Here is a 226,621-nt window from a genome sequence, read left to right as displayed (position 1 = left end):
CTCCATGTCCTCAGCAGTAGCCGGCAGCTCATCCCAACCCTCATCCGCCGGGGTGTGCGTGCTCTGCCATCGCGGTGCAGCGGGCTCCGGCGCGTCAAACAGGCTCTGCATGCGCACCTCATAGAGCATCACCTGCACCGCCATGGCCAGATTCAGGGAGCTGAATCCCGGATTCGAAGGCACCTGCACATGGTAATGGCAGCGCCGCAGCTCCTCATTCGAAAGCCCGTTGTCCTCCCGACCGAACACCAGGGCCACGGGCCCCTGCCGGCGCTGCTCCAACACCCTGGCACCGCAGTCGCGCGGGTTGAGGATCGGCCAGGTAAGGCTGCGCGAACGCGCACTGGCGCCAATCACCTCCACACAGTCTGCGACCGCTTCCCCAAGATCCGAAACCACTTGGGCATTCGCAAGCACATCATCCGCCCCGGAGGCCCGGGCACTGGCCTTTTCATCCGGGAAGGAAACCGGCGATACCAGGGCCAGCTCGGACACCCCCATGTTCTTCATGGCCCGGGCCACCGCACCGATATTGCCCGGATGGGACGGTTCAACCAGCACGACCCGGAGGCCTTCAAGGGAAGGGTAGTCCGACATTCCATTTTCCACCCGCCGGGCGGGCACCTGTTGCCAATGATGGGCGCATACTAGCATGCACAATGGATCGGCGGCAGGCGGCTCGCGGGTTTCCCTGACGCCGGAACCCGCCCAACAATCGTCTTGCCCGGCGTTTTCTGGTATAGTTCGCCGCCCATCCGAATCGGACCCCATTGGTAACCTGATGCAGCCAGCAATCAAGATGGCCTTGCGCGCGGCAAGGCAGAACAGCGATTTCCTCAAGGACCAGCAGGCCCGCCTGGAGGCCGACAGCAAGGCGCCTGACGCGTTGGTGCGTACCGTGCATGCCATTGAGCACCGCATCCATGAACGCACCGAGGAGCAGCTGCGCCGTTCCTACAAGGACCACTGGATTGCCCCCGCAGGCGATGTGGAGGCAGGTGACTGGGCCCAGAGCTGGCACGTTTTCCCGATCCTGGGGGAGCGCAACTTCGCCCGCGGCCTGCCGGAATTCGCAACAGCCCTGCTCCAGAAGATCAACGACCGGCCGGAAAACCTCGTGGTCCTGTGCCCTCTCACGGGCGAGGAATACGCCTTCAGCCGCGGCTACGGCGCCGTGCTCAACAGCCAGCGCATCCGGGCCCGCTCCACCCAGCAGCTCGCCCAGACCCTGATCAGCTGCAACCTGTTCAATCGGCGCAGCAGCGGCGAGGACAGTGGCCTCTGGCTGGACGTGGCGGGATCACTGGTGCGCGAAGGGGCGGATCTGCAGTACAACGGCTGCAGCGTCCTGGATATGGCAAGGGTTGCGGGTGGTTATCTGGACGCGGCCGTTCTGGCCACCGACCTGCGCCACGAGCAGGTAATGGCGAGCCTCATCAGCCAGGAGGCCGGAGCCGTGGGCGGTGATCTCCGGGGCAACCCGCTTGGGCGCAAAGCCGGCGAGCTGGTGATTGCCAACAACCTGCTGTTCCGCGAAATCCTGCAACAGGCCCAGCCTTACCGGCAACGTATGACAGGCGCCTGAAAGGCGCCCGCAATCACTCCATGCGCTTGAGCCAGTCCGGCGGCTCTTCCTCTTCCGGCTGGCTGCCCTCCGCACCTTCCTTCTTCGGCACGTAGAGATCATCCCGGTTCACGTTCAAGGCCACCAGCATGTTCGCCGCCACATAGATCGACGAATAGGTACCCACCAGAACGCCGATAAACAGCGCCAGCGCGAAGTTCCGGATCATTTCGCCGCCGAAGACCAGCAGAGACAGCAACACAACCAGTGTCGTCGCGGATGTGACAATGGTCCGCAGAAGCACCTGATTGAGAGAGGTATTGATGATCTCTTCAGGGCCTCCCTTGAGGATGCGACGGAAGTTCTCCCGGATGCGGTCGGAAACGATGATGGTGTCGTTGAGCGAGTAGCCGATCACAGCCAGAAGGGCCGCCAGCACCGTCAGGTCGAAGGTGAGCCGGAAGACCGAGAAGACCCCGAGCACAATCAGCACGTCGTGAACAAGCGGCACCACGGAAGCGAAGCCGAACTTGAGCTGAAAGCGCATGGCGATATAGATAAGCACCACGAAAAATGCCAGAAGCAGCGCGATACCACCCTGCTCCCGCAACTCCTCGCCCACCTGACCGCCAACGTACTCGGAGCGCTCCAGGGTCAGTTCGGCGTTCTCGCTGAGCGCGGATACCACCTGATCGCCCACGGAGTCGTCGAATTCGGCCGGAAGCCGGACAAGAACCGCAGTGTCCGAACCAAAGTTCTGCACCATGGCGTTTTCATAGCCCGCGGATTCCAGCTGGTTGCGCACCTCCGGCAGAGCCGGCGCTTCGGCGTACTCAAGCTCAACCAGGCTGCCCCCGGTGAAGTCCAGACCCAGCGCCAGCCCGTTGGTACCGAGGCTGACGGCAGCGCCCAGAACGAGAATGATCGAGAGCGCGGCGGCGATCCGCCGGAAGCCCATGAAGTCGATCGTGCGTTTGCTGTTTTCACTCATTCGATCACCCTCAGATTGACAGTGCCTTGAGGTCACTGCGCCCGCCAATGCTGACATTGACGATGGCGCGGCTGACCATGAGGGCCGTGAACATGGATGTCAGGATGCCGATCAGAAGGGTGACGGCAAAACCTTTCACCGGCCCGGTCCCAACGGCGAACAGAATGCCGGCGACCAGGAAGGTGGTGACGTTGGCATCAAAGATGGACACAAAAGCCCGGCTGAAGCCTGCATTGATGGCGGACTGAACCGGAAGCCCTTCCCGCAGCTCCTCCTTGATGCGCTCGAAGATCAGCACATTGGCGTCCACCGCCATGCCCACCGTCAGCACAATGCCCGCAATACCCGGTAGCGTGAGGGTTGCCCCGAGCACGGACATGGCGCCAACCAGCAGCGTCAGGTTCACCATCAGCGCCACATTCGCGAGCAGGCCAAAGGCCTTGTAGATGACCAGCATTGTCAGCGCGACCAGGATGAAGCCGAGGATCACCGAATTGATGCCCGAGTCGATGTTCTGCTGCCCCAGACTTGGGCCGATGGTGCGCTCTTCCACGAAATAGATGGGCGCCGCCAGTGCACCCGCGCGCAGCAGCAGCGCCAGCTCGGAAGCTTCCGCCACATTCTCCAGGCCGGTTACCCGGAAGTTGCTGCCCAGGGTGCTGCGGATAGTGGCCAGACTGATGATGCTGCGCTCAGTCTCGCGCACCCTTTCGGTCACGGTTTCACCGTCCACCTGGCGTTCAACTTCCTCGCTGCTGTGCTCAATGAAGAGCACACCCAGCTGGCGCCCCACCGCATCCCGGGTTACGTCCTGCATCATACTGCCACCAGGCCCGTCCAGGGTGATGTTGACCTGGGGCTGACCGTTCTCGTCGAACGACTGGTTGGCGTCGGCCACATTGTCACCGGTAATGATGACGTCGCGCTCAAGCTCCGCCGTACGGTCCGGGTTGTTGCGGAACGGGAAGGTTTCCGTGCGCGCCGAGGAGGCGTCCGAACGTGCCTCGAGCCGGAATTCCAGGTTCGCGGTAGACCCCAGGACCCGCTTGGCTTCGGCCGTATCCTGTACGCCGGGAAGCTGCACCACAATCCGGTCACTGCCCTGCTGCTGGATCAGCGGCTCGGCCACGCCCAGCTCGTTCACCCGGTTACGCAGTGTCGTCAGGTTCTGGTTCAGGGCGTAGTCCCGGATCTCGGATGCCGACTGTTGGTTGAGCGTCAGCTCCAGGATGTAATCCTCGCCATCAGAACGGGTATTACTCCGGAACTGATCATACTCGGAGTTCACCAGAGAGGCGGCGTCATCCCGTGCGGATTCGCTCGGGAAGACAAACTCCAGCTGACCCTCTTCGGCATCACCACCGCGGTAGCGGATGCGCTCCTCGCGGAGCTGGCGCTTGATCTCGCTGGCATAGACATCCAGCCGGCGATCCACCGCCGCTTCCATGTCCACCTGCATCAGGAAGTGGACACCACCGCGCAGATCCAGCCCCAGGTTCATGGGCGTGGCGCCAATGGACCGCAGCCAGTCCGGGGTGGTTGCCGCCAGGCTCAGTGCGGCGACGTATTCGGAACCGAGCGCCTCCTGGAGTTCGGAGCGGGCACGCAGCTGAGCATCACTGGCGTCAAAACGCAGCATGGCTGTGCCGTCACCCAGCGACGGATCCCGGTACTCAATATCCGCTTCGTCCAGGGCCTCCCGAGCCTCGTCCAGCAGCGCCTCGTCAACGCTGACGGAGGCGCTGGAGCCACTGATCTGGACAGCGTAATCGTCCGGAAACAGGTTTGGGAGCGCGTAAATGATACCGAGAAGAACCACTGCCGAAACCAGCAGGTTCTTCCAGAGAGGATACTTATTAAGCATCGGTGATCCTTGTGCGGAACCGGAAGATCAGATGTCCTTGAGCGTTCCCTTGGGCAGGGCCTGGGTCACAGCCTGGCGCTGGACCTTCACCTCAACACCGTCGGCAATCTCCACCACCATGTAGTCGTCGGTCAGGCGCGAGATCCGGCCTGCAAGACCACCACCGGTCACCACTTCATCGCCCTTGTCGAGACCTTCAACCAGAGCCTTGTGCTCCTTGGCACGCTTGGACTGGGGGCGCCAGATCAGGAAATAGAAGATCAGGATGAAACCGCCGAAAAGGACGACCTGGGAAATCATACCCGGCCCACCCTGGGGCGCGGCAACGGCGACGGCTGGCATAAGGGCCAGCAGAAGAACCATAAGCGAACGAACGCTGAACATCATCGGGCTACTCCGCGTAACTGATAGAACCTGTCAATGAAGGTCGCCAATGTACCTGCTTGGATAGCCTCACGCAATCCAGCCATAAGCGCCTGGTAGTAATGGAGGTTGTGGATGGAGGCGAGCTGGGCGCCCAGCATCTCCCCACAGCGATCCAGGTGATGCAGATAGCCGCGCGAGAAATGGCAACAGGTATAGCAGTCGCACATGGGGTCCACCGGCCCGGTATCGTACCTGTGACGGGCGTTGCGGATGCGCACAACGCCCTCATGGGTGAACAGGTGCCCGTTGCGCGCGTTGCGGGTGGGCATCACGCAGTCGAACATGTCCACGCCGCGACTGACCGCCTCGACGATGTCCTCCGGGCGCCCCACCCCCATCAGATAACGCGGCGCATCCGCCGGCATCGCCGGTTCCAGTGCCTCCAGGATCCGGTGCATCTCCTCGCGCGGCTCCCCGACGGACAGCCCCCCAATGGCGTAACCCTCGAAGCCGATGGACTTCAGCCCCTCCAGGGATTCCTTCCGCAGATCCTCATACATGCCGCCCTGAACGATCCCAAAGAGCGCGGAACGGCTGTCCCCGTGGGCTTCACGGCTGCGTTCGGCCCACCGCAGGGACAGGTTCATCGAACGTCTCGCCTCTTCCTCGGTGGCCGGGTATGGCGTGCATTCGTCGAAGATCATGACAATATCCGAGCCCAGCGCCCGTTGCACTGCCATGGATTTCTCCGGGGTCAGCTCCACCGGCGAGCCGTTGACCGGCGACTTGAAGGTGACCCCCGCCTCGGTGGTCTTGGTCATCTCGGAGAGGCTGAAAACCTGGAAGCCGCCGGAGTCCGTGAGCATCGGGCGTTCCCAGCCGGCAAAATCGTGCAGGTCACCATGCGCCTCGATCACCTCGGTGCCCGGGCGCAGCATCAGGTGGAAGGTATTGCCCAGTATGATCTCGGCGCCGGTGGCTTCCAGATCACGCGGCAGCATGCCCTTGACGGTGCCGTAGGTGCCAACGGGCATGAAGGCGGGGGTTTCGACGGTGCCGCGCGGAAAGGTCAGCCTGCCACGCCGCGCGACTCCATCACTGGCCAGGTGCTCGAAATCCATGAAGGAGTTACCAGTCATTCGGAAGCCTCCCGCGTAACCGCCTCGGGATGGGGAAACACCAGCATGGCATCGCCATAGCTGAAGAAGCGGTAACGCTCGTCAATCGCCGCCTGGTAGGCGTCCAGCACGTGTTCACGCCCGGCAAAGGCGCTGACCAGCATGATGAGCGTGGACTCCGGAAGGTGGAAGTTGGTGACCATGGCGTCGACGCTGCGGAAGTGGTACCCCGGGTAGATGAAGATCCGGGTCTCGCCGGAAAACGGGGCAAGAGGCCCCTCCTGTGAGGCCGACTCCAGGGCCCGGACCGCCGTGGTGCCCACGGCAACCACCCGGCCACCCCGTTCCCGGGTGCGATTCACCGCATCCACAGCCTCCTGATCCACGGACAGCCACTCCTGGTGCATGTGATGCTCGCGGATGTCCTCGCTGCGCACCGGCTGGAAAGTCCCTGCGCCGACATGAAGCGTCACGAAGGTACGTTCAATCCCCCTTGCCGCCAGCTCATCCATAATGGCGTCGGTGAAATGCAGCCCCGCTGTCGGAGCCGCCACAGCCCCGGGCTTCTCGCCAAAGACCGTCTGGTAGCGCTCCTCGTCCGTCATTTCATCGGGCCGGTCAATGTAGGGCGGCAGCGGCATGTGTCCAACCGCCTCCAGCACCGTCATCACCTCCGAATCCGCAAAGCGCACCCGGAAAAGCCCCTCTGGCGTGTGCGCCTCAACCAGAACCCGGTAGCCCCCATCCAGGATGAGCTCACCGCCTGCCCCCGGGGTCCGTGAGACCTTCAGGTGCACCAGAGCGCGATGCGCCTCCAGAATCCGCTCAACGAGCATCTCCACTTTGCCGCCCGAGGCTTTCTGCCCATAGACCCTGGCGGGAATCACACGGGTGTCGTTGAACACCAGCAGATCCCCAGGTTCCAGAAGATCCGGCAGTTCCCGGAAGCCGTGATGGGAAACCGCCCCACTCGCACCATTAAGCCGCAAAAGACGGCTTGCCTCACGCTCGGCAAGCGGATAGCGGGCAATGAGTTCATCGGGCAGGTCGAAATGGAAATCGGAGCGTTTCATCGGATGGGCGGCCCAGCAGGTGGTGTCTGGGCGCGAATGGTACCGGAGCCGCCGGCGGCGGGGAAGCACCCCATTAAGTGTCAAAATATTTTACAGGTTACAACTGCGTCAGGAACGCCCAATCGGCCAACCTGTTGTCAGGTAAGACGTTTTCTGTATGGCACTACTTTTGCTTAATGCTTGCAGGAAGAACCTCAACCGATCAGGAAATCAACCAATGAAACGTTTCGACTTCGCCAGGCTTGGTCTTGCCACCACGCTTCTTCTCTTCGCCAGCCACACCCTGGCATTTCCGCTGGATCTTGAATCCGTATCCGGCCAATGGGGTGACCCGATTGGCGGGCAGAACATCAACGGGGTCGGCACCAACGAAATCCGTTGGGGAAATACCTCTCAGGGTGAGCCCCAGAGCGGTTACCGTTTTGATGGCGCCCCAGGCTTGCCCAGCACCATTAACAGCGGTGACGCCTTCACCCTCGGCACTATGACCCACTTCAATTACCCGATTGAATCAGAGACTGCTATTGACCGGGTTTCCCTGGATGTCATGGCGGATTTTTCTCAGGGCGGCGACAACCAGACCACCGGGCCTTACCAATTCAGCTTTACCCACGATGAAACACCCAACAATGGCCTGGAAACGGATATTGAATGTTTCTGGTTCATCTGCTGGGCCAGCAAGTCCTGGAACGGGGATGTGGATGATGTTGTCTATCTGGACGAGACCATTAGCAGCTCGGAATTCCAGCTCGACGGAAAGATCTACTCCATGAGCCTGCTGGGTTTTGAGAACCACCACGAATCCTTCCAGACCCCGGAAGACAGGACCACTTCTATCGACCTGCTCGCCAGCCTGAACGTCCGGCATGTCGAAGTGCCCGAACCTGGAACCCTGGCGCTTCTGGGGCTCGGACTGGCTGGCCTGGGTATTACCAGGCGGCGTCAGCGCTGATCCGCGGCAACCAGGCTCGTCGGAGATCTGTCAGGACATGCTCGAGGTGGCGGGACCCCAGCTTCGGTACCGTCGCCAGCTCACTCAGGAGCAGGGTCCGGCGGCCGGCCTGGCGCAACGTTTCATGGGTTCCCAACACCCTTCCCCGTGACAGGGTTGAAGCCTGCGCCCCGAGAGGGGGTCATTCAGTTCACGGAGCTGGTGCCCGTATCAGTTTCGGCAAAACCCGCGTCTGGCGAGGGATCCGCGACAGCCTCAGCTCCCGGACCCGGAGCCTCAGTTCCGCAAGCGCGGCCTGTTCTGGAACCGTGAGCGCGGAATCCGGGGTCGTGGGCCGCCCTGCCAGCCACGCATGCAGGCGAGCCACTTCCTCAACGGTATCAGCGCGCCTGCAGCCTGCGGTTCATCACTGCCTTCCCTGCGAGCTGTAGCTCAGCGGCTTTTTTCCTTACTGCCATTGCCCGCGAGGAACAACAGCAGTGACTGAATCAACCGCTCTATGACTCCATTGTCCATGCTGGCTTGCCTCCTGTTTCGGAAGTGTACCGGCTGTAGCACGACACTGCTTATGAGCATCCAGAGCAGAGCAGCGGATCCCGCTTAGCATGACGCAGATGCTAGGATACTTAGCCCGCTCTAAAGGACCTCAACGGAGACCGACTCTTGAACCGACTCCGCCGCTTCCGCCTCTTTATCGTGTCCGCCACCGCCATCATCGCGCTGCTGGCCTTTGCCACCCTGCAGCAGGAGCTTGCCCGGAGCGTGTTCTCTGGGCTTCAGGACTGGTTCTCCCATAACACCGGCTGGCTGCTGATCCTGATCATGAATGCCGCGCTGCTTTTCGCGGTCTATCTGGTTTTCAGCCCCCTGGCGCACATCCGCCTGGGCGGCAGGGACGCCAGACCGGAGTTTAGCCGGCTGGACTGGTTCGGCATGCTGTTCGCCGCCGGCATGGGCATCGGGCTGCTGTTCTACAGTGTCTCGGAGCCGCTCCAGCACTACGCCACCTTCAATCCACACGTGGACACCAATGCGGACACGGCCCAGCTGGCCATGGAAACCACCTTCCTCCACTGGGGGCTTCACCCCTGGGCCATCTATGCCCTCGTAGGCCTGACGCTGGGCTACTTCCACTTCAACGCCAACCACCCCCTGAGCTTCGACGCACCGCTCAAGGAGCTGGTCAGCCGCAAGCGGGCACGGCGCATCGGGGGATTCGCCAACTTTGCCGCGGTCATAGGTACGGTGTTCGGCGTCTGCACCTCCCTGGGGCTCGGCACCAGCCAGGCGGCAGCCGGTATTGCCAAGCTCACCGGCTATGAGTCCGGCCTCTGGCTGCAGATGCTGCTCATCGCCATTGTGTGCGCCGTAGCGCTCGTCTCGGTACTCACCGGCCTGAGCAGCGGCGTGCGCCGCCTGAGCAAAATCAACCTGCTGCTGGCCGGGGGCCTGATGCTGTTTGTGCTGGTTGCCGGCGAGACCGTGTTCGTACTCAAAGCACTCGGGCAGCACATTGGCGGTTACTTCAATGACCTGTTGACGCTCTCAACCTGGAATGAAACCTACCAGGGCACGGACTGGCAGTCCTCCTGGACGGTGTTCTACTGGAGCTGGTGGATCTCCTGGTCGCCGTTTGTGGGCATGTTCATTGCCCGGGTATCGCGGGGCCGGACGATCCGGGAATATCTGCTGGGTGTACTGCTGGTGCCCTCATTCTTCAACTTCATCTGGATGACAGTGTTCGGCGCCAATGCCCTGCACCTGGAACTGTTCCAGAACGCGGATTTCGTGCAGACGGTAACGGCGGCGCCCAACTCCAGCCTGTACAACTTCCTGGAGTTTCTGCCGCTGAGTACCGCTACCATCGGCATCGCAATCCTCGTGGTTCTGGTGTTCTTTGTGACCTCGGCGGATTCCGGCTCACTGGTGGTGGCCACGCTGACCTCGAACGGCCGTGACCCCAGCTGGCAGCAGCGCCTGTTCTGGATGACCGCCATCGGCCTGGTAACGGCAGTGCTGCTAAGGGCAGGCGGTCTGAATGCCCTGCAGTCGGCCACCATTGCCAGCGGCCTGCCGTTCGGGCTCCTGCTTCTGGCGTTCATTCCGGCACTGCTGATCGCCCTGCGCCGGCCCTATGAGGACCAGCGGGTGCATGTGCGGATTCCCCGGGAATCGCGGGAGGATCGCGCATGAGCCGGCGCTCAGGAGGAGGATGAGAGCCAGCCAATCCTCAGCCTGAGCGTATCGGCTATCACGCTGACCAACGAAAGGGGCATGGCGGCCACCATGCTGGAAACGTACCATGGACCGTGATTGGCTTCATGCTTCCCATCAATGGTCAGCGGTGTGCAATCAACGGTCATGACAATCGCAGAGCGAGGAACAACAGCCTGCATCAAGGACATCAGTCAGAGGAGCCCGATAATGGAACTCAAGACGTTCAGAGACCTGATCGACTGGACCCGCACCCTCCATCACCACATGGCAACCTGCATGAAGCAGGCCGCAAGCGAGCATGAGGAAACACGTGCCCAGATACTGCTCGATTATCTCGCCACCCACGAAGCGGAACTGGAAAAAACGGTGGAGGGATTTGAGAGCGAAGCCGACGCCCGGGCACTGAAAACCTGGATCTACGACTTCCTGAGCCATAAGCCCATTGAGACGCACCGGACCTGTGACCTGCCCTACACCAAACTGGACTTCGATGGCATCTGCCACGAGATTTTTGACTTCCACGACCAGATCATTGATCTCTACCAGAACCTTCAGGACCGCGCCGAGATCCCGGAGGCCAAGGAGATGGTGGAGAATCTGCTGAACCTGGAGCGTCACGAAGCCATGCGGATTGCGCGGGAAATCGGTCGCATGCAGGACGTTTGAATCCGAGGGCCGGCATCCGCCTGCGCCCCGACGGCAGCCCTCGGGGCGCAGGTTGCGGGATCAAAGGCTGAGGTCGACGATGCGCTCATCGGACGCCGGCTCGGTCTCGGCGTCCGCGTACGCATGGGCCCCATCCGGGTACTCACTGGCCAGGTATTCCGCCAGCGCGTCCTGTTCGCTGCCGGCACCCGCAAAGTCCACCTGACCGGGATCAGTCGTCACGTCTACCCGGTTGGGGGTCTGGAGGTCGTTGAGCGGATAGCCGTCACCGCAGGCGGTACCGGGCGGGGCCCCAACGCAACCGGCGATGAAATCAAGGATCACGATCCGGATATCGGCCAGCCCGGTGTCCACGACGCCATCGGTGACCACGTCCTTCGCCACTGTCCCATCCGGATTAAGGACCTCCAGTTCACGCAGCCGCTCACCCGCAATGTCGCTCTGGGCCTGGTTCGTATCCCCTGCTGAGCGGGCCGCCCGGGTGGGATCAAACTCAACCCGCATCCCGGCAATCTGCGGGAACTGGCCCGGGGTGGCGCCGTCCGCGGTCGCAGCGACAGTGTGCTCCATCACGTCGGCCAGCTCCGCCGGCGTCAGTGTCAGCAGGGTCAGGCCGTTGTTGAACCGCAGGCTGGTCTGGATGTCGAGCTGGGAGATTCCGCCCTCAGGCTTGCCAATGGCGTCATTCGCCGCCGGCGGCAGGAAGGTGATGTCGTCGGGGTCATTGGTCCCGGGCGGCTGGAGCGCCTGGCCAATGTCGGCCCGGATACCCCCGCCGTTCTTGATGGAGACCTCAACATTCGGGTCCTGTTGCTGCGCCAGCCAGAGGTTGGCATCCGCCGTCAGATTCCCCAGGTTGGTCTCCTCGGTACGAACCTGGCTACGACGACCGTCCAGGTAAACGTCAGTCTGCCCCACAACGTTGCCGTCTTTTTCAGCCAGGACCTCTTCCAGGGCCGTGGTGATGGCATCCACCCGCTCGATTGGATCGAATGGCCGATCGATGGTGTCGGTGGCGTAAGCGCCACTTTCAGCTGATGACACCGAATCCGACAGTATCCGCCCCTGGTCGTCGAAGGAGACCATCAGGCGCCCGAGGTACTGGAAGTCGCCATCAACATTGACCAGCAGGACGGGCTCCCCGGCGGGCGATTCGTACTCAAGCGGGTAGGTGTCCGCGGCCTCATCCCCGTCCCGCAGGCGGTCATTGCTGTCCGCCAACAGGGTGTTGGAGCCACCGGCGACAATGATATCGACATCCGTCAGCCGGGTTGCCAGTGCCTTCTCCACCGCAATCTGCTGCATGTGGGCCAGCAGGACGATCTTGTCGATGCCCTGATCGGCCAGTTCATCAACCGCTGGCTGAAGGGTTGCCGCCAGTTCGTCGAGATCTTCCTCCGCGGACGGGTCAAAGGGCGAAGGTGCCACTTCTAGCGCCCCTGTGCTGGTAATGCTGGGCAGGGTCGGTACGCTGGCCCCGACCAGCCCGATGGTCTCGCCATTCACCTCAACCGTGGCGCTGGCCGCCACCGTGTTCGGTGCTGCCGCCTCGCCCGCGTCCGTCAGCAGATCGGAAGGATCGGAGGTTTCCGCAGCGGCGGCCGCCTCAAAATCAATGTTGGCGGACAGATACGGGAACTGGGCACCCGGCCAGTCGCCATCCTCGGCCAGTAGCTCCGTAAAGCTCTCCGGGCCGGCATCCAGATCGTGATTCCCCACTACCGAAGCCTGCACCCCCATGGCGTTCAACCAGGCGATGTTCGCACGGCCATTGCCCGGAGTTCCGAGCACCGAGGCCATGGCGTCATCCCCGGCCGCGAAGAATTCCGGCCCTGGAATGAGGTTGTCGCCGGAGCTGACGAGCAGGGTCTTTTCCGGGTTCTGCGAGCGGAATCCATTCACCAGTGCGGAAAAATTGCGTACATCCTGCACACCGCCCTTGCCGTCCACGTCCGCAAAATGGAGAAGCTGAAGCTCGAAGCGGGCGTCGTTGCCGTCATTATCCCCGTCGTCAAGCTCACAGCCGGCCATCACCAGGCTGCTGCCCATTACCAGCGCGATTAACGTCCTACTGAATTCCATCGATCATCGTCCTTTGTTGTGACATCAGGCGTATTCCATGCCTGACGATGCCGGATGCGGATGACAGTCCGGCGACGATGTCGTTACGGATTCACGAAAAAGTGATGACGCTCCGGAATGCCCCGGCTGCAGCAGGCGGTTTCTGTATCAAAATGTTACCGACCCTGAAAGGTAACAATTCTTTCACAGGGTGCCTCGATACTGACTCCGCCATCGTCAGGGAGCAGTATCATGTCCGATAATTCGCCGATCATCGTTGAACGTCTATGGCGCCTCAAGCGCGGCATTGAGAAAGGCCAGTGCGATGGCCTGGCGTTCGCGCACCTGAATAACCTGCTGCGCAATCCCGCCTATCGGGATCAGGTGCTGACCCAGGTCGAGCGCGACGGCACCGACGCCATGAAGGAACTGGCAAGCGAAATCCGGTCCCTTGATGAGGGTGCGCCGCTCATGGGGAGCTCGGGCCAGGCACAACAGGGAGCAGACGCTGACGCGGATAGACAGGGTGAACAGGCCTCGGGTGCATCACGCCGATACGGTGTCTGGATCCTGGCTGCGATAACGGCGGCACTGGCGGGGCTGAGTGGGTTCACGGCCTGGAACGAGCGGACGCGGCACATCGATAGCGATATCACTGCGCCCACAACCTGGACCTCAGGTCACACCTATGTACTGGAGGATCGGATCTTCGTGCGCGACACCTCGTTGACCATTGAACCGGGCGCCCGCGTTGAAGGCCGGACCGGTTCCGCCCTGATCGTTACGCGGGGCGGCACCCTGGCGGCCAGGGGCTCCCGGAACCAGCCGGTGGTCTTCACCAGCCACGAGCCCGAGGGCAGCCGGCAGAGCGGCGACTGGGGCGGCGTAGTCCTGCTGGGCAGCGCCCCCGTGAACCAGCCCAACGCCCACATTGAAGGGGTCGACGCAGGAACGGAGGCCGGCCGATTCGGCGGCGAAGACCCCCGCTCGAACTGCGGCGTCATTACCCACGCCCGAATCGAATTTGCTGGCCACGAGGTCTACAGCAACAATGAACTCAACGGCCTGACCATGGGCGGTTGCGGTACGAACACCATCATCCGGAACGTCCAGGTTCACCGTCCGCTCGACGACGGCATCGAAATGTTTGGCGGTACCGTGGACCTCAAGAACGTGCTCGTCTCCGGCCCCGGTGACGACGGCATCGACTGGGACTGGGGCTGGACCGGCAGAGTCCAGTTCGCAATCATTCAACAGCATCCCGACACGGGCGATAACGCCTTCGAAGGCGATAACAATGGCGATCACCATCAGGCCTCTCCCCGCTCCGAACCCCGATTCTACAACGTCACACTCGCAGGCGCTGGCGGCGGCCTCAAACTCAATCGCGGCATGGTGCTACGTGAAGGCACGGGCGGCCATTTCCATAACATGATCGTGGACGGCTACGGGCTCGGCGCCGTGGATACACGACATGAGGTATCCGCTCTGGTTGGCAGCGGCAAACTAACCTTCACGAACAACCTGATTTCGGACAGCGGTGAACAGGCATCGGATTTTGGAGAAAAAGGCGACCGTGACGATGACTTCGGTTTTAAGGAGCGTGACTGGCTCCGTACCGCCGACTTCGGCAATGCCTTCCGGATGGGCAGCGCCCTGTTGGCAGCAGCCCGGGATATCGAACAGCCACGGTTCAGTCCCGTCATCACCCAGAAAGAGATGAACGCGGTGGCGCCACCGCAGGATGAATTCTTCGATGAATCCGCCCTTTTCCTCGGCGCAATCGATCCGGCGGCATCGGAGCCCTGGACGACGGACTGGACGGCGTTTCCGCGCGATTGATGCAGAAAACGACTGATACCAGGGAAGCGATCCAGGCGGAGAGGCATGGTGCCGAGGGTGGGACTCGAACCCACAAGGCTTGCGCCACCTGATTTTGAGTCAGGCGTGTCTACCAGTTCCACCACCTCGGCAACGGCATAGGATTATACGCGCGGCCATTGCCGCGTCAATCACAGTGCGTCGAACAGCGACAGGCGTGAGATCTGTGCGAAGGACTGCTGCGCCGCCTGGAGGGTGAAATTCTGCTGGGTCAGGCGGCTGATAGCCTCGGCGTAGTCCACATCCTCAAGGTCTGAAAGGGTCTCCTGCGCCAGCAGATCACTGTCCTTCAGGAACTCTTTGGTGGTTTCCACGGTATTCAGGCGTGTACCTACGCCGGCCTGGATTTCCGTGGCCCGGTCCTCGGCGTTCTGCAGATTGGCGAGGCCCTGGTCGATGGTATCCTCAAGCGCCTCGCGGCCTTCCGGCGTGTTGGGGTGTGTCTCCAGCCCTTCGATCATCTTCTCCATGGTGCCGAATATGCTCTGCTGGTCACCTGTTTCAACCGCGAAGGAATCCTCATCTTTCGGTTCGCCGCTGACTTCAAAACGCATCCCGTTGACCTCGATGGGATTACCGCTTACATAATCTTCATCTGATATGAAAGTCTCACCGGTTCTTTGGGATTTGACGGTGTACTTGGTGTCTCCGCCACTCCGTTCAAACGACACCATCAGGTCATCAGGGTAGAATTCTTCAAACGCTTCCCGGTCGGTTACAACCCCGCTGCTGATCCGGCCGCTGCCCTCGTTACTCTGGGAGGCACGGGTATTGAACGTAGGCCGGTCGCTGGGAATGGCCTCAAACGTTTCCCGGCCATTGTCGTTCACCTTGATCGTGACCCCGTCATCGATCTGCACTGAACGCTCGCCGGAATCACCCCGGTATTCAATGTTGCCGGACACATCCTCGCCAAAGGGCTTTTCGCCGCCCTGGAAACCGGCAAACAGGAACTCCCCTTCCGGCCCTTGGGTGTTGGCCAAGCTGACCATCTGCCCCTTCACCTGCCGCAGCTCCTGGGCGATGGACTCGCGATCCGACTCACTCAGAGAACCACTGCCAGCCTGGACCATCAACTCCCGAGTGCGGGCCAGCGCATCCGTATAGCTGGAGAGCGTCCCGTCTTCCCGTTCCAGACGGGTCTGTGTCATGTTCAGTGTGTCCTGGTACTGCTCGCTACGCGCCAGGTCATCCTTGAGCTGCACGATCCGGGTGGAGGCCACCGGGTCATCCGAGGGACTGAGCACTTGCTTGCCCGTGGCCACCTGCTCCTGGGTACGCGCCTGCTGGGCGTTGAGATTCTGGAACTGCTGGATCCCCTGATTGAAGATCTGGCTTGTGGAAACACGCATGATCACCCTCCCCTAGTTGAAGGTGCCGAGCAGGGTATTGAACAGGTCCCGGGCAACCGAGACCACCTGCGATGAGGCGCTGTAAGCGTTCTGGAACTCGATGAGCCTGCCGGCTTCCTCATCGAGGTTGACGCCGGACTGCTCTTCCCACTGTTTCTGGGACTGCTCCTTGAGCGTGCCGGCGGCTTCTTTGTCCACCTGGGCAGTCCGGGTGCGCGACCCCACATCCTCGACCACGGAACCATAGGCGTCCGTGAAGCTGAAGTTGCCGTTATCCAGGTAATTCTTTGCGTTCAGGTCGCCCAGGGCCAGGCCGTTACGGTTGTCCGAGGTGCCACCCTCGTTGGTTTCAAGGCGGAAGCTGTCGCCGGCCTCAGGGTTGCCGCTGAGTTCGAACTGGAAGCCTTTGTAGGCGGGTTCGCTGCTGGGGGCCCGTTCAAAGAAATTGTCTGCCCCCGCTGTTGTCGTATCGTCAGCGGTCAGACGCACACCATCAGCAAGGGTTGTATCCACATAGCCGCCCACGGTCACAACATTATTATTCAGGGATTCAGTCCCAACACTGCCGCCACCGTAGGGATCCGGCTTGCTGACCTGGAGAGAGCCATTACTATTATTCAATTCCAACCGTATATCCGCCCCGCTGTTGGAGCGGAGCTTGAGACTATTGCCATCATCACCCGCAATGCGGACATCGAGATTCAGTGATTCAAAATCGCTATTGTCCTCCATGGCCTTCTTGAGACTATCAGCCGTTAGAGGACCATCAATTTGACCCAAATCCGCCGTTTTGGTGCCGGAATCATCCTTGATGGAAATGGAGATATCGGCATCGCTACCATTGAGGTTTCTGAGCTCGGTTTCCGTATAGGCCGTTGCCTGGACCCCTGACCGGCCATTCAGTTTATTCGCAATGGACTGGGCCGATTCGTTAGCATTGATGTCGAGCGCTGGTTGGGTTGAAACAACACCTGTTTCCGGATCACGTGTACGGAGGGTGATTTCCTGTGCTCCATAACCATTCCCGGCTCCAGGCTGAGGCTCCGTATTTGTAGGCCCTGAAGCAGTCACAACCCGCGCCCCCGGATCCCCACTGAACACGGTATTCGTCTTCCCCGGCTCAAACCGCACATTGTTCATCGGCGGATCCAGAGGCTTGGGATCAGACGGATCGGAGACATCCACCACCTCAAAGCGGTTCTCCGAAAGGAACCGGATCTCCATGGGCGGATCGAGGTTGCCGTTCTGGTCCAGGGCATCCAGACGGCGGCCGGTCTGTGGGTCGCGGATGTCGAGCATGGTGCCCTGGGTGATCTGCCCGGTGCCCTGGTTGCCACTGCTGGCCTCGGCGCGGATGGGGGCTGCCAGGGCAATCTGTTCGCCGGCCACAATTTCCGTCGCCATATCCCGCGCACCGTTGAAGGTGGGCCGGACGGTGAATTCATCGCCCTGCTGGAAATCCCCGGATTCAAGCTCAATCTCGAATCCATCCATGGAGATGGTTGAGGGCCGGCTGTCACTGATGCTACCGGTTTTCACCAGCTCTCCGCTGGTGGCATCACGGATGCGGTACTGCTGGTCATCCGGCCCGGTGAATTCCAGGGTATAAGAGCGGGTATCCAGCTTGCTGCTGTCAGTGATGTTCACGCGGGCCTGGCGGTCGCCGTTTTCGGCGGTTTCAGCGGACGGCGTGATCCGCCCACGGGCCAGGCTTTCCGAATTGATATCGCGGAAGAAGTTGCCACCCAGGTTACCGTTAAGATCCTGACCCAGCTGGTGCTGCTCGTTCATGCGCTCGGAAAGACCAATGGCGATCCGCCCGATCCCGTTCAGTGTCGGTTCCAGGATCTCGTCCCGGAAAGTCAGGTTGCCGCCCAGCGCGCCACCGGTGATCTCATGGGTAATGGCCCTGTCCCGGCCAACGCCCTCCAGCAGTACCTCCCGCCGGCCCGCCTGCTCGGTGCTTCCAGACAGGCGCAGCGTGGCGCTGTTGCCCTTGCTGACAATGCCCTGGCCCTTGCCGATGCTCACATCAACGGTGCCGTCGTTGTTCTCATTGGTCTGGACCTGCACCAGCTCTGAAAGCTCCCGGAGCTTCTCGTCCCGCTTGTCCAGCAGCTCATTGGCATCACGCCCACTGGCGCGCCCGGGCGACTCCGCGATCTTGAGATTCAGCTCCGCGATGCCGTCCGCCAGGGAATTGATGTCGCTCAGGTTCGCGGAGATGCGGTCATCCACGGTTTCCTCGCGGGAACGCAGCTGACTGTCCACGGACTTGAAGCGGGAAACCAGATTGTCCGCCTGGTTCAGGGCCTGCTCGCGCAGTGAGTTTGAGGCTGGGCTCTCGGCCGCATCCTGGAGAGTGCCAAAGAATTCGTTCAGGGCCTGGTTGAGACCGGTCTTCTCGTTCCCCAGGAGATCGTCCATGCCATTCAGGTTCTCCACTAGGGCGGTCTGTTCCGAGTGAAGGGTGGTGTCTGAACGCAGCTGGGTGTTGATGAATTCGTCGTTCAGGCGCTGTATGTCGGCAACGTTAACGCCCTGGCCAATGTAACCGCTCCCGGAAGCCTGGGAGGGATTGGAAACGAAATCCGCCCGCTGGCGACTGTAGCCGGGCGTGTTGGCGTTGGTGATGTTGTTACTGGTGGTCTCCAGCGCCTTCTGGTTGGACAGGATCCCGGTCAGGCCCGTATTCAGCAGACTCATGGCAGCTTACTCCCCTTCCGTCCCGTCATCGATCACGGCGCCCAGCGTGGGCCTGTCCATGATGTTCTGGATCTTGTCGGCATAGGCCGGATCAGTGGCGTAGCCGGCGTCCTGCAGCGCCTGGGCGAAGGCTTCAGGGTTGTCCGCCTGCTCCAGCACCCGCTGGTAACGCGGGTTCTCGTTCAGGAAGCTGGCGTAGTCCTCAAAACTGCTGGCGTAATCCGGGTAGGCACGGAAGTCCGCCTTTTCCTGCATGGGCAGTCCGTCCCGGTATTCGGTGGTGGTGACACGGACTTTCTCGCCGCCCCAGCGCTCATCGGCCTTGATGCCGAACAGGTTTCGGCTGGGCTCCTTATCGCCGCCGATCATGTTCTGACCCCAGCCGGTTTCCAGCGCCGCCTGGGCAATCATCACCTGGGCCGGAACGCCCGTCTTTTCGCTCACATCACGGGCAATGGGGCTGAGCTCCTGCACGAACTGCTGCGGCCCTTCAAACCGTTCCGGCAGTTCCCTGCCGCCTTCATCAGCGGAGCTGGAGCCGCTGCTGCCCTCTTCCGGCATCATCTGGCGGACCTTATCCACACGTTCCGCCAGCTTCGGGTCCGGCGCCGGCATCTCCCGGCTGTACTCGGCAATACTGGTCTTGGCGTCCGGACGATCCGCACCCTGTTCGCCACCACCAAGCTGGCGCACCAGTTGATCCGCAATCCCGATGCTGCGTTCCTGGGTCAGGCTCAGGGTCAGCTGCTTGTCGAACATGTCCTGGTACTGTTCGGTCTCCTGGCTGTTCAGGTAATTGCCCTCGCTGAACACCTCGTTGGCTGAGCGCATGGACTTCATCATCTGCTGCAGGAACAGCGCTTCGAACTGCTTGGCGACTTTCTCCAGTGCCTTGTCCCGATCGGTATCGGCAAGCCGCTTGAGATCGCTCATGGCGCTCATGTCGGTGTAGATGTGCGCGTCGCTGGTACCGCTTGCGGATGACTGGATCATAGCCTCAACCTCAAATGACGATCAGTTCCGCGCGCAGCGCGCCGGACTGCTTGAGGGCTTCCAGCACGGCCATGATGTCACCCGGTGCCGCACCCACCTGATTCACCGATTGAACGATCTCGTTGAGCGTAACCGCGGGCCCGAACTTGAACATGCGGGCTTCTTCCTGCTCGATGGCCACATCCGTCTGTGGAATCACGGCTGGGTCACCATCTCCGAAAAGCCCGGGCGCCACTGCCTCGGGATTCTCGGTAATGGTCACACTCAGGTTGCCGTGAGTGACCGCCGCCGGGCTGACCTTCACGTTCTCACCCACCACGATGGTGCCGGTGCGGGAGTTGATCACCACCTTGGCGGATTCCTCCGCCGGGGTGATCTCGATGTTCTCCAGGATCGAGAGAAAGCTGACGCGCTGTGAGGCGTCCCGTGGTGCGCGCACCCGCACGGATGAGGCGTTCTTCGCGTAGGCCGTTTCCGGCCCCAGACGGTCATTTACCGCCTCGACCACGCGCCGCGCCGTGGTGAAATCCGGGTTACGCAGGTTCAGGGTAATGGTGTCCCCTTCGGAGAAGGCCGTGGGCACCTTGCGCTCAACCGTTGCGCCCTGGGGAATACGCCCGACACTCGGAATATTCACGGAAATTGAGGATCCATCCTGACCCTCCGCGCCGAAACCACCGACTACAAGACTCCCCTGGGCCATGGCATAGGTCTGGCCGTCCGCCCCCTGGAGTGGCGTCATCAGCAGTGTGCCGCCGCGCAGGCTGTCGGCATCGCCCACCGAGGACACGGTGACATCAATTTCCTGGCCGGGGCTGGCAAAGGGCTGCAGATCCGCCGTGACCATCACGGCCGCCACGTTATCGGCGCCGGGATCGACGCCAGGGGGGATGGTGATACCAAACTGATCCATCATGTTGCGCAGGCTCTGGTTCGTGAATGGCGCACCATCCCCGCTGCCATCGAGACCCACCACCAGCCCGTACCCGACAAGCTGGTTATTGCGCACGCCCTTAACCGAGGTCAGATCCTTGAGCCGGTCGGCCTGCACCGGACCGGCAATCAGGGTCACAAGCACCAGTACCGCGGCAATCCGGTTCCACATGACACGCCCTCCTGTACAAAGCATCACAGAGGCCACCATTCACTATTGAAGAAGCGGGTCAGCCAGCCCATGCGGTTGGCCTGGTCAAAATCCCCGGTCCCGCCATAGGATATCCTCGCGTCCGCGATCCGGCGGGAACTCACACGGTTATCCGAGCCAATGTCCTGCTGGCGGATCAGCCCGGAGACCCGCACGTATTCCTTGCCCTGGGTCAGGGTCAGCCATTTCTCGCCGCGCACCCGCAGAACCCCATTGGGCATCACTTCCACCACCGTCACGGTGATACTGCCACTGAGCTGGTTGCTCTGGTCCGCCTCAGCTTCACCGTCAAACTGCCGGTCCTGACTCACATCCGTCCCGATTCCCAGGCCCTCCTGACCCAGGACCGACGGCGCCTCAAGATCCGTCTCACTTTCCTTCGCAATACTGGTGTTGGAGGTTTTGGACGCCGCCGTGCTCTCCTGAAGCTGCACGGTCACCACATCTCCCACGTTCAGCGCCTTGCTGTCGCTGAACAGATTATGACGGCGGGAGTTCTGGTAGATGGAGCCGTTGACCGGCTGATCCGCCATCATCGCCTCAGGTTCCACCGGCGCGAACGCCGGATCACCGGGCTTGGCCCGCTCACGGGTCATGGCTTGGCAGCCTGCCAGCGTCACCACCAGCAGCAGGAGCAGGCTCTTGTGGATGGCATTGGATGCGACGCTCATAACAGCTCTCCTACCCGAGGCGGCGTTACAGGTTCTGGGTGATGAACTGGAGCATCTGGTCCGAAGACGAGACGACCTTGGAGTTCATCTCATACGCCCGCTGGGTGGTGATCATGTTCACCATCTCCTCGACCACCTCCACGTTGGAGCCTTCCAGCATGCCCTGCTCGATGGTGCCGGTCCCATCCAGACCGGCTTCACCGATCAGCGGGTCACCGCTGGCTGCGGTCTCCTGGTAGAGGTTACTGCCAATTGCCTGAAGCCCCTGGGGGTTCACGAAGGTCGCCAGCTCGATCTGGCCCAGCTGCTGGGGCTCCGGCTCGTTAGCGATCTTAGCGCTGACGGTGCCGTCACGCCCGATAGTGATGGAGGTGGCTTCTTCCGGCACATTGATGTTCGGTTCAATCGGGTTGCCGTTGGGCGTAACAATATCGCCCTCGGAGTTGAGCTGGAATTCGCCGTTGCGGGTGTAGGCGATCTCGCCATCCGGCTTGAGGACCTGGAAGAAGCCCTCCCCATCAATGGCCAGGTCCAGGGACTGGTCCGTGACCTTCATGTCTCCCTGGGTGTGCTCCTTGCTGGTTGCCGCAACGCGTACGCCCGTACCCAGCTGGAGCCCAGACGGCAGTTCCGTGTTCTGGGAAGACAGGCCGCCGGGCTGGCGCTCCGTCTGGTACATCAGATCCTGGAAATTGGCGCGGTCACGCTTGAACCCGGTGGTATTCACGTTAGCCAGGTTGTTGGAAATGGTGCTCAGCTGCTTATCCTGAGCGGCGAGGCCGGTCTTGCTGACCCAAAGGGCTGGATGCATTGTTCTGTCCTCCGATCACTTGGGTGCGGGCCCTTAGGGCGGCGGCATCGGTTTGCCGCTTTTCCGTCACCCATGACGTTTCCATCAGAGGTCTTGCAACAAGCGTGCCACGCTCTGGCTGTTTTCGTCGGCGGTCTGCATGGCTTTGACCTGCATCTCGTACTGGCGGGAAAGCTGCAGGTTCTGGATCATGGATTCCACGGCGGAGACGTTGGAGCCCTCCAGGAACCCGCTTACGACCTGGACATCAGCGTCCGGCTGCAGTGGGCCCTCCTGATCCGCGCCCTCCTTGAGGCGGAAGAGACCATCCTCACCTTTTTCAATCTCATCCTGGTCCGGATTCACCAGCTTGAGCCGATCCACCTCAACCAGCTGGTCACTGGGGGCACCGGCGGGTACCACTGAGAGGGTGCCGTCAGAGCCGATTTCAATCTTGTCAGCCGGCGGTACGGCAACCGGGCCCCCGTTACCCATAACCGGAAGCCCTTCGCCATTGCGCAGGATGCCGTTGGCATCCACCTGCAGGCTACCGGCACGGGTATAGGCCTCGTCACCGGGCTCCGGTTCTACCGCCAGCCAGCCATCGCCCTTGATGGCGATATCCAGTGAACGGCCAGTCTGCTTCATGGGGCCATGACTCAGATCCGCACCCGGGTTCTCCGTCATGGCGTAGGCCCTGGAGGGGTGGTGTTCGCCGTACACCGGCATGCTGCGGGCATTGGCGAAGTCCTGTTTGAACCCCGTGGTGTCCGCGTTCGCCAGGTTGTTGGCGTTGACCTGCTGCGCGTACATGTTCTGCTTTGCGCCGGTCATGGAGATGTAGAGCGAACGGTCCATGGAACCCTCCTCTATTCATTCAACCCTCAACTCGCGGTCTTACCGCAGGTTGATGATGGTCTGGGTGATCTGGTCCGAGGTCTCGATGGTCTTGGAGTTGGCCTGGAAGTTCCGCTGCGCGGTGATCAGACCCACCAGCTGTTCGGAGAGATCCACGTTGGATTCCTCCAGCGAGCTTGACTGGATGGCACCAAGGGGACCGGTATTGGGGCGGCTGATCACCGCATCACCGGAGTCGATGGTCTCAACCCAGGCAGTATCCCCAACCGGCGCCAGACCCTCATTGTTCCGGAAATTGGCCAGAGCGACCTGGCCCAGCGCCTCGGATTCGCCATTGCTGAAGCGCGCCTGGATCACACCCTCCTCGCTCACATCCAGACCGGTGAGACGGCCGGTTGCGAAGCCGTTCTGCTGGAGGTCATTGACGGCGAATTCTGAACCGACCTGGGTAGTGTTGGTGTAATCGAGGACAAAATTGGAGCTGTTAGTGTCCGGCCCCAACGGTGGCTCTTCAAGATCGGTATTGGGACCAGCCGCACCGTTTCGATCACCGTCTTGATCCTTAGGTTCCCAGTTATTTATCAGAACATCATCGGACGCTGTTGTGTCCAAGCTCCCATTATCCTTGAAGACCAGATCAAAGCCTTCTTCGCCGGTGGGATTGTCAGCTGTGTTACCAACCAGTTCGCCATCAATCTCCACGTAGCTTTTCCAGTTGTTACCTTCGGAGTTTTGTTTCACGAAGTACTGGGTCAGTTCGTGAGGGTTGCCCAGACTGTCGTAAATAGTTGTGGAGGTTGAATGGTTGTAAGTATTAGGATCGTTCGAATTAAAGCTATTCCGTACTGTCGGATCGGTACCATCGAGCTCGTCTCCACTCAATATCCGCGTATCGCCAGCAGCTATTTCATACCCCGGATCCACCTGAAAGTTGAGTACGCCACGGGCAGTAGCTTGCGTATCCCCTGAGGATGTATCAAGGGTCACGGGACTTCCGTTACTCCCGCTACGGGTTACTTCGAGTCCAACCTGAAAATTAGGACCCTCAGCACTAACGTTGATATTATTGCCTTCACTTTCCGTCAGGCGAACTTCTCCAGACGTATCAGTATCCACGGTAATACCATCTGGTGTACCTTCATTCAGAATTTTGTCGCGAAGGTCATCAAGATTGCTCACTCCGTCCATTGAATAAGTCTGTGTGCCAATCGTGATCGCATCATTGTTAGGATCAATATTCTGAAGACTGGTGATACTGACTTCATTTGTAGCATCTACCCTCAACCCATCTTCCTGACCCAAACGTTGCGCGATGGTGCCAGCGGAAGCTCCAGCACTGATTTCCTCGCCAAGAGTGTAAGTAGAGTCGTCCGGCCTGGTTATCTCCCAGTAATCCTCTCCCTGGGCCGCAAAACCATCACCCCCCAAAACTACCTGGCTGACATTATCCCCTTCAGCCTCAAAATCCCGGAACTCTTCACGTAGAACCGACTCTCGCGAATCGAGGTTCAGATTCGCCGCGACATTGGTAGTGGATTTGGGCGCGAGGTTTTCAGTGTTCACTTCCAGGTCCCCCCGGACATCACCAACCTGCCCGTCCTCATTGGCCTGGAACCCTTGAACCCGGGCCCCCTGGTTATTGGTAACAAACCCCTCCTCATCCACACCGAACTGACCAGCCCGCGAGAACTGGCGTTCGCCATTGGCGCCTTCCAGAACGAAGAACCCTTCCCCATCGATGGCCATGTCAAGGCCATTGCTGGTGCCGGTGATGTTGCCCTGCTGGAACAGCTGTCTGGTGTTCTGCACGCTGACGCCGTCGCCCGCTGACGTGTCGCCCAGGTTCTGCAGGCCGGAGCTGTAGAGATCGCCGAATTCCGCCCGCGAGCGCTTGAAGCCCGTGGTGCTGGCGTTGGCTATGTTGTTGCCTTTCACGTCCAGATCCGTCTGGGCCGCATTGAGTCCGCTGAGTGCGATATTGAACGCCATGTGACACCTCGCCCACTACTTGTTATCAGTTGATCTGTTTGACCTGGTCAAGCGGCACCGAGCCGCGCCCTGCCAGATTCAGCGTCACGCCCCCATTCTCAAGGTTGACGCTGTCCACGTTCGCGTTGAGCCGGGTGGCCAGCTCCTGGGTTTCGCCGTCGTACTGGGCTTCCGCCTGGATCCGGTAATCGCCGGGCTCCATCAGGTCGCCGTTGCCGTTCTCACCGTCCCAGCTGAAATCCACCGTGCCGCTGCCCTGCTGGCCCATGTCCATCTGGCGCACCAGCTCCCCGGAAGGGTTGTACACATTGACCCGCAGGTTCGAGGTGGCATTGGGCACGTCCACCGCCCCTTTCACCTCGCCCTCAGGGCCAAGATTGGCGATATTGCCCTCCACCTGCACCTGCTGCCCCACCATGGCGGAGGCCTGCAACGCCTGGGTGGAGCGGAACTGGCCCATGGCGTCCTCCACCGAGTTGTTCAGGCTCTGCATCTCCTCCAGGGAGGAGAACTGGGCCAGCTGGGCCACAAAATCCTCGTTCTTCTGCGGGTCCAGTGGGTTCTGGTTCTGCATCTGGGCCATCATGAGATCCATGAACTCATTGCGGCCCATGTCAGCAGCCTTCTTGCCGCCCTCGCCCTTGTCACCCTGATTCTGGTTCCGGTACTCCTTGAGGATGTCCGAAGCCGAATTCGTTGAGCTGTTAACGCCGTCCATCGTCGCTACCCCCGTTCCCGCTTACTGGCCCTGACCCAGCGTCATGACGCGCTGCATCATGCTCTTGGCCGTGTTCATCACCTCAACATTGGTCTGGAAGGAGCGCGACGCGGACATCATGTCCGCCATCTCCTCTACCACGTTGACGTTCGGGTAATACACATAGCCGTTATCATCCGCCTTGGGATGATCCGGCTGATAACGCTGCTCCAGTTCCACATCGCTTTCCACGATGGCATCCACCTTCACACCGGCTGATTCCAGCTCGTTGCGCGAGAAGCCTGCATCCTGAACGCCACCTCCCTGGCCCATCATGTCCGCCTGAATGGCAGAGAAAATGGGCTTGCGTGCCCGATAGACCTCGTCCGTACTGGAGCTGGCGGTCTCGGCATTCGCCAGGTTGCTGGAGGTGGTGTTCAGCCGGATGGACTGGGCCGACATGGCTGAACCCGCGATATCAAAAACCTGATTGAGTGACATGGTTTACTGCCCCGAGATTGCGTTTTTGAGTCCCTTAACACTGCTGTTCAGGAACTGGAAACTGGCCTGGAACTCCATGGAGTTGCGCATGTACTTGGACATCTCCGTCTGCGTGTCCACAGTATTGCCATCAATGGACGGCTGGATCGGGTTGCGGTACATCAGATCCGGATTGCCGCCACCGGTACCCTCGCCCGTCATATGGCCCGAATCCGAGGCAGTCATCGCCATACCTTCCTGCTGGCCCTGAGCCTGCTGAAGGGCGGCCTGGAAATCGATGTCACGCGCCTTGTAACCGGGCGTATCGGCATTGGCGAGGTTGTTGGCGAGCACTTCGGAACGCTGGGAGCGTAGCCGCAGTGCGTCATCGTGAATGCCGAGTGCGTTGTCAAAGCTGATCGTGGTCATGACTGGCCCCTTTTTGCCGGGTAATCGGGCTTTGCCGGTATTAAGCAATAGCGGTGCCAAGGTGCTACACTCCTTTGTATTCAGGCATTAACGCCGCCATGGCAAAAATACGGGTGCAAGAGCGGCAAACCTGTGCCAGTGCCGGAAACCGTTGTCTTCGGGGTCAATTGTGAGCCCGGAAGTTTGCTGGTAACGTTCCCACAACATGGATGCGATCGTTGGACAATGATGAACGTACCCCTCATGCCTTCGAGCCTCACGGCCATGGACCCCAAGCAGAAACCGAGCGCCATTCCGCCCATGCCGGATTACCATGCGCGGGTGCTCGGCTATATGGCCGGGGCTGCGATTCTCGCTACAGGGGTGTTTCTCAACCACTTCCATGACTACCTGATCTGGTTCGTGCCGCTGGCGCTGATCTGGCCGCACGTTCTCTACTTCATCTCCCGGGCGATCTTCCCCAGACGCACACCACAGATCCGCGAGCGCATTCTGCTGCTCGACGGCTTCCTGATTGGCTCGCTGACGGTTTTTATTGAGTTCAGTGTCATTCCCTCGCTGATGCTGCTGCTGATGATCAGCTTCAGCGGCATCATTGTCGGAGGGCTGAGGGCGTGGGCGCTGAACATGGCCGCACTGGCGATAGGGGTGCTCACGTCACTGCCGGTTGCCGGTGTCAGCTTCGAGCCCTGGGCGCCGCCCACCCTCACCGTGATGAGCGGCGTGGTGACCACCCTCTATGTGTGCGTCATGGCCTTCTATACCTATCTCCAGGCGCGCGCACTGGTGGCGGCCAAGTCCCAGATCCAGTACCAGCGGGAACAGTCCATCGCCCTCTCCCACAAGCTGGCCAAGTACCTCTCGCCACAGGTGTGGCAGTCCATCTTCACCGGTGAACGGGACGTACGGCTGGAGACCCAGCGCAAGAAGCTGGCGGTCTTCTTCTCCGATATCCAGGGCTTCACGGAGCTTTCCGAGGAGATGGAGCCAGAGGGACTGACGGAACTGCTCAACACCTACTTCACCGAGATGTCCCAGATCGCGCTGAAATACGGCGGCACCATCGACAAGTTCGTGGGCGACAGCATTATGATCTTCTTCGGCGATCCCACCAGCCAGGGCGCCAGGAAGGACACACAGGCCTGCGTATCCATGGCCATCGAGATGCGCAAGCACATGACGGTGCTGCGCCAGAAGTGGAAAAGCCAGGGCATCCGCACGCCCCTGGAGATCCGCATGGGCATCAGCACCGGATTCTGTACCGTGGGCAACTTCGGCGCGGACAACCGCATGGACTACACCATCATCGGCAAGGAAGTGAACCTGGCCAGCCGCCTGGAGGAACTGGCGGATCCGGGCGAGATCCTGGTCTCCTACGAGACCTTCTCACTCATCAAGGACCACATCCTGTGCCGGGATAAGGGCGAGATCACGGTAAAGGGCTTCGCCCGGCCGGTGCCCATCTACCAGGTGATCGACTTGCGCCAGGACGTGGGAGACCAGCGCAGCTTCCTGGAGCATGAGGGCGACGGGTTCGCGATGTACCTGGATTCCGAGAAGGTCGACGAGCGTGAGCGCGAGCACATCATCCAGGCGCTGGACCGGGCGGCCAAGCGCCTGCGGGACGAGTAGCGGCTACTGGCGCAGCAGCCTTGGCGCGGGGGCATCCCCCTGATGGGTCGAGCGCCAGGGGTTGATATCGATCCCGCCACGGCGGGTATAGAAAGCCCCCACACTCAGCCGCTCCGGGGTCAGCGTACTCCTGAGGTCCGTGAAGATCCGCTCCACACAGGCCTCGTGGAAGTCCCGTGCCTCACGGTAGCTCAGGACATAGCCCAGCAGCGCCTCCGGCCGTATGCGGGCACCGGTATAGTGGACCACCAGCGTGGCCCAGTCCGGCTGGCCCGTCACCGGGCAGAGGCTGCGCAGAAGGTGGGAACACAGTGTCTCCGTAACCACATCCCCCTCAAGCGAACGCAGTGATCCCAGAGGACCATCATCGGGCATGATCACGCCTTCCGAGTCATCAATCAGATGCGCGCCTTCCGGCCGAGCCACCAAACCGGCATCTGCGTCCACATCTCCGAGAACCACGGAAACCGCCGCGCCAACCGCTTCAGACAAATCCCGCTCCATGGTGGCGCGCACCGATTCCACGGCCTCGAACACTGTGCTGTTGAAGGAATTGAGATAGAGCTTGAGCGACTTGGATTCGATCAGGTTGGGCGAATCCGCGGGCACCCGGAACTCGGCGGTCGCCACCCGGGGCACACCGTCCGGGCGCAGCCAGCTCAGCTCCCAGGCCTGCCAGCGGTCCTCGCCGTGCCAGGGCCAGCCGTCGGCCAGGCCCAGTGACTGGCGTGCCTGCGCCCGGGCCACGGGATACAGAACCCCCGGATCGTAGTGCTCTGGGTAAGCGCTGGTCCGGCCCAGCGGTGCATCATCCAGTTGCATGTTTTCTCCTCAGCTTCGAATGCCCTTGCCCCGGTTAAGCAGTCGCAGGCTCACCGTGAACAGCACCACCGCGAACACCACCAGCATGGTGATCGCCCAGACCGGCCCCACATCGGAAGCGCCCAGGACGCCATAACGGAAGGCATTCACCATATAGAGAATCGGGTTGGCCATGGAGAGCGTCTGCCAGAGCGGATCCAAAAGGTTGATGGAATAGAATACGCCCCCGAGGTAGGTCAGTGGCGTCAGTACAAAGGTCGGTACGATGGAGATGTCATCGAACTTGGTGGCGAACATGGCGTTGATGAATCCGCCCAGAGAGAACACCAAGGACGTGAGCAGCGCCGTGGACACCACCAGCACCGGACTATGGAACTCCAGCGTAGTGAACGCCAGTGACACCAGCATGACAACAAAGCCAACGATCAGCCCCCGCGCCATGCCACCGGCCAGGTAACCGGTCAGGATCACCCAGTTGGGCGTGGGTGAGACCAACAGCTCCTCGATGCTGCGCTGGAATTTCATGCTGAAGAACGAGGACACCACGTTCGCGTAGGAACTGGTGATCACCGACATCATGATCAGTCCCGGCACAATGAACTCCATGTAGTCGTAACCCTCCATGGGGCCGATGCGACTGCCGATCAGGTTGCCGAAGATCACGAAGTACAGCGTCATGGTCACCGCCGGTGGCAGCAGCGTCTGCGGCCAGATGCGCGTAAAGCGCCTGATCTCGCGCACGACAATGGTCATGAAAGCGATCCAGATCTGGTACGGCGTCATGCGCTCTCCTCCTCTTCGGATTCCGGCAGCGAACGCCCCACCAGGCTCATGAACAGCTCCTCCAGCCGGTTGGAGCGGTTGCGCATGCTGGTCACCTCCCAGCCCTGCTCGCCGAGCTGGCGGAAGACATCGTTCAGCCCATCCTCTTTTTCAACCTCAACGACCAGTGCGCCCTCGTCATTGCGAAAGCAGTGATAGCCCTCAAGCTGCGGCACCGTGCCGGGGTCGTTACGGATGTCGAAGATGAAATGCTCCATGCTCAACTGCTGCAGCAACTCCTGCTTGGAGCAATTCTGGAGGATGCGACCGCCGTCAATGATGGCAATGTTGCGGCACAAGGCCTCCGCTTCCTCCAGGTAGTGGGTGGTCAGGATGATGGTCACCCCCTCGCGGTTAATGCGCTCCAGAAAGCCCCACATGGAGCGCCGCAGCTCAATGTCCACACCCGCCGTGGGCTCGTCCAGGATCAGGACCCGGGGCTCATGCACCAGCGCCCTCGCAATGAGCAGCCGGCGCTTCATGCCCCCCGACAGCATTCTCGCCGGTGAATTGCGCTTGTCCCAGAGCCCCAGTTCGCGCAGGTAACGCTCGGCATTGAGTGCCGCCCGCGCCGGCGCCATGCCGTAATAACCGGCCTGGGTGCGCACGATGTCACCCACCTTCTCGAACTGGTTGAAATTGAACTCCTGGGGCACGAAGCCGAGCCAGGTCTTGAGACGGGCGGGATCGGTATCCAGATCCGCGTCGAACACCCGCACCTGCCCGGCCGTCTTGCGCACCAGTGAGGCAAGCACCCCAAGAGTGGTGGATTTGCCGGCCCCGTTCGGCCCCAGAAGGGCAAAAAAATCACCGGCCTCAACCTGCAGATCAATTCCCTTCAGAGCCTCAAGGCCACCGGGAAAGGTCTTGCGCAGTCCGCGAATATCCAGTGCGTAATCCATAGAGATCTCTTATCGAATCAACGTGGCTGATTATGGGGATCATGCGCCCCGATGCAAGGGCGTTGCCCAATCTGCGACCTGTGTCAGATCAGAAGCGACTGCGGCTTCCTACAATGCCGGGACGCAACAGTTCAGGGCCTATGGACGAGCAATGACCCCCGAGACCCCGCGACACGCAGTACGGATGTTAACCGCTATGCTCACACCGTGCCTGCTGGCACTTGCCGGCTGCAGCGGCAGTGACGGCAACGGGGACGGTGATCTGCGCACGGGCACCCTGTTCACCCAGGGCGTTGAGAACATCCATTATGGAACGCGCAGCCAGTCCGGGACCACCGATGGGGACGGCGAATTCCGTTACCATCCCGGCGAAACGCTGACCTTCCGGGTGGGCAACCTCGTCTTGGCCGAAAACGTACCCGCCGCGCCCTTCCTCACGCCCATCGATTTCACGGCGGAAGCCCGAAGGCAGCTGCACAGTGGCAGCACCGATGACGAAAACCTCGAAACCCACCGCAGCGTCGAGGTAGATCTGGCAGAGAACAACGCGATCGCCATCAACATCACGCGCCTGCTCTCCGCGCTGGCTGAAAAGGACAATCCCGGATCCTCCGAGGAAACCCTCGAAATCAAGCAACGCACCATCGACCAGCTCAACAGCTATCTGGCGGATGACAGCAACCCCCGCATTGATTTCAGTGTCCCCATAGAGGCGTTCTCAAAGCCGGAGAACATCTCGGAGGACAACCGGGAGGACGACACAGGTGACCTGATCGACCCGTCACCTGCAAACCGCCTCCTGGACAGCATCTGCTTTGCACCCGAGGGGGATGATCTCTGTAAGGACCCGCCCACCGAATCCGAGATCGACAGTGCAACCGGCGATCGCGAGGAAGAACTTTCGGATGAGCGATCCAGTATCCTCAATGCCCGCCGCACCCTCGAGGGGGCATCCGCCGGCAATGCCATTGAGTTTCTCGAACAGGATACCCTGGATTTCAGGAACGACCTGGCGACTGCCTTCTACCTGGAGCCCGGCACCCTGACCATTGGTCCTTCAGACGGCAGTATCAGAAAGGTAGCGATCAAGCGCACCGGCTCCTCCGGCTACTCACTGAAACGGCTGGAAGCGAAAGCAAAAGGCACGGGCTGGGCGATCCACAGCATTGATCGCCAGGAAGGCAAGGTGGAGTTCTACCGGAATACCAGCAGGGTCGCGGAAAGCGGAACCATAGTCGTCAACTTCAAGGTGGACTACCCGGGGTTCGACAACTACCGCTGGTTCCGCAAGAACCTGCTGGTGGAAGTCAACTGAACAGGGCCTTGAGACTCCAGCGGGAACGCTGGCGTGCCGCTGCCCCGGTTACCTCGTACTGCGAGGGATCAATCCCGCCGTAACCAAAGGGCTTGCAGTCCACGATGCGCGCGTTGGCGTCCGCCGCCTCCTCATTCTGTTTGGCCAGATCCACAATGTGCCCCTGTGCCAGGGGTTTCTTGTCGGTATCGGTCAGCACCATCACGCTGGGCCACAGGCGGCGCTTCGGCGTGTGTGACACCACCACCCCGATCTCCCGCGTAGCCAACTCCACGATGGTGCCCGTGGGGTAGACACCAATCGCCTGGATGAACTGCTCAACCAGGTCCTCCTGGAACTGGCTGTTACGGCACTCAAAAAGCCGGGAAACCGCCTGAGCCGGCGTAAGCTGGCTGCGCCTGTCCCTGGGCTCGATCAGTGATTCATAGTAATCCACCAGCCCCACGAGCTTGGCCAACAGGGGAATGTGCTCACCGTTCACCCGCTGCGGGAAACCGGTGCCGTTATGGCGCTCCCTGTGGTAACGGATCACGTTCACAACCACGCGCGGCAGATCGGATTCCGCCGCGATGCGAGCCCCCGTCTCAGGGTAGCGGCAGTAAGTCTGCCATTGCTCACCCGTCAGCTCATTTTCGGGCACCTGCATGCTCTCGGGCAGACGCGCCTTGCCGATGTGGGAAAGCAGCGCGCCCAGGGAAAGCTTGTGCAGCACGTCCGGGTCCAGCCCCAACTGGCGCCCCAGAAGAAGCGCCCAGATGCTGATGTTCAGGGAATGGCGATAGGTGTAGTCATCACGGCTCTGGACGCGGCTGAGCCACAGCAGCGCATCAGGATTGCGGGCCACGCTCTCGGCCATGGTCCGGGCCACGGCGGAGACTTCATCCACATCAATCCGGCTCCGGCCCTCGGCCAGCGCCTCACCGACCCGGTCAAGCGCCTTCTCAACGTTGTCCAGCACCGGCTGAACGTCCCGCACTTCCTTGCGCAGCGGGCGTGTAGTCTCGTAATGATGAGGGTTGCGGACCTTGACGGCAGGCAGTTTGATCACCTTGCCGTTATTCCCGTCACGACGGGCGGCAGCACCAGTGGACTCGGCGGCGGCACTCTCGCGCTTTTCCGCCACATCCACCTGCACATGGCGGCAGTGCCGGGTCAGCTCATCCACTTCCTTCTGGTTGCGGATGTAGAACCCCTGGATGGGGAAAGGCGTCTCATGCCACGGTCGATCAAGATCCGCAACGAACATACCGATTTCAAGTTCCTGTACGGAGATCTTCCGCCGCTGTACGCCCATGACTTCTCCTCGTCCTCGGCACTGGGATATGACTTCTTCCTTTTTACATTGTTTCAAATTTAAAAGAAGAAGCAACGCGCCGACTGTGACGAAACGTTCCGCAAATGAACAAAAATGTTACAGACCTTTTCCCAGAGGGGGTTCAGTCTTCATCACAGACCCGGTCACCAAGCTGCGGCGGACGCTGGATCAGACTGCCGGTAGGCACAGTACGCACCCGGAACGTATAGGGCACGGAGGAAGCCCGCGGGTAGTCCACATTGACCACCTCGTCTCCCATATCCACGCCGGTCTGGCGCGGCTGGCAACTGACTGTGAGCTCAAGGCGGCTCCCCAGCTCCTGAACCCGCGTACTGCCGTCACTGTCGGTCACCTTCATGCATACCCGCCCTTCCTCTACCGGCTGGCCGCTGGTCGCGGCATCCAGCCGCGGGTCACCACACGCGGCAATCGCATCGTCAGAGCAAGCGCCATCCATTCCGGGGTCGCGCAGTTTCCACGCACGCTGGCTGCACTGGGTTTCCACGGTAACCGGGGTAGCACTGTCCTGGCGCCAGTGCCAGGCGGGGTAGCGCGCTGTCTTCCATTTCAGCAGCACACGTCGTTCCTGGCCGGCGGAATTATCGGCGGTCATCGCGGAATAATGGGTGCGGTGGGTTGCGCAGCCCGTAAGCCCCACGGCCAGCACCAGCACCACGCCCATGACGGCTCTCAATGGCCTTCTCCCTGCTCGCTCTGTTTATCCATGAAGGCAAGACCGTAACCATCCTCGGTCTCGCGCACGACCCGCATCCGGCGCACGGGCGCGGGGACAGGCAACCCCTGGACCTGGACTTCAACCTCGCTGCCGATTCCCGGGAACGGCTCATTATCCACAAGAACAAAGATGCCGCCATCGGACAGATCACGCATTGTGAAAACGCGCTCCCCAATCTCACTGTGGCGCACCATGATGCGCACGCTCATACTGGTCCGGATGTAACGCCGCTGCTCGGGCATGCTCCCTGTCCATCCTCAAAACTACCCAAAGCAAGCATAGCAGCTTCATCCGGTCCTGCAGTTCACGCGCCAGTAGTTGCGAATCGTTTAAATTATAATGTTTATCCGGTCGCCCCCTCGTTCCAAGGAGAAACGGATACAAAGCAAACTGATTGGCCTAATCGTGCTTGTGTTGATCGCCGCCGGTGGCTATCTCGGCATCTCGGCCATCAACCAACCCAGCTGGCCGTACTTCTGCAGGAAGAAGGTGAGCAGACACCCGCCGACGTATTCTGGGGCCAGGACACCGGTGCCATGGGCTCACTGGCCAAAGCAGAGCGCCTTGCAGCGCTGCCTGAATCCCTGTATTCGGATCTTCCGCAGCCGCACCGGCGAATGGGTTGCCGTGGCCGGCCGTGCCCGCACCTGTGTGTACTCGCCGGAGCGGGTGAGCGACGACGAAAAGCCCGACAACGGCCAGGTTCTTCTGAGTGAACGCGACATCACCAGGCTTCCCGCCCAGAAGCGGCGCATCGGCATGGTCTTCCAGGACTACGCGCTCTTCCCTCACATGACCCTCGCCGAGAACGTTGCCTTCGCCATGACCATGGCGGACCGCATCGGCGTTATGCGCCAGGGAGGCATCCGTACTGCCCCGGTGAAGAAAGCCCCCAGACGCGGCATTGATACGTCGCCGGGGTTGTACTCCAGCGCCTGAAAGACTATACAGTCAGTCACTCACCCATCTGCCGGAGACCAGGCCGCATGCTCGTATGCACCAACTGCCGACAGGGGCTTATGGACCCCATCCGGAACGAGGATGAGCCCGAATACACCGACCGCTATCAATGCGGCCACTGCGGGCACAAGGCGACCATCCCCTCAGTACTGATCATCATCAGCCAGTTCATTTCGGCTGTGCTGGGGGGCGGGATCACGTTCTACCTGCTCCAGCACCATGGTGTCAGGGCATTTGCGCTTCTGGTTTCGGAAGGGAACAATACCCTGCTGCTGCAGGAAGGGGGGTTGGCCCTGGCCGCGCTGATTCTGGTGATCGCCTTTATCTACCTGCTCTACCTTGCCTTCCGCGGCATCAGCAAGCGCATGCGCTACCGCCTGCCGCCGCAGAACGCCCAGTAGGTCTTCACAGGCCCACGCCCTCGCCGCTCAACAACCACCGCTTACGCCGCTCACCACCGCCGTAGTGCCCGGTTCCGCCGGAAGCCGGCAGCACACGATGGCACGGGACCAGAACGGGCACCGGATTGGCGCCCACCGCGGCCCCCACCGCCCGGGCTGCCCCGGGCTGGCCAATGTGGCGGGCCACTTCCCCATAGGTCAGGCACTGGCCCGGGTCGAGCCGCAACAGATAGCGCCAGACCCGCTGCTGGAAGGCAGCCCCCACCATCTCAAGCGTGGGCATGGATGCCTCGGCCTGATGGGGCCAGGCCCTCAGAATGGCAGCGAGGTCGGTGAGCCGGCCATCATCCTCCGCCATGGGTTCAGGTTCACGGCGCCAGACCTTCACTACCCGGTTGAAACGCTTTTCCAGATCGGAAGGGCTGTCCACAAATGCAAGCTGCGTCAGCGCATCCTCATGCCACAGGGACCAGACCCGCCCCCAGGGCGAATCAAGCTCACCGTACATCAGCGCCCCCACAGCCTCCGGGCGCTGCAGCCAGATGACGTTCATTGCTTCCCCTCCCCCATCACCAGGGCACTGGTACGGTCCACGTCCTCGGGTCCGAAGTTCACTTCGTCGCCATCCCGCGTATAGCTCAGGCGCCGCAGCAAAGCCCTGCCGGAAAAATGCTCAAGATGCGCCACCACCATGTCACTTCGGTCACGGCTGTCGAGCAGTTCGCCCTCACCCGTGGCGTAGACCACCAGCGCCACCACGTCATCGCCCCGGAGAATGGCCTCCAGGCTCTCGAAGATCAGTTCGATCCGTTCGGCGTCATCCGCCCCGGAGGCGGGATCAATATGCACACCCCGGACACCCCCACGACGGGACAGCACAAACGCCCGCGGCCGGAAATCTTCCCCTTCGGCGGCCAGCTCCGCCTTCACCACCGGAAGGGTCTCCCGCATCAGTCGGTTCCAGCTCGGCAGTGGCCGGTCGTCGGTTACCGGCTCGGGAGCGGCCTGCTGCTCCATTGCCACATCCGTGGTTGTGCAGCCGGCGGCCAGCAGCGCGACAGAGGCCAGAAAAAGCAATGGTAGGATTCTAATCCGCATGAGAGGGTCCATCTCGGAAAACCGCAGGATAACCCATTGCTCCGGAGTCTTCACCCAATACTATATCTAGTAGATTGCACGCTACGGTTTCGCCCCCGTACCGACCTCTTCAGCCGCAACCCCCGCCATGGGCGGATCCTGCCGAATCCACCCCAGCCGGGCGTCATGTTCACTTGACATCCGAAACCCCAAAACCACAATATACGGGCATCAACAACAAGAAAAAATCGATATATTGGGGGTTAATCAAAAATGGCATCGCATGTCAACAGGCCGGAGGCATTGCCTCGGTCTGCTCTCCTATTAAGCCCTGCAGCCGGGAACATGCCCCGCTTCACCCTCTCCGCGGGGTCCGGCTGAGCCACGGGCTGTTCAAAACGCAAACACAAGATATGGTGGTTGCATTACGCAACCGGTATCCAAGCAACAACCAGGGACAACGCCACTCATGAACGCCAAGACGCAGGATCTGACCAACAACATTCCATTCCAGGAAACTTCGGTCGACATCTGGGCCAGCAAGTACCAACTCAAGACCAAAGCCGGTGAGCCCGTCGACCGGGAGATCGAGGACACCTACAAGCGCGTCGCGGAGTCCCTGGCCTCCGTGGAGACCGCCAAGAAGCGCAAGGCCGTGCACGAGGACTTCGTCTGGGCCCTGCGTAACGGCGCCATTCCGGCCGGTCGCATCACCTCCAATGCGGGTGCCGAGGCGCACAAGCCGGCCACCTCCACCATCAACTGCACCGTCTCCGGCACCGTGTACGACTCCATGGACAACATCCTGGTGAAGAACCACGAGGCGGGCCTCACCCTCAAGGCCGGCTGTGGCATCGGCTACGAGTTCTCCACCCTGCGGCCCAAGGGCGCCTATGTGGCAGGCGCTGGTGCAACCACCTCCGGCCCGCTGTCCTTCATGGACATCTTCGACCGCATGTGCTTCACCGTCTCCTCCGCCGGCGGCCGCCGTGGCGCGCAGATGGCCACGTTCGACGTGCACCACCCGGACATCATCGACTTCATCGAAGCCAAGCGCGAAGATGCCCGCCTGCGCCAGTTCAACCTCTCGCTGCTGATCACCGAGGACTTCATCGAGGCGGTGAAGAACGACGCCAACTGGCAGCTCTCCTTCCCCGTCTCCCGCGAGGAAGCCGAGAAGGAAGGCCTGGATCTGAACGACCCGGAACAGTTCGTCTACCGTGACTTCCCGGTGAAGGATGGCTACGTCACCGACGGCAAGGGCCGCGTCGCCTGCCGGATCTACCGCACGCTGAAGGCGCGCGCGATCTGGGACAAGATCATGTCCTCCACCTACGACTACGCCGAGCCGGGCTTCATCCTGATCGACAAGGTCAACCGGATGAACAACAACTGGTTCTGCGAGAACATCCGCGCCACCAACCCCTGCGGTGAGCAGCCCCTGCCCCCCTACGGCAGCTGCCTGCTGGGCTCCATCAACCTGACCCGCTTCGTGGAGTTCCCCTTCACCGAGAAGGCGCGCTTCAACTACGACAAGTACCGCAAGGTCGTGGGCATCTTCACCCGCATGCTGGACAACGTGGTCGAGCTCAACGGCCTGCCGCTGGACAAGCAGCGCCACGAGATCGAATACAAGCGCCGCCACGGCATGGGCATCCTCGGCCTGGGCTCCACCCTCGCCATGCTGCGCATGCCCTACGGCTCCGCCGACTCCGTGGCCTTCACCGAGGAAGTGACCAAAGAGATGGCGCTGGAAGGCTGGCGTGAAGGCGTCAAGCTGGCCGACGAGAAAGGTCCGGCGCCGATCATGAACGATGAGTTCGAGCTCACCGAAGAAATGCTCGAATGGCGCCCGGAGATGCGCGAAGACGGCTACAAGGCCGGTGACAAGGTGCCCGGTCGCATCCTGCACGCCCGCTACAGCCGCTACATGCAGAAGATCGCCGAGGCGGAGCCGGAGGTCGTGCAGCAGATCGCCGAGAAAGGCGTGCGCTTCACGCACCACACCTCCATCGCGCCCACGGGCACCATCTCGCTGTCGCTGGCCAACAACGCCAGCAACGGCATCGAGCCCAGCTTCTCGCACCACTACTCGCGCAACGTGATCCGCGAGGGGCGCAAGTCCAAAGAGAAGGTCGACGTGTTCTCCTTCGAGCTGCTCGCCTACCGCGAACTGTTGAACGAAAAGGCCATGCCCGACTCCCAGAACCCGGAGGAGCAGCTGCCGAGCTACTTCACCGTTGCGGATGACGTGAGCCCGAAGCAGCACGTGGACATCCAGGGCGCGGCCCAGAAGTGGGTGGACTCCTCCATCTCCAAGACCGCCAACGTGCCCACGGACTTCGCGTACGACGACTTCAAGGACATTTACATGTACGCCTACGAGCAGGGGCTGAAGGGCTGCACCACCTTCCGCTTCAACCCCGAAGCCTTCCAGGGCGTGCTGGTGAAGCAGAAGGACCTTGAAGGCACCCAATACGAGTTCACGCTGGAAGATGGCAGTACCGTCCAGGTCAGTGGCGACGAGGAAATCGAATACGACGGCGAGATCCACAACGCCGCCAACCTCTTCGATGCCCTCAAGGAAGGCACCTACGGTAAGTACTGAACCGAATCCAGACTACGGAGACCCGAGAAAATGACCGTCCGAATCGAGAAGAAAATCGTCGACCAGCGCGTTCTCAAGGAAGAGAACGCCGCCAATGAGGAACAGGCGGCCGAGAACCAGCCGCTGGTGATGAACGAGCACATCGAGCGGCCCGAGTTCCTGTTGGGCACCACCTACAAGATCAAGCCGCCGATCGATGACCACGCGATGTACATCACCATCAACGACATCATCCTCAACGAGGGCACGGACCACGAAACCCGCCGCCCCTACGAGGTGTTCATCAACTCCAAGAACATGGAGCACTTCCAGTGGGTGATCGCCCTCACCCGCGTGCTCTCCGCCGTGTTCCGCAAGGGCGGCGACGTGACCTTCCTGGTGGAAGAGCTGCGCTCCGTGCACGACCCGAGCGGCGGCTACTTCAAGAAAGGCGGCGTCTTCATGCCCTCCCTAGTGGCCGAGATCGGCTACGTGATCGAGAAGCATATGAAGGCCATCGGCCTGATCGAGACCGAGGAGATGAGCGAGCTCACCCAGCGGATGATCGCCGAGAAGAAAGCCGCCTTTGAGACCAATGGCGAGCCAGTCTCCAACGCGGAAGGCAGCTACCCTTCCAATGCCACCGTCTGTGGCAAGTGCCACACCAAGGCCATGGTGATGATGGATGGGTGTGAGACCTGTCTTGCCTGTGGTGAGAGTAAGTGCGGCTGAGCCGGAAACCAAGCCCCCTGCGGTTCGCGCCCCAGGGGGCTTTTTGGTTGGGGTTGATTGGATGCGGGTAAACGGGAATTCAGGATATTACATCGCGGTCTACGCCTGCGTGGTAGGCCCCTGATTTTATGGATAGATTCCGGATAAACTCAGCAAAGCAAGCTGGCGCTATACCGAATTCAGGGATATCAATAACGCAGAATTCCTATCATTACCTGTTAGGGAACCTCTGAAAAAGCCCCCGGATTTGCGACAATAGCGCCAGAGCCACCAATCGGGAAGGTCTTCACGCCATGAGCCAGATCAGCTTTGCCGAAGCCGAATACCAGAACAAAAAGCGCAAGACCCGCCGCGAGAAGTTCCTGGAGCGCATGGATCAGCTGATCCCCTGGAAGAAGCTGGAGAACAAGGTTGCCCGCTACTATCCCAAGGGCGAGAACGGCCGCCGGCCGTATCCATTGCAGGTGATGCTTCGCATCCACTGCATGCAGCTGTTCTACAACCTTTCCGATCCAGCGATGGAAGACGAACTCTACGAGATCGAGTCCATGCGCCGCTTTGCCGGCCTGACCCTGGCCGATTCGATTCCGGACGAAACCACCATTCTCAACTTCCGCCATTTTCTGGAGCAGCACAACCTGGGCAAGGCGATGTTCAAGGAAGTGAACAAGCACCTGGAGCGCCAGGGCCTGATGCTGCGCGAAGGCAGCATCGTGGATGCCAGCATCATCTCCGCGCCCAGCTCGACCAAGAACAAAAGCGGCGAGAGGGATCCGGAAATGCACCAGACCCGCAAGGGCAACCAGTGGTATTTCGGAATGAAGATGCACACTGGTGTGGATGACGGTTTTGGGATGATCCATTCGCTGGAAGTGACTGCTGCCAATGAGCACGATCTCAATGCGGCTGGCGCGTTGCTCCACGGCGATGAAACACGGGTTTTTGGCGATTCCGGTTACCGGGGCATTGAGAAGCGCAAAGAGCACCGGCACCGGAACGTCGACTGGTTCATCGCCCGGCGCCCTGGTGTTACCCGACAGCTGGCGGAAGGCAGCAACCTTGCCAGGGCGGAAAAGATCAAGGCCAGTGTTCGGGCGAAGGTCGAGCATCCGTTTCGTACCATCAAGCGTCAGTTTGGTTACGCTAAGGTCCGCTACCGCGGCCTGGCGAAGAACGCCAATCGGCTTTACCTGTTGGCAGCGTTCAGCAACATGCTTGTCGGTGAACGATACCTCCCCGCGTAGGGGAAGTGTGTCCGGTGGCCGCCAAAAAGGCGTTAACCGGACAAAAGATGAACAAATAGACCGGGCATTTATCGCCGAAATCGGTTCATCTCCGGATCGAAATCGGGAATTGGCGTTCAAAACTGGTTATTCAGAGGTTCCTTAGCGCGATGTGCTTTGATCTTAGACAGAGACGACTATGAAGTTTGAAGAGTTAGAAAAACCACTAAACGTTACAGCCGTGATTACGAAGCTATGCCTGCAGGTAGGCATAGCCATTGGTGTACTAATTGTTGTTGTTTATTGTGGAGTTATCGGCTATTACCCTACCGGCGTGACTCTTGGTGACGGCTTTCTTTTTATAGCAGCATGTCTCGCATTCTCTTTCAGCTATTCCCTAGTAGTAATCGCATTGTTTTCAGCTGGAATTACGTTGACGCCAATTATTAGACTTCTCCAGTCTGTATGTCTCTATGTTTATAATCGAGCAAGAAGGTTCGCTGACAAAGAAATAGTTTCATATCGAATAAACTTCCCTGAACTTGGCGGCGACAAGTTTGGGATTGTTTTTTTTGGGCTTGTTATTCTATCTTTTATATTGTATATGTTTTTGAAAAATATAGAGGTCGCATATGGTCTTTTGTTTTCGTCAATAGTCATGGGTTTTATTTATGGCCTATGGAATACAGACCCCAAAGCAGGGAAGTTAGACGGTAAGACAGATAAAAAGGTGAAAGCTAGCTTGGTTTTGGTGGCCTTTTTAGTACCATTGATCGTAAGCAAGTCTCAAGGAAATATTTTGAACCAAGCGATGACGTTAATAGGGATTAGGACACAATCTGCAGAAGTATTTGTAAGTGAAAAATATACAAAATTTCTGAAGGCTAATGATGTAAAGTCCGCCAAAGCCCTTGATAAGGGAGCAATTTATAGCGCGACTGTTCTGTTTAACGGCATCGGAACGAATACGGTTATAGAAACTGGGGAAATGACGTTAATAATCCCGTCTAAGGAGATCATCATTGGTATGGAAAAGCGCTAACCAGTCATTCCAGTTCGTTCCGGCCCTGACGAGCCTCCACCGGACGGCCTTTTCTTCGCTTCGCTACGCAAAGGCCGCCGCGCTGAATATTGGCGTTAGTGGGAAAAGGAGTATTACATGCACATAGGGATCATTGGCGGAATCGGCCCAGGCGCAACCGAGTTCTATTACCGGAATTTGGTCAGGCAGGCCAACAGCATTGGCGCGGGAAACTCGACCTGACGATCGTCCACGCCCAGATGTCAGAGTTGGTGGAGAATCTCAAGGCTGGCTCTGCTAATTCCCAGGCTCAGATTTATCTTGAATTAACCAACCGGCTAAAGGCCGCAGGAGCGGACGTAGTCGCGTTGGCTTCCGTTGCGGGGCACTTTTGTGAGAATGAATTTTCCGAGATTTCGCCGTTACCTATCGTAAGCATGGTCGGCGAGGTAGATCGTTATCTGGCAGAGCGGGGTTTTGAGAGAGTCGGGATACTTGGTAACAAGGTTACTATGGAAACCCGCCTTTTTGGTGGTGTATCGGCGGCTGAACTAGTCGTACCTGAGGGTGAAGACCTTGAGCTGGTAAACGAGTTGTACATGAATATGGCAACTCGAGGTGAGGCGACTGAATTTGAAAGTGACTCCCTCATTAAGGTTGGAGCGCGCCTTTGCTCAGAGCAAGGCGCCCAGGCAGTACTGCTTGCGGGAACTGATTTATTCTTGGCATTTGGAGACGGCAATTGCGGGTATAAGGTGGTAGATAGTGGCCTTGTTCATATCGACGAACTGGTGCGCCAGATCCGATAGATCACCACTAACCAGTCGCTCAAGTTCGTTCCCGGCCTTGCGGCCGGGCACCGGACGGCCCTGTTGGGCCGCCGCGTAGCTATTCGTTAGAACGCTCAAGAGAAGCTTATGAAAGTTGATGATCTGGTAAATAGGGTTGATGAATTACTTGCGATGGGGAAAGAAGTTCTTACGACTCGTCGCAGATCCGATTTTGGAGGAGAGTTTGTTGATTCGGGGTTGATGAGCGGTTTTCGCAGTGCATCGTTATCATTTGTGGAACGAATTTATGGATCGACTCATCCACATTTTTCCGAGATAAAGGAAGGCGCCAAAGGTTCTAGACCAGGTGATGCTGATAAGTGCATTGCGATACTAAAAGCGATTCGGTCTGAAATCGAAGGTGGTTGGCTCTTCTCTATTAAAGGGTTAGTCACTGCCGAGGTCTTTGCAGATTTTATTGAGATGGCGGAGCACTTGCTTGAATCAGGTTACAAAGACCCCGCAGCGATAATGTGTGGGAGTGTGCTCGAGGAACATCTAAGGCAGCTCTGCTTAAAGAATGGCATTGAAACAGTGATCCGGCGAGACGAGAAAGAGATTCCAAAAAAAGCGGATGTTCTGAACGCTGACCTTACTCGCGCTGAAACCTACTCCAAACTTGACCAAAAAATGATCACTGGCTGGCTCGATTTGCGAAATAAGGCTGCACACGGACATTATGGAGAGTACAACGAAGAGCAGGTTAGGAACTTGCTATCTTCAGTGACTGAGTTTATGGCGCGAGTGAGCGTCTAACCAATTGCTTCACGCGGATAAATTGCTCGCTACGCTCCCAATTTACCGGTGAGCAAGGCGTTGGGTTGGATAAATGGATCTTGTTGATTGGCTCCAAATTGGCCTGGCCGTCTTTGTCCTGATCGTAGTCATCATTAAGGGGTGGTGGCCAAAAGCCGGAGTCGCGCGTTTTCTTTACCGGCGGCGGGGGCCAAAGCCTCAGCACAATGAATCGGCCGAGCGATATAGTTGGCGGAGAGCGGTCTACTCATTCAAGTGGTTACTTGTTTTTGTGGTGGCGGCGGTTCTGGCAGTTGTTCTTATCAATCACGCACTGGCCTTGGGAGCTGCGCCTAGCATTGTTGGTGCAATTGGAATTCCGATTTCTATGGGCGTAGGGATGGCGGCTGCTAGCGCATTCGGGTTCGCAATACAGGCAATATGGCGAAGAACGGTGACTCCTAAAAAGTATTATTCGGCAGAATGCGAAGCGTGGCTAACCCCACAAGGTGCTTCATCCGAGGCTGAGGACCCTGTCGGGCCTCGGCGCGGGTGAGCCTATCGTTGAGCGCACCAGAGCAGACTGATATGCCAATTGAAATCGCAATGTTTCTGTTCCTAGCACTGGTGATTTTGGGCCGGATGCTGTCCGAGCGGGCCATGCGTCAGCTGACGTCTGAGCAGAAAGCCACCATCGTGGACGCTTTTAGTCAAATCCGGGCATATGGTCTGATTCCAGTAGTGGTTCTTGGCGGCGGGTATTTCTTGGTTGGACGCTACACGGAGATGAGCCTGCGTTCGCTCGAAATTCTGATATTTTCAGGTTTGGTTACCTACATTGTTGTGTTCGCGATTTACACCAATGTAAAAATGAGAGCGCTAGGTCTTCCCTCTGGGTTTTTGAAACGATATGCAGTCGCCCACAGCATTCAGTTCGCTGGGATCGGAATATTTTTCGTTGGAATGGCCAGCGCGTGGTTGAACCTCTAGGCCGTGGAGCGCCCAACCAGTCGCTCAAGTTCGTTCCCGGCCTTGGGCCGTCCACCGGACGGCCCTGTCGGGCCGCCGCTTAGCTATTCGTTAGGAGGGGCTAGATGGACCCATTCGCACTAGTCGTTGGGTTTGTGGTGGGCACGTTAACAGGTGCTTCCGGTCAATATTTTGCGGCCAAGTACACAGATAAGAGAAGGGCAAAAGAGGCTTCCTCCGCCCAGCAGGCACAATGGGCTGAAATCGAGAGGCGATTCCCGGCGATCATTGAGGAAATGAAAGAAGATGTCAGAGATTCTGAGCTCCGAAGCGTGAGAGAGTTCTTCGTTAAGAGCAGCCGGACAAGCATTAATCGAGATGAGCCTTGTTTTGAGTACCACACAGATGTGCATAGTGATTTAGGCGCTGCTGTACGTCATTTGGAGGAACTCGGGTACATCGAAGACATTACCGCTAAGAATTGCCCGATGTACCGAATGAAGGAGCATTTTGTTGATAAGTTACGCCACTCCTAACCAGTCGCGCCACGCGGACGCACTAAAGTGCGCCGGTGCGCTTCGCCGTTAAATTTTTGCTGCACCCTCGAAGACTATGGTGTAATACGTTGTAGTCACCAAATTTGAGGGTACAGTCATGAGTGTTACTACAGTTCGCCTTCAGGCGGAAGTTGAGCAGCACCTGGAAGCAATCGCTGGCAGACTTCACCGGAGCAAAGGCTGGGTGATTAACCAGGCGCTTTCGGAGTACATCGAAAAAGAACAGCGTGAGCAGGAGCGTTGGCAGCAAACTCTGGAGGCAATGGAATCGGCTGCCCAAGGAAAGGTAGTTGATGCTAGCGAGGTCCATGGTTGGCTCAATAGTTGGGGAACCGAAAACGAGCAGGATGCGCCGAGGTCGGGTAAGTGAAACTGGTTTACACGGATGAAGCCATTGATGATTTGAAACGCCTCAGGGAGTTTATCGCGGTTCACAATCCTTCTGCGGCAGGCAGGATAGCCACAGAACTGGTTAGCAAAATCGAATTACTGCCAGACTTCCCCAGAATGGGAACACCGGTTGAACTGGCGCCGGTGCCTGATTCCATCCGCGACATGGTCTTTGGCAAGTACATTGTTCGCTATTCCGTACATGTGAGTGCCATCATCATTCTACGGGTATGGCACGAGCTGGAAGGTGAACGATAGCAATTTAACCAGCCGCTGTTGTCGGACAGTTTTTCCACCGCTGCGCGGCTCCAAAACTGCCGCAAAGCTTCGCGTTAGGAGGATTTAAGTGCTTAAAATTGAAGATCTGCGAGAGCGCTTAAACACGAATGTTGATGCAAAACGCAACTCTCGATTTGAAGTAGCTTTTAGAAGTCTCGGGTATCAAGACGAATACTGCAGATACCACTACGAGCAATATCATAAAGAGTATAAGCTTTTTCTTTCTGCTATGGCGGGAGAGCTAGACGGAAAAGAAATTCAGAACCCTCAGTGCTATCGGGTGGCTTTTGAGGCTAATTGCTTTTCGTTTTTTCGTGCTCTCCACTCATTGATTGAGTCGATTCCATATTTGCTAAATCTCCTCATAGAGATAAATGATGATGCCGAATCTCGTCATGTAAACTGGGGTTGCATTATCAACTCTCATGCATCTTCAACGTTTTCCGATGGAGTGGCTAAAATTAAAGCGTTACGTGCTTCTGATTCCTATCAGGAGTTAGAGCATATCGCAAATGTATCAAAACACCGCCGTATAGTCCGCATCGATAGCGGTATTTTTTCAGAGAATAAATCGGCTCAGTTTTGTTCTGAAGATTTTGATAAACAGTTCAGAAGTTATCAACTTGGAGAATTAATGGAAACCATTTATGATGATTTGCATCCAAAGGCTTTAGATATAATAAAAAGCTTTGTGCTCTAACAGGCCAGTATTCCTAACAATGCCATGCACGCGACAAGCGCGTGATAGCTGGCGTTATGAATACAAAAGGATTCAGGCCATGAGCAAAAATCAGAAGGTCGCTTTCTGGTCGATGTATATCGGATTCTGCTTCGTAGCTACCGCAGTGATTTACCCACAAGGAGCATTCAAAAATCTGGAGCTTGGTGGGGCATCGCTACTTAGTCGCCCCTGCAAAACCCAATTTGATAACAAAAACAGGACCCTGGACGCGTTTTCCGGTATAATTTCTCCCCGGAAATGCACCCACAGACCCAAAACCGTGTAGTTTTCATCGCCATGATTCCCACCGACGACCGCCAGCAGCTCCAGAAAGGGCTCTTTGAGCTCTATCTCGAAGACATGATCAACCTGCGCCATCCACTGGTGCGCATGGCCGAACGCATCGACTGGCAACAGTGCGAAGCACAGTTCGGTCCCTATTGGTGTCCGGATAACGGTCGCCCAGGCCATCCCATCCGGCTTCACGCCGGGCTGCAGATGCTCAAGCACATGCAGGGGCTGTCCGACCGCGAGCTGCTCGATCAGTGGGTGGAGAACCCGTACTGGCAGTATTTCTGCGGCGAGTCGGTGTTCCAGCATGAGCCGCCGATGGACGAGTCCACCATGGGTCGGTTCCGCCGGCGTATTGGTGAGGACGGCGCGCGAGCGCTTTTGAAGATGACGGTTGATCTGGGTGAAGGCACGGGCACGGTTGCTCCCGAGAGTTTCCGAGTGGCGGTGGCCGATACAACCGTGATGCCCAAGGCCATCGAGCACCCCAGCGAGGCGCGGCTGATGGTGCGCGCCCACCGGCGCCTGGTGAGCCGGGCCAAAGCGGACGGTGTGAAGTTCCGCCAGACCTACGAGCGCTCGCTCGATGGGTTGGTCATCCAGATCGGGCGCTACGCCCACGCCCGCCAGTTCCGGCGCATGCACAAACGCCTTCGCAAGCTCCACGGTTACCTTGGGCGGGTGTGCAACGACGTGATCCGACAACAGCCTCGCGGCCAACGCCACCACGGGCTGGATGAAGCGCTTTACCAGGCACTGTACCTGTGGCGCCAGTACGCCGAGCCTCAACACCGGCCCAAGCTCTACAGCCTGCACGAGCCGGAGGTGGACTGCATCGCCAAGGGCAAGGCCCGCACCCCCTATGAGTTCGGCAGCAAGGTCAGTGTGATCACCACCGCACGGGAGGGCTTCGTGCTCGACTGCCAGGCCCTGCGCGGCAACGCCTACGATGGTCACACGCTGCACCAGGGGCTGGAGCGGGTGCACAAACACTGCGGCCAGCTGCCGGTGAACACCCTGGTCGACCGGGGCTATCGCGGCAGCGAGAGCACGCCGCTGACCAACGTGCACATCACCGGCAAGAAGAAAGGCAACGGCACCGCCCACGCCCGCTACCAGCACCGGCGCAACAGCGTTGAGCCGATCATCGGCCACATGAAACACGAAGGCCTGCTGGACCGCTGCCACCTGCGCGGGCGCGAAGGCGATCGGGTCCACGCGGTGCTGTGCGCAGTCGGGTTCAACCTGAGGAAGGTCCTGCGCCGGCTGGCGCGGCTTTTTGGCCTTCAATTCGTTCGGGATCTGCTGGCCGCAATCCATCAATCCGGGAATGATGTTCCCGGATCAACGCCACAGCTCAAACCGGCGACCGCCTGAAAGGCGGGTTTCGCAAGGGCGACGACGTAGCAATAAAGATTGAAGGAATACCCTCTCGCCCTGCAGCATCAGCGACTGCTGCGGCTCGCCCTTCCAGCGTCAGCGATGGGTTCAAGTGCTTCCAGCCGGATCTGGTGCTGGGATGCCATTCCCGCCGTTGCCAACAACGCGCTTTACGAAGTGAAGTCACCGTTGATTCTTCAGCCGGGGCCTGCGGCGCTGACGGATGGGCTGGATGCGCTCTGTGAGCTGATTAACCGGCACCGGGAGGTGTAGCCGGAACCGAGAGGTTCCGGCGTTACTTTTGAAGGAACTTCAGGAGGAAATAGAGGTCGCGGTCAAAACCGCAGTTACTTTGCGGTTCGCTGTACCGGTGTCTGTCAACGTAGATGTCGCGTTTAAGTCATCAGCTCTTTAACAATTGACCGCCGTTTCCGGATTCAGAGTCACTGATTCCGGCAAGCTGAGTTTTCGAATATCACCGGACCAGCGGCGCGGGTTTTCAGCTTTCGCAGCCTCGATAACCCGTTGACGCTGGAACAGGATCTGGTCAGCTTCGCCGTTATGGCGCTGCTGTGGTGTCACGTAATTCAGGGCGCTGTGGCGATGCTCGGTGTTGTACCAACGCACGAACGCCAACACCCAGTCCCGGGCCTGTTCGATTGTTGTGAAGCCGTTTGTCGGAAACCCCGGGCGGAACTTCAGCGTTTTGAACAGCGACTCCGAGTAGGCATTGTCATTGCTCACTCTGGGGCGGCTTTTCGAGGGCGTAATGCCCAAGTCGTACAGTTTCTCCAGGAAGGTCGACGCCTTCATGGGGCTGCCATTGTCCGAGTGCAGCACCAGTGGTTTGTCCTTCGTTGCCAGATGCTCACGCCAGTACGCCTTTTCGATGAACTCACTGGCCAGCTCTCCGGTTTCGCTGTCGTAGACCTCATGGCCAACGATCTTGCGGCTGTACACATCCAGCATCAGGTACAGGTAGAACCAGGTGCCTCTGGCCGGGCCCGGTAACCATGAGATATCCCACGACCACAGTTGGTTTGGTTGTGTCGCCTTGTGTGTGGTCGCTTGGCGCCTGCTCTCAGGTGCTTTCTGTCGGCCTCTGGGGTGCACCTGATCGTACTCACGCAGAACCCGATAGAACGTTGACTCCGAGGCCAGGTAGCGTCCCTGATCCAGCTGATCGGCCACGATAAACGCCGGCGGGCAGCTTCGATATTCTTTCTGATTGCACAGCGATACCACGGCCTGGCGCTCCTGGTTCGTCAGTTTATTGCTCGGCGCCGCTCTGGGCACCAATGGCCTCTGGTCCGCTTTGACACCCTTGTCAGTCGTCCAGCGCTGATAAGTGCGTACAGTCAGGTTCAGCAAGGCACAAGCCTTCTCCAGCCGGGCTCCGCTACTCTGCGCTTGTTCAATCAGAGTAATGGCCTGCTGGCGATCCGGGAGGCTGGTCATTCGTCCTCGTCTTTGGGGCCCCAGATCGCCTCGGCTTTTTTTGACAGCGTCAGCAGAGCCGCCGTTTCCGCAAGCGCCTTGTCCTTGCGTCGCAATTCCGACTCAAGTTTTTTGGTTCGTTTCTTCTCGGCTTTGGTCGCTTGCCGGTTCCTTTTGGCCTGCTCATCAGACTGGGCATTAGCCCCCGCACAGGCGGCTTTCCAGGCCTCGATCTGCTCCGGGTACAGACCGTGTTTGCGGCAATATTCACCGAGCTCCGCCTCCGTCATTGGGGCGGTCTCCAGCACAATGCGGAACTTCTCTTCGCTACTCCACTTCTCGGGGGTGGCTGAGTTCGATGGCAAAACGGCACCTTGCTCTCTGGCGGCTTTACGCCAATTGTACAAGGTTACCGTACTGATGCCTTCCTGGCTGGCCAACTCGGCCACAGTCAAGCTGCGCGGTGGCGCCATCTTCTGGAGGATGGCTTCCTTACGTTCCGGTGAATAATGGGGCATGGTTGTCCTCTGAAATCATCAGGCGACAACTACCTTGACGCATAGGGGTACCGCGACGTAATGGGTCACTTTTCCTTCATCCAGTACCGGCGTCACGGTCCATTCGATTGTGAATGGCGAACCGTCCTTGCGGTAGTTGGTCGTACTGCCGTGGAAGGTCCGGTGGTTCTTCAGGTCATCGGCCAGGCGATCCGTAACCGCCTTTTCCGTTTCCGGACCCTGCAGCAGGCCCGGCGTCTTCCCCAGAACCTCCTCGGCCGAATAGCCCGTCAGTTCCTTGAACGCCTCGTTGACATACACCACCACTGAATCCTTATGGTCATTGGCGGCTTCCGTTACCATCACCGAATCAAAACTGATGTCGGCAAGGGCTCTGAAAAGAGGGAATTGCAGGGCTTCTTTGGGATCACTCATACAGTACCTTAGGCTCTTTAAGCCAGCTTTGGTTAATCTAAGGAACCTCTGAAAAAGCCCCCGGATTTGCGACAATAGCGCCAGAGCCACCAATCGGGAAGGTCTTCACGCCATGAGCCAGATCAGCTTTGCCGAAGCCGAATACCAGAACAAAAAGCGCAAGACCCGCCGCGAGAAGTTCCTGGAGCGCATGGATCAGCTGATCCCCTGGAAGAAGCTGGAGAACAAGGTTGCCCGCTACTATCCCAAGGGCGAGAACGGCCGCCGGCCGTATCCATTGCAGGTGATGCTTCGCATCCACTGCATGCAGCTGTTCTACAACCTTTCCGATCCAGCGATGGAAGACGAACTCTACGAGATCGAGTCCATGCGCCGCTTTGCCGGCCTGACCCTGGCCGATTCGATTCCGGACGAAACCACCATTCTCAACTTCCGCCATTTTCTGGAGCAGCACAACCTGGGCAAGGCGATGTTCAAGGAAGTGAACAAGCACCTGGAGCGCCAGGGCCTGATGCTGCGCGAAGGCAGCATCGTGGATGCCAGCATCATCTCCGCGCCCAGCTCGACCAAGAACAAAAGCGGCGAGAGGGATCCGGAAATGCACCAGACCCGCAAGGGCAACCAGTGGTATTTCGGAATGAAGATGCACACTGGTGTGGATGACGGTTTTGGGATGATCCATTCGCTGGAAGTGACTGCTGCCAATGAGCACGATCTCAATGCGGCTGGCGCGTTGCTCCACGGCGATGAAACACGGGTTTTTGGCGATTCCGGTTACCGGGGCATTGAGAAGCGCAAAGAGCACCGGCACCGGAACGTCGACTGGTTCATCGCCCGGCGCCCTGGTGTTACCCGACAGCTGGCGGAAGGCAGCAACCTTGCCAGGGCGGAAAAGATCAAGGCCAGTGTTCGGGCGAAGGTCGAGCATCCGTTTCGTACCATCAAGCGTCAGTTTGGTTACGCTAAGGTCCGCTACCGCGGCCTGGCGAAGAACGCCAATCGGCTTTACCTGTTGGCAGCGTTCAGCAACATGCTTGTCGGTGAACGATACCTCCCCGCGTAGGGGAAGTGTGTCCGGTGGCCGCCAAAAAGGCGTTAACCGGACAAAAGATGAACAAATAGACCGGGCATTTATCGCCGAAATCGGTTCATCTCCGGATCGAAATCGGGAATTGGCGTTCAAAACTGGTTATTCAGAGGTTCCCTAAGGAAATGTACGAATGCGCATTGGTGCTGTATCACCAGCAACTATACTAGCGAAGTCTCTCTCGTAATAACGAATTGTTATAAAGTACTGTTTAGTATGGTCCCCATGCTTGCCAGCAATGCCACTGAGAGCCCAGCCCATCTCATTGAAGCCAAATACTTTTGCATGGGTAGCGCAAACCTCCTGGTGCGCTGCCTCCCCATCAAAAAAACTATCCAAGCCAGCCCCAAGAATGCCGGCGCAAAATAGGGCACGGCATCAAAAATCGCGAAAATGGAGCTGGTAGCCACTAAAACGGAAAGGACGATCCAAATGCACGCCATTGCACTATTCGGCTCAACAGATTCCATATTTTGCATAGATTTCCCTCCATGTTTACCGACTTATAACGCCAGCGCACAACGGCGCCCTTGTAATGGAGGCGCAGCCGCAATGAAAAGGGCGTCCGGCGGCCGCAGGCCGCGAATTGATGCGCCTTGTTAAGTGCTGGGGAGGACCTATACATCAGAACCCCCAACATCGTCGCTATCAGTGGTGAGCGAGATAGATTCATCGGGTTCACCATGGCTAAACATATCTGGAGCGAGTAATAGAAAGGCAGGTACGCCTGCGCCGATACAGAAAAAGACCAGGGGCACGGACCAACTCAATTCTTCGCCAGCCTTGAATTGCGCAACCAAGTCAGACAATCCGTAGACCACCATTACAAATGAAACGATGTATAAAATTCCGCGGGTTGCGCCCTGCATAGCCAACCTCCCTGTCTTCAAAACCTGCAAGAGACGTGACCGCCCCTTGATCGTGACAGCTCAAAAAAAGAACTGAGTAGCTCGGTCATAAACGCACTTAACGCCCGCCATAAACGGCCGAGTGAAACGAGGTCCGGCGACCGAAGGGAGCGAATTTAATGGCCTGGTTATGAATTTGAGTTGTCATTGAAACCATCTTTCGACAGCCCTTGGATTCGATTTGATGTACCAACGAATTATCAAGGCCACGCTCAAATACAAAATCGTAAGTAGTCGCCCTTGCGAAACCCGCCTTTCAGGCGGTCGCCGGTTTGAGCTGTGGCGTTGATCCGGGAACATCATTCCCGGATTGATGGATTGCGGCCAGCAGATCCCGAACGAATTGAAGGCCAAAAAGCCGCGCCAGCCGGCGCAGGACCTTCCTCAGGTTGAACCCGACTGCGCACAGCACCGCGTGGACCCGATCGCCTTCGCGCCCGCGCAGGTGGCAGCGGTCCAGCAGGCCTTCGTGTTTCATGTGGCCGATGATCGGCTCAACGCTGTTGCGCCGGTGCTGGTAGCGGGCGTGGGCGGTGCCGTTGCCTTTCTTCTTGCCGGTGATGTGCACGTTGGTCAGCGGCGTGCTCTCGCTGCCGCGATAGCCCCGGTCGACCAGGGTGTTCACCGGCAGCTGGCCGCAGTGTTTGTGCACCCGCTCCAGCCCCTGGTGCAGCGTGTGACCATCGTAGGCGTTGCCGCGCAGGGCCTGGCAGTCGAGCACGAAGCCCTCCCGTGCGGTGGTGATCACACTGACCTTGCTGCCGAACTCATAGGGGGTGCGGGCCTTGCCCTTGGCGATGCAGTCCACCTCCGGCTCGTGCAGGCTGTAGAGCTTGGGCCGGTGTTGAGGCTCGGCGTACTGGCGCCACAGGTACAGTGCCTGGTAAAGCGCTTCATCCAGCCCGTGGTGGCGTTGGCCGCGAGGCTGTTGTCGGATCACGTCGTTGCACACCCGCCCAAGGTAACCGTGGAGCTTGCGAAGGCGTTTGTGCATGCGCCGGAACTGGCGGGCGTGGGCGTAGCGCCCGATCTGGATGACCAACCCATCGAGCGAGCGCTCGTAGGTCTGGCGGAACTTCACACCGTCCGCTTTGGCCCGGCTCACCAGGCGCCGGTGGGCGCGCACCATCAGCCGCGCCTCGCTGGGGTGCTCGATGGCCTTGGGCATCACGGTTGTATCGGCCACCGCCACTCGGAAACTCTCGGGAGCAACCGTGCCCGTGCCTTCACCCAGATCAACCGTCATCTTCAAAAGCGCTCGCGCGCCGTCCTCACCAATACGCCGGCGGAACCGACCCATGGTGGACTCGTCCATCGGCGGCTCATGCTGGAACACCGACTCGCCGCAGAAATACTGCCAGTACGGGTTCTCCACCCACTGATCGAGCAGCTCGCGGTCGGACAGCCCCTGCATGTGCTTGAGCATCTGCAGCCCGGCGTGAAGCCGGATGGGATGGCCTGGGCGACCGTTATCCGGACACCAATAGGGACCGAACTGTGCTTCGCACTGTTGCCAGTCGATGCGTTCGGCCATGCGCACCAGTGGATGGCGCAGGTTGATCATGTCTTCGAGATAGAGCTCAAAGAGCCCTTTCTGGAGCTGCTGGCGGTCGTCGGTGGGAATCATGGCGATGAAAACTACACGGTTTTGGGTCTGTGGGTGCATTTCCGGGGAGAAATTATACCGGAAAACGCGTCCAGGGTCCTGTTTTTGTTATCAAATTGGGTTTTGCAGGGGCGACTACGTCAGGAAGTCAGCTTGTTGGTTCCGCTGCGCTCGTTCAGAACGATATGGATACCAAGCCGGATTTAGCCCCTTGGTTGGCAGCCGTTTATGTGAAGGAGGCCTTCTGGCACCAGAGAATAGCATCCGAATTGATTAGTCGGTGCGAAGATGAAGCAATTCGTTTCAATGCTAATGTCTGGTATCTCTACACGGAGTTTGCCTCGATGCTGTATGAGAAGCTCGGCTGGCGTCATATGGAACGATGCGCTTACAGGAGAGTGGCGGTCGATGTGATGTGCAAGCAGATCCGCCCCCTCTCCCCTCCCCGTTAAAGCTCCGGATCCCACAACAACGCCAAGCCAGATGTTCCCGGCTCACCGGCTCCGACGCCCTTCCGGTGACACTGGATGCCAGGCCCGCGCGATGCTATGTTTCAGCGCGAACCAAATATAATAAAAGGCGTGGGAATGACCGATGTGAAAGCAACGATTCTCGTCGTTGACGACGATCATGCCATCCGCGAACTCCTGCACGAGCATCTTTCCCGCGGCGGGTATGACGTTCACACCGTTCATGATGGCGACACCATGCGCCAGAAGCTGACGGAGGTACCGACCGACCTCATCGTGCTTGACGTCATGCTGCCCGGTGACGATGGCTTTACGCTCTGCCGCGAGATCCGGGAACACTCTCAGATCCCCATCATCATGCTGACCGCCAGCTCCGATGAGACCGAAAGGGTCGTTGGCCTGGAGATTGGCGCGGATGATTACCTGGCCAAACCGTTCAGTGCCCGTGAGTTGCAGGCTAGGATTAAGGCCCTGCTGCGGCGATCGGATTTCGCGCGCACAGACAATGCCCGTTTCGTGAAGTTTGATGGCTGGCGCCTGGATACTCAGACTCACCAACTGATTAGCGACGATGGCGACGCCTTTTCACTGTCCGGGGCCGACTTTTCCCTGCTTCAGCTGTTTCTGGATCATCCCAACGAAGTACTGGACCGTGACACCATTTCCAGCGTGACCCGAGGGCGGGAGTCCATGCCACTGGATCGTGTGGTGGATGTGGCCGTGGCCCGCCTGCGCCAGCGTTTGGGGGACCACGGCCGCAACCCCCGACTGATCAAGACGGTGCGCGGAGCGGGTTACCTGCTAACCGCAACGGTGACCCGCAGTGCCCAATAGTGCTGGTGCTGTGGAAGCCGGTCGCCCGCTCCTTCGTCTGTTACCGTCCTCGCTACTGGGCCGTATCCTGTTGCTGACCCTGCTGGCCATGGGCGTTGCCCAGATCATGTCCAGCATCATCTGGGTAGAAACCTTTCGCGCGCGGCAGGAAGACCGGTTGGTGACCACCACCCGCAATCTCGCATCGTCAGTGGCTGCCACTACGCAGTTTTTTAACTCCCTGCCAAGGGAATACCAGCATATTGTGCTGGATCAGTTACGGGATATGGGCGGGTCACGGTTCTTTGTCTCTCTGAACAACAGCCTTATCGAGATGAAGCCCCTGCCAGACAGCGAGCGTAAACAGCTGGTGATGGATGAGGTAACGTCCGTGCTCCGCAGCCGGTTGGGCAACTCCACCAACATCCATGTTGAGTTTGTTCATCCTGACGATCTCCGCCTGCTCAATACTCAGCTCCCCCTGGAGTCCTTGCCGGAATCCTGGGCGCACTACTCGCTGACCCTGGATCCCATTAAACCGCCGGTACTGGTTACCCAGGTGGAGGTAGCTGAGGGCAAGTGGCTGTACCTTGCCTCGCTGTTGCCGGCTCCCTATGTGTCGCTGGATGAAGACAGCATTCCCGGCCAACAGATCGTGTTCATCCTGGTGATGATTGGTGTTCTGTTTCCGGTACTGGCCTGGTTGGTGCGTGGCCAGACCAGGCCCTTGCACAGGCTGGCCAGGGCGGCGAGAGATCTGCCCCTGGATGAGCAACGTCCGCCGCTTCAGGAGCAAGGCAGTTCTGAGATTGTCGCGGTAACCCGGGGGTTCAACACCATGCACCGGAGGCTTCAGAGCTACATCAGCGACAGGGATCAGCTGTTCCGGGCTATTTCTCACGACCTGAAAACCCCCATAACCCGACTGCGTTTAAGAGCCGGTCTCATTGATGACGCCACCATTCGTGAGCGGTTTGAAAATGACCTTCAGGAACTGGAACTGCTGGTCAAAGGCGCCCTGCAAAGCATGAAGGACACCCACATCCATGAGAATGTGGAAGCGGTCGATATTGACGGTATGATCCGCAGGATGGCGGAGGCCTATAATGCAGAAAGCTCTCTGGTCACCGTGGAGGGAAGCTGTGGAACGTACCGGGGCAAGCCGCTGGCATTGAAGCGTTGCCTGGGCAATCTGCTGGACAATGCCATCAAGTACGGGGAAAAGGCGACGGTGTTTCTGGAAGACTCCGTTGATCAGCTCGTCATCCGTGTTCATGACTATGGCCCGGGCATTCCGGAAGCAGAACTGGACCGGATTTTTGAGCCCTATTACCGCCTGGGCCAGGAGCAGCGCGGCGGGCACGGCCTGGGCCTTGGAATTGCCCGCAATATTGCCCAGAGCCATGGTGGAGAGCTCTTGATTGCCAACGGGGACGGTGGCGGCCTTGACGTTACGCTGACACTTCCCCGGTACTGATAAGAGCGGACGATCAAGGACCTGGTGGCCATGTAACGACCTTGTTACACCGGTCTTTCAGTTTGATACGTCCTCGCTCCAGGGGGTGCCCTAGACTCCATTGTTGCAACTACAACAAAAACAGGGAGTCAAAATGAGCATCTCTAAAACCAATTGTTCCGCCTCATCGCTTGCCACCAGGCCAGCCCATCTTCTGGCGGTCGCGGTCAGCGCGGCTTCGCTTGGACTGGTTCCGGGTCAGGCGCTTGCCAAGCAGAGCGTTGAAGAACGCCTCTCCGCCCTGGAAGCACAGCTCGCCACTGAAAAACCACACGCCAACGCAGATCAGGGCTTCTCGTTCAGTACCTATGCCCGTTCCGGTTTGCTGCTTAACAGCAACGGGAAAAGTGCCCCTGGGGGTCCTTTCCTGACCCCAGCGGGCTCGGTCGGCGGTGCCGTTGGACGGCTGGGCAATGAGCCAGACACATACCTGGAATCAATCTTCAACTACAAGGACGTGGCCGATAACGGCACCAGGTCCCTCTACCGCCTGATGATTGCGGATGCCTCCACGTCCAGCAACGACTGGACAGCCGATGACGGTGCACTGAATGTGCGCCAGGCCTACGTGGAATTCAGCAACCTGGCCAGCTTCTCCGGCATCTTTGAGGAGGCTTCCATCTGGGCCGGCAAACGCTTTGATCGGGATCTGGATTTCGACGTTCACTGGCTTGATAGCGATGTCGTGTACCTGAGTGGCACAGGTGCTGGTATCTACGACGTCACTTTCAGCGAATCGGCGAGATCCAACTTCTCATTCTACGGGCGCAGTTTTCAGGACTTTCCGACCAACCCCAACACCACGACCGGCACCTCAGACACCGATAACCTGATCGTCACTGCCAACAACTACTTCGGCAATGTTCAGTGGCTGATCAACGGCATGTCAGCCGCCGATAACGATCAGCGCATCGTCGGCGGAGCCATGGAGGCGGCGGAGACAGGTGTTCAGACCATGCTGGCCTACCACGGCGACAGTTTCTTTGGTGTGTCTGACGGTACCTTCAAAACGGCGCTGCTACACGGACAGGGACTGGGTGCGGAGGTCAAGAACATCGGTGCCGATGGCAACCTGCACGAGGATGCCAACACGACCCGCGTGGTTGCCTACGGCACCACCCGCTTGAGTGATGACTGGCGCATTGCCCCGGCACTGATGGCCGAGTCCAGCAAGGACCGCTACGTGGAGGGGGATGAGTACCAGTGGATGACCTTCAATACCCGTCTGGCCAACGAGCTGGGCACCAACTTTGAAATGCAGTACGAAGCCTCCTGGCAGGTAATGGACCTCAAAACCAGGGGCTACGAAGGACGAAGCGATGTGGACGGCGATTACGCCCGCTTCACCGTCGCACCAACGTTCAAGCCACAAGTGGGCGGTTTCTGGCAGCGACCGGAAATCCGTGTTTTCGCCACCTACTCCACCTGGGCTGATGAGCTGAACCGTTACGCCACGGACGATGCTCTGGGCGCGGAGGACTTTGGCGGAAGCCAGTGGACTTTCGGGACCCAGATGGAAGTCTGGTTCTGATTCGGATAAATGTCTCTATTACAACAACAAGGAGCCAACATGAAATCTCTAAAGCGTCATTTTACGGCACTCGCAATGTCTGCCTGCGTTCTTCTCCCGACCAGTGTTCAGGCTGGCAAAGTGGAGGTACTGCATTGGTGGACTTCAGGCGGTGAGGCACGGGCAGCCAAAGCCTTGAAGCAGATGATGGAAGATCAGGGCCACACCTGGAAGGACTTTGCCGTAGCCGGTGGCGGTGGTGAAGCCGCCATGACCGTTCTCAAATCCCGCGCGGTATCGGGCAACCCGCCCGCTGCGGCCCAGATCAAGGGTCTGGAGATTCGTGAATGGGCAGAACTGGGCTTTCTGACCAGCCTCGAGGGCGTTGCTGATAACCAGAATTGGGATCAGCTCATTCCACCGATGATTTCAGACGTCATGAAATACGAAGGGCAGTACGTGGCCGTTCCGGTCAACGTACATCGGGTGAACTGGCTGTGGGTGAATCCCGACGTGATGGACAAGGTCGGCGTTAAGGTGCCAACCACACTGGATGAGTTTTTTGAAGTCGCCGACAAACTCAAGGCAGAGGGCTACATTCCCCTGGCCCACGGCGGCCAGCCCTGGCAGGACGCCACCGTGTTCGACGCAGTCGCACTTGCTGAACTGGGCCCGGAGGATTACCGCAAGGCCTTCGTTGAGCACGACATGGACGTGATCAACAGCAAGAAAATGGAACGGGTCTTCGCGCAGTTCGACAAAGTCATGAGTTACGTGGATGACAACGCCGCCGGCCGGGACTGGAACACCGCCACCGGCATGGTGATGGAAGGTGAAGCCGCCATGCAGATCATGGGAGATTGGGCCAAGGCTGAATTCACCGCCGCTGGCCAGACACCGGGGGAGGATTATCTGTGCGCCCCGGCGCCCGGCACGTCTGGAGACTTCACCTTCAACGTTGACTCATTCGCCATGTTCTCCCTGTCCGACGAAGAAGACGTCAAGGCCCAGAAGGACCTCGCCCGGACCATTCTGAAGCCGGAATTCCAGACCCTTTTCAACCAGAACAAGGGCTCGATTCCGGTCCGTACCGACATGGACATGGGTGATTTCGATTCCTGTGCCCAGGCGTCGATGGATACCTTCCAATCCAGCTCCGATGATGGCGGCCTGGTGCCAAGCTTCTCCCATGGTCTGGCTACAACCAGCCACATCCAGGGCCAGATTTTCGATGTGGTGACCAACTTCGCTAACTCCGACAACCCGGACCCGGCAAAAACCACGGACCAGCTGGCTTCCGCCATCCAGTCCGCTATGTAAAACCTTGCCAGGCTGCCCAACGGGCGGCCTTCGCGGTATTTCAGGGGAGTTCTCATGGAATATAGACAACGTCGCCCTTCCGGTGTAGCCAGGGTTTCGTCCGGCATGATGGATAGCCTGCAGCGCTGGTTGCCCAAACTGGTTGTGGCGCCAACCGTCCTGATCATTGGCATTGGCATCTACGGCTTCATGCTATGGACGGCCGTGCTGTCGTTTACCGACTCCAGTTTCCTGCCCAGTTATAACTTCGTTGGTCTTGAGCAATACGCCAAGCTGATGGAGAGCCAACGCTGGCTGGTTGCGTCATCGAATCTGGCCCTATTCGGTGGGCTGTTTATCGGCATCTGCCTTCTGATTGGCGTGGTGCTGGCGATCTTTCTGGACCAGCGCATCCGCCAGGAAGGCGCGATCCGGACGATTTACCTGTATCCCATGGCGCTGTCCATGATCGTCACGGGCACCGTCTGGCGCTGGATCCTCAATCCACGCCAGGGGCTGGAAAAGATGATGCATGACTGGGGCTGGACGTCCTTCAGCTTTGATTGGCTGGTTAATCCTGACTTCGCCATTTACACCATTGTGATGGCGGCTGTCTGGCAGGCTTCCGGCTTTGTTATGGCGCTTTTTCTGGCCGGGCTCCGGGGTGTCGATTCGTCGATCATTAGCGCGGCCCGGGTGGATGGTGCCAGTCTCCCGGTCATCTACTGGAAACTCATCCTGCCCTCCCTGCGGCCGGTGTTTTTCAGTTCAGTGATGGTGCTGGCCCACATTGCCATCAAGAGCTTTGATCTGGTGATGGCCATGACGTCGGGCGGTCCTGGCTACTCCACCGATTTACCAGCCGTGTACATGTACGCCACGACCTTTACCCGTGGCCAGATTGGCCAGGGCTCCGCCAGCGCCATGCTGATGCTGGGAGCAATTCTGGCACTGCTGGTGCCTTACTTGTATTCCGAACTGAGGGAGAAGCGCCATGACTGATGTCGTTCGCAGGGGCGTTCGCCCCAGCCGCATCGCGATCTATGGGGTGCTGCTTCTGGCCTGCCTGGTGTACCTGATTCCGCTGATCATTATGTTGATCACCAGTTTCAAGACCCCAATGGATATCCGTTCCAGCAACCTGCTGGCCCTGCCCACCGATTGGACGACGATCGGTTGGACAAAAGCCTGGGCCGAAGCCTGCACCGGTGTGCAGTGTGAGGGCGTAAAAGGCTTCTTCTGGAACTCGTTCAAGATGGCCGTGCCAGCGGTGTTGATTTCCACCTTGCTGGGGGCCTTTAACGGCTATGTGCTGTCGAAGTGGAAGTTCCGGGGGGCGGATCTGATGTTTGGCATGCTGCTGTTCGGCTGTTTCGTGCCCTTTCAGGTCGTTCTGCTGCCCATGGCACAAACACTGGGCATGCTGGGAATGGCCAACACCACCCCAGGGCTGGTACTGGTTCACGTGACCTACGGGGTGGCCTTCACCACGTTGTTTTTCCGCAACTACTACGTCGCCATCCCCGATGCGCTGATTAAGGCCGCGCGGCTTGATGGCGCGGGCTTTTTCACCATCTTTTTTCGCATTCTGCTGCCCATGTCCACCCCGATCATCATGGTCTCGCTGATCTGGCAGTTCACACAGATCTGGAATGACTTCCTGTTTGGCGTGGTGTTCTCCAGTGGCGAGAGCCAACCCATAACGGTTGCCCTGAACAATCTGGTGAACACCAGTACCGGGGTAAAAGAATACAACGTGGATATGGCCGCTGCCATGATTGCCGCCCTGCCAACACTGGTGGTCTACATCGTGGCCGGCAAGTATTTCATACGCGGCCTGACGGCCGGTTCGGAGAAAGGATAAAACCAATGTCACAGCTGGAACTGCGGGACATCCGCAAGACTTACCCGGGGGCTCATGACGAGACCCTGAAGGGCATCAACATTGATGTCGCATCTGGAGAATTCCTGACCCTGGTGGGCCCTTCAGGCTGCGGCAAATCCACCCTGATGAGCAGCATCGCCGGCCTGGAAGCCATCACCGGAGGCTCGATGGTGGTCAACGGCGTGGACATTTCCGCCATGGAACCCAGGGACCGTGATATTGCCATGGTGTTTCAGTCCTACGCGTTGTATCCCACCAAGTCGGTGCGCGAGAACATCGCGTTCGGGCTCAAGATCCGTGGTATGCCGAAGGACGATATTGAGCGGGAGGTGGAGCGGGTGGCCGACCTTCTGCAGATATCTCCTTTGCTGGACAAGAAGCCTGCCCGGCTTTCCGGCGGCCAGCAGCAGCGTGTGGCCATGGGCCGCGCCCTGGCCCGCAGGCCAAAGATCTATCTGTTTGATGAGCCGCTGTCCAACCTGGACGCCAAGCTCCGGGTGGAGATGCGCACCGAAATCAAAAAACTCCACCAACGCTTGAAAACCACCGTTGTCTACGTCACCCACGACCAGATCGAAGCCATGACCCTGGCTGATCGAATTGCTGTGCTCAAGGACGGCGAACTGCAGCAACTGGGCACGCCCAAGGAGGTTTATGACACACCGGAAAACCTGTTTGTGGCGGGGTTCATTGGCTCGCCGTCCATGAGTTTTATTGAGCTGGAAATCGAGCGATCCGAGGCTGGACTGTCAGTGACCGTCGAGGGCAGTGACGGACGCAAGCTGTCACTGCCAGTGCCGGACTACTTGGCCAACTGGGTCGGCAAACGGGTGATTCTGGGCATCCGACCAGAACACATCAGCCAACCGGATAATATCAAGAGCGAGCATTCCCTGGTGGCGAGCGGCTCCCTCACTGTCGAGGTGACCGAGCCCACCGGCCCCGACATTATTGCAGTGATCCGCCTCAACGGCATTGACGTTCACTGTCGACTGGATGCAGAGCACCCGGTGAATTGGGGTGAGGATGCCGAGCTGATGTTCGATATGAACAAGGTGGTCTTCTTCGATCCGGCCACCGAAAAACGCATCCGGCCCAACTAGCTCGGTTCGGGACTGGGACTACCTCTCCGGCGTGCCGGCCAATGGTCACGCCGGATTATACCTCTCCGTTATCCAACGCCTGCGCCGCACCCAACAGACCGGTATAGGGCTCAGTCACCACATAGACCGGAATGGACTCCATCATTGCCCGCATCCGGCCTTTTTCCTCAAAAGCCCTACGGAAGGGGCTGTCACGGAACACATCAAGAAAGCGCGGCACAATCCCACCGCAAATGTAAACCCCGCCCAGGCTTCCGAGAGTCAGCGCGGCATCGCCAGTCACCCGACCCAGAATCTCGCAGAACATCCGCAGCGCCCGATGCGCCAAAGGGTCCTCTTGCTGCAACGCGGCTTCGGTCACGGCCTCGGGGGTGTGCAGGCGTACCGATGCCCGCTCAAGTTCGGCCAGCGTCTGATACAGGTTGAGCAGGCCCTGGCCACTGAGGATGCGTTCCACGCTGACACGACCAAAGCGGGCACGCAGGGTCTGCTGGACCGCCACCTCCAGTTCATCGGTGGGGGCGAAATCCACATGCCCGCCTTCGGTCTCCAGGGGAACCCAGTCATGATGGGTGGGTATCAGGGCGGATATGCCCAGTCCAGTTCCGGGGCCAATGACTAGGCGCGGCCGCTGCGAGTCCGCCATGCCATCGCCCACAGGATGGAGGTGTTCAGAGGGAACACTGGGCACGCCCAGGGCCATGGCTGTAAAGTCGTTAATGGTCTTGAACAGATCCAGGCCAAGGGACTCGCGCATTGCCGCCTTACGAAAGACCCAGGGGTTGTTGGTCATGCGCACCATCTCGTCATGCACCGGGCAGGCGAAGGCCATACAGGCCCGGCGCACTTCCCCGGCACCGGTCTGTTGAAGGTAGTCCCTGACCGCCACGTCCAGGTTCCCGTAGTCGCCGCAGGGCAATACCGCAATTGAGTTCAAGGTACCCGACCCCGGCTCCACCAACGCAAACCGGGCGTTGGTCCCCCCGATATCCCCCACCAGTGCCCAAGGTGTTTCAGTCATTCTGCGCTGTCCAAAAAAAGGAGGCTCCCTTCTCCGGCGTGTCAGCCTTGGCCCGCATCCAGCCGAAGAGTTCGCGGCCATAATCGTTTTGATGCGCCGCCAGATCCGCCTGGGTCGGTGGCCGTTCCGCCCAATCATCCGGCTCGATAATATCCAGCGTTCCTTCCCGGGCATCCAGCCGGATCCGATCGCCATCGCGCAGTTTGGATAGCGCCCCGCCGTCGGCCGCTTCGGGATAGACGTGGATCGCCGCTGGTACTTTACCAGAGGCGCCGGACATGCGTCCGTCCGTGACCAGGGCCACGCGGAAGCCTCGATCCTGCAACACGCCCAGATAGGGCGTGAGTTTATGCAATTCCGGCATACCGATGGCCTTGGGGCCCTGGAAACGCACCACCACAACACAGTCGCGTTCGAGCTGGCCGGCTTCGAACGCTTCAGCCACGGCGGACTGGCTGTCCAGCACGACAGCCGGCGCCTCGATCACATGGTGATCCGGCGCCACCGCCGAGACCTTGATCACACCACGCCCCAGGTTGCCGTTCACCACCCGCAGGCCGCCATCGCTGGTGAACGGCTCCTGGACTGACTCCAGCACGGCGGGATTGAGCGAGGCCTCCGGTGCCGGCTCCCACAGCACCTTGCCGTCCCGCCATTGCGGCAGTTGGGTATACCGGCGCAGCCCAAAGCCCGCCACCGTTTCCACGTCCTCGTGGAGGAGACCGGCATCCAAGAGCTCCCGAATCAGGAAGGCCGTGCCGCCGGCCTCGTGGAAGTCATTGATGTCCGCCTGACCATTGGGATAGATCCGGGTCAGGCCAGGTACGACCGCGGAGAGATCATTGAAGTCATCCCAATCCACCAGAATACCCGCCGCTCGGGCAATCGCCACCCAGTGCATGGTGTGGTTGGTGGAACCGCCGGTGGCCAGCAAGGCGACCAGGGCGTTGACGATGTTCTTCTCCGCGACCACATCGCACAGCCCCTTCTGACCCCCATTGGGCGCCGACAGGCGGATCACCTGTTCGGTGGCCTCATGGGTCAATGCTTCCCGCAGCTCCGTCCCCGGCTGCACAAAAGCCGAACCGGGCAGATGCAGACCCATGACTTCGACCAGCAGCTGGTTGCTGTTGGCGGTGCCATAGAAGGTACAGGTACCGGGGCTGTGATAGGACTGGCTCTCCGCCTCCAGAAGCGCCTCTTTCCCCACCTTGCCTTCGGCGTAGAGCTGGCGCACCCGCTGTTTTTCCTTGTTGGGCAGACCAGTGGGCATGGGCCCGGCCGGTATGAGCGCCGTCGGCAGGTAACCGTAGCTCAGCGCCCCGATCAGGAGCCCCGGCACGATTTTGTCGCAGATCCCCAACAGCACGGTGGCGTCGAACATGTTGTGACTCAGGGCCAGGGCCGTACTCATGGCGATCACGTCCCGGGAAAAGAGGCTCAGGTCCATGCCGGGCTGCCCCTGGGTGATGCCGTCGCACATGGCCGGTGTGCCGCCGGCGAACTGGGCCACGCTCCCCATATCAGCCGCGGCCTGTTTGATGACCTCCGGGAAGTCACGATAGGGCTGGTGCGCGGACAGCATGTCGTTATACGCCGACACCACCGCGACGTTGGCCTGGTTCATCAACCGCAGGGCGCTCTTGTCTCGCTTGCCGCAGGCCGCGAACCCATGGGCCAGGTTCCCGCAGGACAGCACCTCCCGCTGCGGCCCGTTGCGCCGCAAACGGGCCATCCTGTCCAGGTAGCGCTGACGCTCGTCACGACTGCGATCCATGATGCGCTGAGTGACCCGCTCGACCGTGGGATGCATCGTAAACCTCTCTCTTGTGGCGTTTGATCCGATCAGGATCGGTATGTGGTTATTTTACTATCTTTAATTCAATTTTTCACGCCATAAGGGTACCTTATTCCAGTATTGTTTGTTATGTTTACTACATATCAAACAAGTCAAACAACCGGAGAGCGCACTATGACAATCCGTATCGCCATCAATGGCTTCGGTCGCATAGGCCGAAATACACTCAGAGCCCTCTACGAACACCAGTACCGCGATCAGATCCAGATCGTCGCCATCAATGACCTGGGCGATGCCGCCACCAACGCCCACCTGCTCAAGCACGATTCCGTCCACGGTCGCTTTTTTGGTTCGGTCAGTCACGATGACGAATCCCTCACCGTGAACGGGGATCGTATCGCCGTCTCGTCCGTTCGAAACCCGGCGGATCTGCCCTGGCAAGCCTTACGTGTCGATGTCGTCCTGGAATGCACCGGCCTGTTCACCACCCGTGAGAAGGCCCAGGCCCACCTCACGGCCGGCGCCAACAGGGTTGTCATCTCCGCCCCCGCCCCGGATGTCGACGCAACCATTGTCCATGGCGTCAACCACGAGAGCCTGACCGATCAGCACCGGATCATCTCCAACGCCAGCTGCACCACCAACTGCCTGGCCCCCATCGCCCAGGCGCTGCACCAGGCAGTCGGCATCGAGACTGGCTTGATGACGACGACCCATTCCTACACCAATGACCAGACGCTGAGCGATGTCTATCACACGGACCTGTATCGGGCCCGATCCGCCACCCAGTCCATGATCCCGACCAGAACCGGGGCCGCAGCGGCGATCGGACTGGTTCTGCCGGAGCTGGACGGCCGACTGGACGGCATGGCGGTACGCGTGCCCACCATCAATGTGTCACTGGTGGACCTGTCTTTCATTGCCACCCGCGACACCTGCGCGGAAGAAATCAACCTGGCCATGAAGGCAGCCGCCGAAGGCTCGCCAGTGCTGGGTTACAACTCTGAACCGCTGGTTTCCGTTGATTTCAATCACGACCCCCTGTCCAGCGTGTTCGACGCCAACCACACCAAGGTCAAGGGTCGCCACGCTAAGATCCTGGCCTGGTACGACAATGAATGGGCCTTCTCGAACCGCATGCTGGATAACGCACTGGTACTGGGAAGCCAATAAGCCACGACCCGAAGCCGTGGCGCGCGGCTGCCGATAGTCGGGCTCACCCGTCCTATGGTGGCCGGGTGAGCACCACCAGGAATCAGTCAGCCGACTGGAGGCTTTGGAGGCTATACTGGGCGATTCGCGTAACAGACTGCCAGTCCCCCTCCCTCAGCGTATCGCCGGGCGTGAGCCAGGTGCCACCCACCGCCGCCACGTTGGGCAGCGCAAGATAGTCGCTGGCGGTGGCTTCACGAATGCCCCCCGTTGGGCAGAAGCGCACATCCCCGAAAGGCCCCCCAAAAGCCTTTAATGCCGCCACGCCACCGGCAGCTTCAGCGGGGAAGAACTTGAAGGCCCGATAACCCAGGCGATAACCCTCCATCATTTCCGACAGGGTCGCGACGCCGGGCAACAGCGACGCTGTTGCGCGGGTACCATAGTCGAGCAGCTCCCGGGTCGAGCCCGGCGTGATCACGAACTGCCCTCCAGCCTCTTCAACGGCCTTGTACTGATCCAGCGTGGCGACGGTGCCCGCCCCTACCCAAATCTCCGGATGGCGCGCGCGCAGCTCGGTGATGGCGTCCAAGCCATAGGGCGTGCGCAGGGTGATTTCCAGCACGCGCAGCCCGCCGGCCACCAGGGCATCGCCCAGGGGAACCACCTGCGCCGGATCGTCGATGGTGACCACCGGAACCAATGGGGAGGCATCCAAAACCCGGTCAGCTCGCTCCCTCAATGACGCGGGAAGTTGAGACTCTGCCATGCTCAAGCACTCCAGTAGACGGTCAGCCCATCGTGCAGGAAGGCACGGATCGGCATGGAAAGGATGTCGTCCGGGCTGGCCAGCGCCTGCTCCAGCGTGGCAAGCTTGTCGTCACCGGTAAGGTGCAGCACCTGGTGGCGCGCCGCATCAATGACCGAGCGGGTCAGCGTGATCCGCTCCTGTGCCGCGCCCGGCGGAGACATGGCCCGACAGCGCGCGGCACCATCCGGATCCAGGGCCTGCGCCAACCCCGGCGTACAGGGAAACAGCGACGCGGTATGACCGTCCGCCCCCATTCCCAGGATCACCACATCCAGGAAGGCCGGCAGGGTAGCCAACCGTGCCTCCACCTCAGTCTGACCTTCCTGCGGCGAGGCCGCCTTCGTGACCAGAGGAATGAAGTGCGCCCGTGCGGCTACCCCCTTCAGAAGAAGCTCGCGCAGCAATCGAGCATTGCTGGCATCATGGGTTTCCGGAACCCAGCGCTCGTCGACCAGGGTGATGCTGACGTTTTCCCAAGCCAGCGACTCCCTTGCCAGCGCCTGAAAAAACGGCACAGGGGTGCTACCACCGGACACGGCCAAGGCCGCCGTGCCGCGCTCGGCAAGCGCCTCCCGCAACCATGCCGCAACCTGTTTCGCCAGGGCCTCACCCAGAGCCTGCTTGCCCTCGGCGCAAACCGTGGCGACGCCTTCGGGCCAAGCCAGATCAGCCATCCTCTTCATGCCAGCTCCACCCATCCCGCGTGATCATGGCAATGGAGGCAGCAGGCCCCCACGTACCGGCCGCATAGCGCTTGGGCGCCTCGCCGGACTCTTCCCAACTCTCGATGACACGATCAACCCAGCGCCAGGCCAACTCCACTTCGTCGCGTCGCACGAACAGGTATTGATTGCCCTTCATTATCTCCCACAACAGGCGCTCGTAGGCATCGGGAATACGGCTTGCATCAAAGGCCTCGGAGAAGTTGAGATGCAACGGGCCCTGGCGCAGACGCATGCCTTTGTCCAGCCCCTGATCCTTGGTCGATACCAGAAGGGAAATCCCTTCATCCGGCTGAAGGCGGATCATCAGTTTGTTGTTGGCCAGATGCTTCTGATCCGGGGCGAAGATGTAGTGCGGCGCTGCCTTAAAATGAATGACGATCTCGGACAGCTTCTTCGGCAAGCGCTTGCCCGTACGCATGTAAAACGGGACACCGGCCCAGCGCCAGTTCTCGATCTCGGCCTTGAGCGCCACAAAGGTCTCGGTGCGACTGCCTCCAGCAGCCCCTTCCTCTTCCAGATAACCTGGCACCGGCCTTCCGTTGGCGGTACCGGCTCCGTATTGGCCACGAACCAGATGGGTGTCCATCATATCCGGCGTAATGGCCCGCAGCGCCTTAAGCACCTTCACCTTTTCGTCGCGAATGCTGTCAGCGGACAGATCCGCTGGTGGGTCCATGGCAATCAGGCACAATAGCTGCAACAGGTGGTTCTGCACCATGTCGCGCATCTGGCCCGCCTCGTCAAAATAGCCCCAGCGCCCCTCAATGCCCACCTCCTCGGCCACGGTGATCTCCACATGGGAGATGTGGTTCTGGTTCCACTGGGAGGCAAAGAGATTATTGGCGAAACGCAGCGCGATGAGGTTCTGGACCGTTTCCTTGCCCAGGTAATGATCGATCCGGAAGATCTGGCTTTCATCGAAATAGTGAGCGAGTTGATCGTTAATCTCACGAGAGGAAGCCAGGTCGTGACCAATGGGCTTCTCAATCACGACGCGGGTATCGCTCCCAACGCACTGTGCCTGATGGAGCCCCTCGCCAATCAGCCCATAGATGGTGGGCTGGGTAGCCATATAGACAATCAGAGGCACCGGGCGCTGTTCCCGCCAGCGCTTCAGCGCGGTATACCCTTCCGCCTCCGTGAAATCCAGGGCCTGATACTCCACCTTGGCCAACAGGCGCTGAACCACACCGTCATCCAGCTCACTCGGGTTGACCTCCTCCGCCAATCGCTCCGCAAGCTGTGTGGCGAACGTTTCCGGGGCCATCGCTTCGCGAGCCAGCGCCAGGATGCGCGACTCGGCCGCCAGCAACTCCGCCCGCTGCAACTGATAGAGGGCCGGCCAGAGCTTTCGCTGCGCCAGATCGCCCAAAGCGCCAAACAGTACCAGATCCGAAACTGTGTTATTGACTTCCATGGGGCATAAATCTCATGTAGTAATATTTCTAACTATTATTCCATAAAACCCGAATTACTCCAACAATAACCAGTTTTATGCAGTGAATTTAACTACATCTCCAGACCTACTCCCCCCGCCTGAACGCTTCCGTTTCGTTCGACAGCCTGAGCGGCACGTCGGTATAGTACGCAATTCCGTAAGTTCACTACGTTGGGAGCCCCATCAAGCCATGGCCGAGCCCGAACCCCCCAACCTGCTGGAAGCGATACGCAACCAACTGGACAGCCTCAACCGCTCCGAGCGCAAGGTGGCCAATGTCATTCTCAACGATCCGGCCCTCGCAACCCGCTCCAGCATCGCCTCCCTGGCACGTGCAGCGGACGTCAGTGAGCCCACGGTCAATCGCTTCTGTCGCAACTTCTCCACCAATGGATTCCCGGCCTTCAAGATCCGGCTAGCACAAAGCATGGCTAGCGGCACGCCCTACGTCAGCCAGAGCGTCGATGCCGACGACAGCGTTGACGTCTTTGCCGACAAGATCCTGCGCAGCACCATCGCCAGTCTGGACGAGGCCCGGAAAGCCCTGGACAGCCAGAAACTGGGCGAGGCAATCGACTACCTGATTCAGGCCAAGCAGGTGGCGTTCTTCGGCATGGGCGGATCGGCGGCGGTGGCCCTGGACGCCCAGCACAAGTTCTTCCGCTTCAATATCCCGGTCACCGCCTATGACGATGCCCTGATGCAGCGAATGGTCGCAGCCGGCGCCAGCACCGGCGACGCCATCGTCGTCATATCCTACACCGGACGCACACGCGACCTGGTGGAAATCGCCCAATCCGCCCGGGAGAACGGCGCCACGGTGATCGCCATTACCGCACCGGAGTCCCCCCTTGCCGAGGCCTGCACCGTGACCCTGGAAGTGACAGCCCCGGAAGATACCGAAATGTACATCCCCATGACCTCGCGCATCATCCACCTGTCCATCATCGATATCCTCGCCACGGGCGTCACACTGAAACGCGGGGCCGACTTCCAGACTCACCTCAAGAAGATCAAGGACAGCCTCAAGCCCACAAGGCTTCCGCCCAATGAGCCATAAGAACGCCCGGGACAACCTACGCCCACCCTTTTCCTACCCGATAGCATGAATCAGTGAGCTGGAAATTATTCGGTCAGGGCGATGTTCAATACCGACTCGGTTTGGGATATGTCCCTGACCGGCGCGCTTGACGAGGTGGCGCCGGCCACTGGGCTGCTGGGCCTGATCCGGACAATACGTGCACTCAATGCTGTTTCGCCGGATCTCACGCGAGACCGTGCTGCTACTGCGTTGAATCTTCTCAGCAATGGTTCGAAGACGGCACTGGTGCTGCAAGCCGGACTTAATCTGATATCGTTGTCCTTGGGTGAGTTGTCGGTATCCCATCGGCACTTCACTTGGGTCGGTAAAGGCACAGAGGGTACCGGCGAAAGCGCTCTAGTTATTAGCTGATGGCGCGTGTCCACTCTTTTGGGGGAACTCCAACCGATTTTACGCCGCTTCGCGGCTCCAAACCGGCGCATGAGCCAAGCGTTATGTTTCTCTCAGAGCCGCTTCGAGCCCTAAGTGGTCAACAAATGGAATGAAATCCCGATCCAGAAAGAGCAGCGGGAAGTCGTTCTCTATGCAGAACGTCGCGATGATGATGTCAGCGGTTTTGCGGATCGTGATTCCTTTCTTGCGGAGCGCCCGATAGTTGTCGACGCACTTTCCAGCCATATCTTTGCCAAACATGTCGTACTGATTCAGAGAGAGTAGGCTTTGCTTGGTCTGACGGTATTGCCTGTCGTTGCGGATTCCTTGAAGGATTTCCAGAAATATGAGGTCCCCGATAGCAACAGAGCCTTGGATTATGGAGGTATCAAGCAGGTCAGTGTGCGGGTTTTCGACCCCCTTGAAATAGTCGATCCAGACGCTGGTATCCACCAGTATCATCTGGCACCCCGCATTTCATCCAGATCGCCTTCCCACTGGATCTTACCACGCAGCTTCCGGAGTTCCTGCTGCTTACGGAGCTGAACCAGAAGTTTCAGGCCCTGCTCAACGGCCTCTTTTTTAGTCTCGTAGCCGGAAGTTTTGAGGGCTTCGGCCATTAACTCGTCATCGATGACAATGTTCGTTCTCATGCTGCACCTATGTGTATAGCATTCCTATTCTATACACATATTAGCGCTTCATAGAAAACATAACAATCGCCTGCACGACGACCTGGAGTTCCCCGTTAAAAGCGGCTACCAACTCGCGGAACTTCATGCTTTCATTCCGCCTTCACCACCTCAAGAATGGCACTGCCATCAAACGGCTCCTAAAAATAAGCCCGCCTATTCAGTGTCTCTCGCAATGGTTCAGGCAGAGACTCGGGGCGTTCTCTGAATCGCCAGGCGAAGGCGTGTACAGCAGGTGCCCCACTGCCTTCAGTCTTACTGCAGCCTTTTCTCAGAAGGGTCCGGCTGCTTGAGCATTCCGATGGCATATGAGAGCCCCGTCAGCTCCGGGCGTTCCTACCGGCGTTCACCCTCGCTGATGACATCGACTGGGTGAGTAGGATCTTGTCGCTGCACATGCCCAACCATCATAATGAATGCTCTGGTGGCCATTCGGCTGCAAGATTCAGGCCGCCGGAGCCAACTTAGGATCAACAAGCCAGTGGAAAGGAGGCTACTTAATGGAATTGGATGTAACCTGGCAAAGGGTCGTGAAAGTTTGGTGGGCCTATCTGTGGAGGAATCTCCTCGCTTTGGTTGCTGCCATGATACTGGGAGGGATCGTTGGGTTCGTGATTGGGGTTGTTCTTGGTGCCGCTGGCGTAGCCCCTGACACCATTCAACTGATTGCCGCACCCATAGGCGGCGTGATCGGGCTACTGATCTCGATCATCCCGATGAAGATGATTCTCGGTAAGGATTTCGGGGAATTCCGGTTGGTTCTAGCATCGAATGAAACCCACCCCAAAAGCTCCTGACAACGCCGCAACGGTAACGCCGGAACCCCTCGGTTCCGGCGTTCCTGGCAGCCTTTCTACGCTTCCCGGTATCGATCAATCAGCTCACAGAGCGCATCCAGCCCATCCGTGAGCGCCGCAGGCCCCGGCTGAAGAATCAACGGTGACTTCACTTCGTAAAGCACGTTGTTGGCAACGGCGGGAATGGCATCCCAGCCCGGTCGTTCCGCCACCTGTTCCGGACGGAATTTGCGGCCACACCAGGAGCCGATAATGAGGTCCGGCTGGCGCGCCACAACCTCATTGGGATCTTCGATAATACGCTCCCTGGCGCCGGGCTCCGCGGCCCGCTCGGGAAAGATGTCTTCGCCACCGGCAATATGGATGAGCTCCGAGACCCAGCCAATGCCCGTAATCATCGGGTCGCCCCACTCTTCGAAGTAAACACGCGGCCGTGGCCCCTGAGCCTGCTTCGCCCGTATCGCCTCCACTCGTGACGCCAGTTCATCCGCGTAGGGTTCGGTGTAGTCATGCAGACCGAGCATGCCGCCGAGGGTGCGGATCATGGAGAGAATGCCGTCAACGGTGCGGTGGTTGAAGATGTGCACGGCGACCCCGGCGCGCACCAGTTCGGCGGCGATATCGGCCTGCATGTCCGAAAATCCCAGCACCAGATCCGGTTCCAGCTCAAGAATCCGCCCAATCTTGGCGGACGTGAAAGCGGAGACTTTTGGTTTCTCCTGCCGCGCCCGTTCGGGGCGCACGGTAAAGCCGGATATACCAACAATGCGGTCCTCGGCACCAATGGCATAGAGCGTCTCAGTGGTTTCCTCGGTCAGACAGACAATGCGCTGTGGGTAATCCATAGGCTCAGTTCCGGCGCTCCACCAAAATGGTTTGCATGTAACGAACTCCTGTTGTCCACTCGCATTGAATGATCCCCAACCTACGCTGTCACCCCCAGTCTTGCGGTTTCCAGGCACTTGGGGCTTCTCGTTCCTCGCTCCGGTTAGCTATTCATTAAGCATTTGTCGAAAAACTTTACAGCACTGAGATCGGAGTGTCGCGTCTCGCTCGCTAGCGTATTGATAATAAAACATAAAAAATCCAAGGCATAGCTTTTGCTACCCCCCGGGAGAGGTAAAATCATATACAGGAGTAATTTCTATGAATAAGATATTTTTAGGAATTGTTTTTCCCGCCGTTTTTACCGCAACTGCTCATGCCGGCATCATTGTGGATAAGAGCTTTGATCCTGGCGACAATATTCTTGGTACATACATTGATACCACTGAGGGAAGCGCTGATCTATATGATGATTTTTCACTTTATTCAAATTCAAAAATAACAGATATTAAATTCTGGGGCAGTTACTGGAATAGTGGTGAGATACCGACCATAGACGATCTGCGAGTTCGCATTGAGCAGCGTGATGGGACAGCCCGCACTGGCCCGATTTATGACGACACCTTTAACTTTTCACGTATTGATACCGGATTAGATCACAACAATAACGGTAACGCTGATATCTGGGAGTTTTCAGCTTCCGGTTTTGATATTGACTTGGCTGCCGGAGACTATTGGCTTAGCTTTTATCTTGAATCAGCCGCGCCAGACATAGACTTAATTTGGCAGCGTTCTGCCACGGATGCACCTATCGGTGTTTATTCACAAAGCAGCACTTATTTATCGTCAGCAGGTGATTATGCATTTGTACTTGAATCAAATAGTGTTGCGTCAGTACCGGAGCCGGGTTCTCTGGCGTTGCTTGGTTTGGGCTTGGCCGGTTTGGCCTTTTCAAGGAAAATGTGGTGAGAACAACAAAAACCATTCTGGCCTGTATTGGGACATCGATGTATATCAGTGGGTGCGCATTTTTCACGCCGCCCCTGCAGCGACCAGTCATTGAAGATAAGCTCAATCCCGCTTGGCTTTCTCCCGGGACAGTGGGCACTTTATCTTTAACGCCAGAGCGACGAGTCGTACTGGTGAACTTCGCCACTGAACGATTTTGCGCTGAGGCTCCAACCGAAGTTGGCATTGACTTATCGAAAATTTTAAGTGCTAGCGGATCGGCTGATGCAACCAGTCAAGGCAATATTGCGCTTGGCTTACTTATCGGTTCCAGTAGTGGGAATACTGTTCTTAACAAGCGGTCGCAGGCGGTTCAGCTTTTTCTCGCAAATTCATACTACGGCTGCCAAATGTATTTGAACGGGGCCATAAGTGGTGAACAGTTAGTAACCTTGCAACTCGAAACGTTAAACAGCATAGCGCCAGTACTGGAGAAAGAACTGCCCCTCTTATATAACGAAAAAGAAACGTCAGATGAATCAACGTACGTACCTTTGGACATAAATAGAATAATAAAAGAATTATTTGATAGCTCGATAAAAACTTCTAAAGAGGAAGATCAAACCAAACCAAAGGGACCCACTCCACCGGTGGAGTAGAGATTTACAATATAATGCTTTAATTACAGTAATTTGAGAAGCTTCAAAAACAAGGAGAGCGTAACCGTGCGCGGTGGTGAGACCCACCGTCTTTCGCTTGCCTGCCTGACGATCGCTATGCGTATAATGCGGGAATGGCAAGTCTAAAAAACTGCACTGCGTCAATTGCTTTGGTCCTCACTTTAGTCTTGGCCGGATGCAGCTCACAAGCTGTGGACGAGCAGGACGACTCACCGCAGGCCAAAGCCGAGCCTGATACCACCCACGAGACTGCGTGGACGGCCGGCATCATCGACCGGACACAATCCGACGCGCCCGTCTCCAAGCTTGTCGCCGTCCGTACCGCCACCCATGATGGGTTCGATCAGGTTGTCTTCGAATTCGACAAGCGGATTCCGGGGTATCACATCGAGTACATCGACAGCCCGGTGCGGCAATGTGGATCCGGCAAAGTCGCCCCAATCGCCGGTGATGGCTGGCTTGAGATCCGGATGTACCCGGCGAATGCACACACCAGCGAGGGCCAGCCGACGATCACCGAGCGGGAACGCATACTGAACCTGCCCGTACTCTCCGAGCTGGAGCTGACGTGCGACTTTGAGGCCATCGTCACATGGGTCTTCGGCGTCGGGTCGCCGAACCGCTATCGGGTCCGCGAGCTGAGTGGTCCACCGCGGCTCGTCATCGACATACGACACTGATACAGCGCCTGATATCGCGTATGGGCACGACCCGGAGCGATGGCTGATCCGGTTCAGCGCATTTCCCGTTTGCGCATTGGCATTGTGTCGATCAACGCAAAGATCCCGGCGACATCCAGACCCCGGCTTCGTTGTTTAACCCCGCCATCCTTACCGATCAGGACAACGCTTATGTTGCCCGGCTGCGCATTGAGCGTCTTACGGACATCCCGCTGTAGATCCCTGTCCGGCTCCTCCAGATTCGAATGGATGCCTTGATCCCCCGCAACAAACCAAACGATGTCCCGATCATCGATCCCCGCAGCATAGCGCCTTAAGGTCTCAACACGCTGATCAGGCTCACTGGCACCTTCAACGAGAATCAGCCGATTGCGCCATTGGAAATCTGAAAGTGAACGCATCCCCTGTTCTCCAGCAAAGACTGAGCCGAACCAAAGGAACGTAACAGCCAGAACGGCCGGCCGACCGATCGCGTCGTTTAACCATTTCATCCCACTGTCTCCCTCTGAAAACCTCTTAAGTTATACGCTTGGAGGGCTTTTTGGTTTGCGATAGGCTCGTGAGGAGGAGGACCTCATGAAGAAAGGACTTGAACTGACAATCCCCCCGCCCCTTATTGCTCTGACAGTCGCTGTGCTGATGTGGGGTATCGCGCAACTCGTACCCGGCGCGGCCCTGCCATTCCCGCGCTCAGCGATGCTGGCGGTTGTGGTGGCAGCGGTTGGCCTGGGCATTGCCCTGGTCGGCATCCTGCAGTTCTGGCGCGCCAGCACCACGATTAACCCGCATACGCCCCAGAAATCCGCCCAGCTGGTGGAACACGGGATCTACCGTTTCAGCCGCAACCCGATGTACCTTGGGATTGCTGTCGTGCTCCTGGCCTGGGCCCTGTACCTGACCAATGTCCTGTCGCTGCTTCTGATCCCGGGATTCATAGTCTACATCAACCGGTTCCAGATCCTGCCGGAGGAGCGCCACATGCGTGAGCTGTTCGGGCAGCCCTTTGACGAATACGCCGCCCGGGTAAGGCGATGGATCTGATCTAGAACCTGGTTGCTCGGAAAGGGGCATTGAATGGTCCGCGTTTCCTGGCCGGTGTTCCTGGCCCACATGCTGTTCCTGCTCGCCGCCTGGACGGTATTCATCAAATACCTGTTCCCGCTGGCGTTCGCGCTCGCTGAGGGCATAGCCTGGCACACCCACATCTACTGGGACCTGTGGCCCATCGCTCATGTGTGGCTCGGCTGGGCATTGCTGGCTCGCCCAGGCTATACCCGCGCGCTGGCGATTGGTATGGCGGTGGTGGAAATCGCCATCATCGTCACGCTGTTTTGGGCCTTCCTGGCCGACCCGGAGTGGTCGATCTGGCGGACCAACTGGTTCGTTAACAAAGTCTTTGTCCTGACCTGCTTTGTCCTTGTGCTGTATGCCGCGCTGAGGCATCCGAAGGGGTTCCGTGCACCCCGCGCAAGTTGACACGCGTCACGTGACACAATACACTTCAAATGATGATCAAGTCCTTTGCAGACAAGCGCACCCAAGAGTTGTACTCAAAAGGGAGATCGAAGAAGTTTCCTGCGGATGTTGCTTCAAAGGCTGCCAGAAAGCTCGAATACGTGAATCTGGCTGAGCAACTGGAGGATCTGAAAGTGCCGCCCGGCAATCGCCTTCATCCACTTTCTGGGAACAGGCAGGGGCAGCATGCGATTTCGATAAATGATCAGTGACGTATCTGCTTTCGTTTTGAAGATGGCGATGCGTACGAAGTCGAAGTCTGCGACTACCACTGACGGGAGGTAACACCTATGGCTATTCCCAACACTGACGGTATGCAACGCAAGCCGACCCATCCGGGCGAAATGCTGAGAGAGGATTTCATGCCGGACTATGATTTGACGGTTGCCGGGCTGGCTGAATCTTTGGGGGTGTCCCGCCAGTCAATCAATGAGCTGCTGCGTGAGCGTCGAGCTATCAGTCCTGAAATGGCACTTCGGCTTGCTCGCTTGTTTGGTAATTCCCCGGAATTTTGGCTGAATGCACAACGCGCTGTTGATCTGTGGACTGCAGCTCAGTCGGTTAAGATGGAAGTCGACCGGATTAAGCCGTTGAACGCGGCATAATCTGGACCGTCATCCTGGCCTGTCGTTTTCGCAGTAGCAGCAACATTCATCCCTTGGATTTCGAAGCAGCTTAACCAGTGACGTCTGGCCGTGTTCGGGGTCGACGGGAGGTAACGCATGCTCATTACCATCGCGAGTTACAGCTTTCCGTTCGAAGCCCACATTGCCCGCGCGCGCCTGGAATCAGAGGAAATCCCGGCCTTTGTCGCCGATGAGCACACCATCAACATGCAGTGGCTGTACTCAAACGCGCTGGGCGGCGTCAGGCTCCAGGTTCCCGAGGAGTTTGTTGATGCCGCGATTGAGATCCTGAACGAGGACCGGGAACTGGATCTAGTTGAAACCATGGGTGACGACTCAACGCCCTGCCCCCACTGTGGAAGCACGGATACGGAGTTCCATCAGATCGGCCGGCGCTGGGCCTTTCTGGTCTTCCTGGGGCTGGAGTTTCCGCTGTTTCCAGTGAAGGAAGGCATTCGGTGCAATCACTGTGGGAAGGTTTCCAGAACCTGAGGCTCGGTGGCTTCAAACGCTCCTGATAGGAGAGAATGCGAGCCGAAGGAACAACCAGCTTACATCAGTCAGTATATTTACATCATGGAGACGATGATGGACCACTCGATCCAGCCACTGGACACGGAAGACCCTCAAGCTCTTGAAACGGCCTATGAGATCTTCGCTGTTCTGCGCCCCCATCTAAGCAAGACCCAGTTTATGGACCAGGTGCGGGCTCAGACGGCGGAGGGCTATCGGATTGTTGTTATTGAGCAGGACGCAGAAATCGTTGCAGCCGCCGGCTACCGCGTGGCTACCTTCCTCGCCTGGGGTCGGGTCCTTTACATTGATGACTTGATCGCACATCCACAGAGAAAGCGCTCCGGGTTCGGTGGTGCACTTCTGGATTGGTTACTCGATGAAGGTAAACGCCTCGGTTGTACGGCGGCGCATCTGGATACGGGCTATCAGCGCCATGACGCCCATCGCTTATATCTGAATAAAGGCTTTGTGCTCAGTTCGCATCACATGAGCGCAGATCTCAGTTCAAGGGATTGACCAGTACCACTACCAACACGTTCATGGCGGCCGCTGCACCTATTTTCGCAACCGAGGTAAGAAGCGGCCTGACAATGGATGGGGCCGTAACAGGAAATGGAAGACTTGCATCAATATCTAGAGTCAACGGAATACATTGACTGGAAAGCACCGGAGGTGTTCGCCAAGGCGCGTTCGTTGGCTGAAGGCGTGGAGAGCCCTGAGCTGATCGCGGAGAAGTGCTTTGCCTTCGTTCTAGACCACATCAAGCATAGCTGGGATTATGAGTGTGACCCCGTTACGTGTAAGGCGTCCGAGGTTCTTAAACACGGCACGGGTTACTGCTACGCGAAGAGCCACTTACTTGCGGCACTGCTGCGTGCGAATGCCATTCCAGCGGGCTTATGCTATCAGCGGCTGACCATCAGCAATGATGAGCCACCTTTTTGTCTGCATGGCCTGAATGCCGTCTACCTGGATCGGCATGGCTGGTATCGGATCGATGCCAGGGGACACAAGCCTGGTGTAACAGCTGAATTTCATCCCCCCACTGAGCGCTTGGCATTCCCGATCATTTCAGATGGGGAGGCTGATCTTCCGGAAATATGGGCAGAGCCTATTACGCCTGTTCTGGACGTGCTTTTATCAAAGAAGACCTACCGTGAGGTGGCGGATAATCTGCCGGATATTCAGCTTGCAGCGACTAACAGGACAATGCATGCGACCAGCGCTTAATTGCGGCCCTGTACCTTGAGTAGGAACAAATATGAGACAGCTTGTAAGTTCAGGCTCTCCTATGGAAGAACCCATTGGGTTTTCGAGAGCATGCCGGGTTGGGAACATGATTTCCGTTTCCGGTACGGCCCCGATAAAAGATGGCGAAACCACTTGCGTAGGCTAGCGTGTTCTCTTGGCACATTCACGCTCTATCGGTCTCGCGGATTTGTGGATGCTTGTGAGCACAATATACAGGTGTGGGGACGATCACAGTAATAGAGGGCTGGCTGGCAGTGCAGGATATGTACAATCTGTGGGTAACCCGCAACACGGTTAACCTGGATAGCATTCATCCCCTGGATTTCGAAGCAGCTCAACCAGTGAGACCTGCTGTTGAAAAAACCACCAACACCATGGCAGCCTGAAACTGACAGATCCGGGCTGAATCCCTACTGATCCGTGACGCACGGTGAGGAGGTGAGCCATGGCAATGCAAGTCAACGGCACCGGATTCGTCAATCCACTGCTGCCCACACAGCCCTTCCTCGGCGCCAACAGCGGTGGTGCGCCCAGCGTTGATCGCAGCGGGGAAATTACGACCCTGAATCAGGACGTGGTAAGCCTGTCCGGCGTGGCGGACAGCAACGCGTCCGACCTGATCAACAGTTCTCCAGAGCTGTATAACGGCTTCCAGCCCCTGTCGTCGTTTACCCAGGTAACCAACCAGGCGGGTGACGAGCTGATCAGCGAGCGCCTGGATTCAGTGGAGGACAGCAACCCCTATGACGCCGTGGCCCCGGAGGCCGACCGGCGTGCGGCGGTGGCAATCTACGAGGAAGTCCAGAACCTTGTGGCATAATACGGTGGCTGCAAGCTGGGGAATCCTGTTCACAATGATGGGAGAGCACAATGGCAGGTGGTTGGTCACGGGATGGCGCCGTTCAGGACCAGATTGACGCAAGCGTTGACGATGCCGTACAACGCGCTCGCAGCCAATTGGCCAGCGGTGAGAGTGCCTATAATTGTGAAGAGTGCGACAGCGCCATTCCGGAAGAGCGCCGCCAGGCGATTCCCGGGGTCCAGCTCTGCATTGCATGCCAGTCCGCTCTGGAAAAGCAGAAAGCTGCCTCAGGGGGCATTAATCGCCGTGGCAGCAAGGACAGCCAACTCAGGTAACCTTCAGCAATGGTTGCCATAAAGTCCCGCGTTGTAGCCAAAGATGCCCAGAACCGACAGCCAGTACAGGCACCTGCAGAACGAGCTCGCCCGCGCTGAAACCTACGACCAATGGTTTGCCGCCGCCGAGGCCCTGGATGACGCTGAGGGGTTGCTTGACTGGCGTGAGGCCCCGGGCTCGGATCTCCTGCATGAGAAACTGATCCGCGAGCACCTGTACGCCATGCGCCACCACCGTGAAAAAGGCGATGTGGCGGCGCTGAACCGGGTTCTTCAGGAGAGTCTTTACCGGCACCTGGGAGAGCTGTCCAACCCCGAGCTCTATGCGGTGGCCCGCACGGGCACTACGAAGCTGGCCACGGAATTCCTGGATGAAGTGGAAAACGCCATGAACTTCATCTGCGACCACCCGATGCCGGGCGTTTCTGAGTCACACAAGCTGACGCTCTTTCAGGAGGCCGAGCGGGTATTCGGGCGACCTGCGCTGATGCTCAGTGGCGGGGCGGCCTTCGGCATCTATCACATCGGTGTGGCGCGTGCTCTCTGGGAGCAGGGCCTTCTACCGGAGGTCATTGCGGGGTCGAGCATGGGCGCGATTGTGGCCGGTGGTGTCTGTACCCGGAATAACCAGGAGCTGGAACGGCTGTTCTACGAACCCGGCTATATCCATCGTGAAGCCTTCCGGTGGCTGGAGCCCGGCCAGATATGGCACCGCCGCCATCTCATGGACCCCGAACAGCTGCTGCATCACATCCGGACCAATGTTGGCGGCATGAGTTTCCGGGAGGCGGCCGAGCACAGCGGGCGGACGCTGAACATTTCGGTTTCGCCGACCCGCACCCGGCAGAAGCCGCGCCTTCTCAATGCGCTCGCATCACCGGAAGTAACGGTTTCCTCGGCCGTTCTGGCCTCCTGCGCGGTGCCGGGAATCTACCCGCCGGTGATGCTCCTGGCACGGGACGATGGGGGCTCCCAGAACGCGGAAAAGCCCTACATGGGCACGGAGCGCTGGATTGACGGCAGTGTTCATGGAGACCTGCCGCTCCTGCGCATGGCGCGGCTGAACAACGTCAATCGCACCATCGTCAGTCAGGCCAATCCGCATGTGTTGCCGTTCATCAACCACCATGAGCGCACTGGCGCCAGGGCCTCGCTCAAGCAGGCGACCACATCCGTGCTCAAGGCACAGGTAGCAACGTCGCTTCAGATCAGCCGCAACGTCTGGTCCCGTTCACTGCTGCAGCCACTGCTGGACCAGGCCCATTCACTGACCACACAACCCTACCTGGGCGACATCAACATCCAGTTCCCCGCTCAGCCCGGTCTTTACCGCGAGGTATTGGCCAACCCGGATGAGCAGGCTCTTGCCATGTACATCCGTATGGGCGGACAGGCCACCTGGCCACGCATCCCGATGATCCGCGATCAGACCCGCATCAGCCGGATATTCGCCAACTGCATAACGCGGCTACAGTCGAAAATCCGCCAACAGTAGAACAGCCCTCATTGCCTGATGCTATGATCACGTCATCATTCTCTTTTCCAATGACCACACCTTACCGAGAGCCCCAATGGCTGATACTGAAAACCAGCGCCTAGCCGTTATGATCGACGCCGACAACGCCCAGGCATCGCTGTGTGCCGAACTTCTTGCGGAGGTGGCACGCTTTGGCGTTGCCAGCGTCAAGCGCGCCTATGGCGACTGGACCACAACCAACCTCAAGGGCTGGAAAGAGCACCTGCACAAGCACGCCATCCAGCCGATCCAGCAGTTCAGTTACACCACCGGCAAGAACGCCACGGACTCCGCGCTCATCATCGATGCCATGGACCTGCTTCACGAGGGCAAACTGGATGGCTTCTGCCTGATCTCCTCGGACAGCGACTTCACCCGCCTGGCGACGCGGATCCGGGAGTCGGGCCTGACGGTATACGGGTTCGGTGAGCGCAAGACGCCGGAGCCCTTCGTCTCCGCCTGCGACAAGTTCATCTACACCGAGATACTGAAAAGCCGTAACGGTGCTGACGAGCCACAGCCGGTCAATGAGGAACAGACCAGTAATCTTCGGGACGTTCTCATTCCGGCGGTAAACACCGTTTCAAAGGATGATGGCTGGGCACCACTTTCCGCGGTGGGCTCCTACCTCAATAAGAAGTACCCCTCGTTCGACTCGCGCAATTATGGGTATGAAAAGCTGGGGCAACTGATAAAATCCCTTGACTACATTACCGTGGATGAGAGAAAACCCCAGCCGGATTCTCCCATCACCCATATCTATGTGAAGGCCAGTGTCTGAGCCTCACCAGGAACGCGGAAACAAACCGAAACAAGGAGAGCGCATATGGCCCGTCTGATCGCCGCTGCACTGTTGGTAACTGCTGTTTCGGCAGTGGCGAATCCTTTACCCGAGTTACAGATCTATACCGAGCACTATGAACCCTATAACTTCATCGATCAGAGCCAGGTGCCCGCGCAATTGAAGGGCATTGGTGTTGACTTGCTTGAAGAAATGCTCGAACGGGCCGGGTCCGATCAGGACAGTTCGGACTTCAAGGTGGTCGCGTTAGAGAACGGATTTGAAGCCATCAAACAGCAACGTAATAGCCTCCTGTTCTCGATAGCCCGCACACAGGACCGGGAACCCCAATTCAAGTGGGTATGCCCAATTGATAAGCTCAAGACACAGCTCGTCGCTCTCAAATCCAAAAATATCACCATAGAAAGTGAAAAAGAGCTGAACGATTACAAGATCGGTACCATCCGAGGGGATGTTGGCGAACAACTCCTCAAAAGAGCCGGGGTGCACGACTCCAGGCTGTCCTATGGTAATGAGTACAACAATCTCACCAAGCTCATAAAAGAGCAGATCGATCTGTACGTGGTCAGCATGGACAATGTCGCGTCAAGCTGTAAGAACCGTGACTGCGAGGTGTCACAGTTTGAGCCCGTCTATACACTGCAGGTAACCGACCTCTGTTACACCCTGAACAAGTCCACTCCGGACTCAGTAGTTTCAGAGCTGCAGACTGCTCTCGATGAGCTCCATGCCGAAGGCCGTGTTGAGGAAATCAGGCAGAAGTACATGGACTGAAGCGTGGATCTGCTGCGCCAGACCTGGCACCTGTTACCGGAGCCGATTACGGCTTAGGATAACGGCATCAACCGCTCACAACGGAACCGGAGTGCGCCTGATGCTGACTGACTGGATTGCCAGTACCCCCCTGATGCTGCTGGGCGTCGTACTCAGCTCTACCCTCATGTATTTCACCGTCCTGCTGCTCGCCCGCTGGTCCGGGGTGCGCAGTTTTGCCCAGATGTCGGCCTTCGATGTGGCGGTCACCATCGCCATTGGCTCGTTGCTCGCAACCTCGGTCGTTTCCACCGACCCGCCCCTGCTTCAGGGGATGACAGCGGCCGCTACCCTCTATGGGCTGCAGCTGGTTGTGTCACGGCTGCGCCGCCGCAACGAGACAACCCGCAGGACCTTCGATAACGACCCGATCCTGTTGATGGGCCCTGGCGGAGAGCTTCTGCACGAGAATATGCAGGTGGCCCGTGTGACGGAGGACGACCTGCGCTGCCAGCTTCGCAAGGCCAACGTGATTGATCCCGCCGAGGTGGAAGCGGTGATCATGGAGGGTACCGGGACGGTCCATGTCCTGCGGGGCCACGGAACCGCCCCGGCGCCCGATTCCTGGATCCTTGAGAATGTGCGGGACTATTCCGGATCGAGGCTCGAGGGGCGGGCCTGACGATCAGCCTCCCTCGATGACCTCGCGCTCAAAATGCCCGAGCACCGCCATGATGATCAGTGCCATAAGGGTCACCATGCCCGCCAGCGCAAGGTTGCCGATGCCGCAGGCCACGCCAACCGCACCCGCTGTCCAGATGGAGGCGCCGGTGGTGATGCCCTGGATATTGCCGCGGCTCTGGATGATGCTGCCCGCCCCCAGGAAGCCGATCCCGCCGATCACGCCTTCCACAATGCGGGTGGGANGGCCTGACGACCAGCCCCCCTCGATGCCCTCGCGCTAAAATGGCCCGAGCCCCGCCATGATGATCAGTGCCATAAGGGTCACCATGCCCGCCAGCGCAAGGTTGCCGATGCCGCAGGCCACGCCAACCGCACCCGCTGTCCAGATGGAGGCGCCGGTGGTGATGCCCTGGATATTGCCGCGGCTCTGGATGATGCTGCCCGCCCCCAGGAAGCCGATCCCGCCGATCACGCCTTCCACAATGCGGGTGGGATCAATGCGCGCTGAAGGGTCTCCCTCGCCAGTGGCGAACAGGATGTGCAGCCCCATCATGATGAAGGCGGCGGCGCCCAGGGACACCAGCATGTGCGAGCGCAGGCCCGCTGCCTTGCCCCTCAGTTCACGTTCAAGCCCCAGCAGTAACGCCAGGCCAACGGCTGCCGTGAGGCGGACGAGCATCTCAAGCGGCGGGATTTCGCTGTCAAACACGGCACACCTCCTGTTGTTCGGATATTGATCTACGTTGCTGCAAGGGTTTCGCCTTGCGCATCAGACTACATGCATCTGCTACGCTAACCGAAGTTTCCGTTATTTAAGGCACCTCCATGTCCGAAGATCCCCTGAAAGCCCTATCCGACCTGGCCAGCGAGGCCCATGCCCGCATCCAGCAGGCGCATGAACACATCAACCCGGTGATAGAGGTCCGCCAGGGAATGCGTAACAGCGGCATCCCCGCGGACGTGATGACGATTGACTGCCTGCGCACACGCCGGCGCATTGTGCTGATCCTGCACGATGAGCAGCCCGGCACACTGCTGTTTGAGTTCATTGGACTGTACGAGGAGCCCGGCGGTCCCTTTCGGAGTATCCCTCTGACCGAAGTGGGCGCGGATACATTATTTGACTGGATGCAGGACTATTTCTCTGATTAAGTATCCGTTCCCTTCACAATCTTACCATCTGTAGCCAATTGTATTTCGTAATCAACGATCTCCGGGATATAGTTTATACTCTCTATAACTTTTCTGGCTCGATGCCAGCCCACTTCCCGGTCGCTGCGCGCTGTTGATGATGCGAAAAACCACAGCCACAACCCTGATCGTGCTCCTGATGGCTGCCACAGCGTTTGCCCGGGCCGGGGAGCCAAGAGAGCTGAACCTTGATGCCTCCCACGGCGACCTCGGGCTCGACGGCCTCAAGCAGTGGGACTTCCGCTTTTCAATGCATGGAGCACTCGACCCGGCGGACGGTCCGAAGAAAGGCCATGCCCAGACAGAATCCAGAACTGAGCTTAACCTGGACCGCTTCCTTTTCTCAGGCCGGATGGAGGACTTCAGCATACAGTTTGGCCACCACCAAGCGGCCAGACAGGGCCTTCTCTTTGATGGAGACACAGACTGGGGGCTCTCCGCCAGAAGCGAACTTGACCCCCTGAACAGCAACGTCTCCGTCTTCGCTGTCAGCGCTGCGGCGCCGGATACCGCCCGCGAGATACGGCTCTCCGGCGAGACTTCCTGGTATACCGGCGGTGTCTGGGAATCGACCCTACCCATTGCCGGCTCCGATACAACTTTCTGGGCAGGCTATGTGGCAGGGTCCCGGAGCTCCCGGGCGTACCAGCAGGGCTACTCGGTAGGCATGCAGAGCGCCTGGAACGACAATCGGCTGCGCCTGACACTGGAGCGGGCAACCAGTCACCTCTCCGCTGTGGATGAGCGCTCGGACCATAAGGTGTCCGATACAGCACACTCAGCCGCACTCCGGTATCGCCCGGAAGTCCACCTCCCCTACCTGAACTGGGAAGTCGGCGCGGAAGCGCAACGTGTTGGCGATGCCTTCCACACTCCAGGCAACCCGTCCATGACACGCGCCCAAGCCTCCAGGCGGGTATTCCTTAACCTCCAGCCCTTTAAAAACGGCTCGCTCGGTTACAGCTATAGGGAACTCGAGCAGAGCTATGGCCCGCACAGGGTCACCAGTCACGGCAACGAAATCTTTGCCGATCTGACCCTGTCCCCCTGGGGCTGGCTGAGCCTGCAGCCCTACGGTGAATTCGAGCACAGAGAGTACGAGGACCTGGATATGACCGGCCACCAGAGTCTGTTCCGCCTCACGGCAGATGCTTGGCTGATCCCCGACGAACTCGTTTACCGCAATACCTTCAAGCTGAGCCGCACCCGTGAGCCGGACCACGCCCTGCATATACGGGACAGGCGCCGGCAATACCTGGGCGGCGAGCTGCAATGGCAGGCACTTTCCCCCACCCACAACCGCACGGGCCTGGACGTTAACCTCAGCTTCAGTGCGGATCGCCACGAATCCCGCTTCAATCGCGGTGGCTCCCTGGACGATTACCAAGTGCTGCTTTCCATCAGCTCCGGCAGTGAGGGCGGCAGCCGGATCTGGTAATTTTTGGTCCCCCACCCCTTTCCCATCGCTGATTCACCCCCAGGTGCACGCCCCAATGAGCTGTGGACGGCATGCGTTCGTACGCGTTACACAGATAGGCGCACGGAGCTGCCCTGAAACCCAGAGAAGAAGAGAGGATCACCATGACCCAACCAGTTGTTGCCGGTCACAAACCGGCGAAGGTCAGCGTTACGGCTGGCGAGAGCTACATGTTCTGCGCCTGTGGCCGGTCTGACAGACAGCCATTCTGCGATGGTTCCCACAAGGGCACGGGCATTACGCCCCAGAAGTTCAGCCCCGGGGAAAGCGGCGACGCCTTCCTGTGCTGCTGCAAGCACACCAGCAACGCCCCCTACTGCGATGGCACCCACAAGCGGTTTGGTGAAGAGGATATAGGTACCGAAGCACCCTGATCGAGTGCCCTGAAACAGAAAAGCCGGGTGCGGCTCACGCCACACCCGGCTTTTTGTCGTCTCAGCTCAGGCTGGGATGATCATTCCAGATCGAAGCGATCCGCGTTCATCATCTTGTTCCAGGCCTTCACGAAGTCCTGAACGAACTTCTCCTGGTTGTCGTCCTGAGCATAGACCTCCGCGTACGAACGCAGGATCGAATTGGAGCCGAATACCAGGTCTACCCGGGTTGCGGTCCACTTCGCCTTGTCCGTCTTGCGGTCACGGATCTCATACTGGTTGTCGCCTGTCGGTACCCAGCTGTAGGACATGTCGGTGAGGTTCACGAAGAAATCGTTGGTCAGCTGACCCTCACGATCCGTGAACACGCCATGCTTGCTGCCACCGTGGTTGGTACCGAGTACCCGCATGCCGCCGACCAGCACTGTCATTTCAGGCGCTGTCAGGCCCATGAGCTGGGTGCGGTCGAGCATCAGGTCTTCCGGCTGAACGCTGTAGTCCTTCTTGAGGAAGTTGCGATAGGCGTCCGACAGCGGCTCGAGCCACTGGAAGGAATCCACATCGGTCATTTCCTCGGTGGCATCGCCACGACCGGGCCGGAAGGGCACCGCAATATCGTGGCCCGCGGCCTTCGCGGCCTTCTCGATACCGACGTTACCGGCCAGCACGATCACGTCCGCCACGCTGGCGCCGTTCTGCTTGGCAATCGGCTCAAGCACCTTGAGGACACGCTGCAGACGCTCCGGCTCGTTGGCGACCCAATCCTTCTGCGGCGCAAGACGGATGCGGGCGCCGTTGGCACCACCACGCTTGTCGGACTGGCGGAAGGTACGGGCGCTGTCCCAGGCCGTTGCCACCATGTCGCTGATGCTGAGACCACTCTCGGCGATCTGCTTTTTCACCGCCTCGACGTTGTAGTTCCAGCTGCCCTCGGGTACCGGATCCTGCCAGATGAGGTCCTCGGTGGGCGCTTCCGGGCCGATGTAACGGTCTTTCGGGCCCAGGTCACGGTGGATCAGCTTGAACCAGGCGCGGGCGAACGCGTCGTCCAGCTGTTCCGGGTTCTGGCGGAACTTCTCGCAGACCTTGCGGAATTCCGGATCCACTTTCAGGGCCATGTCGGCGTCGGTCATCATCGGCTTGCGGCGGATCGACGGATCCTCCACATCCACCGGCATGTCTTCTTCCTTGATGTCCACCGGCTCCCACTGGTTGGCGCCAGCCGGGCTCTGGACAACCTGCCACTCATGGTCGAGAAGCATTTCGAGGTAGCCATGGTCCCACTGGGTCGGGTTGGTGGTCCAGGCGCCTTCAAGGCCACTGGTCACTGTGTCGCGCCCAACGCTCCGCGTGACATGGTTGTTGAAGCCGAGGCCCTGTTCCTCTACGTCTGCGCCTTCGGGTTCCGGACCAACGTTGTCCGGATCGCCATTGCCATGGCATTTACCAACAGTGTGTCCGCCAATGGTCAGGGCAACGGTTTCCTCATCGCTCATGGCCATACGCTGGAAGGTCACGCGCACGTCCTGAGCTGTCTGCATCGGGTCCGGCGTACCGTCCGGGCCTTCCGGGTTCACATAGATCAGGCCCATCATCACCGCCGCCAGCGGGTTTTCGAGGGAGTCCGGGTTCCGGTCCTCGTCGTAGCGGCTGTTTTCGTTGTCACTGGTGGCAAGCCATTCCTTCTCGCTGCCCCAGTAGGTTTCCTTTTCAGGGTGCCAGATGTCTTCGCGGCCGAAGGAGAAACCAAAGGTCTTGAAGCCCATGGATTCATAGGCAACGTTACCCGCCAGGGTGATCAGGTCGGCCCAGCTCAGGCGGTTGCCGTACTTCTTCTTGATCGGCCAGAGCAGCCGGCGAGCCTTGTCCAGGTTGCCGTTATCGGGCCAGCTGTTGATGGGCGCAAAACGCTGGTTGCCGGTACCGGCACCACCGCGACCATCGAATACGCGGTAGCTGCCCGCGGCATGCCAGGTCATACGGATCATCAGACCACCATAGTGACCCCAGTCCGCAGGCCACCAGTCCTGGCTGTTGGTCATGAGATCCATGACGTCCTGCTTGACCGCATCAAAGTCGAGCTTGCGGACTTCTTCGCGATAGTCAAAGTCCTCACCCATCGGGTTGGTCTTGGTGTCGTGCTGGTGGAGGATGTCCAGGTTCAGGCTGTTCGGCCACCACTCCATAACGTCGTCGTTCACATGGGTGTTACCACCGTGAACAACAGGGCATTTGCCGCTGCTTTCGTTTCCGCTCATAGATCTCTCCGATCGTGACTGTAGTGTTGAATGAAGCAGGTCCACTCATAACGACCGCCCCCGGACTTGCCCAAGCCCGGGGCGACGTCATCGTTGCAGACACTATACGACATTCACCGGGGCTCTTGCTCTATTATGAGCAGTTGCATTTGTTGACCATTTCAATAGTTTCTCTTTATGCCTCTCAGGCTGCTGGCCACGCCTAGGTCATGCGCCTGAGGGTGCCGTCACGCCGCACAAACTGATGGTAGAAAGCCATCCCAATATGGACGAGCGTCAGGACCAGCAGCACCCAGGCGGTGATCGAGTGAAGGCCGCCGACGGTATGCATCCAGGCGATTTCCTCGCCTTCGGCGATCAGCGTTATGCCGAAAGCCTCAACACCATAACCTTCGCCCACCATGTACAGCATGCCCGTAATGGGCATGATCACCAGTGCCGCATAGAGCAGGATATGCCCGCCCCGTGCCAGGTACCTGATCGGAGGCTCGTGCGTGGGCCGATGGGAGGCCTGCGACAGGGCCCAGACAACGCGCACCACAATCAATAAGAGCAGCAGGGTCCCGATCGAAACGTGCCAGGCCGCCAGTGTCTCACCAACCCAGTGTTCCCCTTCTCCAATACGGTCAAAGAACTTCATGAACTGCCAGAGCACCAGCAAGGCAAACAGCCAGTGAAGCACCCGGGTAATGGTCCCATAGCGTTCAGGATTATCCTTGATCATGGCGTTCCCCTCCTCATGAATTACCGTTGTTCGCCCTACCCTTCATGACCGGCAATCATCATGCAACCGATAATATCAATACCTTATGACACTGCGATGCATGCAGGGCAACCACAGGCCGAACAGTCTCCACGCACCCTCGCCCGGAGTATCAGATCAACGGTGAAAGCGCCCTTTGGAGTCCGTGAATGAACTATAACCCTAGCCAATCGACGCCGGACTGTTCCTCATCCCGGCGACTGACGTATTCTTTAACCCCATGGAAACAGCATCCGCCCCCACACTCCTGACGCTCAGCACACCGGTCACCCTGGCGCTGGCGATCGTAGCCCTTTGGCTCGGTGTTCGCCTCAACCACTGGACCGGGGTGCTGCATCGCTACAACGTGCCCCCGGGAGTCAGTGGCGGACTCGCGGTCAGCAGCCTGGTAGCCCTGGCCGAGGGACTGAGCCAGGTGGATATCCGTTTTGATCTGCAGCTGCGCGATCTCCTGCTGATCGTTTTCTTCTCTACCATCGGCCTTTCCGCGCAACTCCGCCAGCTGCTGGAAGGGGGCCGCGCGCTTGCCCTGCTGTTCGGCCTGGCCGTGGTCCTGCTGGTTTTCCAGAACCTGGCCGGTACGCTTGTGGCCTGGCTCAGCGGACAGAGCCCGCTATACGGCCTTGTGGGCGGCAGCATCTCACTGGCGGGCGGCCATGGCACGGCACTCACCTGGGGGCAGCTCTTCGAGGATCATTTCGGGCTCTCCGATGCGCGCACGCTGGGGATGACCTTCGCCACCTTCGGGCTGATACTGGGTGGCCTGGTGGGCGCCCCAGTGGGTGCCTGGCTGATCCGGCGCCACGGGCTCGTCCCTGGTGGCGCGGAACCGCGCGTCGCCAGCCTGGCACCGGGCAATGCGCCGTCCTACCTGATCGACATGAACAGCCTGCTGCAGGCAGTCCTGCTGATTGCTCTGTGCTTCGCGCTGGGCTCCTGGATGTACGAGGGGCTTGGGGAAATGGGCATCCGTGTGCCGGCCTTTCTCACGGCCATGCTCCTGGGGATTGCGCTTGCCAACGGGCTGGCACTGCTGCGTCGCCCCATAGACCCGGCGCCCATCCAGCTCGCCAGCGACCTGAGCCTCCAGCTCTTCCTCGGCATGAGCCTGATCAGCCTGCCGCTGCTGTCGCTCCAGGACGCCATCGGCCTGATCGGCCTTGTATTGGTTATCCAGGCCTGCGTCATCACGGCACTGACGGTTTTCGTGGTCTATCCGCTGCTGGGCAGGGACTATGACGCCGCCTGTATCAGCGGGGGCTTCATCGGCATGGGCCTGGGCGCTACCCCCGTGGGCATCGCCAACATCAACACCCTGACCTCACGCTTCGGCGCCAGCCCCAAGGCCTATCTGGTGATTCCTCTTCTGGGCGCCTTCCTGATCGATATTGCCAATGCCACCCTTATACAGCTGCTACTGGGCTCAGGGTGGTTCTCATGACTATACTGGGGCGGTAATCCCAGTCCCTTTCCACGCCGTAAAGACACCAATACGACCGGCGGAGACAATGCCATGACCACATTGACCATCAACGGAACCACCCACGAGCTGAATGTCCCGGACGACATGCCACTGCTCTGGGCAATCCGCGATATCGTCCAGCTCACGGGCACCAAATTCGGCTGCGGCATGGCGCTGTGCGGCGCCTGCACCGTGCACCTGGATGGCGAGGCGATCCGTTCCTGCACCACCACGGTGGGCAACGCGGACGGCGGCAGCATCACCACCATCGAAGCCATGAGCGACGACCCCGTAGGCCAGCAGGTACAGAATGCCTGGCTCGATCTGGGTGTGGCCCAGTGCGGCTACTGCCAGGCAGGCCAGATCATGAGCGCCACCGCCCTGCTCAAGCAGAACACCAACCCGTCAGACGCCGAGATCCAGGACGCCATGAACGGCAACATCTGCCGCTGCGGAACCTACAACCGTATCCAGCACGCCATCCACTACGCCGCCGACGCGGTGCAGGAGGACACCTGATCATGACAGAATCAAATGACTCACTGATGATCGCAAACGTCAGCCGCCGGCGCTTTCTCGGCGGCATGGCGGGCGCCTCCGCATTGGTGCTGGCGGCCCGCTGGGACATGGCCCTGGCCAGCGACGACGAGAAAAAGTATGGCGCCGCCGGCATGCCCGGCGGCTGGGTGGATGATCCCAACGTTTTCATCCAGATCGACCCCGATGGCGCGGTGACCATCGTCAACCACCGTTCCGAGATGGGCCAGGGAATCCGCACCAGCCTTGTAATGGTGGCCGCGGACGAACTCGGCGCCGACTGGGACCGGGTGGCCGTGCAGCAGGCACGGGCCGACCAGGATCGCTACGGCAACCAGAACACCGACGGCTCGCGCAGCATGCGCCACTGGTACGACCCGATGCGCCGGGCCGCCGCCTCCGCGCGCATGATGCTGGAGCAGGCCGCCGCCAATGAATGGGGCGTTCCGGCGTCCGAATGCGAGGCGGGCGTCCATGAAGTCAGCCACAAAGGCTCCGGTCGCACCCTCGGCTTCGGCGAACTGGCGGAAGCAGCCCGGGAACTGGATGTACCCGCGCGCAGCGCCATCCAGCTCAAGCCCATCGACGCCCACCGCTACATCGGCCAGGAAGCCGGACCGGTGCGCGGACGCGATACCAACAGCATTGAGCGGCCCATGGCCATCGACGGCGAGGAGATCGTCGAAGGCAGCGCGACCTTTGGTGCGGACATCCAGTTCGATGACATGGTCCATGCCGTCATCGCCCGGCCGCCAGTACTGGGTGCCAAGGTTGCCAGTGTCGATGACAGCGAGGCGCTGAATGTTTCCGGCGTGGAGAAAGTGGTCACCCTGGACACCAACAGCGAACCCGCCGGCTTCAAGCCCATGGGCGGCGTGGCGGTGATCGCCAGCAACACCTGGTCCGCCATGCAGGGCCGCGATGCCCTGAAGATTGACTGGGATACCGATTCGGCCGGCGACAACGCGCGCTACAACACCGACGAGTACCGCAAGTCCCTTGAGGAAGCCGCCCAGTCCCCGGGCAAGGTCATCCGCAGCAGTGGCGACATCGGTCATGCCCTGGGCAACGCGGAGCAGACCCTGGAAGCCGTCTATTACATGCCACACATGGCCCAGGCCCCCATGGAGCCGCCAGTCGCCGTCGTGCGGGCAAAAGACGGCAGGGCGGAAGCCTGGGCTCCGGTGCAGCACCCACGCGCCGCCCGTGAGGGCCTTGCCGGGGTTCTGGGTCTGGACAAAGAGGACGTCACCGTCAACGTGACCCTGCTGGGCGGCGGTTTCGGCCGCAAGTCCAAGCCCGACTACATCCTTGAGGCCGGTCTCCTGGCGAAGGAAGCCGACGGGCGCCCGGTCAAGGTTCAGTGGAGCCGCGAGGACGACGTTCACCACGCCTATTTCCACGCCCTGTCCGTGGACCGGCTGGAAGGCGCCCTGGACGCCGACGGCAAGGCCACCGGCTGGCGCCACCGGACGCTGTCCCCCAGCATCACTTCCCTGTTCCAGGAGGATCCGGAGCACAAGGGTGGCTTCGAGCTGGGCATGGGCTTCAACACCATGCCGTTCGACATTCCCGCCATCCAGCTGGAGAACCCGGAAGCCGCCTCCCACGCACGCATCGGCTGGTTCCGTTCCGTCTACAACCTGCCCCATGCCTTCGCCATCCAGAGCTTCGCCGCCGAAATGGCCGAGGCAGCCGGTAAGGACCACCGGGACTACCTGCTGGAGCTGCTGGGCCCCGCACGCCAGATCAATCCCCGGGATTTCGGTGACAAGTGGAACTACGACGAGGACCCCTCGGTCTACACCATCGACATCGGGCGCATGCGCAATGTTATCGAGAAGGTGACGGCGGAGGCGGACTGGGGTCGCGACATGCCGGAAGGCCGTGGCCTGGGACTGGCGTTCCACCACAGCTTCCAGTCCTACACCGCCATCGTCATCGATGCGGAAGTGGGCGACGACGGCAGCGTGACCATCCACAACGCGGACATCGCCTTTGACTGCGGCTTCCAGGTGAACCCGGAACGCATCCGCTCCCAGCTTGAGGGCGCCTGCGTCATGGGCATCGGCATCGCCCTGCACAGCGAGATCACCTTCCGGGAAGGCCGCGTTCAGGAAAACAACTTCCACCAGTTCAACGTGCCCCGCATGGAGCATGCCCCAAAGCAGGTGCGCACCCATCTGGTGAACAACGATCCCGATCTGCCCATGGGCGGTGTGGGTGAACCCGGTCTGCCCCCCGTGGCGCCAGCGGTGTGCAACGCCATCTACGCCGCCACCGGCAAGCGCATCCGCCAGCTTCCCGTGGCGGATCAGCTGGCCGGCTGATGCCGGAGGCGCGCTCGCCGAGGGACGGGCCCGGAGGCACCGGCGTGATCGCCCTGGTGATGGCGGCGGGCGCCTCCCGGCGCTTTGGTGATGCGGACAAGCGTGTCGCCGCCCTGCCCGATGGGCGCACGCTGCTGGCGGCAACGGTTGCGGGCCTGTATTCGGGGCTCAGTGACGTGCGGGTGGTGATCGGAAAGGATGACAGCCCGGCCGCCCTCAACCTGCCGGGAACTGTTCCGGTCCTACGGGCGCCCAACGCCGCCCATGGAATGGGCAGCAGCATCGCCGATGCCGTGAACGCCCTGGAAGGCGAACGGGCAGCAGCGGTAGCTATCTGCCTGGGTGACATGGCCTGGATCAAGACCACCACCCTTTCCGGACTTGCCCGAAAGGCCACGGCTAACGGTATTGTTCGCCCGGTCCATCAGGGCCAGCCCGGTCACCCGGTCCTCTTCGGCCACAGCTTCTGGCCGGAGCTGGCCCGGCTCAGCGGTGACGAGGGAGGCCGACAAATCATCCAGGGACATCCATCTTGCTGCCAGCTCGTCAGCGTGGATGACCCCGGCACCTTCGCCGATCTTGATAATCCCAGCCAGATACGCCGTTGAGACTCAGCTCACCACACCGCCTGACCGTGGAATGAGCGTATAGCCAGAACCCGGGATCAAAGGGTATCCTTTCCGGCTGACGCACCGAACCCAGGAACAGAGGACAGAGACTCCGATGACCGAAACGAACCAGCCCTGGAATACCCCCATGCCCGATGACCAGTTCGAGCTGATGCGCGACATTCTGGCCGCGCCCAGCCCGATCGGCATTGAGGCGGCCATGACCTACGGCGTGCTCAAGCCCTACCTCGAGCGCGTGTCACCCAAGGACTGGCACATCCACCAGTTCAAGGGCCATGCGGGCATTGTGCTGGACAGCCACCCGGGGCGGGACGACATGTTCAAGGTCATGATCATCGGCCACGCGGACAAGATCCGGATGCAGGTGCGCAGCATCGGCGACGACGGCAAGATCTGGATCAACAGCGACTCCTTCCTGCCCACCACGCTGATCGGCCACGAGGTGAAACTGTTCAGCGAGGATCCGGAGAACCCCGGCAGTTACCGCGTGATCGAGGGCGGTACCGTGGAGGCCCTGGGCGCCATCCACTTCGCGGATGCGAACGTGCGCAGCGGCGACAAGGGCATCAAGAAGGAACAGCTCTACCTCGAGCTGCAGATCCACGGCGAGAACAAGAAGCAGCAGGTCGAGAACCTGGGCGTGCGCCCGGGTGATTCCATCCTGCTCAACCGCCCCATCCGCAAGGGCTTCAGCCCCAACACCTTCTACGGCGCCTACCTGGACAACGGCCTGGGCTGCTTCACTACTGCGGAAGTAGCCCGGCTTATAGCGGAAGACGGCGGCACCGAAAAGATCCGAGTGCTCTACGCCATGGCGACCTACGAGGAGATCGGGCGCTTCGGCAGCCGGGTACTGGCCGGTGAACTCAAGCCGGACGCGCTGATCGGCGTGGACGTGAACCACGACTACAAGGCCGCGCCCGGCATCGGCGACCGGCGCATGAACCCGCAGGAAATGGGCAAGGGCTTCACCATGTCCGTGGGTGCCATCGCCAGCGAGCAGCTGAACCGGTTCTTCGAGACCACCGCGCGCGAGCAGGAAATCCCTTTCCAGCGTGACGTGGTCGGCCCGGACACCGGCACCGACGGCATGGCCGGCGTGCTGGCGAGCGTGGACTGTGCGGCCACCTCCATCGGCTTCCCGATCCGCAACATGCACACCATTTCCGAGTCTGGGAACACCCAGGACGTGCTGGCGGCCATTCACGCCATCAAGGGCACGCTGCAGAAGCTGGATAAACTCGACGATCCGCACCGAGAGTTCATGGACAACCACCCGCGGCTCGATACCGCCTCACCGTTGGGTCACCAGGGCAGTGACAAGCCCGAAGGGTCCGAGAGCGAGTAAGGGTCAGGTTTTAAAGAAACGGACCTTCGCCGTGAGGGAGTCCGCTACCCCGGCAAGGTCGTGACTCGACTTCGCCAGCTCATCCGAGACGCCGGCCGCCTCACTGGCCGCGTCCCGGATGCTTGTAATGTTGCGATTGACCTGCTCGGCAGCCGCACTCTGCTGCTCCGCTGCACTGGCGATCTGGGCATTCATGTCGTTGATCGATCCCACCTCGTTCCGGATCCTTCCCAGAGCGGCCTCTGCCTCACTGGTCTGCTCGGCCGTCCTTTTGGCAAGGTCCCGGCTGGTTTCCATCACCTGGGTGGCATTTCGGGCACCATCCTGCAGCTTGTTGATCATCCCGTGAATTTCCTGGGTGGACTCCTGTGTGCGGGACGCCAGTGAGCGCACTTCGTCCGCCACAACCGCGAACCCGCGACCATGGTCGCCGGCCCGGGCCGCCTCAATGGCCGCGTTCAGGGCCAGCAGGTTGGTCTGGTCCGCAATCTCGTTGATGACCTGGGTGATCTTCTCAATGTCCGCGCTATCGTTCGACACGGTCTCCACATTCTGCGCCGCGCTCTCCAGGGTTTCCGCAAGGCTGTTCATGCTTGAGGACGTCGCCTCAACAATGCTGTTGCCACTCTCCACTTCCTGATCCGCGTTACGGGTAGCATTCGCGGCCTGGGCAGCGTAGCTCGCGACTTCCTCCACAGAGGTCGCCATCTCGTTGACCGCTGCCGCCATCTGTTCCGCCTCGTTGGACTGCGCCTGCATGCGCTCGTTGTTGCGATCCGAGGTGTCACTGAGCTGGGTGGACGCCTCGGTCAGCCGATCCGCGGAGTCCCGGACCTCGTTGATGGTGGCCGCAATCCGCTTCAGACAGGTCGACAGCGTCCCCATGACGCTGTCCGGATACCGGGTCGTGATGGTCTGGTCCAGGTGACCGTCCGCCAGTCCCTGAATGGCAGCGGACACGTCTGACGGTTCAGCCCCGAGGGTCGACTTGATGCGGCGGATGAACAGCCACGAAATCACCACACTGACCAGTACCGCGATGCCCGTGATGGCGAAGATGAAAAACTGGAATCCGGAGGCGGTATCGCGCACGGCGCCGACGTCTTCACGGATCAGATCTTCCTGGTGATCGATGAAATCGTTCACTCGGCTGAGCCACTCCGAATAGGCGGGCGAGACTTCATCCAGCAGGAACTGGCGTGCCTGCTCGATCTCGCCCTCGCGCCTGAGCTTGAGGACCGTGTCCGTTACTTCCAGTGCCCTGGTCTGAATGGCCTCGATACGATTCAGCAGTTCACGTTCCCGGTCACTGGTCTCACTAGCGCTGAAGAGTTGCGCCATGGTGCTTGCGGATTCGCTGTAATACGACTTGAGTTCCCGGATGTCTGCCAGATGCTTTTCAAGTCCGCTCCGGTTACGAACCAGGACCGCATCGCGGATGGCGATGGCCCGGTCATGGACGCTGCCCCGGAAGTTGATGGCCTGGCGCTGCTTGGGGGATGCCCCCTCGTTCACGTCGGTCAACGTCTGGTCGATGAAGTTCACCCGCATCGCACCGATAACGGCGATGAAAAGCATAAGAGCAACGATGATGCCAAAGCCAAGAGCCAGCCTTTGGGCAATCGTGAGGTTCAGCGACATGCGGGGGATCTCCGGTGCGTCGTTTTCGGGATAGGCGTTGGATAGTACGCGGCCCCACCATTACCGGATCTGAGATAAACGTAAACCTTTGTTACGAAAACCTCCCGCCCTGTCGATTGGCTTTTGTGCATCCCTCCGGCATTATTGAACCCCGATTCACAATAACAAAAGTCAAAAAAGGACCGGCCCATGCAAGCCAGCCCGCTGATCTCGATCGGACTGCCCGTCTCCCTGTTCATCATCATGATCGGGATCGGTATGACCCTGACGCCCAGAGACTTCCGCCAGGTGGCGGTCTACCCCCGGGGTATCATCGTCGGCACCATTGCCCAGATCCTGGTCATGCCCGCCCTGGCCTTTCTGATCATCGCCGTGTTCAACCTCTCGCCGATGATTGCGGTCGGCCTGGTGGTGATCGCGGCCTGCCCTGGAGGCACCACCTCCAACCTGTTCGCGCTCATGGCGCGAGGCAACGTAGCCCTGTCCATCGTACTCACGGTGCTCGCCAACCTGATTACCATCGTCTCGCTGCCACTGTTCACCAACCTGGCCCTGGACCTGTACATGGGCGAGAACGAGGCCATCCGGCTGCCGGTGGAACGCACCATCATGACGCTGGGGCTCATCGTGCTGCTGCCGATCACCGTCGGCATGGTCCTGCGCAACTACTTCCCGGAAAAAGCACAGAAGGCGGAAGGCATTGTAAGCATCTTCGGAGGCGTGGTCCTGGCGGCCCTGGTGGTGGCGCTGGTTTACGGCGTGCGGGACCAATTGGGTGAACTGCTCAGCCAGGCCGGCCCGGCCGCCATTGCGCTGAATCTGGCCGGTATCGCTATTGGACTGGGCATCAGCCGCATGACCGGGCTTACCCAGCGCGAATCCATGGCGGTGGCGGTGGAGCTGGGCATCAAGAACGGCACCATCGGCCTTCTGGTCACCCTCAACCTGCTGCAGTCAGAGACCATGTCCGTCCCCTCGGCGGTCTACGGCGTGCTGATGTTCTTCTTTGGCTTTCTGTTAACCTTGTACGGGCGCAAATACATCCCGCAGCCCACTGCCTGAAACAGAGAGGGCCTGTGCGTGTCTGCTGCGGGACAGCCATCCTGAGAGCCGCAAGGAGATCCACCATGCCCGCCATTGAATTCCAGTCCCGCAACGGCCTTACGCTCAAGGGCACCATCGAACTGCCGCCGGGCGGGATCTGGCGGGCCACGGCCATCTTCGCCCACTGCTTCACCTGCGGCAGCCAGGTCCGCGCCGCCCGCACCATCACCTCGGCCCTGGCCGGCACCGGCTTCGCCGTGCTGCGCTTCGACTTCACCGGCCTGGGCGAAAGCGAGGGTGAATTCGCGGATACCAATTTCTCCAGCAACCTGGACGACCTGAAAGACGCCGCCGCATGGCTCAGCGAACACTACGCCGCGCCACAGCTGCTGCTTGGCCACTCCCTGGGCGGTTCCGCGGCCCTCGCCGTTGCCGAGCGCCTGGACAGCGTGCGCGCCGTCGCCACCATAGGCGCCCCGGCGAGCCCGGACCACATCCTCAAGCAGTTCGGCACGGACCTGGAGCGGATCGAGGAAAGCGGCAGCGCCGAGGTCGACCTTGCCGGCCGCCCCTTCCGCATCCGCAAGGACTTCATCGACGACGCCCGCAGCCACGACCTGAGCGAACGCCTCCACAAACTCCGGCGCGCCCTCCTGGTCATGCACGCACCTCACGACCGCACCGTGGGCATCGAAAACGCCGAACAGATCTACACCGCCGCCCTGCACCCCAAGAGCTTCATCAGCCTGGACGACGCCGACCACCTGCTCTCGCGCCGCTCCGACGCCCAGTACGCCGCCCAGGTCGTCTCCGCTTGGGCCGCCCGTTTCCTGGAACCGGAAACCACCCCGACCCCGGAAGGCGCCCGCGTCACCGGCCGCACCGAAGATGGGTTCCTGTGCCGCGTCCAGGCCGGCCCGCATGAACTTGTGGCCGACGAACCCAAATCCAGCGGCGGCACCAACCGCGGCCCCGACCCCTACGGCCTGCTGGCCTCCTCACTCGGCGCCTGCACCGTCATGACCATCAACATGTACGCCCGCCACAAGGAACTCCCTGTGGAACGCGTCACCTGCGAGGTCACCCACCGCAAGGTCCACGCGGAAGACTGCGAGGAATGCGAAACGAAATCCGGCAAGGTGGATGAACTCGTCCGCCATATCACCATCGAAGGCGACCTCACCGACGAGCAGCGCCAGCGCATGCTCCAGATCGCCGGCCGCTGCCCGGTGCACCAGACCCTGAAGAACGAGATCCGGATGCACGACGAACTTGTCGAATAACGGTTGCAGAGGAGTTTCGTAAACCTTCTAAACCTGAGGGGAATGAGGCGGGGAACGCTCGGAGGGAAGCTCGGTGGCCATGGGTCAGGCCGAAAGGCCTGACGGGTTGCCAGGGAAGGCAACCCTGGACCGGCGCGCGGAGCAAGGATTGCGTAGCGTGACGGGCCACCGCGCAGCTTACATGGATGTACTTGTGGCGATTCCCGGAGAGCGTTCCCCGCCTCATTCCCTGCTACAAGTCACCAGTCCTGAGACAAGGCTCAGCCTTTCAACGCCACTCCGCGAGCCGCACAGGCACCCGCCGAGCCCCCCAACGCCCGGGATCCCCATCAAACACCCCGGCACACCGAGTCCCGCAGCTGGTGCAATGCCCATCGTGGGTCAGGTTCCAGTCACTGAGCACAAACCAGTCACGCCCGATCAGCTTCTGCCCGCAATGATGGCAGTAGGTACTGCCCCCGGCCTCGTCATGCACGTTGCCGGTGTAGGCGTACCTAATGCCATTCCTCATCGCCACCTCCCGCGCATTCGTCAGCGTCTCAGCCGGCGTCCGCGGGTAATCCATCATCTTGAAATCCGGATGGAAAGCCGTGAAATGCATGGGAATGTCCGGCCCCAGGTGCTCCACCACCCACTGGCTCATCCGCTCAATCTCCTCGCTGGAATCATTCTCGCCAGGGATCAGCAGGTTGGTCAGCTCGAACCAGACATCCGTCTCGTTGTGCACGTACTCGATCGTGTCCAGCACCGGCTGCAGCGCACTGCCCGTAATCTTGCGGTAGAAGCGCTCCGTGAACGCCTTGAGGTCGAAGTTGACCGCATCCATGTAACGGAAGAACTCCTCCCGCGGCTCCTCGCAGATATAGCCGGCGGTCACCGCCACCGCCTTGATGCCGCGCTCGTGACAGGCCTCGGCCACATCAATAGCGTACTCATGGAAGATCACCGGGTCGTTGTAGGTAAAGGCGATGCTGTGGCAACCCAGATCCTCGGCGGCCCGCGCGATGGTTTCCGGCTCCGCCTGGTCCGCCAGCGTGTCCATCTCCCGGGACTTGCTCATATCCCAGTTCTGGCAGAACTTGCAGAACAGGTTACAGCCGGCGGTGCCGAAGGACAGCACTGAGGTTCCGGGCAGGTAATGGTTCAGGGGTTTCTTCTCGATCGGGTCCACGCAGAACCCGCTGGAACGCCCGTAGGTGGTCAGCACGATCTGGTCGTCATGCCGGGCACGCACAAAGCACAGGCCCTGCTGGCCCTCCTTCAGCTTGCAGGCACGCGGGCACAGGTCGCACTGGATGCGGCCGTCGTCCAGCTGGTGCCAGTAGGCGGTCGGGAAACGATCGCTGGAGATTGTCACGCCCATGGTCTCACCTCCCGGTGCTGGCCTTATACTCCGAGTATAGGGCGCCGACCGGGCGCTTGCCCAGCCTTGTTGATGGCCCCGATCGCCCCCATATACAGGGAAAACAGGACAGACCCCAAGGGAGGTGCACCATGGAACAGACGGTCCGGCCACCGGCGGTTTCAGGGCTCTTCTATCCGGCCGAGCGCGGTGTGCTGCAGCAGCAGGTCGCCGGTTTCCTGGATAAGGCAGGTACCGATGACGTCACGCCGCCCAAGGCGGTGATCGCCCCCCATGCCGGTTACCCGTTCTCGGGGGCGGTCGCCGGAGAAGCCTACGCGCCGGTTCGCGCCATCGCGGATCGCATCGAACGTGTTGTGCTGCTCGGGCCCAGTCACCGCATCCCGTTCCGGGGCATCGCGGCCAGCAGCGCGGACTACTTCGCCACCCCCATGGGCAATGTGCGCGTCGACCAGGCCACCCAGGCGGAACTCGTAGCCCAGCGCCAGGACGTGGTCTACCGGGAAGACGCCCATGAACGCGAGCACGGTCTTGAAGTGCATCTCCCCTTCCTTCAGGGCCTTCTGGAGGACTTCGGCGTTGTGCCGCTGGTCGTGGGCGACGCCTCCCCGGAGGAAGTCGGAACACTGCTGGATCAACTCTGGGGCGGCCCCGAGACGCTGATTGCCATCAGCTCGGACCTGAGCCACTTCATGGACTACGACAGCGCGGTGCGCCGGGACAGGGCCACGTCTGAGGCCATTGAGAACCTGGAATGGGAAAAGGTGCGGGATGGCGATGCCTGCGGCCGCCACCCCATCAACGGGCTGCTGTGGCTGGCACGGCAGAAGGGCCTGGAAGGCCGCATCCTGGATCTGCGCAATTCGGGGGACGCCGGAGCCCCTAGGGACAGCGTTGTGGGGTATGGCGCCTATGTCTTCCACTGACAGCGCGCTGACACCCGAGCACCGCAGGATGCTGCTCACGCTGGCCCGGGACAGCATCCGGCAGGGGTTCGAGACAGGTCGCCCCCTGCCGGTTAATCCGGCGCAATGGCCGGAGGGCCTTCAGCGTGAGGGCGCCAGCTTTGTCACGCTTAAACGCCCGGATGGCAGCCTGCGAGGCTGTATCGGCACCCTTGAGGCCCGCCAGCCGCTGGTGACGGATGTGGCGGAACACGCCCATGCCGCCGCCTTCCGGGACCCGCGTTTCCAGCCACTGGCTGCGGATGAACTGGAGGACGTGCACCTGGAACTCTCGATCCTCTCCCGGCCGGAGCCGCTGCCGGTAGCCTCGGAGGCGGAACTGCTCGCAACCATCGAACCTGGCGAGGACGGACTCATACTCGAGGACGGTGCCCACCGTGGGACCTTTCTCCCGGCGGTCTGGGAATCGCTGCCGAATCCCGGGGACTTTGTGCGCCAGCTCAAGCGCAAGGCGGGCCTGCCGTCGGATTACTGGTCCTCAACCCTGACCGTCAGGCGCTATCGCACCGAATCCTTCGGGGAGGATGAGCGCTGACACGGCGGGAGCCAGCACCAGGTGGCGGCTACCAGAACTCCGAAAACCGTGTATCCAAGCAGGAATACCCAGCCCGGCAGGTCATGGAAGATTAAAGCATTGACCCAGTACTCTATGAACCCCTGATCATGCGCTGACTGACCGGCGGCACGGCGCAATTCATGCTCCCAGATGGTAAGCGGGCAAAGTTGCCCCAGCCAGGCCTGGACCACCACGAAACCGATCGTCACCAGATGCAGCCAGCGGACCCAGGGATTGCAGACCCAATGCCAGCCACGTATGCCGCCGATGATGAACAGCACCAGACCAAAGACCCCGAAGGCCACGATCAGGCCATGAACCAGCAGCACCAGGTCCGCCAGAAACCCCGGAGCGGGAAGCATTTCATAGAGATTGCGCGATCCCTTCATGGGCTTACCCCAGCAGCGCCACGCTCTTGACCTGGGCGTGGACCTCAAGACCCGGCTCGAGTGACAGCTCCCGGACGGAACGGCGGCTCACACGCGACAGCAGCACCGCGTCACCCACCCGCAGCCGCAGCATCACGTGCCCGGTGCCCTGCTCCGCCAGGTCCTCGATGCGGGCTGGCATCACGTTCAGGATGCTGCTGTGCTGAGGCGCCTGCAGGGCCACGCTCACGTCCCGTGCCTGGACCTGGAGCCGCACGTGCTGCCCGGTTCCCAGCTGCCCCAGTACCGCATGGAGCGGCCCGGCGTCCGAGCTCACCCGCACAACGCCGTCGCGTGAGTCGTAATCGTCCACCACGCCCTCGATAACCGTCTCCGCCCCCGGCTGCCCCGCGATGGCGAGGTCCAGGCGTGTAAACACGTCTGTAAGGGAACCTTCCGCCTGCACCCGGCCGTTATCCATAACGACCAGATGGTCGGCCATTCGGGCCACTTCCTCCCTGGAATGGCTAACATAGATCATCGGCAGGACCAGTTCCCGATGCAGCCGCTCCAGGTACGGCAGGATCTCCCCGCGCCGTTTCTGATCCAGGCCCGCCAGGGGCTCGTCCAGAAGCAACAGGGCGGGCTCCATGGCCAGGGCCCTTGCGATAGCCACGCGCTGCTGTTCCCCGCCGGAGAGCCGGTGTGGCCGCCGCCCAAGCAGATGACGGATGCCCAGCAGTTCAATGGACTGCTCCAGACGCGCGCTGTCCCCGTTGCCCCGGCTGCGGCGCAACCCATAGCGCAGATTGCCCTCCACGCTGCGGTGCGGGAACAGGCTGGGCTCCTGGAACACATAGCCCACAGCTCGCCGGTGCGGCGGTACGAACTGATTGACGTCCTGCCACGTCCTGCCGCCTACCCGGAGATGGCCCACGGCCGAGCGCTCCAGCCCCGCCATGACCCGCAGCAGGGTTGTCTTGCCGCAGCCCGAGGGCCCGAAAACCGCGCTCACCCCTGCCCCCGGCAGCGCCAGTGACAGGTCCAGACTGAAATCTCCCCGGTCGAGCCGGAACGCCAGCTCAATGCTCATAGCCGCACCACCAGGAAACGCCGATTGAGCGCATAGACCGCCATAAGCATCAACATGGACATCAGCAGCAGGCCACCGGAAAGCCAGTGTGCGCTGGTGTAATCCAGCGCCTCCACATGATCATAGACCGCAATGGACACCACCTGGGTGCTGCCGGGAATGTTGCCGCCGATCATCAGGACCACGCCGAACTCTCCCAGGGTGTGCGCAAAGCCCAGTACCGCCGCTGTTAGAAACCCCGGCGCGGCCAGGGGCACGGCCACCGTGAAGAACCGGTCCATGGGCGAAGCACGCAGAGTGGCCGCCACCTCCATGGGCCTGCGGCCGACGGCGGAAAACGCGTTCTGAAGGGGCTGGACGACAAACGGCATCGAGTAGACCACCGAACCGATCACCAGCCCGGAGAAGGTGAACGCGAGGGGCTGTCCTCCCAGGGCCTCCACCAGGCCCCCGATGGGCCCTTCCGGCCCGAGCGCGATCAGAAGATAGAACCCCAGGACCGTGGGCGGCAGGACCAGCGGCAACGCCACCATCGCCTCCACCACGAACCGGAAACGCCACTGCGTGCGTGCCAGCCACCAGGCCAGAGGCGTGCCCAGCACCAGCAGGATCAGGGTGCTCACGGCCGCCAGCTGCAGTGTGATCCAGAGTGCCGTAAGATCAGCAGAGCCCGGCATCAGGGCACCTCGTAGCCATGGTCACGCAGAATCGCCCGCCCCTGATTCCCCGTCACGAACTTCAGAAACGCACGGGGCGCGGGTTCATCCACCAGCAGCACCGCCTGCTGGTCAATGGGCTTATACTGATGCTGGGGTACCCGCCAACGAGAGCCGCCCGGACTGTGCCCCGGCGCGGCCAGCTGAGACAGCGCCACGAACCCCAGCTGTGCGTTCCCGGTACGCACGAACTGGTAAGTCTGGGCGATGTTCTCACCCATCACGCGCCGGCCTTCCAAAGAGCTCCATAACCCTCTGTTCTCAAGCACCTGTTTTGCCGCTTGGCCGTAGGGCGCGAGGCGCGGGTTTGCCAATGCAAGATAGGTGAAACCGTCACCTTCGAGTACCCGCCCGCCCGAATCCACAAGCGACTCATCCGGACTCCAGAGCACCAGCCGTCCGCGGGCGTAAGTCTCACGGCTGCCGTCAACCGCATCGCCGGACTGGGCCAACAGTTGGGGACGACGCTCATCGGCGGCCAGGAAAACGTCAAAAGGTGCCCCATTACGGATCTGGGCGTAGTGCTTGCCGGTAGCCCCGGAGGACAGGACCACGGAATGCCCTGTTTCCGTCTCGAAGCAGTCCGCAACCTGCTCAATGGCACCTATTACGTTACTGGCCACCGCGACGCGTATGCCGTCCTCTGCGATCCCCGTTGCCGGCATGGCCAGCAGAAACAGGACCAACAGATTCCGTGTTTCAAGTGAACGCACGAGCGCTCTCCTATCGCCTGAACGTCTGAGCGTGAACTTTATCAGATCAACCTGCGCTGCGCGTTGGAGACAAACTTAGCTTGCAACACATAGTTGCGTTCTGCACCCAGCCGTCTACTTTACATTAACGCCGCGTAACTCTGATGGCGCATACTGCGGGCAGCAGTCTCTGGCTTGAGTTGAACAATCGGAGATCCCTTTGATGCGTACCAACCTCCCGATTACTGGGCGCGAAGAAACTTTCGGCCCGGACGAACGCCTCATCAGTACCACAAACCTCCGCGGCGTCATCCAGAGCGCCAACTCGACCTTTATCCGGGTTTCCGGGTTCAGCGAGGACGAACTCAAGGGACAACCCCACAACATCGTCCGCCATCCGGATATGCCGGAAGCCGTTTACGAGAACTTCTGGGCTACCCTCAAGGCCGGGCAGCCCTGGATGGGCATCGTCAAGAACCGCTGCAAGAACGGCAACCACTACTGGGTCAGCGCCTACGTTTCCCCGATTTACCAGGGCGGCGAACAGGTCGGTTTTCAATCCGTTCGCACGAATGCGTCGGAGGCCCAGAAACAGCGCGCCTCCGCCCTGTACCAACGCATGAAACGCGGCAAGCGCACCGCGTCGTTGTGGCAGCGGCTCGGGCTGGGCGTCCAGACACTGGGAGCAGGGCTTCTGGCGCTGCTTCTGATCAGCAGCGGAGCCTATCTGCTGGGCGCCGGCTCAGTCGGCGTCGGCGGTCTGGCCGTGCTCGTCGGCCTGCTTTCCGGCACCACGGGGGCATTCTCCGCGAGACGGCGACTCAACAGTCTGGCTGAGCACTGTCGCAGGGTATTCGACAATGAAGTTGGCGCGCTCGTGTATGGCAACGGCAATGATATCGTCGCGCGCTCCGAACTGGCGCTGGCAATGCAGCGCTCGCAACTTCAGGCGCTGCGGGGTCGCATGGAAGACCTGACCGGAGATCTGGCAAGAGCCGCCAATGAGTCAAGTGAGGCAGCTGACGCCGGCCAAAACGCGACCGAAAACCAGGAAAACGAGATCCAACAGGTCGCGACTGCGATGGAGCAAATGACCGTAAGTGTGGAGGAAGTATCCCGCAACACTAATGATGCCTCGGACGCCGCCGCAGACGCCGCACACAAGGCCAACTCCGGTCGCGAAACCATAATGCGGACCACCGATGCCATCCGGACCCTGGTAACCCGGGTGGACGAAGCGAGTTCTGCAATGGCGGAACTCAGGAAAGAAGCACAGTCGATCAGCAGCGTGATTGAAGTGATTAATGGTATTGCCGAACAGACCAACCTCCTCGCGCTGAATGCCGCCATTGAGGCGGCCCGGGCCGGTGAGAGCGGCCGCGGGTTTGCAGTGGTCGCTGATGAGGTGCGCCAGCTGGCTCAACGCGTCAGCCAATCCACGCGCGAAATCAGCGACACCATTCAGAAACTGGAATCACGGACTCGAGCCACGGCGGATACCATGGAGCAGAGCCGTCAGTCGGCGGAAGAGGTCGGGAACGACGCGGAGCGCTCAAGCGAAATGATCCAGAGCATCGAGGAATCGGTCGAGCGTATCCGGGACATGGCCTCCCAGATCGCCTCAGCGGCGGAGGAGCAATCCAGCACCTCCCAGGACATGAGCAAGAGGGTGACCCAGATCAGCCGGAGTGCCGAGGATAGTGCCGAAATCGCCGCCAATACAAAGCAGACCAGCGAATCGCTGGTCCAGATGGTGGGTGAGATCAAGGGTGTGGTGCAGCAGTTCCGGCTTACCTGACGGCCGCGCCCAACCTAACGCAGCGCCACGCGCTTGGGCAGGCGGGCAAGCTCGTTGATGACCTGCCAGCGGCCGCCGTCGTCCTCGACGCGGGTTGAGGTCTTCCGCTTCGCCGAGGCGGCCTACCAGCACATCAAGCTCGCCGATACGGGCGACGCCCCCGGAGCTGCCCATCGTCTACCTCTCCGAGTACAGCGCACGGGCGTGGAGCAGGAAGCCATCGAGGAGCAGAACGCCCAGGACTTTATTGCCAAGCACCAGCGCAACATCGAACAGGTGCTTTGCTGGCGCATCCGGGCCACCCTCCGCCAGCAGTCCATGACCCGGGAGAAGAACAGCAGCGGCTGGACGAACACTTCCAGCCGCCGGATTCTAGCGCCTAGCGATGATGTAGACCGCGTGGATGATGCCCGGCAGGTAGCCGAAGAGCGTCAGCACAATGTTGATCCAGAACTGCAGCCCAATGCCCACCTGGAAGAACACTCCCAGTGGTGGCAGCAGGATGGAAAGAATAAGACGTACAACGTCCATACCGGTTCACTCCCGTGAATAATACCTGACTCGTATTAGGCGCCGGCAGCCTGCTGCCCGTCCAGCACCTTGCGGTAGGCCTCCATCAGCCGGCGGTGACCGTCGGTGGGTGCGCCCGGGTCCAGCCTGCCCAGCCCCGGGAAACGCTCCTCGCCACGGGCCCAGCGACGGGCACGGGCCACCAGTTCCTCGCCGTGATAGAAGTGGAGCGCCCGTTCATAGGGGGCGGCGTCGTCCGTGCACAGCTCCAGTTCCAGCACCTGGTACAGCGCGGAAAAGGCGGCCCTCTCCTCGTCGCTGAGATCCCCCGAGGCAAGAATCGACGGCAGTGTTTCGAGTGCCTCCTCACGCTCCCCCAGCGCCAGCAGCAGCCAGACACGGAATTCCCCCATGCGCAACCGGCCCCAGGGACCGGTCTTGCCGACAATGCCAGCCCACTCGAAAACCCGGATCTGGTCGTTCACGTGCTGGTCATCGATAACCTCAAGGATCCGGCGCCAGCCTTCCTCGCCGGCCGCCTCCAGGTCGAACAGCAGTGGCCGGATGGGCAGGCAGGCGTTGTTGTTCTGCAGCAGGAGCTCATCCGGCAGATAGATGTCCGAGAAGCCCGGCACCAGGATACGGCAGGCGTAGGCGCCCAGCTGGGTGTGCTCGGCGATGTAGACCTCGTAGCCCTCGTGCGCGAACTGGGCCAGCATCTGCTCACGCGCCGTGGCATTGTCCCGGGCCCAGGGACTCTCGGCATCCCAGTCGTAAAAGGCCACATCCGGTTCATCGCCAACCATGGCCCAGGAAACGTAACCGCTGGAGTCAATGAAGTGCAGCTCCAGGTTATGGGGCTCATTCACCAGCTCCATATCCGCTGTGGGCGCGGGGAAGCCACCCAGCTCGTCCACCGCCCGGCCCTGCAGCAGCTCGGTCAGAGAGCGCTCCAGAGCCACCTGGAAGGTCGGGTGTGCGCCAAAGGAGGCATAGACACCACCGTCAGGGTGTTTCAGAAGCACACACATCACCGGGTACTTGCCCCCCAGCGAGCCGTCCAGGGCGCGGATGCCGAAGCCCTCGTTGCGCAGCGCTTCAATACCTTCCCGGATGTGTGGGTAACGGTCGATCACCTCCGCGGGCACTTCCGGCAGCGTTATCGCCTCGCTGATGATGCGCTCCTTGATGCCACGCTCGAAAAGCTCGGAGAGCCCCTGGACAATCGCCTCGTCCCGGTTGTTGCCCGCACTCATACCATTGGAGACGAACAGGTTGGCAATCATGTTCACCGGCACGTAGACCGTCTCACCATCGCTCTGGCGCACATACGGTAACGCGCACAGGCCCCAGCCCGTACCACCGCCATTCATGTCCTGAAGCTGGGCCGGCGTGATGCCCTGGGGCCGGATGTAGCGCTCAAGCCAGGTATCGTCCAGCAGCCCCCGCGGCCACTGCTCCGAATCCACGGGGAACCAGCGCTCCTCCGCCTGGTGCACGAACCCGTACTCCGGGCCTGCCGCGTCCAGCATGAAGTCCGCCCAGAGATAGCGCGTTGACAGCCGTTCGATCAGCTCACCATAGGCGCTGGCCAGTGCCGCTTCCTGATTGGCGCCCTTGCCGTTGGAGAACACCTGGGGGCAGTCGCGGTCACGGATATGCACGGACCAGATGTAGGGTGCCGGGTTCAGCCAGCGGGCCTGTTCAATATTGAAGCCAAGACTGGCGACGGCATCACCGATGCGCTGGATGGAATCCTCCAGTGCTCGGTCCTTACCGGGAATGTAGGTTTTGCTCATGGGGACCCCTTGGCCGGATTCAGCAGGTGGCGGATTGTGCCATGTTTGCGAGTTCCATGGCGACCAGGTGTCGTTTGGGCACACTCGCGTTGCTCGGGGCGGGCCTCCCTGCCTTGGCTTACGCAGCCGCTCTCAGAGCCACCAGACGCCGGCAGGATGATGCCGTTCAATACGGATGCCGGCATCTTCCAGAAATCCGACAAACTCTTCCAAGTCGTCAGGATTGAGGAAACCACCCAGAGACACACGGGTGTCATGATAGGCCAGCATCAGCTTCGGACTGGCAAAGCCGTGGCGGGGCATTTCCATGATGACCCGAACCCAGTGCCGGGGCATGGTCCACTCCGACTCCTTCCGGTCAATGCCCTTCTCCAGGCGCACTGAATCAGCGGTGAGCACAAACACCTCCTGGCGGTGGCACTCGCGCGAGGTGTAGTAGAGCCCATAACCCACCACCGCCAGTTCGAGCCCCGCGAACGGCAGGATCATCCAGGCGCCAGCCAGTGACCAGCCAACCGCCACAATCAGGGTCACCACTGCGATCAGACCAAAGAAGATAACGTTCCCCTCCCAGCTGAGAGAGCGGTTCGGGGTCAGGCGCAGCGCTTTTCCGTCCTCGTAATCCAGGTACTCCAGCATGATACCACCGAGTTGCCCAGGCCAACCCGCCACACGCACGGGCGAGATCACTCAATACTAGCGCCACGGGCAGCGCCAGACATCCCCACCTGCAATCCGGAACCGGGGTCTGGTCGTATTCAGCAATGAACTATAATGACTTTGAGTTAATAATGAAGGAGTCCCGGATGCGTTTCCTTTCCGCCCTGCTGCTGCCGATTGCGGCCACCCTGCTGGCCGCATGCGGTGACAGCTCCCACGAGCCCGTCTCAATGGACTCAGTGGAAGAAGACGGCGTGCTCAAAGTGGCCGCCCGTAATGGTGCCACCACCTATTACCTGAACCGCCACGAGCAGCCCGCGGGCCCGGAATACGATCTGGTAAGCGAGTTCGCCCAGGCCCAGGGCTGGGACGTAAAGTGGACTATGCACGAATCGACCGCCGGTGTGATCGAGGCACTGGAGGAAGGTACGGCGCACCTGGCCGCCTCCGGGCTCACCCACCGGCCCTCCCGGAACGAGCGTTTCACTCAGGGACCAGCCCACCGCGAAGTCACAGAACAGCTGGTGTGCCACCGGGAGGGCCGGCCATTACCGCGACTGCCCGAGGACATCGCCGGCCTTGAGGTCCGCGTTACCGACAGCTCGAGCTATGTGGAAACCCTCAATGAGCTGGCGGACAAGCATGAGGGCATCACCTTCAGCACCAGTGACCGGACCACGGAGGTACTGCTGTCACAGGTGGCGGAACAGCGGTTCGACTGCACTGTGGCGGACTCCAACATCGTCCAGCTCACACGCCGCCACTGGCCGCATCTGGAAGTTGCCATGAACCTGACCCAAGGGCAGAACCTAGGCTGGTATCTCCCGGCGGGCGCCGATGAGCTGGCCGGCACCGCACGCGAATGGATGAACAGCCGCGCCGGTGACGAAGCCATCATGGCCATGGAAAACAAATACTACTCCTACATCGGGGAATTCGACTTTGTGGATCTGCGCGCCCTGAATCGACGCATTGAAGAGCGCCTTCCGCAGTACCGCGAGCACTTCATAAGGGCGGCGGAGAAAACCGGCATGCCCGCTGAACTGCTGGCCGCCCTCGCCTACCAGGAATCCCACTGGGACCCGAACGCTGTTTCCCCCACCGGGGTGCGCGGCATCATGATGCTAACCCAACGCACAGCCGGCTCACTGGGAGTGGACAACCGGCTTGATGCGGCCCAGGCCATTGATGGTGGGGCCCGCTATCTTGCGGATCGCCATGCCCGACTCCCGGAGAGCATCCCCGAACCCGACCGCACCTTCCTGGCACTGGCCAGTTACAACATCGGGCGCGGGCACCTGCTCGACGCTCGCCAGCTGGCACGCAACCTCGACCGAAACCCGGACTCCTGGGAGCAGATGCGCCAGGTGCTGCCCCTCAAGGCCGACAAGCGCTACTACCCCAGCACCCGCTACGGCTATGCCCGGGGTTACGAGCCCGTGCACTATGTCCAGAGGATCCGAAATTACAGGGACGTGATCAGTAAGGAATTCGAATAGCCCCGATAGCCAGAGCTGTAATAGTCATGCCTTCGACAGGCTGATAGGCTTGGCCTGGTTAAATCGCCCCCCCCGAAACCAATGTTGGGATCCATGCCTGAACGCCTGATGGTACTGCTGCTGGCCGGCCTCATAGCCGGTTGCGCCTCCCAGCCGGAACAAGAGCCGGAACCACCGGTTACCGTCCCCGAGACATTCTCGACCTCTGGCGATGAACCGGCGCCTGAACGCTGGTGGCGAAGCTTTAAGGATGACAGCCTCAATCAGCTGGTGGAGGACGGACTCAACGCCAACCTGGACGTGCTCAGCGCGTGGCAGCGCCTGCGCGAAGCCCGCGCCGCCGTGGACCAGCAATCCGCGGACCTCTACCCGGACCTGAACGCCACCGCTGACGGTGAAGTCAGCAACAGTGACGGCAGCGATGCCGAAGAGAGCCTGCGCCTTGGGCTGAGCTCCGAATACGAAGTGGATCTTTGGGGCCGGATCAATTCCCAGGTGGAAGCGGAACAGTTCCGGACCCGCGCCACCCGTGCGGACTACCAGACAGCCGCGCTGTCGCTTTCCGCCGAGGTTACCCGCACCTGGTACCAGCTGCGCGCCCAGCGGGCCCAGCTTGATCTCGCTGAGTCCCAGATCGAGACCAACCGCAATGTAATGAAACTGCTGGAGACCCAGTTCGGCAGCGGCCAGGCGGGGAGCGCGGATGTGCTGCGCCAGCGCCAGCTGCTGGAATCCACCGAGGAACAGCGGCTGGGTACGGAATCGGAGCTCCGGGTTCTGGAGAACCAGCTGGCCGTGCTTCTGGGCCGGGCGCCCCGGAATACCGAGTTGCCGGACGGTCGCGGTCTGCCCTCTGAGCTGCCCCCGCTGCCGGACACAGGGGTGCCAGCGGAACTGGTCCAGCGCCGCCCGGACGTGCGCCAGGCCTACAACCAGCTCCAGGCCGCCGATGCGGACCTGGCCGCCGCCATCAGCAACCAGTTCCCGCGCCTGACCCTTTCAGCCTCCGCCTCAACGCAGGAAAACAGCGTTCAGGACCTGTTCGACAACTGGGCCACCACCCTGGCCGCCAACCTGGTTGCCCCCCTGATCGACGCCGGCCAGCGCGATGCCCAGGTCAGCCAGGCCCGGGCCGTTCGCCGCCAACGCCTTTATGACTACGGCCAGACCGTGCTCACCGCCTTCCAGGAGGTTGAGGACGCCCTGGTCCGCGAGCGCAAACAACGCCAGGCCATAGAGCGCATAGAGCGCCAGCGGGAACTGGCCGAGGCCACCTACGAACAGCTCCGGCAACAGTATTTCAACGGCCAGGTCGGCTACATCGATGTGCTGACCGCCCTGACCGACCGCCAGGACCTGGAGCGCAGCCTGATCAGCGCCCGGCGCCAGCTTCTGGAGTACCGCATCGCCCTCTACCGGGCGCTGGCCGGCGGTTTTGACCCCCGTAACGACTCTGCGAGCGAGACAGGATGAACGAACCGATCAACGACAGCGCAGCACGCCCGGAGACTGGCCGCGCCGGCCGCCTCAAGACCGCGTTCATCTCCCTGGTGATCCTGGCACTGGGAGCGGCACTGGTGTGGCTGGTGTTCCGCACCGAGCCCACCGCCACGCGCGGGCCGGACACGGCACGGGAAACCGCAATGCTGGTGGACGTTACCTCGGCCGAAAAAGGCAACTACCGCCCCACCATCACCGCCATGGGCCAGGTCCGCGCCGCCCGGGAACTGACGTTAAGGCCCCGGGTCGGGGGTCAGATCGTCGAGCGGGCTCCCGAGTTCATGCCCGGGGGTATGGTCGAGAAAGGCGACATGCTGGTGCGGATTGACCCCGCCGACTACGAGGCCACGCTCCAGCAGCGGCGCAGTGAGCTTCGCCAGGCCCGTTCCGACCTCGACATTGAACAGGGCCGCCAGAACGTGGCCGAGCAGGAATTCGAGCTGCTGGGCGAAGAGCTTGAAGGCACCAACAAGGCCCTGGTCCTGCGCCAGCCCCAGCTGGAACAGGCCCGGGCACAGGTGGAATCCGCTGAGGCCGCGCTCAGGCAGGCACAGCTGGACCTGGACCGCACGCGCGTCACCGCGCCCTTCAACGCCCGGGTACTGAGCCGTGACATCAGCCTTGGCACCCAGGTGAGCACCGGCGAGGCCCTGGGGCGCCTGGTGGGGGTGGATGAATACTGGGTGGAGGCCACAGTACCCCAGAGCGAGCTCCCCTGGCTGCGGTTCGAGGAGCGCAGTGGCGAGGCCGGCGCACCGGCCACCATCCGCAACAACAGCGCCTGGCCCCAGGGCCAGCATCGCGAGGGGCGCCTGCAGCGCCTGGTGGGGGAACTGAACGAAGACACCCGGCTGGCCCGCGTGCTGATCACCGTTCAGGATCCGCTCGCCCTGGACGCCGACGCCCCCGACAAGCCGCCCCTGCTGATCGGCTCCTTCCTGAACACCGCCATTGAAGGCCGGGAGATCACGGATGTGGTGCGCCTGGACCGTAACCACATCCGCCGCAATGACACGGTCTGGGTGATGGAAGACGGTTCGCTTTCCATCCGGGACGTGAAAATCGCCTTCCGGGACGCCGAATACGCTTACGTCAGCGATGGCGTTGAAGACGGCGAAGCCGTGGTCACCAGCGACCTCGCCAGTGTTGTCGACGGGGCCGACCTGCGCACCGAAGAGGACGACGGATGAGCGGCGGCAACCACAGCGACCACGATAACGGGAACTGGACCGGCCCGATCGCTTGGATGGCGCGCAACTCCATCGCCGCCAACCTGCTGATGATCCTGCTCCTGGGCGGCGGCCTCTGGATGGCTTTCGAGCTCCAGAAGGAGGTCTTCCCGGAATTCGAGCCGGATATTGTGCAGGTCTCCGTCACCTACCCTGGCGCCGCTCCGGAAGAAGTGGAACAGGGCATCCTGCTGCCGGTTGAGGAGGCCGTCCAGGGGCTGGAGAACATCAAGGAGATGACCTCCACTGCCCGGGAAGGCAGCGGCACCATCACCCTGGAGCTGATCAACGGCGCCAACCGTATGAAGGCGCTCCAGGATATTGAACAGGAGGTGGACCGGATCCGCACCTTCCCGGACGAGGCGGAAGAGCCCCGGGTCCGCCTGCAGAATCGCTCCCACGACGTCATGGAACTGGTGCTGTACGGCGACGTGGACATCTGGACCCTGCGCCAGCTCGGCGAACAGGTCCGCGACCGGCTGCTGGCCGAAAACGGCATCACCCAGGCCACCATCAGCGATGTTCCGGACTACCTCACGGAAGTGGAAGTGCCCCGGGACCGGCTCCGGGAATACAACCTCACCCTGCAGCAGATCGCCCAGCGCATCGAAGCCTCCGCCAAGGACATCCCGGCGGGCTCGGTGGCCACCGATGGCGGTGACGTCCTGCTGCGCATGGAGGAGCGCCGCCTCTGGGCCGATGCCTACAAGGATATTGTCATCAGCAGCGATGCCTCCGGCGGTACCGTCACCCTGGGCGACATCGCCACCGTAAGGGACGGCTTTGATGAAACCGGCTTCCATTCCCGCTTCGACGGCGTCCCCTCGGTGGAAATCGAGCTCTTCCGCACCGGCACCCAGTCACCACTGACCGTGGCGGCCGCCGGCAAGGATGTCATGGCGCAGCTTGAGGAGACCCTTCCGGACGGCGTCAGGATGCGCATTGACAGCAACCGCGCGGAACACTTCGAGGACCGCATGACCATGCTCCTGGAGAACGGGATCCTGGCCATGGTGATCGTGCTAGTCATCCTCAGTCTCTTCCTGGAATACCGCCTGGCGTTCTGGATCATGATGGGCATGACCATCTCCTTCGTCGGCGGCATGCTGTTCCTGCCCCTGCTCGGGGTCAGCATCAACATGATCTCCATGTTCGGCTTCCTGGTGGTACTCGGGATCGTGGTGGACGACGCCATTGTGGTGGGCGAGAACATCTACGAGTACCGGGAACAGGGCATGGACTTCATGACCGCCGCCATCCAGGGTACGAAGGACATCGCCGGGCCCGTTACCTTCAGCATTCTCACCAATATCGTGGCCTTCCTTCCACTCCTGTTCATCCCTGGCGTCATGGGCAGTTTCTGGTGGCCCATGGGGGCCGTGGTGATCGTGGTGCTCGCCATCTCCCTGTTCGAGGCCCTGTTCATTCTGCCCGCCCACCTGGGACACAGCGGCCGCAGCACCGTCACCGTTTACGGTCATGCGCTGCACAGTATCCAGCGCGTGTTCTCCCGGGGCTTTGAGGGCGTGATCAACCGCTTCTACCGGCCCCTGCTCGATATCAGCCTGCGTTTCCGTTACGCCACGCTGAGCGTGGTGGTGGCGGTAATGGCCGTGGTGGGCTCCTACGCGATCAGCGATCACATGGGCATGATCATGATGCCGGAAGTCCCGGCTGACGAGATCGAGGCCGGCGTCACCCTGCCGGTGGGCACCACCACCCGCCGCGCCGGTGAGATCGCCATGCAGATCACCGAGTCCACCCAGCGCCTGTTTGATGAACACAACCTCGATGAGCACGCCGAAGGTATCAAGACCAACGTGCGCGGCGAACGGGCCATCGACGTGGAGATCGTCCTGCGCCCGGAGCATGAGCGCGGCATGAGCGTGAAGGAGATCGTGGATCTGTGGCGCAGCGAGATCGGTGACTTCCGCGGTATCGACCAGATCACCTTCGAGGCCGAACAGGGCCCGGGTTCCTGGCGGGATGACATCGCCGTGGACCTCAGCCACTCGGACATCGATGTGTTGGCCCGCGCCAGCGAGACCTTCCTCGAGCGCATGGAGGAATTCAGTTCCACCCGCGATGTCTCGGACAGCCACGCCGCCGGCAAGCCACAGCTGGATATGACGCTCAACGCCCAGGGGCGCGCACTGGGGCTCAGCCCCGCGGAGGTGGGGGACCAGGTTCGGGATGCCTTTTACGGCGCCGTGGCCCTGCGCCAGCTGCGCGGTACCAACGAGAACGAGATCCGCGTTCGTCTGCCTGAGCATGAACGCCAGGATCTGCGCCACCTGCAGGAATTCGTGGTCCAGATGCCCGAAGGCGGTGAAGTGCCCCTGATGGATGTGGCGGACAGCTCGATGGGCTCGGCTTTCCGGTCCATCGACCGTCGTGACGGCCGGCGCGTGATCACCGTGGGTATGGATGTGGAGCCCAAGAGCGACATTTCCCGGGTGCTGACCGCTATCCAGTCCGAGGTGCTGCCCCAGCTGCGCGCGGACTTCCCGGGCCTCACCTGGACATTCGAGGGCAGCCAGGCGGATCTCCGGGAGTCCACCAGCACCCTCTACGGCGCCTTCCTGCTGGCCATGGGCGTGATCTATGCCCTGCTGGCCGTCGCCTTCCGCAGCTACATCCAGCCCATCATCGTGATGCTGGCCATCCCCTTCGGCGCCATTGGCGCCATTATCGGGCACATGATCCTGGGCCTCGATATCTCGCTGGTCAGCATGATGGGCATCGTGGCGCTCTCGGGCGTGGTGGTGAACGATTCGCTGATCATGGTCGACTACGCCAACCGCCGGCGCGGTGACCGCACCGCCTTCGAGGCTATCTATGAGGCCGGCATGCGCCGTTTCCGCCCGATCATGCTGACCACCATCACCACCTTCGGTGGCTTGACGCCCATCATCCTGGAGACCTCCCTGCAGGCCACCTACCTGATCCCGATGGCGGTCTCACTGGGCTTCGGCATCATCTTCGCCACGGCCCTGATCCTCTTCCTGGTGCCCTGTTTCTACATGGTGCTGGAGGACCTGATGGCGAGCATCCGCAAGCACACTGGAACCGGCTGAGGGCCCAGGCTAGGCCTTGAGTTCCAGGTGCAGGTTCACGGTCCTGAGCAGACGCTCCCGGTCTATCCAGCCCACAACACGATCACCCTCCATGACCGGCAGCTGGTTCAGGTTGTGTTCGGTCATGGTAGCCAGTACCTCGGTTGCTTCCGTCTCCGGGGCAACACGCACAACCTTTTCGATGGGCGTCATGAGATCCGCGATCCGCAGTTCGGACCAGCGTTCACGGTCGGTGGCGCTGGTGTCACTAAGGCTGACCAGCCCGAGTACACGGTGCCCGTCATCCACCATGTAGGAACGCTGGCCTTCGGGCAGTACGCGGTTGTGGATCCATTCCTCAACCGTGGTTGAGGGCGCCACACGCGGCACATCCGGAGTCGCCAGCGCGCCTGCCCGGATCCCGCGGAGCTGCTTCTGAAGGCTGAACTGCTGGCCGTGCCCTTCCGCCATATTGAGCAGGAACCAAGCCAGCAGCATAAGCCAGAAACCACCGAGCAGATTGCCCTCAACCAGAATGCGCCAGAGCCCCCAGGCGAACAGACCATAGGCCACGAGGCGGCCACCAGCCACCGCCGCGCGCATCCCTTTGCCGGCATCGCCGGTAAATTTCCACACCAGCGCCCGCAGGACACGGCCGCCGTCCAGCGGAAAGCCGGGAACGAGGTTGAATACAGCCACCATGAAGTTGATCACCGCCAGCCAGCCCAGCCCCACGGACCAGGACTCGGACCCCGCCAGCCCGGAGAGCACCCCGAACACAACGGCCAGCACGAAACTGACGGCCGGTCCGGCGATGGCGATCCAGAACTCGTCCTCGGCGCTCTCACTGTCCCTGCCGAGCTGGGCAACGCCGCCAAAAATGAACAGAGTAATCGCCCTGACCGGCACCCCCCGCCGGATGGCCACCAGGCTGTGGCCCAGTTCATGGGCAACGATGGAGGCAAAGAACGCAAGCGAGGTGAGCAGCGCCGTGACCACGGCCTGGCTGAACGACCAGGCCGCGAACTGATCCCGCAGCCCCGTGGTCATGGTAAAGAGCAGAAGCGCGAAGATGACCAGCCAGCTCGCGTGAAGCTCGATACGGATACCCCGGATGTGGCCCAGGGACATTACGGAGCGGAACATGCCCCGTGGCTCTGACTCCGGTCGCGTCATACAGCACCTCCATTCAAAGATCAGCACCCATTATGCTGACTCAAAAGCCTTACGAATACGATCAGGTGTCAGCAGCACTGCCGACGCCGCAGTTTCCCTTCCCGCAACCGAGCCGTTACCCCTGGGGCCAAAGTCATTCCGCAGAACCTGCGGAAGCGGGGTTGAACCGTGCCGTAGCAGTTACCGTACACTGCCTTATATTTCCACTAAAGGCTGCATCATGAGCAAACGCGAACTTCACGACGGCATTGTCGGCCTGATCATCACGTTGACCGTAGGCCTTGGCCACTACGGCGACCCACTCTGGCTCATGGTCCCGGCGCTGCTGGGCCTGACACTCCTGCAGAGCGCATTCACCGGGTTCTGCCCGCTCTACTACACCCTGGACAGGGTCTTTCCCAAAGGCTGACACCACGCAGTGCTAATCCCGGTGGTCAGCCACTGAACATCAACGCAACACCCAGAATATAGAGCATCATGATCGCCAGGCTTTCCGCGCCGATGCGGCCCAGCCCGTAGCGCTCCCGGCGGATCAGCCCCATGATCAGGATGGCGGCCATCAGCAGGGTCAGCGTGACCCAGCGTTCCGTGTCGGCGTCCATGGTGTGGTAGATGGAGCCATCCCGGTAGGCAATGTCCGAAGCGGCCATGAACAGCGTATCGAAGGCATTGCCGCCGATGATGCCGCCTACCGCGAGCGTCAGCGCCCCGCGCCGGACCGCCGCCACCGAGGTCACCAGTTCCGGGATGGAGGTACTGATCGCCGTGAGAAGGATACCGACCACCGTCTGGCTCAGCCCAGCCTCGGTACTGATGGTCGTAGCCGCCGGCTCCAGTGCCAGGCCAGCCGCGCCCAGCGTTCCCATCAACACCACGAATTCCGTCCAGAGGCGGGCAAGCGGTGGTATCCGGTTCAGGGCCTCGGGCTTGTCCTCCCGGGTGTCCCGGGTGATGGACGGCCGCCACATGGGCGACTCCCAGGCGCCCTGGATAAGCCGGGTACCGTAGAGGTAGAAGCCGATCAGGATCGGGGTGATCGGGTGAACCTGCCAGAGCGTGACATCCGGCAGGGTTGGTGCCAGCAGGATCAGGGCCAGCAGCGCGATCAGCAGCCCGTTCTGCATCATGTTCGGGGCGGAGGCGGCCGCGTGTTCCAGGTTGGCGCGGCGATAGACCATGTCTGCAATGGCCAGAAAGAAGGTCTGGACCGCGATACCGCCCAGGGCGTTACTCACTGCCAGCTCCGCGTGCCCCCGGTACGCGGCCGTCACCGAGAGTACCGATCCGGACAGTGATGTGGCTGCTCCCAACAGCACCGCACCGGCGGTCGCCTCGCCCAGGCCGGTGCGGTCGGCCAGCTGGTCCACCACCCGCGTAATGCGTGTGCCCGCAATGGCGATTACCAGGGCGCAGAGACTGAAAACAATAATGCTCTGAAGCAGCGTCCAGCTTTCAGGGTTGAGGATCGACACCGGCATTCTCCAGTTCCGGTAGCGCGTGCGCTTCCAGCAGGCGGTCCAGTTTCTGCGTGAACCCCGGACTTGAGGGGGGCGTCGGGTCGGCGGTTACAACGACGGTCAGATCCAGCCCGGGAACCACGTAAAGCATCTGCCCACCATAGCCGCGACCGTAGTGGGCCTGAAAGCCGTTGAGCGTGGTCGTGAACCAACCGTAACCGTACCGGTCGTCGGTATACCGTGATCGGCCCCGCTCTTTCCAGGAACGCTCGATCCAGTTGGCCGACAGCACCCGCTTGCCCTCATGCAGGCCGCCATTACGGTAGAGCTCACCAATCTGCAGTAACGCCAACGGGGAGAGCCGCATGTCATTACCGCCGAAGTGTATGCTCTGGGGGTCGGTGGGCCAATCCGGAATGCGGATGTTGAGGGGGTTGCCAAGCCAGCGGCGGGTGAGTGTCAGGAGGCTTTCCCCGGTAGCCCGAACCAGCGCTGCCGCCAGGATGTGATAGCTGCCGGTGGAATACAGCATGGGCCCACCGGGCTCCGCCACGAACTCCCGGCTGAGGGCGTAGTCCACCCAGTTGTCGCTGCTCACCCAGGCGCCGTAATACTGCCCCGAGGTGCGCTGGAGACCGGCCTGCATGGAGAGCAGATTGCCAACCGTGACCTCGCTGAGCCTGGAGCTGGCGTCTTCCGGGGCGGGCAGAAGCTCCGTGATGGGCTGATCCGTGCCCTCAAAGACGCCCCGATCAATGGCGATGCCCACCACGGCGGAGTGCACTGTCTTGCTCAGGGACTTGATGTTCACGGGCTGGTCCAGCGCCGGACCACGGAAGGTACGCCCGTAGACCAGCTCTCCTTCCCTGGCGATCACCAGGCTGCGGATACGGTCCAGCCCGGATGCTGCCCGGGTGAGCTCCGTGAGGCCGAGTTGGTCAATCGGTGCCTGTGGCGTCTGTGCCGGCGCGATACCAACCAGCAGGAACACCAATAACCCTGTCCAGACAACCTGTTTTCGATACACCATACCGCGCCCGGGCCTACTGACCCTACTCACCACTATCAGCATCAACAACTAGGCGGACTCACACCGGTTCCGGCCATTCTCCTTGGCGGCATACAGCGCAAGATCCGCACGTCTAGCCACCATGCTCGGCATCTCCTCGCCGTTGAATACGGCAATACCGAGGCTGGTGGTAATCGACAGTGGCCCGGCACTGGTGTGGAAAGGCGTGTCCGCCACGGCCAGTCGCAGCTTCTCCGCCACCGGCTCGGCCTCATGCTGCCCGCCGTCACGCAGAAGCACCATGAACTCCTCACCGCCCCAGCGTCCCAGCTCATCCTCGGTGCGCAGAGCGCCCTTCAGCCGCTGCGCCAGCTCAGTGAGCACCTCATCCCCAACATCATGGCCATGAGTGTCGTTAACATGCTTGAAATGATCCAGATCCGCCATGATCAGTGCGTAGGAGGTGCCCTGCCTCCGGCAGCGTGCATGCTCCGCCTCGAGCCTGGCATCAAAGGCGCGCCGGTTGGCCAGACCGGTGAGCACATCCGTACTGGCGCTCTGTTCGAGTTGCTGACGCGCCATAAAAGCCTCAAGGCGAACCCGGTAAAGAACCTCCGACATCACCAGGCCAATCACCATCATGATGAGTGGGTGAATAAACAGGAGAAATACCTCAACCGGCGCCACCGATGCGCGTACCACGACGAAAGACATGGCCGCAAGCGGCACACCATAGACCAGAATCAGATCCCGGGCGCCAGCCGTTGCCAATACCGCAACCAATGCGACAACGACGACCAACCCCTTACTCAGGAAGGCGTGAGTGCCATTCGGTTCCAGCATATTGTCCGCGACCATACCGGTCATCATGACCATGCCTGACAGCGCGTACAGGATCAGCATGGCCCGCGGCCAGAGGCCATCCGGCACACGCCAGCGCAGAAAAAGAATGCCAATGGCCGCCACCATGGGCAGGATTCGCCAGCCAAGATGGTTCCACCAGTGATCCAGCAACCCCAGCTGTGGCCACAACTCCACTACCTGGAAGAAGGGAAAGATGATCAACCCCATCAGGGCGGAGACTACGGCGAAGCGCCGCGCCAGAAGACGCTGATACTCGTGGAACGCCTCCCGCCACTCTGCGGGCAGAAGCCCATATCGGTAGCGCACTCTACGACCACGGATTGCCAGATAGGAAAACATCAGCCTGACTGACCTCCAGGTTTCCGAGACGGGGGTCTTCTGATACAGACCGCGTGCCCTTTCACCGCTCTCATCCAACAGCATAGCTTTCACAAAGATTAGCCTGTGCAGGCCAATAATGCCCGTGCGCCTTATACCTGTCCGGGGCGGAAACCTCAAATCAGAACTGACAATAATGCCTGGCATCACTGTCGGTGCGGCAGGGCCTGAAGTGCGTACCGTAATTCAAACACCGCATCGATCAGCCTGTTATAGTCTGATCAAAGACTGACAAACTGGAGCCAGACATGTCGCAGAGTATGGACCTGAACGAGCGGGTTGAGCATATCCGTGAGCAGACCCCGCTGGACGCCGCCGAGGAACTGGTTCGGCTGCCGGCGGACGATATCCAGTTCATCCTCTCGGGACTGCCTTCAGAACAGGCTGTAACCATCGCCTCCCATATGGGCGAAGCGGCCGCGCCTGGCGAGGCGGCCACCCGCGCCGTTCTCTCCGGCATGGAGGAGACCGTTGGAGAGCTGATGACACCGCCGACGGCAACGCTGCCCGCTGACTACACCGTCGCCGAAGCACTGACCTTCATGGTGAAGAGCTCCGACGTCTCCGGGATCAGCTACATGTTCGTGACCGAGGCCGATCGCCTGGCGGGGGTTGTAGGCATGCGCGACCTGATCCTCGCCAAGCCCTCCGAGACCCTGGCCAGCATCATGGTCCGCGAGCCCTTCGCCTTCCGGCAGGATACCCCTCTCGATGAGGCGATCGACGAAGTGCAGCAACGCCACTACCGCATTTACCCGGTGGTGGACGATCAGCAGCGCGTGGTGGGAGAAGTGCGTGGCTGGAAGCTGTATGAGCGCCTCGCCTCGGAGCTCAGCGCCCAAGCCGGCTCCCAGTATGGTGTGGCGAAGGAAGAGCAGATCAACACGCCGGTGCTCGCCGCCTTCCGCATGCGCCACCCCTGGCTGCAGGTGAACCTGATCACCGCCTTCGCAGCGGCTTTCGTGGTCGGGATGTTTGAGAGCACCATCGCGCAGATCGTTGCCCTGGCCGCCTTCCTGCCCGTGCTCGCGGGCCAGAGCGGCAACACCGGCTGCCAGGCACTGGCGATCACCCTGCGCGGCATCACCCTCGGCAAGATACAGGACTACCCGACCAGCCGATTGCTGCGTAAGGAGATCCTCCTGGGCGCGCTCAACGGTGCCGCCGTGGGCGTGATCGCCGGCGTTGCCATGTTTGCCTATGCCGTCTCGACCGACTCCGCCAACCCGGCCATGCTCGGTTTCGTCATCTTCATCGCCATGATCGGCGCCTGTATGGGCAGCGGCATCTTCGGCGTTGCCGTGCCGTTGCTGCTGCAGCGCTTCGGGGCGGATCCCGCCACCGCCAGCAGCATTTTCCTGACCACCTTCACCGACATCATCGGCATGGGACTGATGCTGTTCCTGGCTTCCACGCTGGTGTTGTAACAGGCAAGCATTCCACCACCGCTGGCCACCCGCCCGAAGTGGCTCGAATGCCGCCTCATTTCTGGACACTCAAAGGCTCCTCAGCACCGGGTAAAGCGTTCCGATTAGCAAGGCTGCCATGGTGATATTGAATATCTGGCGGCGGCGTTCATTCGACAGCCATTGGCGGATGACGGTGCCCATCCAGGCCCACATTGAACTCGCGGGAAAACAGGCGACCGTGAAAGCGACGGCTACAAGCGTCACGGATAAAAGTGAGCGGTCAGGTGCATAGACGGTGATCGCTGATAAACCGATTGCCCAAGCCTTGGGATTCACCCACTGAAATGCTGCAGCCTGCAGAAAGGTCATAGGCCGACCGGGGGACGAGGCCTCTTTCAATGGCGCTGCAGTGGCTACCTTCCACGCGAGCCAGAACAGATAACCAATACAAAAGACCTGGAGTGTTGTTCGCAAGGCCGGCACGGCCTCGAACAGCGCCATCAACCCGAACCCAGCCAGCAGCGTTAACACGGCAAGCCCGACGACAATGCCGGTCATATGCGGGAGGGTTCTTCTGAACCCGAAGTTCGCGCCGGAGGCAAGCAGCATCAGGTTGTTCGGGCCCGGAGTAGCCGTGGTCACGAAAGCAAAACCGAAAAGAGCGGTCAGCAAGGAAGGGCTCATGACGAAAAACTCCACCAACGATTCACTTTCTGCAATTTTATCGAATATAATGTGCAATTAGTGACCTAATTCGGTTACTCAAAAACACATAATGCAATATGTGACCACTATGGACCGCTCTGACTACCGAATATTGCAGGAACTCAAGAAAGACGGACGAATCAGCAATGTGGAGCTCGCTCAGCGAGTCAATCTGTCGCCTTCGACCTGTCTGCGCCGAGTCCAGGAACTTGAGCGAACGGGTGTGATACGCGGGTACCGTGTTGTCACGGACCCGGAAAGTATGGATCGCGGGTTTGCGGCGTACGTCAGTGTGTCCCTCTCATCCCATACAAAGGCGGCCCTGGAGGAGTTCGAACGCGCGATGCAGGACTCCGGAGAAGTGGTGGAATGCCACAATGTTGCCGGAGCGTTCGAATATCTATTGCGGATCGAATGTCGGGACCTTGCCGGCTATAAACACTTCCATACGGAGGTTCTGGGCACGCATCCCCATGTCAGTGCCATTACGACCTATCTCGTGATGGGGTCGCCCAAAGACGAGCGCGCCTGAGCAAGCGAACCCGGTCGCTGGTTTGAGCTGCCGGCGTCTCCCCTAACTATTTCCTACTAAGCCGGCTCCAGAAGAAAGAAGAATTACCAGAGGAATGACTGCTACCCGCTCTCGAGCTTATCCCCCAGCTCTTTCGTAAACTGCCAGTGGTCGCCCGTATCAAACGCAACAACCCAGGCGGCTTCCACAGCGAACGGGAGCTTGCCGTTGCTTACCGGATGGAAAGTAACTTTCACCTTACTGAGCTTGATCGATAGGTCACCAACGACAGAGCCTCGCGAATACTCCGTTACACCACCTCGACTTTTGCTCTTCTTAAACCCCAGCGAGGCCATTGTCTGCTCTACCTGGTCATCGGACTCCGGGCTGGCTACCTGATTCCTGTATTTGGGGAAAAACGCCAGCATTGGCTTTTTGGCTCCAAGCTCCCGGTGCGGTAGGACCCTGTAAATAACCGTCAGGATCACGAGGACGACTATTGCAGTGAGTATTATGTCGACCATCTCAATTAATACCCTTTCTATCCATGATGCTGAGCTTACCGGCGCGACGCAGGAATTGCCGGTATACGCCAGGACTCCCTACCCCGGAAACCTTTCATACTGCGGCCAGGCATCCGACACCCCATACCAGGAGGGCTTTTCTGAAACAAAACCCTGGTATTGATGTGAGGGGTTCAGTGCCGTATCCAGGGTGCCGATTCGCAAGCGCTTGGACTCCGGCGCATCATCGCGGGCACTGTACAGTGGGGATCCGCAATTACTGCAGAACACCCTCGCTTTCTGGGGTGTAGCCCTGAATTCCTTCAGGAACTCCTCTCCCTTCAGGATCTCGAAGTACTGACTCTCGATCGGCGCCACGGCGACGAACGCCGACCCTGATGCTTTCTGGCACTCCGTACAGTGGCAACGGGACACCTCATCAATGGTCCCGGAGTACCGGTACTGAACATTGCCGCAAAGGCAGCTTCCATAATGCATAAATGCCTCCCTGGTTGGCACAAATAACACCTGCTGGGGCGTCACGGGTCACGCTGTGCTTAGAACAACACGCGCAGCAACGCGCCCGCAAAGCCGTGAACGGATCTGGACGAACTGATCATGAGGCGATGACGCTGAATACAGCACTGGCTCTCGCGATCCGCTTCGAGCCGACATGAAAATAGCAGTTCGCGAACGCCATGCTGCCGCCGACTTTCTGGACGTCCGTATAGACCTCAACCCAGTCGCCCTTTTCCGCCTTACCCACATAATCCATGGTCTGGCTTGCCGTCACGATCGGCGTCGGCGGTTCCGTCGAGAATGCAGCGCTGTAGCCCATCGCGATGTCTGCCAGCGTGCCCAGTACGCCGCCATGAGCGATACCCCGGGCATTGCAGTGCTTTTCCTCGACCCTGAGACCAATGATCAGACCGGAGGGATCCTTTTTCTGATAGATCGGGCCAAGCAGATCCGTGAACGGGCTTGTACGGGAAAGAGGCTCAAATCCCTGAGGTTCGTTACTCATGCTGGACTCCTTTCTGATCCAGAACGTCCTTAAATGCCCTAGGCGTCCAGGTGCTTTTGACCCATAGACGCCATGGAGAGAACTCCCCACTGCCTAAAACTACCATCCCAGTGCGAGCAGACTCCATGCCGAGTGGTTAGTCATCCTCTGATGCCGGCACATGGAGGCGATCGTTGCGCACCAGAAAGCGGCCATTGATGGTCAGCGCCATCGGCTCGGCTGCCCGCTGGCGCTTTCTTTCCTGTTTACGAGCCAATGCTAGACTGAGAATAATCATCCCTGTAGCACTCGGGCGTTTCCGCCCCTCAACGCCAAAAAGCCCGAGGGAGTGGAGAATAATCATTATGAGCAACACCCCCTCCAAAGAGGAGGAATTGTTCGAAGGGCTCAAAGCCCTGTCTGACAGTTCTTTTCCCAAGAAATGCGCCACTTGCGGCCGCGTTTACCGGTCACCGCAGGATTTTGTGCAACAGTCAGATGACATTGCTGGCCGATCCGGTCTCAAGCTCGGTTACGACGATGACGAACGCCCGGTGGTTGAACTGTTTCGCAACTGTGTATGTGGTTCAACCCTGATGGACTTTTTCTCAGACCGACGAGATACATCCCGGTCGGGACTGAAACGACGCCAGGTATTCGGTAAATTGCTGGCCCACTTGGAAAGCCGTGGAATGGACAATAAAACTGCCAGGGCCGAATTGCTGAAACTCATGCGGGGAGACGCCAGCGAAAAGATCGAGAGTCTAGGCATTCAGCTCAAAGCACGCACTTATAAAGGAAGCGACAGTGCCTAAAACGACCCTTTTAACGGTGTACTCAGCAGCTTCCATGCACCTATTTCCATGTGGGTTCACCTATACATAACGGCGAAGCGCACCGGTGCGCGTCCGCGTGACGCGACTGGTTATGCCCTACGATCTGTGGGTGAGCCCGAATTCCAGGGTCGAATATTGCTCAGCTGCTCGGCCAAAGCATCTTCAGTCACCTCAGTATCGTAAGCAGCTTGCGCCCGAAGCCAATAGCCATTGGATAGCCCAAAGAAACGACACAGTCGCAGATCCGTATCGGCGGTTATAGAGCGCTTCCCGACAATGATCTGTCCAATACGCTGGGCCGGCACTCCAATTTCTTTGGCTAGGCGATACTGTGAGATCCCCATAGGCTCAAGAAACTCTTCCTTCAGCAACTCGCCAGGCGTTACAGGATCAATATCGCGCATAAGTCACCCCCTTAATGGTAATCAACGATTTCGACATCTTCCGCGCCAGCTTTCGTCCACCGGAAGCACAATCGAAATTGCTGGTTAATCCGGATGCTGTACTCGCCTCGGCGATCACCACTCAAAGCTTCCAACCTATTGCCGGGCGGTACTTTAAGATCCTCCAACTGGTTTGCGAGTTGAAGCTGGCGGAGCTTCCTCAGCGCAACCCGCTCAAAATTCACAAAGCGTTTAACGCGACGCCCGCTGGCCAGTTTCTCGGTATCCCTACACTTGAACGAGATGATCATGATTCAATAGTGACGCAACGCGTTAATAACGTCAAGCGTTAATACGGCAAGACGGTGCAGCTGAGATGGGCATAATGCCGAAGCTCAGTTGCGGCCGGAGGTTGCGAAGGGAACCCAAGGCGCGGCAGCGCTTTGGGCGGTGGAGTTCCCCCAAAAAAGTGGACACGCGCCATCAGCTTAACCCCTCGTACTCCAGTGGGGTCCTGTAACCAAGGCTGCTGTGGAGCCGTTGGGTATTATAAAAGACTTCAATATAGCGATTTATATGTTTCCGTAATTGTCGCATCGTCACGAAGCTGGTGGCGTGCAGCAATTCTCCCTTCAGCGTCTTGAAGAAGGACTCAACCTCGGCGTTGTCGGTGCATTGGCCCGGTCGGTTCATGCTGTGGTGGACCTGGTGCTGTTTCAGCAATGCCTGAGTCTTGTGGGCCCTGTATTCGATCCCCCGATCAGTATGAAGCAACAGGCCAGCGGCAGGATTTCGGCTTTTGAAGGCCTCCCTCAGGGTCGCTCTGGAGAAATCCGCATCCAGGCTTTCGCCCAATCGCCAACTGAGTACTCGACGGGAGAAAAGATCCAACACCACCGCCAGGAAAACGTATTTCTGACCGAGCTTGATGTAGGTCACGTCACTGCTCCATTGCTGATCCACGGCGGCCGGAGCAGGGGCTCCGAGGCGATAATTGGGCAGGGCTTTCAGTTCGTGACGCCGCCGCGCCAGGCGCCGGTAGACGTGGGTTACACGGGCCCGCATTCCCCACTGCTGCATCACCTTTGCAACCCGGTTTTCGCCCACTGTCACTCCCTCACGGCACAGCGCCTGATGGACCCGCGGACTGCCGTAGCGCCCCTTGCTATCATCATAGATCCTTCGGATCTGGGACAGCAGCACGGCTCGCTCTGCGTCTCTTTTGCCGGGCTTTCGATTGGCCCAGGCATAGTAGCCGGAACGCGAAACGCTCAGGTGCTGACAAAGTGCCTTTACGCTGTACTGCCGTCGGTGTTTCCAGACGAACCGGAACGCTTCCGTCGTTCCTCGGCCTGAAAACGTTGAAACTTTTTTAGGACGTCGTTTTCCTCCTCAAGCTCCGCGATCCGGCGTTTGAGGCGGGTGACCTCATCCTGGTCTTTGATCTTCTCCTTGGCCTCGGGGGGCGCTTTCTTGACCCGTTTCATGGCAAATTTCCCCTCGCGGTACTCTTTGCGCCAGCGTGACAGCATGAATGGGTGAATATCCAGCGCTTGCGCTACGCCCTGAACGCTTCGATGGGCCTGGTGACTCCACTCTACCGCCTTGACCTTAAACTCGGTGCTGTAGCGTTGTGTCTTCTTCCCCGTGATCATCGCGGGCATCGGTTTTCTCCTTCGTGGGAGTTATCGATGCGTGTCCATTAAAGTGGGGGAACTCCACGGTGGACTGCAGCGACTTGTTATGGCTAAACAACTCTAGCAACAAGCAGCAGTTTCCAGAATGATTTTGCCTCTTGTACGCCCAGTTTCAATTTCTCTGTGCGCATCTCCGGCGGCATCAAGACGAAATGTTTTAGATATATGCGGTTTGATGTCACCAGAGCTCAGCAGGCTTGCTATCTGCTGCATATGTTGGCTGCTTGGAAAAACGCTCATGAAGTAATTGACGGTAAGCGACTTTGATTCCGCTGCCGTTCTTGCGGACTCCCCAAGACCGGAGGGCAAATTAATGATGGTTCCGCCCTCTCTCATGACTTTTACCGTCCGCTCGAAATGCTCGCCACCTTGCGTTTCAAGGCTAAAATCAATCCCTTTAAGCTGTTTAGTGAAGTCGGCGTCTCGATAGTCAAGATGCTCATCAGCGCCACACGCGAGCACGAATTCTCGATTTTTTGCTGAAGACGTACCTATTACGTAAGCACCCAAATATTTTGCGATTTGAACCGCAAAGTGCCCGACACCACCGCTCGCGGCATGAATCAAAACGCGATCATTTTGCTTGAGTTTTCCGAAGTGAGTGAATGCCTGCCACGCAGTTAATGCCGCGAGAGTGGTGGCTGCCGCTTCTTGGTGCGTCACGGCGTTAGGTTTGGCCACTAAATGCCCTTCAGGAGCAACTACGTATTCAGCGTAACCATTGGGCACATTAGGAAACCTAATCATCCCGAATACTTCATCACCAGACTGGAACCTCTTGACGCTGTCACCGCATGCCACGACAACGCCGGATACGTCCCAGCCGAGGATGAGCGGAAGACTTTCCATTAGCATTGAGGCCAACGCACCTCCCTGCCGTGTCTTGACATCAACGGGATTCACGCTGATTGCGCAGGTCTTGATCAATACTTCATTAGGCGCGGGATCAGGGACAGCCCTGTCTTCGACGATGAGTTCATCAGCTGACCCAAATTTCTCAAATGCTACTGCTTTCATACTTGTCTATCCATTGCCTTTCGGTTTGTCTACTTGCGCCATAACGAGAAAGTTCAGCCGCCGCGCCACTTCGGCGCGGTCGGCTGGAGCGCCTGGTTGGGCCTCTTGCCTTTTCGTAGCATTCCCAGCCCTGTGAGCGCCCATACTAGTGCCAGCCAAAATATGGTGTTCACGATGTCGCCGATACTCGCTGCCCAACGCCAGTAACCAAGGCTAAGAATATCGTCCCTCATATCTAACAACTCTGCCGCGATGGCAGCTACCATCACGAGGGCTAGAGGCGCTATAGCGCATAGCGGTTTACGCAGCAGAACCGCCGTAGAGAAGAATACTATGAGCCCGGCATGCACATGCAGCGCATCTTTCGACAGACCGAGCGTCGAAACGAGCACAAGCTTCGCTTCCTGATACAACGATGGTTCCATAAACGGTCTCCTCTGCCCAACGCCGCCCAACCCGCGCGGCTACAGAATGGAGCGAAGCCGCAATGGAGTCGCCGTCGCCGTGATCGGCCTAGTTATGTGGTTACACGTTCGTTGAACAAAATTCTGTTTGAAAACGGGTCTACCACTTCGAACACTCTTTCGCCCCAGGGTGCTGTCGTAATTTCCGGCCGGCAGTACCTGTAACCTTGCGACGTAACTTCGCGGTGCAAGGCCTCAAGCTCATCGGTATTCACAAACGTTTTAGAGCCAGGAGTACAATCTCCAGAATGTTCGCTCAGGTGAAAGACTAGCTCACCTCTAGAAACCTGTATGTAGAGAGGAAAGCCCGGCTCAAAGCGGTGCTCCCAATCCAAGGACATACCGAGAAATTCCAGATAGAACTCCTTGGCTTTTATCTCATCGAAGATCCGAATAATCGGTATGGCTTTAAACTGCATCCATGCTCTCCTTAAACATAATGTCCGGATCACGCGCCGGTTTGGAGCCGCGAAGCGGCGGAAAATCGGTCGCCGTGCAGCCGATTGTTAGGTACTGGTTTACTTCTCGATATAGCGCAAAAGCCACCTGTACTTTTCTTTCACGGAACCGTTGACATCAGATTCTAATATCTCAGATGAATACTTCTTCAAACGATCGCAAATATCTGGCTTTGCAAAATCTATGAAACGCAACTCGTCCTCAGGATCGACGACTAGTGCGCAACCTGAGGTTATCAAATACTCCTGAACTGAAGTGTCTTGGTCAAGGTCGGGAGACACGACACAGCGCATACTTTTAGCGACATTGTTTTCTATGGTGTAGGCCCCGACAAGCCCAGGTCCAAATACCGTATTCGAATCTTGATAAATCGGTCCTCGCGCAATACCACCGCGCAAGAAAACTGGTATATCGAGAGCATTTAGCAAACTGCTGATTAAGTACGATGAAAAGCCTATCAGCTTAGAAAAGGCATAGCCTATTTCTGAGTCGATGGATAACACCAACGCATCAGACATGATTGTCATTTTCAGATGCTCTTCACTAATGAATGGAGAACCACCTGGAATTTGAATTCTGCTGTAAAGCTCTCGCCCAGACTCGGCTGCATTGAATATTGCTCGAAGATCTCCGTACGGACGCTTGATCAATTCCTTCATGCCTAGGATATCAAGGAACGCTACATAGCTATCCCTATAGCACTGTCCAGCATATTTTTTAGCCACACCTTGTTCAACGTCTCGGATTATCTGCTTCAATGGATCAGTCATGTACCTTTACCTAACGCCGCCAGCATGCGCGGCTACGGAATGGAGGCGAAGCCGCAATGTAGTAGCCGTCGCCGTGGCTTGCCTGGTTATGCATTTTTCAGAACCCGCCTGGATAACAACAGGGGAGAACCCAAAAGTATTGCTACTGAAACAGAGTATAGAAAAACTGCAACCAGAGCGTTCACACCAACTATAGCCAGCGCAGCTCTGGGCTTTCTAGTGAAAAATAGAAAAGCCCTCAGTCCACATGCAACACAAGCGACCAGCGTGGTGCCGAAGAGAAATGCTTCAGGGTTTGAGGGGGAAAGCGCCCCACTACCAATTGCCATTCCTTCCACGAAAACCGACTGGTCCGCTGGTAGACCCACAAACATAAAAATGATCCAGGTGCCCAGCAGGAAAACAAACCCCAGCAAAGAGAGGATTGCCGCGTAAATTCGATCCATAGTCACTTCCCTGCATAACGCTTTGGCTTTGCGGCGCACCGGAGCGCCAGCGTGGTGCGTCCGCCAACAGCCACTGGTTATACAGACTTTGCTACCAGCATTTCGGTAGCACCTTTCTGAAATCGGTAGCTCACAGGCTGCAAGGACACATTAATACCGTCTGCGGATAGTGCCGTCATTATCTGATCCAAATGATTCGAAACCTTTCCATCCAGCGACACAACAGGAAAAACCCGGACCTCGGTCGCAACTCTGCACAGCTCCCGCATTGATGCTAGGTGAGCAGGCCCATCTACATGGTCACTGTATAGAAAAAGGTAGTGGGAGCAGAGTGCCAGATCGAACCCTGAGTCAGGAAATGGCAATGTTGGTAGTGATGCTGATACATACCGCCCTTCTCGGATACCAACATCAAAATCAGAAAGGAACTTCGACATGGCCCTCATCCGGACCTCGCCAAGCTGCTCGACACTGCCCAGTGAGTCCCAGTGATAGTTGTCTGCTCTCTGCTGCAGCTTAGCCATGATCTCCGGATACACGTCATCAATCCGGCGGCGTATCTCCTCTGCCTCGAACTGATACACCGGATCACAAGATGTGATTTGGCATCCCCGGCCGGTCGCCTCTGCATTGAAGCTCGCGGGGCCGCATCCAAGCACTCGCCTGTTCAAATCATCTTCCGATAACCCGAACATTGCTTGGTATTCTTCAAAAGACCGGCCCCATGGGACCACGTTGGCTAACTCCAAGTTTGACTCTCCCTAGTCTGTATAACGCTGAGCGAAGCGGCGGCCCGTCAGGGACGTCCGCCTTACGCGACTGGTTAGTTCACTCACGGCGAGCCAGTAGCAGCCCGATCCCGGCACTCCCAAGAAATCCAGCACAGATCCTATTGAACAGTTGACGCATAGCCGGACGAGAAAACCAGTGGCGCAACATCTTACCAAAGAAGGCGTAGGTGCCTATTGCGATCCATTCAAGCATCAGAAAAAGAGCACCCAAAACCAGGAACTGAAATCCTACTGAGCCTGAAGGATCGACAAACTGAGGAAGAAAGGCCGTAAAGATCAAAATGGCCTTTGGGTTCCCAGCAGCCAAAAGAAATTCTTGCTTCGCCAATTGGAGTATGTTTTTACCCGCCGGTGACTCATCATCGGCAGCAGTCGGGTCTGCTGTCCAAAGCTGGAAAGCCAGCCAAAGAAGGTACAGGCCGCCGACGACTTTTATAGCAAGAAATAACTTCTCAGACGTGTATAGCACTGTTGCTAAACCTGTAGCTGCGAGAGTAATCATGCCCACAAAAGCAACAAGTCGACCAATGCCAGCACAGCAAGCCGCGTAGACGCCATAACGTTTGGCATTCGCCATTGAAAGAAGATTGTTTGGTCCTGGAGCCATGTTTAAAGCAAAGCTCGCTGGTATGAATAAAAGGATCGTCGATAAGGTCACAGTTGATTCTCCTTTATGAACTAACAGATAATATCTAGAACGCAGCGATATCAATATCCCTGAATTCTGTATAGCGCCAATAATCCTGAACGCCAAGCCCTTTCATTTTCAGATCATTACGAAAGCAGCCCCAAGCCATCCTGTAATATCCTGAATTCTCAATATCACTCACTACCCTAGCAGAGCTCGCCCCGGCACGCTCGCCGGATTACCGCTTATCAACCTCATTCTGCCACCCGGCTCACGGCCTTGCACTTACCCCAACCACCTTTCCCCACACCCCCGAACCAAGTACCCTTTCCCCGTCCAATCCCACTGAATGGAGTCGCCCTTTCATGCCCGATCACAGCGCCGCCCCGGAAACGGATTTCGAGCAGGCCGCGCACCGTACCCTGCGGGACGTCTTTGGTTACGATCAGTTCCGGGGTCGCCAGCTGGAGATCATCCAATCGCTGGTTGAGGGGCGTAATGCGCTGGTGCTGATGCCCACCGGCGGCGGCAAGTCGCTGTGTTACCAGATTCCGGCGCTGCTGCGGCCGGGGCTGGCGGTGGTGGTGTCGCCGTTGATTGCATTGATGCGGGACCAGGTGGAGGCGTTGCAGCACAACGGGGTGCGGGCGGCCTGCCTGAACTCCAGCCTGGACCCTGTGATGCAGCGGGATATTGAGCAGTCCGCGCTGGAGGGCGAGCTTGACCTGCTGTACGTGGCGCCGGAGCGGCTGCTCACGGAGAACATGCTGGGGCTGCTGGGGCGGGCGCAGATCGGTCTGTTCGCCATCGACGAGGCGCACTGTGTCTCGCAGTGGGGGCATGACTTCCGGCCGGAGTACATGAAGCTGGATGTGCTGCGCCAGCGCTTCCCGCAGGTGCCGCGCATCGCCCTCACCGCCACGGCCGACCAGCGCACGCGCGAGGAGATCGGCCGCCAGTTACTGCCGGACGGCGGCGAGACCTACGTGGCCAGCTTCGACCGGCCCAACATCCATTACCGGGTTGGCCTCAAGGGCAATGCCCGCCAGCAGCTTCTGGCGTTCATCCAGGAGCGCCATGCGGGGCATTCCGGCATTGTGTACTGCATGAGCCGTAAGCGCACCGAGTCCACGGCCGAGTACCTGAGCAGCCAGGGCGTGCCGGCGGTGGCCTATCACGCGGGGCTGGACAATGAGACCCGCCAGCACCACCAGGAGCGCTTCCTGCACGAGGAGGGGCTGGTGGTGGTCGCGACCGTGGCCTTCGGCATGGGCATCGACAAGCCGGACGTGCGCTTTGTGGCGCACCTGGACCTGCCCAAGAGCATCGAGGCGTACTACCAGGAGACGGGGCGCGCCGGGCGTGATGGAGAGCCCGCCGAGGCCTGGATGGTCTACGGCCTGCAGGACGTCTACCAGGTGCGCCAGATGCTGGCGGAGTCCAACGCCGGCGAGCTCCAGCAGAAGGCGGAGCGCGAACGGCTGGAGGCCCTGCTCTCCTTCTGCGAGGCCACGGGCTGCCGCCGGCAGGTGCTGCTGCAGTACTTCGGCGAGCCCCACGAGGGCAACTGCGGGAACTGCGACAACTGCCTTCAGCCCCCGAAGACCTGGGATGCCACCGATCCGGCCCGCAAGGCACTCTCCTGCGTCTACCGCACGGGCCAACGCTTTGGGGCGGCACACGTGACGGACGTGATCATGGGCAAGACCAACGACCGGCTGAGCCGCCTGGGCCACGACCAGCTCAGTACCTTCGGCATCGGTACGGACCTCTCCAAGCAGGCCTGGCACTCGATCCTCCGCCAGCTCCTGGCCCACGGCCACCTGCAGAGCGACCCCGAGGGCCACGGCGGCCTCCAGCTCGCCCCGCGCTGCCGGGAGCTGCTGCGCGGCGAGGCGGCACTGGAACTGCGCGAGGACATCCTGCCCTCATCCAGCAAACGCAAAGCCGCCGGCTCGGGCCGCAAGGCCCCGCCGGATGTCCCGGACGGCCCGCAGTGGGAGCGGCTGCGCCAGTTCCGCAAGGAGCTCGCGGACACCGAGGGCGTGCCGCCCTACATCATCTTCCACGATGCCACCCTCAAGGAGATGCTCCACGCCAGGCCGAAGACGCTGGATGACATGGCCACGGTGCCGGGCATCGGGCAGGCGAAGCTGGAGCGCTACGGGGAGCAGTTCCTGAACGTGCTCAAGGCCCTTGAGGATATGGCCGAGGAAGCCTGACCCAATGGAACCGATCGACTGCAACGGCACGCCCACCCTGAGCTTCCGCCAGATTGATGAGATGAACGGCTTCACCAAGGGCACCACCTTCAGGCTGTTCAAGCACTCCGGTGATGCCCTTCAGGAGGGGCGGGACTTTTTCTACTTTCCCGCTTCGGAATACGGGGAGTGGATCGAGACGCTCCGGGCTGCCAGCAAGGTCTACCGGACTTCCCGGCACCTGGTGCTGCTGACCCGCGAAGGGTACGAGCGCCTGCAGAGCCTCTAGCCAGCCGCGTTCCGGGCGTTACGGCGTTCGTTCAACTGCCACGCAAGCCACACCACCACCAGCAGGACGCCGATCGGCAGCGCGAAGGCGAGGTGCACCTGGACGGTGCCCAGGATCAGGCCCAGGCAGCCCCCGAGGAGCTGGATCACGGTCAGGTTGCCCCCGGTGTTATCCAGAACCATCTTCTCCAGCTCGTCCGTGTCCAGCCGGCGCACCTGCTGCTCCACCACGTTAGTCACATCCAGGCGCTTGACCGCCAGTTCGATGCCCTGGCTGACCCAGGCACGCCCCTTGTCGGACTGGAGCAGCTGAAGGCCCTGCTTCTTGAACCACTGCAGGGCGCTCATCAGGGATTGCTCAATGCGTTCCCAGTTGGACTCGTCATTCAGGTACTGGTCGGTCTGGCGGATCAGGACCGGCAGGATCCGGTCGCGCGTCGTGCTCCCCACCGCCTCGATCCAGTCGCCCACGCGCGCCTGGATCAGTGACTGCACCTCGGGCTTTTCCATTTCCTGCTGGATCCCGTCCACCACGGCATCCAGCATCTCCATGAAATCATCGGCCACCTCCGGGTCCCTGATGAAGCGTTCCAGTACCTGACTGATCGCGTCCTGATCGAAGGAGAAGATATTCTTGATGCCAAGCCCCAGCGAGCCCATCCGGCGCTTCTGTTTGAGGTAGTCCTCCAGCGCGTTATTGAGCCATTCCGAGATCCGGGGGATTTCCTGCTGCAGCCAGTGGCGCGTCTTGTCCGCCAGCCATTCCCGGTTCTCCCTGGACTGCAGGAAACTGTGCAGCGTCGCCCGGATCTGCGCCCACCACTGGTCGATGTTCTCCGGGTCGCGGGCCAGGTCCTTGAGGGCGGCTTCCACGAAGTCCAGTGAACGGGTCAGCGCCTCCGGGCCACGCTCGCGCATCAGGTCCACCACCACTTCCGTGATGCGCTTGCGCACCTCGGGGTCCTGAAGGTGGTCATCGATCCACCCGGCCATGGTCTCGGTACCGGTCTCAATCAACTGCCGCTCGCGGATGTAGTCCAGGATGATTTCCGGCGAAAGCAGCTGCTCCTGGACGCTCTCGGCCAGACTGCGCGCGATCTGGTCCTTGTTCTTCGGCACGAGCCCCTGCCAGCCGAGGACCTGGCCCTGCTTGGGCTGGAAGAGCATCTTGATGGCGAGGAAGTTGGTAAAGTACCCGACCAGGCCCGCAACCGTGATCACGAAGCCGGCCCGCACCCAGATGTTGCCGCCCCCAAACCAGTAATCGAGAAGACCGAATATCAATGCCGCGGCCAGTAACCCGCTCCGAAAGCTGCGATCCCACCTGGTCAGATCGACGTCCATAGCGATTCCCCTCATTTACTGCAGGAGCAGGGCACACCTGCGTACGAATACCTGAGGATACAGACCAGCCCGGCACTTTGCATGGCCCTGGCCATTTGAAGTCATCAGGCTCCCCGGTCATCATTCAGCCATGACAGCCACCCGCAGCAATACCCTGTGAAAAACCCGCGAACACTCAACCGCCTGCTGTTACTGGTGATACTGGGTATCACGCTGACGGGCCTGTGGCTCCTGCTCCGGGAGCTCGGCATGCCCGGAAATCTTTCCACGGGCGGAATGGCAGCGTGGCTGAACGCCCAGGATGCCGCCGGGCCCCTGCTGCTGATGCTCGTGATGGTCATGGCCGTGGTCATCGGCCCCATACCGACTCTGCCAGTCAGTGCAGCCGCCGGTATGGCCTTCGGTGTGGTGGGTGGCACGCTGGTGGCCTCGGCAGGCGCCCTGGCCGGGGCCCTGACTTCATTTGGCATCAGCCGTTTTATCGCGCGCGATCTGGTGCGCCGCAAACTGGGCGATAACCCGCTTTTCCAGGAACAGGCACCCCAGAAAGTGCTTTTCTGGAGCGTTTTCATAACCCGGCTGGTACCACTGTTCTCGTTCGCACTGGTGAGCTATGCAGCGGGGCTGACGGTGATCAGCACCTGGCGCTACGCCCTCGCCACCTATCTGGGCATGCTCCCAATGACGGTCGTCTTCGTCACCCTGGGCCGGAGCTTTCAGGTTCACCCGGTGGCCGCCGCCATTGCGAGCGCCATTCTGCTGGTAGCCATGTTCCTCGCCCCGTACTACCTGCAGCGGTTTCACGGGGAGAGGCTGAAGCGGCTTTTCAGGTAGCCTTCGGCCAGTCATTACTCCTGTCATCACGCCTGCGCCACATTTGATGCATCCTTTTTACATCCATCAAATAAAATGTATTATATATAATGTTTTATCAGGCGCTGACCCCTCCCGCGCCGAATCGCTCACCTTCAAGGAGTACCAATGCTGAGTTCGAAGCAGGAACAGATTATCGAAGAGACCGCCCCTGTCGTGGCGCAACACCTGGAAACCATTACCGCCCGCTTCTACCCGCTGATGTTTGACCGCTATCCAGAGGTCAACGCGCTGTTCAACGCCAGCCACCAGGCCAGCGGCAACCAGGCGCGCGCCCTGGCCGGTGCCGTTTTGCAGTACGTACAGCTGCGCAATAACCCGGCGGAAGCCCGTGCCGCACTCTCCACCGCCATTGGCAAGCACATCTCACTTGGCATCCAGCCGGACCACTACCCCATTGTTGGCGAATGCCTGATGGCGGCCATTGGTGAAGTGCTGGGCGATGCCGTTACACCCGATGTGGCGGATGCCTGGCAGGCGCTCTACGACGAGCTGGCCGGCCTGTTGATCGATGTTGAACAGAGCCATTACCACGCATTCGCAAACCGCCCGGGTGGCTGGCAGGGCCGGCGCGCGTTCCGCATCCGCAACCGTCGCCAGGAAAGCGCCGTCATCACGTCCTTTGAGCTGGAGCCCATGGACGGTGAGCCGGTCGCGGACTTCGAGCCGGGCCAATACATCGGTGTGCGGCTCGAGATCAACGGCGAGCCGGTCTACCGCCATTACAGCCTCTCCGACGTGCCCAACGGCCGCACCTACCGGATCTCCGTGAAGCGCGAACCGGAGGGCCATGTCAGCCGATTCCTTCATGACGAGGCGGCAAACGGCTTTGAGCTGGAGCTTCTGCCGCCGTCCGGAGATCTGACGCTGACAGGCCAGGAGCCGCTGCTACTGATCAGCGGTGGTGTTGGCCAGACGCCCATGCTCCCCTTGGCGAAGCAGGCGCTGGAACAAGGGCGGCCGGTGGCCTACCTGCACGCGGCGCGCAGCCGTCAGCACCATGCCTTCTCGGAGGAGATAAAGGCCCTCCGCGACCAGTACCCGGAGCATTTCAATCCGGTCGTAATCTATGAGGAAGGCGGGGAAGCCGACGGCGCGGACGCAATCGGCATGGTGGACCAGACGCTACTGGCGCAGCACCTGCCCGATCCAGCCGCACGCTGCTACTTCGTGGGCCCGGAAGCCTTCATGCAGACAGTTGATGCCGCCCTGGATGCACTGGGCGTAAGCGAAAACCGCCGCCACTTCGAGTACTTCGGGCCCTCCAGGCCGCTGCGGGCCGCCTGAGGCGCAAGCCGGGAGTCTGCCCTTTCAAGTCGATCTACTCACTGACATCCGGCCGCCGATCCATGTACGACTGATCAATCAGGGTCCGGTGGACGCCAGTGATGTTGAGCGGTAACCACGCCTCATACATCGAGAGATGGCTGTACTCGGGCAACCGGATCTCCTGCTTCAGGGTTTCCAGGCTCCTGCCTTCGAGCATACCGTCGCGAACGGCGTTATAGAGGACTTCAGTGTAAGCCAGGTACGCCTCGACATCCTCCCGGGTTCCCATCACCCCGTGGCCGCCCAGGAACCGGTCGAAGGGCCGTTCATTCAGCAATTCGCGGGTAGAGGCGATGACGCCATGGATGTCGTAGCCGGGCAGGTCCCGGTACATCATGCGCCCGAGCACCACCCAGTCGACCACGTACATCACGTTGGCCGGCATGAATCGCATGCTCACGGAACCACGGCCATTGTTCGGCCCGTAATAGGTCAGTTCGACGCGGCTGTCGCCGAGGTTGAGCGTGAGTTCATCCGGGAAGGTCAATTCCGGCATCGCCGTGGGCGCCCGGGTCCATTCCAGGTCCTGCGCCGCATACTCGTGCGCCACGACGGTGACGTCTTCACTGTCGAACACCTCGCCGCCCATCACGTGGTCCACGTGGTTGTGGCTGTAGACCATGTAGCGAACCGGTACATCAAACCGCTCGGCAAGCTCTGCTTTCAGCCAGCTCGCCGCTTCCTCATTGATCGGGTCGGTTACCACAATGCCCTGCTCGGTCACCATGAAGGCGGAGTGGTAGTGCTCGTAGGAGAAGCGGTAGACGTTGTCCTTGACCTGCTCAATGGCGTACTGCTCCTCGGCCATCGCCAGGCCCGAACTGAGCACGAGCGTTGCAACCGCGAGGAACCCCCAGCCCAGGAGGTTTCCATTTTTTCGGACCATGATTTCTCTCCCGCAATACCATTCAGTGCTGGACAATATACGCCCTGATGAGCATTGGGGATCGCGGGGAGCCTTCTAACCCAAGCCCTATCCAGAGTCCGCGGAAACGATGATACTGTCCTGAAAGGAACACCGTTTTCCGCGATCAACACAGGGAGACAGCGCCATGACTGCCACCGAATGGATCATCCTTATCGTCGTGCTCGGCTCCATGCTGGGCGGCGTCTTCATGCTGAAGAACCGGGCCCACAAGCTGGATGTTTCCGGGGAAAAGATGGAGCGCATCCGCAAGCGAAAAGCAGAGCTGGAAGAGCAGGAACGGCGTGAAAATGAGGAGACGGAAAAGGAACAGTGAGAGGGTTACACCCTCCCCATCAGTTTTTCAGCCAGCTCAGCCAAACTGTGAACGTGGATATCCGGCTCGGTGCGCTCGCCAACCTCGGGTGTAGCGCCACCCCCTTCCTTACCATGGCGCCGTTCCACCCAGGCCGTCGTGAGGCCAAAACGTTTCGCGCCACCAATGTCATGGTACTGGCTCTGGGCGAAGTGCAGGACTTCCTCTTTTGCCACGCCGATCCTGTCGAGCACGTATTGGAAGAACCGCTGGTCCGGCTTGTTTACGCCTACCTCGTCGCAGGTGACCTGGTCATCAAACAGGTTCCCGACGGTTCGGTTCATTGCCCTTGTTGCCCAGGCATCCGCGTTGGTCATGGCGACCAGCCGGAAGTGCTGGCTCAGTGTGCGGAGTGCTTCTTCCGAATCCGGAAAGGCGGGCCAGTGGGCGATGGAACTCTGGAAGTCCCCGGCAGCCTCTTCGCCGCCACTTAGTGCCCAGGTTGCCGCGAGGTCGTGGTAGATCAACGGCAGCATATCGGTGAACGGCAGATCCGGGCGCTGCCGCTGGAGGCGGTCCTCGGCTTCCGCGAACGCAGCCAGTATCCCGGCATCGTCAATGCGAATGCCCTGGCCCTCAAGATGCGGCCGCCACCATTCCAGGATCCCGGTTTCAAAATCGATCACAGTGCCCACCACATCGAAAGTAAGCGTTGTTATCGCGCTGGTATCAACAGTGCCCTGATTCATCGCCGTCTCCCCGGGGCTCGTCAGTGAACGTATTTCCGTTCAAAACAAAGCTTAAATGATGATGGCACTCACTTTCATGCTCGCCACGCCCTTCTCGATGGCCAGTGCTTCCGTGGGCGACCACGGTACTGCTGTTGAGGCAGAGCCCACGGCCTCCAGTCAATCGTATGGAGACGATGACAAGAAAGGAGATGATGGCGAGAAGGATGGGGAAGATGACAAGGGCGATGATGAGGAAAGCGATTCCTGGTAAGCCCTGTTAACCACCATCAGGTCTCCCCTGCGTGCACCGGTGGGATCATTCCCACCGGTGTATCAGTTACCAATCCACGCATCACCCAGCCATTATAATCACTGTGCAATCCCCGATTGAGGATCAGCCCTATTCCGGTACGGGCTGCTTTTTGGCCCAGGGCAGTATCCTGAATGCCTCCTGACTGGCGCCCTGCGTCATGTGACGCTCAGACCGCAGCGCCTTGTAAAGGCTCAGACAGATCGCCAACAGAAGGAAGGACATGAAGAAACCAAGGGAAATGGAAGCATCCTGAATCGCCTGCAACCCACCAACGATCAGCAGGATGGCCGCAACCGAGCCCTCGGACACAGCCCAGAAAACGCGCTGTGCGCGCGGCGGATTCGGGTGGCCTCCTGAGGTGACCATGTCATCAACCAGCGATCCTGAATCCGAAGAGGTGATGAAGAAAATCACGATCACCAGGGTGGCCCACATCATGGTCACACCTGCCAGCGGCAGCGCTTCCAGCAATGCGTGCAGAGACAGCGACACATCATCCTGAACGATCGCGCTCAGCCCCCCGCTGCCGAAAAGCTCGATGTGCAGCGCCGAACCACCGAACACCGACAGCCAGACGAACGTGACCAGTGTAGGGACCAGCATCACTGAGAGAACAAACTCACGCAGGGTGCGCCCCCGGGAAATACGGGCCACAAAAACCCCCACAAACGGTGACCAGGAAATCCACCACCCCCAATAGAACATGGTCCAGGTCGCCTGCCAGTCGGTGTGGCTGGTGTACTCGACCCAGAGACTCATTTCAGGCAACTGCTGAATGTAGATGCCCAGGGTCCCCACCAGGGTTTCGAGAATATAGACCGTCTGCCCGGCAACGAAAACAAACGTCATGAGACCGAACGCCAGCGCCAGGTTGATGAGGCTCAGTCGCCGGATACCCGATTTGATGCCGGATACCACCGAGATGGTGGCAACCAGCGTGATCAGGGCAATGATTCCCACCTGGACGTTGGTCTCGAGCGGAATGTCCATGTACTGGGCAAGGCCACTGTTGATCTGCATCGCGCCCAACCCCAGTGATGTGGAAACCCCCAGCAGAGTCCCCACCGTGCAGAGAATGTCCACACCGTGGCCAATCGGCCCCCAGATATGACGACCGATCAGCGGATGCAGAATGGATCTGGGCGCGAGCGGAAGATCATGGCGGAAATGGAAATAGGCAATGGAGGCGCCGAACAGGATGTAGATGGCCCAGGGGTGCAACCCCCAGTGAAAGAAGGTGTAACGCATGGCCTCCTTCGCTGCCTCAGGTGAGCCGCCCTCGGCAAACAGCGGGTCCGCATGGTGATAGAGGGGCTCAGCCACCCCCCAGAACACCAGACCTGTTCCCATGCCGGCACTGAACAGCATGGCGAACCAGGCGTGATAGCGGAACTCAGGCCGTGAATCCGGCGGTCCCAGCCGTAACCGGCCGTAAGGACTGACCATCAGCCAGAAGGCAAAGATAACGAACAAGGTCACAATCAGCGCGTAATACCAGCCAAAAGTCCGGGAAATCGCCTGTTGCGCGCTTGAGAATGCGTCACTCGCCGTAGCGGTAAAAAGGCCGCCAAAAATACAGAAGCCAATGACACAGAGCGCCGAGCCGATGAAGACCGGCGGTGACATCTTCTGAGTGAAACGATGCCACGCCTGTGTCAGGCCTGCCCTGAGTGCGCCCATACCCTCAACCCCATCCGGTATCCCGATAGCGGTAACGACTCCCCTCGTTACCCTGCGCGATCATCATGTCGCGTGTATGATAGAGATTCAGCGCCCTTCAGGCCATCTGCTGCAGAAGGCGCGCCGTCTCATCCCATCCCAGGCAGGGGTCCGTAATGGACTGGCCGTAGGTCAGCTCGCCTTCATCCTTCTGCTTGCCATCCACCAGGAAGCTCTCGAGCATGATACCGACGATCCGGTGGTTACCCGCCCGGCGCTGGCGCAGCAGCTCCCGTGCAATCCCGGTCTGGCGCTGATGCTCCTTGCAGGCATTGTCGTGGCTGCAATCGACCATCACCGAGGGGTTCAGCCCGTTCTCCCTCAGCTGTTGCTGGGCAGCCGTGACACTGGCCTCGTCATAATTGGTGACGCCGCGACCACCGCGCAGCACCAGATGTGTATCCGGGTTGCCTCGTGTCTGCATCATGGCCGGCCGACCGTGAACGTCCGTGCCCAATCTGTAATGGGAAGAAGCCGCCGACCGCATGGCATTGAGCGCCATTCCATGGCTGCCATCGGTGCCGTTCTTGAATCCTACCGGCATGGCCAGCTGGCTTGCCATCTCACGATGAAGCTGTGACTCGGTGGTCCGCGCCCCGACCGCCGTCCAGCTCACCAGATCGGACAGGTAATCCACGGCCATCGGGTTGAGAGCTTCGGTCGCCAGCGGCAGCCCCAGCTGCGCCAGATTCAACAGCAGGCGCCGGCTTCGGACCAGTCCCTGGGCCAGGTCCCCTTCTCCCGTGCGCTCAGGGTCGTACAGCAGCCCTTTCCAGCCCACGGTGGTGCGGGGCTTCTCGAGGTAAGCCCGCATGACGATGAGACAGCGATCCTGAAGGGTCGCGGCGAGTTCCGCCAATCGCTCGCCATACTCAAGTGCCGCAACCTCGTCATGCACCGAACAGGGCCCCACAACTACCAACAGGCGTTCGTCTTCACCCCTGAGAATGGCGCGGACCGCCTCCCGGTGTTGTTCAACCTGCTCACGCAGCTCGTCCGGACAGGGCAACTGCTGTTTCAGCTCCACTGGCGTTGGTAGGTCCTGGACCGCTGCGGAATCATGTGCAGGCTGTGGTTGTTCGCTGGTCGTCTGTGAGTCCGTCATTGCTGTAGCCATTTGTTGATCTCCCATAAAAAAACCCCGACGGCGGCTGCCAGTCGGGGTTCTTCTTCCGGTGGCAGCCTGGCTTTCTGCCGGGCCGCCTCCTGGGGTACGAGGTGTCAGACGTGGCCCGGCGTATGGCTATGGAAATAGCCAAAACCAAACCACTGGAAATACACAGCAGCCACCGCCCCTGCCGGAACGCCGGCAGGCATTGGGGTCATTGACGTGGATGCTGCGCTTAATCTCTTCATATCCGGGATCATAACGTACCCAGCCAGTGTTGCAACACCAGGCCTTTTCGAAAAGCCGGGAAGATGGGAATATCTCAGCTCAGACCCAAATGCCCGACTGTCAGAGAGGCCAATGCCAGCCGAATACGATCTTGAAGTACTCAGCAACGACCGCCTCACCCCGAACATGCGCCGGATAGTACTGAAGGGGCCGGAACTGGCCGGGTTCCCGGCAGACCAGGAGGGCGGCTACGTTAAGCTGGTTTTTGACCCGGCGGAGGAAGGCGGCAAACCAACCCTGCGCTCCTACACCATCCGCGCCTTCGATGCGGCACGGCAGGAGTTGATGCTGGATTTCGTGGACCACGGCGACGGCGGCCCCGCCTCCGCCTGGGCGAGCCGAGCGCGCCCCGGCGACCCCATCACCATCCGTGGCCCGGGTGAGCCGAAACTGGCCGCCCCTGACGCCGACTGGTTCCTATTGGCCGGCGACATGAGCGCCCTGCCAGCGCTGGCCGTCAACCTCGAACGCCTCCCGGAGCATGCGCGGGGCTATGCTCTCATCGAGGTGCTTTCCGAGGCCGACAGACAAGCCATCGAGCACCCCGAGGGTATCGAGCTGAGGTGGCTCGTGAATCCGGACACTGAGCGCCCTAACGCCCTGCTGGACGAACGGGTGCGCGCCCTGCCCTGGCTGCCCGGCACACCCTATCCTTGGTTCGCGGGCGAGTTCAGTACCATGCGCAGCATGCGCCGCTACTTCCGGGACGAAAGGGGCATCGACAAGCATGCCATGTACTGCAGCTGCTACTGGAAGATGGGTGATACTGACGAAGGGATGAAGCAGGCCAAGAAGCTTGACCCGGAAGCCTGATTAATCGGCCTGCTCTCCATCTTCTCCGCCCTCGGGCTCAGGCAGTGCCGCCGCCGGGGGTCCGGAAAAGACACTCAACGCCGTCACTGTAGCCAGGATCAAAGCCATCCCCACAATCTGCAGCGCAACCAGCGTTTCCTCCAGGACAACCACGCCGAACAGTGAGGCCGTGACCGGCTCAACCATGGCTACAATGGAGGCGACAGCGGGGGCCGTGTGATTCAGGCCGATGATGTAGAAGATGAACGACAGCCCCGCGCCCAGTATTCCCAGCGTGACGAACAGGGGCCAGTCCGGCGTGCTCAGGGCAATGGCGATTTCGCTGGAATCCCCGAAGGCGCCAAGGATGATCACCAGGGCCGTGAAGGCGATGGTGAGAATGGCCTGCGGGGTGCCATGGGGCGCGGCGTATTTGAAGCCGAATATGAAGATGGCATAGGAGAGCCCGGCTAGAAGCCCCGCGCCAACGCCAAGCGCCGTAACACCGCCCGCGTTGACGTCATAGATGCGGGTGAGCAGCACAATCCCCACCATCACCATCACGATGGCCGCCCATTTGAGCGGCGTTGGGCTTTCCAGCTTGAGCGCGAAAGACAGAAGGTAGACAAACACCGGCGCGCAGTACATCAGCGTCGCGGCCACCGCGACACTGCCCTCGGAGATGCTCAGGAAGTAGAACGAGAAGTTGCCGGCCACGCCCAGCCCGGCAATGGCTGACCAGAACCACAGCCTGCGATTGGCCAGTCCGCTGTTGCCCGGGCGGATCGCCAGCCAGCCCAGCACGAACACAAGACCAATCGCCCCCCGGTAGAACGAGACCACGAAGGCATCCCAGCCGTCCGCCATGAGGATACCGCCGATACCGCCGGACAGCCCCCAGCACAGGGAAGCGAGCATCACGAGAGCCGTTGCGCCTGCCATTGGAACTCCTCACGGGCCGGATGTGGAAAAGGGTGAGCAGCCTAGGCCAGAAGCAGCAGCTCCGTCCAGTTTCGGGTTTCCTCAATGTCTGCCGTATATCTATCATGACCGCTCCCAATCTGCTATGTCTCTCCTCGTGCCCAATGTTCTATCATTCCCCTGCACACGGGCTCCGGGCACAACGGATGCCTTGGCATCGGAGCAGTTCACGAAAAACAGGCGGCCTAATCCATGCTTATTTACCTGCTCTGCGCCCTGGTGCTCATTGGCGCTCTCATCTTCTACCTGTTTTTCTATCGCAGCTGGTGGCGCAAAAGGCAGCTCCAGCACCCTTTCCCGGAACACTGGCGGAAAATGCTCAAAAAACGGGTGCCGCTCTACAGCCGGTTGCCCGCCCATCTCAAACGACAGCTTGAACAACATGTACAGCTGTTCCTGGCGGAAAAACCCTTCTACGGCTGCGACGGATTGGAGGTGGACGACACCGTGCGCCTCACCATTGCAGGGCACGCCTGCCTGCTGATCGTTGCCCGGAACTTCTCGGATTTTGACGGGATCAACAGCATCCTGGTCTATCCCGACCGTTACCGTGTCAGGGATATGGAAAGCGACGGAATGGTGGTCAGCGAGAGCAACGAGATCCGCGCCGGGGAAGCTTCCAGCCTGGGTCAGGTTGTACTGGCGTGGACCGAATGCGAGCAAGGCGCCCTCCATCCACACGGCGTGCACAACGTGATCCTTCACGAGTTCGCCCACCAGCTGGATTACCTGGACGGCACAGCCGACGGCGCGCCACCCCTCAGCGGCGAACAGGCCCGGCACTGGCAGGAGACCATGACCCGCGCCTACGAGCACCTGCGCGACTCACTCCGCCACCACGAGAAGCCATGGCTTGACCCTTACGGGGCGACGGAGCCGGCGGAGTTCTTTGCCGTGCTGACGGAAACCTTCTTCCAGCAACCGGGACACCTCAAGGCAGAACAGCCAGAGGTCTATGAGACGCTGAGCGGGTACTTCCGATTCGACCCACTCAAGCTGACTGAATACCCAGCCGGTTCAGGTAATCGTGAAGTTCCGCCTCGGTGAGATTGATGTATTCCACCACCCTGCCGTAGAGCATTGCCGTCGGCACGTTGCGCCCATTCAGCTCCCGCTGGGTCTCCTGCAGCACATACAGGATGATCCGTTCGGTGCGTGTGAGGCCGTCGCGCGCATCAGGGATGGTTTCCAGCAAGGTGTCAGGTCCTGTCACGCCTGCTCCCATAATGTCCTTAAGCCTACTGTTTTCTGAGCCCACGTTCGGTGAGCAGCACCGCCCCGAGATTCGCAACACCTGGCCAGGCCAGCGTCGCGCTGATAACCAGAAGCCCCGCGGTCGCCTCTTTCGCAGCAGTCACAGCGTAGGTGACAGCAAAAAGCTGGAGCGGGAGAAGTACACCGAGCAGGGAGAACGTGAGCACGATACGACGTATCGAGGAACCGCTGTCGGATGTCGTCAGGATCCAGATCACCCCAATTGCGCTGGCCGCCGACACCACCACCGGCAAGGAACTTATGGCCATGGCCCATGCCGCTGCGCGGCCTGCGGCCCCACCTTCCACACTGCCAAAGTGCAGCGTACCAAGACCCACTACCAGCCAGACGGTGGCGAACAGAATTGAATCACGCCGGTAACGCAACCACCGTTTTTCCGCTGGCATGCGTTCCTCCCGTTTGTTTAACCCTGAGCCCTTTTTGATATCAGTCTATCCGTGCTCGATCCTGTAGCGCCAGCGGCGCGCACACAGTAACCAGCGCCTCCCAATCCACGGCCCAAGCTGGCCCCAGGCCGCGTTAAGAAACAGCGAGGCAGCGCCGATCGCCAGCAGTCCACCGAAGTAGTAAAGGAGATGGGCGGCGCGGAACTGGGGCTTCTCCGCGGCCGGCGCATCTCCCTCCGCTGAAGGGAGGCTGGTGTTTTCCTCCAGGAAACTCCAGAGCTTTTCAGCCTGCTCAGAACTCCAGGCAGATCTTCCCGAAGTGCTTCCCGGCTTCCTCATGCCGGAACGCGTCCGCGATCTCGTCCAGCTTGAAGCTGCGGTCGATCACAGGCTTGAGGCCGGTGGCGTTGATGGCATTCACCATATCGATCTGGTGGCGGCGGCTGCCGACGAGCAGGCCCTGGAGGCGTGCCTGCTTGGCCATGAGCTTGGCGGTGGGCACTTCGCCGCCGCTGCCGGTGAGTACACCGATCAGGGAAATGAGCCCGCCCACGCGGATGGCCTCAATGGACTGGGCCACGGTACCAGGGCCCCCGACTTCAATCACCTGGTCCACGCCCTCGCCATTGGTGAGCTGCTTCACCGTCTTGCCCCACTTGGGGTCTTCCTTGTAGTTGATGGTGTGCTGCGCGCCCATCTGCTTGAGCCGTTCCAGCTTTTCGTTGGAAGACGAGGTCGCGATGACATTCACGCCCATGCTGCGCGCGAACTGCAGCGCAAAGATGGAGACGCCCCCAGTGCCGAGGATGAGGATGGTGTCGCCGGCCTTGATGTGATTGTCCACGGTCAGCGCGCGCCATGCGGTGAGGCCGGCGGTGGTGAGCGTGGCGGCCTCGGCGTGGCTGTAGCCTTCCGGGGCGTGAGTGAAGCTGGTGGCCGCGCGCACAACCTGTTCGCGGGCGTAGCCGTCCAGGCCATCGCCGGGCACATTGGTGAAGTTGCCCTCCCGGGGTTCGCCATCGAGCCATGGTGGGAAGAACGTTGAGACGACATTGTCGCCCACGGCAAATTCCTCAACGCCCTCGCCTACGGCCTCAACCACGCCGGCGCCGTCGGACATAGGAATGCGGCCGTCCTCGGTCGGGATGCCGCCGTTGGCAACCAGGAAGTCGTGGAAGTTGAGGGAATTGGCGTGCAACCTCACGCGGATCTCGCCGGCGCCGGGCTGACCCGGTTCGGCCTGGTCGGTGACCTTGAGGTTGTCGAGCCCACCTGGGCTGGTGACCGTAACCGTTTTCATGACGCTTGCTCCTGTTCCTGTACGGATTTCGGGATGATGGGGCTCATCATTGGGCGTCACTGCATTGACGTCAAGACGCGCCGGAATTCCCACGCCTTGATTGGCTGCAGAGGCCACTGCATTCCCGATTCCGGTTAGCCCTACGAAGTACCTTGAAAAACGGAACTGCACCACGGAAACTTGCGAATCGGTTATGTTATATCAGACATTGGACGGTAAAATTCCGCAAAATGCAGTGCGGCTTGAGGAGGCTGACCATGAAAGCAGGGCTGATTGTCGACTCCGCGTGCGACATACCTCATGAGTTCAGCAAGGAGCACGGGCTCTTCGTTCTGCCGGTCACGGCCCACATCGACGACCAGACCTATACCGACACCCACGATCCCAAGCTGACCCAGGAATTCTACGACCAGGGGCTTCTCCAGAAAGGCCATCATGCCGAGACCGAAGCGTTCTCGGCGGAACAGATCCACAAGCTGTTCCTGGAACAGATCGTGGACCACTACGACCTGGCGCTCTGCGAGACAGTCACCCGTTCCCGAAGCAAGATCTACGAAAACGCCAACGTCGCCATGAATACCGTGCTGGCCGAGTACCGCCGCAAGCGCGACGCTGCCGGTGAGACAGGCAACTTCTCGATGCGGGTGGTCGACAGCAAGCAGATCTTCGCGGGCCAGGGGCTGCTGGCGGCCCACACAATCCGCCTGATGAACCAGAACCTGGACAAGAACGCGCTGCGTCATGAAGTCGAAACCTTCACGGACAACATCTATGGCGTGGTAATCCCCAGGGATCTTCACTACATCCGTGAACGCGCCCGCCGCCGGGGTGATAACAGTGTCTCCGGGCTGGTGGCCTTCCTCGGCAAGGCCCTGAACATCACGCCAGTGATCTTTGGCAAGGGCGCCGAGGGCAAACCGGTCACCAAGACACGCGGTTTTGAGCCGGCCGTCGAGAAGGTGATGAGCTACGCCACGGCCCGCGTGGAGGCGGGATTGCTGACACCCTATGTCTCGCTCTCCTGCGGCATGAACTGGGATGAGATTGAGGCCCTGCCCGGGCTGCAGCGGCTGCGCGATGCCTGCCAAGCCCATGGGGTCGAGTTGTTGCTTTCCCAGATGGGGATCACCAGCTCCATCTACATCGGGCCGGGCAGCCTGTGCCTGGCACTGGCCGCGGAACCGCACGAATTCAGCGATTTCCAGTAACAGGGCCTCCGGTTGTGCGTCTGCGCTGTGTTACGATTCGCACACTAACGAACACAGCGGAGCCGTCATGACAACGGAGATCGTCATTGTGGGCGGCGGTGCCGGGGGTCTGGAACTGGCCACCAAACTGGGCCGCCGCATGGGACGCCGGGGTGAAGCGCGCATCACCCTGGTGGACCGCAGCCCAACCCACATCTGGAAGCCGCTTCTGCACGAGGTGGCCTCCGGAGCCATGGATTCGTCGGTGGACCAGATCAGCTACCGGGGCGTAGCCCGCCACCGGGGATTCCACTTCGTTCTGGGGGAATTCGCCGGGCTGGACCGTGAGGCACAGACCATCACGCTCAATCCCATTCTGGATGAAAAGGGTCAGACGATACTGCCCGAACGCCAGCTTTACTATGACTACCTGGTCCTGGCCATCGGCAGCATCACCAATGACTTCGGCATCCCCGGAGTACGGCGCCACTGCCAGTTCCTGGACTCCCCGGAGCAGGCACAGCATTTCCACCGTACTTTCCTGAATACGCTGATGCGGGTGAACAGCCAGCGCCGAACAGACCCCGACGCCTGCGCTCGCATTCCCATTGTTGGCGGCGGCGCTACCGGCGTTGAGCTGGCGGCCGAGCTGGTGCATGCCTCGGAAACAGTACACGAGTACGGGTTCTCCCAGGCCGACCGCAGCATGCTGAAAATCACCCTGCTGGAGGCCGGACCACGCCTTCTGCCCGCACTGCCCGAGCGTATCTCCCGGGACACACTACGCGAGCTCAAAGAGCTTGGCGTGGATGTGCGCCTTGAAGCACGGATCACCGAGGCGCGCGGCGATGCCCTGGTGGATCAGGATGGATTCGAGATTCCCAGTGACATCATGGTGTGGGCCGCCGGCGTTCAGGGCCCAACGTTGATGGAACACCTGGATGGCCTGAGCCTGCAGCCCAACCGCATGCTCAAGGTAGCAGCCACGCTGCAGTCGGTGGATGACCCGCACATTTTCGCGCTGGGCGACTGCGCGGCCTGCCCCCAGGAACAGGGCTTCGTACCGCCACGGGCCCAGAGCGCCCACCAGATGGCTGATCACCTGGCGAGCAACCTGCGCCGGGCGATGAACGAGCGCGAACTCAAGGCCTTCCAGTACCAGGATTACGGATCACTGGTGAACCTGAGCCAGTACTCGGCGGTGGGCACCCTGATGGGCGGCACTTCCAAGGGCAGCCTGCGGGTGGAAGGTCGACTGGCCCGACTGGTCTACATCTCGCTGTATCGGATGCACCAGATCGCGGTCTTCGGCTGGTTCCGGGGCCTTCTGATGGCGCTGACGGACCGCCTGCACCGGGCGTTCAAGCCCAAGATGAAGCTGCACTGACAGGTCAGTCGTCCGGCACCAGCCGATTGTTCTCGCGCCGCACCCGGCGTGGGATCGTCATGTTCATGGCCTCCCGGCCGCCGACCTCCTCGAGCAACGCATCCACTGGCCCGCGCTGGTCTTCCGGCAGGCCCTGGTACCAGTCCAGAGGGCGCTGGAGTTTCCACTGGGGGAAGCTCATCAGGGCCCGGTTCTCGTCTACCCCGCTGAGCCGGTACTGATGTTCGCCAAGCTTGCGCGGCACCTTCTGGCCCGGGTGCTCATCGATCCATTGCGCCACGGCGTCCACGGTTTCGCGCAGGACAGGAAACTGGCTATCGAATTGGTGCCGCAGTAACGGATAGAGCGTATCCGGCACCTGGTCATCCGCCAGCCAATCACCCACACGGGGTTTGCGGGTGTTCATGCGCTCAATCCACTCCACCAGGTGCGGTGCACGGCGCCTCATGATGCGCCCGGGCGCCGGGTCCCGGTAGAGGTGGGCGTAGAGCGGCGCCATAAGACCGAAGTCGCCGATGCTGGCGCGCTCGCCCAACAGGTAGGGATGCTGGCTGAAGTGCGCCTCGAGCTGATCCAGCAACATGTAGTACCAGTTCTCGATGGCGGAGGCGGTGCTCTCCGTGATGCCCAGCATCGGCAGCATGCCCGAGAAACGTTTCGCCAGGCGGCTGCCCGCTAATCGGCGCAGCGGCCCCGGAAGCCAGGGAGAAACGACCTTGCCGAACTCACTGTAAAGAAAACGCCGGTTCTCTTCCGGAAAACTCCAGCGGAAGTGCATCGCCGGCAGCAGCAGCCATTCATCCGCATACAGTTCCACCAGCAGGGATACCAGACGCTGCTTCGGCGTGGCTGGGTAGATCCCCCTTTCGGGAAAGCGCTGCTCCAGGGTGTCGATGATCTCGACGGTATCCTGGATGAACTCGTGCTCCGGGGTTTCCAGAACGGGAATCATCGCCACGCCCGTCTTCGGGATCAGCACCCGACGGTAGACGCTGCGCGTAGCCATGCGCTCCTCGAAGGGGATGCCCTTGTAGCGCAGGTAGGAACGGGTCTTGCCGCTGTACAGGGAAAACTCGGTTCCATAGTGGGTAAAGGCGTAGGTTGTGGTCATCGGAACTCCGTTTCTCCCGCTCTCAGCTCAACCAGCGGTACATGACGTGTGCGTCCACGAAACCGTACTCGGGATGCTCGAACGCGCCCGGGAGGGTGCCGGTGACCTCAAAGCCGTTGCGCTCCCAGACCTTGATGGCTCCCAGGTTGGTGGACACCACCAGATTGTACTGCATCGCACGGTAACCCATCCGTTTCGCCTCTTCCATGGAATGGCGGCACATCTCACTGGCCAGCCCCCGGCCACGGGCGTGTTCTCCCACGATGTAGCCGCAGTTGCAGACATGGCTGCCCGGCCCGGGCGCATTGGTCTTGAGAAAGTAGGTCCCCAGGTAGGTCTCGTCGTCATCCAGCATGACATAGGTGCAGTCCGGCTTTTCCACCCAGAAGGTGAAGGCGTCGTCCTCGCTGATGTCCATGGGGACGGCGTAAGTCTCCCCGGCGCGGAATACCGGTTCCAGCATGGCCCAGAGCTCGGACCAGTCGTCCGGCAGGAAGTGGCGGATCTCTGGCATGGGGTCTCCTCAGTCGTCCCAGCGGAAGATGGTGGCGCCGGCCTCGGCGTGGGTAACCTGTTCCCGGAACCCGGCAAAAAGCTCGCGCCCGAGGCCTTCGTTGCCCCGGCCCCAGTGCACCGGCTGGCCATGGTCGCGCCCTGCCTCCCAGTGTAGCGCACCAGAGGTTGCGTCAATACGGATGTGATCGCCATCACGAATGCGCCCGATGGCGCCCCCGCGCGCGGCTTCAGGGTACACATGGATGGCACTGGGCACCTTACCGGAGGCGCCGGAAAGGCGCCCGTCCGTAAGTAGTGCCACGCGCAGGCCGTCGCTCTGCAGGTTCGCGAGCACCGGCATCAGCTTGTGCAGCTCGGGCATGCCATTGGCACCAGGGCCCTGGCCCGGCAGTACGGCCACGAAATCCTGCGTCAGCTCCCCGGCATGCCAGGCATCCATCACCGCCTGCTGGTCGGCGAAGACCCGGGCCGGCGCCTCGATGCACCAGCGGTCCTCAGGCACCGAAGAAGTCTTGATGATGGACCTGCCGAGGTTGCCCTCAAGGCGATGGAAACCACTGTCCGCCACGAAGGGATCGTCCACTGCCCGCAGGCAGCGTGTATCACCGGAGGCTTCCCGCGGCGGATCCCACACGAGGCGCCCGGCCCCATCAAGGCTTGCAGGTCGGGTGTAGTCGTGAATCGACTCGCCGAACATGACGCTCACATCCTCGTGCATCAGGCCCGCACCCAGCAGCTCCCGCACCAGGAAGGGCACGCCGCCGGCATGATCAAAGTCATTGATGTCCGACTCACCATTGGGATAGAGGCGACAGAGCAGCGGCACCACCCGCGAGAGCTCGTGGAAGTCCTCCCAGTCGATGCGGATGCCGGCAGCACGGCCGATGGCCACCAGGTGGATGCTGTGGTTGGTGGAGCCGCCCGTGGCCAGAAGCGCGACCATGGCATTCACCAGTGTTTTCTCGGAAACCACCTGCGACAGGGGCCGATAGTCGTCCCCCAGATCCGTGACCTCCGTAATCCGGCGGCTCGCGGCCTGGGTGAAGGCCTCGCGCAGGTCCGTTCCGGGATTCACAAAGGAGGAGCCCGGCAGCTGCAGGCCCATGACCTCCATCAGCACCTGGTTGGAGTTGGCAGTGCCATAGAAAGTGCAGGTGCCCGGCGAATGGTAGGAGCGGGATTCGGCCTCCAGCAGTTCATCACGGCCGATCTCACCACGGGCGTGCTGTTCCCGGATGCGAGACTTCTCGGCGTTGGACATGCCCGAGGGCATGGGGCCCGCCGGTACGAAGAGTGTCGGCAGATGCCCGAAACGCAGAGCACCGGTCAGCAGCCCGGGCACGATCTTGTCGCAGATGCCGAGGCAGAGCACACCGTCAAACACATTGTGGCTGAGACCGATGGCGGTGGCCTGGGCGATCAGGTCCCGGGAGAACAGCGAGAGCTCCATGCCCGGCTGGCCCTGGGTGATGCCGTCGCACATGGCGGGAACGCCGGCGGCGAACTGGGCTACGTGACCGGTGCGCGCTACGGTGCGCCGGATCTGGTCCGGAAAGTCGCCGTAGGGCTGATGCGCGGAGAGCATTTCGTTGTAGGCAGAAATAATGCCGACGTTGGCGCTGCGCTCGGTCTGGCGCAGGATCAGCTTGTCGGGATCGGGCTTGGACGCCATCACATGCGCCAGGTTGGTGCAGCTCATGGTCTCGCGCTGGGGCCCGTCGCGCCGGGCACCGGCCATCAGCGCCAGGTAGCGGTCCCGGCTGGTGGCACTGCGTTCGCGTATGCGCCTGGTGACTGCCTCAACCGTCGGGTGCATCATCTGTCTCCCTTTCATCCCAGAGCCGGCCGTCACGGGCCAGCAGCATGGTTGCCGCCGAAGGTCCCCAGGTTCCGGCCCTGTAGGGCTCCGGACGGACGCCGGAATCCCGCCAGTTCTGCAGGATCGGATCCACCCAATCCCAGGCGGCCATGAGTTCATCATGGCGCACGAACAGCGTCTGGTTATCCTGGATCACGTCGCTGAGCAGCCGTTCATAGGCATCCGGTGCCCGCTCCCGCCTCAGGGTCTGCGGGTTGAGGCTGAGTTCGGACATGCGGATGTCCATGGCCGCGCCCGGCCGCTTCTCGCTGAACGAGAGCTGGATACCCTCGTCCGGCTGAAGCCGGAAGACCAGACGGTTGGCCATACTCGCGCGCTGCTGCGGGAAGATCGAATGCGGCACGGGCCGGAAGTGCACCACGATCTCGCAGGTGCGCTCCGGCAGGCGCTTGCCCGTGCGGAGGTAGAACGGCACCCCCGCCCAGCGCCAGTTGTCGATGGCCACACGCATGGCCACAAAGGTCTCCGTGGCGCTCTCACGAACACCAGCATCCTCAGTGTAGCCGGCCTCGCCGTTCGCTCCGGCGGTATACTGCCCCCGCACCACCTCTTCCGCAATGGAGGTGGCCTCCATGGGTCTGAGTGCACGCAGCACCTTCACTTTCTCATCGCGCACCGCATCCGCATCCAGGGTGTTCGGGGGTTCCATGGCCGTCATGCACAGCAGCTGCAACAGATGGTTCTGGACCATGTCCCTCAGGGCCCCGACCTCGTCATAGAAGGCGCCCCGGCCTGCCACGCTTCCTGATTCCGCAATGGTGATCTGGATGTGGTCGATGTAGCGGTGGTTCCACTGGCTCTCGAAGATGGAGTTGGCGAAGCGCAGCACCAGCAGATTCTGGACGGTCTCCTTGCCCAGATAATGGTCAATGCGGAAAATCTGGCGCTCATCGAAGCACCCACGAACGCTGGTCTCGATCGCTTCCGCCGAGGCGTAATCCAGCCCAATGGGCTTCTCCAGCACGATCCTGGACTGGTCGGAGACCAGCGCGGCTTCATCCAGTGCTCGCGTAATACCGGCGTAAAGGTCCGCACGGGTGGCGAGATAGAATATGCAGCGCTGCCCCTCAAGACGCTCGCGCAGAGTCCCCAGCGCCTGCGGGTCCGTGGCATCCGCAGAGACATAACCCACCCGAGCCAGAAAGTCATCGGCGACCTCACCTTCCAACGCATCGACCAGCTCGGCGCGCCATTCATCGCTGGTACGGGCGCTGCGGCTCACGCCCAGAAGCTGCCAGTGCTCCGGCAGGGCTCCGTCACACCAGAGCGCATACAGGGACGGCACCAGACGCCGCCGGGCCAGGTCGCCCGCGGCACCGAACAGAACCAGGGTGAAGGGCGTGGTATTGTTTGGGGTCATGGGTACAGCATGAGCAATCCCCGCCGGCAGCGCAAATCACGGAACCGCTGTGTGCACCCTCTTTTTTAGGCAATGGATTGTTTACACTGGTGGCTTCTGGAATCATCCGTGCATCAGCGAACACACAACAGGTAATGCCAGTCATGATCAGCAAATGCCTTTTCCCGGTCGCCGGTTACGGGACCCGTTTTCTGCCGGCCACCAAGGCCATGCCCAAGGAGATCCTGCCCATCGTCAACAAGCCGCTGGTGCAGTACGCGGTGGAGGAGGCCTCGGAGGCGGGCATCCATGACATCGGCTTCGTCACGGGCCGTGGCAAACGCGCCATAGAGGATCATTTCGACATCAGCTATGAGCTGGAGCACCAGATCGCAGGCACCGGCAAGGAGGACAACCTCAAGGGCATCCGCAATCTGATCGAGAACCACCGCTTCGCCTTCACCCGGCAGAATGAAATGAAAGGGCTCGGCCACGCCATTCTCACTGGCCGTAACCTCATTGGTGATAATGCCTTTGCCGTGATCCTGGCGGATGATTTCTGTGTCGCCGGCGATAATGACGACGGCGTGATGGCCCAGATGGTCAAGCTCTACAACCAGTTCCGGTGCAGTATTGTGGCCATCGAGGAAGTGCCGAAGGACGAGACCCACAAGTACGGGATCATCGAGGGTGAGACCATGAAGGATGGCCTTTACCGGATTACCGACATGGTCGAGAAGCCCCCGAAGGATCAGGCCCCCTCCAACCTGGCCATCATCGGGCGCTACATCCTGACTCCGGACATCTTCGATATCCTGGAGCGGACCGAGGCCGGCAAGGGTGGCGAGATCCAGATCACGGACGCCCTGCTGGAACAGGCCAGGAACGGCTGTGTTCTTGCCTACCAGTTCCGGGGTCGGCGGTTTGACTGTGGCAGCATTGACGGTTTTGTCGAGGCGACCAACCATGTCTACGAGAACGTCTATCGCCGCGGCGAACGCAACCTCTGAACGGAAACACGGGCTGGCGCATGGCGGACTACAAGGCAGGCGGAGAACACAGGCCAGGGACGGTCATCCTTCCGGAGGCCAGCTGGCCCGACGAGTGCCCTCTCCCGGCCCAGAGCATCACCGAGGCCCGCCAACACGCAGTGCTGGCGCTGCAGCGTTTCATTGCCGATGAACAGCTGCCCCAGGGGTGGATGAGCGTCTTTCCGCGCCTGGTCATTCCCATGGCCGCGTGGCTGCTCAGCAACCAGAACCGGGTCGGCCGCCCGCTGGTCATGGCCATTGGCGGCAGCCAGGGCAGCGGTAAGACCACCCTGGCCCGGGCACTGAGACTGGTTCTGCACCACTGCTTTGCCGTCTCCACCTGTGTGCTCAGCCTGGACGATTTCTACCTGAGCCGGCATTCACGCCGTGAACTGGCGGACTCCGTCCACCCGCTGCTGGCGACCCGGGGTGTTCCCGGCACCCATGACATTGAGGCACTGCTGGGGTGCGTGGATGAGCTGCGCGATGCCAGCCCTGATACCCGCACGCCCCTGCCCCGCTTCGATAAAAGCGCGGATGACCGACTGCCCGAGTCCGAGTGGCATACCTTCCAGGGGCGTCCCGGCGTTATTCTTCTGGAAGGCTGGTGCCTGGGTGCCCGGGCCGTGGATGAGCGTGAACTGGACGAACCGGTCAACAGCCTGGAGGCTGAACAGGATCCAGATGGACTCTGGCGGCGTTATGTGAACGAACAGCTGGCCGGCCGCTACCAGGACCTTTTCCGGCGCTTCGACCGGTCACTGTTCCTGCAGCCCCCTTCCTGGGACGCCGTAAAGCGCTGGCGGCTGCTCCAGGAGGCGAAGCTGATCCGCAACCGCAGCGACAGCTACCGCGCCCACCTGGACGAAGGCGATGCCTTCGCCACGTTTATGGCGCATTACGAACGCATCACCCGGCGGCTGCTTGAATCGCCGCCCGCATCCGATATCCATCTGGCCCTGGATGAGCAGCAACGCTTCACGGGCCTCACGTTCAACCCATCAGAGAGGTAGTGCCTTGGGTAACCGCCTTTTCCATCTTTACGATCGAACCGTTCTGTCCCATCCGGTGCTTACCCTGCTCCTGGTGCTCGTCGCCGCTGTTATAGCCGGGCTGCGCCTGGACCAGTTCCGTCTGGATGCCTCACCGGACACCCTGGTCATGGAAGGCGATGAGTCCTTCGAGTATTACCAGCAGACCTACCGGCGCTTCGAAACCACCGATGACTTTCTGGTGGTCAGCTACCAGCCGGAAGGGGAGCTGTTCAGTGACGAGGCCATCAACCAGCTGGAGAAACTGCGCGACGACCTGATGGACGTTAAGGGTCTCGATGAGAGCAACAGCATCCTCAATGTGCCCCTGCTGCACAGCCCGGACATGACCCTCATGACGGTGAGCGAGCACATGAAGACCCTGGATGGGGATGATGTGCCGCTGAACACCGCTCGCAAGGCACTGATGGAGAATCCGCTGTACCAGAACATGCTGGTCAGCGAGGACGGCACCACCACTGCCATCCAGCTTCTGCTGCCCACGGATGAACGCTATTACGAGCTGCGCGACCGGCGCGACAAGCTCCAGCAGAAGGAACGCGGCGAAGGACTCTCTGAAGCCGAGGAAAGCGAACTTTCAGACGTGCTGGCCGATTACCGCCAGCGCAAGGAAGAACTAAACAATCAGCAGGACCGGATCATCCGGGATGTGCGCGGGGTGCTCGAGAATTACGGGGATCAGGCCCGCATCCACCTGGGTGGCGTGCCCATGATCGTGGCCGACATGATGGCGTTTGTGGAAAGCGACCTGGTGACCTTTGGTCTCGGCGTTCTGGCGTTCATCGTCCTGATGCTGGGTATCATCTTCCGCCAGCCGCGCTGGATCCTCCTGCCACTGCTTTGCTGTGCGCTGACTGTCTGGCTCACCCTGGGCTACCTGGGCTGGACGCACTGGCCGGTAACCGTCATCTCCTCGAATTTCGTCTCGCTGCTGCTGATCATCACCATGTCGCTGACGATCCACCTGATCGTGCGCCATCGTGAATACCAGCAACTGCAGCCCGATGCCAACCGCCACCAGCTGGTGTCCGAAACCGTCAGCGCCATGGGCCGGCCCTGCTTCTACATGGTGATCACCACGGTGGTCGCCTTCGGGTCCCTGATCTTCAGCTCCATCCGGCCGGTGATCGACTTCGGGCTGATGATGACCGTCGGCATACTGATCGGCTATGCCGTAGTCTTCCTGGTCCTGCCAGCGGTGCTCATGCTGCTGCCGCGCGCGGCCCAGCCCGGAGGAGCCCTCCATCGCACACCGATCACGGAGTATCTGGCCCGCATAACGGACAACTACCGCGGCACCATCCTCACCGTCAGTGCCGCGCTGGCCGTGGTCTGTGCCGTGGGTGTTTCCTGGCTTTCGGTGGAAAACCGTTTTATTGACTACTTCAAGTCCGATACTGAAATCCACCAGGGAATGGTCGTGATCGACCAGAAACTCGGCGGCACTACACCATTGGATGTAGTGATCAGCCTTGAGCAGAATGACGGCACCCCCACCGAGGACTGCGACCCCTTCGTGGATCCTGACTGCGAGCCCCAGGAGCAGATCGACAGCTTCTTCAGCACCGATGGTGCGGACCTGGTCAAGACCATTCATGATTTCCTGGACGAACAGCCCCAGACGGGCAAGGTCATCTCCCTGGCCACCACCATCCGGCTGGCGGAACGCGTCAACCAGGGCGAGCTCAACCCGCTCCAGCTCGGGCTGATGGGGCGCGCCTTCCCGGAGGACCTGCAGGGACTGTTGCTGGATCCCTACGTCAATGAGGAAACCGGCGAGGCCCGCTTCAGCATCCGACTGATCGAATCGTCGCCAGAGCTGGACCGGGATGCCCTGTTTGATCGCATCCGTTCACACCTGACTGACGAGGTTGGCCTCGAGGACGAACAGGTCAATCTCACCGGCATGGCGGTCCTTTACAATAATATGCTGCAGAGCCTTTTCAGCTCCCAGATCAAGACTCTGGGCGCGGTGTTCCTGGCCATCATGGCCATGTTCCTGGTCCTGTTCCGGTCACTGCGTGTGGCGGTGGTGGCGATTGTGCCTAACCTGCTGGCCGCGGGCACGGTGCTCGGCATCATGGGGCTGATGGGCATTCCGCTGGACATGATGACCATTACGGTCGCCGCAATAACGGTGGGTATTGCCGTGGACGACACCATTCACTACATCTACCGCTTCCGCGAGGAGATCCAGCGTGATGGCGACTACCAGGCCGCCATGCACCGCAGCCACCAGACCATAGGCCGCGCCATGCTCTACACCTCGCTGACCATCATTGTCGGCTTCTCGATCCTGGCCCTGTCGAACTTCATCCCGACCATCTACTTCGGGCTCTTCACTGGCCTGGCCATGGCGATCGCCCTGCTCGGCGCATTGACGCTGCTGCCGAGACTGCTCCTGATGGCCAAACCCTTCGGGCCGGACCAGGCAGCCGTCAGGGAGAGGGTCTGATGGCCATCCTGATCACCATTGCGCTGTTGATCCTGATCAGCCTGAGCGGATGGGTTCTCTACCGTCTGCGCGAACAGCGCCAGCGGGTACAGCACGCGTTGGCGCGCGTGGCGGACCCGGAGGTACCGCTGCCTGAGATGCTGATGACGGTACGGGTGCTGAACCCGATTGACGTGGCCCGCCGCGAATCCGCCGGCGCTCGTCTGGTTGGCGACTACATGCCCGAAACGGTGCGCCGGATTGTGTTCCGCCAGCTGACCGCAGAGCTCGACGAGGCGCTCTCCGAGCGGGGTATCGAATCCGAGATCAGCGTTGAATACCGGTGACAGCTCATGATGACGATCCTGAACCTTGTCCTCGGGGCGGTCCTGCTGGCACTGACCGGGGCAGTAGCCTGGGAGCTCCATCGCCAGGAAAAACTGGTCCAGCGCCTGGAACAGTACGCCGCCCATGAACGCCGACCCAAGCATGGCCGGGTGATCCACAGTAATTACGAGGAACCCGTCGTGCCGGCGTTTGAAACGCTTCCCAAGCGGATTCTTGAGCGGTTCATCGGCAAACGCTGACAAACACATATCCTTTCATTTGCGAATATTTATTACTTAGTTTAGGGTTCCGCCCCATTACCAAGCCTTAACTGGGGTGACTCCATGGCAATTCCTCGCGGTCCGTATTCGCTCACTTTCGTATTGATTGTCTCGCTCTCCCCACTCGCTGCCCAGGCACAGCAGGAAGAGGAAGACTCACAAACAACGTTTTCAGCCCCCACACTGGAAGTGCAGTCCAGCGCGGATGCCTCTGAGGAAGGCCTGAGCCCTGCTTTTGCCGGAGGCCAGGTTGCCGAGGGCGGCCGGGTCGGGCTGCTGGGAAATCAGGATGTCATGGAGACGCCCTATAATTTCACCAACTACACCGAACTCCTCATCGAGGACCAGCAGGCAGCCAGTGTTGGCGATGTCCTGCTCAACGATCCGGCAGTACGCGTGGCCCGGGGCTTCGGGAACTTCCAGCAGGTCTACCTGGTACGCGGCCTTCCGGTGTATTCCGATGACATGACCTACAACGGCCTCTACGGACTCCTGCCACGGCAGTACCTGGCATCGGAGTTCATCCAGAGGGTGCAGGTCTTCCGGGGGGCCAACACCTTCCTGAAGGGGGCGGCTCCCGGTGGCAGTGGTCTTGGCGGCGCGGTGAACGTGGTGCCCAAGCGCGCCCCGAACCATCCCCTCACCCAGGTCACGACGGGCATCCAGAGCGGCGGCCAGGCTTACGCAGCCGCGGATGTTGCCCGCCGTTCCGAGGACGGACGCTACGGTGTACGGGTCAACGCCGCCCGCCGCGACGGGGACACGGCCGTTGACGGGGAGTCCCGCGAACTGTCGATGGGCCACATCGGGCTCGATTATCGGGGAAAAGACCTTCGCCTGTCTGCAGACTTTGGCTATCAAGACCACCTGATGGATGCCAGTCAGCCGAACATCACCATTACTGAAGGGGTAGCAATTCCAGACACACCGGATGCTTCTGAGAGCGTCGCCCAGCCGTGGACGTTCTCGGACTCCGAGGATATGTTCGGCACCGCCCGTGGTGAGTACGACTTCAGCGAGAACGTAACCGGATGGCTGGCTTTTGGCATGCGCCGTGGCGAGGAGGAAGCAACCTTCGCCAACCCCACCGTCAGCAATACACAAGGCGATTTCACAACCTATCGCGCCTCGAACACCCGGGAAGAGGATATTCAAACGGGGACAGCTGGCCTTCGCGGATCAGTCGAGACTGGGGCTGTTGCTCACGAACTGACACTGAGCGGGTCAATCTATCGCAGTGAATCCCGAAACGCCTATGCATGGTCTCAGTTCGGTAGCATTACGGGTAATATCTACGACCCACAAGCTGAACCAATACCCGCCACAGATGGCTTTACCGGTGGCGAACTTGATAACCCGGGTCTGACTGGCAAGACAGACCTCACCAGCGTCGCCCTGGCTGACCAGCTGTCAATGCTGGATGAACGGCTGTTGCTGACATTGGGAGTGCGGCATCAACGTATCGAGGATGCCAGCTTTGACTACAATACCGGTACTAGAACAGCGAAATACGATGAAAGCGCTGTTACTCCCACAATCGGTGTCGTCTATCGCTATACTCCAGCACTGTCAGCCTATGCAAACTACATTGAAGGACTCCAGCAGGGCGAGACTGCCCCCAATGAAGTGAACGAAGAATCCGTCACTAACGGTGGCGAAGCACTGGACCCCTATACCACGGAACAAAGCGAGTTCGGGGTCAAATACGATAGCGGTAATCTCGGCGGCAGTGCCTCGTTCTACTACAGTCGTAAACCCAGCGCCGAAGTCGACAGTAACAACGTCTTCCGCGTTTCGGATTACCAGCGTAACCGCGGGCTCGAGTTGAACGCTTATGGCAAGGCCACAGACCATCTGACGGTACTCGGCGGCGTCAGTTTTCTGGACTCAGACGTGAATGGCAACGAAGCCATAGGCTCTCCGGATACTCAGGCCAATCTCAACCTGAAATACGACGTCCCCACTCTGCCCGATCTGGCACTGGACAGCCGCGTCATCTATACCAGCTCGCAATACGCGGACTCGGCCAACCAGCAGAAGGTGCCCTCCTGGACCCGCCTCGACATCGGCGCCCGCTACCTGGTGCCCATGGGAGATAATCGCTTGCTCACACTGCGGGCCCGGGTGGAGAATGTTGCAGATAGCGATTATTGGGCCTCCGCAGGCGGGTATCCCGGCGAAAGCTACCTCACGGTGGGCGCTCCCCGGACCTTCAAACTATCAGCCACGGTCGATTTCTAGGAGACCCTGCCGCCAATGCAGCAACGGACCATCCGCGTCTGGTCAGGCATCCACAAATGGACCAGCCTGATCTGCACCGCCTTCATCCTGATGCTCTGCATCACCGGGCTGCCGTTGATCTTTCACGACGAGATCGACGAGGCGCTGGATACCCAGCAGTGGCAGCCGGCGAACCCCAATGGCGAGTTGCTGCCACTTGACCGGATCCTGTCGATCGCGCTGGAGAGCCAACCGGGCGGCACCCCGCTGTTCATGAGCTTCGACAAGGAGCGGCCAGTGGTCAACGTCACTACTGGGCCCAGCCCCGATGCAGCCGCCGGGGATATGCACTTCGCCTCCTATGACCGGACCAGCGGCGAAACCGTCCCGGCTCACGAAAACGGCGTCATGGATTTCATCCTGCAACTGCATACCGACATGTTCCTGGGACTGCCCGGCATGCTCTTCCTGGGTGCGATGGGCGTCCTGCTGTTCCTGGCCATCGTTTCAGGCGTCGTGCTCTATGCGCCGTTCATGCGGAAACTGGATTTCGGCACCGTCCGAAAGAGCAAAACGCGCCGCATCAAATGGCTGGACTACCATAATCTGCTGGGGGTGATCACTATCGCCTGGCTGGCCGTCGTGACCCTGACCGGGGTGGTCAATACCCTGTCAACGCCGATACTGGATACCTGGCGGGAGCAGTCGCTTGCGGACCTGGCGCAGGGCTACGACGACCAGAGCGTGCCGGACCCGGGGGAGATGGCCTCTCTGGACTCAGCAGTAAACGAGGCCGTTAAGGCCGCGCCGGATAAAACGCTGCAGTTCGTGGCCTTCCCGGGCGGCATGTGGTCCACGGACTTCCATTACGCGGTCTTTCTGCACGGCAACACCTCCCTGACCCAGCACCTGATCACGCCGGCGCTGATCAGTGCCCGCACAGGTGAGTTCACCGCCATGCGGGAAATGCCCTGGTACGTGAAGACCCTGGCCCTGTCCGGCCCCCTGCATTTCGGTGATTACGGCGGGCTGCCGCTGAAGATCCTGTGGGCCGTCCTCGACGTGCTGACCATCGTGGTGCTTGGCAGCGGGCTCTACCTCTGGGCCTCCAGGCGGCGCCCAGTGACGAGTGAGGTCCGAGCGTCACAGGAAGCGAATTCACCCTCAGTTACCGCAACGCCATGAGCCCGGCAGGCGCAAACCGCAACCGCCGATCCCTCTGGACGATCTTCGCGGCGCCCACCTGGATCGCGCTGGCCAGCCTCATCGGGCTGGCGTCAGCGCTGATGGGGGAAGGTGTCTGGAACCTGATGGCCTGGGCAGGGGTAGGCGTTCCGGTACTCGCCGCCGTCTTTGCACTGCGCTACCGAACCCACTGAGCCTCAGCTGCCCTTACGCGCAACAACCGAGCCCAACACCACCAGCAGCGCCGCAACAGGCAGTTCCCAGCTCGGCGTTGTAAAGCCGGCTACCACCAGGAAAAACGCGGCCAGCACCGGGACGCCATAAGCCAAACTACCGACCAACCCTATAGGGCCGTTGCGGATGGCGACATCCCAGGCAACCATGGCGATGCCATAGGGCCCCAGGCCCAGGGCCGCGCCCGCGGCAATACCGCTGTAGGGCAGAGAACCCGCTTCGGGTTCGAGCACGACCCCTATCGCGGCAGCCACCATGGCCGCGATCAGAAAGATCGTGGGCATGAAAGGAGTGAGCGTCACGGGTGTTCTTTGACACAACCAGGAGTACAGGGCCCAACAGCAACCAGCGGTGAATGCGAATGCATACCCGGCCATATTGCCCGACAGCCCACCACTCAGGGCATCCGGAGCCAGCAGCAGTGCGGCGCCGCCAAAAGCAATGGCGGCGCCCCCGACCACAGGTCCCGCCAGCCGGCCATGAGTGAACCACTGGCTGATGAGCACGAACATCACCGGCCAGGTGTAGGTGATCAACGCGCCTTCCGCCGTCGGCGCCATTCCCAGCCCGACCAGATAGGAGCCCACGGCACCCAGCACCAGCAGGGGAATCACCCCATATATGAGCACCTCAGACCCTGGCGGGATCTCCGCATCACGGTTCTTTCTCAGACTGAGAGGCATTGCGGCCAGCGAACCGGACAGAAGCGCGATAGTCGTAAGCCGCAATGGCGGAATGGCCGTCGCCAAGTCAACCAGCAGTGGCGCTGACGCCCAGAGCACAACGGCAAAAAGGCCCGCAAGCGGGCCTACGGGCAACGGCATTCTCTGACTGCTCAATACCTGCACGGGCTACCTCCTTTGTCTTTTAAACCCCTCTCAATGACAGGTGCAGTCTATAACCAACATAATGATCACAAAATCGATTTTAATTGAATGATCCCATCACAGTTTGTGATATATGCGAACGCCCGTACTTGATCTCAACCTGCTCCAGACGTTCCTGGCCGTGGCCGACACCGGTACTGTGACAGCCGCGGCCGAACGGCTCAGCTATACCCAGTCAACAGTGAGCATGCAGCTCCACCGCCTGGAGGCCATGCTCGGTGTAACGCTGCATGAAAAGGAGGGTCGGGGGATCCGGTTCACGCCCGAGGGCGAGCGGCTCCTGGGCCATGCCCGCCGACTCCTGACCCTGAACAATGAAGCGCTGAACGACATGAAGGCGCGCCAGGTCGCCGGCAGCCTGACCCTCGGCATTCCCGAAGACTATGCCTTTCTACTCACGCCCGCCCTGGCCTATTTCCATCAGATGTACCCCGCCATGCAGCTGAAGGTCATCTGTGGTGCCAGTACGGATCTGGTCCAGCAGGTACAAGCCTCCGAGCTGGACCTTGCCGTTGTCACCCGCCAGACTCACTCACCGGGCGGCGAAATGATCCGTCGGGATCCACTGGTGTGGGCAGTGGGCGCGCACCAGCAGCCGTCCCTGGTGGACCCTCTGCCACTGGCGCTGTACAGCCCGGGCGCGGATGTTTTCAGGGAAGTTGCCGAGCACGCACTTGGGGCCGCCGGCCGGCACTGGCGGCTGGCCTATTCGAGCCAGTCCATGACGGGGTTGATGCCCGTAGTCGTGGCAGGGCTGGCGGTGGTTCTGATCACCCGCGACATGCTCAATCCACAGCTCAGAGCCCTGGACGAGAAAAGCGGCCTCCCGGCGCTTCCCTCCGTGGAAATTGCACTGCACCGCGCCCCTGGGCGCCCGTCAGAACCGGCCAGGCAGCTGGCGGAGTTGATACGTCAGCACGTGGGCTCAGAGAAGCAGTAGCAACCCCAAAGAGCGCCATTTCATCAACTCGCCTGGCACATCTCAGGGGCGGCATCACACCATTCAACGGGCTTCGAGGCCTTTTTGGCCTCCGCGGCTCTATGGACAACCTCTTCCGTATCCATCACTGACTCGGGAGACACACGGATAACACCGGCCGCCAGCGTTGCCAGTGGCCAGTCACAGACACGTCCCCCCCTGTCCTCTGCCCTGATGAAGCCTCTGGACCTGTCTTCCCCCCGGTATACAGAACGGCTCTCAGCATTGAAGGTTTCGATCACGGTCGTACTGCTGCAGACCGTATGATCGATATCGTCACAGAATACGATGAAATCATCCCCGCCGAGATGGCCAACCATATCCCCTTCCTTACCGAAATACTGCTGCAGAAGTCTTCCAAGAAGGACGATCAGGCGGTCGCCTGTTCTGAAGCCCAGATGATCATTGAGGGGTTTGAAGGCGTTGATATCAAAGTAGATCATCAGAAACGGGGTACCTCCCGCCAGGCGGCACTCGATCTCCTCGTGGATCGGCACATTGCCAGGCAGCAGGGTTAGCGGATTGGCGTAACGGGCTTTCTCGATACGCTGTTCCGTCATGCGCTTGAGCAATGCCCGCGTTGCTCCCATACCCTCGTAGAACCCGTCGCGCGTTACCAGGAAATGCTGGCGCAGGTAGTCATCCTCATCCTCGGTCAGACGCCGGCTCAGCTCCTCCAGTGGCTGGTCGTGCTCAAAGAGCAGCGCATCAGAATTCATCATCTGCTTAACGGGTTTCTTCTCGTTCAGCGACCGGCCGAACGTTGACCCGAACGCCTCCAGAATTTGCCATTTATGGATCAATCCAAGCGCCCGGCCATCGTCGTCCAACACCGGCAGGGCGAAGACACCCGCCTGGGCCTGCAGCATCGTCCAGGCTTCCTCCAGTGTATTATCACCATGCAGCGTGGGCGGATGATGGACCAGACTCGCTGCACTCACGGTGCCGTTTTCAGGCATCCGGCTGACCGCCTTAAGTGGTTCCAGATTCGCATTGGCCACACTGCGCGGACGCCCGAAAAGAAACCCTTGTATATAGCGCACCCCGAGATCACGCAGCAATTCCAGTTCGGCATTGCGCTCAACGCCCTCCGCGACAACACGGCAATCAAGCCTTGAGGAAAGCTGCATCACCGAGCGCACGAACTCACGCTTGACCAGATCCTCATGGATATCACGCACAAAATGCCGATCGATCTTCACGTAGTCAGGCTCAACCTCGGACCAGAGTTTGAGCCCGGAATAGCCGGCACCCAGATCATCAATCGCCACCTGGAAACCGGACTGCTTCAGCCAGGTCACGGAGCGTTTGAGTTCTTCCATGTCGAGTGCGGGATAGCGCTCGGAGAGCTCAACCACGACCTGTCCTGGCGCAATGGCACCGCCTTCCAGCAATGCTTCCAGAAGCTGGTACTCGTAGGCGCCAGGCAGAAGATTGTCAGGGCTGACGTTGACGAACAGTTTCTGGGTCCTGCGTGTCGAGGTCCAACTCGCGCGAGTGGTGCGCAGACAGAGGTTTTCCAGCTCCAGTGTCCGGCCACAGCGTTCCGCCGTTTCAAACAGAACCGAGGCGGGATGCAGAGGGCTGTCCGAAGGCCCTCGACTCAGGGCCTCATAGCCTTCCACCAGAGCCTCCCTGGCATCCACGATCGGCTGGAACAGTGTCTGGATGTCACCCTGTACCAACAGATTCTCCAGCTCCTGTTCAAGCTGCTCAAAGCCCATAACCTACTCCATAACGGCCTGACTGGTAGCCAGGATTCAATCAGGTTGCTCCTCACCAATTGCTCGGAAGCGGTCTCCGCCCGGGTTATGACGAGCCAGGAGAGAACCGCCAGAGCGGACAGGGCAAACAGTGAAAGAAACGCGACCAGAAGGATCCGATCTCTTACGGTTCCCAGCACGGGGACTCCTCAAAAGCGGCTGACCGGGCACCGAGACTAGTCAAGCTGTATGACGGCTCTGTTGCAGATAGACAAAGACGGACAGGATTTTACATTTCAATCCGCTATCAGACGCTTTACGAAACCTCCACCCCGAATCTTCCTGGGTACACGAAGCTGTGTTCCAATGGCGCTATTGAATTGGAATCACAAACCAACATCGGCGTGAACAGGACCCCGATATGAACGAAAGCGCTTCCATCAGCATCGATAACGGCGATGCGGTCATTGACGCGGCCACGCTTGCGCAATGGCTGAATATCGATCTGGAGACACTGACGCACGGCATTGAGTCCGGTGCAGTGCGAACGCTTGTGGAGAAGGGCGAGGGAGAGGACGCGGGCCGGATGCGGCTGACCGCGCGTTACGGTGAACGACAGGCCTGCATGATCCTGGAGGCGGACGGCCGCCTGACGCCGACCACACCCCCTCCCGACTCCCAGCGCCCCGTGAAACCCTCTCTGATGCAGCTTCTGGACGACTGAGCGGTGATTGACCGAGCGCCGCGCATTCTTTAAATATGGATATGGCGCATCCTGAATGAGGCAACATCATGGATCAGCATAATCAGCTCCCGCAGACAATGAACGCCATGGTGTTGGAGCAGCCGGGCCAGCCACTGCAGCACCGTCAGCTGCCCATTCCAGAGATCAGCCAACCGGATCAGGTCCTTGTCAGAGTTGAGGCCTGTGGCGTCTGCCGGACGGACCTGCACATCCTTGATGGCGAACTCACGGAGCCTTCACTACCACTGATCCCCGGGCACCAGATTGTGGGAAAGGTGGTTGCTACCGGTAATGGCGTTACCGATCTCCGGGTCGGAGACCGGGTGGGCATCCCCTGGCTCGGCCACACCGACGGCACCTGCCGTTACTGCCACCGTGGCCAGGAGAACCTCTGCGAACAGGCCCGGTTCACCGGCTACACCCTGGACGGCGGCTATGCCGAATACGCCCTTGCCTACGCACCCTACTGCTACCCCCTGCCGCCGGAAGCCGAAGCGCTGGATATTGCGCCCCTGCTCTGTGCCGGTTTGATCGGCTTCCGCACATGGCGCCTTGCAGGCGGCGAGACCATCCAGCGGCTCGGTATCTATGGCTTTGGCGCCGCTGCCCATATTCTGTGCCAGATCGCCTGCTGGTACGGCCAGTCCGTATACGCATTCACCCGACCCGGCGATGAGCAGGCGCAGAAGCTGGCGCGGGACCTGGGTGCCGTCTGGGCGGGCGCGAGCACGGAGGATCCACCGGACGTTCTGGACGCCGCACTTGTCTTTGCCCCGGTGGGTGAGCTGATGGTCAGTGCCCTGAAGCACGTGGATCGTGGCGCCAGCGTGGTCAGCGGCGGCATTCACATGAGTGATATTCCCTCATTTCCCTATGGCCTGCTGTGGGAAGAACGCAGCCTGAAATCAACCGCCAACCTCACCCGCGAGGATGGCCGTGCCTTCCTCGAGGTCGCACCCAGAGTCCCCGTGCGAACCGAAGTGCACGCCTACCCGCTCAGCGAAGCCAACAAGGCCCTCGAGGACCTGAGGGAGGGACGGTTCGCCGGTGCGGCGGCACTGACCCCATAGGAGGCTCAGCGGCCATACCTATACAGTCAGGTGTTGTGACACAAGCTCGTCCCCGAGTTCATCCATGGGACCACTTGCAACACTCTGGCCGTTGTTCATGATGGAAAAGCAGTCTGCGGTGCTGCGGGCGAACGCCAGTTTCTGCTCGACCAGCAGCACCGTCATGCCTTCTTCCTCGTTGATGCGGCGGATCACATCGCTGATTTCACGCACGATATTGGGCTGTATACCCTCGGTGGGCTCATCCAGCAGCAGGATTTCGGGTTCGAGCACCAGGGCCCGGGCAATCGCCAGCTGCTGTTGCTGGCCGCCCGAGAGATCCCCGCCCCGGCGGCGCCCCATATCCCGAAGCACGGGAAACAGCCGGTAGACCCGCTCAGGAATGCCCTTGGAACGCTTGCCCGCCAGCGGCACCCTGAGATTCTCCTCAACGGTCAACTGCGGAAAGATGTCACGCCCCTGGGGCACATAGCCGACGCCAAGGCGCGCCCGCTGCTGCGCACGGAGACCGTTGAGTTCCCGCCCCTGCAGGCGGATGCTTCCGGAAGCTACCGGGAGGAGCCCCATGATGCACCGGAGCAGGGTTGTCTTGCCCATGCCATTGCGCCCCATCAGACAGGTGCGGGACCCCGTCTCCACCCGGAGATCAACGGACTTCAGTGTGTGTGAATCGCCGTAGTACTGGTTAAGACCGGTAATCTCAAGCATGTCATTCCCCCAGATAGACTTCACGGACGCGGGCATCGGACTGGATCTCATCCATGCTGCCCTCGGCAAGCACCGATCCCTGGTGCAGCACACTCACGGTCCGCGCGATGGAGCGTACGAAGTCCATATCGTGCTCCACCACCACCACGGAATGCTTTCCCGCCAATGACGTCAGCAGTTCCGCGGTCTTCTCCGTCTCCTGGCCGGTCATCCCGGCCACCGGCTCATCCACCAGCAAAAGGCGCGGGTTCTGCATCAGCAGCGACCCGATCTCCAGCCACTGTTTCTGGCCGTGGGACAGAACGCCCGCCGGGGCATAGGCCTGCTCCGTGAGCGAGATCAGTGCCAGCACCTCATCGATACGGTCCTGTTGTTCGCCGTCCAGACGCCAGCGCAGGCTCGTCCACAGCCCCCTGGAGGCATGCATCGCCAGCTCCAGGTTCTCGAACACGGTCAGTTGTTCGAAGACGGTGGGTTTCTGGAACTTGCGGCCGATCCCGGACTGGGCGATCACGTGTTCGGGGAGCTCCAACAGGTTGAGCCGCTGGCCGAACCAGGCCTGCCCCGTGTCCGGGCGGGTCTTGCCGGTGAGCACATCCATCAGGGTCGTCTTGCCGGCCCCGTTGGGCCCGATCAGGCAGCGGAGTTCGCCGTCATCTATGTAAAGGGTCAGGTCATCGAGCGCCCTGAAGCCGTCAAAGGACTTGGTCACGCCCTCCACGTACAGGATGGGGCCGTGCCGGGTATCCAGCGCCGGGCTGGGCGCGGCCTGCTGCAGGAAGGGAAAGACCTCGTCGCGTTTGCCCAGCTCCCTGAGCGTATCCACCATGCTCATTGCTTCGACCTCCCTGTTATCTGTTCACGCAGCCCCATCACTCCTTTGGGGAGAAAGAGGGTTACCGCGATGAAAAGGCCACCCAGAACAAACAGCCACAGATCCGGGTACGCTGCGGTGATCCAGGTCTTGAGCCCGTTCACCGTACCGGCGCCGACCAGTGCGCCCACCAGGGTCCCGCGCCCGCCCAGGGCGACCCAGACGGCCATCTCGATGGAGTTGGCCGGAGCCATTTCTCCCGGGTTGATGACGCCGGTCTGGGGCACATAGAGCGCCCCGGCAAGCCCGCAGAGCATGGCGGAAACCGTCCACACAAAAAGCTTGTAGCGCAGCGGGTTGTAGCCGGTGAACCGGACCCGGCTCTCGGCATCACGGATGGCGACCAGTACCCGCCCCAGCTTGGAGGTAACGATGTAGCGGCACAGCAGGTAGGACAGCAGAACGGCCACAGCGCTCAGCATGAACAGCACCAGCCGGGTATCGGCCTCCCGCACCGAGAAGCCGAGCAGCTCGCGGAAATCCGTCAGCCCTGTATTGCCCCCGAACCCGGTCTCGGTCCGGTAGAAGAACAGCATGGAGGCGAAGGTCAGCGCCTGGGTGATGATGGCGAAATAGACGCCACGCACCCGGGAGCGGAACGCGAAGAACCCGAATACCAGCGCCAGTGCACCCGGCACCAGAAAAACCATCACCGCCGTGAACCAGAAGGACTGGAACGGCACCCAGAACCAGGGCCAGTCATCCCGGCCGAGGAACTGGATGAAGTTGGGGATGGTGCCCGCCTCCATGCGGTTGTGGGTCAGGTGCATGCCCATGACGTAACCGCCGAGGGCAAAGAAAGCCCCGTGCCCCAGTGACAGGATCCCGGTATACCCCCAGATCAAATCCAGCGCCAGGGCGACCAGTGCCAGGCATAGAAAGCGCCCGGTCAGGGTCACCAGCCAGTCGGGTATGTACAGGGCGGAATCCGGCGTCAGGAACTGGTTGAGCAGCGGTACCACCACCAGCGCGAACGCGGCCAGTAACAGCACAACCGCCCACCCGAACCCGGAGTGCAGCCGGGCAAGACGCATTACAAAAGGCTGTCGCATCAACATCACTTCCTCTGTCAGTCGTCGTCGCCAGCCCGGCCCTTAAGGGCAAAGATGCCCTGGGGCCGCCACTGAATGAACACGATGATGGCAACGAAAAGCAGAATCTTGGCGAGAACCGCGCCGGCCACCGGCTCCAGGAACTTGGAGAAGACCCCGAGCCCCAGCGCTGAGAAAACGGATCCGAGAATGTTCCCAACGCCGCCGAGCACCACCACCATAAAACTGTCCACGATGTAGTTCTGGCCGAGCTCAGGGCCCACATTCACGATCTGGGAAAGCGCCACACCCCCGAGGCCGGCAACACCCGCTCCGGCCCCGAAGGTCCACATGTCCACCCGGTTGGCGGAGACACCCAGTGCCGCGGCCATCTCCCGGTTCTGCATCACGGCGCGCACCTCCAGCCCCAGCCGTGTCCGGTTCATCACGAACCAGACCAGTGCGACCACAAAGAAGGCGAAAGCGATAACCCCCACACGCGAGGTGGACAGTGATACCCCCTGCATGAGCTGCACGCTGCCGGAGAACCACTCAGGACTGGCTACCCGCACATTCTGGGCGCCAAAGATCACCCGTGTTGTCTGCATCAGGATCAGGCTGATGCCCCAGGTTGCCAGCAGGGTCTCCAGCGGGCGGGCGTAGAGAAAGCGGATCACGCCCCGTTCCATCAGGATGCCCACCAGCGCGGTTACCACGAAGGCGGCGGGAATGGCCGCCAGAAGATAGAAGCTGAACCACTGGGGAGCCATGACCGCAAACAGGTTCTGGACCATGAAAGTGGTGTAGGCGCCGATCATAAGCAGTTCCCCGTGCGCCATATTGATCACGCGCATCAGGCCGAAGATGATCGCCAGACCCAGAGCCGCCAACAGCAGAACGCTGCCCATGGAAAGCCCGTAAACCAGGTCGCCGAGAAAGCGGGCCGTACGCTGGCGCGCCTCAATGACCTCAAGGGCGTCACGGGCCGCCTCACGGACCGCCGCATCCGGTTCAACGGGATCGCCCTGGGCATCCGTTTCCATCAAGGTCTCGAGCTCGGATTTCATCCGGGCCGAGCGAACCTCCGCGATCACCTCAACCGCTTCCAGCCGTTCCTCAGGGTCGGAGGCATCCAGCTGCAGACGCGCAATGGCAATGTTGAGCAGGCGCAGCACCTCGGGATTGGACTCCTCAGCACGCAGCTCCTGCAGTCGGCCAAGCATTTCCGGCCTGGGACGGTCGGCCAGCTCCTCCGCACCCGCCCGCCGGGTTGCCACGTCATCGGAAAACAGCTGAAGCTGCCCGATCAACGGGCGTATGCCGCGGCGTATGGCATTGGTCAGGGTGGGTTGGGAGAGATTCTCTGGCGACACCTCTGCGGTCTCCCCCGTGAGGGCATCCGAATACTCTCCGGTAGCCGGATCCTCAATCAGGACCCGTCCCCGCTCATCGAAATACAGGCGACGATCACTCAGCGCCTGCAGTACGGGCAGGGTCTCGGGCGCCGCGAGCGCCTCCAGATCCTCCACCACATCATTGATCGCCTGCCAGTCATCCGTGGCCAGGCGCTCGACGATGGATGCCGCCTCGCCGGACAACCCTTCCGTACGGGTTTGAGTCTGGTTCTTCTGCTGTTCGGCCAGCTTTTCCGCCCTTTCATCGGCGGACATATCATCCGTGTTGGCGACGACAACCGCTGGAACCATCAGCAATCCCCACAGGATTGCGCCCTTCCAACTCAGTCCACGCATTGAACACTCCTGATCCAGCTGGCCCGGCCAGAGGCCGGGCCAATCCGTCATTCCCTTCAGAGTTCCAGGTCGTATCTGGGTTCCTCGCAGTCTCCGCAAACCCAGGGGTAGGTCCAGTCAGCCTTCTTGTCCTCGCTGCCTTCCAGGTGCTTGCTCCAGGGCTCGGCACGGATCGGACCGTCGGTTTCCCAGACAGTGGCGAACTGGCCGTCCGGCTGGATCTCACCGATCAGCACGGGCTTATGCAGGTGATGGTTCTCTTCATCCATGCAGATCTCATAGCCCGATGGCGCGTCCACGCACTGCCCCGGTACCGCCTGGCGCACTGCATCCGGGTCGCTGGTGCCGGCCTCCAGAACGGCCTGGGCCCACATGCGGATCCCGATATGGGTGGCCTCCATGGGATCGTTGGTGACCCGGTCACTGCCGCCGGAAAGATCGTTCTCTTCCACGTATTCGGCCCAACGTTCGGTGAACGCTTCATTCTCGGGAGAATCCACAGACATGAAGTAGTTCCAGGCGGCGAGATGACCTACCAGCGGCCCCGCGTCCATACCCCGAAGCTCTTCCTCGCCCACGGAGGTTGCCATTACCGGCACATCCACCGAGTCAACGCCCTGGTTGGCGAGTTCCTGATAGAACGCGACATTGGAATCACCGTTGATCGTATTGATCACAGCGGTCTGGCCGCTCTGGGAGAACCGCTTGATATCCGAGACCAGGCTCTGGAAATCCGAGTGCTCGAAGGGGAAGTACTCCTCGCGGATGGCGTCGTCTTCAATGCCATTGGCATTGAGATAAGCGCGCACAATACGGTTGGTGGTGCGCGGAAAGACGTAATCCGTACCCACCAGATAGAACTGCTCGGCACCGCCACCGCGCTCACTCATCAGATAGTCCACCGCCGGCAGTGTCTGCTGGTTGGGGGCAGCGCCGGTGTAGAAGATATGCCGTGAGGACTCCTCGCCCTCGTACTGGACCGGATAGAACATCAGCCCGTTGAGCTCTTCCAGTACGGGCAGAACGGATTCACGCGAGACGGAGGTCCAGGCCCCGAAAATCACGTCCACCTCGTCCCGTTCGATCAGCTCACGCGCCTGCTCGGCATAGCGGGGCCAGTCCGAGGCCGGGTCCTTGACCACCGGTTCCAGCTCACGGCCAAGAAGCCCTCCCTGTTCGTTGATGTCTTCAATCGTCATCAGGGCAACATCCCTGAGTGAGGTCTCGCTGATCGCCATGGTCCCGGAAAGGGAATGGAGGATGCCCACCTTGATGGGGTCATCCTCGGATTGGGCGACACCGGAGGCGAGCAGGCCGCCGAGGGCCAGGCACGCCAGGCCGGTCTTTCTGATTGATCCACGCGTTTTCATTGCAGTCTCCTTGTGGTCCGGCTGAAAACCTACGCATCGTTGTGCACCTGGCCCAATGCAGACGCCATTCCAGTCGGCCTTAAAGTCCTTCAATTACAGCAACCTGTCTTGTATACAAGAAAATTGAAGACAGAACGTAGCGAGTCCGGTGCACCATCCTCAGGCATGCACTGGAAGTTTCCTGTATCTCAGAAAGAAAAAGAAATGGTCCTCAAATCCCTGTATTAAATGATATTTAATAGCCACACGCAGACACCAGAGCCCCTTCACCCCACCACTGCACCGTTCTGTCGCAGGGCTCCCCATATCAGGGCAGCGTCCGGCCCGCAGACAATCCGGGCAACGCCGAAAATTTTTATTATCTTATTGTTATTAAAGCGTTTTATGGCGTTTCACAGGGATGGCACACCGGTTGCTAAAGACTTCTTGTATACAAGATTGCAACCAAGAGACTCATCATGGCTTCAACAACCGGATGGACCATCAGGGACTGGCAGAATGCGTACCGCGACGGCCAGTCACCCCAGGCGCTTCTGGAAGCGCTGCTGGATGCGGAGGATCCCCGGGATCCCGCCTGGATCAGCCTGACGAGCCAGGAACAGCTCGCTGCCCAGATCGCGACCCTTTCCCCTGAGCAACCACTCTATGGGGTGCCGTTTGCGATCAAGGACAACATTGACGCGCTCGGATTCGAGACCACTGCGGCCTGCCCGGAATACGGCTATCGGCCCGAGTGCGACGCGGAAGCGGTCCAGGCATTGAAAGAGGCGGGCGCCGTACTGATCGGCAAGACCAACCTCGACCAGTTCGCCACGGGGCTTGTCGGCACACGCTCCCCCTGGGGCGCCGTCCCCAACACCTTCGATGACACCGTCATAGCGGGAGGGTCGAGTTCCGGCTCCGCCGCGGTCGTGGCCCGCGGCACCGTCCCCTTTGCCCTGGGTACGGACACTGCCGGGTCCGGACGTGTACCGGCAGGACTGAACAACATCGTGGGCCTCAAGCCAACCCGGGGAGCAGTCAGCACCCGCGGCGTGATCCCGGCGTGCCGGAGCCTGGACTGTGTCTCGGTGTTCGCCCTGACCACGGCCGACGCCGGCCTGATCCAGAACCAACTGGCATCGGGCGAAAGCACCGACCCCTTCGGCCGCTCACGCCTTGAGTCCGGATCAAACCCTGACTGTGCACTGAGGACACCGGGGCCGATCCAACGCCTGGCCATTCCCCGGGATCCGGAATGGTACGGCGATGACCAGCAGCGCGAAGCATGGGAGCAGGCCCTGAGCCAGTGGCGGTCCCTGGGCCTCGAAATGGTGGAACGTGACTTCACAACGCTCTACGCCATGGCCGCACTCCTGTATGAAGGTCCCTGGATCGCGGAGCGCCACGCCGCCATCAGCACCTTCATGGAGGCGAATGCTGCGGCCATGAACCCGGTGGTCCGGGACATCATCCGCCAGGCGGAGGGGTTCACAGCTACCGATGCGTTCAACGGCCTCTACCAACAGCACGAGCTACGCCATGCCCTGGACCAGGAGCTGGCGGACATCGATGCCCTGCTGGTGCCAACCGCGCCCATTACCCCTTCCATCAGTGCGGTGGAGGCCGACCCTGTCCACCTGAACGCCCGCCTTGGCCGCTACACCAACTTCGTCAACCTGGCTGACCTTTGCGCGCTGGCGTTGCCGGCCGGGTTCCGCGGGGACGGCCTGCCTTTCGGCATCACCCTGATTAGTGGTGCCTGGCGTGACCGGGATCTTCAGCAGCTGGGCGCACACTGGCTCAACCACGCTCCGACGCCACTCGGCGCTACTGGACGGGAACGGCCACCGGAAACGCCACCAGAACCCGATCGCGGCACGGTCCAGGTAACCGTGGTGGGTGCACACCTGAGCGGCATGCCACTCAACAGCCAGCTTACCGAGCGCGGTGCAAGGCTGCTGCAAAGCACAACAACCGCCTCCTGTTACCGGCTGTACGCCCTCGCTGGCACTACTCCTCCCAAACCCGGCCTGCGACGGGACCCCACCGGCGGCGCCCTGGACGTCGAGGTTTGGGCGATGCCCACGGAGCACTTCGGATCCTTCGTCGACCTGATTCCCCACCCACTGGGCATCGGCACCGTCGAACTGGCGGACGGCACCTGGGCCAAGGGCTTCATCTGTGAGGAAGCGGGGCTCGAGGGAGCCACGGACATCACGCATCTGGGGGGCTGGCGCGCCTATATCCAGTCCCTCCGGGAACAACAGGGATAAAACAAGGAGTAACGCCATGTTTTCAAAGGTTCTTGTGGCCAACCGGGGCGAGATTGCGGTGCGCATCATCCAAAGCCTCAAGCGGCTGGGCATCACCAGCATTGCGGTCTACTCCCATCCGGACCGCCACAGCCAGCACGCCACACTCGCTGATGAGGCCTATCCACTAACCGGCGAGAGCGCCGCCGAGACCTATCTCGACACAGAGCGCATTCTGTCCATTGCGCGCGAATCGGGTGCTGACGCCATCATCCCCGGTTACGGGTTCCTCTCGGAGAACGCGGACTTTGCCGAGGCCTGCGCGGATGCTGGAATCCACTTCGCCGGCCCTACCCCGGATCAGATCCGTGAGTTCGGTCTCAAGCACCGCGCGCGGGCCCTGGCCGAAGACGCCGCCGTCCCCCTCGCACCAGGTACGGGGTTGCTGAGCGGCCTCGAAGAAGCACTGGCCAGCGCCGAGCAGCTGGGCTATCCGGTGATGCTCAAGTCAACGGCCGGAGGCGGTGGCATCGGCCTCAACCGCTGCGACACCGCGGATGAACTGCGCCAGGCCTTTGCGAGCGTGCAGCGTCTTGGCGAAAGCTTCTTCAATGACAGCGGCGTCTTTCTGGAGCGTTACATCGCCCGCGCCCGCCATGTGGAGGTCCAGATTGTCGGCGACGGACAAGGGCGTGTGATCGCGCTGGGCGAGCGCGACTGCTCTCTGCAGCGCCGTAACCAGAAAGTAGTGGAGGAAACACCGGCGCCGAACCTGCCCGCCAGGACCCGCCGCGCCATGCTGGATGCCGCCGTGGCCCTCGGTAAATCGGTGAACTACCAGTCGGTCGGCACGGTTGAGTACATCTATGACGCAGACCGTGACGCTTTCTATTTTCTGGAGGTCAACACGCGGCTGCAGGTGGAGCATCCGGTAACCGAATGCGTGACCGGCATCGACCTGGTTGAATGGATGCTGCGCATCGGTGCTGGTGAGTCCCCGGATCTGGATGCGTTCGAGCCACGGTTCGAGGGCGCGGCAATGGAAGTCCGGCTTTACGCCGAAGACCCCCTCAAGGACTTCCAGCCAGCGCCCGGCGAACTCAATGATGTCCACTGGCCGGAAAAGGATGTGCGCATTGACGGCTGGGTGGAGACCGGCACCGAAGTCTCACCGCACTATGATCCCATGCTGGCCAAGATGATCGTACACGGGCGCGACCGCGACGACGCGCTGGCGCGCCTGCGCAACGCGCTGGACGAGACCCGCCTGCTGGGCATTGCCACCAATCTGGATTACCTGCGCCAGGTTCTGGCGGACCCGGCCTTCAGTGCCGGCGAGGTCGCCACATCCTCACTGGATACCTTCGAATACAGGCCCAACGTGGTCGAGGTGGTCAAACCTGGGACCTATACCACCGTCCAGGACTGCCCCGGGCGTGTCGGCTACTGGCACATCGGCGTACCGCCTTCCGGCCCCATGGACGATTACGCGTTCCGCCTGGCCAACCGGATCGCGGGCAATGCCCCGGAAGCTGCCGGCCTGGAGTGCACCCTCATAGGCCCCACCCTGACCTTTCACCGTGACAGCGTCATTGCCCTGACCGGTGCCAGCACGGACGCGGACATCGACGGCACCCCCTGTCCGTTCTGGGAACCGGTAACCGTATCGGCCGGCCAGACCCTGACCGTGGGCCGGGCGACAACAGGCTGCCGCACCTATCTGGCCGTGCGCGCCGGCTTCGACGTGCCCGAATACCTGGGCAGCCGAGCCACCTTCGCCCTCGCCCAGTTCGGCGGTCACGGGGGCCGGCCACTGCGCGCCGGAGACACCGTCCCGCTCAACCAGCCGGAACTGCCTGCCTGCACCACTGCCGCGCCCGAAACCGCACCCGCCCCGGCGGATCCCGCGCTGATTCCAACGTATCCGGACCACTGGCAGATCGGCGTGCTCTACGGCCCGCATGGCGCACCGGAGTTCTTCACCCGGGACTCCATCACGCGCTTCTTAGATACCGCCTGGGAAGTCCATTACAACTCCAACCGGCTGGGCATCCGGCTGAACGGACCCCGCCCGGAGTTCACCCGGACCGACGGCGGCGAGGCAGGCCTCCACCCCTCCAACATCCACGACTGCGAGTACGCCATCGGCAGCATCAACTTCACCGGCGACATGCCCGTGATCCTGACGCGGGACGGGCCCAGCCTGGGCGGCTTTGTCTGCCCGGTCACCATCGCCAGCGCGGAACTGTGGAAGGTGGGTCAGGTCAAACCAGGCGACACCATCCAGTTCGTCCCCATGGACATGGACACCGCCATGGCACTGACCCAGCAGCGGGAAGACACCATAGCGACTCTACAGCACCAGCCAGAGCCGGCGTGGCAGCCCCCGAGGCTGGAGCCCGAAAAGGAAGCCTCCGCCACCATCCTGGCCTCTCTGCCGGAGTCCGATACCGGGCCCGCCGTGTGCTACCGCCAGGCCGGCGACAACTACATACTGATGGAATACGGGCCCAACGTTATGGACCTGGGCTTCCGCCTGCGCATTCACGGCCTTATGGAGGCGCTGGAAGATCGGGCCCTGGTGGGCCTCCTGGAACTGTCGCCGGGGGTGCGTTCCCTGCAGCTGCGCTACGACCCGCACCGTCTGCCACAGTCATCCCTGATCCAGACACTGCTGGACATTGAGCAGACACTGCCGGCAACGGATGAACTCACGGTCCGAAGCCGGGTGCTGCACCTGCCCATGGCGTTCGAGGATACCGCCACCCTGGAGGCCGTGGACAAATACCGCCAATCCGTGCGTGATACCGCGCCCTGGCTGCCCAACAACGTGGATTTCATCCAGCGCCTCAATGGCCTGGAACACCGGGATGAAGTCCGCGACGTGCTCTACAGCGCACGCTACCTGGTGCTGGGCCTGGGTGACGTTTATCTGGGTGCCCCCTGCGCCGTGCCACTGGATCCCCGCCACCGGCTCATGACCTCCAAGTACAACCCGGCCCGGACCTGGACAGCGGAGGGAACCGTGGGCATCGGCGGCGTCTATATGTGCATCTACGGGATGGACTCACCTGGGGGCTACCAGCTGGTTGGGCGCACCCTGCCGATCTGGAACAAGCACCTCAAAAACCCCCAGTTCGAAGCCGGCAAGCCCTGGCTGTTGCGGTTCTTCGACCAGGTCTCGTTCTACCCGGTCAGCGAGGAGGAGCTGCATGAGCTGCGGGATCAGTTCCGCGCCGGTGAGCTGACCATCCCCATTGAGGAGGAGACCTTCGAGCTCGTCTCGCACAAGGCGTTCCTGGACGAGCATGCGGACTCGATCGCTCAGTTCCGCGAACACCAGCGGGCCGCCTACCATGAGGAGGTTGCCCGTTGGAAGGAAAGCGAGGACCGGGCCGTGGAGGCACTCCATGACGCCAGCAACCGCCCGGCAACGGATGAGCTGGAGGCGCTTGGCGAACTGGTGAGCGCCGAGATCGCGGGTAACATCTGGAAGTGCCTGGTGCAGCCGGGCGACACCGTTGCCCAGGGAGATCCAGTGGTCATTGTGGAAGCCATGAAAATGGAGTTTGAGATGACAGCGCCCGACAGTGGCCGCATCAGTGCGATACACTGTGAGCCGGGTAAAGCGGTCTCACCGGGAGCCCCTCTGGTGAGCATTCAAACCGATTCCTGAGCAGGCGATGACCCCCAATGGCGGAATCCGGCGCCCCCACACAGCGCGAAAGCATGGCCGACCGGATCTATCAGGCGCTCAAGGAGGATATCTTTGAGTTCCGCCTGATCCCGGGCGACAAGTTCAGTGAATCCGACATCGCGCAGCGGCTTTCGGCCAGCCGCACGCCGGTGCGCGAGGCGCTGTACCGGCTGGAACGCGAAGGCTATGTGGACGTGCTTTTCCGCAGTGGCTGGCAGATACGGCAGCTGGATTTCAAGCAGATCGAGGAGCTCTACGACCTGCGCATCACCCTTGAGCGGGCCGCCATGCACAAGATCTGCCGCCTGGATAAGCCGCCACCCGCCCTGCGGCTGCTCAATGACATCTGGAACCCGGATGCCCCCTCCGAGAGAGCTTTCGGCAGCACCGTGCGTGCCCTCGATGAGAGCTTCCACTGTGAGCTGGTGGCGGCGGCCGACAACGACGAAATGACCCAGGTGCACCAGCGGATAACGGACCGGCTGCGCATCGTGCGCCGGCTTGATTTCACCCGGCCCGACCGGATCGATGCCACTTACCGGGAACACGCCGAGATCCTGCAGGCACTGATCGCCAACAATCCCGGTGAGGCCGCGGAGAAAATGACCGCCCATATCCGTACCAGCCAGGAGGCCGTCAAGGGCATCTCGCTGGAGCGCATCCGGGAGGTTTCGCAACAGCATCGGCGCCGGGAACCAGGCCGCCCTTAGGTTCCAGGCCCAATCTGCCCCCAACCGGGGCACACCCCTCTCAGCTGCACCAAGGTGGCGCACCCGAGTCCAGACCACGGCAGCATCAGATCCCCCAGGCTACTGTCATTAAAGGCTTTTCCATAGGTGGCACTGTGGTTGCAATCTACCAGACAGGAATCAGATGACTGAGCGGCGCTGTGCTGCCCGGTCCGTTCCAAGACAATCTGAAATGGACAGCTAGGGTTCCGGCCACACCGACGTGGCGTCTGGTCCGAGAGCGGTCGACCTTCTGAAGGTTACACGGCGGGACAAAAGCCCGGGAGGATACAGGCTGAACAGCCATCTGATTCCTCCCAGTCCACCGTCAGGAGGCTCGACATGCGATCCAAGCTGCTTACCGCACTCCCCTTCATTGCCGCCGCCGGCATGCTGCCCGGCACCGCCCTTGCCAAGGACGAATTCAGTGTCTGCTGGTCCATCTATGTGGGCTGGATGCCCTGGGATTACGGCGATGCCGAAGGCATCGTTGATAAATGGGCTGACAGGTACGACATCGAAATCGACGTGGTCCAGATCAACGACTACATCGAGTCCATCAACCAGTACACCTCCGGCCGCTTCGACGGCTGCACCATGACCAACATGGACGCGCTCACCATCCCGGCATCCGGCGGCGTGGACTCCACCGCGCTGCTGGTGGGCGACTTCTCCGATGGCAACGATGGCATCGTCATGAAGAACGAGGATGACCTGGCCGAGATCGAGGGCAAGCGCGTCAACCTGGTGGAACTCTCTGTCTCCCACTACCTGCTGGCACGGGGTCTGGAATCCGTCGGGCTGTCCGAGCGTGATATCGAGGTCGTCAACACCGCCGATGCGGACATTGTCTCCGCTTTCGCCACACCCGACGTCAGTTCCGTGGTGACCTGGAACCCGCAGCTCAGTTCAGTGCTGGAACAGCCCAATGCCAACCTGGTGTTCGACTCTTCACAGATCCCTGGCGAGATCATGGACCTGATGGTGGTCAACACAGAAACCCTGGAAGCGAACCCCAAGTTCGGCAAAGCCCTGACCGGCGCTTGGTACGAGATCATGGCCCACATGCAGGGCAGCGACGAAACCGCCATTGAGGCCCGCACCCATATGGCGAATGCCGCGGGCACCGATCTTGAGGGCTACGAGGCCCAGCTGGAGGCGACCAACATGTTCCATGACCCCTCCGAAGCGGTGGATTTCACCCGTAGTGACCAGCTGCTGGAAACCATGCAGAACGTGGCCGAGTTCTCTTTCCGTCATGGCCTGCTCGGCCAGGGTGCGCCCAGCGCGGAAGCCGTGGGCATCGAGACACCGTCCGGGACCTACGGTAACGAAGGCAACGTGAACCTGCGCTTTACGGACAAGTACATGCAGCAGGCCGCAGACGGGGAACTCTGACCCCATCACCTCCAACGCATGCCGGCTCTCCGGAGCCGGCCCGTTTTCCCGCTGACGGGCTGATCCCATGAAGAAACTGATCAACCGCCAACCCAATCGCTACGCCCGCTGGTTCCTGGGCCTGCTGCCATTCGCCCTCCTGCTGGCGATCTACATCGGCGCCTCGACGGCACGACTGGCGGAGAACCCGGATGACCCCCTGCTGCCCTCACTGACCCAGATGGCTGAGGCGGTCGAACGCATGGCGTTTGAACCCAGCAAGCGCTCCGGCGACTACCTGTTGCTCCAGGACACCCTGGCGAGCCTTCAGAGGCTTGGTATCGGCATTGGTTTTTCCGCCGCGCTGGCCCTGATATTCGGTATCGCCAACGGCGCCATTCCCTATGTGCGAGCCACGCTCTCGCCTTTGGTCGTGGGCATCTCCCTGGTCCCCCCCATGGCCATCCTGCCAATCCTGTTCATCGTGTTCGGGCTGGAGGAACTGGCCAAGGTCATGCTGATCATCATTGGCGTGACGCCCTTCATGATCCGGGACATGCAGCAGCGGACCCTTGAGATCCCCGAGGAACAGATCATCAAGATGCAGACGCTCGGGGCCAACACCTGGCAGACCATCACCCGCCTGATGCTGCCCCAGATCATGCCACGGCTGCTGGCCACCACGCGCCTCGCGCTTGGTACCGCCTGGCTGTTCCTGATCGCCGCCGAGGCCATCGCCGCCACTGAGGGGCTTGGCTACCGCATCTTCCTGGTGCGGCGCTACCTCTCCATGGACGTGATCCTGCCCTACGTCCTCTGGATCACGCTGCTGGCGCTGGTGATCGACTTCCTGCTCAACCGCTGGTCCAGGTGGCGTTACCCCTGGTTCCACGCAACCGGCCAATAGGGGGCGCAACTATGGCCATGATCGAAATCCGCAACCTGTGGAAGGAATTCGGCGAGGACGTAGTGCTGGAACGGCTCAACGCCAGCATCGAGGCACGCGAGTTCGTCACCGTGGTGGGCGCCTCCGGCTGCGGCAAGACCACCTTCCTGAAGATGCTGCTGGGCACCGAGACACCCACGCGCGGCGAGCTGCTTCTGGATGGCAAGCCGATACCGGAAGAGCCGGACGCCACACGCGGCATCGTCTTCCAGCGCTACTCCGTGATGCCGCACCTGGATGCCACCGGCAACGTCATGCTCGCCGGCGAGCTGGAAGCTAGCCGCTGGCTCGGGCGTGTCTTCGGCGCCCACCGGCGCCGGCTCCGGGATGACGCCATCGCCATGCTGAAAGAGGTGGGCCTGGAACACGCCCTCGACAAGTACCCCCACGAACTCTCCGGCGGCATGCAGCAGCGCCTCGCCCTTGCCCAGGCCCTGATCAAGAAACCCCGGATCCTGCTTCTGGACGAACCCTTCGGGGCCCTGGACCCGGGCATCCGACGGGATATGCACGAGCTGGTCAGCCGCCTGTGGCGCGAGCAGCAGCTTACCGTCTTCATGATCACGCACGACATTGAGGAAGGCTTTGCCCTGGGCACCCGCCTCTGGGTCTTCGACAAGGAGCGCCTGGACCCGCAGGCCCCCGAGGCCTACGGCGCCCGCATCACCTACGACCTCGCCGTGGGCCGCGACGACACCGGCGTGCTGGACGACATCAATGCCGACGTGGATGCCACCGCCCGGACCATCGACACCCAAACCCCGCAACCGACAGGAGAACACTCATGAGTCGACTCCTCTACGACTACACCCTGCCCGGAGGCCACCACTGGTCCTTCCGCATGCGCCGCAACACTGGCCTGCGCCTGACGGACGTGGAAGGCGGCGGCAACCTGGCCCTGCTCATTTTCAACCCGAAAATGCTCATGGAGCGCTACAACGCGCCCGACACCATGAAGGCCCAGGAAATCTTCCGCCTGACCCAGGGCCACTGCCTCTATTCCGACATGGGGCGTTGTATCGCCTCCATCGTCGAGGACGACTTCGGCGGCCACGACTCCGCCTGCGGTACCCTGACCCGGGGCGCCTGCTACGAGCGCTTCGGTCGCTGGTCCTTCCAGGAATACATGAACGAATGGTGCCTCTCCGGCGAGGAAAGCTTCCTTACCGAACTGGCCAAGTACGGGCTCAGTGAGCGCGACCTGCACGCCAACCTCAACCTGTTCAGCCGGGTGGAGACCGACGACGCCGGCAACATGCGCTACGTGGACGGTCACAACCGCCCCGGCGCCAGCGTGACCCTGCGCTTCGACATGGATGCCCTGGTCATCGCCGCGACCAGCCCGCATCCGCTGAACCCGGCAACCGAGTACCCGAAGAAGCCCATCCAGGTGGAATTCCTGAAGACCGACCCGGTCACACCGGATGACGAATGCGTCAATGCCCACGCCACAAGCCGTCGGGCCATGGAAAACACCCGACTCTATTACCTGGACGACCCCGTCCGCCTGACCGATGCAGGAGGTGCCTGATGCTGACCGAAAGCTTCCGCCAGACCCATGATGCCCGCTACAGCCAGCGCATCGGCGCCGGCGACTACTTCATGGGCACCGTCAAGGCGGGCTCGACCGTCCGCATCACCGACGTGGACGGCAACGAAGCCGCCGACACGCTGTTCTACAGCGCCCTGGACCCGGCCGAGCGCTACAGCGCCAATGACACCGTGCGCGAACAGGGCAACGTCTACCTGGGCACTGGCAGCGTGCTGCGCTCCAACCGCAACAACCCGATGCTCGAGATCATCGCCGATACCTGCGGCCGCCACGACACCCTGGGCGGTGCCTGCTCCTCCGAGAGCAACACCGTGCGCTACGCCCATGACCGCCGCTGCATGCATTCATGCCGGGACAACTGGATGAACGCGATCCAGGAAAACGAACACTTCGGGGTCACCAAGCGCGACATCGCGCACAACATCAACTTTTTCATGAACGTACCCATCACGCCGGAAGGCGGACTGAGCTTTGCCGACGGCATTTCGGGCCCGGGCAAGTACGTGGAGATGAAGGCGCTGATGGATGTGATCGTCCTGATCTCCAACTGCCCGCAGCTCAACAACCCCTGCAGTGGCTTTGATCCCACGCCGTTAGAGATTGCTGTCTGGGACAGCTGATTTCGGAAGACTGAGTCCCGGGGACGACCCCAGTGGACCGGTAACAACCAGGCGGGACGACCCGCAAAAGCGAGACCAGGATCATGTTCAACAAGGTACTGATCGCCAACCGCGGCGCCATCGCCCGCCGCATCACCCGCACACTGCGCAACCTCGGCGTCACAAGCGTCGCCGTCTACGCCGAAGCCGACGCGGACTCCCTGCACGTCCGCGAGGCCGACGAAGCCTGGTCCCTGGGCGATGGCTCCGCCACAGAAACCTACCTCAACCAGGACAAGCTCTTCCGCATCATCGAAGACGCCAGCATCGACGCCATCCACCCCGGCTACGGCTTCCTTAGCGAAAACCCCGACTTTGTCGAACGCTGCGAAGCCGCGGGCGTCGCCTTTATCGGCCCGCGCCCGCACCAGATGACCGAATTCGGCCTCAAGCATACCGCCCGCGAAATCGCCGAAAAGGCCGAAGTGCCCCTGCTCCCGGGAACCGGCCTGCTGGACGACAAGGCCAGCGCCCTGAAGGCCGCCGAGGAGATCGGCTACCCGGTCATGCTCAAGAGCTCCGCCGGCGGTGGCGGCATTGGCATGCAGATCTGCCACGACAGCGAGACCCTGGATAAGGCCTGGGACAGCGTACGCCGTCTGAGCGCCAACAACTTCGCCAACGACAGCGTCTTCCTTGAGAAATACATCGAGAACGCCCGGCACATCGAGGTGCAGGTGTTCGGTGACGGCAACGGAAAAGCCGTGGCCCTGGGCGAGCGCGACTGTTCCGCCCAGCGACGCCACCAGAAAGTCCTGGAAGAGGCACCCGCTCCCAACCTGCCTGACGATGTACGAGCCACTCTCCACGAGACCGCCCCGCGCCTGGTCTCGGCGGTCAACTACCGCAATGCCGGCACGGTCGAGTTCATCATGGACCAGGACACCCACCGCTTCTACTTCCTGGAGATGAACACCCGTCTGCAGGTGGAGCATGGTGTAACGGAGCAGGTTTACGGCGTGGATCTGGTCGCGTGGATGGTGAAGCTGGCCGCCGGTGAACTGGGTGACATCGAACAGCTTGCCGCTAACCTGGAACCCACCGGCCACGCCATACAGGCCCGCCTTTACGCGGAAGATCCGAACAAGGACTTCCAGCCCTGTGCCGGGCTGCTGACCCATGTGGAATTCCCGGAAGCGGATGGCGGCCGGCGGCGCATTGACCACTGGATCGAGGCTGGTCTGGAGGTCTCCGCCCTCTACGACCCCATGCTGGCCAAGATGATCGTGCACGAGGAGGCCGACCGGGATCAGGCGTTGGCAGCGCTGCAGGAGACACTGGCGCAGACCATTATCGAGGGTATTGAGACCAACCGGGAGTATGTATCCGCGATCCTCGCGGACGAGGTCTTCGCCCGGGGCCGCATGACCACCCGCTACCTGAACGATTTCACTTATCAGCCGGCCACCATCGACGTGCTGGCCAGCGGCACCATGACCACGGTGCAGGACTACCCCGGCCGGATCGGCTACTGGCCGGTGGGCATTCCACCCTCCGGGCCCATGGACAACCTCAGCTTCCGCCTGGCCAACCGCCTCCTGGGCAATGACGAGGGCGCCGCCGGGCTGGAGCTGACGCTGAACGGCCCCACCCTGCGCTTCAACAGCGCCACCACCATCGCCCTGACCGGCGCGGACCTGAACGCCACCCTGGACGGTGACATCCTGCCATTGAACCGGACTGTGGAGGTGGCTGCAGGCCAGACCCTGAAACTGGGCAAGGTGACCGGCAACGGCGCCCGCGCCTACCTGGCCATCGCCGGGGGCATCCAGTGCCAGCCCCACCTGGGCTCGCGCAGCACCTTTACGCTCGGCCAGTTCGGTGGGCACGGCGGGCGGGCGCTGCGCACCGGCGATGTGCTGCACCTGGACGCCGAGGCGGAAGTTCCGGAAACCAGGGCGCTGCCGGAATCCATGACACCCGGACTCACCACCCAATGGACCCTGCGCTGCACCTACGGGCCCCATGGCGCGCCGGAGTTCTTCACCGAAGCGGACATGGAGACCTTCTTCAGCGCGGACTGGCAGATCCACTACAACTCCAACCGCACCGGCATCCGCCTGGTCGGTCCCAAGCCGGAATGGGCCCGGCGGGATGGCGGTGAGGCGGGTATGCATCCCTCCAACATCCACGACAACGCCTACGCGATCGGCACCGTGGACTTCACCGGCGACATGCCGGTGATCCTGGGCCCGGACGGCCCCTCGCTGGGCGGCTTCGTGTGCCCGGCAACCGTCATCCAGACCGACCTCTGGAAACTGGGCCAGCTCAAGGCCGGCGACACTGTGCGTTTCGAGCCTGTCAGCCTGGAGGATGCCGACCGTCTCACCGAGGCCCGCAACCAGAGCATCGCAGCCCTCGAGGACCAGACTCCGGCGGTCACATCCCAACGCCCGACGACTCCCATCCTCCAGTCACTGAGCGCTGAAGAAGCCGGCGTGGCCGTCACCTACCGGCCCTGTGGCGACCGCTACCTGCTGGTGGAATACGGTCCCATTGAGCTGGACCTGCGCCTGCGCTTCCGTGCCCACGCCCTGATGCTCTGGCTGCAGGAACAGGACCTGACGGGCGTGCTGGAACTGACACCCGGTATCCGCTCTCTGCAGATCCACTTTGATCCGCTGGTCATGGACCGCCAACGCCTCCTGCAGCTGCTGAAGGAAGCGGAAGAGCACCTGCAGAACCAGAAGGAACAGAAGGTGGCCTCGCGCATTGTCTGGCTGCCCCTGTCCTGGGATGACGAGGCCTGCCACGAGGCCATCCGCAAGTACATGCAGTCGGTGCGCAGCGACGCGCCCTGGTGCCCCAGCAACCTGGAGTTCATCCGGCGCATTAACGGCCTCGACAGCATCGATGACGTGAAGCAGATCCTGTTCTCTGCCAGCTACGTGGTCATGGGCCTTGGTGACGTCTATCTGGGCGCGCCGGTAGCCACCCCTTATGACCCCCGCCAGCGCCTCGTGACCACCAAGTACAACCCGGCCCGCACCTGGACGGCGGAGAACTCCGTCGGCATCGGCGGCTCCTACCTGTGCGTCTACGGCATGGAAGGCCCCGGCGGTTACCAGTTCGTGGGCCGCACCCTGCAGGTCTGGAACCGTTACCGGCGCACGCGCCACTTCACGGAACCGCACCTGCTGCGCTTCTTCGACCAGATCCGCTTCTACGAGGTCAGTTCGGAAGAGCTGCAGCAGATCCGCCGGGATCACCCCAAGGGCGACTTTCCGCTGCAGATCGAAGAAACCACCTTCGATCTGGACGAGTACCAGCAGTTCCTGGAGGCCAACGCCGAGAGCATCCGGACCTTCACCGAATCCCGCAATCAGGCCTTCGAGGAGGAACTGGAACGCTGGGTCGCCAGCGGCGCCATCAACTACGAATCCCAGCAGGACCTGGGCGAGCACGAGGCGGATGAGCTGCCCGAGGGCACACCGGTGGAGTCACCGACCGCCGGCAATATCTGGCAGCTCCTGGTCAGCGAGGGGGACGCCGTGAAAGAAAATCAGGTCGTGGCGATCCTCGAATCCATGAAAATGGAGATCGAAGTGACAGCACCCGAGGCCGGCACAATCACCCATATTGCCCGCCAGGAGGGACAGCAGATTGATGCCGGCCAGGCGGTGATGGTACTGGCGCATTGAACACAACGGGACTTCGCCCTGGCTGATCAACTGTAGGCGCTGCGTGACCGGATTAGCCTGTTACGGGACAGTTGATCTGAATGCCTACTGATTAGCGGCGGCGGACTGGCTCACGCGGGCGATGGTACTCAGCGTTTCCATGCCGCCGCCACTGCGCACACCCCGAACCGGCGCGGCATCCTGGTAATCGAGGCCGATGGCCAGCTTGATGTGACTTTCAGGGGCATTCAGTGTGTTCACAACATCAAAGGTCTGCCAGTTACTCCCCAGGTAGGCCTCCGCCCATGCATGGGTTTCCAGATGCTGGTCATCGCTGGAGTGGATGTAACCGCTGACGTAACGAACCGGGACCCCCAGGAAACGGCAGCAGGCCAGGAAAATGTGGGTGTGATCCTGGCACACGCCCTCCTTCTGGCTGAACGCTTCCGAAGCCGTGTGGGTTACTGTCGTTGCGCCGGACCTGTAGGTTACCTCCTCGCGCAGGTGCGTCATGAGGCGCATCAAACCACGCTTGTTGGCCGAATAGCGGCCTGCGAAGTCCTTGAGGGCCTCATCCGGCTGGGTCAGCTGTGTGTTGCGCAGAAACACCTGCGGAGGAAACGGCGAATCGTTACGCGCCAGAGGGCGCGCTGTGAGCTCGACCAGGCCCTGCGCCGACAGGATGATTTCCGAAACCGGCTCGTCCAGGGTCATAACGGTCACCTGATTGCCGAATCCATCCGTCATCTGGCTGGTCTCACCCGGCATTTCCAGTGACCATTCAAGCACCTTCTGCTGCGTCGTGTTCCGGGGCCGCAGACGGATGTATTGGATGGTGCTGGTCACCGGCGTCTGGTAGCGGTAGATCGTCTTATGGCGAACATGCAGTTTCATGATCGCTGCCACCCCATATAATCCGTCTCGATCCGATCGGCAATCCCCTGGATACGGACAATGAAGTCCTCCAGATAGGGCCCCAGACCGCGATGCTTGATGTAGTCCCGGTCGCCATACTTCACATTCGCGTAAAGGCTGGTCGCCAGTCGTTTCGCCCCCCGGCCACGATCCCCCTCGATCTGCTCAAGCAGACCGGCGATCTCCTTGAGGCAGGCATGCAGTGAACGCGGCACGTCCTCGTTCAAGATCAGAAGCTCCGCTACGTTCATGGCATCCGGCGTGTAGCCGTAAATGGTCTGATACGCTTCGAAGGCAGCCAGTGACTGCAGAAGCGCATTCCACTCGAAGAAGGGCCGAGAGGCCTCCTCGCTGTCAGACTGGCTCGCCAGCCAGTAGCGAATATCCAGAACCCTGGCGGTCGTATCCGCGCGCTCAACGAAGGTCCCGAGTCGCAGAAACCGGAACGCATCATTGCGCAGCAGGGTGCCGTAGGCGGCGCCGCGGAAGACATGGGAACGCGCCCGTATCCAGTCAAATGCCTGACCTGCCGAGGATTCGGTAACCCCGTTGGTGCGCATCTCCTTGAGCTCAAGCCAGGTCAGGTTGATGCTCTCCCAGACATCAGCGGAGAGATTACCCCGGACCTGGAGCGCATTATCGCGGGCGTTGCAGATGATACTGTACACGCTGCCCGAGTGCCGGCTGTCAAGTAGCAGGAACTCAATCAGTGAGTGTGGCGTCAGTTCGTTGTGAAGACTCGAGTAGGTGTCCCGGCTTCCAGTGACGAGCAGCGGGACAGACAGCTGCTCCTGACGATCTTCCGGCACATCGATAAGCCCCATGGTCAGGCTGACGTCCAGAAGCCGCACCAGGCTCTCGGCCCGCTCCAAGTAGCGAGCCATCCAGAACAGACTCAGAGCAGCGCGACTCAGCATGAGGGGGATTCCAAGACCCAGGTGTCCTTGGTCCCCCCGCCCTGGGAAGAATTTACCACCAGCGAGCCTTCACGCAATGCCACACGGGTCAATCCGCCGGGGACCATCTGCACTTTCTTGCCAGAGAGCACAAAGGGTCGGAGGTCGAGGTGGCGAGGCGCAATACCGTTGCCCACGAACGTAGGGCTGGACGAAAGGCTGAGCGTCGGCTGCGCAATGTAGTGCTCCGGCCTTGCCTTGAGTGCCGCCCGGAAGTTGTCCAGTTCGGCGCGACTGGCCGAGGGGCCGATCAGCATGCCGTAGCCGCCCGCGCCCTGGGCTTCCTTGACCACTAGTTGTTCAAGGTTATCGAGTACATACTTGAGATCCTGCTCAAGCCGACACTGCCAGGTCGGTACATTGCGCAAGACTGGTTCCTCGCCCAGGTAAAAGCGGATCATCTCGGGCACGAAGGGATAGATGGACTTGTCATCGGCAACCCCGTTACCCATGGCGTTGGCCAGGACGACATTGCCACAGCGGTACGCGGCGTAAAGGCCGGGTACACCAAGCATCGACTCGGGATTCCCGGCCAGCGGATCAATGAACTCATCGTCCACGCGCCGATAGATTACATCCACTGCCCTGGGTCCGGCTGTCGTCTTCATGAAGACCCGATTCTCCCGGACAAACAGGTCGGCGCCCTCGACCAGCTCAATGCCCATCTGCCTGGCCAGGAAGGCATGCTCGAAATAGGCGCTATTGAATCGGCCAGGAGTCAGAAGAACTACCGTGGGGTTGGTCTGAAGCGATGCCGCCTTGAGGGTTTCTCCCAGCAGCGAGGGATAGTGATCCACGGGGGCCACCGGCATACGGGCAAACAGCTCCGGAAACAGCCGCATCATCATACGGCGGTTTTCCAGCATATAGGAGACGCCGCTGGGGCAGCGCAGGTTATCCTCCAGTACATAGAATTCGCCATCGTTATGGCGGATCAGGTCAATGCCAGCGATGTGAGCGTAGATGTTGCGCGGCACCTTGAGATTCTGCATCCCCGGCTGGTATTGGGGGTTGGCAAAAACCTGTTCTGCCGGAATAACCCCAGCACGTATGATCTCGTAGCCGTGGTAGATGTCATGCAGGAAGCGGTTCAGTGCATTGACTCGCTGTCGCAGCCCCACCTGAAGACGTTGCCAATCCGCAGCGGACAGCACACGGGGAATCAGGTCAAAAGGGATGAGCCGATCGATGCCCTCGTCTTCGCCATAGACATTGAACGTGACCCCCAGCCGCCGGAACAGAACATCCGCTTCCCTGCGTTTCTCGGCGAGCAGAGCCTCGTCGGCCTGCTCAAGCCATTGCTCCAGTCCCCTGCAATGGGGTCGGGCACGATGCTCTTTATCAAAAATCTCGTCATAAAGCGTAGGTGGGGCTTTTTCAATACGCACTGGGTGGACCCCCTTCCCGAGCGTACAATTTTCTGATCCAACACTGATGGCTGGGCGATGGCACTACTCTGGCCGTTGAAGCAATTCCCGGGCCATCGTCGGAAAACGTCGATCCAGGGAGCAGCATCCCCGGGTACCCTCCCAAGGATGCCATTTTTCCGGGCACAAGCAGCGTAAATGATCCATTGTGGAGCGACTGCTGAACTGGTCCCCTTTTATCCTTTCTGAACAGAATTCATGGTAATTATGGAGCTACTTTGGGTGGATCACTGGACCATATGATCGGAGTCGTTAAACCAACCGTTTTCGCCCCTCGCTTGCGGGAGTCCGAAGAACACCAGGTCATTTAGTGCCGGCGGCAACGCCCGGTAGATACTCAATCGCGTCATGAACGATCTCCAGGTGACGGTGACACTCGGTACGACTGCTGGCACCGCCCAGACAGATCCGCAGCGCCTCCGGGGCCGGGCCGCGCATGGTAAAGGTATCGGAAACCACCGCTGCTACACCGCAGGACCGCAGCCGATTGCCGAGCTCAACCCGGGTCCAGGGCGCGGGCACCTGGAGCCACAGATGGAAGCCCTCGGGCTGCGCTCGATAATCCATCCCTTTCAGCACTTCCCCGGCCAGCATCTGTCGGGCTCGGGACTCCTCCCTAATGGCCCGGGTCATAGCACGTACTGTTCCATCCTCGATCCAGCGTGTGGCGAGCCAGATCATGGCCGGGTTCGCCATGACCACCAGTCCCGAGAGGGTTGAGTTGAGGCGTGCTGTATAGCGGACGTTGGGAAGAACCAGGAAGCCGATACGCATCCCTGGGCCCAGTACCTTGGCGAGCCCCGCCACGTAGAACGTCAGCTGCGGCGCCATGGTAGCAATCGGTGCCGGACGCTCTTCGGGCAGGCACCCATAGGGATCATCCTCGATGATCGGGATGCCATAGCGCTGGGCGACCTCGGCAATCGCCCGGCGCCGCTCCATAGGCATGGTGACCGTCGTCGGATTGTTCAGCGTGGGGTTGATGTAAAGCGCCTTCGGAGGATCCGAGGCGCAGAGCGCGGCAAATGCCTCCGGATCCATGCCTTCGGTGTCTGTCGGCAGGCCCACCAGGCGCACCCCCAGATGTGCCGCGATTCCCTTGATGCCGGGATAGGTGACAGCTTCACAGGCAATGCTGTCACCAGAGCGGGCCAGCGCTGCGAACAACCCCAACAATGCACCGTGTGCGCCCGGACAGATCAGCACATTGGCCGGATCCACGCCCGTCAGTCGATTGGACAGCCAGCTCGCCGCCGCCTCACGATCCGCCATGGTTCCACCGAATTCCTGATAACGGAGCAACCCATACAGATCCTCTTCCCGGGCCAGGCTGGCAAACCCCGACCGTAACCGGTTGATCAGATCAGGATCATGGGGTTCCGGCGGCATGTTCATGGACATATCAATGACACCGATGGGGCTGCTGCGTTTCACCGGCGTGGACGCGACTTCCCCTCTGACATAACTGCCACTGCCGGGGCGGCCACGGATCAGGCCCCGCTCCGCAGCTTCCGCATAGCCACGAGCCGCCGTGGTGAAATTGATTCCCAGGGCCCTCGCCACTGTCCTCAGGGCGGGAAGTTTCTGTTCCGAGCGCAGGTGGCCCGTTTGTATGTCCTCATCGATCGCATCAGCGATCGCATGATAGGTGGGCCGTTCACTGCGGCGAATTCGGTTCGCCCACCGGCTGAGATCATTACTCATCCCTGTGCTCCACTCTGGTTCAACGCTGACAACTCCTGCTCCCAAGGAGTGCAGTCCGCCTCGTACCCATTTACTGAAGGACACTGACCCGGATATCTGCACAAAATTCTTTGTTTCCGGCGCAGCCTATACTTACATCAATTGATGGGTCAATGATCGCATATCGATCGCAATGATTGGCACGGGGCTTGAATCCCTCTGGATGAAGCCGGCCGGCGCCATGCCATCCGGACTTCCCATTAAGCCATGACCGCTATCAGGAGTATCCATCATGCCCGAAGTCAGTGCTCCCAATTACCAGAAGGGTGATTTCTACGTCGACTACGAAGAGAAAGTCTTCGAGGACGTCCAGGCCGAACCCGGCGAAAAAGCCCTGGTCACCTTTCACACGGTGGCTTTTGAAGGCTCCATTGGCCTCGTGAACCTGCTGCAGGCCAAGCGCCTCCAGCGCAAGGGCTTCGAGACCAGCATCCTGCTTTACGGCCCCGGCGTCACCCTCGGAGTGCAGCGTGGCTTTCCCACCATCGGTGACGAGGCTTTCCCCGGGCACCAGAACTACGAGGAACAGCTCAAGTCCTTCATGTCCGAAGGGGGCAAGGTCTATGCCTGCCGGTTTGCGCTGCAGGCCCTCTACGGCCACGGGGAACCGGCACTGGTCGAGGGCATCCGTCCCATCAACCCCCTGGATGTGCTCGATCTCCAGCTGATTCACCGTAACGAAAACGCCTACGTCGTCCACACCTGGACCATGTAGACGCAAAGGAGCAAGACGATGGCCGAACCGCAGACCGTGCGCGTCGCCGCCGTCCAGCTGCAGCCGGTGCTCGATTCACCGGACGGGACTGTGGAGCGCGTGCTTGAGGAAATTGCCGAGGCGGCCCGGGACGGGGTGGAACTGATCGTGTTCCCTGAAACCGCGATCCCGTACTACCCCTACTGGTCCTTCGTAATGCCACCCATGGCCATGGGTCCGGCACACCTGGCCCTCTACGAGCACGCGCCCACGGTCCCGGGCCCCGTGACCGACGCCGTGGCGGGCGCCGCCCGCAAACACGGCATGGTGGTTGTGCTCGGGGTGAACGAGCGCGACCACGGCACCCTCTACAACTGCCAGCTTGTCTTCGATGCCGATGGGCGCATCGCGCTCAAGCGCCGCAAGATCACCCCGACCTACCACGAACGCATGGTCTGGGGTCAGGGTGATGGCAGCGGGCTTCACGCAGTGGACACAACCGTCGGGCGTGTTGGGGCACTGGCCTGCTGGGAACACTACAATCCGCTCGCCCGCTATGCCCTGATGGCGGATCACGAGCAGATCCACTGCAGCCAGTTTCCGGGGTCGCTCGTCGGCCCCATCTTCGCCGAACAACAGGAAGTGACCCTGCGCCACCACGCCCTTGAGAGCGGATGCTTCGTAGTTAATGCCACGGCCTGGCTGGACGCGGACCAGATCGCCAGCGTCACCGAGGACGCCAAACTCCAGAAAGGCATTTCCGGTGGCTGTTACACCGCCATCATCCAGCCCGACGGCTCTCATGCCACCGAGCCACTGCGCGATGGACCCGGCCGGGTAACGGCAACGATCAACCTGGACCTGATCACCAAGCGCAAGCGCATGATGGACTCCGTTGGCCACTACGCACGCCCCGAGCTGCTGCAGCTCTGGATGAACGACTGCTGCCAGGACACCGTGACCCGTGGAGTAACCGGGGCGTCACACCACCATCCGATTCCGGAGGAAACACGCCATGAGCAATCCGAACCAGAAGCTCCTGACGGAACTACAGTCACAGGGCCTGCGCCTGGTTGAAACGGAAACCGGGGCGCCCAGCCGCCGTGGTGGTGCCGGCCCATCGGACCACAAGGCGGTAACGGTGGACGGCCAGACCGTGATGGTTCCCATACACACGGAGCTGGCCCGGGAATCCCCCTTTGCCACCGACGGAGACGGTAACCTGACGCGCGGCGGCGAATCCCTCAAGACCATTGAGTTCGCCCACGAACCGCTCTTCTACCAGCGACAGACTGAGGACGGTATTCCCTACTGGAAAATCGCCCAGCTCCATGGGAGTGATGTCCTGGCTACGACGGTTCTACAGACCTGCGTGCGTTACAACCAGCGCAGCACGTCCTGTCAGTTCTGCGCCATTGGCCAGTCCCTCGAAGAGGGCCGCACCATCAAGCGCAAGTCCCCGGAGCAGCTGGCGGAAGTGGCCAGGGCAGCGGTGGACCTGGACGGCGTTCAACACATGGTGATGACGACCGGCACACCCAACTTCACTGACAGGGGCGCGAGCGTACTCTGCGAGAGCGCCTTTGCAGTGCGATCCGCCGTGGACATTCCCATCCAGGCCCAATGCGAGCCCCCGGATGACCCCGCCTGGTTCCGCCGCCTTAAGGCCGCAGGCGTCGACTCGCTGGGCATGCATCTGGAAGCCGTTACACCCGAGGTCCGCGAACGCATCATGCCGGGCAAGGCCCAAGTCACCCCGGAGCAGTACCTCGAGGCGTTCCAGGAAGCCGTGGCGGTGTTCGGGCGCGGCCAGGTCAGCACCTACATCCTCGCGGGCCTGGGCGACAGCCGGGAGGCGATACTCGAGATGAGTGAAAAGCTGATCGAACTCGGGGTCTACCCCTTCGTGGTGCCCTTCGTCCCGATAACGGGCACACCGCTTGAAGACCATCCGTCACCGGACCCGACCTTCATGCACGAGCTGCTGCAGCCCCTGGGCCGGATGCTCTCCGAGGCAGGTCTCCATTCCAGCGAGATCAAGGCCGGCTGCGGCCGGTGTGGGGCCTGTTCATCCCTGTCCGCCTATGAAGAGGAGTCGATCAGCGATGTTACCTGATACCCCCGACAACACGGTGGTTCCCTTCCGCCCCGGCGCCTATACCGTCAGGCTGGCCCACCAGCACTGGGAGCGCGACCAGGCGAAGGCCCTGAGACACCAGGTTTTCTGTGTCGAGCAGGGCCTGTTCAACAAATCCGACAGGGATGAAGTCGACCGCCACGCCCAGCCAATCGTAGCCCTTTCCTGGTACTCCGGTATGGCGGACCAGGTCGTGGGGACGGTCAGAATCCACGAGGCCAGCCCCGGTCTCTGGTACGGCTCACGACTGGCTGTGGCCGACGGCTTCCGCCGCATGGCCTGCCTTGGCACCGAACTCATCCGGCTTGCGGTGGGTACGGCCCATGCGCGGGGCTGCACTCGCTTTCTGGCCCAGGTCCAGCAGCGCAATGTGCCACTATTCGAGTCCCTGCACTGGCAGGCACTTGAAACCATCGATGTACGCGGTCGGCCCCACGCCCTTATGGAAGCCGATCTGGCCCAGTACCCGCCCTGCGTGGCAAGCGAGCTGGGCATTGTCACCACCAGCCACCGGGTCGCCTGATGCTTGATGCGCTGGTTGAGGCCGTACATGCCAGCCCTGGCATCGCAGGGAAGGCCGACATCGCGCCGGTGATGGAGCGGCTGGCCCCGCATGGCGCCGAATCCGGTGCTATCCGACTCGGTGATGACTGCGCGGCGATTCCGGATGGCGACGGCTGGTTGCTGTTCGCGATGGAAGGCTTCCTGAACACCCTGGTTGCGGAAGAGCCCCATTTCGCTGGCTACTGCGGGGTTCTTGTCAACATCAGCGATATCGCTGCCATGGGCGGTCGCCCAACCGCCGTGGCCGACGCCATCTGGAGCCGGGACCAGGAACACATGACGCCCATTATCGAGGGCATGATGGAGGCCTCCAGGGTCTACAACCTGCCCGTCGTGGGCGGCCACAGCAGCACGGCCAGTGACGGGGAACAGCTGGCAGTGGCCATCATCGGCCGGGCCCGCCAACTGCTGACCAGCTTTGATGCTGCCCCCGGCGACCGGTTGCTCGCCGCCATCGACCTGCGGGGCCACTACCACGAACCCTGGCCCAACTGGGATGCCAGCTCAGGCCAGGACCCGCAACGCCTGCGTCAGGATCTCGCCCTGCTGCCGGAGATCGCGGAAGCCGGCCTGTGCCGTGCGGCAAAGGACATCAGCATGGCCGGATTGATCGGTACCGCCCTGATGCTTTTCGAAAGCTCAGGCGTTGGCGCCACCCTCTACATCGACGATATCCCGATGCCGGAATCCACGGACCCCATACGCTGGCTCGTACACACCTTCCCGAGCTACGGCTTTCTTCTCGCCGTGGCCCCGGAACATGAGGAAGCCGTGATCGAACGTTTCGCTGAAAGGGACATTGCGTGTGCGCGTATCGGCACCTGTGACGCCACCCGAACCGTGCGGCTTCGAAACAACGAGGGTGAGCGTGGGATCTGGGACTTCCACCAGACACCTCTTACGGGGTGTCCAACCGTTACCCCCGAACAAGGAGCCTAACCATGCCCCAGGTCTGGTTTCACGTCCGCTGGCCCGATAACCACGTGACCCGGTGTTACTCGCCATCGACGGCCATCCGGGATTACCTGGCGCCGCACACTGATTACCCCGTTACCGATTTTCTGGAACGCAGCCGACAGGCGCTGACGCAGGCCGGTGAGCGTGTTCGCCAGAAATACGGCTATGCCTGTAGCAGTGCGGCGGACCAGCTCGAAACACTGGAAATCACCGCCCAACCCTTTCTTGATCAGACGGATGCCATAATCCGTGTGGAGGAGTTTGAATCATGACTCGGCAGACGCCCTTTGCCCCCGTAAGTGACCAGATCCACTGGCCCGTCATCGTGATCGGCGGCGGCCAGGCCGGCCTATCCGCCAGCTACTGGCTCCAGCAGCACAGCATCCGGCACCTGGTGCTGGAAAAACACTCGGTGGGCCACGCCTGGCGCAACAACCGCTGGGACTCTTTCTGCCTGGTAACGCCGAACTGGCAGTGCCGGCTCCCGGGCTTTCCCTATGACGGCAATGACCCGAACGGCTTCATGCCCCGCGATGCCATCGTTGATTACATCGAACGCTATGCCGCCTTCGTCAAACCGCCCCTGCTTCAGGGTGTGACGGTTGAGACCCTGCAACAGCAAGACTCCGGAGGCTACGAGCTGGTAACCACCGAGGGAAGGTTTACCGCAGACCAGGTGGTCATGGCGGTCAACGGCTATCACGTCCCCAACTGGCCAAGGCTCAGCGAACGCCTGCCAACGTCCATTGAGCAGTTGCATTCATCCGACTACAAGTCCCCCGAAGCTCTGCCCGCCGGCGAGGTCCTGGTCATCGGCACAGGCCAGTCGGGGTGCCAGATCGCGGAGGACCTTCACCTGGCCAGACGCCGCGTTCACCTCTGTGTAGGCCGGGCACCCCGGGCGCCGCGCTGGTACCGGGGCCGTGATTCCGTGGATTGGCTGGAACGCATGGGTACCTACGACGTGAGCGTGGAGGAACACCCGGAACCGGCCTGGGATCTACGCCACAAGGCCAACCACTACATGACCGGCCGTGACGGCGGACGCGAGATCGACCTGCGCCGGTTCGCCCTGGAGGGCATGCAGCTCTACGGACGGGTTGCCAACATCCGCAACGGAACCCACCTGATCTTCGGGCAGGACCTCAAACAGAACCTGGACGCGGCGGATGACACCTACTGCCGGATCCGCGAGAGCATTGACCGCTACATCGAAAAGAACGACATCCAGGCGCCCTCGGAGCCCGAATACCGCCCCGTTTGGGAGCCGGAACGCGAACCCAGGGAACTGGACCTGAAAGCCACCGGCATCACCACCGTTATCTGGGCCACCGGTTTTCACAGCGATTTCAGCTGGGTCCATCTCCCGGTTTTCGACGGCGCCGGGGAACCCGTGCACCAGCGTGGCGTTACGCCAACGCCGGGCGCCTACTTTCTTGGTCTACCCTGGCTGCACACCTGGGGGTCAGGGCGTTTTGCCTCGGTTGGCGACGACGCACGCCACATCGTGGAGGTTATTGCCAACCGTGCAGAGGCTGCCACAGAGGTATCATCTTCCGAGCAGGAGGCCATTCGGGCTTAATCGCCCGAGACACCAGCAACGCTGCCCCTTACTGGCTTTCGAGCCACCGGAGCAGCCGGCCCCGCTCCTCCTTGCTCATATCCGTCTGGTTTCCAAGTGGCATATACCCGGAGCTGATCGCCGTCAGGGATCGGCTCCGGTGGTTGAGCAGGTCAGTCTCCGATTCGAAAACCAGGCCCGCTGGTGGCGCCTGGAACCCTCCCATGGTGGGCTCTCTCGCATGACACCCCGAACAGTGCTCGGCGACCATGGCCCTTGCAGAATCACGACTGACCAGCGAGGCGGCCATACCATCATTCGTTTCGGCGACGCCTGGTCCATGCTCCGCAAAAGCGGTCAGGAGCGCGACACATACCAGTGCCAGCCCGGCTCCAATCAGAACGCCAGGTCGGCTTTGCCCCTGGTGTCGAAGGTTGAAGAAATGCCGAATCCAGGCCAGCAGAGCACCGACAACCACTAACAAGAACCACGCATACTCACCGCCGTAAAGGAAGGGATAGTGATTGCTCAGCATCGCGAATACGACGGGGAGTGTCAGGTAATTGTTATGCGTCGAACGCAGTTTGGCGAAGCGCGCCCGCTCCGGATCAGGCTCCCGTCCCGCACCGACATCCGCGACAAAAGCCTTCTGTGCGGGAATAATGCCCCAAAAGACGTTGCCCGCCATCCAGGTACCGATCAGGGCCCCCATGTGAATGTAGGCAGCACGCGCCGAGAAAAGCTGGAAAACCAGCCAGCTCGCCAGGCTCAGCGTTACCAGTAGCGCCACTGCCAGGGTGCCTGCCCTCCGGCCAAGCGCACTGCGAACGAGGATCTCGTAGACCAACTGGCCTGCTGCGAGAAAACAGATGCTGCCGCCAATGGCGGCCGCTGGCGATTGGAGCCAGGTACCGTTGCCAACCAGATAGGACTGGGCCTGGACGTAATAGAGCAGCACGAGCAGCCCGGACCCTGTCAGCCAGGTCGTATAGGCTTCCCATTTGAACCAGTGGAGGGTCTCGGGCATGCGGGGCGGAGCGAGTCGGTACTTGCTGATCTCATAGATACCCCCACCATGGATCGACCAAAGATCCCCCTTAACCCCCCGGTCCCGTTTATTGCGGGGCGGTTCCTCCAGGCTCAGGTCAAGCCAGATGAAGTAGAACGAAGCCCCGATCCAGGCAATGGCAGCTACTACGTGAAAAAGTCGGAATCCTGCATTCAGCCACTCCAGCATCATCCCCTGCATCAGGCACTCTCCCGTTCCAGTGGGTCGCGCTGGAAGACAGGCACTCCCTGAACATAGGTCGCGGCAATATTGCGTTCGTCTCCGAGCATCATCAGTGCAAAAAGGACTTCGTCGAGACTCCGGGCCCTGTCCTGGCGCTGTTTCTGGACCTGCGAGACACCAGGATCGACCAGGATGAAGTCAGCCTCCTTCCCCGATTCGAAGTTGCCAATACGATCATCCAGCTCGAGGGTTCGGGCATTGCCGAGCGTGGCCATGTAAAGACCAATCAGTGGGTGCAATGGCTGACCCTGGAGCTGAAGCACCTTGTACGCCTCGGCCAGCGTCTCCAGAAGGGAAAAACTGGTTCCTCCACCGACGTCAGTGGCTACCCCCACCCCAATACCCGCTTCTTCCGTTGCAGCGAGATCGAAAAGGCCACTTCCGAGGAAAAGATTGGATGTGGGACAGAAGGCAATCCGGGATCCAGTCTCCCCCAAACGCCCACGCTCCCGCTCGCTGAGGTGGATCCCGTGCCCGAAAACGCTCCTCGGGCCCAGTAACCCGTAGCTATCGTAGACATCCAGATAGTCCCGGGCTTCCGGAAACAGCGACCCAACCCAGTCAACCTCGCCTCTGTTCTCGGACAGATGCGTCTGGAGATAGACCCCCTCGTATTCACGCAGCAGCCGGCCGGCAGCGGCCAGCTGTTCGCGCGAGCTGGTTGGTGCAAACCGGGGTGTAACGGCGTAATCCAGACGCCCCCTTCCGTGCCAGCGCTCAATCAGGCTGCGCGTATCCGCGACCCCGCTGGCCACGGTGTCGCGCAGCCCCTCTGGCGCGTTGCGGTCCATCATCACCTTGCCCGCGATCATCCTGAGATTGCGTTCAAGAGCGGCTTCGAAGAAAGCCTCCGTGGACTGCGGGAATATGGTCGTATAGACCATGGCCGTTGTGGTACCGCTCTCCAGGAGGAGGTCCAGGAATTCACTAGCCCGGATCCGTCCATGCTCAGGGTCCCGGAACGCCTGTTCAGCGGGGAAGGTGTAATGGTTGAGCCAGTCGATGAGTTGTTCCCCATAGGAAGCAATCACCCCCGTCTGCGGATAATGGATATGCGGGTCAATCAGACCCGGCATCAGCAGCTTGTCGGGGTGATACTCACACTGCTCAAGCGCCAGGCCCTGCCGACTGAGATCAGCAGCGCTTCCAAGGGTTTCGACATGCCCATCACGCACCACCAGCACCCCATCAGGGAAGTACTCATAGCCACCGCCCGACACGGGATCCGGCCTTGCCGTAAAGTGCAGTATTGGTGCCCGGAAGGCCCTGAACGAAGTGCCCATCTGTTGATGCCCCATGAAGCTCAACTTCCCCTGTAGGTGGAATAGCCGAACGCATTCATCAGCAGTGGCACGTGATAGTGCTCATTCGGACGCTCAATCCGGAATGCAATCGGTATGCGGGAATAGAAACTGTCTTCGCCACGTGCCTTGAACCAGTCACCCACCTCGAACACCAGCTGGTATTCACCGGGTACCAGTTCGAAATCGGTGCCCCACTCACCCACCCGGCCATCAGGATTCGTGGTGGCCTGAGACAGAACCCCACCATCGGGGCCGTAGAGCACAACATTGACACAAGCCGCCGGACGTCCGGTGCCCAGATTGAGAACATGGGTGCTGATGGAGGCTTTACTCGTCATGGCCTTCTCCTGTGTCCGACAGAGCGCGCTGAAGGCGCAACTGATTGATGGCGCCCTGCTCCCGGGCTCCATTGATGATTTCGGTACCCGTGGGGTTATCAATCCGAGCCTTCAGGGCGGCCAGCATCTCGTCTGCCGACTTGCCGGTAGCGCAGATAATGAAGATGAAACCGTGGCGCTGTTCGTACAGCAGGTTGAGTTCGTGCAACTGCTCAAGCGTTGCCTCACTGGTCTCCAAAACCTGACCCTGTTCACGGCCTGTTGCGCCGGAGAACTTTTCCCGCAACGCTTCCATATCCCCAATACGGGCATGCCCGGAAAACGCTTCCAGAATCTCGGCCCGCGAAGACTGAGCCCAAAGCTCATCGGCCATGTTCAAAAGAACTGGGATACTGGCAAAGGGCCGGGAGAGGACCATGCGCGTAGCCCACCGTTGGCAGTGACAGCACCCATGAAACACATCGAATGCTGCCCTCTGTGAAAGTGCGTTGAGTTCATTCAGCGTCATCCCAGTTGTTCTCCATTCAGCACCGACTTGATCTCACGCCAGGTCGTGGATGCGCCGGTTGGGCGTCCATGATCCTGGTAGTAAAGCGACTGCAGCTGTGCGGCGATGGAAACCGCTACTTCCATGGGGTATTTGCCCTCAACACCCTCCAGACCAATGGGGCACTGGATACGACGTATCGCCTCGTCACTGAACCCTTCACGCGACAATCGAGCATGGAACCGCTCAGCCTTGGTCCGCGAGCCGATCAGCCCCGTGAATGACCATCGATAGTCAGTAAGCAACCGACAGCAAAGGGAAAAATCCAGGCCGTGATCATGGGTCAACACAATGACCCAAGTGTTATCAGGGAGGGTATCCAGTGCGCTCACGGGATTGTCGTCGATGGCCATGCGGGCATTGGGAGGCATCGATTCAGGCGCTAGTTCAGGGCGGGAGTCCACTACGGTAACCTGACAGGGGAGACCAGCCAGGATGCCCAACAATGCCTGCCCCACATGCCCGGCCCCGAATACAGCCACCTGCCAGTCCCGGGCAGGAATGCACTCAAGCATGACCGTCAGATTGCCACCGCAGCACTGCGCCGCCTGGGCTCCCAACGGAAAGGGCTCCAGACGCTGACAGCCCTGACCCGCCGCCAGCAGTTCCCTGGCTCTCTGCGTCACCAGCAACTCGAATCGACCCCCTCCGATGGTGTCGTAGGTCTGATCGGCAGTGATCACCATCTTGCTTCCGCCATCACGGGGGGTCGATCCCTGCGTATTGACCACGGTTGCGATCACACATGCATGGCCTGCGTGCATGCACTGGGTTATGGCCTGATGCCAGGATGTGACATTCATCCGTGTCCCCCTGAGTCCCCTTCCCGATTGAAGGTCTCGCACTCCCTCAAGGCCCAGTAAACACGCTCCGGTGTGGCAGGTGTATCAAGTCTGGGGCTGAAACGATAACGGGTGGTGGCGGCACAGGCGTCTCTCAGAGCCGCCCAGACCGAGATGGCCAGCATGAGCGGCGGCTCGCCAACTGCCTTGGACAGGTAGATGGTCTCCTCGTTGTTCGGCCGGTCGTAGAGGGAAACCCTGAAATCCGCCGGTACGTCGCCGGCAGTCGGTATCTTGTAGTTGGACGGGCTGTTGGAGATGACGCAGCCCTGCTTGTCCCAGAGGAGCTCCTCTGTGGTCAGCCACCCCATACCCTGGACGAATCCTCCTTCGATCTGGCCAATATCAATGGCCGGATTCAGGGAATCCCCCACATCGTGCAGGATATCCACTCTTTCCACCCGATACTCACCGGTCGCGGTGTCCACCGTTACCTCGGAAACCGCAGCGCCATTGGCGTAGTAGAAAAAGGGCCTGCCCTTGCCCTCCTCGCGGTTATAGTGGATCTTGGGGGTCCGGTAGAAGCCGGTCGCGAACAGCGGGACCCTATGGGTATAGGCAAGCTCGGCAAACTCGCCCAGTGTCCACTCCCGTTCCCCGATTACGACAAGCCCTCGCTCAAACCGCACAGCCTCAGGCTCAACCCTGAATTCCGAAGCCGCAAATTCACAGAGCGCTTCCCTGACCCGTTGGCAGGCATCCCGAGCCGCCATGCCATTGAGATCGCTTCCCGAGGACGCCGCCGTGGCCGAGGTATTGGGAATCTTGTCGGTCCGGGTCGAGGTCACCATCACCTGGTCTCGGGAAACCCCGAACTCGGAGGCGACCACCTGCTGGACCTTGGTGAACAGGCCCTGCCCCATCTCCGTGCCACCGTGATTGATCATCAGGCTGCCGTCGGTGTAAAGCTGCAGCAGAGCGCCCGCCTGATTAAGGTGTTTGACCGTGAATGAAATCCCAAACTTCACAGGCGTCAGAGCCAGCCCCTTCTTCAGATAGCGATGTTTCTGGTTGAACGCCCCGATCCCCGCCCGGCGACCGCGGTAGTCCGAGTCCGCTTCAAGCCGCTCCACCAGTTCCGGCAACACGTGCTGCTCTACCGTCTGGCCGTAAGGGGTTTCATCCCGTCCGGGCGAATAAAGGTTCCGTTTCCGGACATCCAGCGGATCCTGGCCGATGGCGCGCGCAATGTCCTCGATTACGGTTTCAATCGCCATCATGCCCTGGGGTCCGCCGAACCCACGGAAGGCGGTGTTCGAGACCGTATGGGTACGACATCGCAGCCCCTCGATTCGCGCTGTGTTGAGGAAATAGGCGTTGTCCGCGTGAAACATGGCACGGTCCACGATTCCCTGGGAAAGATCCGCGGAATAGCCGCATTTGCCGGCGAGCATCAGGTCCAGCCCATGGATGACCCCCTGGTCATCGAACCCCACGCTCCAGCGGTTCAGGAAATCATGACGCTTACCGGTCTGGACCATGTCATCGCGGCGAGGCATCCGGTAACGCACCGACCGCCCGAGCCGATGGGCGAACAGGGCCGTCATGCAGGCAATCGGTCCTGCCTGGGTTTCCTTGCCGCCGAAACCGCCTCCCATACGCCGGACCTCCGCGACAACCCGGTTAAAAGGGATATCGAGGACCTCCGCGACCAAATGCTGGATCTCGGTCGGATGCTGGGTGGAAGCGATCACGTGAATCCCCCCATCCTCGGTCGGCTCCGCCTGACCAACCTGCCCCTCAAGATAGAAATGCTCCTGGCCACGGACATAGAGCTCCCCGTTAAGACGCTGGGGAGCCGCCGAGATCACAGTGGAAACGTCGCCCATACGCATCTCATGGGGTGGAAGTACGTGCGCATCGGCCGCCAGCGCGTCCTCGATTGATAGCTGCGCCTGCAGCGGCTCGTAGCCAATCCGGGCTTCGGCCACCGCGCGCTGCGCCACCTCCATACTCACCGCGGCGACCGCGAATACGGGCTGCCCAACGAACTCAACCACCTCTCCAGCCAGCAGGGGATCACCGTCGAATACGGGTGCGACATCCACCTTTCCCGGAATATCCGCCTGGGTGACAACATCAAGCACGCCGGGGTAGCGACGCACATCCTCAAGGTCCAGGTGCGTGATCCGGGCGTGCGGGTAGGGTGATTGGCCCGTAGCGATGTGAGCCATTCCCGGCATCACCGGCAGATCATCGATGTAGCGGGCACTGCCACAGACGTGTTTGCGCGCCGACTCGTGGGGGGAGGCTTTGCCAGCCGCCCTTTCCGGTTGCTCAGCCATGATGATGCAGCTCCTCTTCGGGTTCCTCGCCGCTGGCAAATGCTTTGAGCCCACGACAGGCGCGGCCCAACAGGCTGGCAGCCATCGCTTGCCGATAGTCGGCGGAAGCCCGCACATCCCCGATGGGAGAGAACGTTTCATTCAACGCCGCACAGGCCCGCTCTATCGTGAGGTCGTCCAATGCCGGGATCGCTGTTCCTCCATAATTGATCACCTGCTCGCATCGCCAGGCCCTTGCGGGCACCGCGGCCATACCCCCGTAAGCCACGCGCAGCCCGGTCTCGGCATCCCACAGAAAAGCCCCCATGACGGTCGTGATGTCATCCTCGTAACGCTTTGAAAGCTTGTGTAGGCGAAGCCACTGGCCGGGCCGTGGCCGATCGATCCGGACCAGGGCGATGTACTCACCTGGCTGCAGTGTTGTCTGCTTGTAGTCCTGATAGAATTCGTACAGAGGTTCAGTTCGGCTGTTTCCCCTGGCATCCCGGATCACCAGCTCGGCATCCATCACCAGCAGAAACGGGGGCATATCGGCAATCGGGGAGGCATTGCCGATATTCCCGCCGATGGTCCCGCGATTACGGATCTGTCGGGACCCCAGACGCTCAAGCATTCGGACCAGTTCCGGGGCAATGTCCGCAAATGCAGTCTCCATTTCCGTATAGGTGACAGCGGCGCCAATATCGATGTGCTCCGGCCCGAGCTCGATCCTCCGCAACGCCTCGACCCGGTTGAGATCAATAAGCTTGGGTAAGCGCCTGAAAAGCTGGGTGTGCTCAAGCATCAGGTCGGTTCCCCCTGCCACCAGCCGGGCCTCGGGGTTAGCCGACAGAAGGCCCTGGAGTTCGGCTTCTGTCCCCGGCTGCCAGAACGAACACGGCTCGTTTGGGGCTTCCATGCTGCCCGATAACGGTGCACCACTCACCGGCTCTGTTCCATTCCTGGTCAAAAAGTCAGGATTATTGAGGGCTCGGATTCCGGCCTCAACAATCGGCCGATAACCTGTGCAGCGACAGAGGTTCCCGGAAATGGCATCAAGGACCGCCTTCCTGGGATGCTCTGGCATCCCCTTATCCCGCACCTCTTCATGAAGCGTGGCCAGCGACATCACAAACCCCGGCGTACAGAAACCGCATTGGGAGCCGTCGCATGCCACCATGGCTTCCTGAACCGGATGAAGCTCTCCGTGGACGCCATCGCCACCCAGCCCTTCTACGGTTGTAACAGACTGATCCCTAAGACTTTCAGCAGGGCATATGCAGCTATTTACTGTATAGGAACGGGGTTTTTCCCCACGTTCATCATGGACCATGACGGTGCAGGCGCCACAGTCTCCGGACGCGCATCCCTCCTTTGTCCCGGTCAGCCCACACTGGTTCCTGAGAAATGCCAGAAGTGTCCTGTCCGGGGCTTCATCGCCGCTGTCGTAAAGGCGGTTGTTGACCTTGAGGCGCACGAAACGATCCCCCACGCAATGATTCCAATCGCAGTCCCATGACTGTTTTCCATCCTGTGCTCTGCAAATTTTTGGCCAACTAGACAGGTTATTAAAAAAGAGTCCCAGGACGGATGATGCGAAGGGGCTGGCACATAGATTGCTTCCAGAACCGGAGTGTATTGTCCTGGTGGTCAGTTTTATGGGAGCAACAGCATCGAGACGTCTGGAGTTGGTGGGCATCACCAAGGCCTACCCCGGCTGCATTGCCAACGACGGGGTGGAAATGACCGTAAAACCCGGTGAGATCCACGCCCTGGTGGGGGAGAACGGGGCGGGCAAGAGTACCCTTATGAAGATCATCTACGGGGTGGTCAAACCCGATGCCGGCCAGCTCATCTGGAACGACCGGGAAACCCTGATCGAGGGGCCGGCTCATGCACGCAGGCTTGGCATGGGCATGGTCTTCCAGCATTTTTCACTTTTCCAGACCCTGACCGTGACGGAGAACATCGCCCTCTATCTTCCACGGCAGGAATACGGCTCCCTCCGCCGCCTCCGCGACAGGATCCTGAGCGTTGGCGAGGCGTACGGGCTTGATATCAATCCTGACCGGCATGTCCATACGCTCTCGGTCGGGGAGCAGCAACGCGTAGAGATTGTGCGCTGCCTGCTGCAGGAGATCCAACTGCTGATTCTGGACGAGCCCACGGCCGTGTTGACGCCTGGCGAGGTCACTCACCTGGTGAAAGTACTCAAGCAGCTGGCGAGAGAGGGCTGCAGCATTCTGTTCATCTCCCACAAGTTGGAGGAAGTCAGAACGCTCTGCGATCGCGCCACCATCCTGAGAGGCGGCAGAGTAACGGGCAACTGCATCCCGGCGGAGACAACGTCGGAACAGCTATCACGCATGATGTTGGGGGACGACCTGCATATTGAGAAAAGCATGGGGGTTGGCGCACCAGGTGACGATAGGCTCTCACTTGAAGGGGTGTCCGTCTCACCTGGGGGAGCATTCGCCATTGCGCTCCATAACATCGACCTCACGCTCCGGGCCGGCGAAATCACCGGTATTGCGGGGGTAGCTGGCAATGGTCAGGACGAACTTGTTGACCTCATCAACGGTGAACTCCCCCCTGACGCAGGCAAGCTGCTACTGGATAGTCGTGATATGACCGCCGAAGGCGTCCTGGCCCGGCGACGGGCCGGCCTTGCGACCGTTCACGCGGACCGGCTCGGACGCGGCTCAATAGGGGCCATGTCCCTTACTGAGAACCGGCTCCTCACCGCTTATGTCACGGATTCCGACGCCCACGGTTTTCTCCATTGGCGACCACTGACGGAGCGCACCCGGGAGTTGATCCAGCATTACCAGGTCAAAGCATCCGGGCCTGATGACACGGCAGCCAGCCTTTCCGGGGGTAACCTCCAGAAATTCATAATCGGGCGCGAAATCGCCCAGGCGCCGAAGGTGCTCGTCTGCTTCTACCCCACCTGGGGGGTGGATGTGGGTTCCGCCAACCGGATCCATGTGGAGCTGGCGCGGTTGCGCGATGAGGGCACGGCCATACTAATCCTCACAGAGGACCTGGACGAACTCTACCTGCTATGCGATCGCGTGGGCGCCATCTGTGGCGGCCAACTTTCCCCTTTGAAACCCGGCAATGAGGTATCGATGGAAACCCTGGGTCAATGGATGGCAGGGACGTTCGGCGCCTCACAGACGCAAGGGGGTCAACATGCGCATTGAAGCCCGCCCAACGCCATCACACACAATGCGCTATCTCTCTCCGTTACTCGCTCTGGGGCTGACACTCACAACCGGCGCCGCCATTTTTGCCGCCCTTGGAAAAGCGCCTCTCGCCAGCCTGCATGCCTTTTTCATAGAACCGATTTCGACGGTTTATGGGCTGTCAGAGCTTTTCGTGAAAGTGACGCCCCTGCTGCTCTGTGCAACCGGCCTGACCCTGTGTTTCCGGGCCAAGGTCTGGAACATCGGGGCGGAGGGCCAGTTCGTTTTCGGTGCCCTGATCGCGGGTGCAGTCTCGCTTCAGCTTGCCGATTACCAGGGGTTCTGGGTTCTCCCGGTAGTGATCGCAAGTGGGGTGCTCGCAGGCATGGCCTGGGCTGGCATCGCCGCCATACTACTGACCCGGTTCCGGGCCCACGAGATCCTGACCACCATCATGCTCAACTACATCGCCATCCAGCTTCTTCTCTGGAGTGTGCATGGCCCCCTCAAAAGTCCCTCAGGCTATAACTTTCCGGAGTCGGAACTGTTCAGTCCCCAGACTCTGCTGCCGACACTCTGGGGTCAATACCGGGTCACGATCGCCATCCTCATCGCCCTTCTCATGCTGGCGGTGGTCTGGACGGTCCTGAACCGAACTCTTCTTGGCTACCAGACAAGGGTTATGGGCGAGAACCGCCAGGCTGCCCGCTTCGCTGGATTCAACGGCAACCGGCTGATCTGGATACTACTGCTTTTCAGCGGCGGTATGGCGGGAATGGCGGGCGTTTCCGAAGTCAACGGCCCGGTTGGGCAACTAACCACCAACCTGGCTTTGGGCTACGGCTACACGGCCATCATTATCGTGTTCATGGGCCGGATGCACCCGCTGGGGGTGTTGCTCGCGAGCCTGTTGCTCGGCCTGACCTATCTGGGCGGCGAGAATGCCCAGATGACCCTGGGGCTGCCGAAATCGATCACCGGCGTCTTTCAAGGGCTTCTCCTGTTCTTCCTGCTGGCCTGCGACTTCCTGATCTCCCATCGGATTGTGCTGGCGCCTATAAGGAGCCAGCCCCCTAACCTGTCCAACACCCCCGTCAGGGAGGTGACGCGCTCATGAGTATAGACATTATCGAAAACATCCTGTTCGCCACGATCCGGACCGGCACACCACTCCTATTAGTGGCGCTGGGTGCCATGATTTCAGAGCGCAGCGGCGTACTGAACCTCGGGCAGGAAGGCATGATCCTTGTGGGCGCCGTCTGCGCCTTCATTGGTGCCTACACAACCGACAGCCTGCTCATCGGAGTAGCCAGTGGGCTCGCCTCCGGCGCCCTCTTCTCACTGATCTTTGCGGTCATTGCAATCAGCCTGGTGTCCAGTCAGATCGCCACCGGCCTGGCCCTGACCATCTTTGGAACTGGCCTAAGCGCTTTCCTGGGCGTCGACTATGTGGGCCTGTCCATTGATGGACTGGATGAGTGGCCAATTCCGCTGCTCCATGACATTCCCGTTATCGGCAAAGCCTTCTTCGCCCAGGACATGCTGGTCTATGGCTCCTTTGCTCTGTTCGCCGCCATATATTACGTCATGAGCCGTACGCGCGTGGGGCTGATCATCCGTGCGGTCGGCGAGAACCCCGGCGTGGCGCACAGCATGGGCTACCGAGTCCTGCTGGTACGCTACGCCACGGTCATGTTCGGTGGCGCCATGGCAGGCCTGGCCGGTGCCTACCTGTCGCTGGCCTATACCCCAATGTGGACTGAAGGCATGTCGGCCGGGCGCGGCTGGATCGCGCTGGCACTGGTCGTGTTCGCGAGCTGGCGCACCGGGCGGGTCTTGGTCGGGGCCTGGCTGTTCGCATTCGCCAGCATCCTGCACCTGGTACTCCAGGGCTTCGGTTACGACATATCCCCGAACCTGCTGGGCATGCTTCCTTACCTGGCAACCATCATTGCCCTGGTCATGATGATGCAGCGCGCCGGCACCGCCCAGCTGGCGCCCCGCTCACTGGGGCAACCCTATTACCCACAGAAATAGTCTGTTCACAACGACATCGACTGACGGAGGATCAACCAATGAAAGCACCAACCCTGATCAGCCTGGGCCTGGCGGCCGCCCTTTTCTGGAGTGCACCATTACAGGCCGAGGATGCCCCCCTGAAAGTAGGCTTTGTCTATGTCAGCCCCATTGGGGATGCCGGCTGGACCTATATGCACGACCGCGCCCGCCAGATCGTGGACAAGGAATTCGGTGACCGGGTTGAAACCAACTACGTGGAGAGCGTTTCCGAGGGCTCGGACTCGCAGCGCGTCATCCGCAACCTGTCGGCCAATGGCCATGACCTTATTTTTACAACCTCTTTTGGGTATATGAATCCGACCATCCGAGTAGCCCAGCGATTCCCCAATGTCCGGTATGAGCACGCTACCGGCTACAAGACGGCGGAGAACGTCGGCAATTACCAAGCACGGGCCTACCAGGGACGCTACCTCGCGGGTATGGCGGCGGGCGCCATGACAGAGACGGATACCATCGGCTATGTCGCCGGATTCCCGATCCCCGAAGTGCTGCGCGGCATCAATGCCTTTACGCTCGGGGTCCGCGAAGTCAACCCGGATGCCTCGGTACGGGTCTCCTGGATCAATTCCTGGCATGACCCAGCCAAGGAGCGCGAGTCGGCCTCTAGCCTCATCCGCCAGGATGCAGACGTGCTGACCATGCATGCGGATTCGCCGGCAGTCGTGCAGGCCGCCCAGGATGAGGGCGTCTACGGCATTGGCTACAACTCGAACATGGAATCCTATGGCCCCGACGCCCATCTCACCTCGGTAATGATGCACTGGGAGCCGATCTATCGTGAGAAAATCCAGGCAGTGCTTGACGGTAGCTGGGAGTCGAAATCGATCTGGTATGGGCTCTCAGAGGGCGTAGTAAAAATGGCTCCCATGCACCCGGACATCCCGGAAAGCGTGACTGAACGGATCAGCAAACACCGTAACGCCATCATCAACGGCGACCGGGAAGTCTTTCAGGGGCCAGTCCGCAACCAGGACGGCGAGGAAATCATTGCCGAGGGGGAATCCCTGAGTGATGGACAACTGCTTGAAATCAACTGGTATGTTGAGGGTATCAAAGGCAAACTTCCTAACTGACAGACACCCACAAAACAAAACGGATAATAAATGCTGGAACGCAGCAAAGACTTCGACCCCAACGAGACCCCGACCGGCAAGTACCGGGCGGGGCGGATCCGCGATCGCAACCTGACCAACATCATCGCGGCAGCCGAAGAGGAGTTCGTGCGCCAGGGGTATACCGGAACAAGCATCCAGGCCGTCGCCGACCGGGCCGGCATCCCCAAAGCCAACGTGCATTACTACTTCAAGCGCAAGTCCTATCTCTACATCGCCGTCATTGAGAAACAGGTCAGGCTCTGGAACGACCTGCTGGACGAAGTCCGCGTGGAGGATGACCCCGCAACCGTTCTGGACAGCTTCATCCGACGGAAGGTGGAGCTGTCTTACACGCACCCCCGGGCGTCCAAACTCTTTGCCATGGAAGTCATTCAGGGCGCGCCTCATCTGCGTGACTACATGCGGACCCAGATGCGCCAGTGGGTCCGGGACAAGGTCAGCGTTATGGAGACCTGGATGGAACAGGGCCGCATGAACCGCGTGGACCCGATGTATCTGATCTTCCTGATATGGGCCTCTACCCAGCACTATGCCGACTTCGACATCCAGGTCCTCACCATCATGAATCGGGCCGAATACGAACCCGAAATGATCGAGGGGATCGCCGATTTCCTGAGCCAGATCATCCTGCGCGGATGCGGACTGGAACCACCCCAGCACCCAGGCCCCACCCTCTCCATCCATCAGGAGGATAGTGGCAGCCATGACTGAGACCCTGTGGCTGCGACACCCGGCGGCATGCTGGACGGGCAATGGGGCAAATGCCGATAACGGTCTGGTCGTTGAGGGCAGCCGAATCCGGGAACTCGTGCCAGCCGGACATGAACCCTCTTGCCACTACGCACACACCTTCGACGCTTCCGGCCATGTCCTGCTGCCAGGGCTGATCAACACCCACCATCACTTCTACCAGACGCTAACCCGCGCCTTACCGCGCGCCCTGAACAAGCCCCTGTTTCCGTGGCTGGAAAGTCTCTACCCCGTCTGGGCGAATCTGGACGACGACGCCATCCACGCCGCAACGGAACTGGCGCTTGCGGAACTGCTGCTTTCGGGTTGTACGACCGCAGCGGACCACCATTACGTCTTCAGCCAGCTGATCCCTAGAGCCATTGATGTCCAGGTGTCTGCGGCAAAGCGTATGGGCGCCCGCGTGACACTGACACGAGGTTCCATGAGTTTTGGGGAGCTGGCCGGCGGGCTCCCCCCGGAGAGTGTGATTGAGCCCGAACCGGTCATTCTTTCGGAAAGCGCGCGATTGATTCACGCCTATCACGACCCCGAGCCGGAGGCGCTGTGCCGGATTGCCCTTGCCCCCTGCTCCCCGTTTTCCGTGACGCCGGAGTTGATGCGCGACACCGCCCATCTGGCCGAAGAGCACGATGTATTGTTGCATACCCACCTGGGTGAGACCCGGGATGAGACCGACTTCTGTATCCAGTCCCATGGTCAGCGCCCCCTTGAGTACCTCGAGGATGTGGGCTGGCTGACCCCACGCACCTGGCTCGCGCACGGAATCCACTTCACTGACGACGAAATCCGGCGTATCGCCAACTCGGGGACGGCCGTCTGCCATTGCCCCACCTCCAATATGCTGCTGGGATCCGGCCATTTCCGGGGATGCGACATGCACCGCGCCGGTGTGCGAATGGGACTCGGCGTAGATGGTTCAGCATCCAACGACGGTTCCAATATGATTCAGGAGGCGCGCCAGGCGATGCTGATGCAGAAACTCACCTATGGCGCGGACCAGTTCAGTCACCTGGACGCGCTCGCCCTGGCTACCACCGGGGGTGCCCAACTCCTGGGCCGCCCGGAACTGGGCGAACTGGCCCCCGGGAAACAGGCGGACCTGGCGCTGTTCAGCCTGGATGATCCCCGTTTCTCGGGCCACGCCGATCCCCTGGCGGCCCTACTGCTCTGCGGCGCCCACAGGGCCGATCACGTCATGGTGGGCGGGGGATGGAAAGTCCGAAATGGGGGGCTCGTGGATCATGATATCCACGAGATCATGGCACGCCACAAGCAGGCCGCGGAGCGCCTCATCCGGCGCGCCGCTCCAGCCTAATCCGTATAGACATCGTTCAAAACACGTCGGAAACCACGGAAGACCCGGTCCGGATCCGTCTCAAGGCAGACTGTCACCGGCGACGCGCCTGGCCTGGGAACCAGGGTGCCAGCGGTCGCCGCATCAAGGTGGGAACGGGGCTTCCCGTCCCAGCGCCTGAACAGTCCAGCACAACACAATCCTTTTCGCATGGGCCCATCCCTTAGTCAGTTCCTGGAACGTTCGTTTGGTACCGGTCCCAGTCATCTACCAGAGTCTGAACCACCCGGTTACCGAGCTGAAAAGCCGCTTCATAGGCGGGTTCCCCGTTATCCGGGTAAGGCGCGGTTGTGCTCCAGGCTGCCGTCTTATCATCGGGTGGGAAGGTGTAATTGCTCACCGTCCGCAGGACCATCACACGCTCGGGATCCACAAGGTCTTCACGGGCCAGGCGATGCAAAGCCGTCAGAGTGCCGCTGTCCTCCATGTTGCTGGTTACCATATTGGCATCGTCGCCGGCCTGGAGCTTCACCCAGTCGTTGGCCCAGTCATTCAGATAGTCGCCGTGCCAATAGGTACTGGCGCTCAGGGTGTCTCCCAGCGCCACTGACGGTGGCTTCCGGGCCTCCGGGTAATTCTCGTACATCGCCCGGAAGTCCTTCATGGCGGGCGTATCCCCGACCGCATGGCCACGGGTCAGATCATAGGCCCACTCAGCCAAGCTGCCATTGAGGTCGAACGAGATGGTGTCAACGGTCCAACCAGTCGCTTCCTGATTGGGCTCCTCGGCGCCCAGTGGAATCAGGCCATAAGCCCAGTCCTCAGGCATTTCCCGGGCATCAATCTCGTACAGGAGATCGCCGTCCACCACATGACGGGCCCAGACCCCGGTCCCAAGGGAGACATCCTCGGGATCACCACCGCCAATCCCCGAGACCAGCCAGTAGGCATCGGACAGGTCGAAGCGTTCATCCAGGCCCAGAGCCATAATGGAAGCGGTCGCGTTGGTCACTCCACCGCCGGTGCATATGGCCAGTATTCCTTCATCATTGAGATGCAGATCAAACTGGCCTAGCGGAAAGTCCACAGGCTCAAGATCCAGTCGCTGGACCCAGCGATGGTATTCACCGGATTCCTCGCCGTTGATATCACCATTCTCGAAATGGGTTACGACGACCGCCTTGATCTCAGTCGCGGCAATACCCTGGGTGGATACACTTATAAGACCCGCTGCCAACAGCGGGGAAAACCTGGTACGGATCATGACACGCTCCTTTTTAAAACACGCAGCTCCCTATGCAAAATCCTGTCCATTTGGATAATTTTATCGAAAAACAACAACGGAACGCAGCAATAGGCGAGTAAGGCCGTACTGAATGAATCCTGAAGCCCTTCATTAAATCCTCAATATTGAACCAGTAATGGGCGCACTTGACGGATAGGCTCCATGATCGGGCACTCCGATTACCAATCCCCTTTTCCTGACCATGCAACCAGGCTTTCAGATTAATGGTATGGATGTTGCAGCGTGCAGGGGCCCAACCACGGATCAAAGGAGATCCCCATGTCACAACCATTGCGGTCAGCCGCAGTGACGGCATTCATGCTGGTCCTCACGCTGTGCCCGTCGCTGGTGGGGGCCGAAGAGCGCTACCCCCACTATGAACCCACCGATACCATCGTGGTTCTCGGTGCTGTCCCCCAGGAGATCCCGGTTCTTACGGACGCCATGACGGACGCGGAAAAGAAGAGCCTCTGGGGCATCCCCTACTGGGAGGGTGAACTTCACGGTAAGCCCATTGTCGTCGCCATTACCGGCATCGGTAAGACCTTCACCGGCATGACGACCACGCTTTTCATAAAGGAGTTCAAGCCCCGTGCGGTTCTGATGACCGGCACTGGCGCCCGGGTCAACCAGGATCTGCGTACCGGCGATGTCATCGTCGCCACGCACACCCATGAACATGACTATGGGAGCCTCACCAGCGAGGGCATGACCTACCGCCCCATGAACGGCCCCATCGATGGCAACGAGGTGAAGAATGCATTCAGTCCCAGCGACCGGATGCTTGAGAAGGCCAAGCAGGCCATGGCGACCTATGAGCGTCGCGAAGTGGAAGCCAACGGCAGCACCTACACCAACAGAGTCGATTTCGGTGTCGTGGTTTCCTCAGACCTGTTTGGTGTAACAGAACAACGGCTGACCCTTTTGAGAAACCGGTTCGACGCGGACATCATGGAGATGGAATCTGCCCCGCTGGGTCATGTGAGCGAGGCGCTGGGGGTTCCCTACCTGATCGTGCGCTCTGGCAGCAACCTGGCCCAGGAGGAACCCAATGACGATTACCTCAGGCTCGGTCCCATTGCCGCCCGCCAGGCCGCTTATTTCTCACTGCACCTGATCAGACACCTCTGACCCCTCGGATTTAGCGGGGGTTGCCAAATCCAGGCGATAAACGGCATACCCCGCGCCATTCTCTTTTACCTGGCTCATGGGGTAATAGCTGTTCGCCTCAATGAAACGCTGCGCCTTTTCCCCCGGTGACGTGCGGAAGGTGACGGTCAGTTCCGGGGCGTCCGCAATACTCTGCAGATGCCAGTTATGGTCCGCTTCTGCGTCAACGCCATTCCCGGACCGACTCTGGCGCTTGATGTAATCCGCGACGATGGTGCGGTTCTCATCCGGGGACTCAAACGCCACACTGGCCTCACCCGTGCCCGGGAAGACCCCCCCAAACGCCCGATAATTATTGGTAGCTACCAGGAACGTCTGATCCGGTTCCACGGGTTCCCCCTGGAACCGCAGGGCCCGGATGCGTTGCGAGCCAGGGTTTACCCGGTTGCATTCACCGTCATAGCGCGCCGGCTCGGTCACGTCCACGCGGTAGTGAACCCCCTCGAACACGTCAAAATTGTAGGTCCTGAATGCCTCCCGGTTAATCAGTTCCTGGGCACCGGCGTCTTCCGGATCAATCCGGTTATAGAGCGATACAGCGCATTCCAGCCATTCCCTGAGCTCTGCGCCACTGATTCGAAGCGCAACCAGCCGGTTCGGGAATGGGTAGAGCGCAGCTACATCACCATAGTTCACTTCCCCTTCGGCCACTTCTACATAGGCTTCAGGGCTGCTGCCCCTTCCCCCTGCCCTGAACGGCGAGGCCACGGAGAGGACCGGCAGGCCGTCCAGATCCGGATCGCCCTCAACATAATGCCTCACATAGGCACGCTGGGCGCGGTTAACCAGCTCAACCGTGGGGTCGTCCTGTGCCAGCGCGAGATAACTGTAAATCGGGTCGTTGATCCCACCGATAGGGCGGTTAACGAAGGTCCGGGTCGACTCGTGAGCATCCGAGACGGCCTCAGCGACCCGAGGGTCGCGCTCCGCGATGGCCTGGTTGTTCCGGTCATCAAAGATCGGTCTGGCCTCGGAACGGGCGGAAACGACCTTCCATTCATCCCCTTTCCGGGTGAGTTTCAGGTCCATGATGCCCAGGTGACTGCCCCAACGCCCGGGCATCACGGCCACGACACCATTGACGGTACCGCGCTCGGCATCAACGCCCTCGATCCCCGAAAACTCGTCACTCGGGAAAACCGCATGCGCATGGCCGAAGGCAATGGCATCAACGCCCTCGACCTCCGACAGGTAATACACCGAATTCTCCGCCATGGCCCGGTATGGGTCGGAAGAGAGGCCGGAGTGCGGGATTGCCACAATCACGTCGGCACCGGCTTCCTTCATTCTGGGCACCCATTTTTCAGCAGTGCGGGTAATATCGCGCGCTTCCACACGCCCCTTCAGGTGCTGGCGATCCCAATCCATGATCTGAGGGGGTACGAACCCGATGTAACCAATCGACAGCTCATGCGGCCTGCCCCGTTCATCGACAACCTCGTGCTTCTGTATTCGGTAGGGTGTGAACACCGGCTTCCCGGAGTCCGGATCGACCACGTTGGCATTGATGTAGGGAAACTCTGCGCCCTCCAGGGATTTCCTGAGAAAGTCGAGACCGTAGTTGAATTCATGGTTCCCAATGTTGCCCACCGCATAATCAAGCCGGTTCATTGCCTGGTAGACAGGATGAGTACCGTCTTCAGGCAGATCCTGCTTGACGGCATAGTCACCCAGGGGGCTGCCCTGGATCAGATCCCCGTTATCCACGAGCACATGGTTGGCCACCTCACTGCGTGCCTGCTCAATCAGCGATGCCGTGCGAACCAGGCCAAAGCGGGCAGTTGTGCTGTCACGGTAGTAGTCAAAATCCATGATGTGGGCATGGATATCGGTGGTTTCCATAACGCGCAGACTAACGGTGGGGTCACTGGTCTCTGCGGCAGCCAGACTCCCCAGCCCCAGGAACAGGACGAAAACTGTTTTCACTGTGTATCGGCGCGTCATCCTCAACTTCCCTCCGGGTTGGCGCTACTCTGGGCCAGGTTGAGCAGGGTACGGACCATAGCTTCAATACCGAGGCCAACGTCCGTGGTCATCACCGATTCATCCGGATGGTGGCTGATTCCTCCCGCACACCGTATGAAAAACATCCCGACATCCGTGATCCGTGCCATCGCCATGGCATCGTGACCGGCACCGCTGGGAAGGTGGACGGGTTCCAGCCCCATTGCCTCGAGAGCCCTGGATTGATGGCTCTGGAGGCTCGTGGTGCAAGCAACCGCCGGTGCGCTGTGGGTCTCACGCCAGGAGGATACAAGACCGCGTTCCTCGCAGAGCCGATTGGATTCACTCCGGATAAGTCTGAGAGCCTGGTCACGGCGTTCATCGTCAGTAGCCCGCAGATCCAGTGACCAGCAAGCCTCTCCCGCAATGACATTGACCGCCCCAGGGACAGCGTTCAGTCGACCCACGGTCGCCATTACCTCCTGCTCGCGGGCCACCCGCTCAACGACAAGCGCCGCTTCCGCAGCCCCGAGAAGGGCATCCCGCCGCAGCGCCAGCGGGACGGTACCCGCATGCCCGACCTCGCCCTCCAGGGTCACCGTAAAGCGTCTGGCGCCCGCAATCCCGGTTACAACCCCCAGAGGATGGCCACCGTGTTCAAGTACCGGACCCTGTTCAATATGCAGTTCCAGATATCCCAGCAATTCCTCCGGATCCCTGGCGCAGGATCCGATCCGTGCCGGGTCCAGCCCGAAGTCCCGGAAAGCCTGCTCAAGTGTGCCCCCCCCGCGATCGGCCAGTTCCCACCATTCCGGCTGCCAGTGCCCGGCTACCGGGTAGCTTCCAAGGAGAGTTGTTCCAAAGCGGGAACCTTCCTCATCACCAAACGCCACAACGTCCACGTGAAACGGAAGACGGATATCCTCCTGGTTTAGATACTCAACCACTGCCAGAGCGGTGAGTATGCCCAGTGGCCCATCGTATCGACCCGCATTGGGAACGGAATCATGATGGGAGCCCATAATCAGGGCCCGGATTGGCGGCGCGGTGTCGGTCGCTGCAGCATAACGGCCCCAGAGATTACCGGCAGCGTCCTCCCAAACCGTCATGCCTGCCGCTTTCATCCAGTGAGCCAGGAGGTCACTGCACCTCCGATGCTCAGGCGTCAGATAATAGCGATCAATGCGGCCCGGCTCGCTGGTGATGGCGGCCAGTTCGTCGCAGCGCTCCATTACCCCATAAGCGAGTTCGGGGACCCAGTTCATAGCTCTTCCCCGCTGAACCGGGCCAAGGCTGCCCTTACTCCAGCCTGGGGAGACAGCCGGTGACCAGCCAGCCCCAGGACCGCCTCCAGCGCCGCGAGGGTCTGGATAACCGCGTCCCGTCGCGCGTTGTAGCCCATGGTCCCGATTCGCCAGATGCGCCCATGCAAGGGGCCAAACGAGGTGCCGATCTCGATGCCGAAATCAGAGAGCATGGAATACCTTACCTGATCGCCATCCACTCCCTGAGGGATGTGGACCCCAACCACGTTGTTCATCCGGTGCCCCTGATCACCGAATAGTTCGAGATCCATCGCCTCCAGGCCTTCAGCCAGGGCCAGGCCACTCACGCGGTGCCGCTTGCGGACATTCGCCGGCCCCTCTTCAAGGTGAATGCGGGCGCATTCCCGAGCCCCGTAGAGCATGGTCGTCGCCTCAGTGTGGTGGTTAAGGCGCTCTTCCCCCCAGTAGTCCATGATCATGGCGAGATCAAAATAGTTGGAGCTGATCCGCTGCCCCCGCCCCTCGCCGTGGCCGGTATGGCGGATACCCGCCTCAACGTGCTGGCGCTCACGGATCGCTGAGACGGCCCGTTCCCCCAGCGTCAACGGCGCACTGCCGGAAGGGCCACAAAGACATTTCTGGAGCCCTACGGATACCGCGTCCAGTTCCCAGGCATCCGTGTAAAGGGCGTTGCCGGCGATGGAGGCTGTCGCATCACAGTAAAGAAGCGCGTCATAGCGCCGGCAGATGGCTCCCAACGCTTCCAGGGGCTGGAGCATGGTGGTGGACGTATCGCCCTGGACCAGTGCCACCAGCTTCGGCCTGACGCGGCGTACGGCCTCCTCGATCTGGGCCGGCTCGAACACACGGCCCCATTCCACCTCGATCGTGTGGACTTCGGCACCGCACCGTCCCGCGATCTCTGTCAGCAGGTGCCCGAAACGCCCGAATATCGGTACGAGCACCCTGTCTCCGGGTTCCAGGAGGGAAACCAGGACGGCCTCAATGCCAGCTCGTGAGGTGCCGTCGACAAGGAAGGTCCACTCGTTCTCGGTTTCAAAGACCCGCCGGTACAATGCCATGGTCTCATTCATGCAGCTGGTCATGGCGGGG

The 226,621-nt window shown here is 60.5% G+C and carries 220 protein-coding genes, 1 tRNA gene, 5 pseudogenes and 1 riboswitch (1 of these 227 running past the window's edge); of the genes and pseudogenes, 116 read left to right on the top strand and 110 right to left on the bottom strand.

Annotated elements, in window-relative coordinates; genetic code table 11:
* Positions 1-597, bottom strand: partial view of a tRNA (cytosine(32)/uridine(32)-2'-O)-methyltransferase TrmJ gene (trmJ, locus tag H4I92_RS14050; protein ID WP_077531175.1) — the 5' portion only. 198 nt of this gene lie to the left of the window's left edge; only the first 597 of its 795 coding nucleotides appear in the window; it begins with the start codon at positions 595-597; its stop codon lies beyond the left edge, outside the window.
* Positions 598-781: 184 nt separating this feature from the next.
* Between trmJ and H4I92_RS14045 the strand changes: the two genes are divergently transcribed.
* Complete coding sequence (locus H4I92_RS14045) at positions 782-1,585, top strand: inositol monophosphatase family protein (RefSeq protein WP_179105717.1); 804 nt, start codon at positions 782-784, stop codon at positions 1,583-1,585.
* Positions 1,586-1,598: 13 nt separating this feature from the next.
* Here H4I92_RS14045 and secF read toward each other — a convergent pair whose 3' ends face one another.
* From secF to queA, 5 genes are read right to left on the bottom strand one after another with little or no spacing between them, the layout of a single operon-like run.
* Entirely contained in the window at positions 1,599-2,555 is a 957-nt protein-coding gene (gene secF / locus H4I92_RS14040) for a protein translocase subunit SecF (protein ID WP_077531173.1), read from the bottom strand.
* Between the two features lie 10 nt (positions 2,556-2,565).
* Complete coding sequence (gene secD, locus H4I92_RS14035; RefSeq protein ID WP_077531172.1) at positions 2,566-4,419, bottom strand: protein translocase subunit SecD; 1,854 nt, start codon at positions 4,417-4,419, stop codon at positions 2,566-2,568.
* Between the two features lie 27 nt (positions 4,420-4,446).
* Entirely contained in the window at positions 4,447-4,803 is a 357-nt protein-coding gene (gene yajC, locus H4I92_RS14030; protein ID WP_077531782.1) for a preprotein translocase subunit YajC, read from the bottom strand.
* Positions 4,803-5,906 (bottom strand): tRNA guanosine(34) transglycosylase Tgt, encoded by a 1,104-nt coding sequence (tgt, locus tag H4I92_RS14025; RefSeq protein ID WP_077531781.1) that lies wholly within the window; start codon positions 5,904-5,906, stop codon positions 4,803-4,805. The genes yajC and tgt overlap by 1 nt, the downstream gene beginning before the upstream one ends.
* Before the next feature lie 14 nt (positions 5,907-5,920).
* Complete coding sequence (gene queA, locus H4I92_RS14020) at positions 5,921-6,976, bottom strand: tRNA preQ1(34) S-adenosylmethionine ribosyltransferase-isomerase QueA (protein ID WP_077531171.1); 1,056 nt, start codon at positions 6,974-6,976, stop codon at positions 5,921-5,923.
* Positions 6,977-7,193: 217 nt separating this feature from the next.
* On the opposite strand from queA, the gene H4I92_RS14015 reads away from it, so the two are divergent.
* The 3 genes from H4I92_RS14015 (at position 7,194) to H4I92_RS14005 (ending at position 10,811) form a co-directional block, all read left to right on the top strand.
* Positions 7,194-7,928 (top strand): THxN family PEP-CTERM protein, encoded by a 735-nt coding sequence (locus tag H4I92_RS14015; RefSeq protein ID WP_077531170.1) that lies wholly within the window; start codon positions 7,194-7,196, stop codon positions 7,926-7,928.
* Positions 7,929-8,591: 663 nt separating this feature from the next.
* Positions 8,592-10,121 carry a BCCT family transporter gene (locus tag H4I92_RS14010; protein ID WP_077531169.1) on the top strand — a complete coding sequence of 510 codons (1,530 nt, stop codon included), beginning with the start codon at positions 8,592-8,594 and terminating at the stop codon, positions 10,119-10,121.
* A gap of 231 nt (positions 10,122-10,352) precedes the next feature.
* Positions 10,353-10,811, top strand: a complete 459-nt coding sequence (locus tag H4I92_RS14005; RefSeq protein WP_077531167.1) for an ATPase — start codon at positions 10,353-10,355, stop codon at positions 10,809-10,811.
* A gap of 60 nt (positions 10,812-10,871) precedes the next feature.
* On the opposite strand, the gene H4I92_RS14000 is transcribed toward H4I92_RS14005, so the two are convergent.
* The gene (locus tag H4I92_RS14000; protein ID WP_077531166.1) at positions 10,872-12,893 is read right to left on the bottom strand and encodes a bifunctional metallophosphatase/5'-nucleotidase; all 2,022 of its coding nucleotides are present in this window, start codon (positions 12,891-12,893) and stop codon (positions 10,872-10,874) included.
* 231 nt (positions 12,894-13,124) lie between these two features.
* On the opposite strand from H4I92_RS14000, the gene H4I92_RS13995 reads away from it, so the two are divergent.
* Positions 13,125-14,714 (top strand): hypothetical protein, encoded by a 1,590-nt coding sequence (locus H4I92_RS13995; protein ID WP_077531165.1) that lies wholly within the window; start codon positions 13,125-13,127, stop codon positions 14,712-14,714.
* Between the two features lie 46 nt (positions 14,715-14,760).
* On the opposite strand, the gene H4I92_RS13990 is transcribed toward H4I92_RS13995, so the two are convergent.
* The 12 genes from H4I92_RS13990 to flgB all read right to left on the bottom strand — a co-directional run bounded on the left by H4I92_RS13990 (position 14,761) and on the right by flgB (position 26,862).
* Positions 14,761-14,845, bottom strand: a tRNA-Leu gene (locus H4I92_RS13990).
* Positions 14,846-14,884: 39 nt separating this feature from the next.
* Positions 14,885-16,105: a flagellar hook-associated protein FlgL gene (flgL, locus tag H4I92_RS13985; protein WP_077531164.1), complete on the bottom strand. Its 1,221-nt coding sequence runs from the start codon at positions 16,103-16,105 to the stop codon at positions 14,885-14,887.
* Positions 16,106-16,117: 12 nt separating this feature from the next.
* On the bottom strand, positions 16,118-18,811 hold the full coding sequence (gene flgK, locus H4I92_RS13980) for a flagellar hook-associated protein FlgK (protein ID WP_077531163.1): 2,694 nt from the start codon (positions 18,809-18,811) through the stop codon (positions 16,118-16,120).
* Between the two features lie 6 nt (positions 18,812-18,817).
* Positions 18,818-19,804 carry a flagellar assembly peptidoglycan hydrolase FlgJ gene (flgJ, locus tag H4I92_RS13975; RefSeq protein ID WP_077531162.1) on the bottom strand — a complete coding sequence of 329 codons (987 nt, stop codon included), beginning with the start codon at positions 19,802-19,804 and terminating at the stop codon, positions 18,818-18,820.
* 10 nt (positions 19,805-19,814) lie between these two features.
* Positions 19,815-20,909, bottom strand: a complete 1,095-nt coding sequence (locus H4I92_RS13970; protein WP_077531161.1) for a flagellar basal body P-ring protein FlgI — start codon at positions 20,907-20,909, stop codon at positions 19,815-19,817.
* Positions 20,910-20,932: 23 nt separating this feature from the next.
* Entirely contained in the window at positions 20,933-21,619 is a 687-nt protein-coding gene (flgH, locus tag H4I92_RS13965; RefSeq protein WP_077531160.1) for a flagellar basal body L-ring protein FlgH, read from the bottom strand.
* Positions 21,620-21,644: 25 nt separating this feature from the next.
* Complete coding sequence (gene flgG / locus H4I92_RS13960; protein ID WP_077531159.1) at positions 21,645-22,430, bottom strand: flagellar basal-body rod protein FlgG; 786 nt, start codon at positions 22,428-22,430, stop codon at positions 21,645-21,647.
* A gap of 84 nt (positions 22,431-22,514) precedes the next feature.
* Positions 22,515-23,267 (bottom strand): flagellar basal-body rod protein FlgF, encoded by a 753-nt coding sequence (flgF, locus tag H4I92_RS13955; protein WP_077531158.1) that lies wholly within the window; start codon positions 23,265-23,267, stop codon positions 22,515-22,517.
* 39 nt (positions 23,268-23,306) lie between these two features.
* The gene (locus tag H4I92_RS17035; RefSeq protein WP_077531157.1) at positions 23,307-25,256 is read right to left on the bottom strand and encodes a flagellar hook-basal body complex protein; all 1,950 of its coding nucleotides are present in this window, start codon (positions 25,254-25,256) and stop codon (positions 23,307-23,309) included.
* 25 nt (positions 25,257-25,281) lie between these two features.
* Positions 25,282-25,974 (bottom strand): flagellar hook assembly protein FlgD, encoded by a 693-nt coding sequence (locus H4I92_RS13945; RefSeq protein WP_077531156.1) that lies wholly within the window; start codon positions 25,972-25,974, stop codon positions 25,282-25,284.
* Between the two features lie 21 nt (positions 25,975-25,995).
* Positions 25,996-26,454 (bottom strand): flagellar basal body rod protein FlgC, encoded by a 459-nt coding sequence (gene flgC / locus H4I92_RS13940; protein ID WP_077531155.1) that lies wholly within the window; start codon positions 26,452-26,454, stop codon positions 25,996-25,998.
* A 3-nt stretch (positions 26,455-26,457) separates the two neighbouring features.
* The gene (gene flgB, locus H4I92_RS13935) at positions 26,458-26,862 is read right to left on the bottom strand and encodes a flagellar basal body rod protein FlgB (protein ID WP_077531154.1); all 405 of its coding nucleotides are present in this window, start codon (positions 26,860-26,862) and stop codon (positions 26,458-26,460) included.
* A gap of 225 nt (positions 26,863-27,087) precedes the next feature.
* Between flgB and H4I92_RS13930 the strand changes: the two genes are divergently transcribed.
* On the top strand, positions 27,088-28,494 hold the full coding sequence (locus H4I92_RS13930) for an adenylate/guanylate cyclase domain-containing protein (protein ID WP_077531153.1): 1,407 nt from the start codon (positions 27,088-27,090) through the stop codon (positions 28,492-28,494).
* Positions 28,495-28,497: 3 nt separating this feature from the next.
* Here H4I92_RS13930 and queF read toward each other — a convergent pair whose 3' ends face one another.
* The 3 genes from queF to H4I92_RS13915 are packed head-to-tail and all read right to left on the bottom strand — an operon-like array spanning position 28,498 to position 31,040.
* The gene (gene queF, locus H4I92_RS13925) at positions 28,498-29,316 is read right to left on the bottom strand and encodes an NADPH-dependent 7-cyano-7-deazaguanine reductase QueF (protein ID WP_077531152.1); all 819 of its coding nucleotides are present in this window, start codon (positions 29,314-29,316) and stop codon (positions 28,498-28,500) included.
* A gap of 9 nt (positions 29,317-29,325) precedes the next feature.
* A complete protein-coding gene (locus H4I92_RS13920; RefSeq protein WP_077531151.1) occupies positions 29,326-30,099 on the bottom strand; it encodes an ABC transporter permease in 774 nt (257 codons plus the stop codon).
* Positions 30,096-31,040, bottom strand: a complete 945-nt coding sequence (locus H4I92_RS13915) for an ABC transporter ATP-binding protein (RefSeq protein WP_077531150.1) — start codon at positions 31,038-31,040, stop codon at positions 30,096-30,098. Before H4I92_RS13915 ends, H4I92_RS13920 begins: the two co-directional genes overlap by 4 nt.
* A gap of 196 nt (positions 31,041-31,236) precedes the next feature.
* Between H4I92_RS13915 and H4I92_RS13910 the strand changes: the two genes are divergently transcribed.
* A complete protein-coding gene (locus H4I92_RS13910; protein ID WP_077531149.1) occupies positions 31,237-32,355 on the top strand; it encodes a hypothetical protein in 1,119 nt (372 codons plus the stop codon).
* Here the strand turns inward: H4I92_RS13910 and H4I92_RS13905 are convergent.
* From H4I92_RS13905 to H4I92_RS13895, 3 genes are all read right to left on the bottom strand, one after another.
* Positions 32,348-33,649 carry an HD-GYP domain-containing protein gene (locus tag H4I92_RS13905; RefSeq protein ID WP_077531148.1) on the bottom strand — a complete coding sequence of 434 codons (1,302 nt, stop codon included), beginning with the start codon at positions 33,647-33,649 and terminating at the stop codon, positions 32,348-32,350. The genes H4I92_RS13910 and H4I92_RS13905 overlap by 8 nt on opposite strands.
* A 142-nt stretch (positions 33,650-33,791) precedes the next feature.
* Positions 33,792-34,364 (bottom strand): hypothetical protein, encoded by a 573-nt coding sequence (locus tag H4I92_RS13900; RefSeq protein ID WP_143512712.1) that lies wholly within the window; start codon positions 34,362-34,364, stop codon positions 33,792-33,794.
* Entirely contained in the window at positions 34,361-34,648 is a 288-nt protein-coding gene (locus H4I92_RS13895) for a PilZ domain-containing protein (RefSeq protein WP_077531146.1), read from the bottom strand. Before H4I92_RS13895 ends, H4I92_RS13900 begins: the two co-directional genes overlap by 4 nt.
* A 322-nt stretch (positions 34,649-34,970) precedes the next feature.
* Between H4I92_RS13895 and H4I92_RS13890 the strand changes: the two genes are divergently transcribed.
* Both H4I92_RS13890 and H4I92_RS13885 read left to right on the top strand, forming a co-directional pair.
* Complete coding sequence (locus tag H4I92_RS13890) at positions 34,971-35,345, top strand: ATP-binding cassette domain-containing protein (RefSeq protein ID WP_080506804.1); 375 nt, start codon at positions 34,971-34,973, stop codon at positions 35,343-35,345.
* Between the two features lie 47 nt (positions 35,346-35,392).
* Positions 35,393-35,767 carry a hypothetical protein gene (locus tag H4I92_RS13885; protein WP_077531144.1) on the top strand — a complete coding sequence of 125 codons (375 nt, stop codon included), beginning with the start codon at positions 35,393-35,395 and terminating at the stop codon, positions 35,765-35,767.
* A 4-nt stretch (positions 35,768-35,771) separates the two neighbouring features.
* Here the strand turns inward: H4I92_RS13885 and H4I92_RS13880 are convergent, their stop codons facing one another.
* Together H4I92_RS13880 and H4I92_RS13875 are read right to left on the bottom strand one after the other, a co-directional pair.
* Positions 35,772-36,320, bottom strand: coding sequence for a methylated-DNA--[protein]-cysteine S-methyltransferase (locus H4I92_RS13880; RefSeq protein ID WP_077531143.1), 549 nt, complete (start codon positions 36,318-36,320; stop codon positions 35,772-35,774).
* Complete coding sequence (locus H4I92_RS13875) at positions 36,317-36,865, bottom strand: hypothetical protein (RefSeq protein ID WP_143512710.1); 549 nt, start codon at positions 36,863-36,865, stop codon at positions 36,317-36,319. The genes H4I92_RS13880 and H4I92_RS13875 overlap by 4 nt, the downstream gene beginning before the upstream one ends.
* 448 nt (positions 36,866-37,313) lie before the next feature.
* Here H4I92_RS13875 and H4I92_RS13870 point away from each other — a divergent pair, with 448 nt between their 5' ends.
* From H4I92_RS13870 to H4I92_RS13810, 13 genes and pseudogenes are all read left to right on the top strand, one after another.
* Entirely contained in the window at positions 37,314-39,452 is a 2,139-nt protein-coding gene (locus H4I92_RS13870; protein ID WP_077531141.1) for an adenosylcobalamin-dependent ribonucleoside-diphosphate reductase, read from the top strand.
* Positions 39,453-39,482: 30 nt separating this feature from the next.
* Positions 39,483-40,163 carry a TSCPD domain-containing protein gene (locus H4I92_RS13865; protein WP_077531140.1) on the top strand — a complete coding sequence of 227 codons (681 nt, stop codon included), beginning with the start codon at positions 39,483-39,485 and terminating at the stop codon, positions 40,161-40,163.
* A 293-nt stretch (positions 40,164-40,456) separates the two neighbouring features.
* Positions 40,457-41,407, top strand: coding sequence for an IS5 family transposase (locus H4I92_RS13860; protein ID WP_077528626.1), 951 nt, complete (start codon positions 40,457-40,459; stop codon positions 41,405-41,407).
* Positions 41,408-41,585: 178 nt separating this feature from the next.
* On the top strand, positions 41,586-42,428 hold the full coding sequence (locus tag H4I92_RS13855; RefSeq protein ID WP_077531139.1) for a hypothetical protein: 843 nt from the start codon (positions 41,586-41,588) through the stop codon (positions 42,426-42,428).
* A 239-nt stretch (positions 42,429-42,667) separates the two neighbouring features.
* A complete protein-coding gene (locus H4I92_RS13850) occupies positions 42,668-43,216 on the top strand; it encodes an aspartate/glutamate racemase family protein (RefSeq protein ID WP_077531138.1) in 549 nt (182 codons plus the stop codon).
* Between the two features lie 108 nt (positions 43,217-43,324).
* A complete protein-coding gene (locus tag H4I92_RS13845) occupies positions 43,325-43,993 on the top strand; it encodes a hypothetical protein (RefSeq protein WP_077531137.1) in 669 nt (222 codons plus the stop codon).
* A gap of 567 nt (positions 43,994-44,560) precedes the next feature.
* Positions 44,561-44,962, top strand: coding sequence for a hypothetical protein (locus tag H4I92_RS13840; protein WP_077531136.1), 402 nt, complete (start codon positions 44,561-44,563; stop codon positions 44,960-44,962).
* 104 nt (positions 44,963-45,066) lie between these two features.
* The gene (locus H4I92_RS13835; protein ID WP_077531135.1) at positions 45,067-45,477 is read left to right on the top strand and encodes a hypothetical protein; all 411 of its coding nucleotides are present in this window, start codon (positions 45,067-45,069) and stop codon (positions 45,475-45,477) included.
* A gap of 118 nt (positions 45,478-45,595) precedes the next feature.
* The gene (locus H4I92_RS13830; protein WP_077531134.1) at positions 45,596-45,868 is read left to right on the top strand and encodes a CopG family ribbon-helix-helix protein; all 273 of its coding nucleotides are present in this window, start codon (positions 45,596-45,598) and stop codon (positions 45,866-45,868) included.
* Complete coding sequence (locus H4I92_RS13825; RefSeq protein ID WP_077531133.1) at positions 45,865-46,146, top strand: type II toxin-antitoxin system RelE/ParE family toxin; 282 nt, start codon at positions 45,865-45,867, stop codon at positions 46,144-46,146. The genes H4I92_RS13830 and H4I92_RS13825 overlap by 4 nt, the downstream gene beginning before the upstream one ends.
* Positions 46,147-46,234: 88 nt before the next feature.
* Positions 46,235-46,867 (top strand): hypothetical protein, encoded by a 633-nt coding sequence (locus H4I92_RS13820; RefSeq protein WP_143512708.1) that lies wholly within the window; start codon positions 46,235-46,237, stop codon positions 46,865-46,867.
* A 318-nt stretch (positions 46,868-47,185) separates the two neighbouring features.
* Positions 47,186-48,457 (top strand): annotated as a pseudogene (locus H4I92_RS13815) (IS5 family transposase); the annotation flags it as partial.
* A 138-nt stretch (positions 48,458-48,595) separates the two neighbouring features.
* Positions 48,596-48,832, top strand: a complete 237-nt coding sequence (locus H4I92_RS13810; protein ID WP_218668221.1) for a hypothetical protein — start codon at positions 48,596-48,598, stop codon at positions 48,830-48,832.
* A 138-nt stretch (positions 48,833-48,970) separates the two neighbouring features.
* Here the strand turns inward: H4I92_RS13810 and H4I92_RS13805 are convergent.
* Together H4I92_RS13805 and H4I92_RS13800 are read right to left on the bottom strand one after the other, a co-directional pair.
* Positions 48,971-50,514 (bottom strand): IS3 family transposase gene (locus tag H4I92_RS13805; RefSeq protein WP_143512552.1). Its coding sequence is split into 2 segments (ribosomal slippage): positions 48,971-50,043 and positions 50,043-50,514, totalling 1,545 coding nucleotides; the frame shifts between segments, so codons are not numbered across the junction.
* 18 nt (positions 50,515-50,532) lie between these two features.
* Positions 50,533-50,928 carry a PAS domain-containing protein gene (locus H4I92_RS13800; RefSeq protein WP_077531132.1) on the bottom strand — a complete coding sequence of 132 codons (396 nt, stop codon included), beginning with the start codon at positions 50,926-50,928 and terminating at the stop codon, positions 50,533-50,535.
* Between the two features lie 112 nt (positions 50,929-51,040).
* Here H4I92_RS13800 and H4I92_RS13795 point away from each other — a divergent pair, with 112 nt between their 5' ends.
* Entirely contained in the window at positions 51,041-51,991 is a 951-nt protein-coding gene (locus H4I92_RS13795) for an IS5 family transposase (RefSeq protein ID WP_077528626.1), read from the top strand.
* Between the two features lie 641 nt (positions 51,992-52,632).
* On the opposite strand, the gene H4I92_RS13790 is transcribed toward H4I92_RS13795, so the two are convergent.
* Both H4I92_RS13790 and H4I92_RS13785 read right to left on the bottom strand, forming a co-directional pair.
* The gene (locus H4I92_RS13790) at positions 52,633-52,884 is read right to left on the bottom strand and encodes a hypothetical protein (protein ID WP_077531130.1); all 252 of its coding nucleotides are present in this window, start codon (positions 52,882-52,884) and stop codon (positions 52,633-52,635) included.
* 394 nt (positions 52,885-53,278) lie between these two features.
* Positions 53,279-54,550, bottom strand: a pseudogene (locus tag H4I92_RS13785) (IS5 family transposase); the annotation flags it as partial.
* Positions 54,551-54,579: 29 nt separating this feature from the next.
* Here H4I92_RS13785 and H4I92_RS13780 point away from each other — a divergent pair.
* The 8 genes from H4I92_RS13780 to H4I92_RS13745 all read left to right on the top strand — a co-directional run bounded on the left by H4I92_RS13780 (position 54,580) and on the right by H4I92_RS13745 (position 63,125).
* Positions 54,580-54,981: a GNAT family N-acetyltransferase gene (locus H4I92_RS13780; protein WP_143512706.1), complete on the top strand. Its 402-nt coding sequence runs from the start codon at positions 54,580-54,582 to the stop codon at positions 54,979-54,981.
* 135 nt (positions 54,982-55,116) lie between these two features.
* Positions 55,117-55,833 carry a response regulator gene (locus H4I92_RS13775; RefSeq protein ID WP_077531128.1) on the top strand — a complete coding sequence of 239 codons (717 nt, stop codon included), beginning with the start codon at positions 55,117-55,119 and terminating at the stop codon, positions 55,831-55,833.
* The gene (locus H4I92_RS17085) at positions 55,823-57,289 is read left to right on the top strand and encodes an ATP-binding protein (RefSeq protein WP_143512704.1); all 1,467 of its coding nucleotides are present in this window, start codon (positions 55,823-55,825) and stop codon (positions 57,287-57,289) included. Before H4I92_RS13775 ends, H4I92_RS17085 begins: the two co-directional genes overlap by 11 nt.
* 133 nt (positions 57,290-57,422) lie before the next feature.
* A complete protein-coding gene (locus H4I92_RS13765) occupies positions 57,423-58,859 on the top strand; it encodes a carbohydrate porin (protein ID WP_077531127.1) in 1,437 nt (478 codons plus the stop codon).
* Positions 58,860-59,042: 183 nt separating this feature from the next.
* On the top strand, positions 59,043-60,158 hold the full coding sequence (locus tag H4I92_RS13760; protein WP_338072779.1) for an ABC transporter substrate-binding protein: 1,116 nt from the start codon (positions 59,043-59,045) through the stop codon (positions 60,156-60,158).
* 105 nt (positions 60,159-60,263) lie between these two features.
* Positions 60,264-61,139, top strand: coding sequence for a carbohydrate ABC transporter permease (locus tag H4I92_RS13755; RefSeq protein ID WP_245800984.1), 876 nt, complete (start codon positions 60,264-60,266; stop codon positions 61,137-61,139).
* A complete protein-coding gene (locus H4I92_RS13750; protein WP_077531124.1) occupies positions 61,132-62,001 on the top strand; it encodes a carbohydrate ABC transporter permease in 870 nt (289 codons plus the stop codon). The genes H4I92_RS13755 and H4I92_RS13750 overlap by 8 nt, the downstream gene beginning before the upstream one ends.
* Positions 62,002-62,006: 5 nt before the next feature.
* A complete protein-coding gene (locus H4I92_RS13745; RefSeq protein ID WP_077531123.1) occupies positions 62,007-63,125 on the top strand; it encodes an ABC transporter ATP-binding protein in 1,119 nt (372 codons plus the stop codon).
* A 55-nt stretch (positions 63,126-63,180) separates the two neighbouring features.
* Here the strand turns inward: H4I92_RS13745 and H4I92_RS13740 are convergent, their stop codons facing one another.
* Positions 63,181-64,146, bottom strand: a complete 966-nt coding sequence (locus H4I92_RS13740) for a glucokinase (protein ID WP_077531122.1) — start codon at positions 64,144-64,146, stop codon at positions 63,181-63,183.
* Complete coding sequence (gene edd / locus H4I92_RS13735) at positions 64,139-65,959, bottom strand: phosphogluconate dehydratase (protein ID WP_077531121.1); 1,821 nt, start codon at positions 65,957-65,959, stop codon at positions 64,139-64,141. The genes H4I92_RS13740 and edd (H4I92_RS13735) overlap by 8 nt, the downstream gene beginning before the upstream one ends.
* Before the next feature lie 159 nt (positions 65,960-66,118).
* Between edd (H4I92_RS13735) and gap the strand changes: the two genes are divergently transcribed.
* On the top strand, positions 66,119-67,117 hold the full coding sequence (gene gap, locus H4I92_RS13730) for a type I glyceraldehyde-3-phosphate dehydrogenase (RefSeq protein WP_077531120.1): 999 nt from the start codon (positions 66,119-66,121) through the stop codon (positions 67,115-67,117).
* 82 nt (positions 67,118-67,199) lie between these two features.
* On the opposite strand, the gene H4I92_RS13725 is transcribed toward gap, so the two are convergent.
* Genes H4I92_RS13725 through zwf (H4I92_RS13715) form a run of 3 tightly spaced genes read right to left on the bottom strand, consistent with a single transcriptional unit; the run spans position 67,200 to position 70,049 of the window.
* Positions 67,200-67,865: a bifunctional 4-hydroxy-2-oxoglutarate aldolase/2-dehydro-3-deoxy-phosphogluconate aldolase gene (locus tag H4I92_RS13725; protein ID WP_077531119.1), complete on the bottom strand. Its 666-nt coding sequence runs from the start codon at positions 67,863-67,865 to the stop codon at positions 67,200-67,202.
* 2 nt (positions 67,866-67,867) lie between these two features.
* The gene (pgl, locus tag H4I92_RS13720) at positions 67,868-68,590 is read right to left on the bottom strand and encodes a 6-phosphogluconolactonase (RefSeq protein ID WP_245800931.1); all 723 of its coding nucleotides are present in this window, start codon (positions 68,588-68,590) and stop codon (positions 67,868-67,870) included.
* On the bottom strand, positions 68,574-70,049 hold the full coding sequence (gene zwf, locus H4I92_RS13715; protein ID WP_077531118.1) for a glucose-6-phosphate dehydrogenase: 1,476 nt from the start codon (positions 70,047-70,049) through the stop codon (positions 68,574-68,576). Before zwf (H4I92_RS13715) ends, pgl begins: the two co-directional genes overlap by 17 nt.
* Before the next feature lie 211 nt (positions 70,050-70,260).
* Between zwf (H4I92_RS13715) and hexR the strand changes: the two genes are divergently transcribed.
* The gene (hexR, locus tag H4I92_RS13710) at positions 70,261-71,130 is read left to right on the top strand and encodes a transcriptional regulator HexR (RefSeq protein WP_077531117.1); all 870 of its coding nucleotides are present in this window, start codon (positions 70,261-70,263) and stop codon (positions 71,128-71,130) included.
* Between the two features lie 33 nt (positions 71,131-71,163).
* On the opposite strand, the gene H4I92_RS17195 is transcribed toward hexR, so the two are convergent.
* The 3 genes from H4I92_RS17195 to H4I92_RS13695 all read right to left on the bottom strand — a co-directional run bounded on the left by H4I92_RS17195 (position 71,164) and on the right by H4I92_RS13695 (position 72,197).
* Entirely contained in the window at positions 71,164-71,457 is a 294-nt protein-coding gene (locus tag H4I92_RS17195; RefSeq protein ID WP_077531116.1) for a helix-turn-helix domain-containing protein, read from the bottom strand.
* Between the two features lie 147 nt (positions 71,458-71,604).
* Positions 71,605-72,006, bottom strand: coding sequence for a type II toxin-antitoxin system VapC family toxin (vapC, locus tag H4I92_RS13700; RefSeq protein WP_077531115.1), 402 nt, complete (start codon positions 72,004-72,006; stop codon positions 71,605-71,607).
* On the bottom strand, positions 72,003-72,197 hold the full coding sequence (locus H4I92_RS13695; RefSeq protein ID WP_077531114.1) for a type II toxin-antitoxin system VapB family antitoxin: 195 nt from the start codon (positions 72,195-72,197) through the stop codon (positions 72,003-72,005). Before H4I92_RS13695 ends, vapC begins: the two co-directional genes overlap by 4 nt.
* Before the next feature lie 539 nt (positions 72,198-72,736).
* Between H4I92_RS13695 and H4I92_RS13690 the strand changes: the two genes are divergently transcribed.
* A complete protein-coding gene (locus H4I92_RS13690; RefSeq protein ID WP_077531113.1) occupies positions 72,737-73,033 on the top strand; it encodes a hypothetical protein in 297 nt (98 codons plus the stop codon).
* Positions 73,034-73,089: 56 nt separating this feature from the next.
* Here the strand turns inward: H4I92_RS13690 and H4I92_RS13685 are convergent, their stop codons facing one another.
* Positions 73,090-73,878, bottom strand: a complete 789-nt coding sequence (locus H4I92_RS13685) for a cobalamin-binding protein (RefSeq protein WP_077531112.1) — start codon at positions 73,876-73,878, stop codon at positions 73,090-73,092.
* A gap of 301 nt (positions 73,879-74,179) precedes the next feature.
* Between H4I92_RS13685 and H4I92_RS13680 the strand changes: the two genes are divergently transcribed.
* From H4I92_RS13680 to H4I92_RS13670, 3 genes are all read left to right on the top strand, one after another.
* Positions 74,180-74,827, top strand: a complete 648-nt coding sequence (locus tag H4I92_RS13680) for a PEP-CTERM sorting domain-containing protein (protein ID WP_077531111.1) — start codon at positions 74,180-74,182, stop codon at positions 74,825-74,827.
* Positions 74,824-75,465, top strand: coding sequence for a hypothetical protein (locus H4I92_RS13675; RefSeq protein ID WP_143512702.1), 642 nt, complete (start codon positions 74,824-74,826; stop codon positions 75,463-75,465). Before H4I92_RS13680 ends, H4I92_RS13675 begins: the two co-directional genes overlap by 4 nt.
* Before the next feature lie 188 nt (positions 75,466-75,653).
* On the top strand, positions 75,654-76,166 hold the full coding sequence (locus H4I92_RS13670; RefSeq protein WP_143512700.1) for an AMIN-like domain-containing (lipo)protein: 513 nt from the start codon (positions 75,654-75,656) through the stop codon (positions 76,164-76,166).
* Between the two features lie 53 nt (positions 76,167-76,219).
* Here H4I92_RS13670 and H4I92_RS13665 read toward each other — a convergent pair whose 3' ends face one another.
* Positions 76,220-76,657, bottom strand: coding sequence for a DUF4174 domain-containing protein (locus tag H4I92_RS13665; protein WP_077531109.1), 438 nt, complete (start codon positions 76,655-76,657; stop codon positions 76,220-76,222).
* An 85-nt stretch (positions 76,658-76,742) separates the two neighbouring features.
* On the opposite strand from H4I92_RS13665, the gene H4I92_RS13660 reads away from it, so the two are divergent.
* The 13 genes from H4I92_RS13660 (at position 76,743) to H4I92_RS13600 (ending at position 84,964) form a co-directional block, all read left to right on the top strand.
* Positions 76,743-77,207: a methyltransferase family protein gene (locus H4I92_RS13660; protein WP_143512699.1), complete on the top strand. Its 465-nt coding sequence runs from the start codon at positions 76,743-76,745 to the stop codon at positions 77,205-77,207.
* 33 nt (positions 77,208-77,240) lie between these two features.
* Positions 77,241-77,642: a hypothetical protein gene (locus tag H4I92_RS13655; protein ID WP_077531108.1), complete on the top strand. Its 402-nt coding sequence runs from the start codon at positions 77,241-77,243 to the stop codon at positions 77,640-77,642.
* A 29-nt stretch (positions 77,643-77,671) separates the two neighbouring features.
* Positions 77,672-77,893, top strand: coding sequence for a type II toxin-antitoxin system RelE/ParE family toxin (locus tag H4I92_RS13650; RefSeq protein ID WP_245800927.1), 222 nt, complete (start codon positions 77,672-77,674; stop codon positions 77,891-77,893).
* Positions 77,894-77,971: 78 nt separating this feature from the next.
* The gene (locus H4I92_RS13645) at positions 77,972-78,286 is read left to right on the top strand and encodes a HigA family addiction module antitoxin (protein ID WP_077531107.1); all 315 of its coding nucleotides are present in this window, start codon (positions 77,972-77,974) and stop codon (positions 78,284-78,286) included.
* A 117-nt stretch (positions 78,287-78,403) separates the two neighbouring features.
* Positions 78,404-78,799, top strand: coding sequence for a putative signal transducing protein (locus H4I92_RS13640; protein WP_077531106.1), 396 nt, complete (start codon positions 78,404-78,406; stop codon positions 78,797-78,799).
* An 84-nt stretch (positions 78,800-78,883) separates the two neighbouring features.
* On the top strand, positions 78,884-79,339 hold the full coding sequence (locus H4I92_RS13635; RefSeq protein ID WP_218668220.1) for a GNAT family N-acetyltransferase: 456 nt from the start codon (positions 78,884-78,886) through the stop codon (positions 79,337-79,339).
* Between the two features lie 105 nt (positions 79,340-79,444).
* Positions 79,445-80,053, top strand: a complete 609-nt coding sequence (locus H4I92_RS13630; protein ID WP_077531776.1) for a transglutaminase-like domain-containing protein — start codon at positions 79,445-79,447, stop codon at positions 80,051-80,053.
* 466 nt (positions 80,054-80,519) lie between these two features.
* Positions 80,520-80,894 carry a hypothetical protein gene (locus H4I92_RS13625; RefSeq protein WP_077531105.1) on the top strand — a complete coding sequence of 125 codons (375 nt, stop codon included), beginning with the start codon at positions 80,520-80,522 and terminating at the stop codon, positions 80,892-80,894.
* A 50-nt stretch (positions 80,895-80,944) separates the two neighbouring features.
* The gene (locus H4I92_RS13620) at positions 80,945-81,211 is read left to right on the top strand and encodes a DksA/TraR family C4-type zinc finger protein (protein WP_077531104.1); all 267 of its coding nucleotides are present in this window, start codon (positions 80,945-80,947) and stop codon (positions 81,209-81,211) included.
* A gap of 43 nt (positions 81,212-81,254) precedes the next feature.
* Complete coding sequence (locus tag H4I92_RS13615) at positions 81,255-82,706, top strand: DUF3336 domain-containing protein (protein WP_077531103.1); 1,452 nt, start codon at positions 81,255-81,257, stop codon at positions 82,704-82,706.
* Positions 82,707-82,782: 76 nt separating this feature from the next.
* Positions 82,783-83,508, top strand: coding sequence for an NYN domain-containing protein (locus tag H4I92_RS13610; protein WP_077531102.1), 726 nt, complete (start codon positions 82,783-82,785; stop codon positions 83,506-83,508).
* A gap of 45 nt (positions 83,509-83,553) precedes the next feature.
* Positions 83,554-84,303, top strand: coding sequence for a substrate-binding periplasmic protein (locus H4I92_RS13605; protein ID WP_077531101.1), 750 nt, complete (start codon positions 83,554-83,556; stop codon positions 84,301-84,303).
* A gap of 100 nt (positions 84,304-84,403) precedes the next feature.
* Positions 84,404-84,964, top strand: coding sequence for a DUF421 domain-containing protein (locus H4I92_RS13600; protein ID WP_179105715.1), 561 nt, complete (start codon positions 84,404-84,406; stop codon positions 84,962-84,964).
* Positions 84,965-84,967: 3 nt separating this feature from the next.
* On the opposite strand, the gene H4I92_RS13595 is transcribed toward H4I92_RS13600, so the two are convergent.
* Complete coding sequence (locus H4I92_RS13595) at positions 84,968-85,195, bottom strand: MgtC/SapB family protein (protein ID WP_281247521.1); 228 nt, start codon at positions 85,193-85,195, stop codon at positions 84,968-84,970.
* Between the two features lie 48 nt (positions 85,196-85,243).
* Positions 85,244-85,675 carry an MgtC/SapB family protein gene (locus tag H4I92_RS13590; protein ID WP_077531099.1) on the bottom strand — a complete coding sequence of 144 codons (432 nt, stop codon included), beginning with the start codon at positions 85,673-85,675 and terminating at the stop codon, positions 85,244-85,246.
* A 116-nt stretch (positions 85,676-85,791) separates the two neighbouring features.
* Here H4I92_RS13590 and H4I92_RS13585 point away from each other — a divergent pair, with 116 nt between their 5' ends.
* The 3 genes from H4I92_RS13585 (at position 85,792) to H4I92_RS13575 (ending at position 88,008) form a co-directional block, all read left to right on the top strand.
* Positions 85,792-86,118 (top strand): hypothetical protein, encoded by a 327-nt coding sequence (locus tag H4I92_RS13585; RefSeq protein ID WP_077531098.1) that lies wholly within the window; start codon positions 85,792-85,794, stop codon positions 86,116-86,118.
* A 136-nt stretch (positions 86,119-86,254) separates the two neighbouring features.
* The gene (locus tag H4I92_RS13580) at positions 86,255-87,595 is read left to right on the top strand and encodes a hypothetical protein (protein ID WP_077531097.1); all 1,341 of its coding nucleotides are present in this window, start codon (positions 86,255-86,257) and stop codon (positions 87,593-87,595) included.
* Positions 87,596-87,738: 143 nt separating this feature from the next.
* Complete coding sequence (locus H4I92_RS13575; protein ID WP_077531096.1) at positions 87,739-88,008, top strand: CDGSH iron-sulfur domain-containing protein; 270 nt, start codon at positions 87,739-87,741, stop codon at positions 88,006-88,008.
* An 80-nt stretch (positions 88,009-88,088) separates the two neighbouring features.
* On the opposite strand, the gene katG is transcribed toward H4I92_RS13575, so the two are convergent.
* Both katG and H4I92_RS13565 read right to left on the bottom strand, forming a co-directional pair.
* Positions 88,089-90,266 carry a catalase/peroxidase HPI gene (gene katG, locus H4I92_RS13570; protein ID WP_077531095.1) on the bottom strand — a complete coding sequence of 726 codons (2,178 nt, stop codon included), beginning with the start codon at positions 90,264-90,266 and terminating at the stop codon, positions 88,089-88,091.
* A 202-nt stretch (positions 90,267-90,468) separates the two neighbouring features.
* Complete coding sequence (locus tag H4I92_RS13565; RefSeq protein ID WP_077531094.1) at positions 90,469-90,990, bottom strand: cytochrome b; 522 nt, start codon at positions 90,988-90,990, stop codon at positions 90,469-90,471.
* Between the two features lie 259 nt (positions 90,991-91,249).
* Between H4I92_RS13565 and gltS the strand changes: the two genes are divergently transcribed.
* The 5 genes from gltS to H4I92_RS13540 all read left to right on the top strand — a co-directional run bounded on the left by gltS (position 91,250) and on the right by H4I92_RS13540 (position 97,335).
* Entirely contained in the window at positions 91,250-92,470 is a 1,221-nt protein-coding gene (gltS, locus tag H4I92_RS13560; protein WP_077531093.1) for a sodium/glutamate symporter, read from the top strand.
* Between the two features lie 72 nt (positions 92,471-92,542).
* Positions 92,543-93,010: a (2Fe-2S)-binding protein gene (locus H4I92_RS13555; protein WP_077531092.1), complete on the top strand. Its 468-nt coding sequence runs from the start codon at positions 92,543-92,545 to the stop codon at positions 93,008-93,010.
* A gap of 2 nt (positions 93,011-93,012) precedes the next feature.
* Entirely contained in the window at positions 93,013-95,358 is a 2,346-nt protein-coding gene (locus H4I92_RS13550; RefSeq protein WP_077531091.1) for a xanthine dehydrogenase family protein molybdopterin-binding subunit, read from the top strand.
* Entirely contained in the window at positions 95,358-95,966 is a 609-nt protein-coding gene (locus H4I92_RS13545; RefSeq protein ID WP_077531090.1) for a nucleotidyltransferase family protein, read from the top strand. Before H4I92_RS13550 ends, H4I92_RS13545 begins: the two co-directional genes overlap by 1 nt.
* 115 nt (positions 95,967-96,081) lie before the next feature.
* Positions 96,082-97,335 carry a M20/M25/M40 family metallo-hydrolase gene (locus H4I92_RS13540; RefSeq protein ID WP_077531089.1) on the top strand — a complete coding sequence of 418 codons (1,254 nt, stop codon included), beginning with the start codon at positions 96,082-96,084 and terminating at the stop codon, positions 97,333-97,335.
* Between the two features lie 3 nt (positions 97,336-97,338).
* On the opposite strand, the gene H4I92_RS13535 is transcribed toward H4I92_RS13540, so the two are convergent.
* The gene (locus H4I92_RS13535) at positions 97,339-98,976 is read right to left on the bottom strand and encodes a methyl-accepting chemotaxis protein (protein WP_077531088.1); all 1,638 of its coding nucleotides are present in this window, start codon (positions 98,974-98,976) and stop codon (positions 97,339-97,341) included.
* A 189-nt stretch (positions 98,977-99,165) separates the two neighbouring features.
* Here H4I92_RS13535 and H4I92_RS13530 point away from each other — a divergent pair, with 189 nt between their 5' ends.
* The gene (locus H4I92_RS13530; RefSeq protein ID WP_077531087.1) at positions 99,166-100,038 is read left to right on the top strand and encodes a bile acid:sodium symporter family protein; all 873 of its coding nucleotides are present in this window, start codon (positions 99,166-99,168) and stop codon (positions 100,036-100,038) included.
* 65 nt (positions 100,039-100,103) lie between these two features.
* Positions 100,104-101,303 carry a bifunctional alpha/beta hydrolase/OsmC family protein gene (locus tag H4I92_RS13525; protein WP_077531086.1) on the top strand — a complete coding sequence of 400 codons (1,200 nt, stop codon included), beginning with the start codon at positions 100,104-100,106 and terminating at the stop codon, positions 101,301-101,303.
* Positions 101,304-101,571: 268 nt separating this feature from the next.
* On the opposite strand, the gene amrS is transcribed toward H4I92_RS13525, so the two are convergent.
* The gene (gene amrS / locus H4I92_RS13520; protein WP_077531085.1) at positions 101,572-102,666 is read right to left on the bottom strand and encodes an AmmeMemoRadiSam system radical SAM enzyme; all 1,095 of its coding nucleotides are present in this window, start codon (positions 102,664-102,666) and stop codon (positions 101,572-101,574) included.
* Between the two features lie 131 nt (positions 102,667-102,797).
* Between amrS and amrB the strand changes: the two genes are divergently transcribed.
* Together amrB and amrA are read left to right on the top strand one after the other, a co-directional pair.
* Positions 102,798-103,592 carry an AmmeMemoRadiSam system protein B gene (amrB, locus tag H4I92_RS13515; RefSeq protein ID WP_077531084.1) on the top strand — a complete coding sequence of 265 codons (795 nt, stop codon included), beginning with the start codon at positions 102,798-102,800 and terminating at the stop codon, positions 103,590-103,592.
* Positions 103,579-104,166, top strand: a complete 588-nt coding sequence (gene amrA, locus H4I92_RS13510) for an AmmeMemoRadiSam system protein A (RefSeq protein ID WP_077531083.1) — start codon at positions 103,579-103,581, stop codon at positions 104,164-104,166. Before amrB ends, amrA begins: the two co-directional genes overlap by 14 nt.
* On the opposite strand, the gene H4I92_RS13505 is transcribed toward amrA, so the two are convergent.
* From H4I92_RS13505 to modA, 4 genes are read right to left on the bottom strand one after another with little or no spacing between them, the layout of a single operon-like run.
* Positions 104,130-104,576, bottom strand: coding sequence for a DUF2784 domain-containing protein (locus tag H4I92_RS13505; protein ID WP_245800923.1), 447 nt, complete (start codon positions 104,574-104,576; stop codon positions 104,130-104,132). The genes amrA and H4I92_RS13505 overlap by 37 nt on opposite strands.
* A gap of 4 nt (positions 104,577-104,580) precedes the next feature.
* Positions 104,581-105,648 (bottom strand): molybdenum ABC transporter ATP-binding protein, encoded by a 1,068-nt coding sequence (gene modC, locus H4I92_RS13500; RefSeq protein WP_077531082.1) that lies wholly within the window; start codon positions 105,646-105,648, stop codon positions 104,581-104,583.
* Positions 105,645-106,325 (bottom strand): molybdate ABC transporter permease subunit, encoded by a 681-nt coding sequence (gene modB / locus H4I92_RS13495; RefSeq protein WP_077531081.1) that lies wholly within the window; start codon positions 106,323-106,325, stop codon positions 105,645-105,647. Before modB ends, modC begins: the two co-directional genes overlap by 4 nt.
* Positions 106,325-107,077 carry a molybdate ABC transporter substrate-binding protein gene (modA, locus tag H4I92_RS13490; protein ID WP_218668219.1) on the bottom strand — a complete coding sequence of 251 codons (753 nt, stop codon included), beginning with the start codon at positions 107,075-107,077 and terminating at the stop codon, positions 106,325-106,327. The genes modB and modA overlap by 1 nt, the downstream gene beginning before the upstream one ends.
* A 202-nt stretch (positions 107,078-107,279) precedes the next feature.
* Between modA and H4I92_RS13485 the strand changes: the two genes are divergently transcribed.
* Positions 107,280-108,854 carry a methyl-accepting chemotaxis protein gene (locus tag H4I92_RS13485; RefSeq protein WP_077531080.1) on the top strand — a complete coding sequence of 525 codons (1,575 nt, stop codon included), beginning with the start codon at positions 107,280-107,282 and terminating at the stop codon, positions 108,852-108,854.
* Between the two features lie 372 nt (positions 108,855-109,226).
* Here H4I92_RS13485 and H4I92_RS13480 read toward each other — a convergent pair whose 3' ends face one another.
* The 3 genes from H4I92_RS13480 to H4I92_RS13470 form a co-directional block, all read right to left on the bottom strand.
* Positions 109,227-109,385, bottom strand: coding sequence for a YqaE/Pmp3 family membrane protein (locus tag H4I92_RS13480; RefSeq protein WP_077531079.1), 159 nt, complete (start codon positions 109,383-109,385; stop codon positions 109,227-109,229).
* Between the two features lie 35 nt (positions 109,386-109,420).
* Positions 109,421-111,163: a 30S ribosomal protein S12 methylthiotransferase accessory factor YcaO gene (gene ycaO / locus H4I92_RS13475; RefSeq protein WP_077531078.1), complete on the bottom strand. Its 1,743-nt coding sequence runs from the start codon at positions 111,161-111,163 to the stop codon at positions 109,421-109,423.
* A gap of 132 nt (positions 111,164-111,295) precedes the next feature.
* Positions 111,296-111,802, bottom strand: coding sequence for a DUF2244 domain-containing protein (locus H4I92_RS13470; protein ID WP_077531077.1), 507 nt, complete (start codon positions 111,800-111,802; stop codon positions 111,296-111,298).
* Between the two features lie 167 nt (positions 111,803-111,969).
* Here H4I92_RS13470 and mltF point away from each other — a divergent pair, with 167 nt between their 5' ends.
* The 4 genes from mltF to H4I92_RS13450 all read left to right on the top strand — a co-directional run bounded on the left by mltF (position 111,970) and on the right by H4I92_RS13450 (position 119,128).
* Positions 111,970-113,322 (top strand): membrane-bound lytic murein transglycosylase MltF, encoded by a 1,353-nt coding sequence (gene mltF / locus H4I92_RS13465; RefSeq protein ID WP_077531076.1) that lies wholly within the window; start codon positions 111,970-111,972, stop codon positions 113,320-113,322.
* A 93-nt stretch (positions 113,323-113,415) separates the two neighbouring features.
* Positions 113,416-114,795, top strand: coding sequence for an efflux transporter outer membrane subunit (locus H4I92_RS13460; protein ID WP_179105714.1), 1,380 nt, complete (start codon positions 113,416-113,418; stop codon positions 114,793-114,795).
* On the top strand, positions 114,792-116,012 hold the full coding sequence (locus H4I92_RS13455) for an efflux RND transporter periplasmic adaptor subunit (RefSeq protein WP_077531074.1): 1,221 nt from the start codon (positions 114,792-114,794) through the stop codon (positions 116,010-116,012). Before H4I92_RS13460 ends, H4I92_RS13455 begins: the two co-directional genes overlap by 4 nt.
* Positions 116,009-119,128 (top strand): efflux RND transporter permease subunit, encoded by a 3,120-nt coding sequence (locus H4I92_RS13450; protein WP_077531073.1) that lies wholly within the window; start codon positions 116,009-116,011, stop codon positions 119,126-119,128. Before H4I92_RS13455 ends, H4I92_RS13450 begins: the two co-directional genes overlap by 4 nt.
* Positions 119,129-119,137: 9 nt before the next feature.
* Here H4I92_RS13450 and H4I92_RS13445 read toward each other — a convergent pair whose 3' ends face one another.
* Positions 119,138-120,283: a site-2 protease family protein gene (locus tag H4I92_RS13445; RefSeq protein ID WP_245800922.1), complete on the bottom strand. Its 1,146-nt coding sequence runs from the start codon at positions 120,281-120,283 to the stop codon at positions 119,138-119,140.
* Between the two features lie 220 nt (positions 120,284-120,503).
* Between H4I92_RS13445 and H4I92_RS13440 the strand changes: the two genes are divergently transcribed.
* Entirely contained in the window at positions 120,504-120,692 is a 189-nt protein-coding gene (locus H4I92_RS13440) for a YgaP family membrane protein (RefSeq protein ID WP_077531071.1), read from the top strand.
* A 25-nt stretch (positions 120,693-120,717) separates the two neighbouring features.
* On the opposite strand, the gene H4I92_RS13435 is transcribed toward H4I92_RS13440, so the two are convergent.
* The 3 genes from H4I92_RS13435 to H4I92_RS13425 form a co-directional block, all read right to left on the bottom strand.
* Positions 120,718-121,761 carry a sodium:calcium antiporter gene (locus H4I92_RS13435; protein WP_077531070.1) on the bottom strand — a complete coding sequence of 348 codons (1,044 nt, stop codon included), beginning with the start codon at positions 121,759-121,761 and terminating at the stop codon, positions 120,718-120,720.
* Positions 121,736-122,731, bottom strand: a complete 996-nt coding sequence (locus H4I92_RS13430) for a serine hydrolase domain-containing protein (RefSeq protein WP_338072768.1) — start codon at positions 122,729-122,731, stop codon at positions 121,736-121,738. Before H4I92_RS13430 ends, H4I92_RS13435 begins: the two co-directional genes overlap by 26 nt.
* An 87-nt stretch (positions 122,732-122,818) precedes the next feature.
* On the bottom strand, positions 122,819-123,952 hold the full coding sequence (locus H4I92_RS13425; RefSeq protein WP_179105712.1) for a GGDEF domain-containing protein: 1,134 nt from the start codon (positions 123,950-123,952) through the stop codon (positions 122,819-122,821).
* 287 nt (positions 123,953-124,239) lie between these two features.
* Here H4I92_RS13425 and H4I92_RS13420 point away from each other — a divergent pair, with 287 nt between their 5' ends.
* Entirely contained in the window at positions 124,240-125,418 is a 1,179-nt protein-coding gene (locus H4I92_RS13420; protein WP_077531068.1) for a magnesium transporter, read from the top strand.
* A 69-nt stretch (positions 125,419-125,487) separates the two neighbouring features.
* Here H4I92_RS13420 and H4I92_RS13415 read toward each other — a convergent pair whose 3' ends face one another.
* A complete protein-coding gene (locus H4I92_RS13415) occupies positions 125,488-126,084 on the bottom strand; it encodes a LysE family translocator (protein ID WP_077531067.1) in 597 nt (198 codons plus the stop codon).
* 91 nt (positions 126,085-126,175) lie between these two features.
* On the opposite strand from H4I92_RS13415, the pseudogene H4I92_RS17190 reads away from it, so the two are divergent.
* Positions 126,176-126,328: pseudogene (locus H4I92_RS17190) on the top strand (Lrp/AsnC family transcriptional regulator); the annotation flags it as partial.
* Between the two features lie 39 nt (positions 126,329-126,367).
* Entirely contained in the window at positions 126,368-126,637 is a 270-nt protein-coding gene (locus H4I92_RS16945) for an Lrp/AsnC family transcriptional regulator (protein WP_245800920.1), read from the top strand.
* A 101-nt stretch (positions 126,638-126,738) separates the two neighbouring features.
* On the opposite strand, the gene H4I92_RS13405 is transcribed toward H4I92_RS16945, so the two are convergent.
* From H4I92_RS13405 to H4I92_RS13390, 4 genes are all read right to left on the bottom strand, one after another.
* Positions 126,739-127,140, bottom strand: coding sequence for a hypothetical protein (locus tag H4I92_RS13405; RefSeq protein WP_077531066.1), 402 nt, complete (start codon positions 127,138-127,140; stop codon positions 126,739-126,741).
* Between the two features lie 78 nt (positions 127,141-127,218).
* Positions 127,219-127,617 carry a GFA family protein gene (locus H4I92_RS13400; protein WP_077531065.1) on the bottom strand — a complete coding sequence of 133 codons (399 nt, stop codon included), beginning with the start codon at positions 127,615-127,617 and terminating at the stop codon, positions 127,219-127,221.
* Positions 127,618-127,735: 118 nt separating this feature from the next.
* A complete protein-coding gene (locus tag H4I92_RS13395; RefSeq protein ID WP_077531064.1) occupies positions 127,736-128,143 on the bottom strand; it encodes a PaaI family thioesterase in 408 nt (135 codons plus the stop codon).
* Between the two features lie 136 nt (positions 128,144-128,279).
* A complete protein-coding gene (locus tag H4I92_RS13390; RefSeq protein ID WP_179105711.1) occupies positions 128,280-128,420 on the bottom strand; it encodes a hypothetical protein in 141 nt (46 codons plus the stop codon).
* A gap of 67 nt (positions 128,421-128,487) precedes the next feature.
* Here H4I92_RS13390 and H4I92_RS13385 point away from each other — a divergent pair, with 67 nt between their 5' ends.
* Positions 128,488-128,937, top strand: coding sequence for a hypothetical protein (locus H4I92_RS13385; RefSeq protein WP_077531062.1), 450 nt, complete (start codon positions 128,488-128,490; stop codon positions 128,935-128,937).
* A gap of 110 nt (positions 128,938-129,047) precedes the next feature.
* Here H4I92_RS13385 and H4I92_RS13380 read toward each other — a convergent pair whose 3' ends face one another.
* The 11 genes and pseudogenes from H4I92_RS13380 to H4I92_RS13330 form a co-directional block, all read right to left on the bottom strand.
* A complete protein-coding gene (locus H4I92_RS13380) occupies positions 129,048-129,362 on the bottom strand; it encodes a HigA family addiction module antitoxin (protein ID WP_077531061.1) in 315 nt (104 codons plus the stop codon).
* 11 nt (positions 129,363-129,373) lie between these two features.
* On the bottom strand, positions 129,374-129,652 hold the full coding sequence (locus H4I92_RS13375; protein WP_077531060.1) for a type II toxin-antitoxin system RelE/ParE family toxin: 279 nt from the start codon (positions 129,650-129,652) through the stop codon (positions 129,374-129,376).
* Positions 129,653-129,824: 172 nt separating this feature from the next.
* Positions 129,825-130,652 (bottom strand): annotated as a pseudogene (locus H4I92_RS13370) (IS3 family transposase); the annotation flags it as partial.
* Entirely contained in the window at positions 130,634-130,996 is a 363-nt protein-coding gene (locus H4I92_RS13365; RefSeq protein ID WP_245800820.1) for a transposase, read from the bottom strand. The pseudogene H4I92_RS13370 and the gene H4I92_RS13365, both read right to left, overlap by 19 nt.
* 102 nt (positions 130,997-131,098) lie before the next feature.
* Positions 131,099-132,055 carry an NADP-dependent oxidoreductase gene (locus H4I92_RS13360; protein ID WP_077531059.1) on the bottom strand — a complete coding sequence of 319 codons (957 nt, stop codon included), beginning with the start codon at positions 132,053-132,055 and terminating at the stop codon, positions 131,099-131,101.
* Positions 132,056-132,108: 53 nt separating this feature from the next.
* Positions 132,109-132,480: a hypothetical protein gene (locus H4I92_RS13355; protein ID WP_077531058.1), complete on the bottom strand. Its 372-nt coding sequence runs from the start codon at positions 132,478-132,480 to the stop codon at positions 132,109-132,111.
* Between the two features lie 92 nt (positions 132,481-132,572).
* Positions 132,573-132,938 (bottom strand): glyoxalase superfamily protein, encoded by a 366-nt coding sequence (locus H4I92_RS13350; RefSeq protein WP_077531057.1) that lies wholly within the window; start codon positions 132,936-132,938, stop codon positions 132,573-132,575.
* A gap of 99 nt (positions 132,939-133,037) precedes the next feature.
* Positions 133,038-133,748, bottom strand: a complete 711-nt coding sequence (locus H4I92_RS13345) for a hypothetical protein (protein WP_077531056.1) — start codon at positions 133,746-133,748, stop codon at positions 133,038-133,040.
* A gap of 86 nt (positions 133,749-133,834) precedes the next feature.
* The gene (locus H4I92_RS13340) at positions 133,835-134,194 is read right to left on the bottom strand and encodes a hypothetical protein (protein ID WP_143512697.1); all 360 of its coding nucleotides are present in this window, start codon (positions 134,192-134,194) and stop codon (positions 133,835-133,837) included.
* Positions 134,195-134,271: 77 nt separating this feature from the next.
* Complete coding sequence (locus tag H4I92_RS13335; protein WP_077531055.1) at positions 134,272-134,943, bottom strand: class I SAM-dependent methyltransferase; 672 nt, start codon at positions 134,941-134,943, stop codon at positions 134,272-134,274.
* Between the two features lie 79 nt (positions 134,944-135,022).
* On the bottom strand, positions 135,023-135,643 hold the full coding sequence (locus H4I92_RS13330; protein ID WP_077531054.1) for a LysE family translocator: 621 nt from the start codon (positions 135,641-135,643) through the stop codon (positions 135,023-135,025).
* A gap of 335 nt (positions 135,644-135,978) precedes the next feature.
* Here H4I92_RS13330 and recQ point away from each other — a divergent pair, with 335 nt between their 5' ends.
* Both recQ and H4I92_RS13320 read left to right on the top strand, forming a co-directional pair.
* Positions 135,979-137,835 (top strand): DNA helicase RecQ, encoded by a 1,857-nt coding sequence (gene recQ, locus H4I92_RS13325; RefSeq protein WP_077531053.1) that lies wholly within the window; start codon positions 135,979-135,981, stop codon positions 137,833-137,835.
* 4 nt (positions 137,836-137,839) lie between these two features.
* Positions 137,840-138,103: a hypothetical protein gene (locus H4I92_RS13320; RefSeq protein ID WP_077531052.1), complete on the top strand. Its 264-nt coding sequence runs from the start codon at positions 137,840-137,842 to the stop codon at positions 138,101-138,103.
* Here the strand turns inward: H4I92_RS13320 and H4I92_RS13315 are convergent.
* A complete protein-coding gene (locus H4I92_RS13315; protein ID WP_179105710.1) occupies positions 138,100-139,446 on the bottom strand; it encodes a DUF445 family protein in 1,347 nt (448 codons plus the stop codon). The two genes, H4I92_RS13320 and H4I92_RS13315, sit on opposite strands and share 4 nt — an antisense overlap.
* 156 nt (positions 139,447-139,602) lie before the next feature.
* Between H4I92_RS13315 and H4I92_RS13310 the strand changes: the two genes are divergently transcribed.
* Together H4I92_RS13310 and hmpA are read left to right on the top strand one after the other, a co-directional pair.
* Positions 139,603-140,280 carry a TVP38/TMEM64 family protein gene (locus H4I92_RS13310; RefSeq protein WP_143512695.1) on the top strand — a complete coding sequence of 226 codons (678 nt, stop codon included), beginning with the start codon at positions 139,603-139,605 and terminating at the stop codon, positions 140,278-140,280.
* A gap of 147 nt (positions 140,281-140,427) precedes the next feature.
* Positions 140,428-141,606, top strand: a complete 1,179-nt coding sequence (gene hmpA / locus H4I92_RS13305) for an NO-inducible flavohemoprotein (RefSeq protein ID WP_077531050.1) — start codon at positions 140,428-140,430, stop codon at positions 141,604-141,606.
* Between the two features lie 34 nt (positions 141,607-141,640).
* Here hmpA and H4I92_RS13300 read toward each other — a convergent pair whose 3' ends face one another.
* Positions 141,641-142,534 carry an MBL fold metallo-hydrolase gene (locus H4I92_RS13300; RefSeq protein ID WP_077531049.1) on the bottom strand — a complete coding sequence of 298 codons (894 nt, stop codon included), beginning with the start codon at positions 142,532-142,534 and terminating at the stop codon, positions 141,641-141,643.
* A gap of 166 nt (positions 142,535-142,700) precedes the next feature.
* Here H4I92_RS13300 and H4I92_RS13295 point away from each other — a divergent pair, with 166 nt between their 5' ends.
* Positions 142,701-142,889 carry a DUF2897 family protein gene (locus H4I92_RS13295; RefSeq protein WP_077531048.1) on the top strand — a complete coding sequence of 63 codons (189 nt, stop codon included), beginning with the start codon at positions 142,701-142,703 and terminating at the stop codon, positions 142,887-142,889.
* A gap of 5 nt (positions 142,890-142,894) precedes the next feature.
* On the opposite strand, the gene H4I92_RS13290 is transcribed toward H4I92_RS13295, so the two are convergent.
* On the bottom strand, positions 142,895-143,617 hold the full coding sequence (locus tag H4I92_RS13290) for an HAD-IA family hydrolase (protein WP_077531047.1): 723 nt from the start codon (positions 143,615-143,617) through the stop codon (positions 142,895-142,897).
* Positions 143,618-143,672: 55 nt separating this feature from the next.
* Between H4I92_RS13290 and H4I92_RS13285 the strand changes: the two genes are divergently transcribed.
* On the top strand, positions 143,673-143,870 hold the full coding sequence (locus H4I92_RS13285) for a hypothetical protein (RefSeq protein ID WP_077531046.1): 198 nt from the start codon (positions 143,673-143,675) through the stop codon (positions 143,868-143,870).
* A 129-nt stretch (positions 143,871-143,999) separates the two neighbouring features.
* Here the strand turns inward: H4I92_RS13285 and H4I92_RS13280 are convergent, their stop codons facing one another.
* Entirely contained in the window at positions 144,000-145,592 is a 1,593-nt protein-coding gene (locus H4I92_RS13280) for a BCCT family transporter (protein ID WP_077531045.1), read from the bottom strand.
* Positions 145,593-145,689: 97 nt separating this feature from the next.
* On the bottom strand, positions 145,690-146,748 hold the full coding sequence (locus tag H4I92_RS13275) for a 3-deoxy-7-phosphoheptulonate synthase (protein WP_218668218.1): 1,059 nt from the start codon (positions 146,746-146,748) through the stop codon (positions 145,690-145,692).
* Between the two features lie 351 nt (positions 146,749-147,099).
* On the opposite strand from H4I92_RS13275, the gene H4I92_RS13270 reads away from it, so the two are divergent.
* Positions 147,100-147,840: a siderophore-interacting protein gene (locus H4I92_RS13270; RefSeq protein ID WP_077531043.1), complete on the top strand. Its 741-nt coding sequence runs from the start codon at positions 147,100-147,102 to the stop codon at positions 147,838-147,840.
* Here the strand turns inward: H4I92_RS13270 and H4I92_RS13265 are convergent, their stop codons facing one another.
* Positions 147,841-148,761, bottom strand: a complete 921-nt coding sequence (locus tag H4I92_RS13265) for a DMT family transporter (RefSeq protein ID WP_077531042.1) — start codon at positions 148,759-148,761, stop codon at positions 147,841-147,843.
* Between the two features lie 231 nt (positions 148,762-148,992).
* Between H4I92_RS13265 and H4I92_RS13260 the strand changes: the two genes are divergently transcribed.
* Positions 148,993-149,847 carry a M90 family metallopeptidase gene (locus H4I92_RS13260; protein ID WP_077531041.1) on the top strand — a complete coding sequence of 285 codons (855 nt, stop codon included), beginning with the start codon at positions 148,993-148,995 and terminating at the stop codon, positions 149,845-149,847.
* Here H4I92_RS13260 and H4I92_RS13255 read toward each other — a convergent pair.
* The 3 genes from H4I92_RS13255 to H4I92_RS13245 form a co-directional block, all read right to left on the bottom strand.
* Positions 149,792-150,013: a hypothetical protein gene (locus tag H4I92_RS13255; protein ID WP_245800918.1), complete on the bottom strand. Its 222-nt coding sequence runs from the start codon at positions 150,011-150,013 to the stop codon at positions 149,792-149,794. The two genes, H4I92_RS13260 and H4I92_RS13255, sit on opposite strands and share 56 nt — an antisense overlap.
* Positions 150,014-150,038: 25 nt before the next feature.
* Positions 150,039-150,461, bottom strand: coding sequence for a hypothetical protein (locus tag H4I92_RS13250; RefSeq protein ID WP_077531039.1), 423 nt, complete (start codon positions 150,459-150,461; stop codon positions 150,039-150,041).
* Positions 150,462-150,753: 292 nt separating this feature from the next.
* Entirely contained in the window at positions 150,754-151,761 is a 1,008-nt protein-coding gene (locus tag H4I92_RS13245; RefSeq protein WP_077531038.1) for a zinc-dependent alcohol dehydrogenase family protein, read from the bottom strand.
* Positions 151,762-152,018: 257 nt separating this feature from the next.
* Here H4I92_RS13245 and H4I92_RS13240 point away from each other — a divergent pair, with 257 nt between their 5' ends.
* Positions 152,019-152,969 carry a DegV family protein gene (locus H4I92_RS13240; RefSeq protein ID WP_077531037.1) on the top strand — a complete coding sequence of 317 codons (951 nt, stop codon included), beginning with the start codon at positions 152,019-152,021 and terminating at the stop codon, positions 152,967-152,969.
* A 67-nt stretch (positions 152,970-153,036) separates the two neighbouring features.
* On the top strand, positions 153,037-154,335 hold the full coding sequence (locus H4I92_RS13235) for an NAD(P)/FAD-dependent oxidoreductase (protein ID WP_077531036.1): 1,299 nt from the start codon (positions 153,037-153,039) through the stop codon (positions 154,333-154,335).
* A 4-nt stretch (positions 154,336-154,339) separates the two neighbouring features.
* Here H4I92_RS13235 and H4I92_RS13230 read toward each other — a convergent pair whose 3' ends face one another.
* From H4I92_RS13230 to zwf (H4I92_RS13215), 4 genes are read right to left on the bottom strand one after another with little or no spacing between them, the layout of a single operon-like run.
* Positions 154,340-155,446: a glutathione S-transferase family protein gene (locus tag H4I92_RS13230; protein ID WP_077531035.1), complete on the bottom strand. Its 1,107-nt coding sequence runs from the start codon at positions 155,444-155,446 to the stop codon at positions 154,340-154,342.
* A 22-nt stretch (positions 155,447-155,468) separates the two neighbouring features.
* Positions 155,469-155,960 carry a GNAT family N-acetyltransferase gene (locus H4I92_RS13225; protein WP_077531034.1) on the bottom strand — a complete coding sequence of 164 codons (492 nt, stop codon included), beginning with the start codon at positions 155,958-155,960 and terminating at the stop codon, positions 155,469-155,471.
* A gap of 9 nt (positions 155,961-155,969) precedes the next feature.
* Positions 155,970-157,781 (bottom strand): phosphogluconate dehydratase, encoded by a 1,812-nt coding sequence (gene edd, locus H4I92_RS13220; RefSeq protein ID WP_245800916.1) that lies wholly within the window; start codon positions 157,779-157,781, stop codon positions 155,970-155,972.
* Positions 157,762-159,201, bottom strand: a complete 1,440-nt coding sequence (zwf, locus tag H4I92_RS13215; RefSeq protein ID WP_077531032.1) for a glucose-6-phosphate dehydrogenase — start codon at positions 159,199-159,201, stop codon at positions 157,762-157,764. The genes edd (H4I92_RS13220) and zwf (H4I92_RS13215) overlap by 20 nt, the downstream gene beginning before the upstream one ends.
* Before the next feature lie 143 nt (positions 159,202-159,344).
* On the opposite strand from zwf (H4I92_RS13215), the gene galU reads away from it, so the two are divergent.
* The 8 genes from galU (at position 159,345) to H4I92_RS13175 (ending at position 167,904) form a co-directional block, all read left to right on the top strand.
* On the top strand, positions 159,345-160,190 hold the full coding sequence (gene galU / locus H4I92_RS13210) for a UTP--glucose-1-phosphate uridylyltransferase GalU (protein ID WP_077531770.1): 846 nt from the start codon (positions 159,345-159,347) through the stop codon (positions 160,188-160,190).
* Positions 160,191-160,210: 20 nt separating this feature from the next.
* The gene (locus H4I92_RS13205; RefSeq protein ID WP_077531031.1) at positions 160,211-161,224 is read left to right on the top strand and encodes a hypothetical protein; all 1,014 of its coding nucleotides are present in this window, start codon (positions 160,211-160,213) and stop codon (positions 161,222-161,224) included.
* Between the two features lie 4 nt (positions 161,225-161,228).
* The gene (locus tag H4I92_RS13200; protein ID WP_218668217.1) at positions 161,229-163,718 is read left to right on the top strand and encodes an efflux RND transporter permease subunit; all 2,490 of its coding nucleotides are present in this window, start codon (positions 161,229-161,231) and stop codon (positions 163,716-163,718) included.
* Positions 163,718-164,044, top strand: coding sequence for a hypothetical protein (locus tag H4I92_RS13195; protein WP_077531029.1), 327 nt, complete (start codon positions 163,718-163,720; stop codon positions 164,042-164,044). Before H4I92_RS13200 ends, H4I92_RS13195 begins: the two co-directional genes overlap by 1 nt.
* Positions 164,045-164,050: 6 nt before the next feature.
* Complete coding sequence (locus H4I92_RS13190) at positions 164,051-164,284, top strand: hypothetical protein (protein WP_077531028.1); 234 nt, start codon at positions 164,051-164,053, stop codon at positions 164,282-164,284.
* A gap of 84 nt (positions 164,285-164,368) precedes the next feature.
* Positions 164,369-166,546, top strand: coding sequence for a TonB-dependent receptor (locus tag H4I92_RS13185; protein ID WP_077531027.1), 2,178 nt, complete (start codon positions 164,369-164,371; stop codon positions 166,544-166,546).
* 15 nt (positions 166,547-166,561) lie between these two features.
* The gene (locus H4I92_RS13180) at positions 166,562-167,710 is read left to right on the top strand and encodes a PepSY-associated TM helix domain-containing protein (RefSeq protein ID WP_077531026.1); all 1,149 of its coding nucleotides are present in this window, start codon (positions 166,562-166,564) and stop codon (positions 167,708-167,710) included.
* Positions 167,707-167,904, top strand: coding sequence for a hypothetical protein (locus H4I92_RS13175; protein WP_077531025.1), 198 nt, complete (start codon positions 167,707-167,709; stop codon positions 167,902-167,904). Before H4I92_RS13180 ends, H4I92_RS13175 begins: the two co-directional genes overlap by 4 nt.
* A gap of 3 nt (positions 167,905-167,907) precedes the next feature.
* On the opposite strand, the gene H4I92_RS13170 is transcribed toward H4I92_RS13175, so the two are convergent.
* Positions 167,908-168,768, bottom strand: coding sequence for a DMT family transporter (locus H4I92_RS13170; protein WP_179105709.1), 861 nt, complete (start codon positions 168,766-168,768; stop codon positions 167,908-167,910).
* A 136-nt stretch (positions 168,769-168,904) separates the two neighbouring features.
* Between H4I92_RS13170 and H4I92_RS13165 the strand changes: the two genes are divergently transcribed.
* On the top strand, positions 168,905-169,771 hold the full coding sequence (locus tag H4I92_RS13165; protein ID WP_077531023.1) for a LysR substrate-binding domain-containing protein: 867 nt from the start codon (positions 168,905-168,907) through the stop codon (positions 169,769-169,771).
* Between the two features lie 23 nt (positions 169,772-169,794).
* Here the strand turns inward: H4I92_RS13165 and H4I92_RS13160 are convergent, their stop codons facing one another.
* Positions 169,795-171,534 carry a GGDEF domain-containing protein gene (locus H4I92_RS13160; protein WP_077531022.1) on the bottom strand — a complete coding sequence of 580 codons (1,740 nt, stop codon included), beginning with the start codon at positions 171,532-171,534 and terminating at the stop codon, positions 169,795-169,797.
* Positions 171,535-171,934: 400 nt separating this feature from the next.
* Between H4I92_RS13160 and H4I92_RS13155 the strand changes: the two genes are divergently transcribed.
* Both H4I92_RS13155 and H4I92_RS13150 read left to right on the top strand, forming a co-directional pair.
* The gene (locus H4I92_RS13155) at positions 171,935-172,237 is read left to right on the top strand and encodes a DUF6522 family protein (protein WP_077531021.1); all 303 of its coding nucleotides are present in this window, start codon (positions 171,935-171,937) and stop codon (positions 172,235-172,237) included.
* Positions 172,238-172,305: 68 nt separating this feature from the next.
* Positions 172,306-173,328, top strand: coding sequence for a zinc-dependent alcohol dehydrogenase family protein (locus H4I92_RS13150; protein WP_245800914.1), 1,023 nt, complete (start codon positions 172,306-172,308; stop codon positions 173,326-173,328).
* Between the two features lie 18 nt (positions 173,329-173,346).
* On the opposite strand, the gene urtE is transcribed toward H4I92_RS13150, so the two are convergent.
* The 5 genes from urtE to urtA are packed head-to-tail and all read right to left on the bottom strand — an operon-like array spanning position 173,347 to position 179,062.
* Positions 173,347-174,036, bottom strand: a complete 690-nt coding sequence (gene urtE, locus H4I92_RS13145) for an urea ABC transporter ATP-binding subunit UrtE (protein ID WP_077531020.1) — start codon at positions 174,034-174,036, stop codon at positions 173,347-173,349.
* Position 174,037: 1 nt separating this feature from the next.
* The gene (gene urtD, locus H4I92_RS13140) at positions 174,038-174,862 is read right to left on the bottom strand and encodes an urea ABC transporter ATP-binding protein UrtD (protein WP_218668288.1); all 825 of its coding nucleotides are present in this window, start codon (positions 174,860-174,862) and stop codon (positions 174,038-174,040) included.
* Positions 174,863-174,867: 5 nt separating this feature from the next.
* A complete protein-coding gene (urtC, locus tag H4I92_RS13135; RefSeq protein ID WP_422821983.1) occupies positions 174,868-175,968 on the bottom strand; it encodes an urea ABC transporter permease subunit UrtC in 1,101 nt (366 codons plus the stop codon).
* 11 nt (positions 175,969-175,979) lie between these two features.
* Positions 175,980-177,692, bottom strand: a complete 1,713-nt coding sequence (urtB, locus tag H4I92_RS13130) for an urea ABC transporter permease subunit UrtB (protein WP_077531767.1) — start codon at positions 177,690-177,692, stop codon at positions 175,980-175,982.
* A 56-nt stretch (positions 177,693-177,748) separates the two neighbouring features.
* Positions 177,749-179,062, bottom strand: coding sequence for an urea ABC transporter substrate-binding protein (gene urtA / locus H4I92_RS13125; protein WP_077531018.1), 1,314 nt, complete (start codon positions 179,060-179,062; stop codon positions 177,749-177,751).
* 458 nt (positions 179,063-179,520) lie between these two features.
* Between urtA and atzF the strand changes: the two genes are divergently transcribed.
* From atzF to uca (H4I92_RS13080), 9 genes are all read left to right on the top strand, one after another.
* The gene (gene atzF, locus H4I92_RS13120) at positions 179,521-181,317 is read left to right on the top strand and encodes an allophanate hydrolase (RefSeq protein WP_077531017.1); all 1,797 of its coding nucleotides are present in this window, start codon (positions 179,521-179,523) and stop codon (positions 181,315-181,317) included.
* Between the two features lie 16 nt (positions 181,318-181,333).
* Positions 181,334-184,972 (top strand): urea carboxylase, encoded by a 3,639-nt coding sequence (gene uca, locus H4I92_RS13115; protein WP_077531016.1) that lies wholly within the window; start codon positions 181,334-181,336, stop codon positions 184,970-184,972.
* A gap of 17 nt (positions 184,973-184,989) precedes the next feature.
* Positions 184,990-185,703, top strand: a complete 714-nt coding sequence (locus H4I92_RS13110) for a GntR family transcriptional regulator (protein WP_077531015.1) — start codon at positions 184,990-184,992, stop codon at positions 185,701-185,703.
* Positions 185,704-185,911: 208 nt separating this feature from the next.
* Positions 185,912-186,010: riboswitch (guanidine-I (ykkC/yxkD leader) on the top strand.
* A gap of 53 nt (positions 186,011-186,063) precedes the next feature.
* A complete protein-coding gene (locus H4I92_RS13105; RefSeq protein ID WP_077531014.1) occupies positions 186,064-187,119 on the top strand; it encodes a putative urea ABC transporter substrate-binding protein in 1,056 nt (351 codons plus the stop codon).
* A 67-nt stretch (positions 187,120-187,186) separates the two neighbouring features.
* Positions 187,187-188,005, top strand: a complete 819-nt coding sequence (locus tag H4I92_RS13100; protein ID WP_077531013.1) for an ABC transporter permease — start codon at positions 187,187-187,189, stop codon at positions 188,003-188,005.
* Between the two features lie 11 nt (positions 188,006-188,016).
* Entirely contained in the window at positions 188,017-188,832 is an 816-nt protein-coding gene (locus tag H4I92_RS13095; RefSeq protein WP_077531012.1) for an ABC transporter ATP-binding protein, read from the top strand.
* A complete protein-coding gene (locus H4I92_RS13090) occupies positions 188,829-189,575 on the top strand; it encodes an urea amidolyase associated protein UAAP1 (protein ID WP_077531011.1) in 747 nt (248 codons plus the stop codon). The genes H4I92_RS13095 and H4I92_RS13090 overlap by 4 nt, the downstream gene beginning before the upstream one ends.
* Positions 189,575-190,216, top strand: coding sequence for an urea amidolyase associated protein UAAP2 (locus H4I92_RS13085; RefSeq protein WP_077531010.1), 642 nt, complete (start codon positions 189,575-189,577; stop codon positions 190,214-190,216). Before H4I92_RS13090 ends, H4I92_RS13085 begins: the two co-directional genes overlap by 1 nt.
* Positions 190,217-190,299: 83 nt before the next feature.
* Positions 190,300-193,896: an urea carboxylase gene (gene uca / locus H4I92_RS13080; RefSeq protein WP_077531009.1), complete on the top strand. Its 3,597-nt coding sequence runs from the start codon at positions 190,300-190,302 to the stop codon at positions 193,894-193,896.
* 84 nt (positions 193,897-193,980) lie between these two features.
* Here the strand turns inward: uca (H4I92_RS13080) and H4I92_RS13075 are convergent, their stop codons facing one another.
* The 4 genes from H4I92_RS13075 to H4I92_RS13060 form a co-directional block, all read right to left on the bottom strand.
* Positions 193,981-194,769, bottom strand: coding sequence for a transglutaminase family protein (locus H4I92_RS13075; protein ID WP_077531008.1), 789 nt, complete (start codon positions 194,767-194,769; stop codon positions 193,981-193,983).
* Positions 194,766-195,674: an alpha-E domain-containing protein gene (locus H4I92_RS13070; RefSeq protein ID WP_223073628.1), complete on the bottom strand. Its 909-nt coding sequence runs from the start codon at positions 195,672-195,674 to the stop codon at positions 194,766-194,768. Before H4I92_RS13070 ends, H4I92_RS13075 begins: the two co-directional genes overlap by 4 nt.
* 26 nt (positions 195,675-195,700) lie before the next feature.
* On the bottom strand, positions 195,701-197,134 hold the full coding sequence (locus tag H4I92_RS13065) for a circularly permuted type 2 ATP-grasp protein (RefSeq protein ID WP_218668216.1): 1,434 nt from the start codon (positions 197,132-197,134) through the stop codon (positions 195,701-195,703).
* Positions 197,135-197,476: 342 nt separating this feature from the next.
* Entirely contained in the window at positions 197,477-198,877 is a 1,401-nt protein-coding gene (locus H4I92_RS13060; RefSeq protein WP_077531006.1) for an aminotransferase-like domain-containing protein, read from the bottom strand.
* 271 nt (positions 198,878-199,148) lie between these two features.
* Between H4I92_RS13060 and H4I92_RS13055 the strand changes: the two genes are divergently transcribed.
* From H4I92_RS13055 to H4I92_RS13025, 7 genes are read left to right on the top strand one after another with little or no spacing between them, the layout of a single operon-like run.
* A complete protein-coding gene (locus tag H4I92_RS13055) occupies positions 199,149-199,631 on the top strand; it encodes an MSMEG_0572/Sll0783 family nitrogen starvation response protein (protein ID WP_077531005.1) in 483 nt (160 codons plus the stop codon).
* Between the two features lie 18 nt (positions 199,632-199,649).
* A complete protein-coding gene (locus H4I92_RS13050; RefSeq protein ID WP_077531004.1) occupies positions 199,650-200,687 on the top strand; it encodes a Nit6803 family nitrilase in 1,038 nt (345 codons plus the stop codon).
* The gene (locus H4I92_RS13045) at positions 200,626-201,726 is read left to right on the top strand and encodes an MSMEG_0568 family radical SAM protein (protein WP_179105708.1); all 1,101 of its coding nucleotides are present in this window, start codon (positions 200,626-200,628) and stop codon (positions 201,724-201,726) included. Before H4I92_RS13050 ends, H4I92_RS13045 begins: the two co-directional genes overlap by 62 nt.
* A complete protein-coding gene (locus H4I92_RS13040; RefSeq protein WP_077531003.1) occupies positions 201,716-202,270 on the top strand; it encodes an MSMEG_0567/Sll0786 family nitrogen starvation N-acetyltransferase in 555 nt (184 codons plus the stop codon). Before H4I92_RS13045 ends, H4I92_RS13040 begins: the two co-directional genes overlap by 11 nt.
* The gene (locus H4I92_RS13035; protein ID WP_077531002.1) at positions 202,270-203,250 is read left to right on the top strand and encodes a sll0787 family AIR synthase-like protein; all 981 of its coding nucleotides are present in this window, start codon (positions 202,270-202,272) and stop codon (positions 203,248-203,250) included. The genes H4I92_RS13040 and H4I92_RS13035 overlap by 1 nt, the downstream gene beginning before the upstream one ends.
* Positions 203,251-203,252: 2 nt before the next feature.
* On the top strand, positions 203,253-203,540 hold the full coding sequence (locus tag H4I92_RS13030) for an MSMEG_0570 family nitrogen starvation response protein (protein WP_077531001.1): 288 nt from the start codon (positions 203,253-203,255) through the stop codon (positions 203,538-203,540).
* Positions 203,537-204,850, top strand: coding sequence for an MSMEG_0569 family flavin-dependent oxidoreductase (locus H4I92_RS13025; RefSeq protein ID WP_077531000.1), 1,314 nt, complete (start codon positions 203,537-203,539; stop codon positions 204,848-204,850). Before H4I92_RS13030 ends, H4I92_RS13025 begins: the two co-directional genes overlap by 4 nt.
* Before the next feature lie 28 nt (positions 204,851-204,878).
* Here H4I92_RS13025 and H4I92_RS13020 read toward each other — a convergent pair whose 3' ends face one another.
* The 8 genes and pseudogenes from H4I92_RS13020 to H4I92_RS17185 form a co-directional block, all read right to left on the bottom strand.
* A complete protein-coding gene (locus H4I92_RS13020) occupies positions 204,879-206,078 on the bottom strand; it encodes a urate hydroxylase PuuD (protein ID WP_077530999.1) in 1,200 nt (399 codons plus the stop codon).
* Positions 206,078-207,418 carry a guanine deaminase gene (gene guaD / locus H4I92_RS13015; protein ID WP_245800911.1) on the bottom strand — a complete coding sequence of 447 codons (1,341 nt, stop codon included), beginning with the start codon at positions 207,416-207,418 and terminating at the stop codon, positions 206,078-206,080. Before guaD ends, H4I92_RS13020 begins: the two co-directional genes overlap by 1 nt.
* A gap of 5 nt (positions 207,419-207,423) precedes the next feature.
* On the bottom strand, positions 207,424-207,762 hold the full coding sequence (uraH, locus tag H4I92_RS13010; RefSeq protein WP_077530997.1) for a hydroxyisourate hydrolase: 339 nt from the start codon (positions 207,760-207,762) through the stop codon (positions 207,424-207,426).
* Positions 207,752-208,270, bottom strand: a complete 519-nt coding sequence (uraD, locus tag H4I92_RS13005; RefSeq protein WP_077530996.1) for a 2-oxo-4-hydroxy-4-carboxy-5-ureidoimidazoline decarboxylase — start codon at positions 208,268-208,270, stop codon at positions 207,752-207,754. The genes uraH and uraD overlap by 11 nt, the downstream gene beginning before the upstream one ends.
* Positions 208,267-209,112, bottom strand: a complete 846-nt coding sequence (gene xdhC / locus H4I92_RS13000; RefSeq protein ID WP_077530995.1) for a xanthine dehydrogenase accessory protein XdhC — start codon at positions 209,110-209,112, stop codon at positions 208,267-208,269. Before xdhC ends, uraD begins: the two co-directional genes overlap by 4 nt.
* Positions 209,109-211,436 carry a xanthine dehydrogenase molybdopterin binding subunit gene (xdhB, locus tag H4I92_RS12995; RefSeq protein WP_077530994.1) on the bottom strand — a complete coding sequence of 776 codons (2,328 nt, stop codon included), beginning with the start codon at positions 211,434-211,436 and terminating at the stop codon, positions 209,109-209,111. Before xdhB ends, xdhC begins: the two co-directional genes overlap by 4 nt.
* On the bottom strand, positions 211,429-212,334 hold the full coding sequence (locus tag H4I92_RS16940) for an FAD binding domain-containing protein (protein ID WP_245800909.1): 906 nt from the start codon (positions 212,332-212,334) through the stop codon (positions 211,429-211,431). Before H4I92_RS16940 ends, xdhB begins: the two co-directional genes overlap by 8 nt.
* A 93-nt stretch (positions 212,335-212,427) precedes the next feature.
* Positions 212,428-213,114, bottom strand: a pseudogene (locus tag H4I92_RS17185) (2Fe-2S iron-sulfur cluster-binding protein); the annotation flags it as partial.
* On the opposite strand from H4I92_RS17185, the gene H4I92_RS12985 reads away from it, so the two are divergent.
* Genes H4I92_RS12985 through H4I92_RS12960 form a run of 6 tightly spaced genes read left to right on the top strand, consistent with a single transcriptional unit; the run spans position 213,074 to position 219,865 of the window.
* Positions 213,074-214,621 (top strand): ABC transporter ATP-binding protein, encoded by a 1,548-nt coding sequence (locus H4I92_RS12985; RefSeq protein WP_077530993.1) that lies wholly within the window; start codon positions 213,074-213,076, stop codon positions 214,619-214,621. The pseudogene H4I92_RS17185 and the gene H4I92_RS12985 sit on opposite strands and share 41 nt — an antisense overlap.
* Positions 214,611-215,720, top strand: a complete 1,110-nt coding sequence (locus H4I92_RS12980; RefSeq protein WP_077530992.1) for an ABC transporter permease — start codon at positions 214,611-214,613, stop codon at positions 215,718-215,720. Before H4I92_RS12985 ends, H4I92_RS12980 begins: the two co-directional genes overlap by 11 nt.
* Entirely contained in the window at positions 215,717-216,640 is a 924-nt protein-coding gene (locus H4I92_RS12975; RefSeq protein ID WP_077530991.1) for an ABC transporter permease, read from the top strand. The genes H4I92_RS12980 and H4I92_RS12975 overlap by 4 nt, the downstream gene beginning before the upstream one ends.
* Positions 216,641-216,678: 38 nt before the next feature.
* Positions 216,679-217,755 (top strand): BMP family ABC transporter substrate-binding protein, encoded by a 1,077-nt coding sequence (locus tag H4I92_RS12970; protein ID WP_077530990.1) that lies wholly within the window; start codon positions 216,679-216,681, stop codon positions 217,753-217,755.
* A gap of 30 nt (positions 217,756-217,785) precedes the next feature.
* Complete coding sequence (locus tag H4I92_RS12965; RefSeq protein WP_077530989.1) at positions 217,786-218,508, top strand: TetR/AcrR family transcriptional regulator; 723 nt, start codon at positions 217,786-217,788, stop codon at positions 218,506-218,508.
* On the top strand, positions 218,501-219,865 hold the full coding sequence (locus H4I92_RS12960) for an 8-oxoguanine deaminase (protein ID WP_077530988.1): 1,365 nt from the start codon (positions 218,501-218,503) through the stop codon (positions 219,863-219,865). Before H4I92_RS12965 ends, H4I92_RS12960 begins: the two co-directional genes overlap by 8 nt.
* A 202-nt stretch (positions 219,866-220,067) precedes the next feature.
* Here H4I92_RS12960 and H4I92_RS12955 read toward each other — a convergent pair whose 3' ends face one another.
* Positions 220,068-221,108 (bottom strand): purine-nucleoside phosphorylase, encoded by a 1,041-nt coding sequence (locus H4I92_RS12955; protein WP_077530987.1) that lies wholly within the window; start codon positions 221,106-221,108, stop codon positions 220,068-220,070.
* Positions 221,109-221,408: 300 nt separating this feature from the next.
* Between H4I92_RS12955 and mtnN the strand changes: the two genes are divergently transcribed.
* Entirely contained in the window at positions 221,409-222,260 is an 852-nt protein-coding gene (gene mtnN / locus H4I92_RS12950; protein ID WP_218668215.1) for a 5'-methylthioadenosine/S-adenosylhomocysteine nucleosidase, read from the top strand.
* Here the strand turns inward: mtnN and H4I92_RS12945 are convergent.
* From H4I92_RS12945 to H4I92_RS12935, 3 genes are all read right to left on the bottom strand, one after another.
* On the bottom strand, positions 222,234-224,243 hold the full coding sequence (locus tag H4I92_RS12945; RefSeq protein WP_077530986.1) for a bifunctional 2',3'-cyclic-nucleotide 2'-phosphodiesterase/3'-nucleotidase: 2,010 nt from the start codon (positions 224,241-224,243) through the stop codon (positions 222,234-222,236). The two genes, mtnN and H4I92_RS12945, sit on opposite strands and share 27 nt — an antisense overlap.
* 2 nt (positions 224,244-224,245) lie before the next feature.
* Positions 224,246-225,508: an allantoate amidohydrolase gene (locus H4I92_RS12940; protein WP_077530985.1), complete on the bottom strand. Its 1,263-nt coding sequence runs from the start codon at positions 225,506-225,508 to the stop codon at positions 224,246-224,248.
* A partial coding sequence (locus H4I92_RS12935) for a pyridoxal-phosphate-dependent aminotransferase family protein (RefSeq protein WP_077530984.1) occupies positions 225,505-226,621 on the bottom strand: 1,117 nt, incomplete at its 5' end. The genes H4I92_RS12940 and H4I92_RS12935, both read right to left, overlap by 4 nt.

The sequence above is a fragment of the Vreelandella halophila genome, assembly GCF_019903425.1.
Classification (GTDB): Bacteria; Pseudomonadota; Gammaproteobacteria; order Pseudomonadales; family Oleiphilaceae; genus Halospina; species Halospina halophila.
Note: the sequence above shows the minus strand (reverse complement) of the source record. Positions and strands in the feature narration are given on the sequence as shown.

What these genes read in the sequence shown, in the direction of transcription:
- H4I92_RS14045 (WP_179105717.1), top strand. Translation starts at nt 782, where the DNA reads ATGCAGCCAGCAATCAAGATGGCCTTGCGCGCGGCAAGGCAGAACAGC.
- secF (WP_077531173.1), bottom strand. Translation starts at nt 2,555, where the DNA reads ATGAGTGAAAACAGCAAACGCACGATCGACTTCATGGGCTTCCGGCGG.
- secD (WP_077531172.1), bottom strand. Translation starts at nt 4,419, where the DNA reads ATGCTTAATAAGTATCCTCTCTGGAAGAACCTGCTGGTTTCGGCAGTG.
- yajC (WP_077531782.1), bottom strand. Translation starts at nt 4,803, where the DNA reads ATGTTCAGCGTTCGTTCGCTTATGGTTCTTCTGCTGGCCCTTATGCCA.
- tgt (WP_077531781.1), bottom strand. Translation starts at nt 5,906, where the DNA reads ATGGATTTCGAGCACCTGGCCAGTGATGGAGTCGCGCGGCGTGGCAGG.
- queA (WP_077531171.1), bottom strand. Translation starts at nt 6,976, where the DNA reads ATGAAACGCTCCGATTTCCATTTCGACCTGCCCGATGAACTCATTGCC.
- H4I92_RS14015 (WP_077531170.1), top strand. Translation starts at nt 7,194, where the DNA reads ATGAAACGTTTCGACTTCGCCAGGCTTGGTCTTGCCACCACGCTTCTT.
- H4I92_RS14005 (WP_077531167.1), top strand. Translation starts at nt 10,353, where the DNA reads ATGGAACTCAAGACGTTCAGAGACCTGATCGACTGGACCCGCACCCTC.
- H4I92_RS14000 (WP_077531166.1), bottom strand. Translation starts at nt 12,893, where the DNA reads ATGGAATTCAGTAGGACGTTAATCGCGCTGGTAATGGGCAGCAGCCTG.
- H4I92_RS13995 (WP_077531165.1), top strand. Translation starts at nt 13,125, where the DNA reads ATGTCCGATAATTCGCCGATCATCGTTGAACGTCTATGGCGCCTCAAG.
- flgL (WP_077531164.1), bottom strand. Translation starts at nt 16,105, where the DNA reads ATGCGTGTTTCCACAAGCCAGATCTTCAATCAGGGGATCCAGCAGTTC.
- flgK (WP_077531163.1), bottom strand. Translation starts at nt 18,811, where the DNA reads ATGAGTCTGCTGAATACGGGCCTGACCGGGATCCTGTCCAACCAGAAG.
- flgJ (WP_077531162.1), bottom strand. Translation starts at nt 19,804, where the DNA reads ATGATCCAGTCATCCGCAAGCGGTACCAGCGACGCGCACATCTACACC.
- H4I92_RS13970 (WP_077531161.1), bottom strand. Translation starts at nt 20,909, where the DNA reads ATGTGGAACCGGATTGCCGCGGTACTGGTGCTTGTGACCCTGATTGCC.
- flgH (WP_077531160.1), bottom strand. Translation starts at nt 21,619, where the DNA reads ATGAGCGTCGCATCCAATGCCATCCACAAGAGCCTGCTCCTGCTGCTG.
- flgG (WP_077531159.1), bottom strand. Translation starts at nt 22,430, where the DNA reads ATGCATCCAGCCCTTTGGGTCAGCAAGACCGGCCTCGCCGCTCAGGAT.
- flgF (WP_077531158.1), bottom strand. Translation starts at nt 23,267, where the DNA reads ATGGACCGTTCGCTCTACATCTCCATGACCGGCGCAAAGCAGAACATG.
- H4I92_RS17035 (WP_077531157.1), bottom strand. Translation starts at nt 25,256, where the DNA reads ATGGCGTTCAATATCGCACTCAGCGGACTCAATGCGGCCCAGACGGAT.
- H4I92_RS13945 (WP_077531156.1), bottom strand. Translation starts at nt 25,974, where the DNA reads ATGGACGGCGTTAACAGCTCAACGAATTCGGCTTCGGACATCCTCAAG.
- flgC (WP_077531155.1), bottom strand. Translation starts at nt 26,454, where the DNA reads ATGTCACTCAATCAGGTTTTTGATATCGCGGGTTCAGCCATGTCGGCC.
- flgB (WP_077531154.1), bottom strand. Translation starts at nt 26,862, where the DNA reads ATGACCACGATCAGCTTTGACAACGCACTCGGCATTCACGATGACGCA.
- H4I92_RS13930 (WP_077531153.1), top strand. Translation starts at nt 27,088, where the DNA reads ATGATGAACGTACCCCTCATGCCTTCGAGCCTCACGGCCATGGACCCC.
- queF (WP_077531152.1), bottom strand. Translation starts at nt 29,316, where the DNA reads ATGCAACTGGATGATGCACCGCTGGGCCGGACCAGCGCTTACCCAGAG.
- H4I92_RS13920 (WP_077531151.1), bottom strand. Translation starts at nt 30,099, where the DNA reads ATGACGCCGTACCAGATCTGGATCGCTTTCATGACCATTGTCGTGCGC.
- H4I92_RS13915 (WP_077531150.1), bottom strand. Translation starts at nt 31,040, where the DNA reads ATGGATTACGCACTGGATATTCGCGGACTGCGCAAGACCTTTCCCGGT.
- H4I92_RS13910 (WP_077531149.1), top strand. Translation starts at nt 31,237, where the DNA reads ATGCTCACACCGTGCCTGCTGGCACTTGCCGGCTGCAGCGGCAGTGAC.
- H4I92_RS13905 (WP_077531148.1), bottom strand. Translation starts at nt 33,649, where the DNA reads ATGGGCGTACAGCGGCGGAAGATCTCCGTACAGGAACTTGAAATCGGT.
- H4I92_RS13895 (WP_077531146.1), bottom strand. Translation starts at nt 34,648, where the DNA reads ATGCCCGAGCAGCGGCGTTACATCCGGACCAGTATGAGCGTGCGCATC.
- H4I92_RS13885 (WP_077531144.1), top strand. Translation starts at nt 35,393, where the DNA reads ATGCTCGTATGCACCAACTGCCGACAGGGGCTTATGGACCCCATCCGG.
- H4I92_RS13880 (WP_077531143.1), bottom strand. Translation starts at nt 36,320, where the DNA reads ATGAACGTCATCTGGCTGCAGCGCCCGGAGGCTGTGGGGGCGCTGATG.
- H4I92_RS13875 (WP_143512710.1), bottom strand. Translation starts at nt 36,865, where the DNA reads ATGCGGATTAGAATCCTACCATTGCTTTTTCTGGCCTCTGTCGCGCTG.
- H4I92_RS13870 (WP_077531141.1), top strand. Translation starts at nt 37,314, where the DNA reads ATGAACGCCAAGACGCAGGATCTGACCAACAACATTCCATTCCAGGAA.
- H4I92_RS13865 (WP_077531140.1), top strand. Translation starts at nt 39,483, where the DNA reads ATGACCGTCCGAATCGAGAAGAAAATCGTCGACCAGCGCGTTCTCAAG.
- H4I92_RS13860 (WP_077528626.1), top strand. Translation starts at nt 40,457, where the DNA reads ATGAGCCAGATCAGCTTTGCCGAAGCCGAATACCAGAACAAAAAGCGC.
- H4I92_RS13855 (WP_077531139.1), top strand. Translation starts at nt 41,586, where the DNA reads ATGAAGTTTGAAGAGTTAGAAAAACCACTAAACGTTACAGCCGTGATT.
- H4I92_RS13850 (WP_077531138.1), top strand. Translation starts at nt 42,668, where the DNA reads ATGTCAGAGTTGGTGGAGAATCTCAAGGCTGGCTCTGCTAATTCCCAG.
- H4I92_RS13845 (WP_077531137.1), top strand. Translation starts at nt 43,325, where the DNA reads ATGAAAGTTGATGATCTGGTAAATAGGGTTGATGAATTACTTGCGATG.
- H4I92_RS13840 (WP_077531136.1), top strand. Translation starts at nt 44,561, where the DNA reads ATGCCAATTGAAATCGCAATGTTTCTGTTCCTAGCACTGGTGATTTTG.
- H4I92_RS13835 (WP_077531135.1), top strand. Translation starts at nt 45,067, where the DNA reads ATGGACCCATTCGCACTAGTCGTTGGGTTTGTGGTGGGCACGTTAACA.
- H4I92_RS13830 (WP_077531134.1), top strand. Translation starts at nt 45,596, where the DNA reads ATGAGTGTTACTACAGTTCGCCTTCAGGCGGAAGTTGAGCAGCACCTG.
- H4I92_RS13800 (WP_077531132.1), bottom strand. Translation starts at nt 50,928, where the DNA reads ATGAGTGATCCCAAAGAAGCCCTGCAATTCCCTCTTTTCAGAGCCCTT.
- H4I92_RS13795 (WP_077528626.1), top strand. Translation starts at nt 51,041, where the DNA reads ATGAGCCAGATCAGCTTTGCCGAAGCCGAATACCAGAACAAAAAGCGC.
- H4I92_RS13790 (WP_077531130.1), bottom strand. Translation starts at nt 52,884, where the DNA reads ATGCAGGGCGCAACCCGCGGAATTTTATACATCGTTTCATTTGTAATG.
- H4I92_RS13775 (WP_077531128.1), top strand. Translation starts at nt 55,117, where the DNA reads ATGACCGATGTGAAAGCAACGATTCTCGTCGTTGACGACGATCATGCC.
- H4I92_RS13765 (WP_077531127.1), top strand. Translation starts at nt 57,423, where the DNA reads ATGAGCATCTCTAAAACCAATTGTTCCGCCTCATCGCTTGCCACCAGG.
- H4I92_RS13760 (WP_338072779.1), top strand. Translation starts at nt 59,043, where the DNA reads ATGATGGAAGATCAGGGCCACACCTGGAAGGACTTTGCCGTAGCCGGT.
- H4I92_RS13755 (WP_245800984.1), top strand. Translation starts at nt 60,264, where the DNA reads ATGATGGATAGCCTGCAGCGCTGGTTGCCCAAACTGGTTGTGGCGCCA.
- H4I92_RS13750 (WP_077531124.1), top strand. Translation starts at nt 61,132, where the DNA reads ATGACTGATGTCGTTCGCAGGGGCGTTCGCCCCAGCCGCATCGCGATC.
- H4I92_RS13745 (WP_077531123.1), top strand. Translation starts at nt 62,007, where the DNA reads ATGTCACAGCTGGAACTGCGGGACATCCGCAAGACTTACCCGGGGGCT.
- H4I92_RS13740 (WP_077531122.1), bottom strand. Translation starts at nt 64,146, where the DNA reads ATGACTGAAACACCTTGGGCACTGGTGGGGGATATCGGGGGGACCAAC.
- edd (WP_077531121.1), bottom strand. Translation starts at nt 65,959, where the DNA reads ATGCATCCCACGGTCGAGCGGGTCACTCAGCGCATCATGGATCGCAGT.
- gap (WP_077531120.1), top strand. Translation starts at nt 66,119, where the DNA reads ATGACAATCCGTATCGCCATCAATGGCTTCGGTCGCATAGGCCGAAAT.
- H4I92_RS13725 (WP_077531119.1), bottom strand. Translation starts at nt 67,865, where the DNA reads ATGGCAGAGTCTCAACTTCCCGCGTCATTGAGGGAGCGAGCTGACCGG.
- pgl (WP_245800931.1), bottom strand. Translation starts at nt 68,590, where the DNA reads ATGAAGAGGATGGCTGATCTGGCTTGGCCCGAAGGCGTCGCCACGGTT.
- zwf (WP_077531118.1), bottom strand. Translation starts at nt 70,049, where the DNA reads ATGGAAGTCAATAACACAGTTTCGGATCTGGTACTGTTTGGCGCTTTG.
- hexR (WP_077531117.1), top strand. Translation starts at nt 70,261, where the DNA reads ATGGCCGAGCCCGAACCCCCCAACCTGCTGGAAGCGATACGCAACCAA.
- H4I92_RS17195 (WP_077531116.1), bottom strand. Translation starts at nt 71,457, where the DNA reads ATGGGATACCGACAACTCACCCAAGGACAACGATATCAGATTAAGTCC.
- vapC (WP_077531115.1), bottom strand. Translation starts at nt 72,006, where the DNA reads ATGATACTGGTGGATACCAGCGTCTGGATCGACTATTTCAAGGGGGTC.
- H4I92_RS13695 (WP_077531114.1), bottom strand. Translation starts at nt 72,197, where the DNA reads ATGAGAACGAACATTGTCATCGATGACGAGTTAATGGCCGAAGCCCTC.
- H4I92_RS13690 (WP_077531113.1), top strand. Translation starts at nt 72,737, where the DNA reads ATGGAATTGGATGTAACCTGGCAAAGGGTCGTGAAAGTTTGGTGGGCC.
- H4I92_RS13685 (WP_077531112.1), bottom strand. Translation starts at nt 73,878, where the DNA reads ATGGATTACCCACAGCGCATTGTCTGTCTGACCGAGGAAACCACTGAG.
- H4I92_RS13680 (WP_077531111.1), top strand. Translation starts at nt 74,180, where the DNA reads ATGAATAAGATATTTTTAGGAATTGTTTTTCCCGCCGTTTTTACCGCA.
- H4I92_RS13665 (WP_077531109.1), bottom strand. Translation starts at nt 76,657, where the DNA reads ATGAAATGGTTAAACGACGCGATCGGTCGGCCGGCCGTTCTGGCTGTT.
- H4I92_RS13660 (WP_143512699.1), top strand. Translation starts at nt 76,743, where the DNA reads ATGAAGAAAGGACTTGAACTGACAATCCCCCCGCCCCTTATTGCTCTG.
- H4I92_RS13655 (WP_077531108.1), top strand. Translation starts at nt 77,241, where the DNA reads ATGGTCCGCGTTTCCTGGCCGGTGTTCCTGGCCCACATGCTGTTCCTG.
- H4I92_RS13650 (WP_245800927.1), top strand. Translation starts at nt 77,672, where the DNA reads ATGATGATCAAGTCCTTTGCAGACAAGCGCACCCAAGAGTTGTACTCA.
- H4I92_RS13645 (WP_077531107.1), top strand. Translation starts at nt 77,972, where the DNA reads ATGGCTATTCCCAACACTGACGGTATGCAACGCAAGCCGACCCATCCG.
- H4I92_RS13640 (WP_077531106.1), top strand. Translation starts at nt 78,404, where the DNA reads ATGCTCATTACCATCGCGAGTTACAGCTTTCCGTTCGAAGCCCACATT.
- H4I92_RS13635 (WP_218668220.1), top strand. Translation starts at nt 78,884, where the DNA reads ATGGAGACGATGATGGACCACTCGATCCAGCCACTGGACACGGAAGAC.
- H4I92_RS13625 (WP_077531105.1), top strand. Translation starts at nt 80,520, where the DNA reads ATGGCAATGCAAGTCAACGGCACCGGATTCGTCAATCCACTGCTGCCC.
- H4I92_RS13620 (WP_077531104.1), top strand. Translation starts at nt 80,945, where the DNA reads ATGGCAGGTGGTTGGTCACGGGATGGCGCCGTTCAGGACCAGATTGAC.
- H4I92_RS13615 (WP_077531103.1), top strand. Translation starts at nt 81,255, where the DNA reads ATGCCCAGAACCGACAGCCAGTACAGGCACCTGCAGAACGAGCTCGCC.
- H4I92_RS13610 (WP_077531102.1), top strand. Translation starts at nt 82,783, where the DNA reads ATGGCTGATACTGAAAACCAGCGCCTAGCCGTTATGATCGACGCCGAC.
- H4I92_RS13605 (WP_077531101.1), top strand. Translation starts at nt 83,554, where the DNA reads ATGGCCCGTCTGATCGCCGCTGCACTGTTGGTAACTGCTGTTTCGGCA.
- H4I92_RS13600 (WP_179105715.1), top strand. Translation starts at nt 84,404, where the DNA reads ATGCTGACTGACTGGATTGCCAGTACCCCCCTGATGCTGCTGGGCGTC.
- H4I92_RS13585 (WP_077531098.1), top strand. Translation starts at nt 85,792, where the DNA reads ATGTCCGAAGATCCCCTGAAAGCCCTATCCGACCTGGCCAGCGAGGCC.
- H4I92_RS13580 (WP_077531097.1), top strand. Translation starts at nt 86,255, where the DNA reads ATGATGCGAAAAACCACAGCCACAACCCTGATCGTGCTCCTGATGGCT.
- H4I92_RS13575 (WP_077531096.1), top strand. Translation starts at nt 87,739, where the DNA reads ATGACCCAACCAGTTGTTGCCGGTCACAAACCGGCGAAGGTCAGCGTT.
- katG (WP_077531095.1), bottom strand. Translation starts at nt 90,266, where the DNA reads ATGAGCGGAAACGAAAGCAGCGGCAAATGCCCTGTTGTTCACGGTGGT.
- H4I92_RS13565 (WP_077531094.1), bottom strand. Translation starts at nt 90,990, where the DNA reads ATGATCAAGGATAATCCTGAACGCTATGGGACCATTACCCGGGTGCTT.
- gltS (WP_077531093.1), top strand. Translation starts at nt 91,250, where the DNA reads ATGGAAACAGCATCCGCCCCCACACTCCTGACGCTCAGCACACCGGTC.
- H4I92_RS13555 (WP_077531092.1), top strand. Translation starts at nt 92,543, where the DNA reads ATGACCACATTGACCATCAACGGAACCACCCACGAGCTGAATGTCCCG.
- H4I92_RS13550 (WP_077531091.1), top strand. Translation starts at nt 93,013, where the DNA reads ATGACAGAATCAAATGACTCACTGATGATCGCAAACGTCAGCCGCCGG.
- H4I92_RS13545 (WP_077531090.1), top strand. Translation starts at nt 95,358, where the DNA reads ATGCCGGAGGCGCGCTCGCCGAGGGACGGGCCCGGAGGCACCGGCGTG.
- H4I92_RS13540 (WP_077531089.1), top strand. Translation starts at nt 96,082, where the DNA reads ATGACCGAAACGAACCAGCCCTGGAATACCCCCATGCCCGATGACCAG.
- H4I92_RS13535 (WP_077531088.1), bottom strand. Translation starts at nt 98,976, where the DNA reads ATGTCGCTGAACCTCACGATTGCCCAAAGGCTGGCTCTTGGCTTTGGC.
- H4I92_RS13530 (WP_077531087.1), top strand. Translation starts at nt 99,166, where the DNA reads ATGCAAGCCAGCCCGCTGATCTCGATCGGACTGCCCGTCTCCCTGTTC.
- H4I92_RS13525 (WP_077531086.1), top strand. Translation starts at nt 100,104, where the DNA reads ATGCCCGCCATTGAATTCCAGTCCCGCAACGGCCTTACGCTCAAGGGC.
- amrS (WP_077531085.1), bottom strand. Translation starts at nt 102,666, where the DNA reads ATGGGCGTGACAATCTCCAGCGATCGTTTCCCGACCGCCTACTGGCAC.
- amrB (WP_077531084.1), top strand. Translation starts at nt 102,798, where the DNA reads ATGGAACAGACGGTCCGGCCACCGGCGGTTTCAGGGCTCTTCTATCCG.
- amrA (WP_077531083.1), top strand. Translation starts at nt 103,579, where the DNA reads ATGTCTTCCACTGACAGCGCGCTGACACCCGAGCACCGCAGGATGCTG.
- H4I92_RS13505 (WP_245800923.1), bottom strand. Translation starts at nt 104,576, where the DNA reads ATGAAGGGATCGCGCAATCTCTATGAAATGCTTCCCGCTCCGGGGTTT.
- modC (WP_077531082.1), bottom strand. Translation starts at nt 105,648, where the DNA reads ATGAGCATTGAGCTGGCGTTCCGGCTCGACCGGGGAGATTTCAGTCTG.
- modB (WP_077531081.1), bottom strand. Translation starts at nt 106,325, where the DNA reads ATGCCGGGCTCTGCTGATCTTACGGCACTCTGGATCACACTGCAGCTG.
- H4I92_RS13485 (WP_077531080.1), top strand. Translation starts at nt 107,280, where the DNA reads ATGCGTACCAACCTCCCGATTACTGGGCGCGAAGAAACTTTCGGCCCG.
- H4I92_RS13480 (WP_077531079.1), bottom strand. Translation starts at nt 109,385, where the DNA reads ATGGACGTTGTACGTCTTATTCTTTCCATCCTGCTGCCACCACTGGGA.
- ycaO (WP_077531078.1), bottom strand. Translation starts at nt 111,163, where the DNA reads ATGAGCAAAACCTACATTCCCGGTAAGGACCGAGCACTGGAGGATTCC.
- H4I92_RS13470 (WP_077531077.1), bottom strand. Translation starts at nt 111,802, where the DNA reads ATGCTGGAGTACCTGGATTACGAGGACGGAAAAGCGCTGCGCCTGACC.
- mltF (WP_077531076.1), top strand. Translation starts at nt 111,970, where the DNA reads ATGCGTTTCCTTTCCGCCCTGCTGCTGCCGATTGCGGCCACCCTGCTG.
- H4I92_RS13460 (WP_179105714.1), top strand. Translation starts at nt 113,416, where the DNA reads ATGCCTGAACGCCTGATGGTACTGCTGCTGGCCGGCCTCATAGCCGGT.
- H4I92_RS13455 (WP_077531074.1), top strand. Translation starts at nt 114,792, where the DNA reads ATGAACGAACCGATCAACGACAGCGCAGCACGCCCGGAGACTGGCCGC.
- H4I92_RS13450 (WP_077531073.1), top strand. Translation starts at nt 116,009, where the DNA reads ATGAGCGGCGGCAACCACAGCGACCACGATAACGGGAACTGGACCGGC.
- H4I92_RS13445 (WP_245800922.1), bottom strand. Translation starts at nt 120,283, where the DNA reads ATGACGCGACCGGAGTCAGAGCCACGGGGCATGTTCCGCTCCGTAATG.
- H4I92_RS13440 (WP_077531071.1), top strand. Translation starts at nt 120,504, where the DNA reads ATGAGCAAACGCGAACTTCACGACGGCATTGTCGGCCTGATCATCACG.
- H4I92_RS13435 (WP_077531070.1), bottom strand. Translation starts at nt 121,761, where the DNA reads ATGCCGGTGTCGATCCTCAACCCTGAAAGCTGGACGCTGCTTCAGAGC.
- H4I92_RS13425 (WP_179105712.1), bottom strand. Translation starts at nt 123,952, where the DNA reads ATGTTTTCCTATCTGGCAATCCGTGGTCGTAGAGTGCGCTACCGATAT.
- H4I92_RS13420 (WP_077531068.1), top strand. Translation starts at nt 124,240, where the DNA reads ATGTCGCAGAGTATGGACCTGAACGAGCGGGTTGAGCATATCCGTGAG.
- H4I92_RS13415 (WP_077531067.1), bottom strand. Translation starts at nt 126,084, where the DNA reads ATGAGCCCTTCCTTGCTGACCGCTCTTTTCGGTTTTGCTTTCGTGACC.
- H4I92_RS16945 (WP_245800920.1), top strand. Translation starts at nt 126,368, where the DNA reads ATGGATCGCGGGTTTGCGGCGTACGTCAGTGTGTCCCTCTCATCCCAT.
- H4I92_RS13405 (WP_077531066.1), bottom strand. Translation starts at nt 127,140, where the DNA reads ATGGTCGACATAATACTCACTGCAATAGTCGTCCTCGTGATCCTGACG.
- H4I92_RS13400 (WP_077531065.1), bottom strand. Translation starts at nt 127,617, where the DNA reads ATGCATTATGGAAGCTGCCTTTGCGGCAATGTTCAGTACCGGTACTCC.
- H4I92_RS13395 (WP_077531064.1), bottom strand. Translation starts at nt 128,143, where the DNA reads ATGAGTAACGAACCTCAGGGATTTGAGCCTCTTTCCCGTACAAGCCCG.
- H4I92_RS13390 (WP_179105711.1), bottom strand. Translation starts at nt 128,420, where the DNA reads ATGATTATTCTCAGTCTAGCATTGGCTCGTAAACAGGAAAGAAAGCGC.
- H4I92_RS13385 (WP_077531062.1), top strand. Translation starts at nt 128,488, where the DNA reads ATGAGCAACACCCCCTCCAAAGAGGAGGAATTGTTCGAAGGGCTCAAA.
- H4I92_RS13380 (WP_077531061.1), bottom strand. Translation starts at nt 129,362, where the DNA reads ATGCGCGATATTGATCCTGTAACGCCTGGCGAGTTGCTGAAGGAAGAG.
- H4I92_RS13375 (WP_077531060.1), bottom strand. Translation starts at nt 129,652, where the DNA reads ATGATCATCTCGTTCAAGTGTAGGGATACCGAGAAACTGGCCAGCGGG.
- H4I92_RS13365 (WP_245800820.1), bottom strand. Translation starts at nt 130,996, where the DNA reads ATGATCACGGGGAAGAAGACACAACGCTACAGCACCGAGTTTAAGGTC.
- H4I92_RS13360 (WP_077531059.1), bottom strand. Translation starts at nt 132,055, where the DNA reads ATGAAAGCAGTAGCATTTGAGAAATTTGGGTCAGCTGATGAACTCATC.
- H4I92_RS13355 (WP_077531058.1), bottom strand. Translation starts at nt 132,480, where the DNA reads ATGGAACCATCGTTGTATCAGGAAGCGAAGCTTGTGCTCGTTTCGACG.
- H4I92_RS13350 (WP_077531057.1), bottom strand. Translation starts at nt 132,938, where the DNA reads ATGCAGTTTAAAGCCATACCGATTATTCGGATCTTCGATGAGATAAAA.
- H4I92_RS13345 (WP_077531056.1), bottom strand. Translation starts at nt 133,748, where the DNA reads ATGACTGATCCATTGAAGCAGATAATCCGAGACGTTGAACAAGGTGTG.
- H4I92_RS13340 (WP_143512697.1), bottom strand. Translation starts at nt 134,194, where the DNA reads ATGGATCGAATTTACGCGGCAATCCTCTCTTTGCTGGGGTTTGTTTTC.
- recQ (WP_077531053.1), top strand. Translation starts at nt 135,979, where the DNA reads ATGCCCGATCACAGCGCCGCCCCGGAAACGGATTTCGAGCAGGCCGCG.
- H4I92_RS13320 (WP_077531052.1), top strand. Translation starts at nt 137,840, where the DNA reads ATGGAACCGATCGACTGCAACGGCACGCCCACCCTGAGCTTCCGCCAG.
- H4I92_RS13315 (WP_179105710.1), bottom strand. Translation starts at nt 139,446, where the DNA reads ATGGACGTCGATCTGACCAGGTGGGATCGCAGCTTTCGGAGCGGGTTA.
- hmpA (WP_077531050.1), top strand. Translation starts at nt 140,428, where the DNA reads ATGCTGAGTTCGAAGCAGGAACAGATTATCGAAGAGACCGCCCCTGTC.
- H4I92_RS13300 (WP_077531049.1), bottom strand. Translation starts at nt 142,534, where the DNA reads ATGGTCCGAAAAAATGGAAACCTCCTGGGCTGGGGGTTCCTCGCGGTT.
- H4I92_RS13295 (WP_077531048.1), top strand. Translation starts at nt 142,701, where the DNA reads ATGACTGCCACCGAATGGATCATCCTTATCGTCGTGCTCGGCTCCATG.
- H4I92_RS13290 (WP_077531047.1), bottom strand. Translation starts at nt 143,617, where the DNA reads ATGAATCAGGGCACTGTTGATACCAGCGCGATAACAACGCTTACTTTC.
- H4I92_RS13285 (WP_077531046.1), top strand. Translation starts at nt 143,673, where the DNA reads ATGATGATGGCACTCACTTTCATGCTCGCCACGCCCTTCTCGATGGCC.
- H4I92_RS13280 (WP_077531045.1), bottom strand. Translation starts at nt 145,592, where the DNA reads ATGGGCGCACTCAGGGCAGGCCTGACACAGGCGTGGCATCGTTTCACT.
- H4I92_RS13275 (WP_218668218.1), bottom strand. Translation starts at nt 146,748, where the DNA reads ATGGCTACAGCAATGACGGACTCACAGACGACCAGCGAACAACCACAG.
- H4I92_RS13270 (WP_077531043.1), top strand. Translation starts at nt 147,100, where the DNA reads ATGCCAGCCGAATACGATCTTGAAGTACTCAGCAACGACCGCCTCACC.
- H4I92_RS13265 (WP_077531042.1), bottom strand. Translation starts at nt 148,761, where the DNA reads ATGGCAGGCGCAACGGCTCTCGTGATGCTCGCTTCCCTGTGCTGGGGG.
- H4I92_RS13260 (WP_077531041.1), top strand. Translation starts at nt 148,993, where the DNA reads ATGCTTATTTACCTGCTCTGCGCCCTGGTGCTCATTGGCGCTCTCATC.
- H4I92_RS13250 (WP_077531039.1), bottom strand. Translation starts at nt 150,461, where the DNA reads ATGCCAGCGGAAAAACGGTGGTTGCGTTACCGGCGTGATTCAATTCTG.
- H4I92_RS13245 (WP_077531038.1), bottom strand. Translation starts at nt 151,761, where the DNA reads ATGAAAACGGTTACGGTCACCAGCCCAGGTGGGCTCGACAACCTCAAG.
- H4I92_RS13240 (WP_077531037.1), top strand. Translation starts at nt 152,019, where the DNA reads ATGAAAGCAGGGCTGATTGTCGACTCCGCGTGCGACATACCTCATGAG.
- H4I92_RS13235 (WP_077531036.1), top strand. Translation starts at nt 153,037, where the DNA reads ATGACAACGGAGATCGTCATTGTGGGCGGCGGTGCCGGGGGTCTGGAA.
- H4I92_RS13230 (WP_077531035.1), bottom strand. Translation starts at nt 155,446, where the DNA reads ATGACCACAACCTACGCCTTTACCCACTATGGAACCGAGTTTTCCCTG.
- H4I92_RS13225 (WP_077531034.1), bottom strand. Translation starts at nt 155,960, where the DNA reads ATGCCAGAGATCCGCCACTTCCTGCCGGACGACTGGTCCGAGCTCTGG.
- edd (WP_245800916.1), bottom strand. Translation starts at nt 157,781, where the DNA reads ATGATGCACCCGACGGTTGAGGCAGTCACCAGGCGCATACGCGAACGC.
- zwf (WP_077531032.1), bottom strand. Translation starts at nt 159,201, where the DNA reads ATGACCCCAAACAATACCACGCCCTTCACCCTGGTTCTGTTCGGTGCC.
- galU (WP_077531770.1), top strand. Translation starts at nt 159,345, where the DNA reads ATGATCAGCAAATGCCTTTTCCCGGTCGCCGGTTACGGGACCCGTTTT.
- H4I92_RS13205 (WP_077531031.1), top strand. Translation starts at nt 160,211, where the DNA reads ATGGCGGACTACAAGGCAGGCGGAGAACACAGGCCAGGGACGGTCATC.
- H4I92_RS13195 (WP_077531029.1), top strand. Translation starts at nt 163,718, where the DNA reads ATGGCCATCCTGATCACCATTGCGCTGTTGATCCTGATCAGCCTGAGC.
- H4I92_RS13190 (WP_077531028.1), top strand. Translation starts at nt 164,051, where the DNA reads ATGATGACGATCCTGAACCTTGTCCTCGGGGCGGTCCTGCTGGCACTG.
- H4I92_RS13185 (WP_077531027.1), top strand. Translation starts at nt 164,369, where the DNA reads ATGGCAATTCCTCGCGGTCCGTATTCGCTCACTTTCGTATTGATTGTC.
- H4I92_RS13180 (WP_077531026.1), top strand. Translation starts at nt 166,562, where the DNA reads ATGCAGCAACGGACCATCCGCGTCTGGTCAGGCATCCACAAATGGACC.
- H4I92_RS13175 (WP_077531025.1), top strand. Translation starts at nt 167,707, where the DNA reads ATGAGCCCGGCAGGCGCAAACCGCAACCGCCGATCCCTCTGGACGATC.
- H4I92_RS13170 (WP_179105709.1), bottom strand. Translation starts at nt 168,768, where the DNA reads ATGCCGTTGCCCGTAGGCCCGCTTGCGGGCCTTTTTGCCGTTGTGCTC.
- H4I92_RS13165 (WP_077531023.1), top strand. Translation starts at nt 168,905, where the DNA reads ATGCGAACGCCCGTACTTGATCTCAACCTGCTCCAGACGTTCCTGGCC.
- H4I92_RS13160 (WP_077531022.1), bottom strand. Translation starts at nt 171,534, where the DNA reads ATGGGCTTTGAGCAGCTTGAACAGGAGCTGGAGAATCTGTTGGTACAG.
- H4I92_RS13155 (WP_077531021.1), top strand. Translation starts at nt 171,935, where the DNA reads ATGAACGAAAGCGCTTCCATCAGCATCGATAACGGCGATGCGGTCATT.
- H4I92_RS13150 (WP_245800914.1), top strand. Translation starts at nt 172,306, where the DNA reads ATGGATCAGCATAATCAGCTCCCGCAGACAATGAACGCCATGGTGTTG.
- urtE (WP_077531020.1), bottom strand. Translation starts at nt 174,036, where the DNA reads ATGCTTGAGATTACCGGTCTTAACCAGTACTACGGCGATTCACACACA.
- urtC (WP_422821983.1), bottom strand. Translation starts at nt 175,968, where the DNA reads ATGTTGATGCGACAGCCTTTTGTAATGCGTCTTGCCCGGCTGCACTCC.
- urtB (WP_077531767.1), bottom strand. Translation starts at nt 177,692, where the DNA reads ATGCGTGGACTGAGTTGGAAGGGCGCAATCCTGTGGGGATTGCTGATG.
- urtA (WP_077531018.1), bottom strand. Translation starts at nt 179,062, where the DNA reads ATGAAAACGCGTGGATCAATCAGAAAGACCGGCCTGGCGTGCCTGGCC.
- atzF (WP_077531017.1), top strand. Translation starts at nt 179,521, where the DNA reads ATGGCTTCAACAACCGGATGGACCATCAGGGACTGGCAGAATGCGTAC.
- uca (WP_077531016.1), top strand. Translation starts at nt 181,334, where the DNA reads ATGTTTTCAAAGGTTCTTGTGGCCAACCGGGGCGAGATTGCGGTGCGC.
- H4I92_RS13110 (WP_077531015.1), top strand. Translation starts at nt 184,990, where the DNA reads ATGGCGGAATCCGGCGCCCCCACACAGCGCGAAAGCATGGCCGACCGG.
- H4I92_RS13105 (WP_077531014.1), top strand. Translation starts at nt 186,064, where the DNA reads ATGCGATCCAAGCTGCTTACCGCACTCCCCTTCATTGCCGCCGCCGGC.
- H4I92_RS13100 (WP_077531013.1), top strand. Translation starts at nt 187,187, where the DNA reads ATGAAGAAACTGATCAACCGCCAACCCAATCGCTACGCCCGCTGGTTC.
- H4I92_RS13095 (WP_077531012.1), top strand. Translation starts at nt 188,017, where the DNA reads ATGGCCATGATCGAAATCCGCAACCTGTGGAAGGAATTCGGCGAGGAC.
- H4I92_RS13090 (WP_077531011.1), top strand. Translation starts at nt 188,829, where the DNA reads ATGAGTCGACTCCTCTACGACTACACCCTGCCCGGAGGCCACCACTGG.
- H4I92_RS13085 (WP_077531010.1), top strand. Translation starts at nt 189,575, where the DNA reads ATGCTGACCGAAAGCTTCCGCCAGACCCATGATGCCCGCTACAGCCAG.
- uca (WP_077531009.1), top strand. Translation starts at nt 190,300, where the DNA reads ATGTTCAACAAGGTACTGATCGCCAACCGCGGCGCCATCGCCCGCCGC.
- H4I92_RS13075 (WP_077531008.1), bottom strand. Translation starts at nt 194,769, where the DNA reads ATGAAACTGCATGTTCGCCATAAGACGATCTACCGCTACCAGACGCCG.
- H4I92_RS13070 (WP_223073628.1), bottom strand. Translation starts at nt 195,674, where the DNA reads ATGGCTCGCTACTTGGAGCGGGCCGAGAGCCTGGTGCGGCTTCTGGAC.
- H4I92_RS13060 (WP_077531006.1), bottom strand. Translation starts at nt 198,877, where the DNA reads ATGAGTAATGATCTCAGCCGGTGGGCGAACCGAATTCGCCGCAGTGAA.
- H4I92_RS13055 (WP_077531005.1), top strand. Translation starts at nt 199,149, where the DNA reads ATGCCCGAAGTCAGTGCTCCCAATTACCAGAAGGGTGATTTCTACGTC.
- H4I92_RS13050 (WP_077531004.1), top strand. Translation starts at nt 199,650, where the DNA reads ATGGCCGAACCGCAGACCGTGCGCGTCGCCGCCGTCCAGCTGCAGCCG.
- H4I92_RS13045 (WP_179105708.1), top strand. Translation starts at nt 200,626, where the DNA reads ATGAGCAATCCGAACCAGAAGCTCCTGACGGAACTACAGTCACAGGGC.
- H4I92_RS13040 (WP_077531003.1), top strand. Translation starts at nt 201,716, where the DNA reads ATGTTACCTGATACCCCCGACAACACGGTGGTTCCCTTCCGCCCCGGC.
- H4I92_RS13035 (WP_077531002.1), top strand. Translation starts at nt 202,270, where the DNA reads ATGCTTGATGCGCTGGTTGAGGCCGTACATGCCAGCCCTGGCATCGCA.
- H4I92_RS13030 (WP_077531001.1), top strand. Translation starts at nt 203,253, where the DNA reads ATGCCCCAGGTCTGGTTTCACGTCCGCTGGCCCGATAACCACGTGACC.
- H4I92_RS13025 (WP_077531000.1), top strand. Translation starts at nt 203,537, where the DNA reads ATGACTCGGCAGACGCCCTTTGCCCCCGTAAGTGACCAGATCCACTGG.
- H4I92_RS13020 (WP_077530999.1), bottom strand. Translation starts at nt 206,078, where the DNA reads ATGCAGGGGATGATGCTGGAGTGGCTGAATGCAGGATTCCGACTTTTT.
- guaD (WP_245800911.1), bottom strand. Translation starts at nt 207,418, where the DNA reads ATGGGGCATCAACAGATGGGCACTTCGTTCAGGGCCTTCCGGGCACCA.
- uraH (WP_077530997.1), bottom strand. Translation starts at nt 207,762, where the DNA reads ATGACGAGTAAAGCCTCCATCAGCACCCATGTTCTCAATCTGGGCACC.
- uraD (WP_077530996.1), bottom strand. Translation starts at nt 208,270, where the DNA reads ATGACGCTGAATGAACTCAACGCACTTTCACAGAGGGCAGCATTCGAT.
- xdhC (WP_077530995.1), bottom strand. Translation starts at nt 209,112, where the DNA reads ATGAATGTCACATCCTGGCATCAGGCCATAACCCAGTGCATGCACGCA.
- xdhB (WP_077530994.1), bottom strand. Translation starts at nt 211,436, where the DNA reads ATGGCTGAGCAACCGGAAAGGGCGGCTGGCAAAGCCTCCCCCCACGAG.
- H4I92_RS16940 (WP_245800909.1), bottom strand. Translation starts at nt 212,334, where the DNA reads ATGGAAGCCCCAAACGAGCCGTGTTCGTTCTGGCAGCCGGGGACAGAA.
- H4I92_RS12985 (WP_077530993.1), top strand. Translation starts at nt 213,074, where the DNA reads ATGGGAGCAACAGCATCGAGACGTCTGGAGTTGGTGGGCATCACCAAG.
- H4I92_RS12980 (WP_077530992.1), top strand. Translation starts at nt 214,611, where the DNA reads ATGCGCATTGAAGCCCGCCCAACGCCATCACACACAATGCGCTATCTC.
- H4I92_RS12975 (WP_077530991.1), top strand. Translation starts at nt 215,717, where the DNA reads ATGAGTATAGACATTATCGAAAACATCCTGTTCGCCACGATCCGGACC.
- H4I92_RS12970 (WP_077530990.1), top strand. Translation starts at nt 216,679, where the DNA reads ATGAAAGCACCAACCCTGATCAGCCTGGGCCTGGCGGCCGCCCTTTTC.
- H4I92_RS12965 (WP_077530989.1), top strand. Translation starts at nt 217,786, where the DNA reads ATGCTGGAACGCAGCAAAGACTTCGACCCCAACGAGACCCCGACCGGC.
- H4I92_RS12960 (WP_077530988.1), top strand. Translation starts at nt 218,501, where the DNA reads ATGACTGAGACCCTGTGGCTGCGACACCCGGCGGCATGCTGGACGGGC.
- H4I92_RS12955 (WP_077530987.1), bottom strand. Translation starts at nt 221,108, where the DNA reads ATGATCCGTACCAGGTTTTCCCCGCTGTTGGCAGCGGGTCTTATAAGT.
- mtnN (WP_218668215.1), top strand. Translation starts at nt 221,409, where the DNA reads ATGTCACAACCATTGCGGTCAGCCGCAGTGACGGCATTCATGCTGGTC.
- H4I92_RS12945 (WP_077530986.1), bottom strand. Translation starts at nt 224,243, where the DNA reads ATGACGCGCCGATACACAGTGAAAACAGTTTTCGTCCTGTTCCTGGGG.
- H4I92_RS12940 (WP_077530985.1), bottom strand. Translation starts at nt 225,508, where the DNA reads ATGAACTGGGTCCCCGAACTCGCTTATGGGGTAATGGAGCGCTGCGAC.